Genomic DNA, 183,030 nt, shown 5'->3' with positions numbered 1-183,030 from the left:
AGGCGCCCTGCCGCCCGCGCCCGCCCTGCCGACGGCGGGCAGCGTGCCGGCTCCGGGCAGCGAGATCGTCCCGGGTGCGCAGGCCGTCCCGGGCGCGCAGGCCCTTCCGGGCGCCGATGCCGTTCCGGCCGAGGGTGGGCAGCCGACCGGGCGGCGCCGGCGCGCGCTGGCCGCGGCGGCGGAGCGCGCCGCCGCCCAGGAGGCCGGAGCGCGTACGGTGTTCGCCCTGCCCCCGGCCGAGGCCGACCGCTCCCCGGAGTCCGCGGACGCGGCGAGCGGAGTGGGTACGGTTCCGGCGGCCGGTGGCCTTCCGGGTACCGGCGTGCCGGTGGCGCCGGGAGGCACTGTGCCGGTCGGTCCCGGGGGTACGGCTGTGCCGGTCGGTCCCGGCGGTCCGGCCGTGCCGGTCGGACCGGGTACGGCCGTGCCCGTCGGTCCTGGCGCGGCTGCCGTTCCCGGTGCTGCCGAGGGGCTGCCGCCGGGCGCCGGGCAGATCGCCGGTCCGGGCGCCGCGCAGATCGTCGGTCCGGGCGCCGGGCAGGTCGCCGGTCCGGTTCCCGTTCCCGCTCAGGCCTCCGGCCCGGTGCAGGTGCCCGCTCAGCCGCCGCTGTCCGCCGCGGGGGCACCGGGTGCCGACGGCCGGCACGACGCCGTACCGCTCGACCAGTCCGGGGACCACACCCCGCCGCAGCCGCATCCGACCAGCGCACCGACCGGTCGGCGCCGCCGCGCCGTGGCCCAGCCGGCGGATCCCGCCCAGCAGGCCCAGGCCGCACCTGCACAGGTCGCTCCCGGGCAGGCCGTACCGGCCGCGCCGGGGCAGATGACTCCCCCTCAGGGCGTACCGGTCGCTCCCGGACCGGCCGGGCCCCAGCCGGCGGGGACGCCGACTCCCGGACAGGGCACGCCGGTTCACGGCATTCCCGCGCAGGGTACGGCCGGGCAGGGCATCCCCGCCCAGGCCGGTCCGGCGGCGACGCCCGCGCCGACGCCCGCTGCGGCACCCGGCGCCCCGGCCGGTGTCGCCCCCGCCGGTGCCTCCGCGCCCGGCCTGCAGGCGGCCGTACCGCAGGCAGCCGTACCGCAGGCGCCCGTGGCCCAGCCCGCCGCGCCCGCGCGGGACACCGCCGGCCGGCCGGTCCCGGCGGTCGGGGGACAGGCGGTCCCGGCCCAGCAGTCCGCCCCGGCCGCGACCGCGACCCCGCCCGGTGGCACCCCGAGCGCTCAGCCGCTGCCCGCGGAGGCCGGTTCCGGACCGGTGCCGGCGGCCGGTGTGCCGCAGCAGTGGCCCGGTGCCGCGTCCGGCGACACCCCCGGCGCGGGCACGCCCGTACCGCAGACCGGCACGCCGGCCCCCGGCACGCCGCTGCCCGCGGAACCCGCCGGAATCCAGGCGCCGCGGGCCGCGCAGCCGTTGCCCGCCGAGGACTCGACGCAGGGACGGGCGATCAGCGTCCGCACGCTCGGGCAGGGGGTGCCGTTCTCGCGGCAGGCCGCCCAGGTGCAGCAGCCGACGCCGACCCCGCCGCCGCACGCGCCGGGCGGTTCCGGCCGCCGGCGCAAGCTGGGCACGCCTCCCGACCCGGCCCAGCGCCAGGAGCCGCAGCCGGAGCAGGCGGCCGGGCAGCCGGCCCCGGCGCACGCGTCCCTGGCCGGGCAGTCCCGGCTCGCCCCGGCCACCGAGGGCGCCGGACGGTCGTACGCCATAGGCGCGCCGGACGCCGACGCCGCCGAGGGCCCCGAGCCGCTGGACGGTCCCGGTGGCGCGGTCGAGGTCGCGGACACCCCGCGTCCGCAGCCGCTCGACGACGAGCTGCCGCCGGAGCCGCTGGACAACCCGCGCCGGCTGCTGGTGTGGCCCGCGCCGGACGCGACGACCCAGCAGGCGCTGAGCGACCGTGGCTACCGGCCGGTGATCGTGCACTCCCGTGAGGAGGTCGACGCGCAGATCGCGGCGTTCCCGGCCGCGCTGTTCGTGGATCCGCTGACGGGGCCCATCACGCGTACGGCCCTGCAGTCGCTGCGCCAGGCCGCCGTCGCGGCCGAGGTGCCGGTGCTGGTCACGGCCGGGCTCGGACAGGCCACGCGCGAGGCGGCGTACGGCGCCGACCCCGCCGTACTGCTGAAGGCGCTGGCGCCGCGGGACAGCGAGCAGCATCCGCCGCGGGTGCTGCTCATCGAGGAGCACGCGGAGATCGCGCTGGCGCTGACGGCGACGCTGGAGCGGCGCGGGATGCAGGTGGCGCGGGCCGCGAGCGACGACGACGCGGTGACGCTGGCGGGGCAGTTCCGGCCGAACCTGGTGGTGATGGACCTGATGCAGGTGCGGCGCCGGCAGGCCGGGGTCACCGGGATCATCGACTGGCTCCGCGCCAACGGGCAGCTCAACCGCACCCCGCTGGTCGTGTACACCGCCGCCGTCGACCAGGCCGACCTGCCCCGGCTGGCCTCGGGCGAGACGGTGCTGTTCCTCGCGGAGCGGTCGACGAGCACGGAGGTCCAGAGCCGGATCGTGGACCTGCTGGCCCGGATCGGCACCAACTAGGGCCCAGCAGGCAACGTTTGCCCGTCAAGGAGCGGCGTCCGGTGCGGCGAGAGTGCGTGCGCCGGGCGTCGAGACGGGGCGAACGTTGCCTGTGGGGGCACTAGCCCGGGCGCCGCTCGCACGTCGTACAGCCCTCGGGCCGTTGCGGTGGCCCGCCGGTGCCGTGGCGGCCTGCCCCTGCGTCCCGGGGCGCGCCCGGTGCGGTCCAGCCCTCGGGCGGGTGCTCGGCGGCCGACGGCGGCCGACGGCGGTGCGCCGGGCGGCAGGCCGCGCTGCCCGGCGCGTCCGGCGCGTCCGGCGGTGTCACAGGCGGGTGACGTCCAGCTCCCCGTCCGCGTACCGCCTGCGCAGCACCTTCTTGTCGAACTTGCCCACGCTCGTCTTCGGCACCGACTCGACGATCGTCCAGCGCTCGGGCAGCTGCCACCTGGCGATGCGGGCCTCCTCGGCGAGGAAGGAGCGCAGGGCCTCGAAGTCGGCGGTGGCGCCCTCCTTGAGGACGACCGTGGCCAGCGGGCGCTCGCCCCACTTCTCGTCGGGTACGGCGACCACCGCGGCCTCGGTGACGTCCGGGTGGGACATCAGCGCGTTCTCCAGCTCCACCGACGAGATCCACTCGCCGCCGGACTTGATGACGTCCTTGGCGCGGTCGGTGAGGGTGAGGAAGCCGTCGGGGGAGATGGTGCCGACGTCCCCCGTCTTCAGCCAGCCGTCCTCGCTGAACTTGTCGGTGGGGCGGAGGGGTTCGGCGTCGGGGCCGTTGTAGTACGCGCCCGCGATCCAGGGGCCGCGCACCTCCAGCTCGCCCGCCGACTCGCCGTCCCAGGGGAGGCGTTCGCCGCCGGGGCCGGTGAGCCGGGCCTCGACACCGGCCGGGAAGCGGCCCTGGGTGAGGCGGTAGGCGAACTCCTCGTCCGTGCCGACCACGTGGGCCGGGGGACGGGAGACCGTGCCCAGCGGCGAGGTCTCCGTCATGCCCCAGGCGTGGCAGACCCGCATGCCGAGCTTGTCGAAGGCCGCCATGAGGGAGGGCGGACAGGCGGCGCCGCCGATGGTGACCTGGGTGAGGGACGTCACGTCGCGGGGGCGGGCGGTCAGCTCGGCGAGCAGGCCCTGCCAGATGGTCGGGACGGCCGCGGCGTGGGTCGGCTTCTCGCTCTCGATCATCTCGGCGAGCGGGGCGGGCTGCAGGAAGCGGTCCGGCATCAGCAGGTTCACGCCGGTCATGAAGGTGGCGTGCGGCAGGCCCCAGGCGTTGACGTGGAACTGGGGGACGACGACGAGGGAGGTGTCCTGGTCGGTCAGGCCCATCGACTGGGCCATGTTGACCTGCATGGAGTGCAGGTAGATCGAACGGTGGCTGTACACCACGCCCTTGGGGTCGCCGGTCGTGCCGGAGGTGTAGCACATGGCGGCGGCCCGGCGTTCGTCGAGCTCCGGCCAGTCGTACGCCGTCGCCCGGTCCGCGATCAGCTCCTCGTACTCGTGGACCTGGGCGCCGGCACCGGCGAGCGGGGAGCGGTCGCCCGGCCCGGAGACGACGACGTGCTCCACCGTCGGCAGCTTGGACAGCAGCGGTGCGAGCATCGGGATCAGCGAGCCGTTGAGGATGATCACGCGGTCGGCTGCGTGGTTGACGATCCACACCAGCTGCTCGGCGGGCAGCCGCAGGTTGAGGGTGTGCAGCACCGCGCCCATGGAGGGGATCGCGAAGTACGCCTCGACGTGCTCGGCGTTGTTCCACATCAGCGTGGCCACCCGGTCGTCGCCGGTCACGCCCAGCTCGTCCCGCAGGGCGTGCGCCAGCTGGGCGGCGCGGGCGCCGACCTCGGCGAAGGTACGCCGGTGCGGCCCGGACTCGCCGGTCCAGGTGGTCACCCGCGAGGATCCGTGGACCGTGGACCCGTGGGTCAGGATCCTCGAGATCAGCAGCGGTACGTCCTGCATGGTGCTCAGCACGGAGTCCTCCTGGGCGACATTGCCTGTGCGGTGGTAGAGGTTGCGCTGATTCTGCGCACATACCGCGCGGTATGTCACTAGGGTGAGCCCAATTCGGCCCCGAGCGTCATGCCACCTGGGGGAGCCCCGTGCGGCCCTGCGCGATCCGGCCGCTAGCGGACCAGGCCCAGTTCAGGATCCTCACGCAGCTTGGCCAGCGCACGCGACACCGCCGACTTCACCGTGCCCACCGACACCCCGAGCACCTCGGCGGTCTGCGCCTCGCTGAGGTCCTCGTAGTACCGGAGCACGACCATCGCCCGCTGCCGCGCCGGCAGCCTGGTGATCGCCCGCCACATGGCGTCGTGCAGCGCCTGCCGCTCGGCCGGGTCGTCGTCGCCCGGCACGGGCTCCGGCTCGGGCAGCTCGTCGCAGGTGAACTCGTCCACCCTGCGCTTGCGCCACTGCGAGGTCCGGGTGTTCAGCAGCGCCCGGCGCACATAGCCGTCCAGCGCCCGCTGGTCCTCGATCCGCTCCCAGGCCACATAGGTCTTGGCGAGCGCGGTCTGCAGCAGGTCCTCGGCGTCACTCAGGTTCGCGGTGAGCGAGCGCGCGGTGCGCAGCAGGACCGGCTGACGGGCCCGCACATACGACGCGAACGTCGGGTAGGGGGTCTGCCGCGCGGGTGCGGCGGGGGCCGAGGCGCTGGTGCAGACGGGTGTGGTCATGGCTCCACGCTATGGGCGGGCCCGGGCCCGGCGGATCGGCCGCAGGTCCCGAAGCGGCGTCCGCCTCAGGTTGTAGGGGTGGGGTCCGCCCCACCTCCTGAAGGTGGACGGCGGCTCCATCCCGTCTGCGGGTACGACCCTGACTCCGCCCCGGCCGGGCCCGGTTCGACCCGCTGGTCCGGCCCCGAGAGCCGCCGCCCGTCGCTCACTGGTCCGCCGTCAGGACCAGCCCGGAGGTCGGCACCCCGGTACCGGCCGTCACCAGGGTCCGCCGCGCGCCCGGTATCTGGTTCACCGCCGTGCCCCGCAGCTGGCGCACCGCCTCAGCGATGCCGTTCATCCCGTGCAGGTAGGCCTCCCCGAGCTGGCCCCCGTGGGTGTTGAGCGGCAGCCGCTCCTCGGCCACGAAGTCCGCCGCCTCCCCCTTCCCGCAGAACCCGAACTCCTCCAGCTGCATCAGCACGAACGGGGTGAAGTGGTCGTACAGGATCCCCACGTCGATGTCGGCGGGGCCGAGTCCGGACGACCGCCACAGTCGGCGGGCCACCGCACCCATCTCCGGCAGGCCGGTCAGATCGTCCCGGTAGAAGCTGGTCATCTGCTCCTGCGCCCGGCCCGCGCCCTGGGCGGCCGCCGCGATCACGGCCGGGGGGTGCGCCAGGTCCCGGGCCCGCTCCACCGAGGTGACGACGATCGCCTGCCCGCCGTCGGTCTCCTGGCAGCAGTCCAGCAGCCGCAGCGGCTCCACGATCCAGCGGGACGCCGCGTGTTCGGCGAGCGTGATCGGGCGGCCGTGGAAGTACGCCGCCGGGTTCGTCGCCGCGTACCTGCGGTCCACCACGGCCACCTGCCCGAACACCTCCGGCGTCAGGCCGTACGCGTGCAGATACCGCTGGGCCGCCATCGCCACCCAGGAGGCCGGGGTGAGCAGCCCGAACGGCAGTACCCAGCCGAGCGCCACGCCCTCCGCCGACGGCTCGCGGTGCTGCACGCCGGCGCCGAACCTGCGGCCCGAGCGTTCGTTGAAGGCGCGGTAGCAGACCACGACCTCCGCCACGCCCGTCGCCACCGCGAGCGCCGCCTGGAGCACGGTCGCGCAGGCCGCGCCGCCGCCGTAGTGCACCCGGGAGAAGAAGGACAGCTCGCCCATCCCGCAGGCCTGGGCCACCGTGATCTCCGGGTTGGTGTCCATCGTGAACGTCACCATCCCGTCCACGTCCGCCGGCGCCAGCCCCGCGTCGTCCAGCGCGGCCCGCACCGCCTCCACGGCCAGCCGCAGCTCGCTGCGCCCGGAGTCCTTGGAGAACTCGGTGGCACCGATCCCGGCGATCGCGGCGCGCCCGGCCAGGGTGTCGCGCGCCCGGGCGGTCATGAACGGCCCTCCGTGGCCGGGGCGGTGGCGGGGGCCGCCGGGACCGTGACCGTCACCGTGCCCGTCACATGCCTGCCGAGGGAGTTGGCGCCGACGACCCGTACGGTGGCGGTGTCGCCGTCGACCGCCTCGACCGTGCCCGTCAACACCATCGTGTCTCCCGGATAGTTGGGGGCCCCAAGCCGGATGGCGACCTTGCGGAGCACCGCCGTCGGGCCGAAGTGGTCCGTGATGTACCTGCCGACCAGGCCGTTCGTCGTCAGGATGTTCATGAAGACGTCCGGTGAGCCCTTCTGCCTGGCCGACTCGGCGTCGTGGTGCACGTCCTGGTAGTCCCGCGACGCGATCGCTCCCGCCACGATCAGCGTCCGCGTGACCGGGATCTCCAGCGGGGGCAGCTCGGCACCCGCCGTGAGTGCCGTCGTCGGCGCCGTCTTCATGACCCACTCCCCATGTGCGTCGACTCCCCTGGCTCCTCAGTCACTTCGGCGCCACGGCCCACCAGCCGGCGGTCGGTCCCACGGCCCAGCAGCCGGCGGTGCGGGCCGGTCCCGCGTCCCGCCGCCGGGCGGCCTCGTGGGCGGTCGCCCGTATCGCCTCGGCGTCCATGGCTCAGGCCTCGCCCTCGCCGTGGCTCTCGCCGTGGCCCTCGACGACCCGGAAGACGGGCAGGACCAGCGTGCCCTCCGCGTCCTCGTAGGTGCGGAACTCCACCCGGACGGGCAACCCGATACGCACCTTGTCGTACGGCACCCCGATCACGTTGCTCACCATCCGCACGCCCTCGGCGAGTTCGACGAGGCCGACCGCGTAGGGAGGGTCGAAGGCCGGGAAGGGCGGGTGGTGCATCACCACGTACGAGTAGACGGTCCCCTCGCCGCTCGACTCGACCGTGTCCCAGTCCAGGCAGCCGCACGCGTTGCAGCCCGGCAGCCAGGGGTGGCGCAGGGTGCCGCAGTCAGTGCAACGCTGGATGAGGAGTCTGCGCTCGGCCACGCCCTGCCAGAAGCCGGCGTTGTCCCGGCCCACCACCGGACGGGGGCGCGGGGCCGGGAGTATGCGGCGGGCCGGGGCATACTTGAGGATGCGGAAGCGGTGGGTGCCCACGAGGTCGCCGTCGACCCGGAGGTCCGTGCGGGTCGTGACGAAGTACCCGGTGCCCAGTTTCGTCGTCTTGCGGCCGGAGACCGACTCGATCACCGAGTCGAAGGTGACCCGGTCGCCCGGGCGCAGGGGCCGTAGGTACTCCTGCTCGCAGTCGGTGGCCACCACGGCCGTACAGCCCGAGGCGTCGAGGAGCGAGAGCAGGTCGTCGTAGGCGCCCGTGCGGCCCTCGTGTCCGGACAGGCCGCCCATCGTCCAGGCCTGGAGCATGGTGGGCGGGGCGATGGCGTCCGGGCCCGAGTAGGCCGGGTTGGTGTCGCCCATGGCCTCGCACCAGTGCCGGATCATCGGCGCGTTCACCGGGTCCTTGCCCGCCCCCGCGACGGCGGCCGGCCGCCCCTCGTACGCCTTGAGCCGCGCGCCGAGCGGGTCGTGCACCACCTCCTGCGCGCTCACCGCCCGCCTCCTCGCCATCCCGAGCCGCATCATCGCGACGACCTCCCACTGATTTCTGACTGTCCGTCAGATCCTGGCCGGTGTCAAGGTCGCCGGGCACGGAGCCGGTCACGGAGCCGGGCGCGGAGCCGGGCGCGGAGCCGGGCGCGGAGCCGGGCGCGGCAGAACGCCTGCGCGGCGGCACCGAAGTACCGCCGCGCAGACGTGTGAGTCGACCCCGAAGCACACCCCGCGAGGGCCCTCAGCTGGAGGGACCTCGCCGCCGGGTCACCACAGCTCGGTGAAGTGGACGGCGACGTTGTCGTTGCCCTGCTGGATCGCCGTCCACGCGGAGCCGTTGACCTGGGCGGAGTTGCTCTGGTTCGAGGCGCCGTTGCCGACCGCGTTCTGCTGCGTGGTGGACGAGTTTCCGTGGTTGTCGTGGCCGACTCCGCTGCCGATGACGCCCGCCACACCGGTGTTGGCGCTGGATCCGTTGTCCGCGAGGGAGCCGTTGTCGGCGGCCGCGACGCCGCCGAAGAGGGCGGCTGCGAGGGGGAGCGCGGCGACAGCGGCGAGAACGCGGGCGGTACGGATACTTGCCATGTTGTTCCTCCAGAACAGAGAACTCTGCGGCCCCTTGGGCCGGCAGTGCGTGAAGTACGGCTCGTGTCAGGGCAGTTGGCCGGCCGCTCTGACGGTCGTGGACGACGTCGCGAGATCAGAGTTGCCCACCGAACCCCCGGTGAACCACCACGTAAGGCCCGATTCGCACGCAAGCGTGATGACAAGTCGATAAACCCCTATCGCCGCATTTCGCGCCTTCATACAGCAGAAGAGATCAAACAGCGCTTTCCCCTCGTTTCCCCCGCCAAGTGCCACAAGAGGTGAACCGTTCCTTCGAACATCCGGCCACTTTCCGCGTCCCGGCGCGCCGCCACCGGCCACCCCTTCCCTTTTTCGAACGTGCGTACGAACATGGAGGCATGGCCTACACCGACCGGCAGGCCACGACGCTGGCCCTCGCACACGCACTGTCAGCCGCCGAACGCGGCCTGGCCGTCATCCCCCTGTCCCGCACGAAGCTCCCGGCCCTGCGCTCCCCCCACCGCGACGACCCCGGCCCGGCCGGACCGCGCTGCCACGGCGAGTGCGGCCGCTTCGGACACGGCGTGTACGACGCCTCGACCGACCCCGTCCGCATCCGCGAGCTGTTCGCCGCCGCGCCCTGGGCCACGGGGTACGGCATCGCCTGCGGGCTGCCGCCGCACCACCTGATCGGCGTCGACCTGGACACCAAGTCCGGCACGAGATCCTCGACCGCGCTGCGCGAGCTGGCCCTGCGGCATCTGTTCACCATTCCGGAGACGGTCGTGGTCCGCACCCCGAGCGGCGGGCGCCACCTGTGGCTCACCGGCCCGCCGGACGTCGTCGTACCGAACTCCGCCGGGCGCCTCGCCCCCGGCATCGACATCCGCGGCGCCGGCGGCTACCTCGTGGGCCCCGGCTCCCGCACCGATCACGGCGTGTACACGACCGCCCCCGGCACCGCGTACCTGGCGCCCGCCCCCTGCCCGCCGTCCCTGCTGCGCCTGCTCGTGCCGCCACCCCGCTCCCCGCACGCACCCCCTTCGGTCCCCGGCGACCACGGCCGCGGCCTGGTCCAGTTCGTCCTCGCCGCCCACGAGGGCCAGCGCAACACCCGCCTCTTCTGGGCGGCCTGCCGTGCCTACGAGAACGGCATCGGCCCCGCCCTGGCCGACCCCCTGACCGAGGCCGCCCTGGGCACCGGCCTGTCCGAACGCGAGGCCCGCGCGACGATCGCCTCCGCGGCGCGCATGACGGGGCACCGGCCCTGACTGCCTGCCCATGGGGTTGGTCGGCGCGCGCTCAGTCGGGCTTGACGACGGCCGTTGCCTTGAAGCCGCAGCACTGGATTTCGCGGACGGGCGCGACGGACGACGGCACCTCGTACGAGAAGCGGGGCCTTAAGAGGCGTAAGCGCGGTGCGACGCAGACCATGCCCATCCCGCCCGTTCTCGTGCATCTGCTCCGTTAACGGCACGGCTGACGACGGCTGATTGTTCCGGGCTGCGCGGGGTGGGCGCGTCCCCTCCGCCGAGTACTGCGACGTCGGGGAGAGAGCGCGGAAGGCAGTGCTGTCGCCCCGTGAGGTGAAATCGGAACTCGCCGCTGTGCCGTACCGCCACGCCGGTGTCTCCCTATGGATCAAATCCGGGGTGGACCCCGCAGAGGTCGCCGCGCGTGCCGGCCACAGCATCGCTGTGCTGTACCGCTTCTACGCAAAGATCCTCAAGGGCGGCCAGGAGCACTCCAACGACCTGATCTCCCGCGCGCTCGCCGAGGGAGACAAGCCCTGACCTGGTGAAGTCGAATGCGGGATCAACCGACGAAGCCCCAGCTCGGTCCCCCCGGCTGGGGCTTCGTCGTGTCACAACCTGGCCACGGCAGCTACACACAGTCCTCACATCGCGCCACACTGAGCCGTCTGATCACCAAGCTCCAAGGGGGGACCATGGGGTTCATCAACAACGCCAAAGCCAAGGGCGCAACCGACGAGGCGCGCAAGGCATACACCGAAGGGCGCAGCGTCCTCGTGTACAAATTCATCGAGGCCAACAAGTCCAGCATGACCACCGCGCCAATGACCGGCATCGGCGAGCAGATCGAAGCCGTCGAAGCGGAAGGCTGGGTCCTCGACCAGATGGCAGCCGCCGAGAGCAAGACCCTCAGTGGCGAACGCATCGGCCTCGTTTGCCTGTTCCGCCGCCGCGCCTGACACCATTCGCCCTTAGCCCTAACCTCGCTCACCGGCCCACAGATGGCCCATACGCACTGGTCAAAGGTGGATGGAGGCGAGAAAGGGTGAGACAGTCTGCACACCAAAGGGGTGCCCCATTGATCGGGACACCCCTCCTGGCCAGCGCCTGCACTGACCTGCTGCGGTGGGTGTGGGATTTGAACCCACGGTGACTCGCGCCACGACGGTTTTCAAGACCTTTTGGCGGAGTGGACCCTTCGCGGCTACACAGCAGGTCAGACGAGTGCAGGCACCCCGGACGGAGCCGTTGTCTTCCCCTCCGTGCCCCTTACGTGCCCCTCGTCGGTACTCGTGCCCTTCTGGGGCGAGGGGCTATCGCTTCAGCCGGTCACCACGGGAACGATCACCGCCGCGACCGCCGACAGCAAGCCGCCGACCGCGAGGAAGGCGTTGAACTTCTCCTTGGCCGTCGGGAACAAGGCGCGGCTGAGGTCACCTGCCTTGCTCCGCATGACGATCATCTTCATCTTCTGCCACCGGTGCTGGCGCCTCTTGCACCCCATCAGCACGCCGTAAGCATTGTCGCGGCAGTACGTCCGCCCGTCGCGATTCAACGCTCCGCACCAGACCGGCACTTGAAAAGCCGCATAGGCCGATACGGCGACCGAGAGAGCCGCGATGACCGGCAACGCCCACTGTTGGCTCCACCCGACGATCAAAGCCGCCGCCGCCACGTATCCCCAGTACAGACGCACCACTTTGCCCATGACCGCGCAGAGTAGCGACGGATTGTCATGCTCAGTAGACGGTAACCAGTCACGCAGAACAGGCCGAACCCCCTGACCGGTAGGCCAGGGGGTTCGCTCCCGGTGTAGCTCAGTCGACGGCGCCCGTCTCGTCGCCCCCGCTGAGCCAGGAGTCCGCCGCCTCCGCCACCTGGTCGTCGCGACCAGCGACCGGCCGGGCGTAGTGGCGGGTCGTGACGCTCGCGTTCGAGTGGCCGAGCCGGTGAGCAGCGGTCATCACGCCGTACCGGTCGGCGACCCACGTGCCGTGCGAGGCGCGGAGATCGTGCGGGGTCACGTCGGTCAGCCCGGCCGCCGACACGGCGGGGTCGAAGTACGCCTTGCGCCACTGGTTGTAGCGCAGCGGCTTGCCGCCGGGGGTGGTGAACAGGAGCGCGTCATCCCCGCCGGGCAGGGTCTCCAGGTGCCGGCCGAGCCGCTTCGCGAGGGCGGGGCCGACCTTGAGAAGCCGCTTCTGGTGCGACTTCGGGGTGTCGAAGACCAGGGTGCCGTTGGCCTCGGCAAGGTTCTCGTCGACCAGGATGAAGCCGCCGGACGCGTCGATGTCCGCGCGCCGGAGGGCGAACGCCTCACCCACCCGCAGGCCCGCGTACGCGAGAAGCGCGATGAGTAGATCATGCGGCTTGGCCGCGCTGCGGACGATCCGCGAGGCTTCGAGCGGGGTCAGGATGTGCGGCTCGGTCTGAGGCATCCGAGGCAGCTTCACGCCCCGGCACGGCGTCTGCGGGATCATGCCGTTGTCGACGGCCGACCGCATGACCTGCGACAGGACCCGGTACGCCTGCCTGATCCGCGAGGCGCTGAGACCCTTGCTCTTCATCCCGCCGACCCACTCAGCAATCGTGATCGGCCGGAGGCTGGACAGCTCACGATCGCCGAGCGCCGGGTTGATCAGCGAGTTGATCAGAGACCGGTACGACGCCTGGGTCTTGTGCTTGAGCTGCGGGGAGACGGCAGCGAACCAGCGGGCCGCCCAGTCGCGGACCGTCGTCTGCCCCTCGGCCGGATCGAGCCAACGCCCCTCTTCGATCTCGATGCGCTTCCGCATGAGCCAGCGGTCGGCGTCCGTCGACGTGGCGAACGTCCGATCGGCGGGGCGCAGCACGCCGTCAGGCCCCGGGTACCGAGCTTGGAACCGGCCGGACGGCAGCTTGCGGACACGGCCGAAGTTCCGGCGGGACTTACGCTTGCCAGCCATCAGGCAGCCCTCCCCAGCGCAGAGGGACGCAGGACGACCGGTTCCACGGTGTTGGCGCTGACGTATGCCTCTACGGCGCTCTCGGGTATGCGGACGTGCCGCCCGACTTTCACGAAGGTGATGCGGCGTTCCTCGATGAGGCGACGAGGGAAACGGACGCCCGTGCCGAGGCGTTCGGCGACCTGGTCCACGGTGAGAAGTCGGTCCAAGGTCACCACTCCCCCTCGTCAGCGGGCAGCCCGGACAGGGCCTCTCGGGCGGTTTCCCGCTTGGTCTGCAGTTCCCGGGCGATGGTGGCGGCGAGGGCGGATTCACCCGGGGTGTGGCCGTGCCCGGCGTACTGCCAGTCGGCCAGGACAAGGACCGTGTCCGGCTCGTGGTCGTCCAGGCCGAGAGCGGCGGCTTCCTGGGCGGCGCGGTAGTCGGCACGTTCCTGGCGGAGGGCGCCCAGTGTGGTGGAGTAGCGGCGGCTCTTGCTGGAGAAGTGGCCGCGGAAGCCGAGCATGTGAGCCCAGGCCCAGAGGCGCCGGTCGGGATAGAGCGGGTCGAGTTCCTTGCAGGCCTTGATGAGGCGGCGGGCGTGGTCCGGGACCTGGTGGCGGTCGAGCTCGGCGAGTTCGCCGATGCGGCGGTCAAGGGTGCCGGTGTTCTCGGCGGCCTTGGTCGCGTACTTCGCCACATAGGAGGCGACGGCCTGTTCGGTGATGTCCGAGCCGTCCCCGAAGGCCTTGACCGGCCGGACGTCGAGCTGTCGACCCCAGCGGAATGTCCGGGCCGGTTGGTCTCCGGCAGCCGGAACCGAGACGGACGTGTACGAGTGCGCAGCAGCTGCACGGATCGCGTCGGTGAGGACGTCGACCGTGGCCCAGGCGGGCGGCGGCGTCTCAGGACCCTCTGGGCCGTCGAGCCGGATCACGGCGTGGAAGTGCAGGGCACCGCGTTTCTGGAACTCGGCGACCTTGCCGTACGAGACGCGGAGGTGATCGGCGAGTTCCCGGCGAGAAAGGCCGGCACGGGCGGCGAGTTCGCGGCGGAGCCGGGTGGTGAAGCGCTGCCAGAGCTGACCGGCGTGGTTGTTGAACAGCACCGTACCCGCGTAGTCGTACCCCTCCGGGTCCAAGGCAGTGCCGAGGGCGGGGTCATCAGCAGCGTGCCGGACCCCGCAACGGCAGGCGCCGTGGTCAGGCCGGTTGTGGACCGGGCCAAACGATGGTGCGGTGAGCGTGGCGAAGACCCGAGGGTGAGCGCGGACGGTGGCCGGGATGTCGCGCCGGTCATCTCCTGCCACGCCCGCGCGGATGAGGTGGTAGGTGTCGCCCGCATAGGTCCAGGCGCAGGCGCGGCAGCGTGAGGCGCGGCGGTTGCCGCAGGCGACGCGCAAGCGCCCGCCCGGCTCGTTCTCGGTGGAGTAGTGGTGCAGCACCTCACCGGTGGTCTTGTCCTTGTGGAGAACCCATCCGCGCAGGTGAATCGGGTCGGCGCAGCCGCCAGTACGGCGGATCTGGTCCTCCCAGCGGACGTAGTCGGAGGCCGAAGCCACCCTCAGCAGGTCGCCGAGGGTGGTCGGGTCGAGCAGAATGTCAGGCACGGGCACCCTCCCGGACGCGGCGGGTGTGGACGAGGCCGGTGCCGCTGCAGGCGGCGCAGTGCGCGGTGATGATGCGCAGGTGGCCGCGGGCGTCTCGGCCGCCGAGGGTGACGGCCACGGAGGCGAAGCCGTCGCAGTCGGGGCAGATGCGGGGCGGGGGCGTGGTGCGGTGAGTCATGCTGGGGCTTCCTTCCGGTTCTGTGGATCGGACAGGGACGGCGCCCGGGCGGCGGATGCTTGGCGGTGTCAGGCCGCCCGGGGGCCGGTCAGCGTCGCTTGGCCTCGGTAGCGAGCAGGGAGCGCAGGACGACGGCGACCACGGCGACCGAGACGCCGGTGATGGCAACGGCCAGGAGCATGGAGACCAGGACGGCGCCGACGACCAGGACCACGGCCGTGCCGCCGCCGACGAGGGCGAGTGCGGTGCCGGGGGTGAGCTGGATGGTCGGCCGGGACGGTGCCGGGACGGGCGGCGGGGTCTGGGCAGCCGGGGTGACCGGGGTCGGCTCGATGACGGCGGGCGGAGTGACATGGCCGGTCGGGGTCGGCATCGTCGGGATCTTCGGGCGGAGCATGGCCTTTCTCCCTTCTGAACTGGGCTACTTGACGAGGCTGTTGATCGCGGGGGCGAGGACGCTGTCGGCGAGCAGGAAGCCGCCGAGCAAGAGGACTGCGATGAGCCAGGCGGGCGGGCGGATGAGCTTGACGCCGAGGTAGCCGACGACGAGCAGCGCGAACCAGAGCGGAACCTGCATGGCGTCTCCTAGCGGACCTTGCAGCGGTGGGTGCGGGCGGCGAGCTGAGCGGCGGACTGGCTGGAGTAGTCGGCGGACCAGCCGCAGTCGTCGGTGGTGCACACGGCGGCGTGCTTGGTCTGGCCGTGGCGGTCGCGGTGGGTGCCGATCTGCACCGGGCCGATCCGCATCACGGAGTGGAAGAAGTCACGGGCGGGCATGGCCAGGCCTCCTTGTCAGGCGAGTTGGGCGGCGATGGCGTCGGCCAGGTGGGGCGGGACGCCGAGGCGGGCGCGCAAGGTGTCGGAGTCGATCCGGTGGCCGGTGCGAGCCTGGTGGTCGGCAGCGACCTTCTTGGCGTGGTCGACCAGCGCGGCCGGGACCGGCACCACCGGGGCAGGAGCCGGGGCCGGATCGGCGGCGGGCAGGACCGGGGAGTCGTCGGCCGCCGGGACGGTCTCGGCCTCCGCCGATACGGGGGCGGGTTCGGGCTCTTGCTCGGGGGCGGGGGCCGAGTGCCCGGGTGCCGGCGGGACCGGTTCCCGGGACTCAGCCGAGTGGGCAAGGAGGGTGCCGCCGAGGAATGCGAGGGCTGGCCATCCGGCGACGCCGAGTCGGAGCAGACCGGGTGGGTTGGCCAGGTCGAGGAATCCGGCGGTGGCGATGTTGGCGCCGAGTGAGGCGACCAGGGCGACGAGGAACCAGCACCAGGCGAGCCGGGAGGGGCCATCGGAGCGGAGCCGTCGCCAGGCGGCGACCAAGAGGAGGTCGACGCTGACCGGATAGGCCCAGGCTTTCCAGCCGGTCTGACCGGCCGCGGCGGCCAGGTCGTGCAGGTGGGCAAAGGACAGCGCACCAGCGATGACGGCCTGTACGAGGACGGCGTCCAGGCGGATCGAGCGGGCCACGGTCACCACCCCTCGCCGGGGTACTCGGGTCCGTCGTTGGGGTCGTAGCCGGGCGGGAACGTGCCGGGCGGCGGCTCAGGCAGCGAGACGGCCAGCGACGGGCTGACGGCGTCCACGAAGTCGAGGTCAGCGCCATTCATGTCGGCGTAGAGGGCGAGTTGGCCCAGCAGGAGCACGGTGCGGGCGAAGTCCTCGCAGTCGGGGCACATGGCGGGCTCTCCCTTCATCAGGCATGGCTCGGGTAGGGACCTGGCGTGAAGGCGGTCACGCCGACCGGATAGCGGGGAAGATCAGGCCGTAGCCGTGGCTGTCTTGGACAGCGGCACCTGGACGGCAGGAGTGCCGGGCAGGGCGGGCCTGAACGGTGCGAGTTCAGGCAGGTCCGGGGTGCGGTCGGCGTGCCGGTTGCAGATGTTGACGGCCTGGCGCAGCGAGGTGTGCGGAGCGCGGATGCGGTGCCAACCGCCGGTCGAATCACCAGCGATGGCCACTCCTCGCATGTCGGCGGGGATCTGGATCGCGGCTAGAACGGCGTCCGGAGAGATGTCGCCGAAGGCCATGTTCGCCGAGGTTTCGTCGTTGACGCGGTGGGCGGTACGGCCGGTGAGCTGGGCGCGGAGCATCGTGATGCCCTTGCCGAGTTCGGAGCCGAAGCGCTGTCCGCAGATTTCGAGATAGATGCCGGCGGCGCGGCCGAGCTGGGCGAGACGGACCAGCGCGGTGATGACCCGGTCCCGCCGTTTCTCCTCCTCCTTGGTGGCGAAGAGGGCGAGTTCGGCGACCTCATCGACCAGGACAACGATGGGAGTCGGGCGGATGTCGTCGGGCAGGTCCCAGATGTCGGCAGCGATCTCGGCGTCAGGGATGTCGGCCGTGATCCGCTGTTCGGCTCGGATGAGTTGATAGACGCCCTCCATACGGGTCACGAGTGCGTCGAGCAGGTCGGCGGCGGCGTCGGGGTTGGCGGCGAGTGCGGAGAACCGACGGGCCAGCGGGAACAGCTCGATGCCTTGCTTGCAGTCGATGCCGACCAGGGCGACATCCAGTGGAGCGAGCCCGGCGACGAGGTTGCGTTGGTAGACGGACTTGCCGGACTCGGTGGCGCCGAGGGTGAGCGCGTGGGGTATCGCCCGGTAGTCGCGGTAGTGGACGGAGCCGTCTTCCCGCAGGGCGACCGGGACCCGCATCGCTCGGGTGGCGGTCTTGGCGGGCATCTGCACCCGCTTGAGCACGTCGTAGCCGGTCATCCGCGCCTCGACCACACCCGAGCGCAGCTCACGCGAAGTCACGCCGTACATCGAGAACGAGTGCCGCAGCCGGTCTGAGGCGGCGGCCACGTCGAAGGCGTCCTGACCAGGCCGCAGCTTGAGGCGCAGAATCAGGCCCGTCCGGGTTGGCCGAAGGCGGAGGATGCGCGGCGGACGGGACTCCGGCACGGGCCGATTGGTGGCCCGAGCTAAGGCCAGGCGCCAGCGCGACGGCGGGACAGTCAGGCCGCAGGCGTCCATCACGGAGGCGTAGCGGACCAACACCCGCAGCGCGGCAAGGGCGACCCCGAAGGTCATCCAGTACCAGGCGGGGCGCCGCCACCGCAGGAGGCCCGCAGCGGCGACGACCAGCACCAGAGCGACCGTGAAGCCGGTCATGATCAGGCCGCCTTCGTCTTCGCAGCGGTGTCCACCAGCGAGGTGACGGCGACCGCGCGGAAGGCGATGCCGTGCCGCTTCTGGCCGTTGAACTCGTTCTCCCACGGCCGGGCGATCAGACCGGTCAGAGCGACCGGAGTACCCATGGCCAGCTCACCGGAGATGCCCGGCTCGGGGACGGTGATGGTCAGGATCTCCACCTCGTCGTTCGCCGCGAACATCACGTCCACGGTCATCAGCTTCGCGCCGGTGTCGGCGTCGGTGGCGATCTCGCCGGTCCGGCGGTCACGGACCTTGGGCTGCGGGGTCTTGGCGACCATCACGGTCGCGGCGGAGGTGTCGACGGGGATCTGACGCACAGCGGATCACTCCTCTACAGAGGTCGGACTCCGTCACTCATGTATATGAGTGACATGAAGAAGAGTGCCTGACTCCTATATATGAGTCAACCCGTCGCGAAGAAGAACTCGCGACGGGTCGAAGAGAGTTGAGCGGGCGTCAGTCCGCCGCAGGGATCCTGTACTCGAAAACGAACTGGTCAGCGGCCATGAGCGTGTCGCAGACCTCGACCACCCGGCCCTCCGTCGTACGAGCTTCCCGGACCAGATGAACCACCGGAGCACCCGCGCTCAATGCCAGCTCGGAGGCTTCCGCCTTGGAGGCCGGGCGCGCTTGCAGCGTCTCAACGAACTCGGCGAACTCGTGTCCGTGGTCTTCGAGTCGGGCATAGATGCCACCGCCGCCAGGGTTCTCGGCAAACAGCTCAGGGATGTCCTTCACGACGTCCCACGGGAGGTACGACGTAGCCGTCTCGACCGGGGTGCCGTTGCGGAAGTAGAGGCGGCGCCGGGCGAGCACCTGGGTGCCGGCGGAAACGCCCAGTCGTCGGGCCGCATCCTCGGGGGCCTCCATCGGGCCGATGTAGAGGACGCTCACCTTGGCCGTGGCGCCGGACTGCGCGGACTCGGCGAGGTACGCGGCCTTGCCACCCTGACGAAGCGAGCGCCGGAAGCGGTCGGAGGACCGATGCCGTACCGGCGGGCGATCCTTCACAATCGAACCCTTGCCGTGCCGGGTCTCCACGAGCCCACTCGCGCGCACCTCGACCATGGCCTTGCGGATCGTGCCGCCCGACACGCCGTAGCGGTCGACCAGCTCCGACTCACTCGGCACCATTTCACCGGGCTTGAGGACACCCGCCCGGATCTGCTGGACGATCTCCTCGGCGATCTGGACGTACCGAGGTACGGACCTCTCACCTCCTACTGCGGTTCCCATAGTCCTTCTCTTCCTCCTATGCTCCTGTACATGAGTAACAGTGCCCAGGAAGGCCAGTCAACGCCACTGCACTCCGTGTCCGTGGCCGGGGTAGTGGTGCGTGAGGACGGCCGACTGCTGGCGATCCGCCGCGCCGACAACGGCACTTGGGAACTCCCCGGCGGTGTACTGGAACTCAACGAGACGCCAGAGGCGGGCGTCGCCCGCGAGGTCCTGGAGGAGACCGGCATCCACGTCGAGGTGGACGAACTCACCGGGGTCTACAAGAACACGACCCGCGGCATCGTCGCCTTGGTCTTCCGCTGCAAGCCTTCAGGCGGGACCGAGCGCACGTCGAGTGAGTCAACGGCCGTCGACTGGCTCACGCCCGACGAGGTCACAGCGCGCATGTCCGAGGTCTTCGCGATCCGGCTCTTGGATGCTTTGGACGGCAACGGCCCCCACGTGAGGAGCCACGACGGGCGACGGCTCATCCCAGCGGGATAAGACTTTCCCTACTTCATCAAGCCCCGGCTGCGCTTCGCTCCGCCGGGCGCGCTCCCGGCTCCACTGCGGGCGCCGCTCCTGCCTCCGGCCCGCTCCGCCCGCGCTGCGCCGACGCGCGCCCACTGGTGGAGGACCGGTGGCCACGAGTCGATCACCGCATACGCGGCTGAGTCAGAACAGTGCCTCCGGCGGGGGCTCGGCCGGCACCGGGATGGAAGGGGCGCCGTTCCCGACCGCGGGTCCGTCGGGGCGGATGCTGGGGGCTCCCATCTCGCACACCATCGACCCAGGCAGAGCCGAGCAGACGCGGCCCAGGGGCGTCAAGGTCGTTCGTACAGTGGCGCGCTCCACCTTGACGCCCCTGAACCACGCCCGCTCCACGGTGTGTGGGTCGACGGCGTACGGGATGGGAGCTGGGGGTGGGTGGTGGCTTGGGCAGGGAAGGCCAAGCGGCATCTTGAGGTAAGAGATGCAAATGCGTACTGCCTATTACTTCGTGGCTCGTAGCGTGTACTCCTGCGCACCGTTAGGGGCGATCGTGATCCGGCTGGGGAAGTTTTTCTTCTACACAGCTGGGGGCGAAGAAAATTGCTGGTCAGTGGGCCTCTCCCGGGTGATGCGGTCGGCTATCCACAGGCTCGTCCCGCAGGTCGCACACAGCGGTAGGTCACGTCTCCACAGAACTAGCGAGGCTGTGCCCAGGGCCTGTGGATAACCAGATTGGCTGGCGGCAGGGGGCGTGCCACCATCAGCAAGCCAAGCGGCGGAACTGTCCTACTAGGCAGCGCAGTTGATGTTGAGCGGGTTCCACGTGAAACGGCCGATGGGAACAACCCCCGTGTCTGTAAGCGGAGTTGGCCCTCTCATTTGTCAGTGGCGTGCCGTAGAAAGGTCAGGCCCAAACGAGACGCGGGGCGCACCCGAGCACTTTGGCGAGAGGCAGGTGCGCCCCGAGAGAGCCAGGAGGAACATGAACACGCCCCGTCTGACCCGCGACGCCCAGCTTCAGCACGGAAGCTTTGGCGCTAGTACCACTGTTTCACGAGCCACTGACAACGCCCAATGGGTATGGCTCGGAGCAGTAGCCAGCTGCGTGATCGGAGCCCAGCCCCTTGCCGCAGCCCTCGATTCGGCGACGCATCTGGTCACAGTGATCATCGTGCTGTTGCTTGTCCGAGCGCACCTGCAGAGTCAACCTCGACTGCTGTCGAGGGAGGCCGTCAAGGACAACGCTGATGTCTGACACCAGTGGCTGACACCAACAGAGGCGAATAACGACGGTTGTCGCTGGACCTACACGGACCAGCGATGCAAGGCGAAGGTCGCTTGATCCAGTACGCCCAAACCGGCCGTGATTAACCTGATAGGCAGGTGCACGGATATAGTTTTGCCCATGTGGGCGCCGGCCCGTCCTCGGTCGGCGCCCGACGGTGCGAATCACTCATTGAAGCCCGGGGCGTACGACTGCCTTTGCATCAGTCGCCCTGTTCTAGTTCAGGGGTAATTTTCGATGGCTGCACTGAGCGATAGACGGCAAGCGGGATGACGGAAATGGCTGGCCAGGTGGGTGCTTCACTGAAGCCGAATCCCTCCATCGCCCTACTTGTCTCTTGGATCATCCTTTCAAGGACTTGGCGGTTCACTTCGCCGTCTGCCACTGCCTCTTGGAGCGTGGCCATTATACGTTCGTAGCGAACGGTCGGCGCGATGGTGTCGCGCTCAGGGATTCGACTGATCGTTGCGAGGGTGGTCCACTCCTGAGGGTCTGCCCCCAAGCGCGAGAATAGGACCGTTTTCTCTCCTGCCAAATAATTCCCAGGATCAGAAATGACGCCTGAGAATTGATAGTCCCATTCGTCCTGGCCGCAAGGGTACACTCGAAGCGTGAGATGCTCCCCATACATCGCATTAACGATTTTTTTCCACATCGCCTGAAAAGGTGGAGTCATCAGTCACGGAGGAAAAAGCGTTCACGGATGCCGCGAATGAAGCGGGGTAAATAATACTTGTCGGTCCTTTGACTCGAATTAGTGATCCCGGGTTCAGCGCTCGATGAATACGGCCTCGATTCCAGTTCTTAGGCTTCTTGGATACTTCGCTGACATCTAGGAGCATCTGGGCATACTCGGCGTCGTCTTCGAGCATCGCCACGTGCAGGTCCGCGAGGGAGCGAACCTCCTGGTTCCTTGTTCCCTCGTCATGTTGGGGACCATCCAAGTCCGTGAGGGAAGCAGTCCACTGTCGAGTGTGTTCTGAGCGTCTCGTTTCTGGCAGACCCGAAGAGAGTTGAGCAAGGAGAGTCCTCACCCGCAGTGTGTCGACATAGAGGTACTCGCGCACACTCACAACAGCATTACTCGGTCTGTCAGGCATGAAGGCTCCGGGTACTCGGGCAGGCAACATTGGACCTACTGGCCTAGACGCGGTCGCTAATGCTGTCAAGCTTTGGCCAAACATTACCGACCGGTAGTGATGCTCGGAAACTTCTCCTGGAAGGTTCGGCCCCGGTGGCGGTAAGCTCGCCAGGTGTCTATCGGGGCAGATGAGTTGAGCATCCTGGAGTACATCTACGACCAGTCTGGTGGTGACCTGGGCCAAGGGGTGCATCTTTGGCCGCATTTCGATCAGCATGACTTCGGGCCTGCCGTACGTAGACTCCATAAGGCCGGACTCATTAATATGCACTCAATAGCGGGCGATTACAGCATCAGTCATTTTGGAATTAGGCAAGTATCCGAACTGCGCGCAAAAAGGCGTAACGGTCCCGCTCGTACGGCGGCGCTGCGTCAAGCATTGGTGCTATGGCTGTACGATTCCTATACCGGTGCGGAAGCGCCGCCAGCGACAACTGAGGAGTTCGGGGCCTCGGATCGATCCTTGTTCTGCGGGCAAAGTTTCAGTGATCGCGAAACGGAGCTCGCCGTTTCCTATCTGCACTCAGTCGGCCTGATTCAAGGGCTGCAAGTCGATCAATCTAGCCATCTACTCGCCCCATCGCTCACCGTAAAAGGGGTTGATTGTGCAGAAAGTGAGAAGTCAGTGTCTGAGTTCTTGAATCCCCCGGCGTCCAGCGGTCCGACGTTCAACGTGCGAGTCGACGGATCACAAAATGTTGTTGTCGGAACTCAGTCCGACTTCACGCAAAACAACAATTCAGGAATCGACCCTGCTGTCCTCGCTCAGCTCACCCACTTCGCGACTGTCGCACGCCAGGGAATTCCTTCCTATGGCCTGCCGGAAGAGCAGCAGGTCGAAGTGGAGCGTATCTCAAACGAGTTGGAGGCCGAGGCGAGTGGCAATGCACCGGAGCGTGGCCGCCTCCGTCAGCTGTCTGATCGTCTCATGGCTGCACTTGCACCGGCTGCGGGCAACGCCTTGGGTGGAATGGTCATGGCGCTTGGCGAGCAGGCTGCGCATGCGATCGCAGGGTCCTGATAGGAAGCAAGCTTGCGGCGGTACAGCAGCCAAGTACAGCAACCACAGCAACCGGCTCCGTCCCGCAGCGTCTGTAGAGGGCCGTAACGCGACCGGTATGGCCCTCCCCGGCCTATACGCATAGAGCTACGGACCAGAAGGTGCCCGTGCCCCATCCGTGCCCGATCGTGCGGGGAACCACGGGGAATCACGGTGCCGAGCGGGCACCGCACAACGCGACGGCCCCTGACCTTTTCACCTGATCAGGGGCCGTTCATCTGCGCGGTGGGTGTGGGATTTGAACCCACGGTGACTCGCGCCACGACGGTTTTCAAGACCGTTCCCTTAGGCCGCTCGGGCAACCCACCTTGCTCGCGCCCACCTGGGGCGGAGCGGGTACAGCGTACCGGGATCGGACGTCCGGCGGGTGGCGTGGTGCGCAGTGGGCCTCCGGAGCCGGTACGGGACCCGGGCGCCCCTGCGCGTGCGTGCCGGTCGTGCGGTCAGTTGTCGCCGACTCGGGAGCCCAGGGTCAGCTGGACCGTGTGTTCCTGGCCGCCGCGCTTGTAGGTGATCGTGACCTTGTCGCCGGGCTTGTGGGTCCAGATCTCGCCGATCAGGGTCGGGCCGCTGTCGATCACCATGTCGTCCAGCTTGGTGATGACGTCACCCGGCTTGAGGCCCGCCTTGTCGGCCGGGCCGCCCGCCTCGACCGGGGCGGAGCCGCCCGCGCCCTGGTCGGTGATCTTCGCGCCGTTGGTGGAGTCCTCCAGCGAGACGGAGGCGCCGATCTTGGCGTACACCGGCTTGCCGGTCTTGATCAGCTGCTGGGCGACGTACTTGGCCTGGTTGATCGGGATGGCGAAGCCGAGGCCGATCGAGCCGGACTGGCCGGAGCCGAAGCCGCCGCTGCTGGTCGACTGGATCGCCGAGTTGATGCCGATCACCGCACCGGAGGCGTCCAGCAGCGGGCCGCCGGAGTTGCCCGGGTTGATCGACGCGTCGGTCTGCAGCGCGCTCATGTACGACGCCTTGCTGCTGGAGCTGCCGTCGCTGGAGGCCACCGGGCGGTTCTTGGCGCTGATGATGCCGGTCGTCACCGTGTTGGACAGGCCGAAGGGGGCGCCGATGGCGATCGTCTCGTCGCCGACGGCCACCTTGTCGGAGTCGCCGAGGGCCAGCGGGTTGAGGTCGGACGGGGGGTTCTTGAGCTTGATGACCGCCACGTCGTAGCCCTGCGCGTGGCCGACGACCTCGGCGTCGTACTTCCTGCCATTAGGGAACGTGGCGGTCAGCTTGCCGCCGTCGAGCGCGTCCGCCACCACGTGGTTGTTGGTGACGATGTGCCCCTGCTTGTCGAAGACGAAGCCGGTGCCCGTGCCGCCCTCGCCGTTGGTGCTCTCGGCCTCGATGGTGACCGTGCTGGGCAGCGCCCGGGCGGCCACGTTGGCGATCGTGCCGGGCGCGCGCCTGACCTGGGTGGCGCCGCTGTCGGAGGCGGAGACGGTGGTGGAGCCGCTGCTGTCGTTGTCCTTGGCCAGGGTGTAGCCGAGGCCGCCGCCCAGGCCGCCCGCGACCAGCGCGGCCACCAGGACGGCGGCGACGAGACCGCCGCGGCCGCTGCGCGGCTTGGGCGCGGGCTGCTGCCACGACGCACCCCAGCCGCCGGCGCCGCCCGCACCGCCCGCACCGAATCCGCCCGGGGCGCCGTCACCGTGGGCCGCGCCCTCGCCGTAGGGCGGGTTGGCCTGCGGCGGGGGCGGCCAGGAGCCGTCGGGGGCCGGGCCTGAGGCGGACGGGCCGGATCCATGCGGTCCGGCCGCGGCCGGAGCGTCGTGGGGTACGGGCGGGAGGGGGGCCGTCGGCTCGCTCCCCCCGGGGGCGGAGCCCTGCGGGGTCGCGGCGGGAGAGGCCACCGGCACAGGAGGTGCGGACGGGGCCTGGGGTACCTCGTTGCCCTCGTTCTCGGTGCTCACAGCTCTTCTCCTCGGTCCACGGCTGTTGTGTTCGGTCGCACGGTCACGCTCGGCGGCTGCGCATGGTGCTGTGGTCAGTCTTCACTGTTCCGTTTGTATGCAGTCAGCTTTTCCCACGAGCCGTCAGAGCACCATAAGCGGTGGCTGTGGGTCCGCGACCATTCCTTACATAGGGCCTTACTTGCAAAAGTTACATAAACGGGCACAGGTGCGCCTGGGCACCCCCACGCGCCCCCGGACGGTGGCACCATGACGCGGTGACCCACGCACTACAGCGCTCCATCCAGGTCGTCGCCCACCGGGGGGCCTCCGAGGACGCTCCCGAGCACACCCTGGCCGCCTACAAGAAGGCGATCGAGGACGGCGCCGACGCCCTCGAGTGCGACGTACGACTCACCGCCGACGGCCACCTGGTCTGCGTCCACGACCGGCGGGTGAACCGTACCTCCAACGGCCGCGGCGCCGTCTCCGCGCTGGAACTGGCCGATCTCGCCGCGCTCGACTTCGGTTCCTGGAAGACGCGCGAGAGCTGGCGCGGACGGGACGAGGAGCCCGACTGGGAGCACCGGCCGGAGGACCGCGAGGAGACCTCCGTGCTCACTCTGGAGCGGCTGCTGGAGCTGGTCGCGGACGCCGGGCGGCGGGTGGAGCTCGCCATCGAGACCAAGCACCCCACGCGCTGGGCCGGCCAGGTCGAGGAACGGCTGCTGACGCTGCTGAAGCGGTTCGGCCTGGACGCGCCGGCCTCCGCCGCCGAGTCCCAGGTCCGGGTCATGAGCTTCTCCGCGCGCTCGCTGCACCGCGTGCGTGCCACCGCGCCGACGCTGCCGACGGTCTATCTCGTGCAGTTCCTCACGCCCCGGCTGCGCGACGGACGGCTGCCCGCGGGCGTGCGGATCGCGGGGCCCTCGATCCGCATCGTGCGCAACAACCCCGCCTATGTGGAGCGGCTGCGGCGCGCCGGTCACCAGGTGCACGTGTGGACCGTGAACGAGCCCGAGGACGTCGATCTCTGCGTCGAGCTGGGCATCGACGCCATCATCACCAACCGCCCGCGCGCGGTGCTGCGCCGGCTGGGGCGTCTGTGACCTCAAGGTGACCTCAAGAGGCGGGTAAGGAGCTGTGCCCGTCCCTTGACCCCGCTGTGCGGCTGCTGAATCCTCCACTCTCGGCCACACCACTGAAATCCAGCCATACGACGTCCAGAGAAAAGGCCTTCGTCACGGGGAGTGCTCCGGCGCGTTCGCTCCGTGCAGGGCCGTTGCGAATGCGTCACCGGAAGAGGATTGGCCGGTTTCCGGTACAGGCCAATGGGGCATCCACACCGTGGCGTGGGGCAAAGGAGGTCTCGGGGGTGGCGTTGGTGGTGGCACAGGAGGTGCCCACGTCGTCGAGCATGGCCGTACCCCATGGCCCTGCGGGCGTGGGGAAGGCGAGACACCGGATGCGTTCGCAGTTGCGCAGCGGTGGCGTGGCCGAATCGGTCATCGACGATGCCGTACTGATCCTTTCCGAACTGCTGAGCAATGCGTGCAAACACGGGCGGCCCCTGGGGGACGCGCTGGCCGGCGACGGTGACGTGCGCGCCGCGTGGCGGGTCGACGCACGGGGCCGGCTCATCGTCGAGGTGACGGACGGCGGCGGTCCGACCCGCCCGGCGCCGGCCACCCCGTCGGTGACCGCACACGGCGGCCGTGGGCTGAACATCATCACGGCCCTCGCCGACGACTGGGGCGTCCGGGACGACGTGCACGGCGAGGTGACGGTCTGGGTGGTGGTGCACGAGGACGTACACGATCCCGATGCCGGCTGCCGCCGGGACGGCTTCGCTACGCGCGTCACGTCCCCCGCGCTCCCGCACCTGCCCGATCTGGACTTCGCGGACGCGTTCCAGGACCTCGACTGACGGACGCGGTCGGCGAGTTGGGGCGACGGGCGCGATCGAGGCCCTGAGCCGCGCGATGACGGGCAGGGGCCGACGGGCGTTTTCGAGGCCTGGGTCACCCGGGACCACCGGACGTCGGCTCGACGAGGCGGACGGGGGCCGGGGGCCGGGGCCGCGACGCGCGGACGGAAGCCAGGACCACCGGTCTGAACCAGACCGCCGGTCCAGCGCCACCCGGCCCGGACCGGACCGCCGGTCGAGGGCCGGCCGGTGCCCGCCCCAGGACCCCTCTCGTCAGAAGCCGGAGTGGGTCGGGGAGGGGCCGAAGTTGTCCACAGGTTCACACCGTTGGCGTCGAGCGGGCGTGCGTTGTCCACAGGTTCCAGCCGGTCATGGCCTGAACGGCTAGGCTCCCGCCCGTACGAGAAGCGCCGTAACCGGGAGACACCCACGATGGCCAAGAAGCGACCCCAGACGAAGGCCAAGCCACAGCTGACCGATGAGGAGATCCCGGTCGTCGGCGCCCGCGAGCCCTGCCCCTGCGGCAGCGGCCGGCGCTACAAGGCGTGCCACGGCCGGGCCGCGGCGCACGCGGCGACGGAGCTGGTGCACCGCCCGTTCGAGGGGCTGCCCGGCGAGTGCGACTGGGTGGCGCTGCGCGAGCTGGTGCCGGCCGCGACGGTCGAGCTGACCCTGAAGGACGGCCTGCCCGAGGGCGTCCCGTCCGTCACGCTGGCCACGGTGCTGCCGATGGCCTGGCCCGCGCTGCGCCGTGACGACGGCTCGGTCGTGCTCGGCCTGCAGAACGACACGGCGTCCGGTGACCTCAGCCGCGACCTCGCCGACACCCTCCAGCGCGCCCTGACCGCCGAGGCCGGCACCCCGGTGCAGGGCCGCCGCGCCCCGGCCGGCGGCCCGCGGCTGCAGGACGTGCTCGACCTCCAGGCGCCGTTCGAGCCGGTCGTGCACAGCGGCTTCGAGTTCTGGGTGCCGGACGCGGAGAACGCCACGCCCGAGGTGACCGCCTCCCTGGAGCGGGCCAACGCGGCCGCCATCCCGACGGCGAGACTGACCGGTGTGGACGCCGCGTACTGGTGCGAGACCCCGGAGAAGAACCACCTGCGCTGGGTGATGCCGCATCCGGAGGAACAGCTTCTGGACGCTCTGGCGCGGCTGCACGCGGCGGGCCGTTCCCAGCTGGGCGAGGGCACCCGCCTCGTGGGCTCCTTCCGTGCTCACGGCCTCACCGTGCCGGTCTGGGACCTGCCGAGCGGGGTCACGGCGGACGACGTGGAGAAGCCGGCCGCCGAGTTCGCCGAGCGCCTCGCCGCCGCCCTGGCGACCACCGAGCCGCTCACCCCGGACGAGCGCCGGGCGCGTGGCGGACTGACCAACCGGCAGGTCACGCTCAGCTGACGCCGCCGCGCGCGCCTTGGGACTGAACGGTCGGTGAGGCGCGCGCACGGCCCGCGAAACAGGTGACTCCTGTCACAACTCGCCCTGGCGACAGGGAAATCGGTGGCCGAATGCCCCAGACGGAATTTGCGAACCGCCGATCTCTTGTTACCGTTCCAGTAGCCCGGTTGCTGGTGCATCCCCCGTCGCCAGCAACCGGGTCTTTCCATGTCCGCGTACGCCGCCCACGGCGAGCCGCGGTGCGCTGTGGAGCGTCAACTGCCGTTGTCGGTACCGTACTTGCCGTCGCCGCCCGCCGAGTCGCTGCTCGAGCGCAGCAGCAGCGGGCCGTCGGCCCCTCGCCTGGCGAACTCGGTGACGGCCGTGTAGGCGTCCATGCCGCCCCGGCTGCGTTCACGGGGTGTCTCGCAGGTGGCGGGCTCGTCGTCGCCGCCCGTGACACAGTGCATCTGCACACTGTGACCGCCCGGACCCATCAGGCTGAGCACGGCATCCAGCCCCTCGCCGGTGGAGTTGCGGTAGTAGGTGCGGGCCCAGGTGTCGCTGCCCTGGGCCAGGACGCAGGTCTGCGCCTCGATGCCGTCGGGGGAGGTGAGCTGGGCGCCGCACCGCGCGGCGGTGGCCAGACCCAGCCCGAGCAGCCGAGGGGACCCGTCGAGCGAGGGCAGCTTGGCGTCCTCCCGCCCGACACCCGCATCACCGTGCCCGGAGCCCGCGTCACCCTGCCCGGAGCCCCCGTCCTTCCGGCGGGAGCCCCCCTCACCCCGTCCGGAGCCCGGTTCGCTCCCTGCGCCCTGGTGGCTCGCGAGGGCGCGCCCCGCAGCGGCCTCATCAGCGGCGGCCCGTACGACGTCCCGCGCCTTCCCGGCCACCGTGTGCCGTACCGACCCGCCCACCTGCCCGGCGGACGCCACGGCGAGCGGCAGCACCACCGCGGCCGTCACGGCACCCACGAGCGCGAACAACCGCAGTTTGCGGGAGTCCGGCTCGCGCACCCCGGCCGGCTCCACTCTCGGCGGCCGGGCCGCGCCCCGTGCCGATCGGCGGCCGTGCCGCCCAGAACGCCCCCCGGAGGCCTGACGGCCATGTCCCCCAGACATATGCAGCATGTGCGGAAGATAACGACCCGGCGAGGCTCGCGGCCGCGCCCGCGCCGCACGCCGCTACAACTCGGGCGCGCTCACACCCGTACGAGTGAGGGCGTCGACCACGGCGTCCACCACGGCCTCCACGCCGGGCACCCAGGGTGACGCCGAGCCCGGCAGCGGGGCGCGCTCCCAGCGGACGGCGCCCTGGCCGGTCTCGGACGGGGGCAGGGCGAGGTAGCCGCCCTCGCCGTGGAAGCGCAGGGAGCCGGGGACGAAGTCCTTGGCGTAGAGCAGTTCGCCCAACTGCTCCATGGAGTACGGCTTCACCAGCAGCGCCCAGCGGGCCGGGGCGGCGATCACCGGGCCGAGGCGCATGCCCCGCCGGTCGAGCAGGGCGAGGGCGCGGGAGGCGGCGAGCGCCGGCAGGCTGACCGCGCAGGGCGCCTTGCCGCCGGTGGCCAGGACGATCGGCGCGCTGGGCCGGTTGGCCCACCACCAGCGCACCATGCGGGCGTCGGTCGTGGCGGCGAGCAGGCCGGGATCGAAGGGGTGCGCACCGGGCACGGTGCACTCCGGGTCGGGGCAGGCGCAGCGGGCGCGCCCCTGCGGGTCCGGGGCCACGCCCGGGAGCACCGGCCACTGCCATTCGGTCGCGAAGGTCAGGGCCGCGCTGATCAGCTCCGGCCTCTCCTCACGCCTGGGCCTCCCGTCGTTCCGCCTGGACAGGAGCCTGCGTCGCCTTCCGAGGATCTCGCGCATGAGCGCTCGTTCCTTTCCGTTGCACCGCTGGCAACACCGTGGTCCACATCACACCATGTGTCGATCACTTCACTGTGCGTACCTGTTGGCGCATCACACCCCTGCGCACGGCAGGGGGAACCCCAGGGGGTCGAGCATGGGCCGCGTCCGCGTCCATAGTGCGTCCATCACACAACACGGGGTGCGGCGCGGGGGTGGCGAAGTATGGCGTTTTGCCGTCGCGCGTGGTTCTCTCCGCCTCCGCCAGGGAGGATGGGGCTCGGCCGTCGGTGGCTATGACGCCCGGGTCCGTCGCCAGGTTCCGGGTGGTCCCCAACCACCCCTGGCCTTCACCGAGTACGTACCCATCACGACCGCTGTGACGCTCCGTGGAGCAAGGCCAGTCGACCGCAATGGACCGATACCTGCTGCAGTTTTCAGCCAACTTGGCAGTAAGGCAAGGGGTTCGAGGAAAACCTCGTGCGACTCATGGACACCAGGAATCCCCGCAGGACAATGCTGGACATCCCCTCACGAGTGCGTGTACATGTGGAGACACTGCTAGCGGCGCAGAATGACATGGGGGTTTGCGATGCTTTTCAGCAATACGCACCGGTCTGAAGGCCGGACGCCATGAACGCCCCGCACCCTCCGAAAGTGGCTGGAATCGATCCAGCGGTTCCGACGCCCGCACACACTGCGCCCGCTCCCCCCGCCGCCGGCGCCGGACCCTCCCCGGACCCCGCTCCCCTCCCCGCCCCCAACACCCCCGCGCCCGGCGCCCTCCTCCAGGACCGGCTGGCCGGCTGGGTCTCGGACCTCACGACCCTCCACGAGCTCACCGAGCGCCTGTCCCGCACGAACGCGCTGGAACCGGCCCTCCACGAGCTCCTGCGCGCCGGAGCCGCCCTCGTCGGCGCCCGCCGCGGCCTGGTCGCCCTGGAACCCGGCGACGGGCTCGGCCCCCGCACCACCCTCGGCCTCGGCCTCGGCCGGGCCGATCTCGGCCACATCGAGACCGTCCCGCGCGGCGCGCTGCCGTACGACACCGGCACGGCCGGCGAGATCCTCCACCCCGACCTGCTCGCCGAGGACGGTCTGGACCCCCGGCACCGCGAGGTGGCCGCCCGGCTCGGCTACGCCGCCAGCTACGCCCTGCCCCTCGCCACCGACTCCGCGGGCCGCCTCGGCGCCGCCGTATGGCTCTACGACGAGCCGGCCCAACCCCACGAGCGGCAGCGCCACCTCGCCGGCCTCTACGTCCGGCACGCCACCGAGCACCTCGCCCGGCTGCTGGAGGTGGAACGCGCACGCGCGCGCGTGACGACCATCACCGGGGAACTGCTGCCCACCCGGCTGCCCCGGGTACCCGGCGTCCAGCTCGCCGCCCGGCACCGCACCGGCCCGCGCGGCGGCGGCGACTGGTACGACGCGCTGCCGCTGCCGGACGCCGCCCTCGGCCTGTCCGTCGGCTCGGTCACCGGCTCCGGCCCCAGCGCGGTGGCCGCCATGGGCCGGCTGCGCGCCTCCCTGCGCGCGTACGCCGTGATGGAGGGCGAGGACCCGGTCGCCGTCCTGTCCGACCTGGAGCTGCTGCTGCGGCTGACCGAGCCCGCCCGCTCGGCCACCGCGCTGTTCGCCTACTGCGAGCCCGCGCTGCGCAAGATCACCCTGGCCGGTGCCGGGCACAGCCCGCCGCTGCTGATCGGCGAGCGGCGCACCGAGTTCGCCGAGACCTCCGTCTCCGCCCCGCTCGGCATGCTCGCCTGCTGGGAGGCGCCCAGCGTGGAGATCCAGGCCGAGGCCGGGGAGACGATGCTGCTCTACACCGACGGGCTGCTGCACCGCACCGGCGACCCGACGGACCGCGCCTTCGCCCGCCTGCACGCGGCCGCCGCGAGCATCCCGCGCGCCCTGCGCCACGACCCCGGCGCCGTCGCCGACCACGTCCTGCGCACCGTCCTGCCGGACGGCCTGGACCGGGCGGACAGCGAGGAGGACGTGGTGCTGCTGGCGGCCCGCTTCGACTGAGCGCCGCCGCACAGGCCGGCATGACCGGGCATAGCAGGTCATCCGGTCCCGGTCCGGCCACGGTACGACCGTACGATGATGGTGGTCCCCGCTCGGCCACAAGCAGGAGCGTCGCGGGCCCCGGGGGAGATCACCAGGCGTATCGAGGAGGATCACGTGTCCGACGAGCTCAACCCGGCTGTCCCCGACTCCGCTACCGCGGAGGGCCCGGAGGCCGAGTCCGAGGAGCCCATCAAGCAGCGGAAGAACGGCCTGTACCCGGGCGTCTCCGACGAGCTGGCCGAGAACATGCAGTCCGGCTGGGCCGACACGGAGCTGCGCGACCTGCAGCCGATCCCGCAGGCCGCCGAGACCGCCCGCCGCCGCGCCGCGCTCTCCGCCCGCTTCCCGGGCGAGCGCCTGGTGATCCCGGCGGGCAACCTGAAGACCCGCTCGAACGACACCGAGTACCCGTTCCGCTCCTCCGTCGAGTACGCGTACCTCACCGGCAACCAGACCGAGGACGGCGTCCTGGTCCTGGAGCCCACCGCCGACGGCCACCAGGAGACGATCTATCTCCTGCCTCGCTCCAACCGCGAGAACGGCGAGTTCTGGCTCTCCGGCCAGGGCGAGCTGTGGGTCGGCCGCCGCCACTCCCTCGCCGAGTCCGAGGCGCTGTACGGCATCCCGGCCGCCGACGTGCGCGAGCTGGCGGACAAGCTGCGCGAGGCCACCGGCCCGGTGCGCGTGGTGCGCGGCTACGACGCCGGTATCGAGGCCGCCCTGACCGACAAGGTCACCGCCGAGCGCGACGAGGAGCTGCGCGTCTTCCTGTCCGAGGCCCGTCTGATCAAGGACGAGTTCGAGATCGGCGAGCTGCAGAAGGCCGTCGACTCCACGGTCCGCGGCTTCGAGGACGTCGTGAAGGTCCTCGACAAGGCCGAGGCGACGTCCGAGCGCTACATCGAGGGCACGTTCTTCCTCCGCGCGCGTGTGGAGGGCAACGACGTCGGCTACGGCTCCATCTGCGCGTCCGGCCCGCACGCCTGCACCCTGCACTGGGTCCGCAACGACGGCCCGGTCCGCTCCGGCGACCTGCTCCTGCTGGACGCCGGCGTGGAGACCCACACCCTCTACACCGCCGACGTCACGCGCACGCTGCCCGTCAACGGCACGTACAGCGAGATCCAGAAGAAGATCTACGACGCCGTGTACGAGGCCCAGGAGGCCGGTATCGCGGCCGTGAAGCCGGGCGCCAAGTACCGCGACTTCCACGACGCCGCCCAGCGCGTGCTCGCCGAGAAGCTCGTCGAGTGGGGCCTGGTCGAGGGCCCGGTGGAGCGCGTCCTGGAACTGGGCCTGCAGCGCCGCTGGACCCTGCACGGCACCGGCCACATGCTCGGCATGGACGTCCACGACTGCGCCGCCGCGCGGACCGAGACGTACGTGGACGGCACGCTGGAGCCGGGCATGGTGCTCACCGTCGAGCCGGGCCTGTACTTCCAGGCCGACGACCTGACCGTGCCGGAGGAGTACCGGGGCATCGGCGTCCGGATCGAGGACGACATCCTGGTCACCGAGGACGGCAACCGAAACCTTTCGGCCGGTCTGCCGCGCCGCTCCGACGAGGTCGAGGCGTGGATGGCCGCGCTGAAGGGCTGATCTGAGATTCAATGGCCGGGTACCGGGCAGGTGCCCGGCCATTCGCGTGCCTGGGGGAAGGTTCTCGTGGACGACTTCTGGTCCGGTGTCGGTGTCGATCTGTATCTGGAGCCGGACTCGGCGGACGGGCGCCGGATCGGACTGGAGCGGGCCCTCAGGGACGCCGTACGGGACGGGCGGCTCGTGCCCGGGACCCGGCTGCCGGCCACCCGGCGGCTCGCCACCGAGCTCGGCATCTCACGCGGCACCGCCAAGGCCGCCTACGACCAGCTCGTCGCCGAGGGATATCTGACGGCGCGCCAGGGATCGGGCACCCGGGTCGCCGAGCTGCAGCCCGTCGCCGCCGCCGAACCCGGCACCGCGGCACGCACGCGTGCCCCGCGTTTCGATCTGCGCCCCGGCAGCCCGGACGTCGGCGCGTTCCCGGCGGCGGCCTGGCTGCGCGCGCTGCGCCGGGCCATAGCGACGGCGCCCTCACTGACGTACGACTACGGCGACCCGCGCGGCCGGATCGAGCTGCGCACGGCGCTCTCCGGCTATCTGGGCCGGGCGCGCGGGGTGCTGGCGCCACCGGAGCGGATCGTCATCACCTCCGGGTACGTCCAGGGCCTCGCGCTGCTCACGCGCGTGCTGGACGGCGCCGCCGTCGCCATGGAGGACCCCGGGCTGCCGTTCCACCGGGAGGTCGTGCGGCGCAATGGCGGAACGGTCCTGCCGGCGCCGGTCGACACGCACGGGGTGCGTCCCGGGGAGCTGGGCGAGGCCGCCGCCGTGGTGGTCACACCGGCGCACCAGTACCCGACCGGGGTGACCCTGTGCCCCGAGCGGCGGCGGGCGCTCGGCGACTGGGCACGCGCGCGTGGCGGACTGATCGTCGAGGACGACTACGACGGCGAGTTCCGCTACGACCGCCAGCCGGTGGGCGCGCTGCAGGGCATGGCACCCGGGCAGGTGGTGTACCTCGGCACCGCCTCCAAGACGCTGGGCCCCGCACTCCGCCTGGGCTGGATGGTGCTGCCGGCGGATCTGGTCGACGCGGTCGCCGACGCCAAGCTGCACAGCGACCACCACACCGAGACCATCGGCCAGCTGGCCCTCGCCGAGCTGATCGACAGCCACGCGTACGACCGGCACGTGCGCGCGTGCCGGCTGCGCTATCGGCGGCGCCGGGACCTGTTGCTGGACCGGCTGGGCGCGGGCCGGAGCGTGCACGGCATCGCGGCCGGACTGCACGCCCTGATCGACGTGCCCGACGAGGCCGAGGTGCTGGCCCGCGCCGAGGCGGAGGGCCTCGCCCTCGGCACCCTCGGCGACCACTGGCACGACTCCGCGCCCGGTCGCCCGCAGGGCCTGGTCGTCGGCTACGGCACGCCACGGGAGCGGGCGTACCCGGAGGCGCTGGAGGCGCTGGCGAAGGTGCTGGACGCCTGAGCGGGGGTCGCACCCCCTGCTATGCCGTCAGCAGCGAGGGGTCCTTCGTCCACTTGAGGATCTTGTCGAAGCTGACCACCGTGCCGCCCCGGCCCGGCTTGGCGCCGATGTGGACGTGGTCGGCGAGTTCCCGGATGAGACACAGGCCGCGGCCGTGCTCGGCGTCCGCGCGGGCGGGCCGGATGTCCTGGGCGAGCGAGAACCCCGGTCCGGAATCGGCCACTTCGATACGGCACTTCTCGCCGTCGAGATACGCGGTCACCCGGTACGCCTCCGAGCTGCCGCCGTGCGGCGTGTTCCCCCCGTGCTCGACGGCGTTCGCGCAGGCCTCGGTCAGGGCGACGGACAGGTCGTAGGAGATCTCGGGGTCGACGCCCGCCGTCTCCATGGTGCCGATCAGCAGCCGCCGGGCGAGCGGCACGCTCGCTGCCTCGCGGCGCAGATGGAGTGACCACCAGATGCTCATGCTCCAGCCTCCTGGCCGCGGCTCGACATACCGATACGTATTGCCGCCCGTAGGGGGCCGTAAGCACACAGTTGACGTGACTCCGCCCATACAGCCGATGCGCCGGGGGAGGAATCGGTGTATGAGGGACGTTCCCCCGGCCCTGCCGCAGGGCGCCCGTCACCGCAGTGCGATGATGAGGCCGCCATGACTGCCCCCCACCCGCGTACGGCGCGTCCCGGAGCGGGGCTCCGGATCCTGCGGGCCGCGGTGTTCGCCGCGGTCTGCGTCGCGCTGGCCGCGTGCGGGCACACCCTCGCCTCCTGCGCGAGCGTGCCCCTGTGGACGCTGGGCGCGGGCTTCCTCGGCTGTCTGCTGCTCGTGGTGCCGCTCGCCGGGCGCGCCCGCTCGCTGCCGGGCATCGCCGCGCTCCTCGCCCTCGGCCAGACCGCGCTGCACACGCTGTTCGGGTTGGGCCAGCACGCGACCGTCATGGCCGCCGGCAGCATGGCGAGCGGCATGACGACGGGGGCATCGGGCGCGCGCGGCTCCTCGCTCAGCGACACCGCGCTGGTCGAGCAGGCCACGCGGCTGCTGTGCGGGGCGAGCCCGGCCGCCCTGACCCCGGGGCGCGCCTTCCACCTGCTGCTCGCCGCGCACCTCGTCGACCGCTCGGGCCGGCCCGTGGCGGTCATGGGCGGCATGCGCCACGCCTACGACGCCACCGGCTCCTCCGCCGCGCTGCTGCCCTCGCTGCCGATGCTGCTCGGCCACGTCCTCGCGGCCGTCGCCGCGGGCTGGCTGCTGCGCCGCGGTGACCTGGCGCTGCTGCGGCTGATCGAACTGTCGGCGCACGGAGTCGCGGAGGGGGCGCTCGTACGCTCCCTGCGCGCCGCGCTCGCGCTGGCGCGCGCCCTGTGCGCCGGGCTGCTGCCCGCCTCCGAGCCCCTCCCACGCGGCCGTCGGACCGCCCGGGACGAGGCACCCGACCCGCACACCACCGCACTCCAGCACACGGTGATCCGGCGCGGCCCGCCCGCCGCCCGCTTCCTCCTCGCCGCCTGACGCGACGCGCGCACCGTTCCACCGATCCGGGGAGTACCACCCCACGGTCCGAGGTGAGGGCTGCCGCCGTCGCGCGACACGCGCGCGTGTGCGCGCACCCCTCTTCGTCACCAGAACTCTCAGAGTGGAGTGCTCCTGCCATGCAGGCTTCTCGTATCGCTTCCCGTGCCCTTGCCGCCGGCGCCGTCGCGGGCACGGCCGTCCTGGCGCTGTCCGTCCCCGCCTTCGCGCACGTCACCGTGCAGCCGGAGGGCGCCGCGGCCAAGGGCGGCTACGCGGTCGTCGACTTCAAGGTCCCCAACGAGCGCGACAACGCCTCGACCACCAAGGTCGAGGTCAGCTTCCCGGCCGACCACCCGCTCGCCTCGGTCATGCCCGAGTCCGTCGCCGGCTGGAACGTGCAGGTCACCAAGTCCAAGCTGGACAAGCCGCTGACCATGCACGGCGAGAAGATCGACGAGGCCGTCACCAAGGTCACCTGGACCGCCGCCGACGGCAAGGGCATCCGGCCCGGCTACTTCCAGAAGTTCCCGCTGTCCCTCGGCGCCCTGCCCGAGAACACCGACCAGCTCGTCTTCAAGGCGATCCAGACGTACTCCAACAAGGAGGTCGTGCGCTGGATCGAGGTGCCGCAGGCCGGTCAGGACGAGCCGGAGAACCCGGCGCCGGTGCTGCGGCTGTCCGCCGCGGCCGACGACCACCACGGCACGGCGGGCGCCGCCGAGGACGCCTCCGACAAGACCGCGGACGCGGCCGCCGATTCCGGATCCGGCTCCCACGACACCGACACCACCGCGCGCGTGCTCGGCGTGATCGGCATCGCCGCCGGCGTCGCGGGCGTCGCCTACGGCGTCCTCGCGGGCCGCCGCCGGACCGCCTAAGCCCTTCCGGACCGCGCACGGGGGTCGTGCGAGGCGTGCGACGCTGTCGTGGCCGCCGTACGACCCCGGTGCGCGCCGGAGCACTCACATCTGGGACATTCCTCTATGCGCAAGAAGACGTTCGCCGCGGCCGCGCTGCTCGCCGCCGCCACCCTGACCCTCTCCGCCTGCGGCAACGGCAACGACGGCAAGTCGCCGGTCACCGCGGTCTCGGAGGCGTCCGACTCGGGCAAGGCCGCCACCGTCCTCGACCAGCCCTTCCAGAAGCCGGACCTGGTCCTCACCGACACGCACGGCAAGAAGTACGACCTGCGCCAGGAGACCAAGGGCCATCCGACCCTGCTGTACTTCGGCTACACGCACTGCCCCGACATCTGCCCGACGACGATGAGCAACATCGCCGTCGCCAAGAAGGCGCTGCCCAAGGCCGAGCAGAACGACCTGCGGGTCGTGTTCGTCACCACCGACCCCGGCCGCGACACCCCGGCCGGGCTGGGCAAGTGGCTCAAGGGCATCGACCCGCAGTTCATCGGGCTGACCGGGGACTTCGCCACCATCCAGGCCGGTGCCCGCTCCGTCGGCATCTCCGTGGAGCCGACCACGAAGGACAAGAACGGCAAGCTCGTCTCCGTCCACGGCACCCAGGTCATCGTCTTCTCCCCGAAGACGAACGGCGGTTACGTCCTCTACGGCGAGGACGCCACGGTCGACGACTACACCAGGGACCTGCCGAAGCTCGTCGAGGGGGCGAACCCGTGAGGCACCGCCCCGCCGTCCTGACCGCCGCCACCGCGCTCGCCGGAGCCCTGGCCCTCGCGGGCTGCTCGGACTCCGGCTCCGGCTCATCGAAGGCCGAACTGTCGGTGAGCGGGCCGTACATACCGCAGCCGGTCTCCGCCGACATGGCGGCCGGCTTCCTGACGATCACCAACAAGGGCGGCACCCAGGACGAGCTGACCGGGGTGACCAGCGACGCCGCCGGCCAGATCACCATGCACAGCACCACGGGCGGCGCCATGCGGGAGAAGAGGTCCTTCGCCATACCCGCCCACGGTCAACTCGTGTTCAAAAGCGGCGGCAACCATCTGATGTTCGAGAGGCTGAAGCACCAGCCGAAGCAGGGCCAGACGGTCACCGTGAAGCTCACCTTCGCCAAGTCCGGGTCCCTCACCGTCGAGATGCCGGTGAAGTCCGCCACGTACAACCCGTCGACCGGCCACTGAGGGAGGGACCCACACCGTGACCCGGACCATCACCCCCACGCGACACCCGGGCAGCCTGCGCACCCTGGTGCTGCTGTTCCTCGCCGTCATCGGCGTGACTCTCGCGGGTGCCGCACCGGCCTCCGCGCACGCGGCGCTGACCGGCAGCGACCCCGCGCAGGGGGTGGTGGTCAAGCAGGCGCCGAGCCAGGTCGCGCTCACCTTCTCCGAGAAGGTGGCGATGAACGACGACTCGCTGCGCGTCCTCGACCCCCGGGGCAAGCCCGTCCAGACCGGCAAACCGGCCAACCTGAGCGGGACGACGTACGCCGTGCAGCTCAGGAAGGGCCTGGGCAAGGGCACCTACACGGTGACCTACCAGGTCGTCTCCGCCGACAGCCACCCCGTCTCCGGCGCCTACACCTTCTCCATCGGGGCGCCCTCGCAGACCGTGGTCTCCGGTACCGGGCCGGTCGCGGGCGGCGGGGTCGTGGGCGCGCTCTACGCCTTCGGGCGGTACGCGTCGTACGCCGGTTTCCTCGTGCTCGCCGGCGGCGCGGCCTTCGTGCTCGCCTGCTGGCAGCGCGGCGCGGGCGTACGGCCCCTGCAGCGGCTGGTCGTCGGCGGCTGGCTCACGCTCACCGCGGCCACCCTGTGGCTGCTGCTCCTGCGCGGCTCCTACACCACCTCCGGGAAGCTCGCCGACGTCTTCGACCTCGGTCTGCTGGGCCAGGTACTGCAGACCAAGACCGGCGCGGCGCTGGTCTCCCGGCTGCTGCTGCTCGCCGCCGCCGCGCTGTTCATCGCCGTCCTCTTCGGCGCCTACACCAAGCGCGAGGAGGGCGACGAGAAGCGCGATCTGACCTTCGGGCTCGCCGTCGGTGGTGTGGTCGTCGCGGCGGGGCTCGCGAGCAGCTGGGCCATGGCCGAGCATGCCTCGGTCGGGCTCCAGCCGGGCATCGCCATGCCCGTCGACGTCGTCCACCTCCTCGCCGTCGCCGCCTGGCTGGGCGGACTCATCGCGCTGCTGGTCGCCCTGTACCGGGCGCCCGCCGAGACGCCGGTGGAGGCCGCCGCCGTCCGCCGCTTCTCCCGTCTGGCCTTCGGCTCCGTCGTCGCGCTCGTGGCGACCGGCACCTACCAGTCCTGGCGGCAGCTGGGCTCCTGGTCGGCGTTCACCGACACCCGGTACGGGCAGCTGCTCCTGGTCAAGATCGGGCTGGTGGCGGTCATGGTCGGTATCGCCTCCCTCTCGCGGCGGTGGACGGGCCGGCTCGCCGACACGGCCGGCGTCACGGCCGAGGATCCCGCGAAGGAACGGGTCACCTCGGGTGCGGCCAAGCAGTCCAACAAGGGCAAGACCAGCGGAGACCCCCGGCGCGCCGCCGAGCTCGCCCGGCAGCGGGCCGCGATGGACGCCGCCCGGCAGAAGCGGCTGCGGGACGGCGACACCAACCGCTTCGGGCTGCGCCGTACGGTGCTCGCCGAGGCCGGTGTCGCCGTGGTGCTGCTCGCCGTCACCACCTGGCTGACCCAGACCGAGCCGGGCCGCACCGAACTGGACGCCAAGGCCGCCTCCTCGTCCTCCTCCGCCTCGGCCACGGCGCCCTCGGACGGCGCGCTGACCCTGGACATGCCCTTCGACACCGGCGGCAGCGACGGCAAGGGCGTCGTCAGCATCGACCTCGACCCCGCGCGCGTGGGCGGCAACGAGATGCATGTGTACGTCCAGCGGCCCAACGGCCGGGCCTTCGACATTCCCGAGGTGAAGGTCGAGTTCACCCTGGAGGCGAAGAAGATCGGCCCGCTTCCCGTGACCCCCGACCACATCACCACCGGCCACTGGTCGGCGAGCGGTGTACAGATCCCCATGGCCGGCGACTGGAAGATCGCCGTCACCGTGCGGACCTCCGACATCGACCAGGTGACCGTCTCCAAGAACGCGCAGATCGGCTGAACGACACCATGCCCGACCCGTCCCTCCCCCAGGCCCGTACCTCCGCCGAGGTGCCCGAGGCGACCCAGCCAGCGGGCGGCCACGGCCTCTCCCGGCGCGCGCTGCTCGGCACCGCGGGCGCCACCGGGCTCGTCCTCGGCGCCGCCGGCGGGGCCGTGGGCTACGCCGCCGCGCCCGCCCCGGCCACCCCGCTGACCTCGGTCGGCTCCGACCGGGCGATGTTTCACGGGAAACATCAGCCCGGCATCACCGAGGGCCTCCAGGCGCGCGGCCATCTGGTCGCCTTCGACCTCGTGGCGGGCGCCGGCCGCAGGGAGGCCGCGGCCCTGCTGCGCCGCTGGTCCACGACGGCCGAGCGGCTGATGGCCGGCGAGGCCGCGCCGCACGACGACACCGATGTGGCCCGCGACGCAGGGCCCTCGTCGCTGACGGTCACCTTCGGCTTCGGGCACTCCTTCTTCGGCAGGACGGGTCTGGAGAAGCAACGGCCGACCGCCCTGGACCCGCTGCCGGACTTCTCCTCCGACCACCTCGACAAGGCGCGCAGCGACGGTGACCTGTGGGTGCAGATCGGCGCGAACGACGCCCTGGTCGCCTTCCATGCGCTGCGCGCCATCCAGAAGGACGCGGGCGGCGCGGCCCGCCTGCGCTGGCAGATGAACGGCTTCAACCGCACCCCGGGCGCCACCGCGCACCCCATGACGGCCCGCAACCTCATGGGCCAGCTCGACGGCACCCGCAATCCCAAGCCCGCCGACCCGGACTTCGACCAGCGGATCTTCGTGCCCGCCTCCGGCGAGCCCGCCTGGATGGCGAACGGCTCCTACGCCGTCGTACGCCGTATCCGCATGCTCCTGGACGACTGGGAGAAGCTGTCGGTGCCGGCGCAGGAGGCGGTGATCGGGCGCCGGAAGTCCAATGGGGCGCCGCTGTCCGGGGGCGACGAGACGACCCCGATGGACCTGGAGAAGACCGACGCCAAGGGCGAGTACGTCGTCCCCCTCAACGCCCACGCCCGGATCACCCGGCCCGACAGGAACGGCGGCGCGGCCATGCTGCGGCGTCCCTTCTCCTACCACGACGGCTTCGCCGCGGACGGCACTCCCGACGCCGGGCTGCTCTTCGTCTGCTGGCAGGCGGACCCGCTGCGCGGCTTCGTCCCGGTGCAGCGCAAGCTCGACCGGGGCGACGCGCTGTCCCCGTACATCCGGCACGAGGCGAGCGGGCTGTTCGCGGTGCCGGGCGGGGCCGCGAAGGGCGAGTACGTGGGGCAGCGGCTGCTGGAGGGCTGACGTCCTTTTCAGTGGCGATCGGGGTTTCAAACCACCCGGTCGAGTGGTCTTCATGAGACACGGAAGCCGCTTTCCGCCGCGGCCATTAGGGTGAGGACATGCCAGCGAGCTATGCGTATCTCGGCCCGGAGGGCACCTTCACCGAGGTGGCCCTGCGGACGCTCCCGGAAGCGGCCACCCGGGAGCTCGTCCCGTATGTCTCGGTGCAGTCCGCGCTGGACGCCGTACGGGCCGGCGAGGCCGAGGCCGCGTTCGTGCCGATCGAGAACTCCGTCGAGGGCGGCATCACCACCACCCTGGACGAACTGGTCGCGGGCGAGCCGCTGATGATCTACCGCGAGGTGCTGCTGTCGATCACCTTCGCGCTGCTGGTCCGGCCCGGCACCAAGCTGTCGGACATCAAGACCGTCTCCGCCCATCCGGCGGCCCAGTCGCAGGTGCGCAACTGGCTGCGGAAGAACCTCCCCGACGCCGCCTGGGAGTCGGCCGCCTCCAACGCGGACGCCGCCCGCCTGGTCCAGGAGGGCCGGTACGACGCCGCCTTCGCGGGCGAGTTCGCCGCCTCGCGGTACGGCCTCGATGCCCTGGAGACCGGGATCCACGACTTCCCGGAGACCGCGCAGACCCGGTTCGTGCTGGTCGGCCGCCCGGCCCGGCCCGCCGCACCGACCGGCGCCGACAAGACCTCGGTGGTGCTGTGGCAGCGCGACGACCACCCCGGCGCGCTGCGCGACCTGCTGGGGGAGTTCGCCTCGCGGGGCATCAACCTCATGCTGCTGCAGTCCCGGCCGACCGGCGCCGGCATCGGCAACTACTGCTTCTGCATCGACGCCGAGGGCCATATCTCGGACCGGCGGATGGCGGAGGCGCTGATGGGCCTGAAGCGGATCTGTCTGCAGGTGCGTTTCCTCGGCTCCTACCCGCGTGCCGACATCGGGCCGGCCAAGGCTCCGGCGACCCGGACGGGGACCTCGGACGAGGAGTTCATGGCGGCGGCGGACTGGGTGGCGCGCTGCCAGGACGGCCGGTTCTGAGGCGGCCGTAGACTGCTTCCAGCCAGTACGACCTGCATATCTTCGTTATCCACAGAAGTTATCCACAGGTCCGCTTCTCGACCTGGGGACAAGTCGACAAGGGTGCGTGAGTCGGTCGACAAATCGCCCCCGACGCCCCCGATGCGGCCACTGTCCCGCAGCTCACCCTTCGTCCACTCGTTTCCATTGATTCATCTTTTGGAGCGACCGCTTTCCACTCAAAAGTGGGCGTGAACGGGGTTTGCCCTGGGAATTCTTCAGTCCGCCACAAGGATCCGGAGTGATCAATTCCGAAATCCACAGTCCTTCCACACAGCCTGTGGATAACTCTCCCGAGGGTGTGGATCCCTGTGGACAGCGGGCCTGCGAAGTCCCGTTCTCCACAAGGGAATCCGGTCAACCCGGCGCCGGAGCACTGATCCGTCCCAGGGAGTGAGACACTTTTCCTTGACGGGTACCGATAAGTTCCGACACGTTGCGCAATTCGCCCAGAACGGAACGTAACCGACAAACAATGGCGAATACGAACTCGGCGCAATGGAGATTCGTGAGCGGCGAGCCCGCACCGGTAGCCTTGGCCTCGTGATTGACCTTCGCCTGCTCCGTGAGGACCCCGACCGTGTGCGCGCGTCCCAGCGCGCCCGTGGAGAGGACGTCGCGCTCGTCGACTCCCTCCTGTCTGCCGACGAGCGGCGCAGGTCCTCCGGCGTCCGCTTCGACGAGCTGCGCGCCGAGCAGAAGCAGCTCGGCAAGCTCATCCCCAAGGCCACCGGCGACGAGAAGGCCGAGCTGCTGAAGCGGGCGAGCCAGCTCGCCGCCGACGTCAAGGCCGCCGACGCCGAGCGCGACGCGGCCGACGCCGAGACCCAGGAGCTGCTGCTCCAGCTCGGCAACCTCGTCCACCCCGACGTGCCCGTGGGCGGCGAGGAGGACTTCGCCACGCTGGAGACGCACGGCACGATCCGCGACTTCGGCGCCGAGGGCTTCGAGCCCAAGGACCACCTGGAGCTCGGCCAGCTGCTCGGTGCCATCGACGTCGAGCGCGGCGCCAAGGTCTCCGGCTCCCGCTTCTACTTCCTCACCGGCGTCGGCGCCCTGCTGGAGCTGGCCCTGGTGAACGCGGCGATCGCCCAGGCCACCGCGGCCGGCTTCACCCCGATGCTCACCCCGGCGCTGGTCCGCCCGCAGTCCATGGCCGGCACCGGCTTCCTCGGCCAGGCCGCCCAGGACGTCTACCACCTCGACAAGGACGACCTGTACCTGGTCGGCACCTCCGAGGTCCCGCTGGCGGCCTACCACATGGACGAGATCATCGACGCCGACAGGCTGCCGCTGCGGTACGCGGGCTTCTCGCCCTGCTTCCGCCGCGAGGCCGGCTCGCACGGCAAGGACACCCGGGGGATCTTCCGGGTGCACCAGTTCGACAAGGTCGAGATGTTCTCGTACGTCGCGCCCGAGGACTCCCAGGCCGAGCACCAGCGGCTGCTGGACTGGGAGAAGCAGTGGCTGACCTCGCTGGAGCTGCCGTTCCGCGTCATCGACGTCGCCTCCGCCGACCTCGGCGCCTCGGCCGCCCGCAAGTTCGACTGCGAGGCGTGGATCCCGACCCAGGGCAAGTACCGCGAGCTGACCTCGACCTCGGACTGCACCGAGTTCCAGTCCCGCCGGCTGTCCATCCGGGTCCGCGACGGCAAGCAGGTCAAGCCGCTCGCCACGCTCAACGGCACGCTGTGCGCCGTCCCGCGCACGATCGTGGCGATCCTGGAGAACCACCAGCAGGCCGACGGCTCCGTCCGGGTCCCCGAGGTGCTGCGCCCGTACCTGGGCGGCCGGGAGGTCCTGGAGCCGGTCGCCAAGTGACCGGCTTTCCCTACCGGCTGATCGCGACCGACCTCGACGGAACGCTCCTGCGCTCCGACGGGTCGGTCTCGCAGCGCACCCGTGACGCGCTCGCCGCGGCCACCGCGGCGGGCGCGGCCCACATCGTCGTCACCGGCCGCGCGGTCCCGTGGACCCGGCCCATCCTGGACGACCTCGGCTACGAGGGCCTCGCCGTCTGCGGCCAGGGCGCGCAGGTCTACGACGCCGGGGCGCACCGCCTGCTGACCTCGGTCACCCTGGACCGGCAGCTGGCGGGCGTGGCCCTGGCCAAGATCGAGGCCGAGGTGGGTCCGCTGTTCCTTGCGGCCAGCCGGGACGGGCTCGACGGCGAGGTGCTGGTGGGGCCCGGTTACGCGGTCACGGGCACGCTGCCGGCCACCCCGTTCACGGACGTGTCCGACCTCTGGGCGGCTCCGCTGGGCAAGATCTACATACAGCATCCGACGCTGGGCGACGACGAGCTGGCGGAGGCCGCCCGGCAGGCCGCCGGCGGTTTCGTCACCGTGGCCATGGCGGGCGAGGGCATCGTGGAACTCCTCCCGCTGGGCCTGTCCAAGGCGACGGGGCTGTCGCTCGCCGCCCGCCGTCTCGGCCTGAAGGCCGCGGACACGATCGCCTTCGGCGACATGCCCAATGACATCCCGATGTTCGCCTGGGCGGCCCGGGGCATAGCCATGGCCAACGCCCATGAGGATCTCCGCGCGGTGGCCGACGAGGTCACCTCCTCCCACGAGGAGGACGGGATCGCGGTGCTGCTGGAGCGGTTGCTGTCTTAGCAGCCGGGTCCCGCCGCAGGGCTTGCGGTCCGTCGCCGAGTGCAGGTCCGTGCCTGGCCCATCGCGCGGTTCCCCGCGCCCCCAGGGGGTTACCGTGCCGCTGTCTGCGAAGTCGCCGCAGCTGCGGGCAGTCGTGCCCCGCTCCTGACGCCGTCGGCTGACAGGTCGGCCAGGTCCCAGTGACAACGTCTCGCGGAGGATGCACGGATCGAACGTGCGCGGGGTTGTCCCCCGACCACGGCTTAGCAAGCCGGTGCCTTACCACTCGGCCAATCCTCCGGGTGGGCGGCCCACGCGAGAGCGACATCGCGTGCTCGAAGCGGCCGCCCCGGGCTGCCCCCTCGGGCTCCACGGTGGGGTAACTACACCGGAGCCGGCCTCGGGCTGCCCTGTCGGGAGCTGGGCGTACTGCCGTGCATGGACATCGCCCACCTCCACTCCCAGAACACGGCGCCGGGACGTTCCCGGCGGATGGGGCACAACCACACTGCCCCACCGCCGAGTCGGGCGCCACCGAATTACCGGCGGCGCCATCTGCGGCGCCGCGACCTGCTGAAGAACCAGCCCGCCGGCGGCTCGTCGGAGCGCCACGGCTGCGGCTCCGGTTCCTCGGCCCGCCAGCGGGCGGCGAGCATCCGGGCCCGCGCGGACGGCTCCGAGGCCTCGGCACCCTGGATGAAGTCCTCGTCGAGAACCAGCCCGTCCCAGACGTCGGTCTCGGGCGGCCGGCGCTCGTCGTTTCGCGGCATCTCCTCTGTCATCACCGGCCTCCTAGCCGTACATCCGGTTTGCCCAGTGTGCCGGGGACGAGGTGAAGCCCCCGTCAAGGCGCCGCGGGCCTACTCCTCGCCCGCCAGCTTCAGCGTCCGCAGCTTCTGCCCGGCGTACCAGGTGGCCAGCACGGTCACCGCGACCAGCAGCACCGTGGCCGTCGGCAGGCCCACGTCCGAGGTCACCAGGTCACCGCCGGCGACCTTGTGGGCGACGGCCAGCGACCACTGCTGGACGCTGAGCGTGCGCGCGCCGGGCACCAGCGAGCCGAACAGCGCCTCCCAGACCAGGGCGTAGACGAGTCCGAAGACCACCGCGTGCCGGGAGACCGTGCCGAGCAGCAGGAACAGCGCCGAGTAGGCGATGGAGGAGACCAGCGCGGCGACCGTGTAGGCGACAGCGACCTGCTGGCCGTTGCCGTTGAGGATCAGGCCCGCGATCAGGGTCGGCACCGCCGAGAAGACCATGGTGACGGCGATGGCCACGATCAGCTTGGTGAAGATGATCGTGGGCCGCTTCAGCGGCTTGGACAGCAGATAGACGACGGAGCCGTCGTCGATCTCCGGTCCGATCGCGCCCGTGCCCGCGATGACGCCGATGATCGGCACCATGGTGGCGATCGCGAAGCCGCTGAGCACATCGGCGGCCGTCTGGTCGTCGGCTCCGGTCAGGGCGCGTACGGCCACGGAGATCACGATCAGCAGCAGCGGCAGCGCGCCGAGGATGAGGGCCCGGCGGCGGCCGAGCAGGGCCCGGTAGGTGAGCCGGGCGACGGTGGGGTCGTACATCTTCGGCCTCCTACGCCGCGACCAGATACGAGAAGACGGACTCCAGGGACTCGTCGGACGGCGAGACCGTGAGCAGCCGGATGCCGTGGTCCCGGGCGACCCGCGGCAGCAGGGCGGTGAAGCGGCCGAAGTCGACGGCCTGGACGCGCAGCGCTCCCTCGGTCAGGTCGACCTCGATGCCGGCCGTCGAGGGGTCGGCGATCAGCGCGGCCGCGAGGGCGCGGTCGTCGCTGGAGCGGACCAGGTAGCGGTGCGGGCGGTCGGTCATCAGCCGGCGGATCCTGCGGAAGTCGCCGCTGGCCGCGTGCCTGCCCGCGACGACGACCTCGATGTGCCGGGCGAGTTGTTCGACCTCTTCGAGGATGTGCGAGGAGAACAGCACCGTGCGGCCCTCGTCGCCCATCTTCCGCAGCAGGTCCATCAGTTGCATGCGCTGGCGCGGGTCCATGCCGTTGAACGGCTCGTCCAGCAGGAGCAGCGACGGGTCGTGGACCAGGGCGCTCGCCATCTTCACGCGCTGCCGCATGCCCTTGGAGTACGTGGAGATCCGCCGGTCCTGCGCGTACTCCATCTCGACCGTGGCGAGGGCCCGTTGGGCAGCTTTGTCGCCCAGGCCGTGCAACTCGGCGTTGGCGACGACGAATTCGCGGCCGGTGAGGAAGTCGTACATCGCCTCGCGTTCGGGGACGATGCCGATGTGCCGGTAGATCTGCTCGTTGCGCCACACCGGCTGTCCATCGAGGGTGACCGTGCCGGTGGAGGGGGCGAGGAAGCCGCCCATCATGTTGATCAGGGTGGACTTTCCGGCGCCGTTGGGGCCGAGCAGGCCGGTGACGCCGGGGCCGATGGTCATGGTGATGTCGTTGACGGCGACCACGTTGCCGAACCAGCGGGAGACGTGGTCGATGGAGAGCGTGGTCACAGGCCCACCTTCTTGTAGCGGCGCATCAGGAGGCCGTAGCTGCCGGCGATCAGGGCGAGCACGACCAGGACGTAGACCACGCCCTGACCGGCCGAGGGGTTGACCGCACCGGGGTTGCGGGCGGTCGCGCCCAGGAAGGCCGACTGGACGCCGTCGATGAGCGTGATGGGCGAGAACAGGCCGATCCACGGGATGACATCGGAGTGGTTCTGCACATCGGCGATGGCCTGGAGCGTGCTGACCGCGCCGTAGGAGATGATCAGCACGGCGATCACGGCGGCGATGCCGAAGCCGCGGCGCGGGGTGACGGCGGCGATGACCAGGCTTATGCCGGCGAAGAGCAGGGAGAGCAGGGCCACGGAGACCAGTCCCTCGGCGAATTCCTTCGTCTGGTGGGCGAAGTCCAGCTTGGCCAGCAGGGAGCCCACGTACATCACGAGCAGGGGAGCGGCGGTCAGGATGAAGATCGCCGAGGCGAGCGCGGCGAACTTGGCGCGTACGTAGTCGGCGGTCTCGATGGGCCGCGAGAAGTACAGCGGTACGGTCTTGAAGCGAAGGTCGCGGGAGACGGCCTGGGGTGCCTGCGCGGCGACGTACAGGCTGATCACGGCCTGCAGCATGATCGCGTAGCGGGTGTAGGTCACCGGCAGGTCATGCCCCTTGGTGAAGACCACGACGGCCACCATGATGGCCGCGGGCACGCACATCACCGCGAACAGCAGCATCGGCAGCACCTTGGTCTTGACCGAGCGGCCGAGCCCGTAGGCGCCGCGCAGGGACTGCGCGTACAGCGAGCGGCGGGCGTAGGCGCGGCCGAGGCGCGGGCCGTCGTAGCCGCGGTAGCCGATGTCGTGGATCCGGGTCTGGTCGCCCGTGGGCGGGGTCAGGGGCTGCAAGGGGTGCTCAACCGCCATGGCCGACGGCCTCCTTCCGCTGCTCGTCGCCGCTGTGCTCGGCGCTGCTGGTGAACACCTCGGAGATGTGGTGCCGGCGCTGCTCCATGCGCACCAGGCCGAGGCCGAGGTCGGCGACGACGTCCCGGACCAGGTCGTAGGTCTCCTCGCCCTGGGCGGTCAGCAGCAGGATGTGTCCGGCGCCGGGCAGTCCGGCGCCCTCGCTCTCGGTCTCCACCCCGCGCGCGTGCAGTGCCTCGCGGACCGCGCGGGTGCCGTCGGGATGGGCGTCGCTGTCGGTGACCTCGATCGCGAGGGTGGTCGTGGTCTGGGTGAAGTCGGTGGTGGAGCTGGAGCGCAGGAGCTTGCCGCCGTCGATGACGACGACGTGGTCGCAGGTGCGCTCCAGTTCACCGAGGAGGTGGGAGGTGACCAGGACCGAGATGCCGAACTCGGTGTGGATGCGGCGGATCAGGCCGAGCATCTCGTCCCGGCCGACCGGGTCGAGGCCGTTGGTCGGCTCGTCCAGGAAGACCAGCTTCGGGTCGTGCACCAGCGCCTGGGCGAGCTTCACGCGCTGCTTCATGCCGGTCGAGTAGCCGCCGATGGGGCGGTAGCGCTCCTCGTACAGCCCGACGTGGCGCAGGGTGTCCGCGGTGCGCTCGCGTGCGGCGGTGGGCGGCAGTCCGGACATGCGCGCCATGTGGACGACGAACTCGGTGGCCGAGACGTCGGGCGGCAGGCAGTCGTGCTCCGGCATGTAGCCGACGCGCTCGCGGATGGCGCCGCCTCCGGTGGCGACGTCGAGGCCGAGCACCTCGGCGCGGCCCTCCGTGGCGGGGGACAGACCCAGCAGGATCTTGATCAGGGTGGACTTGCCGGCGCCGTTGGCTCCGACGAGTCCGGTCACACCGGGCCCGATGTCCACGGACAGCCGGTCGAGCGCGGTCACCCGGGGGAACCGCTTGCTCAGGCTTTCGGTCGCGATCACAGTCACGCCTTCGACGGTAGTGACGCGGACCACCCCGGTCGTCAGACCTCAGAGCCGTCTTGGCGTCAGACCCAAGTATTACGGAGCCCTAGGGGATGCCCTGCCTCAGGGTTACCCCGGGTTTTCCACAGCCTGCCATCCTCCTATTGACGCCGCCTCTAACAACTGCCACATTCACCAGTGTCAAGTTACGGACGAGTAGGTGGTCCGCGGACGAGTCGGCGCATCGACGGGACGAGTCGACACCGCGACGGGACGGGGCGGCATGACGACGGCAGTGAGCAGCGAACTCACCGCGGACTTGCGGGGGTTCAGGCGGGTGCAGCGCCTCGCCTACGAGTGCGCGGAGGCGGTCGCGGCGCGGCTGGAGCCGGGCGTGACCGAGCGCGAGGCGGCGCGGATGCAGCGGGAGTGGCTGCGCGAGCGCGGGGTGCGGGACTGGTTCCACCTGCCCTTCGCCTGGTTCGGCGACCGCACGGCGTTCGTGAACTTCCGCATCCCCCTGCAGTTCTTCCCCACCGACCGCGCCCTGGCGCCCGGGATGCCGTTCATCCTGGACATGGCGCCGGTCTACGACGGATACACGGCGGATATCGGCTACTCGGGCTCGCTCGGCGTCAACCCGGTGCAGGACCGGCTGATGGCCGACCTGGAGGCCCACCGCGAGCTGATCCTGCGCGAGGTGCGCGAGCGGCGCCCGCTGCGCGAGATCTACGAGGACGTGGACCGGCTCATGGTCCGCCAGGGCTATGCCAACCGGCACCGCGCGTATCCCTTCGGCGTGATCGCCCACAAGGTGGACCGGGTGAGGCAGCGCCGCTTCTCCCCCCATCTGTTCGGGTTCGGCACGCAGTCCCTGAAGGGTCTGGCCGCCGACGCGCTGCACGGCCACCGCGAGGGCTGGTCGCCGCTGTGGTCGCCGTACCGCTTCTCCGACCATCCGCCGCGGCCGGGCCTGTGGGCGGTCGAACCGCATCTCGGTTTCCGGGGCACGGGCGCGAAGTTCGAGGAGATCCTCGTGGTCACCGACTCGAAGGACCCCGAGGAGAGCGCGTTCTGGCTGGACGACGACCTGCCGCACGTGCGGCGCTGGGCGGAGGAGAAGTGACGGCGGAGGACGCGGGAGAAGTGACGGCGGACGGCACGGGAGAGGTGACAGCGGACGGCACGGGAGGGGTGACGGCGGACGGCATGGGAGGGGTGACGGCAGAGGTGGCGCTGAAAGGTGCGCGGGAGCGGCGGGTGGCGACCGGCGGGGTCGAGCTGTGCGTGGCCGAGCTGGGCGATCCGCAGCAGCCCACGGTGGTGCTGGTGCACGGTTACCCGGACAGCAAGGAGGTCTGGTCCGAGGTCGCCGTCCACCTGGCCGACCGCTTCCACGTGGTCCTGTACGACGTCCGGGGCCACGGCCGCTCGACGGCGCCCAAGCCCCTGCGCGGCGGCTTCACCCTCGCCAAGCTCACCGACGACTTCCTGGCCGTCATCGACGCGGTGAGCCCGGACCGCCCGGTCCACCTGGTCGGGCACGACTGGGGCTCGGTGCAGTCCTGGGAGTTCGTCACGGTCGGCCGCACCGAGGGCCGCATCGCCTCCTTCACCTCCATCTCCGGTCCGTCCCTCGACCACTTCGGGCACTGGATCAACGCGCGCGTGCAGCGTCCGACGCCCCGCCGGGTGGGCCAGCTCCTCGGCCAGGGCGCCAAGTCCTGGTACGTGTACCTGCTGCACACTCCTGCCCTGCCCGAGCTGGCCTGGCGCGGCCCGCTCGGCAAGCGCTGGCCGAAGATCCTCCAGCGGGTGGAGAAGGTCCCCGGCGGCGGCTATCCAACCTCCTCGCTGCCCTCCGACGCGGCGCACGGCGCCTGGCTGTACCGGGACAACGTCCGCGCCCGGCTGCTCAGGCCGCGCCCGGACGCGTACGCGCACGCGCCCGTGCAGCTCATCACGCCCCAGGGGGACGCGTTCCTCTCGGAGCGCCTGTACGACGACCTGGAGCGGTGGGTGCCCCGGCTGACCCGCCGGACGCTCCCGGCCAAGCACTGGGTGCCGCGCACCCGCCCAGACCAACTCTCCTCCTGGATCGAGGATTTCATCGTGTCCGTGGACGGCGGCCGCCCCGAACCCAAGGCCACCGGCCGCCATGCCGACCGGTTCGGCGGCCAGTTGGTCCTGATCACCGGGGCGGGCAGCGGTATCGGCCGGGCCACGGCGTTCGCGTTCGCCGAGGCCGGCGCGCGCGTGGTGGCCGTCGACCGCGACGCCGAGGCCGCCGCCCGCACCGCCGAACTGTCCCGGCTGATCGGCGCGTCCGAGGCCTGGGCGGAGACGGCCGACGTCTCCGACGAGCAGGCGATGGAGAAGCTCGCGGAGAAGGTGCACCGCGAGTACGGCGTGCTGGACGTGCTGGTCAACAACGCGGGCATCGGCCTGTCGGGCTCCTTCTTCGCCACCACGACCGAGGACTGGCGCAGGGTGCTGGACGTCAATCTCTGGGGTGTGATCCACGGTTGCCGGCTCTTCGGCGCGCGGATGGCCGAACGCGGCCAGGGCGGCCACATCGTCAACACCGCTTCCGCGGCCGCCTTCCAGCCCTCCCGGGCGCTGCCCGCCTACAGCACCTCCAAGGCCGCGGTGCTGATGCTCTCGGAGTGCCTGCGCGCCGAACTCGCCGGTCAGGGCATCGGGGTGAGCGCGATCTGCCCCGGCATCGTCAACACGAACATCACGTCCACGGCCCGCTTCGCCGGTGTGGACGAGGCGGAGGAGCGCCGCCGCCAGAAGAACTCGGCCCGCCTGTACGGCCTGCGCAACTACCCGCCGGAGAAGGTTGCCGAGGCCATCCTGGAGGCCGTGGCCCGCAACAGGGCGGTGGTGCCGGTGACACCGGAGGCGCGGGGCGCGCATGTGCTGTCACGGGTGTTGCCGGGGGTGCTGCGGCGACTGGCGCGGGTGGAGCCGAAGTTGTGAGGGCTATGGGCTGGACGTTGCGCTTCTGCACGGGTGTTGAGGGAACGGGTGGAGCACATCGCCGCCCCCTTCCCGGAGTTCACCGTCCAGCCGACAGCGGGCGTCTTCTGAGTTCGCGACATTGAGCGGCCGAACCCCGGCTCAGGGAACCGCTCTTGGACTGCCTCGTCTCAGACTCCTTGTGTCACAAGGAACTTCGCGAACCCCCTTGATTCACACGTGCCTTGTCCACAGAGACGCCAATTCCCCTGTGGATAACCTCAGTTGCTTGTGGATCAAACCTGAGGACAAAAAAACCTGCGTGATCCGCGTCGCTCCCGCACGCTGGAGGCATGGACGAAAGACGTACCGTGAAGGTGTCGAAGTACCTCTCGAAACACCTGCGCCACCAGCCGCAGCGCATCGGGCTCACCCTGGATCCGGGCGGCTGGGTGGAGATCGACACGCTGATCGCCGCGGCCGCCGCCCACGGCTTCCGGTTCACGCGCGAGGAACTGGACCACGTGGTGGCCGCCAACGACAAACAGCGCTTCGCGATCGACGGCAGCCGAATCCGCGCCAGCCAGGGCCACAGCATCGAGGTCGACCTCGGCCTGCCCCCGGCGACCCCGCCGCCGTACCTCTACCACGGAACCGTCGCCCGCAGCCTGGACGCGATCCGGGCGGACGGCCTCAGGCCCATGAACCGGCACGACGTCCACCTCTCCGCCGACCGCGAGACCGCCACCCGGGTCGGCGCCCGGCGCGGCCGCCCCGTGGTGCTCACCGTCGACGCCGGAGCCATGCACCGCGACGGTCACGTCTTCCACGTCAGCGCCAACGGCGTCTGGCTGACCAGCGCCGTACCCCCGCGCTACCTGCGCTTCCCGGGACCGCACTGAACGCGCGCTCCCGTCGTGATCAGCGCACGCACAAGGAATACCCCCGCCGCCCCCGCCGCCTACCGAAGGTCCTGCTCGGACCGTGGCTGAGCAGCCGCGTACGGTGACCGTTTTGGCCGGTTGTCGGTGGCGCCCCTTACTCTCGGACGCATGAGTCTGCGTCTGAGCACCGTGATCCTGCCGTACCGCCGCTGGAGCGAGGGCGGCCGTTCGGCCTGGCTGCGGGCCGAGCAGCTCGGCTTCCACACCGCGTACACCTACGACCACCTGTCCTGGCGCAGCTTCCGTGACGGCCCGTGGTTCGGCGCGGTCCCGACCCTGACGGCCGCCGCTGCCGCCACCGAGCGGCTGCGCCTCGGCACGCTGGTGACCTCGCCGAACTTCCGGCACCCGGTGACCCTCGCCAAGGAGCTGATCTCCCTCGACGACATCTCCGGCGGTCGGATCACCCTCGGCATCGGCGCCGGCGGCACCGGCTTCGACGCCACCGCGCTGGGCCAGGAGCCGTGGAGCCCGCGCGAGCGCGCCGACCGGTTCGCCGAGTTCGTGCCCCTGCTGGACCGGCTCCTCACCGAGGACGCGGTGACGCACGAGGGCCGCTTCTACTCGGCGCACGAGGCCCGGAACATCCCGGGTTGCGTGCAGCGGCCCCGGCTGCCGTTCGCGGTCGCGGCCACCGGACCGCGCGGCCTCAAGCTCGCCGCACGGCACGGCCAGGCGTGGGTGACCACCGGCGACCCGAAGCTGTACGAGAACGGCACCCCGGAGCAGTCCGTCGAGGCCCTGCGCGGACAGCTCGCCAAGCTGTCCGAGGCCTGCGCGGACGCCGGGCGGGACATGGCCGGCCTGGACAGGATCCTGCTCACGGGCTTCACCCCGGACCGTGCCCGGCCGCTGCGGTCCCTGGACGCCTTCGTGGACTTCGCCGGCCGCCACCGGGAACTGGGCTTCACCGAGATCGTGATCCACTGGCCCATCCCGGACTCCGACTTCGCCGCGGACGAGAAGGTCTTCGAGCAGATCGCCATGGAGGCCACCGCCCAGCTGGACTGACCGGCACGGCGACCGCCCAGCCAGAACGACCGGTACGGCGATCGCCCAGCCGGACTGACCGGTGCGGCGGCGAGGGCCGAGCGTCCGGGCGTCATCTGTGTCTCATCTGTGCGGAGTTCCGCACGGCCGTGCGGGCATATGCGCGAGAATGACCGGGTGACCTCAGCGACCAGACAGCCCGGGACCCCGTCCGCCGCCCTACGGCCGCGGCTGATCGCCACCGACCTCGACGGCACCCTGCTGCGCGACGACAAGTCGGTGTCCGCGCGGACCGTGGCCGCGCTGGCCGCCGCCGAAGAGGCGGGCATCGAGGTCTTCTTCGTCACCGGCCGTCCGGCCCGCTGGATGGGCGTCGTCAGCGACCACGTCCACGGCCACGGCCTGGCGATCTGCGGCAACGGCGCCGCCGTGGTCGACCTGCACGGCGGCCCCGGCGCCCACCGCTTCGTGAAGGTGCGCGAACTGGCGCGCAGGAACGCCCTGGACGCCGTACGGCAGCTGCGCGCGGCGGCACCCGGCACGGTGTTCGCGGTGGAGCAGACGTACGGCTTCCACCAGGAGCCGGACTATCCCAAGCTGCACATGGAGATACCGGACAACCTCCTGCCCGCCGAGCGCCTCCTCGCCCCCGACGGCCCCGACGCCGACCAGCCCGTGCTCAAGATCCTGGCCTACCACCCGGATCTCGACCCGGACGCCTTCCTCACCCTGGCCCGGCTCGCGATCGGCGACCGCGCCAACGTCACCCGCTCCAGCCCCAGCGCCCTGCTGGAACTGAGCGGCCCCGACGTCTCCAAGGCCAGCACGCTCGCCCTGTGCTGCGCCGAGCGCGGTATCTCGCACGAGGAGGTCGTCGCGTTCGGCGACATGCCCAACGACGTCGAGATGCTGACCTGGGCCGGCCAGTCGTACGCGATGGGCAACGCCCACCCGGACGTCATCGCCGCAGCGTCGGGCCGTACGGTCGCCAACAACGAGGACGGCGTCGCCGTGGTGATCGAGCAGCTGCTGGCCGACCGCTTCTGAAACACTCCTGGGGCTGGTAGAAGCCGGTGACCGGAGTGACGGTCACCGCGCTCCGGCCGGCGAATCCACCTCGGCCTCCCGCCGCGCGAGCGCCCGCAGCGGCCCGTCCACCGCGAGAAGCTCCGCGTAGGTTCCCCGCTGCACCACCCGGCCGGCGTCGAGCACGAGCACCTCGTCCACCGCCTCCAGCCCCGCCAGCCGGTGCGTGATCAACAGCGTCGTACGGCCCTGGGTGGCCGCCAGCAGATCGGCGGTCAGCGCGTCGGCGGTCGGCAGGTCCAGATGTTCGGCCGGCTCGTCGAGGACCAGGACGGGGAAGTCGGCCAGCAGGGCGCGGGCCAGCGCCAGGCGCTGCCGCTGACCGCCGGACAGCCGGGCCCCGTGCTCGCCGACCAGCGTGTCCAGGCCGTGGGGCAGCCCGTCCACCCAATCCAGCAGCCGGGCCCGGTCCAGCGCCCGGCGCAGCTCGGCCTCGGTGGCGCCCTTCCTGGCCAGCAGGAGATTCTCACGCACCGAGCTGTCGAAGAGATGCGCGTCCTGGGCACACAACCCGACGAGCCGCCGTACGTCGTCGCCCGCCAGGGCATGCGCGTCCACACCGGCGAGCGTGTACGAGCCCTCCCGCGGGTCGAGGAAGCGCAGCAGCACCTGGGCCAGGGTCGTCTTACCGGCACCGGACGCCCCGACCACCGCGATCCGCCGCCCCTCCTCCAGGGTGAGATCGAAACCGGCCAGCGCGTCCTGCCGCTGCCCCTCGTACCGCGCGGCCAGCCCCTTGACCACCACCGGGAACGGCGAGGCGGGCGCCTGCCGGGGCCGCTCGGGCTCCCGCACCGGCTCCGGAGCGTCCAGCACCTCGTAGACGCGCTCCGCGCTGTGCCGCACCCGCTGCCGGTGGCGTACGGCGAGCGGCAGCCCCTGTACGGCCTCGAAGGCGGCCAGGGGGGTGAGGACGACCACGGCCATCGTCACGCCGTCGAGCCGGCCCGCGGCCACCGCCTGGGCACCGAACAGCGCGGCCGCCGTGACGGTCAGGCCGGAGATCAGCGCGGTGAGCCCGTCACCGAGTGCGGTGACGGCGGCGGCACGCGAGGCGATCCGGGTCAGGGCGCCGTCAGCTCGCCGGGCCGCGTCCGTACGGGCGGGCAGCGCACCGGCGACGGTCAGCTCGGCGGTGCCGGAGAGCAGGTCGGCGACGCGGGTGGCGAGGGCGCCCCGGGCCGGGGCCAGCCGCCGCTCGGTGCGCCGGGCCACGGTCGCCGTGACGAGCGGCACGCCGAGGCCGGCCGCCACGAGACCCGTCGCCAGGGCGGCGCCGGCCTCGGGGAGCAGCCACGCCGTGAAGCCGACGGAGGCGGCGGAGACGGCGACGGCGACCGACGCGGGCAGCAGCCAGCGCAGCCAGTAGTCCTGGAGCTCGTCCACGTCCGCGACCAGCCGGGTCAGCAGATCGCCGCGCCGGGCGCTCCGCAGTCCCGCCGGCGCAAGACGCTCCAGCCGCCGGTACACGGCCACCCGGGTGTCGGCCAGCATCCGCAGCACCGCGTCGTGCGACACCAGCCGCTCGGCGTACCGGAACACCGCCCGCCCGATCCCGAAGGCCCGCGTGGCCGTCACGGCCACCATCAGATACAGCACCGGAGGCTGCTGCGATGCCCGCGAGATGAGCCACCCAGAGGTCGCCATCAGCCCGACGGCACTACCGAGCGCAAGGCTGCCCAGCACCAACGCCCACACAAGCCGCCCACGCCGCGGCCCGGCAAGCGCCCGCACCCGCGCGAGCACCCGCCGCCCCCGCGCCGCCCCCACCCCCTCCGAGCGACTTCCCACCCGCCCGAGCCCAGCCCCCGACGACCCACCTCCCAACCGACCGACCCGGAACACCGACGAACCACTCCCCAGCCCACCGGCCCCGGACGTGGCCGGGTGACCCCCCAGCCCACCGAGCCCAGACACCGTCGGGTCACCTTCCAGCCCACCGAGTCGGGTGGCGGGTGGGCGAGGACGGGGGTCCAGGGGGCGGAGCCCCCTGGCAGGCCGACTGCAGCCCCGGGCACTCAGCAACTCGGCGCAGGACAGTCCCGCGCTGACCCCCTCCGCACTCCCCAGCCGCACCACCCGATCGGCAACCCCCAGCAACGCCGGCCGATGCACCACAAGCAGCACCGTCCGCCCGGCAGCCAACCTCCGCACCGCCGCCACGACCTCCGCCTCCGTCACCCCGTCCAGCGAGGCCGTCGGCTCGTCGAGCAACAACACGGGCCGGTCGGCGAGAAACGCGCGAGCAAGGGCCAGCCGCTGCCGCTGCCCCGCCGACAGCCCGGCCCCGTCCTCCCCGAGCTCGGTCTCCGCCCCGTCGGGCAACGCGTCCACGAACTCCAGCGCACCCGCGTCCCGCAGCGCCCTCCGTACGGCACGGTCGTCCGCCTCGGGCCGCGCAAGGCGCACGTTCTCCGCGATCGTCCCGGCGTACAGATGCGGCCGCTGCGGTACCCACGCGATCCGCGACCGCCACTCCTCCAGATCGAGTTCCGCGAGATCCGCTCCCCCGACCCGGACCCGCCCCTCGCTGGGCGGGACAAACCCGAGCAGCACATTGAGCAGCGTCGACTTGCCCACCCCGCTCGGCCCCACCAACGCGACCGTCTCACCGGGCTCGACACTGAACGACACGTCCGTCACCGCGTCCGCCGAACGACCGGGATAGCGAACGGTGACCCCCTCGAAGGCCACGGCACCGGAAGGCACCTCACCGGTACCGGACGCCGGAACCGGCGTCTGCAGCACGCTGAAGATCTCCTCCGCCGCGGCCAGCCCCTCAGCCGCCGCGTGATACTGCGCACCGACCTGCCGCAACGGAAGGTACGCCTCGGGCGCCAGCACCAGGATCACCAGGCCGATGTACAGATCCATGTCACCGTGCACCAGCCGCATGCCGATCGTCACCGCGACCAGGGCGACCGACAGGGTGGCGAGCAACTCCAGCGCGAAGGAGGAGAGGAAGGCGATCCGCAGGGTCCGCAGGGTGGCCTGCCGGTACTCGCCGGTGATCCGCCGGATGGATTCCGCCTGTGCCTTGGCCCGGCCGAACACCTTCAGCGTGGGCAGTCCGGCGACCACGTCCAGGAAGTGCCCCGACAACCGGGACAGCAGCCGCCACTGACGGTCCATCCGGGACTGGGTGGCCCAGCCGATCAACATCATGAACAGCGGAATGAGAGGCAGGGTGCCGACGATGATCGCCGCAGAAACCCAGTCCTCGGTGACGATCCGCGCCAGCACCGCCACCGGAACGACGACGGCGAGCCCCAACTGTGGCAGATAGCGCGAGAAGTAGTCGTCCAGCGCGTCGACCCCGCGCGTGGCCAGAGTGACCAGCGAACCGGTGCGCTGCCCGGCCAGCCATCCGGGACCGAGCGCCGCCGCACGGTCGAGGAGACGCCCCCGCAATTCGGATTTCACCGCCGCACTCGCCCGATGGGCGGCGAGTTCGGTGAGCCACGCGACAGCCGACCGGCCCACGGCCACAGCGGCCAACAGCAGCAGGGGAGTGCGTAGTTCAGAGACGGACCGCCCGTGCTGGAACGCACCGACGACGACCTCGGCGATGAGCATCGCCTGGGCGATGACCAGCCCCGCACCGACGGCTCCCAGCCCGACGACCGCCACGAGGAAGAAGCGCGTGGCGCGGGCGTACCGCAGCAGACGTGGATCGATTGGTTTCACGTGAAACGTGCCCTTCGGCCCAGAGGGTGTGTTTCACGTGAAACACACCCTCGACGGACTCAGTGCGCGGCGCCGGCCGCAGCATCGGGAGCGATGTGCTGCGTGCCGATCCGCTTGCGGAAGACCCAGTAGGTCCAGCCCTGGTAGAGCAGGACGAGCGGCGTGGCGATGGCCGCCAGCCACGTCATGATCTTCAGGGTGTAGGGGCTCGACGAGGCGTTGCTGACCGTCAGGCTCCAGTCTCCGTTGAGCGTGGACGGCATCACGTTCGGGAAGAGCGACAGGAAGAGCATCGCCACCGCGGCCACGATGGTGACGCCGGACAGCGTGAACGCCCATCCCTCACGCCCGAACTGGTTGGCCACCAGCGCGGCCACCAGGGCGGCAACGGCCACCACGAGCGCCACCAGGCTCTTGCCGTCACCGCTGTCGGCCTGCGTCCACAGCAGGAAGCCGAGCGCCACGACGGCCGCGCCGAGGCCGACCCACAGAGCCAGCTTCCGCGCCCGTACCCGGATGTCCCCCACGGTCTTGAGCGCGGTGAAGACCGCACCGTGGAAGGTGAACAGCGTGAGGGTGACCAGGCCGCCGAGCAGGGCGTAGGGGTTGAGCAGGTCCCCGACGCTGCCGACGTACTCGAAGTGCTGGTCGATCTTCACGCCCCGCACGATGTTCCCGAAGGCCACGCCCCACAGGAACGCCGGGATCAGCGAGGTCCAGAAGATGGCCGTCTCCCAGTTGCGCTGCCAGTTCTCCTCGGTCCGCTTGGCCCGGTACTCGAAGGCGACACCCCGGACGATCAGACAGACCAGGATGACCAGCAGCGGCAGGTAGAAGCCGGAGAAGAGGGTGGCGTACCACTCGGGGAACGCGGCGAAGGTCGCGCCGCCGGCCGTGAGCAGCCACACCTCGTTGCCGTCCCAGACGGGCCCGATGGTGTTGATCAGCACCCGCCGCTCGGGCCGGTTGCGGGCCAGCAGCTTGGTGAGGATGCCGACCCCGAAGTCGAAGCCCTCCAGGAAGAAGTAGCCGGTCCACAGGACGGCGATCAGGACGAACCAGACGTCGTGAAGTTGCATGACTGTTCCCCCGGCCTAGTACGAGAAGGCCATCGGCTTGTCGGCGTCACGGGTGTCGCCGCCGATCTTCATGGGCGGGTTGAGGTCGGCCTCGGTCAGCTCGGGCGGGCCGGCCTTGACGTACTTCGCGAGCAGCTTGACCTCGACCACGGCGAGGATCGCGTACAGCACGGTGAAGACCGTCATCGAGGTGAGGACCTCGCCCTGGGAGACACCGGGGGAGACCGCGTGCCGGGTCTGCAGGACGCCGTAGACGACCCACGGCTGGCGGCCCATCTCGGTGAAGATCCAGCCCCAGGAGTTGGCGATCAGCGGGAAGGCCAGGGTCCAGGTCGCGATGCGCCAGTACCAGGGCGTCAGCTTCGGGCTGAGCGCCTTGTTCTTGAACAGCACCAGATGCGGCACCTCGTCCTCGCCGACCCGCAGATGCTGCGGCAGCATGAACTTCTTGCGGGTCAGCCACAGTCCGGCCAGGCCGATGGCGAAGGAGGCCATACCGAACCCGATCATCCAGCGGAAGCCCCAGAAGGCGACCGGGATGTTGGGCCGGTAGTCGCCCGGGCCGAACTTCTGCTGCTCGGCCTTGTTGACGTCGTTGATGCCGGGCACGTACGAGCTGAAGTCGTCGTCGGCGAGGAAGGACAGCAAGCCCGGGATCTCGATGGCCACGGTGTTGTGGCCCTTCTCCACATCGCCGTAGGCGAAGATCGAGAAAGGTGCCGGCTTCTGGCCGTCCCACAGCGCCTCGGCCGCCGCCATCTTCATCGGCTGCTGCTTGAACATGACCTTGCCGAGGGTGTCACCGCTGACCGCGGTGAGGAGACCAGCGATGACCACGGTGACCAGGCCGAGCCGCAGCGAGGTCTTCATCTCACGTATGTGCTTCTTGCGGGCCAGGTGGTAGGCGGCGATGCCCACCATGAAGGCGCCGCCGGTCAGGAAGGCCGCGGACAGGGTGTGGAAGGCCTGGCTGAGGGCGGTGTTCTGGGTCAGCACGGCCCAGAAGTCGGTCAGCTCGGCCCGCCCCTTGGCCTTGTCGATCTTGTAGCCGACCGGGTGCTGCATCCAGGAGTTGGCCGCGAGGATGAAGTACGCCGACAGGATCGTGCCGATCGAGACCATCCAGATACAGGCCAGGTGGATCCTCTTGGGCAGCTTGTCCCAGCCGAAGATCCACAGGCCGATGAACGTGGACTCGAAGAAGAACGCGATCAGCGCCTCGAAGGCGAGCGGCGCACCGAAGATGTCACCGACGAAGCGCGAGTAGTCGGACCAGTTCATGCCGAACTGGAACTCCTGGACGATGCCCGTGACCACGCCCATGGCGATGTTGATCAGGAAGAGCTTGCCCCAGAACTTGGTCGCTCTGAGGTATTTCTCCTTCTCCGTGCGCACCCAGGCCGTCTGCAGCCCGGCCGTGAGAGCGGCCAGGGAGATGGTCAGGGGGACGAACAGGAAGTGGTAGACGGTGGTGATGCCGAACTGCCAGCGCGCCAGTGTCTCCGGCGCCAGAGCCAGGTCCACGTCGTCACTCTCCTTACTACGGCGTGGTACAGCGGCGGTTTGCCCTGCTTATCGCGCACATACAGGACAATCGGGACGCGCTTGTGAACGCGTTCACATTCACAAGCCATTATGACTCACTGATTTTCGGCAACCAACGGGGGGTCCCCCCTCTGCCTTCGCGTCAAGACCTTGGCATCGACTTCAACATCTTGTTGAATTGCACGCCATGCAGATACGCCTTTCCTGGCCTGCGGGCAACATCACCGCGACCCTCGACGCAGACACGCCGACCGCACAGGCCCTCGCCAAGGCACTGCCGCTCACCTCCAGCGCCTGCACATGGGGCGAGGAGGTGTATTTCGACACAGGGGTCTCTGTTTCACGTGAAACGGACGCCCGGCAGGTGGTGGACCCAGGCACGGTGGCCTTCTGGACGGATGGCGACGCGCTCGCCCTCCCCTATGGCCCGACACCGATCTCGCGAGGCGAGGAGTGCCGCCTCGCGAGCCCGTGCAACGTCCTCGGAAGCCTGGACGGGGACGCCCGCGCGCTGGCGACCGTACGCGACGGCGACCCCATCCGGGTGGAACTGATCGACGAGTAGAGCCCGCGCCGGGCTACAGCTCCTTGCGGAACGCCTCCGCCACCTTCAGGAAGATGTCGTTCGCCTCGGTCTCTCCGACCGTCACCCGCACACCCTCGCCCGGGAACGGCCGGATCACCACACCGTGCTGCTCACAGGCCTGAGCGAACGCGACCGTACGCTCCCCCAGCCGCAGCCAGACAAAGTTCGCCTGCGTCTCCGGCACTGTCCAGCCCTGGCCGCGCAGCGCGTCGACCACGCGCTTGCGCTCGCACACCAGCGAGCCGACCCGCCCGAGCAGCTCGTCCTCGGCCCGCAGCGAGGCGATCGCCGCTTCCTGCGCGAGCTGGCTGACACCGAAGGGCACCGCCGTCTTGCGCAGCGCCGCCGCGACCGGCTCATGGGCGATCGCGAAACCGACGCGCAGCCCGGCGAGCCCGTAGGCCTTGGAGAACGTGCGCAGAACGCACACGTTGGGCCGGTTCCGGTACAGCTCGACGCCGTCGGGCACCTCGGGATCGCGGATGAACTCGCGGTAGGCCTCGTCCAGCACCACCAGGACATCGCCGGGCACCCGGTCGAGGAACCGCTCCAGCTCGGCCCGTCGCACCACCGTGCCGGTCGGGTTGTTGGGATTGCAGACGAAAATCAGACGCGTCCGGTCGGTGATCGCGTCCGCCATCGCGTCCAGGTCGTGCACATCGCCGGGCGTGAGCGGCACCTGCACCGACCGGGCGCCGCTGATCTGCGTGATGATCGGGTACGCCTCGAAGGACCGCCAGGCGTAGATCACCTCGTCGCCGGGACCGCTGGTGGCCTGGATGAGCTGCTGGGCGACGCCCACCGAGCCGGTGCCGGTGGCCAGGTGGGAGACCGGGACGCCGAAGCGCTCCGACAGCTCGGCCATCAGCCCGGTGCATCCCATGTCCGGGTAGCGGTTGAAGTCGCAGGCGGCCGCCGTCACGCTCTCCATCACGCCGGGCAGCGGCGGATACGGATTCTCGTTGGAGGAGAGCTTGTAGGCGACCGGCCCGCCGGCCGCGGCAGGCTTGCCCGGCTTGTAGGTGGGGATACCCTCCAGCTCGGCGCGCAGCTTCGGGCTCGTCTCGCTCACCGCAGTCCTCCTCGCGACCACCGGCGGACCGTCGACGCCGCCGGCTTCCAATACTCCTCACCTTATGAGGATTCGGCCCCGGTGCGTACAGGTGGCGGCCCGGCAAAACGTGAACCGCATCCGCCCCGGCGTCATCCCGGGGCATCGCCGTACGAAGGCGTACGTATCAGGGGGCGCGCCGTACATATATCTATGCGCCGGTAGCTCGCGCCGTGGCGCGCATCCCTCGTGCAGGTGAGTTGAGACCTCTTCGAAACATCGGGCACTTGGCAGGTCCATACGCGTCACCGCGACACGTCTTGCCGCAGGATCGTTCAACTACCTTTGTTTCTGAGGTAGTTGGCGCCGTATGACCATGCAGAAACGTACCTGTCAACGCGTGCATATGCGTCCGCACTACCCCACCACATGAGCCCTACTATCGGCTCGCCATGACAGCAGCAGGGAAGCACCAGGTGAGCCGCGCGGAAACCTCACGTCGAGGCAGCCGGCCGGGCCGGGCGGGCATCAGAGACGTGGCCGCCGCCGCCGGAGTCTCCATCACGACCGTCTCCGACGCCCTCAACGGCAAGGGCCGGCTCCCGGATGCCACCCGGCGCCATGTCCGAGAGGTCGCCGACCGGCTGGGATACCGCCCCTCCGCCGCCGCCCGCACCCTCCGTACCGGCAAGTCGGGCCTGATCGGCCTGACCGTGACGACGTACGGGGATGAACCTTTCACCTTCACCGAGTTCGCGTACTTCGCGGAGATGGCGCGAGCCGCCACCTCGGCCGCGCTCGCCCGCGGCTACGCCCTCGTGATCCTCCCCGCGACCTCCCGCCACGACGTGTGGTCCAACGTCGCCCTGGACGGCACGGTCGTCATCGACCCCTCCGATCAGGACCCGGTGGTCAGCGAGCTCGTCCGCCAGGGCCTGCCGGTCGTCTCCGACGGCCGCCCGGCCGGCTCGCTGCCGGTCACCGCCTGGGTCGACAACGACCACGAGGCCGCCGTCCTCGGCATCCTCGACCACCTCGCCGACGCCGGCGCCCGCCGCATCGGCCTGCTCACGGGCACCACGACGGACACGTACACCCACCTGTCCACCACCGCCTACCTGCGCTGGTGCGAGCGGGTCGGCCAGGACCCGGTCTACGAGGCCTACCCGGCGCACGACCCGTGCGCGGGCGCCGTCGCCGCCGACCGGCTGCTCGCCCGTCCCGACCGGCCCGACGCGGTCTACGGTCTGTTCGACCCCAACGGCACCGACCTGCTGGCCGCCGCCCGCCGCTACGGGCTCCGCGTCCCCGAGGACCTGCTGCTCGTGTGCTGCAGCGAGTCCATGGTGTACGCCAGCACCGAGCCGCCCATCACCACGCTCTCCCTGAAGCCCCGCCGCATCGGCACCGCGGTGGTCCAGCTCCTCATCGACGCCATCGAGGGCGTGGAGTCGGACCAGCCGGTCGAGCAGGTGATACCGACCGAGCTGATCGTGCGCACCTCCTCACAGCGGCGTCCGCCGCGCACGACGGTCAGCCCACCACGGACGCCGGACGAGAAATAGCGCCGAAAGCGGGGCGCTCACCCCGTGCGCGCCCCGGCCGGCGGAGGCGGCTCGGCGGGACCTGCGACCGGAGGGCCGGGGGTTCGGTCGCCGCGCAGCCGGCCGAACACCTGCCCAAACGGGGCGAAAGCCGCGGTGAACTGGAGTCTTGTTCCGATTCACCACCCCTGGGTCATCACACGGCGCGACGCGCATTCCTATGATGGGCCCACGACACCGCGGACCGCTGCGACCAGGCAGTCCGAAGCGGTGCAGATGCGGCGCGATGGTGGAGGGGTCTGATGACTCAGGGGGCCGGTCAGGGACCCGAAGTGGAGCGGACGGCAACGCTGCGCGACTTCCGGGTACCTGCGTACGTCCACGAGACCGGTCCGTACGTCCGCACCGCCCCCCCGGGCGAGAACGCGTCGCCCGCCGACGAGGCGTACCCCGACGGCTACACCCCCACCCAGCGCGACCTTCCCGTCGTCAACCGGGCGGAGACGCTCCAGGTCTCCGTCGCGACGGCACCCGCGGCCCCGGCTCCGCAGCCCGCGACCGGGCCCGGACCGCTTTTCGTCGTCGGAGACGTCCACGGTTACCTCGACGAACTGGTGGCCGCACTGCAGGAGCAGGGGCTGATCGACGCCTCCGGCCAGTGGTGCGCCGGCACCACCCGGCTGTGGTTCCTCGGCGACTTCACCGACCGCGGACCCGACGGCATCGGCGTCATCGACCTGGTGATGCGGCTGTCCGCCGAGGCCGCGGCGGCCGGCGGCTACTGCAAGGCCCTCATGGGCAACCACGAGCTGCTGCTGCTCGGCGCCAAGCGGTTCGGCGACACGCCCGTCAACTCCGGCGCGGGAACCGCGACCTTCCAGGCGGCCTGGCTCCTCAACGGCGGCCAGAAGACCGACATGGACCGTCTCCAGGACCACCACCTGCAGTGGATGGCCCGCCTCGACGCCGTCGAGGAGGTCGACGGCTATCTGCTCGTGCACTCGGACACCACCGCCTACCTCGACTACGGAGACTCGATCGAGGCGGTCAACGACACCGTCCGCGAGACCCTCACCCGCAACGACGCGGACGAGTGCTGGGACCTGTTCCGCAAGTTCACCAAGCGCTTCTCCTTCCGCGACGAGGGCGGCGCCGACGCGGTGCGCTCCCTCCTCGATACGTACGGCGGCACCCGTATCGTTCACGGTCACAGCCCGATCCCCTACCTCCTCGGCGAGGTCGGCTCCGAGGACGGCGAGGAGGGCACCGGCCCGGTCGTGGAGGGACCGCACGTCTACGCCGACGGGCTCGCCATCGCGATGGACGGCGGAGTGACCATGGCCGGAAAGCTACTGGTCCGGCAACTTCCCCTGGCCACCTGACCGTTCCGCGGGCGGGTTCGCCGGGCTCCGTACCTGCAGGCCGGACGGCAATTTCCGGCAACCCCCTGTCACCGTGTGCCGTCACGGCTCTACCATCGGCTTATCCGTAGCAGGCTCCCCTCCGTTTCTGCCCGACGGCTCGCCGGCGTGCGAGCCCCAAGCCCTACGGAGCATCGGGGGATGCACATGAACAGCGTTCCGCAGCACCTGCAGAGCGAGGACCGCCAGGAATTCGAGCGGCTCCTCGATGAGGCGCTGCGCTCCGCACCCCAGCGGCCGGAACTGGCCGCTGTCGGACAGCGGCTCAATCCCGAACAACTGCGCACCATGGCGCTCAACGCCACCGCACTGATAACGGCCGCCGCCGCGGCCGAATACCAGCACTATGTGAAGATCCGCCAGGAACTGCGTCAGCCGGCGATGACTCCCTCCTCCTCCGGCGACTCCGCTCACGCCGACCGGAGTTCGGCCGGCACCGGGCTCGTGACCACCTTCGGCGAGGCGGCCGAGACCACCGGCGCGGGCGCCGTCGCGGTCATCGCCGTACTGGCTCCCGTCCTCTCCGGAACCGCCGCGGCGATCTTCCTGCTCGTCGGATACATCCTGAAGTCCCTGAGCCCCGGACAGGCCTTCGCCCAGACCATGCTCACCGCCGGGTGGGTGTTCGGCGCGGTGACCGCGGCCGCGATTCTCGTCGCCGCCGTCGGGCTGCTGCTCACCGCCCTGCGCAACGGAAGTTCGGAGCAGGCCCAGGCACTGGACGCGGCGCACCGGGAACTGGACAGCGCCAGAGAGGCCTGGCGGAGCGCCCTGCTGGAGCGCGGCATCCTGCCGTTCCTCACCGAGGCGCTCGCCGAGCCCGGACCGGCCCCCGTGCACCGTACGACCCCGTCCGCCCCGCGCGGCCGTATGCCCCGCCTGGGGTACGACCGCCCCGGTTTCAGCAGCCCCGACGACGGCACCCAGGCCGGCCGGACGGGCTTCACCAGCCCGGACTACACGAGCCCGGACTTCGGCGGCCCGGAGCACCGGCCCGAGTGACCCCGCGGCAACCCGGACACGGCTCACGCCCCCGCCGACGTGGGCCCGCCCGGGAGGCCCAACGGTGTGCCGCCCCGGTCAGCCGGCCCAGCCGTCGTCATGGCTCCCGGTCGCCCAAGACCGTCATCCAGGCGCCGATCCGGCGCGGCAGAAGCGCGGCCCTGGGCGGGGCGCATGGCGCACCTCGGGCGCGCACCGCCCAGGGGATGAGCCGTCAGTCGGCGATCGGCAGGTACACCCTGTTCCCGCTCGCCGCGAACTCCTTCGACTTCTGAGCCATGCCCTCCTCGATCTCGGCCCGGCTTCCACCGTGTTCGCGGCGGATGTCCTGCGAGATCTTCATGCTGCAGAACTTCGGCCCGCACATGGAGCAGAAGTGGGCGGTCTTGGCGGGCTCGGCCGGCAGGGTCTCGTCGTGGAACTCCCGTGCCGTGTCCGGGTCCAGGGCGAGGTTGAACTGGTCCTCCCACCGGAACTCGAAGCGGGCGTCGGACAGTGCGTCGTCCCACTCCTGGGCGCCCGGGTGGCCCTTGGCGAGGTCGGCCGCGTGAGCTGCGATCTTGTAGGTGATCACGCCGGTCTTGACGTCGTCACGGTTGGGCAGGCCCAGGTGCTCCTTGGGCGTGACGTAGCAGAGCATCGCCGTGCCCCACCAGGCGATCATCGCGGCGCCGATGCCGGAGGTGATGTGGTCGTACGCCGGCGCGATGTCGGTGGTCAGCGGGCCGAGCGTATAGAACGGAGCTTCATCGCAGATCTCCTGCTGAAGGTCGATGTTCTCCTTGATCTTGTGCATCGGGACGTGTCCCGGGCCCTCGATCATCGTCTGTACGTTGAAACGCCTGGCGATCCGGTTGAGTTCCCCGAGCGTCCTCAACTCGGCGAACTGCGCCTCGTCGTTGGCGTCCGCGATCGAACCCGGCCGCAGGCCGTCGCCCAGCGAGTACGTGACGTCGTAGGCGGCGAGGATCTCGCAGAGCTCCTCGAAGTTCTCGTACAGGAACGATTCCTTGTGGTGCGCCAGGCACCACGCGGCCATGATCGAGCCGCCGCGCGAGACGATCCCCGTCTTGCGGTTGGCGGTGAGCGGCACGTACGGCAGCCGGACGCCCGCGTGGACGGTCATGTAGTCCACGCCCTGCTCGGCCTGCTCGATGACCGTGTCCTTGTAGATCTCCCAGGTCAGTTCCTCGGCCTTGCCGTCGACCTTCTCCAGGGCCTGGTAGAGCGGCACCGTGCCGATGGGGACGGGGGAGTTGCGCAGCACCCACTCGCGGGTGGTGTGGATGTTGCGGCCCGTGGACAGGTCCATGACCGTGTCGGCACCCCAACGGGTCGCCCAGGTCATCTTCTCCACCTCCTCCTCGATGGAGGAGGTGACCGCCGAGTTGCCGATGTTGGCGTTGACCTTCACGAGGAACCGCTTGCCGATGATCATCGGCTCGATCTCCGGGTGGTTGACGTTGGCCGGCAGCACCGCCCGGCCCGCCGCGATCTCCTCGCGGACCACCTCGGGAGCCACGTTCTCCCTGATGGCCACGTACTCCATCTCCGGGGTGATCTCGCCCCGGCGGGCGTACGCGAGCTGCGTCACCGCCTCGCCGTCCCGGCCCCGGCGCGGCTGGCGCGGCCGTCCGGGGAAGACCGCGTCCAGGTTGCGCAGCCCACCGCGCGGCGAGGTGTGCTTGATTCCGTCGTCCTCGGGACGGACGGGACGGCCCGCGTACTCCTCGGTGTCACCGCGGGCGATGATCCAGTTCTCCCGCAACGGCGGCAGGCCCCTACGGACATCGGTGTCGACGAGTGGATCGGTGTACGGGCCCGACGTGTCGTACAGAGTGACCGACTTCCCGTTGGTGAGGTGCACCTGGCGGACCGGCACGCGCAGGTCGGGGCGCGAACCCTCGACGTACGCCTTGTGCCAGCCGATGGACTTCCCGGCCTCCTGGGACTTCTCGTCCTGAACGGAGGCAGGCGTGCGTGCGTCCTTGTTGGTCATGAGACCTACTCCCTACGCCGGCATTACCCGGTAACAGGTTCGGCGGTCGACGCAGCGGTTTCCGTCTGACGGCATTCCGCGCGGAACATCGCTTGTTCCACGTGAAACATCGCGCGTACGGAGATCAGCGCCCTCTCAGCCCGGTGCTCCGAGCTCCCGCGTGTGCAAAGGTGCCTCCACGCTAGCGTCATTTGTGGCGCGGTGAACAGTGGGCCCCCTTCCGCTGTTGCGATGATCGGGCGGTGGCCCGGATGCAGCAGTACCCGTATCGGCCGCCCGAGCCCCCCGACCACGTTCGAGGCCGGGCGACGACCACATGCCCGAGCGGGAAGACCGCCGGGACGACGGCCCCGGTCACGGCCACCGGCAGGCACGCGCTCACAGCCACCGGCAGGCACGCGGTCACCACCACCGGCACGGCGCAGCACCGGCCGGGACACAGCCCGTACCGGCACGCGGCGGCCGGGGGCGGCGGCGGAAGCGGTAGGGCCGAGCCCTGCACAACTGAGCCGCCTGAGCCTTGACTCCGACGCTCCGCACGCAGAAGCGTTCCTGCACGATTCCGTGCGGCAGGGCGACCCGCTCGACGCCCCGTGCCACAGCCCCTCAGCCGGCGCTCTGCTCCTCGGCCAGGATGCGGTCCAGGGCCTCTTCCAGATGGGCGTCGAAGTCGGCCAGCGCGCCCTCCTGACCGAGCGGCACGAGCTTGTCCGTGCGGTCCAGGAAGGCCACCAGCGGCGGCGCGGAGGCACGGAACAGGGCCTGGTCGCTGCCGACCTGAAGCCTGATCAGCACCTCGCCCAGCACATCGGATTCGACGGGAGCGATGTGCACATCCCCTTCCCCGCACGGCCGGCCGACGCCGTCGATCAGCAGCTCACGCCCGAACGCCCAGGTCACCGGGGCGTCACCGGGCAGATGGAAGGTGAGCCGGACGGCGTAGGGATCACAGGTCTCGTAGCGCAGCTCCACCGGGATGCGGAAGGAGAGCTCCTCCGACACGAGAAAGCTCATCATGACTTCTGCCTGTACGGACTCGCGCATCGTCTACCCCGTCGTATGGACGTCGACTGGCCGGATTGATCCCTCTAAGCGTGGTCAAATCTTGCTGAACGTACATGGCAGATCACAAGGAGTAAGTTTTCAGATACTGATAGAGAGGCTGAGCGTGCCCAGATGCCGCCCGATCTCCGTCTGCAGCCGATACGCCGCGGGCAGCAGACGGTCGGCCTGGTGGACGGGCAGCGACATGGCCATCGTGGCCACGGTGGTGCCGACCGTGATCGGTACCGCCGCGCAGACCGTGCCGAGCGCGTACTCCTGGCGCTCGACCACCGGCTCCATGCGCGGCATCCGGGCCAGCCGCCGCAACAGGGCATCGTTGTCACGCACCGTGTACGGCGTGATGGACTGCACGGGGTAGCGCGCGAGATGGTCGCGACGGGCATCCTCGTCCAGCTGGGAGAGCAGGCACTGTCCGATGGCGTGCGCGTGTCCGGTCTCGCGGAAGTCGGCCCACTCCTCGACCGCCGGCGCCTCGGGCGAGTCAGAGACGCACATGACCTCGATCTCGCCGTCCCGGTACATCGCGTAGTACACCGGCACACCGATCGAATCGCGCCAGTGCGCGAGCGTGTCCGCCACCGCGCTGCGACGTTTCTGCTGTGCTCCGCTGCTGCCCAGCCGTTCGGCCGCCTCGCCGAGGAAGAAGAGCCCCTTCTCGCGCCGTAGATAGCCCTCGTGCACGAGGGTGCGCAGCAGGTGGTAGGCCGTCGGAAGGGCGAGTCCGGTCTCGCGGGCGAGTTGTTTGGCGGGAGCGCCGTACACATGCGTGGCCACGGTCTCCAGCAGGCGCATGGCGCGCTGGACGGATCCGATGAGCGTCGCGGCGGCCGGCGAGCCGGGGGCCTCGGCGGGGTGCGGTGGCCCGGAGGCGTCCGTGGGGCGGGGTGCCGGCGGGATGTCGATCGTGCGCGGTTGCCCGGGGACCGCGACGGAGGGCGGCCGCTGGGTGGGGGGTGCGCAGGAGCGTGGTGGGGTGCGGGGTGGATGCGGTTCTGCCGGTGCGGTGTCAACCGTGGCCAAGGGTCACTCCCGGGAGCGCGAGGGGCAGCCCGTGCGGAGGGGAAGAGCACGGAGGGGGTCTGCTCCGCCCGCGGGGCCGGTCCCCGCGGGATTTCCGGACTCTAATCGTCCGCCGCCGCACGCAGACGGCCTCACGGGAAACTTCCCTCGCCCGAGGGAAACCGGCGATCGCCTTGCCGGGAACCGGTGATGCCGTTGCCGAGCACCTGTTCCCGGGTCGTCACCAGTCGCTGCGTGACGAGGAGTTCGACATGAACTTGCGCACGACGTAAATGAGTCCGCCGACCAGAGCGACGAAGACCAGCGCCTTGAAGAGGAGGCCGATCACGATGCTGAGCACCGTGGCTATCAGGCCGCCGAACACGACCAGGGCGATGACCGGCACCGCGACCCACTTCACCCACCACGGCAGTCCCGCGAAGATCTCTCGCATGCCCTCGTCCTTTGCGTTCTCGTACGTCTGAGTGCTCGTACGCCTTTTCACGTACGGCGTTGATGTTCTGCACTCGATGCTAGGGCCGGAAGGGGGCCTGCGGGGGCCTCGCGTCCCTTGTCCTCCCCTGACCCGTCCCCTAGGGAACCCGGGGGGCGGGCTCAGGCCTCGGGCGGAGAGAAGACGACCAGAACCCTCAGGTCCTCGCTGATGTGGTGGAACTTGTGGGCGACGCCGGCCGGCACGTACACCACGCTGCCCCGCGCCACCTCGGTCGTCTCGAGTCCGACGGTGATGGACGCGCGGCCGCTGACGACGAAGTACACCTCGTCCTGGTTGTGCGGCTTCTGCGGGTCGTGCTCGCCCGCGTTCAGCGCGTAAAGGCCGACGGACATGTTCCGCTCCCGCAGGAACTGAAGGTACGCCCCCTCGTTGGCGGCGCGCTCCGCCTCCAGTTCGTCCAGCCGGAATGCCTTCATCTCCGTTGTCGCCCTCGTCTCACTGCTCGGTTCCGATCGGGTCTGCCACGATCAGACACATGAAGAATTTCGTAGTCAAGACGATCGCCAACGCGGGCGCCCTCGCGGTCGCCGTGTGGCTGTTGGACAAGATCACTCTGACGGGTGACAGCACGGCCAAGAAGGCCGGCACGCTGATCGTCGTCGCCCTGATCTTCGGCCTGGTGAACTGGCTGGTCAAGCCGATCGTGAAGGTGCTCACCTTCCCGCTGTTCATCCTGACCCTCGGACTGATCACCCTGGTCGTGAACGCGCTGATGCTGCTGCTGACCTCCTGGGTCTGCGGCAAGCTCGACCTGAGCTTCCACGTGCAGGGGTTCTGGACGGCCGTCGTCGGCGGTCTGATCGTCTCCGTCGTCTCCTGGGCGCTGCACGTCGTCCTGCCCGACGAGGACTGATCGCGTCATGGCCTACCGCGTCTGTTTCGTGTGCACCGGCAACATCTGCCGCTCCCCGATGGCCGAATCCGTCTTCCGCGCGCGTGTGGCGGAGGCCGGCCTGGAGGACCGGGTGGAGGTCGACAGCGCCGGCACCGGCGGCTGGCACGAGGGCGAGCCCGCCGACCCGCGGACCGTCTCGGTCCTCGAGGAGCACGCCTACGACAGCGATCATGTCGCGCGCCAGTTCCAGCCGTCGTGGTTCTCCCGCCTCGACCTGGTGATCGCCCTCGACGCCGGTCATCTCAAGGCGCTGCGCCGCCTCGCGCCCACCGAGGAGGACGCCCGCAAGGTCCGCCTGCTGCGCTCGTACGACCCCGCCGCCGGCGACGACCTCGATGTTCCGGATCCGTACTACGGACACCGGGACGGCTTCGAGGAGTGCCTGGCGATGGTGGAGGCGGCGAGCGTCGGTCTGCTCGCCGCCGTACGCGAGCAGCTCGAAGGCCAGGCCGCATGAGCGACACTGCCAAGGACCGGGGCCGTACCGGCGACGGCACGCGCGCGGTACGCGCCGGGCTGCCCGAACCGGTCAAGCACGAGCCGACCCTGCCCGGACCGGTGTTCGCGGCGCACTTCCATCTGCCCGGCGAGGTGACGGGTCCGTACTCGTACGGCCGGGACGACAACCCGACCTGGACGCTGCTGGAGCGGGCCATCGGTGAGCTGGAGGCGCCCGGCCGGGACGACGTCGAGACGCTGGTCTTCGCCTCCGGCATGGCGGCGATCTCCGCTGTGCTGTTCTCCCAGCTGCGCGCCGGCGACGTGGTCGTGCTGCCCTCCGACGGCTACCAGGTGCTGCCGCTGGTCCGCACCCAGCTGGAGGCGTACGGCGTCGAGGTGCGCACCGCCCCCACCGGCGGCGACGCCCAGCTGGAGGTTCTCGACGGCGCCCGGCTGCTGTGGATCGAGTCACCGTCGAACCCCGGACTCGACGTCTGCGACATCCGGCGGCTGGTGGCGGCAGCCCACGCGCAGGGCGCCCTGGTGGCCGTCGACAACACCCTCGCCACCCCGCTCGGGCAGCACCCGCTGGAGCTGGGCGCCGACTTCTCCGTGGCCAGTGGCACCAAGCAGCTCACCGGCCACGGTGATGTGCTGCTGGGCTATGTCGCCGGCCGTGACACCGAGACGATGGCCGCCGTACGACGCTGGCGCAAGATCGTCGGGGCGATCTCCGGTCCCATGGAGGCCTGGCTCGCGCACCGGTCCCTCGCCACACTCCAGCTGCGCGTCGAGCGGCAGAACGCCACCGCCCTCGCGCTCGCCGAGGCGCTGAAGCAGCGGCCCGAGGTGTCCGGCCTGCGCTACCCCGGCCTGCCCGACGATCCCTCGCACCGGACCGCCTCGCAGCAGATGCGCCGCTACGGCTGCGTGGTCTCCTTCACGCTGCCCACAGGCGCGCGTGCCGAGCGTTTCCTCGAAGCCCTCCGTCTCGTGGAGGACGCCACGAGCTTCGGCGGGGTGCGTTCCACGGCCGAGCGGCGCCGCCGCTGGGGCGGGGACGCGGTACCGGAAGGCTTCATCCGTATGTCCGTCGGCGCCGAGGACCCCGAGGACCTGATCGCCGACGTGCTGCGGGCCCTGGACGAGTCCGGCTCGTCCGCCGAGTGAACCGTCGGCCGCGCGGCCGACGGCGCACGACGGTCCGAGCCTCCCCCCTCGTGGCTCGGACCGTCTTCGGTTCCTGCGCGCCGAAGAACCGCGCGAACAAGGCTAGTTGACTCTCTGTCAGTGTCCAATCACGCTAGCGACAGAGACCTATCGACTTATTTATAGTTGGGGCCTGCCCGGGAGCCGGAGGAGGCAGGGATAGGGGAGGGCACGCCATGGACCTGGCCTTGCTGCGCACCTTCGTCACTGTGCACCGGGCTGGTTCCTTCACCCGCGCCGCTGCTCTGCTCGGCCTCTCGCAGCCCGCCGTCACCTCGCAGATCCGCACGCTGGAACGGCAGCTGGGCAAGCCTCTCTTCCTCCGCCAGGCGCGCGGGGTGACCCCGACGACCATCGGTGACGAACTCGCGCACAAGGCCGCTCCCCATCTAGACGCCCTGGTGGAGATAGCCGAGAGCGGCCTGGACGACGAGTCCTCGCTCAGAACCCTGCACCTCGCCGGCCCGCCCGAGTTCACCGCCGAACGCGCCCTGCCCGCCCTGACAGAGCTGACCGGCGACGACGGCCAGGGATTCGCGCTGCGCGCCTCCTTCGGGACGGCGGAGGAAACCCTGGAAGGACTGGCCTCCGGACATCATGATCTGGCCATCAGCACAGCCCGTCCACGCGGCGCTCTGCTCACCGCGACTCCGCTCTGCGACGAGGAACACGTGCTGGTCGCCGCCCCGCGCTGGGTGGAACGGATCGGTGCGGAAGCGCTGCGTCTGAAGGGGGCGCCCGCACTGGAGGATCTTCCCGTCGTCGAGGTCCACGAGTCGCTGCCCTTCGTCTCGCGCTACTGGGCCTCCGTCTTCGACTCACGCCCGGCCACCTCGGGCACGGTCATCGTTCCGGATCTACGCGCAGTGCTCGCCTGCGCGATGGGGGGTGCCGGACTCGCCGTGCTGCCCCGCTATCTGTGCGCCTCCGCCCTCGACGACGGCACGATCGCGATGCTGCACGATCCGGCCGTGCCTCCGCTGCGCACGTACTTCCTGGTGGTGCGCACCGGCACCCTCGCCATGCCCCACATCGCGCGGGCCCATGAGTGGCTTCAGCGGGCGGCCACGGCCTGGTGTTGAGGCCCTCTGGCACAGCGCCCACGGAAGGCAATCACAAGGTGACTTCTCGCGATGTTTCACGTGGAACCAGCCGGGCCACATTTCTCCCATGACCGTCCGACCCGTGGTCAAGCGCACCGCCCGTGCCATTCTTCTCGACGGTGACGACCTGATCCTGATCAAGCGCACCAAGCCTGGCGTCGATCCCTACTGGGTCACTCCCGGTGGCGGTGTCGAGCCCGGCGACCCGACCGTCGTGGACGCCCTGCATCGAGAGGTGTCCGAGGAGCTCGGCGCCAAGATCACTGATGTGGTGCCGTGCTTCGTGGACACCGTCGAGCACATCGGCGAGGACGGCGGCGCGACCGGCGTGAAGGTGCAGCACTTCTTCGTCTGCCGACTGGAGTCCATGGACCCGGCCCGGCGGCACGGCCCCGAAGTGGACGAGCCGGCCGGTGAGTACGAGATCGTCCGCGTCCCCTTCACCCGGGTCGGCATCGCCTCCGTCCACCTGGTCCCGCTGTCGCTGCGCCACTATCTGGACGGCAACATCGAGGGGGTGCGCGCCATGCACGCTCCGGACCTCGGTTAGCGCGCTCAGTTCCCGACGACCAGCAGCTCCTCCACCGAGTCGTGCCGTATGCGGCTCCTTGGGACCCCGATGTCCCGGAGCGTGTCGATGCCGCTGCGGATCATCCCGGGCGGCCCCGAGAGATAGGCGTCGTACTCGTTCCAGGGGCCGTAGTCACGCAGGGCATCGGGGAGCTGGACATGGGCCTGCTGGTCGATGAACGCCCGGACCGACAGCCAGGAGTGGCTCTGCTGGAGCCGGAGCATGGTGTCGATGTCGTAGAGGTCGTGGTCGGTGCGGGCGCCGTAAAACACCTCGACAGGCCGACGCGCTCCACGCTCGGCGACGTCCTCGATCAGGGCCTTGATGGGCGCTATGCCGGTGCCGCCGCCCAGACAGAGCAGTCCGCTGTCGGTCGTATGGTCGACGGTCATGGAGCCGGTCGGCGGCCCGAGTCGTATGACGTCTCCGGGCCGGGCGCGGTGCACCAGGGCGTTGGAGACCCAGCCGGCCGGTACGGCCTTCACATGGAATGTCAGCAGACCGTCCGACCGGGGTGCGGAAGCGAACGAGTAGTGCCGCCACGCCCGTGGCCACCAGGGCGTCTCCACGCTCGTGTACTGGCCCGCGAGGAAGGGATAGGGCTGGTCGGGGCGGAGGGTGATGATGGCGATGTCGGGCGTTCTGAGGTCGTGGGTGACGATCTCGGCGTGCCACCAGGGCGGAGACCGCAGTTCGTCCGCCGCCGCGGCGTCGATCATGACCTGGGACATCGTCGTGTACGCCCGCACCCACGCCGCCTCGGTCTCCGGGCTCCAGACGGTGGCGGCGTACCTGCTCAGCGCGCCGATCAGGCATTCCCCGACGGCTGGATAGTGCTCGGGTCGCGTTCCGTACTTGCGGTGTCCACGGCCCAGGTTCTGCAGATAGTCGACGAGGACCGAGGTGTCGTCCAGGTTCTCGGCCGCGGTGAGCAGCGCCTTCAGCAGGCGCTCTCGCTGGGTGTCCATCGCGGCCGGGAACAGCGCGCGAAGCTCCGGATGGCGGACGAAGAGCAGTGCGTAGAAGTAAGAAGTGACCTTGTCGGCGACCGGTCCTATCTCGGCCATCGTGCGGCGTATGAGGATGGCGTCCGCAGACCCCTCCTCGACGGCCGGCGCAGACCGCTGATCCGGCACGCGCTCTGGGCTGTCCGCCGGCGGAGTCGACGACTGCGTGCGCGGTGTGAACCAGTCGGCTCCGCCCGACATGCCGTTCTCCCCCGACGTGGTGGTCGGAGCGTCCATGGTGTGCCTCGCCTCGAACATCTCGCGGTCGGTCTGCGCACCTTCTCTCCGGAGAAGGTGCATGCTTTCCCCCGGCGGGCGGCCTGCCGTAGCGCCCCGCAGCCTTGCATCCCGATCGGGTGCCGCGGTCGCATACCCGGAGACGCGGGTCTCGCGCTCTCCGTCCCGTTAGGCTGCTCGCCCTGCTCTCGGCCCGCACGGGACATGTGGACTCCATCCCGGACGTGAACCGGAGTCGACCCTACCGGGCGTCGCCACGCACACAAGTCCCCCCTCCCTTCCTCACAAATCGGGCAGGGGTGCGAACCATGAAGTCCGGCAACTACCGGGCAGGACGAACCAATTCATAGGCATCCCACAGATTCCGCCCCGTGTAGGAGTGCGTCGCGAGTCCTGCCAGATGGGCGTCCGCATTGACCGCCACGGAAACCGGTACGACAGCGAACAGTTCCTTGTCCGACATCGAGTCGCCGTACGCCACACAGTCGGCCCGCGTCACGCCGAACTTCTCGCACAGCCTGTCCGCGATGGTCACCTTGGCCGCGGCACTGAGCACTCCGGTCGGATCCACGGGCTCGGTGAACGGAACGGCCGGGAAGCGAGAGCCATGCGCCGCGTGAGCGCCCCAGTCAAGAAGGCGTTCCACGAAGAAGGAAGGCGAGAGCGACACGACCGCACAGTATTCGCCCGCGTCTTTGATCTCTGCCCAGACCTCTCGGATGCGGGCCAGCCAGGGAGCCGCCTCGAATGCGGCGCTGACATGCGCCTCGGTCAGCTCGGACCACAGGTCGTACACCTGCGCCGCGTACTCCGGCGGACCGATCCGCCCGTCCGCGATCGCCCGGTCCAACGCCACGGCCTCCGCCTCCAGCCCCAACTGGCGGGAAATCTCCACCGGAGCGGTACTGCCGTGCAGCAAGGTGCCGTCAAGATCGAAGAGATGAAGTCTCGCCATGGCCCCCGAGGCTAACCGGCTGTTCGATGTTTCACGTGAAACCCTCCCTGCTGTCCGCAGGCTGTACAGAGGACCATGGCATGACCAAAAGCACGTGTGGCCGCAGGGAAACGGGTGGACGGCGAGGGGGCCGGTCGGACAGCCTGACCTGCGTGCCGACTCCTTCCCTCGCCGCTCTGCCCATCCGCCGTCTGACGCTTCGCGATCTCACCGCCTGCGCCGACTTGTCCGAGGACCGGGGGTGGCCACGCGAGGAACACAAATGGGGATTGCTCCTCACCGCCGGAAAGGGCTTGGGCATCGACGACCCTGAGGGTGGTCTCGTCGCCGCATGCGTCGTCACGGAGTACGGCCCATGGGGACGCCCGGCTCTCGGGGCCGTCGGCATGGTCCTGGTCGCCGGACGCCATGCCCGCCAGGGCGTCGGGCGCCGGTTGATGCGCCATGTGGTGTCGACCACGGGCACAACGCCGCTCACCCTGCACGCGACGCCCAACGGCCGTCCCCTGTACGAGGAACTGGGCTTCAAGCTCACGGGTCGGGCGGAGATGCTGACAGGTCGCTTCATTCCCGGTGGGCCGGAAGCCGGTGTGTTCACCCGTGCGGCCACTGCGGAGGACCTGCCCGCGATCCTGGGTCTCGACGAGGAGGTGTTCGGCGCCGACCGCACTCCCCTGATCACCCGCCTGCCCGCCTTCGCCGACCAGTTGCGGGTGGCCGAGGAGGATGGCCGGATCATCGGCTACGCCGGCGCGTGGCCCAACATGGACACCCACGTGGTCGGTCCCCTGGTGGCCCGGGACACGGAGACGGCCAAGGCCCTGATCGGCTCGCTGGCGGCCCACACCGACCGTCCACTGCGCACGGACATCGATGTGCGCCATGAGGAGCTGCTGACCTGGGCGAAGGCCCGGGGGCTGGCCTCCGTGGCCTTCAACACCGTGATGACGTACGGCATCGCGGATCTCCCGGGGGACTGGACCCGCCGGTTCGCACCGCTGACCGTGGCCGCGGGCTGAGTGGTCGTACGGCGAACGTCGGCCCCGCCGCGTCGTGCGGCGGGACCGACGTTGTCCCTGCGGGGGCCGTGGCTCAGACGAGTGCTCGCACGGCCGCGGTGGCGAAGCCGTGGTCCTGCTCCGGCGCACCGCCGCCGACGCCGATCGCGCCGATCAGGCGTCCGTCCCGGTGGACGGGCACTCCACCGGCGATGAACAGCAGAGGCCGGTCGAGGGCCGTGGGCAGTGTGTGGAAGAGGCCGCCCGGCTGTACGGCGTCGACCAGGTCGGCGGTCGGGGTGTTCAGCTGGAGTGCCGTGTAGGCCTTGCGGGTGCTGGTCTCGCCGGAGATCAGCACCGCCCGGTCGTCCCGGCGGAAGGCCAGCAGGTGGCCGCCCGCGTCCAGGACGGTGACGCTGACGGTGATCCCGGCATCCTCGGCCGCCCGGCGCGCCGTGGCGACGAGCAGTTCGGCGTCCTCGATGGACAGCGGGGCGACGACGGTGGGGCTCATAGAGGTTCTCTCCTCGGTGTTGCTGAGGGGGCACTTGCCGTACCCGGGGACGAGGGCCCCGGGTACGGGGGTCTTGGGGGCGGGGCTTGGGAATGCGAGGCGAGGCCCGGTGGCGCGAGGGACTCAGTGGTGGACCGGTGTCTGCCGGCCGACGGGCGCCCCTGAGGCGACTACGGTGCTCCGGGCACCGTCACGGCGCTCCAGCGCCGCCGACAGGACGGCGAGGACCAGGGCGGCCGCGGCGAGGGCGGCGCCGACCCAGTTGGGGGCCGTGTAACCGAAACCGGCCGCGATCACGATGCCGCCGAGCCAGGCGGACAGCGCGTTGCCAAGGTTGAAGGCGCCGATGTTGACGGCCGACGCGAGTGTCGGGGCGCCGTGCGCCTGGTCGAGCACGCGCTTCTGCAGCGGCGGTACGGTCGCGAAACCCAGCGCACCGATCAGAGCGATGGTCACGGCCGCCGCGATCTTGTTGTGCGCGGTGAGCGTGAAGAGTGCCAGAACGAGGGCCAGGGCGCCCAGGGACACGTACAGCATCGGCATCAGGGCGCGGTCGGCGAACTTGCCCCCGATGAGGTTCCCGCCGACCATGCCGAGGCCGAACAGGACCAGCAGCCAGGTCACCGAGCCGTCGGCGAAGCCCGCGATGTGGGTCATCATCGGCGCGATGTAGGTGATGGCCGCGAAGACGCCGCCGAAGCCGAGAACGGTCATCGCCATGGCGAGCAGGACCTGGGCGTTCTTGAAGGCGGCCAGCTCGTGCCGCAGGTGCACACCCTCGGGCCTCGGCATATCGGGCACCAGCTTGGCGATACCGGCGAGGCCGACGAGCCCGAGGGCGGCGACGACGGCGAAGGTGACGCGCCAGCCGACGTGCTGGCCGACGAGCGTGCCGAGCGGGACGCCGACGACATTGGCGACGGTCAGGCCGGTGAACATCATGGCGATGGCGCCGGCCTTCTCGCGGGGCGCCACCAGCTCGGCCGCCACGACGGAGCCGATGCCGAAGAAGGCACCGTGCGCGAGGGAGGCGACCACGCGTCCGATCAGCATGATCGCGAAGGCGGGGGCGACGGCCGAGAGCAGGTTTCCGGCGATGAAGAGGCCCATCAGCAGCATCAGCATGCGCTTGCGCGGGACCTTCGTGCCCAGCACGGTCATCAGCGGGGCGCCGACGACCACACCGAGTGCGTAGCCCGTCACGAGCAGGCCCGCCGTGGGAATGGAGACCCCGAAGTCGCCCGCGACCTCGGGCAGCAAGCCCATGATCACGAACTCTGTGGTTCCGATTCCGAAAGCCCCGATCGCGAGGGCCAGGAGCGCGAGAGGCATGGAGGGGTACACCTTCCAGACGATTGCAGGTGCGCTTTTCGAGCGTTCACAATAATTGCAGACGCTGGCTAAATGCAAGCGCGCACTATTGCGCACTTGCTCTACCCTTGATGCAGCCGCTCCGGGACAGAGGAGAACGCCAATGACAGCGACGGACCCCGCGCTCACTGCCCTCGCCCAGGGCTGGTGCGCCCTCTCTGCCCTGCATGGAAGGATCGAGGCGCACATCGAGCGCGCCCTGCAGGCGAAGCACGACCTGAGCGTGCGCGAGTACTCGCTGCTCGACGTGCTGAGCCGCCAGCACGACGGCGATGGGGGCCATCTGCAGATGAAGCAGGTCGCCGACGCGGTCGTCCTCAGCCAGAGCGCCACCACCCGCCTGGTGACCCGGCTGGAGGACCGCGGCCTCCTGGAGCGCTACCTGTGCCCCACCGACCGGCGCGGCATCTACACCAACGTCACCGAGGCGGGCCTGCGACTGCTGGAGGAGGCCCGTCCCACCAATGACGCCGCCCTGCGCGAGGCCCTGGACGACGCCTCCAGGAATCCCGAACTGGCCCCACTGGTAAGGGTCGTGGAGTCACTCAACGTACCGGCGTAGGGTGCCGCACATGGGAGATCTAGCAATACGGCGAGCGACCGACCAGGACCTTCCGGCGATCGTCGCGATGCTCGCCGACGATCCGCTCGGTGCCCGGCGCGAGTCCCCCGACGACATGACCCCGTACCGGGCCGCGCTGGAACGCCTGGAAGCCGACCCGAACCAGCACCTCGTCGTCGCCGTCCGCGAAGACCGTGTGATCGGCACGCTCCAGCTCACGATCATTCCGGGGCTCTCCCGCAAGGGCGCGACCCGCGCTCTCATCGAGGCCGTCCGCATCCACCCGGATGAACGGGGCAGCGGGCTGGGCAGCCTGTTGATCGAGTGGGCGATCGACACCGCCCGTCGGCTGGATTGCCAGATGGTGCAGCTGACGTCCGACAAGACACGCACCGACGCCCACCGCTTCTACGAACGCCTCGGTTTCAGCGCCACGCACGAGGGATTCAAACTGCCGCTCTGACACGGCACCGGACACCAGGAACACCACAGGGGGTGTGTTTCACGTGAAACACACCCCCTGTGCCATGAAGGCTCAGCCGATGCCCCGCCACCCCTCCGGGTCCACACCGCCGGGGACCGACACCTCGGGGTCGTACGGCTGCCGCGTGAACACGAACGAGCCGAGGTCGAGATGGGTCAGGGCCCCGTCCGGGCGCCGTACCGGCCGCAGCGGTTCTCCGGCGAAGTAACCCTCCAGTCCCGTCCAGGTGCCGTCACCGTTGGAGCGGAAGCGGGAGCGCCGGCCGCTGCCGGTCAGCGGGCCGAGCGCAAGAAGGTCGTCGGCGGTCACTCGAAGACCGAAGGCACTGGTCCCCCAGTACCACTGCCCCGCCAGCTCCAGGACCGCAGGATCGACCTCGCGCAGCGGCCGCCAGGGCTCAGGGATCCGCGGCTCGGCCTCGGCGACGATCCGTACCAGGTCGGCCCCGACCGCTCCCAGCAGCGGACCACTGGTGCAGTTGGCGAGCACCACCGCGGCCACGTCGTCCTCCACGCTGAGAGTGAGGTTCGCCAGGAAGCCCGGCAGCGAACCGGAGTGGCCGACCAGCAGCCGGCCGTCACGGCGCTGGATCTGCAGACCGAGTCCGTACGTGGCCCCGTCCAGCACATCCGCCGCCTCAGCGGGCGCCGCGGGCATGCGCATCTCCCGCACCGACTCCGCACCCAGCACCCGGTCGTCACCCGCGGCCAGGAACGCGGCGAACCGCGCCAGATCCCCGGTGGTCGACCACAGTTGGCCGGCCGGTGCCATCCTGCCCAGGTCCTCGAGCGGCTCCGGCAGCAGCGCGTCCGCCCACGGATGGACGGCCCAGCCACCGGCATGCGGGGCCTGGGGCCGCGCGCTCGTACGGTGCAGTCCGAGCGGTTCGAGGATCTCGCGGTGCAGCACCTCCTCCCAGGGAGCGCCTCGCAGTTCCTCCACCAGCGCGCCGAGCACCGTGTAGCCGGGGTTGGAGTAGTGGTGCCGCCGGCCGACCGGATGCAGCAGGGGCTGCTCGCCGAGCACATCGCTCAGCTCCGGGCGCAGGGTGCCCGGAGTCCGCTCCCACCACGGACCGGGCGACTCCGCGGCCAACCCCGCGGTGTGGGCGAGCAGTTCGGCGATCGTCGCCTCGCCCGCTCCGGTGCCGGGCAGATGCTTCTCCAGCGGGTCACCGAGGTCGAGCAGGCCCTCGTCGCGCAGCCGCATCACCAGGACGGCGGTGAAGGTCTTGGTGATGGACCCGATCCTGTACTGCACGTTCTCGTCCGGTCCGTGCCCGTCCACGGAGGTCCGCGCCCCGTGCCACACGGCCTGCCCGCCCCGCACCACGGTCGCGGCCAGGGACGGGGCCCGCCCTTCGGCCTGGGCGAGGGCGATCCGGTGCAGCAGGGCACGGCGTGTTCCGGGGAGCAGCTCTTCCTGAGGTGAAGTCATGCGCCCAGTTCAGCTGCTGGGGCGGCGGACGTCGAGTTCATTTGCCGGGCGGACGCCGTCCTCCCCTGGCCGGCTTCCGGATCAGGTCTGGGCCATGTCCACGAAGCGCGAGTAGTGGCCCTGGAAGGCGACCGTGATGGTGGCCGTGGGGCCGTTACGGTGCTTGGCCACGATCAGGTCGGCCTCGCCCGCGCGGGGGGACTCCTTCTCGTAGGCGTCCTCGCGGTGCAGCAGGATGACCATGTCGGCGTCCTGCTCGATGGAGCCCGACTCACGCAGGTCGGAGACCATCGGCTTCTTGTCGGTGCGCTGCTCGGGGCCACGGTTGAGCTGGGAGAGCGCGATGACCGGGATCTCCAGCTCCTTGGCGAGCAGCTTGAGGTTTCGGGACATGTCCGAGACCTCCTGCTGACGGCTCTCGGCACGCTTGGAGCCACCGGACTGCATCAGCTGGAGGTAGTCGATGACGACGAGCTTCAGGTCGTTGCGCTGCTTCAGGCGCCGGCACTTGGCGCGGATCTCCATCATCGACAGGTTGGGGGAGTCGTCGATGTAGAGCGGTGCGGCCGAGACGTCCGGCATACGGCGGGCGAGCCTGGTCCAGTCCTCGTCGGTCATCGTGCCGGACCGCATGTGGTGCAGCGCGACCCGGGCCTCGGCGGACAGCAGACGCATCGCGATCTCGTTGCGGCCCATCTCGAGGGAGAAGATGACGCTCGGCAGGTTGTGCTTGATCGAGGCGGCCCGCGCGAAGTCCAGGGCGAGCGTCGACTTACCCATGGCGGGTCGGGCGGCGATGACGATCATCTGGCCCGGGTGCAGACCGTTCGTCAGCGAGTCGAAGTCGGTGAAGCCGGTCGGCACACCGGTCATCTCGCCGCTGCGCGAGCCGATCGCCTCGATCTCGTCGAGGGCCCCTTCCATGATGTCGCCGAGCGGCAGATAGTCCTCGCTGGTGCGCTGCTCGGTGACGGCGTAGATCTCGGCCTGGGCGCGGTTGACGATCTCGTCCACGTCGCCGTCGGCCGCGTATCCCATCTGCGTGATGCGCGTACCGGCTTCGACCAGGCGGCGCAGCACCGCCCGCTCATGGACGATCTCCGCGTAGTACTCGGCATTGGCGGCCGTGGGCACGGTCTGGACGAGGCCGTGCAGATACGCGGCCCCGCCGACCTTGTTGATCTCACCGCGCTTGGTCAGTTCGGCGGCGATGGTGATGGGGTCGGCCGGCTCGCCCTTGGCGTAGACGTCCAGGATCGCCTGGTAGATCGTCTCGTGCGCGGGCTTGTAGAAGTCGTGGCCCTTGAGGATCTCGACGACGTCGGCGATGGCGTCCTTGGACAGCAGCATGCCGCCCAGCACCGACTGTTCGGCGTCCAGGTCCTGGGGTGGCACCCGCTCGAAGGAGGAACTCCCGCCGTCCCAGGAGGCGTTCTCCCGGCCTCGGTCGTGCTGTTCGTCACGGCCCCGGCCGCCTTCACCGCGTCGGCGGGAGGCGGGCAGACGATCACTGGGTCCGGCATCGGCCCACGGATCGTCCAAGGGCTCGGAAATGCTCACCGAGCCACCTCCTCCCGTCCGCATGGCGGACCTCGCCGTGTCCTCTTTTGTACGGCACGACACTGACAAATGAGAGGCCCAACTCCGGTTCCGACGCGTCGGATCTGTGACGCTTCCCGGGCCGCGGAAGGGACGCTTTCCGGGCCGTGGGAAGGAGCGGGCGCCGGACAACGGTAGGCCCGTCGGCACCGTCAGCCAATCTGGTTATCCACAGGCCATGTGGACGACGGCCCGGATGCTGTGGAGAACTCGCCGAAACCTGTGCACGACCCGGTGGACAGCCCTGTGAACAAGCCCTCGCCCCCACTCACAAGATCGCTCTGACCTGTACCTTTACCATCCACCGGCTGTGCAGAAGAAAAACTTCCCCAGTCGGGTCAAGATCGCTTCGAACGGTGCGCGAAAGGACACACCACACGAGACCGAGTAAGGGCCAGTCATGCATTGCATCACTTACCTGTGGACGATTAGATTAGTGCTCATGACACAGGCTCCGGCGATACCCAAGGCCACACGACGGCGGCACGACAGAGAGATCGTTACGCTGGCCGTCCCGGCCTTCGGCGCACTCGTCGCCGAGCCTCTCTTCGTCATGGCGGACAGTGCCATCGTCGGCCATCTCGGGACCGCCCAGCTCGCCGGTCTCGGCGTCGCCTCGGCCCTGCTCACCACCGCGGTGAGCGTCTTCGTCTTTCTCGCCTACGCCACCACCGCCGCGGTGGCCCGGCGCGTCGGCGCCGGCGATCTGCGGGCTGCGATCCGTCAGGGCATGGACGGCATCTGGCTGGCGCTGCTGCTCGGCATCGCCGTCATCGCTGTCGTCCTTCCCTTGGCTCCCGGCATCGTGAACCTGTTCGGCGCCTCCACGACCGCAGCCCCCTACGCCGCGACGTATCTGCGCGTCTCCTCCCTGGGGATCCCGGCCATGCTGATCGTCCTGGCCGCGACGGGAGTTCTCCGCGGACTGCAGAACAACAGAACCCCGCTCTATGTCGCCGTCGCGGGCTTCGTCGCCAACGGCGCCCTCAACGCGGGACTCGTCTACGGCGCCGGGCTCGGCATCGCCGGTTCGGCCTGGGGCACGGTCATCAGCCAGTGCGGCATGGCGGCCGTCTATCTGACCGTGGTCATACGAGGGGCCCGTCGGCACGGGGCTTCCCTGCGCCCGGACGCCACCGGAATCCGGGCCTCGGCACAGGCAGGAGTTCCACTCCTGGTCCGCACGCTGTCGCTGCGGGCGATCCTGATGATCGCAACCGCGGTCGCTGCGCGTCTGGGGGACGCCGACATCGCCGCTCACCAGATCATCCTGTCCCTGTGGAGCCTGCTCGCCTTCGCTCTCGACGCGATTGCGATCGCGGGACAGGCCATCATCGGCCGCCACCTCGGTGCGAACGACGCACAAGGAGCGCGTGAGGCCTGCCGGCGCATGGTGCAGTGGGGCATCGCCGCCGGTGTGGTCCTCGGTCTGCTCGTGGTGGCCGCCCGTCCGCTGTTCCTGCCGCTGTTCACCGGTGACTCCGTGGTCACGGACGCGGCACTGCCCGCGCTGCTGATGGTGGCGTTGTCCCAACCCATCTGCGGAATCGTCTTCGTACTGGACGGAGTCCTGATGGGCGCTGGTGACGGGCCGTACCTGGCCGGAGCCATGGTCGTCACCCTCGCGGTGTTCGCTCCGGTCGCCCTGCTCGTCCCCGCCCTCGGCGGCGGTCTCACCGCGCTGTGGGCCGCGATGACACTGATGATGACCATCCGCATGCTGACCTTGTGGCTGCGCACGCGCTCGGGCCGCTGGATCGTCACCGGCGCCACCCGCTGAACGGATCGGCGGGGTCACACCGTCCCGGTTTCACGTGAAACATGCCGTGTCTGCGCGCAGAGAATGCCGGCGCCGCATGCGAAGAGGGGCCGTCCCCGCGGGACGGCCCCTCTCTCAGCTGCTCAAGCCGAGCGCAGCGTCACGCCGCGACGACCTCGATGTTGACCTTGGCGGCAACCTCGGGGTGCAGACGCACGGACGTCTCGTGGGCGCCCAGGGTCTTGATCGGGGCGGACAGCTCGATGCGGCGCTTGTCGACCTCGGGGCCACCGGAAGCCTTGATCGCGGACGCGATGTCGGCCGGGGTGACGGAACCGAAGAGACGGCCGGAGTCGCCGGAGCGGACGGCCAGGCGGACCTTGACGCCCTCGAGCTGGGCCTTCACCTGGTTGGCCTGCTCGATGGTCTGGATCTCGTGGATCTTGCGGGCGCGGCGGATCTGCTCGACGTCCTTCTCGCCACCCTTGGTCCAGCGGATCGCGAACTTCCGCGGGATCAGGTAGTTGCGAGCGTAACCGTCCTTGACGTCGACGACGTCGCCCGCGGCACCGAGGCCGGTGACCTCGTGGGTGAGGATGATCTTCATGAGTCGGTCACCCTTCCCTTATCGCGCGGTGGACGTGTAGGGCAGCAGCGCCATCTCACGGCTGTTCTTGACGGCCGTGGCGACGTCACGCTGGTGCTGCGTGCAGTTGCCGGTCACGCGGCGGGCACGGATCTTGCCGCGGTCGGAAATGAACTTCCGCAGCATGTTCGTGTCCTTGTAGTCCACGTACGTGACCTTGTCCTTGCAGAAAGCGCAGACCTTCTTCTTCGGCTTGCGCACAGGCGGCTTCGCCATGGTGTTTCTCCTGTGTGATCAAGAAGTTTGGGGTACGGCCCCGCCCTTGGTCCGAGGACCTAGAAGGGGGGCTCGTCCGAGTAGCCGCCACCGCCGCCGGAGCCTCCGCCCCAGCCGCCGCCACCCTGCTGGCCACCGGCGGGAGCGCCGGTCGCCCACGGGTCGTCGGCCGGAGCGCCGCCGCCCTGCTGGCCGCCACCGGGGCCTGAGCCCCAGCCGCCGCCACCCTGGCCGCCACCGCCGCCGTAACCGCCCTGGCCACCGCGCGCACCACCGGCGGTCTTGGTGACCTTGGCCGTGGCGTTGCGCAGGCTGGGGCCGACTTCCTCGACGTCCAGCTCGTAGACCGTGCGCTTGACGCCCTCACGGTCCTCGTAGGACCGCTGCTTCAGCCGGCCCTGCACGATGACGCGCATGCCTCGCTGGAGCGACTCGGCGACGTTCTCCGCCGCCTGACGCCAGACCGAGCAGGTCAGGAACAGGCTCTCGCCGTCCTTCCACTCGTTCGTCTGACGATCAAAGGTGCGGGGAGTGGACGCGACGCGGAACTTCGCGACCGCCGCACCGGACGGGGTGAAGCGCAGCTCGGGGTCGTCGACAAGATTGCCGATGACCGTGATGACGGTCTCGCCTGCCATGGGGAACCTCTCGGCGGGTTTGCTCTGGCTGCTTGCTTGCTACTCGAATCCCGAGATCAGCTGAGCGGGAGGGCTCAGTGGGTCTCGGGGCGGAGGACCTTGGTCCGGAGGACCGACTCGTTCAGGTTCATCTGGCGGTCGAGCTCCTTGACGACCGCAGGCTCGGCCTGCAGGTCGATGACCGAGTAGATGCCCTCGGGCTTCTTCTTGATCTCGTAGGCGAGACGACGACGGCCCCAGGTGTCGACCTTCTCAACCTTGCCGCCACCGTCACGGACGACGGACAGGAAGTTCTCGATCAGCGGGGAGACAGCACGCTCCTCGAGATCGGGGTCGAGGATGACCATCACCTCGTAGTGACGCATGTGGAACCCACCTCCTTTGGACTCAGCGGCCACGGTCGTTCCGTGGCAGGAGGGTTGTGATGCGTACGCAACGGTATCGGCCACCACTGACAATCGGGGGCCTCTGAGGGATCCCGCAGTGTTACCTGGGCAGGCGTGGGCAGACACCAGTGCAGACGGTACAGACTACCCGCACACCCGCTTCCGGTTGAAATCCGCCCGTGAGGACCGTCACCCTGTACACGTCGGGTGTGTACGGCGCTACTGTGCGCCGCCTTCCGCAGGAGGTGCCCATGGCACAGGCATTGCATCCCAACATCGCCGGTTCCCTCTTCGCGACGGACGGCAAGCGCCGTCCGCTGCAGGACGCCCTGATGGGGGGCACGCTCGTGCTCGGCGTCCTGTCCTTCATCACGTGCTTCTTCCACGGCCTGCACCTGCTGTCCTCGTGGGCGGGGCTGGTGGGACTGCTCGTGGGCATCTACGGACAGTGGATCTCGGTGACCACGCGAGAGCGCTTCGGGCTGGTGATCGGTATGGGCGCCTCGGGAGTCGGTTTCCTCATCAGCATGGCGAACGGCGGATTGTTCGGCGGCCTCTTCTGAGCCGTACGCCCGGTTTCTGAGCCGTACGCCCAGTCGGGGCGCTCGGACGGCGCAGTAGGCTTCGGCGCGAGAGCCGGAGCCCCTGTACCCATGGGGACACACCAGCCCGAGGAGCGCCCCGACATGAGCCTGACCCTGAGGACCATCAGCCGCGAGCAACATCTGGCCTACATCCAGAGCCTGCCGGCGGCGAGCCACATGCAGGTCCCGGCCTGGGCCGATGTGAAGGCGGAGTGGCGCTCGGAGAACCTCGGCTGGTTCGACGAGCGCACCGGCGAGATGGTCGGTGCGGGCCTGGTCCTCTACCGCCAGCTGCCCAAGATCAAGCGCTATCTCGCCTATCTTCCCGAGGGCCCGGTCATCAACTGGTTCGCGCCGAATCTGGACGACTGGATCCAGCCGATGCTGGCGCACCTGAAGCAGCAGGGCGCCTTCTCCGTGAAGATGGGCCCGCCGGTGATCATCCGGCGCTGGAACGCCGAGACCATCAAGAAGGGCATCCAGGACCAGGACGTCAAGCGCCTGCGCGACATGGAGGCCGACTTCATCGAGCCGCGCGCCTTCGAGGTGGCCGACAAGCTGCGCCGCATGGGCTGGCAGCAGGGCGAGGACGGCGGCGCCGGCTTCGGCGACGTGCAGCCGCGCTACGTGTTCCAGGTGCCGCTGGCCAACCGCTCCCTGGAAGAGGTCCACAAGAACTTCAACCAGCTGTGGCGGCGCAACATCAAGAAGGCCGAGAAGGCCGGCGTCGAGGTCGTCCAGGGCGGCTACCAGGACCTGGCCGAGTGGCAGCGGCTGTACGAGATCACCGCGGTGCGCGACCACTTCCGGCCCCGCCCGCTGTCGTACTTCCAGCGCATGTGGACGGCCCTCAACACCGAGGACCCCAACCGCATGCGGCTCTACTTCGCCCGCCACAACGGCGTGAACCTTTCGGCGGCGACGATGCTGATCGTCGGCGGGCACGTCTGGTACTCCTACGGCGCCTCCGACAACATCGGCCGTGAGGTCCGGCCCTCGAACGCGATGCAGTGGCGGATGCTGCGCGACGCCTACGCGCTCGGCGCCACCGTCTACGACCTGCGCGGCATCTCCGACTCGCTGGACGAGACGGACCACCTGTTCGGCCTGATCCAGTTCAAGGTCGGCACCGGCGGGCAGGCCGCCGAGTACCTCGGCGAGTGGGACTTCCCGCTCAACAAGCTGCTCCACAAGGCGCTCGACATCTACATGTCGCGCCGCTGAGCCGCGGGCGTTTGATTCCATAGGGTTCACAGCTTCCGCATCCCTGATACACCGCAGCCACGAGAAAGGTTCCGGGTCCGGCCATGGCGCTCACGCTCTACGTCGACACCGCGCGCTGGCGGGCGCACCACAAGCACGTGCACGAGCAGTTCCCTGGTCTCGTCCCGGTCTGCAAGGGCAACGGCTACGGCTTCGGGCACGAACGGCTGGCCGAGGAGGCCACGCGGCTGGGCGCGGACCTGCTCGCCGTCGGCACGACCTACGAGGCCGCGCGCATCAAGGACTTCTTCAGCGGTGACCTGCTGGTGCTGACGCCGTACCGGCGCGGCGAGGAGCCCGTGCCGCTGCCCGACCGGGTGGTGCGCTCGGTGTCGTCGGTCGACGGTGTGTACGGCCTCGTCGGCGCACGTGTCGTCATCGAGGTGATGTCCTCGATGAAGCGCCACGGCATCAGTGAGCAGGACCTTCCCCAGCTGCACCAGGCCATAGAGAACATCCGGCTGGAGGGCTTCGCCATCCATCTGCCGCTGGACCGCACCGACGGATCGGACGCGGTCGAGGAGGTCATCGGCTGGATGGACCGCCTGCGCGCGGCCCGGCTGCCGCTGCACACGATGTTCGTCAGCCATCTCAAGGCCGATGAACTCATCCGGCTCCAGCAGCAGTTCCCGCAGACCCGGTTCCGCGCCCGCATCGGCACACGGCTGTGGCTGGGGGACCACGAGGCCACCGAGTACCGCGGCGCCGTTCTGGACGTCACGCGCGTGGCCAAGGGCGACCGGTTCGGCTACCGGCAGCAGAAGGCGGCCTCCGACGGCTTCCTGGTGGTCGTGGCGGGCGGTACGTCGCACGGGGTGGGCCTGGAGGCCCCGAAGGCCCTCCACGGCGTCATGCCACGCGCCAAGGGCGTCGCACGGGCCGGCCTCGCCACGGTCAACCGGAACCTTTCTCCGTTCGTCTGGGGCGGCAAGCAGCGCTGGTTCGCCGAGCCGCCGCACATGCAGGTGTCGATCCTGTTCATCCCCTCGGACGCCCCGGAGCCGAAGGTCGGCGACGAGCTGGTGGCCCATCTGCGGCACACCACCACGCAGTTCGACCGGCTCGTGGACCGCTGAGCCCGGCCCAGGACAGCGAGAAGGCCGTACACGCACCCCGCGTGTACGGCCTTCTTCATGCCCTTCCGTTAGCCCGTTCGCTCAGAGCGAACGGTGCTCGGGGGATGGCGGCTCCGGCATCCCCCAGTCGACCTGAGGCCCCTCGAAGTGGGCGGCGTGCCGCGGCGGATGGGCCGCCGCGCCGAGCACGAAGACATCCTGTGCGCCGTCGAGCACCCCGCCCGAGGGATCGTCGTCGCCGGACCGGCGCACCACGTCCCGCTCCGGCATGAGGATGTCCCGTACGACGACGGCGCACAGGTAGAGCGTGCCCGCCAGGTGCAGCACGATCGACCAGTGGTAGCCGTGCGTCGGCAGACCCTTGTGGGCTTCGCCGCTGGTCGTGTAGGCGAGGTACATCCAGATGCCCAGGAAGTACGCCACCTCGCAGGCCTGCCAGATGAGGAAGTCACGCCACTTGGGCCGGGCGAGGACCGCCAGCGGTACCAGCCACAGGACGTACTGCGGGGAGTAGACCTTGTTGGTGACGATGAAGGCCGCCACCATCAGAAAGGCCAGCTGGGCGAAGCGCGGCCGGCGCGGCGCGGTGAACGCCAGCGCGGCGATGCCGAGGAAGGACAGCACCACCAGCACCATCGCGGCGGCGTTCACAAAGCCCGTGCTCGGCGGACTGCTGGAGTTCTGCGCCCAGATCAGCCAGAACGAGCCGAAGTCGACGCCGCGTTCCTGGCTGAACGTGTAGAACTTCGACCAGCCCTGGAAGGCGAAGAGCATGACCGGCGCGTTCACCAGGAGCCAGGCGATCGCCGCGCCGCCCACGGCCTGGGCGTACTCCCGCCACTTGCCGGCCCGCCAGCACAGCACGAGCAGCGGCCCCAGCAGGAACACGGGGTAGAGCTTGGCGGCCGTGGCGAGGCCCAGGAGGACGCCGAAGGCGACCGGCCGGCTCCGGGACCACATCAGCATCGCGGCGGCCGTGAGCGCCACCGCCAGCAGGTCCCAGTTGATGGTCGCGGTGAGCAGAAGGGCGGGCGCCAGGGCGACCAGCAGGCCGTCCCACGGGCGCCGGCGGTGGGTGCGGGCCACACAGACGGCGAGGACGGCCGCGCACACCAACAGCATCCCGGCGTTGACGAACCAGTACCACTGCTCCTGGTACTGGAGGGTGCCGCTGTGCGGGGTCAGCCAGGACGCCACCTCCATGAACACACCGGTCAGCACCGGGTATTCGAGGTAGCTCATGCCGCCGGACATGTCGTCCGGGAGTCTGTCGAAGTACGGCACGAGATGGTCGGCGAAACCGCGGCCCTGGTAGAGATGCGGAATGTCCGAGTAGCAGGCCTTCGTGTACTGGCTGCTCGCGCCGAAGAACCAGGCGCTGTTGTAGCAGGGCGCCTTCTGGACCAGGCCGAGGGCGAACATGCCGATCGCCACGAGCGCGACCACCCGAACGGGGGTCCACCAGGAGGTGCCGAGCAGGGCACGTCGCCCCAGGGGACCGCCGATCAGCTCACTGCCGGCCCGGGCGAGCTCGTCCTCACTGGTCGGCCGCACCGGTTCGGCCATGGCGGACCGCGCGGGCTCGGGCTCGTGCATGCTCGCGGGCGTCATCTCTGCACTGGGCATGGGGCACATCCTGCCGTACGACTCTGGGAAAACGCCGAGGGCCGCCGCACCCGGGGGTGCGGCGGCCCATGTTTCACGTGAAACAGCCTTGGCGGACCATAGGGCCGCCCACCGGTCAGGCCAGGCGGCTAACCGGTGGGACCACCGAAGATGCCTCCGTTGCCATTGCCCCGGGTGTTACCTCCGGTCCCGGACGTGTCCGTGACGCTGGGTGCCGGCGACGTGCCTCCGTTGGTGCCGCCCGTGTTCGTGCCTCCAGTGGTGTCGCACTTCCAGCTCCAGCCGTTGCACGTCTGGCTCGCCGACGGCGAGGGCGTCGGGGACGGCTCGCTGGCCGACGGGCTCGGCGAGTCGCTGGGCGTCTGGCTCGGCGTGATGCTGACGGTCGGGGTCGGGGACGGGGCACCGGGCTCGTCCTGGACCTTGCCGATCTCGGTGGCGTTCGGGAAGCCGAGGTCATTGGCTCCCTTGAGCGCGGCCTGCATGTACTCGGTCCACACCAGTGTCGGGATGTCACCACCGTGGATCGACGGGACACCGGCCGTGCCGTTCATGGACAGCAGCTTGTGGTCCTTCGGGTTCTCGCGGAACATCGCCACCGAGGTGGACAGCTGCTGGGTGTAGCCGACGAACCAGGCCGACTTGTTGCTGTCGGTGGTACCGGTCTTGCCCGCCGCCGTACGCCCGAGAGCCTTGGCCTTCTGACCCGTACCGTTCTGGATCACGTTCTGCAGGACGTCCGTGACGTTGTTGGCGATGTCCGGGTCGATCGCCTCCTTGGGAGCCGGCTTGGGCTTGACGAAGCTGGGTGCGTCCGCGCCGTTGGTCTTGACGGCCGTCACCGAGTACGGGTCCGCCTGCTCACCGGACGCGGCGAACGTGGCGTAGGCGTCGGCCATGCGGATCGCGCTCGGAGTCGACGTACCGATCGCGAACGACGGGTTGAGGTCCACCGACATGCTCTGGGGGAGTATGCCGGCCGCCTTGGCCACATCCCGGACGTGCGTCATTCCCACATCGACACCGAGCTGCACGAACGGCGTGTTGATGGACTGCTCCATCGCTTTGCGAAGGGTGATGTACCCCCACGGGTAAGGAGACTCGTTGTTCTGATAGAAGGTCGAGTTGTCCTTGTTGAGGTAGTACGACCCGTCCGGTTTGCGGACCTTGAGGTGGTCATCGCCGTTGTACTTGCTCAGTGGCGAGACACCGACGCCGTTCGAGTTGTACGTTCCGTACTTCATGGCCGCGGCCAGCACGAACGGCTTCCACGTCGAACCGACGGGGACACCCGAGGTGTCGGCGTTGTTGGTGAAGTGGCCGTTCTCGTAGCCGTCACCGCCGTAGAGGGCGACGATCGCACCGTCCTTGGGCTTCACCGAGGCGGCGCCGAACTGCACGTACTTGTCCAGGCTGCGATGCTTCGGGTCGAGGCGTGTCGCCTGGACCTTCTTCACGGCCGCGGTCAGCTCGTTGACCTTGTCCTTCTGGAAGGTCGTGTAGATCTGGTAGCCGCCGCGGTCGAACTGCGCCTCGGTGATGTCGGAGTGCGCGAGCACGTACTTCTTCGCCGTGTCGACCAGGTAGCTGATCTGGCCGGTCATGCCTCTGGTCGCCTTGCGGCCGTCGGGCATGGGGTAGTGCGCCTTGGCTTCCTGGTACTGGGCGTCGGTCAGGTGGTGGTCGTTGTGCATCTGCTCGAGGATCCAGGCCCAGCGACCCATCGAACGCTTCTTGTTGGCATCCGCGGTCGCCGACTGGTCGAGGTCCGCGTTGCCCGCGGGGTCGAAGTACGTCGGGCCCTTGAGCAGCGCCGCGAGCACGGCGCACTGGCTCGGCGTGAGGTCCACGGCGTTCTTGCCGTAGTACGTCTGCGCGGCCGCCTGGATGCCGTACGCGCCCCGGCCGAAGTACGAGGTGTTCAGGTAGCCCTGCAGGATCTGCTTCTTGTCGAGCTTCGTCCCCACCTTGATGGAGATGAACATCTCCCTCAACTTACGCGTGAGGGTCTGCTGCTGGCTCAGGTACGTGTTCTTCACGTACTGCTGGGTGATCGTCGAGCCACCCTGGGTCTGGCCGCCTCGCGCCATGTTGACCACGGCGCGCAGCAGACCCTGGGGGTCCACACCCGAGTCCTGGTAGAAGCTCTTGTTCTCGGCCGAGATCACGGCCCACTGCATGGCGTCGGGAATCTGGGAGATGTCGACGTTCTGCCGGTTGACGCCGGTACCGGTGGCCACCATCTGCTTGCCGTCGGCCCAGTAGTAGACGTTGTTCTGGGACTTGGCGGCGTCGTTCTCGTTGGGGATCGAGACCATCGCGTAGCCCACACCGACCAGCGCGACCAGGCTGCCGATGAAGCCGATGAACAGCCCGGAGACGAGCTTCCAGGACGGCACCCAGCGGCGCCAGCCGTACTTTCCGGCCCGGGGGTAGTCGATCAGCCGCTTCCTGCCGGGAGCGGTCGACGCGCGGCCTCTGCCGCGCCCGGGACCGTTCGGGCCGCCGGGAGCGTCGCGCCGGCCGCCCGGACCGGCGTTGTCCGCGCCTCTGCGGCGGCTTCCTCTCTGTGCCGCTCGGCGGGCCTCGGCACGGCCGCCGTAGGCACGCTCCTCACCTCCCGGACCGCTGGCACCCGACCCATAGGAACTGGGCCCATAGGAGTCGGCTGGAGACCCGGTGGCGCCTCGCGGTGCCGCACGGCGACCGGAGGACGAACCGGACTGGCCGCGTCGGGCCGCGGCACGTCCGCCTCCCTGCGGCTGCGGCGGTTTGCGACGGTGCTCGCTCATCGAACGATTACTCCTCGGGCAGGCGCACCCGTGCGCGCCTGGAACGGCGGCTGGTTTCCGGTCCCCCCGAAGTACGGATGTGGTCGGTCCCGCATTCACCCGTACTGCACCGGGGACGACGACGCTCCCCGGGCGTCACTTGGTTCCCGGTGGATTGCATGCCGCACAGACTACGCACCACCAAAACCCGCCGAGCCCCGAAGTTCACCCCAAAACAGGCAACCCGCACCGTATGAATCGGTGATGTGATCCCGTTCACCACCGTCCCTCTTGTCGCCTGCGGACGGTCGTTCTATCGTCTTGATGTATCGAGTCGATACATCAGCGCGAGATAAAGACGCTGAGAGGCACTGCGAGACCCGCCTGAGCGATCAGCGGGACCGAGAGGAGGCGACGATGAGCCGACGTTCCGGCATCCTCGAGTTCGCCGTGCTCGGCCTGCTGCGCGAGTCCCCGATGCACGGCTATGAGCTGCGCAAACGACTCAACACGTCCCTGGGTGTGTTCCGGGCGTTCAGCTACGGAACGCTGTATCCCTGCCTCAAGACGCTGGTCGCCAACGGCTGGTTGATCGAGGAACCGGGCAGCGCCCATGAGGACCCCGCTCCTCTCGCCGGACGCCGAGCGAAGATCGTGTACCGATTGACGGCAGATGGTAAGGAGCACTTCGAGCAGCTGCTCTCGCAGACCGGCCCCGACGCGTACGAGGACGAGCACTTCGCCGCACGCTTCGCCTTCTTCGGGCAGACGTCGCGCGATGTGCGCATGCGCGTGCTGGAGGGCCGGCGCAGCCGCCTGGAGGAGCGCCTGGAGAAGATGCGTGCCTCCCTGGCGCGCACGCGGGAGCGCCTCGACGACTACACACTCGAGCTCCAGCGCCACGGGATGGAGTCCGTGGAGCGCGAAGTGCGCTGGCTGAACGAGCTCATCGAGAGCGAGCGGGCCGGGCGGGATCTCAAGGGTTCCGCGTCCGGGGGGCCCGCTCAGCAGGACACCACCACTGGATCGACGGGCGGCCTGCCCCGTCGCGGGGACACCCCCCGCACGGATACGCCCGGCGACACCGCCACGTGAGACCCACTCAGGGCCTCACTCGTACACACAGGGAGCAACCGGAATGGGTTCGGTTCGCGTAGCCATCGTCGGCGTGGGCAACTGCGCCGCGTCGCTGGTGCAGGGAGTCGAGTACTACAAGGACGCCGACCCGGCGTCGAAGGTGCCCGGCCTGATGCACGTGCAGTTCGGTGACTACCACGTGCGCGACATCGAGTTCGTCGCCGCGTTCGACGTCGACGCCAAGAAGGTCGGCCTCGACCTGGCGGACGCGATCGGCGCCTCCGAGAACAACACCATCAAGATCTGCGACGTGCCCTCCACCGGTGTCACCGTGCAGCGCGGCCACACCCTCGACGGCCTCGGCAAGTACTACCGCCAGACCATCGAGGAGTCCGACGCCGAGCCGGTCGACGTCGTCCAGGTCCTCAAGGACAAGCAGGTCGACGTCCTGGTCTGCTACCTGCCGGTCGGCTCCGAGGACGCGGCGAAGTTCTACGCCCAGTGCGCGATCGACGCCAAGGTCGCCTTCGTCAACGCCCTCCCGGTCTTCATCGCCGGCACCAAGGAGTGGGCGGACAAGTTCACCGAGGCCGGTGTGCCGATCGTCGGTGACGACATCAAGTCCCAGGTCGGCGCCACCATCACGCACCGCGTCATGGCGAAGCTGTTCGAGGACCGCGGTGTGATCCTGGACCGCACGATGCAGCTGAACGTCGGCGGCAACATGGACTTCAAGAACATGCTCGAGCGCGAGCGTCTGGAGTCCAAGAAGATCTCCAAGACGCAGGCCGTCACCTCCCAGATCCCCGACCGGGACCTCGGCGAGAAGAACGTCCACATCGGCCCGTCCGACTACGTGGCCTGGCTGGACGACCGCAAGTGGGCCTACGTCCGCCTCGAGGGCCGCGCCTTCGGTGACGTCCCGCTGAACCTGGAGTACAAGCTCGAGGTCTGGGACTCCCCGAACTCCGCGGGTGTCATCATCGACGCCCTGCGCGCGGCGAAGATCGCCAAGGACCGCGGCATCGGCGGTCCGATCCTGTCGGCGTCCTCCTACTTCATGAAGTCCCCGCCGGTCCAGTACTTCGACGACGAGGCCCGCGAGAACGTCGAGAAGTTCATCCGCGGCGAGGTCGAGCGCTAGTCCGACACGGCGCTGAGCGCTGCCGCCGAAGGGCGACCGCTCGCACCAGAACGCTCCTGCCAGGGCTGTGAAGGTCCCCGGGTTCCCTGACCCGGGGACCTTCCGCATGTGTGAGGCTGTGCTCCATGCCCGTCGTCCGTGACCTGCGCGTCCTGTTGCGCCTGCGGTACTTCCGACGCCTGCTCTCCATCCGTCTCCTGTCCCAGGGCGCCGACGGTGTCTACCAGGTCGCGCTCGCCGCGTACGTCGTCTTCTCCCCGGAGAAACAGACCTCGGCCGCCGCCATCGCCTCCGCGATGGCGGTCCTGCTGCTCCCCTACTCGCTGGTCGGCCCGTTCGCGGGCGTCCTGCTGGACCGCTGGCGCCGCCGGCAGGTCTTCCTCTACGGCAACCTGCTGCGCGCCCTGCTGGCCGCGATCACCGCCGCACTGATGGCCGGCCAGGTCCCGGACTGGCTCTTCTACGTCTCGGCGCTGTGCGTCACGGCCGTCAATCGCTTCGTCCTCGCCGGGCTGTCCGCGTCCCTCCCCCACGTGGTGGACGCCGAGCGTCTCCTGCTCGCCAACTCCCTGTCGCCGACGGCCGGAACACTCGCCGCGACCGCGGGCGGCGGTCTCGCCTTCGCCGTGCGGCTCGTGGCGTCCGGCTCCGACGCGGCGGTGGTACTCCTCGGCGCCTTCCTCTATCTGTGCGCCGGCCTGACCGCCCTGACCCTGCCTGCCGCGCTCCTCGGTCCCGACCGGCAGCCGGTACGGCCGCACATGGCCACCGCCCTCGCCGCGACGGCACGCGAACTCATGGCGGCCGTCCGCCATCTGGCCGAGCCGCGGCGCAGGGAAGCGGCATGGGCGCTGGCCGCGATGACGCTGATGCGCTTCTGCTACGGGGCGCTCCTCGTTCTTCTGCTGATGCTGTGCCGGTACGCCCTCTCCGCGAGTCCGGAGGAAGGGCTCCGGCTGCTCGGCCTCGCGCTGGCGCTGTCGGGTGCGGGATTCTTCGCCGCCGCCGCGGTGACGCCGTGGGCCGCGGGACGCCTCAGGCCCGGGCGCTGGATCGTGGTGTGCTCCGGCGCCGCGGCCGTACTGGAGCCCGCCCTCGGCCTCCCGTTCGCCACCGGCCCCCTCTTGGTCGCGGCCTTCGTCCTCGGTCTGATCACCCAGGGCGCGAAGATCGCCACGGACACGATCGTCCAGGCCGCCGTCGACGACGGCTTCCGCGGCCGGATCTTCTCCGTGTACGACGTGCTGTTCAACGTGGCCTTCGTCGGAGCGGCCGGAGTGGCGGCGCTGATGCTGCCGCCGGACGGACGCTCGGCAACGCTGGTCGTCACGGTCGCCGTCATCTACGGGGCAGTTGCTGGGGCTATGGCCCGCTTTGAACACCGGTGAGTGTCACATCAAAGCCACAGAGCCCCCCTGGGGCACAGAAGTGTCAGTGGCGCCCGGTAACTTACGTGCGTCTTACGCGCCGCTTATGTGCGCTGCTCACCAACTCTCCTAGGGGGAACCCCAAGTGACGACTCCGCCGCCCCAGGGCCAGAACCCATTCGCGCAGGGCCAGCAGCCGTACGGCCAGCCCCAGGCTCCGTACCCTCCGCAGGGCGGCTACCCGCAGCAGCCGGGCCAGCCCGGATTCCCCCCGCAGGGTGCCGCACCGTATGCACCGGCTCCGCAGCGGCCGAAGCGCAACGTCAAGCTGTACGTGCGCATAGCCATCGTCGTCGTCGGCCTGATCGCGGCGGCCGGCGGCTACCTCAACAGCCACAACGACGACACCCAGAAGCTGGCGGTCGGTGACTGCCTGACGAACAAGGGAACTGCCAAGGACCCGAACATCGAGCAGCTGGACTGCGGCGATGCCAAGGCGGACTACAAGGTACTGAAGAAGGACGGCGACACCAGCATCGCCACGCTCGCCTGCCAGTCGGTCCAGGGAACGACCGCTGCCATCGAGTGGAGGGAAGGGAGCGACTCGTTCGTTCTCTGCCTGGGAGACAACAAGAAGTAGCTCTTCAACGCGCTGAGGGGCGATGTTTCACGTGAAACATCGCCCCTCCTGCGTTCTGCTCCGGGCGGGGTGTTTCACGTGAAACATCGCTCCGCCCGGCCCGGCAGAGATCAGTTCTGCTCGGCCCACCAGTCCTTGAGGGCCGCCACCGCCGCGTCATGGTCCATCGGGCCGTTCTCCAGGCGCAGCTCCAGCATGTGCTTGTACGCCTTGCCGACGACGGGACCCGGGCCGACCCCCAGGATCTCCATGATCTGGTTGCCGTCGAGGTCCGGGCGGATCGCGTCCAGCTCCTCCTGCTCCTGCAGCTGGGCGATGCGCTCCTCCAGGCCGTCGTAGGCCCGGGACAGCGCGGCTGCCTTGCGCTTGTTGCGGGTGGTGCAGTCCGAGCGGGTCAGCTTGTGCAGACGGTCCAGCAGCGGGCCCGCGTCACGGACGTAGCGGCGCACCGCTGAGTCCGTCCACTCCCCGGTGCCGTAGCCATGGAAGCGCAGGTGCAGCTCGACCAGCCGTGAGACGTCCCTCACCAGCTCGTTGGAGTACTTCAAGGCAGTCATGCGCTTCTTGGTCATCTTGGCGCCGACCACCTCGTGGTGGTGGAACGAGACCCGGCCGTCCTTCTCGAAGCGGCGCGTGCGCGGCTTGCCGATGTCGTGCAGCAGCGCGGCCAGCCGCAGGGTGAGGTCGGGACCGTCCTGCTCCAGGGCGATGGCCTGTTCCAGGACGATCAGCGTGTGCTCGTAGACGTCCTTGTGGCGGTGGTGCTCGTCACGCTCCAGGCGCAGCGCCGGCAGCTCGGGCAGCACATGATCGGCGAGCCCGCTCTCCACGAGGAGGGCCAGCCCCTTGCGCGGGTGCGCGGAGAGGATCAGCTTGTTCAGCTCGTCCCGGACCCGCTCGGCCGAGACGATCTCGATTCGCCCGGCCATCTCCGTCATCGCGGTGACGACCTCAGGGGCGACCGCGAAGTCCAGCTGGGCGGCGAACCGGGCGGCCCGCATCATCCGCAGCGGATCGTCCGAGAAGGACTCCTCCGGCGTGCCCGGCGTCCGCAGCACGCGTACCGCGAGATCCTCCAGACCTCCGTGCGGGTCGATGAACTCCTTCTCCGGCAGTGCCACGGCCATCGCGTTGACCGTGAAGTCCCGGCGGACCAGATCCTCCTCGATGGAGTCGCCGTACGACACCTCGGGCTTGCGCGAGGTGCGGTCGTAGGCCTCCGACCGGTAGGTGGTGACCTCGATCTGGTAGCCGTCCTTCTGCGCGCCGACGGTGCCGAAGGCGATACCGACCTCCCAGACGGCGTCCGCCCAGGGGCGGACGATCTTCAGAACGTCCTCGGGGCGGGCGTCGGTCGTGAAGTCCAGGTCGTTGCCGAGCCGGCCGAGCAGCGCGTCGCGCACCGACCCGCCGACCAGGGCGAGGGAGAACCCGGCCGCCTGGAATCGGCGGGCGAGATCGTCGGCGACGGGCGCCACGCGCAGCAGCTCGGCGACCGCGCGCTGCTGCGCCTGGCTCAGGGCAGAGGAAGTGTCTTCGTTCGGGTTCGGCACAACAGAAGAGGGTACGTGGCCCGGCGGACCGGGACGCCCTCCATTTACGACCAGGGCCGCCCTCCAGATGATCGAGATGGCAGCCGGCCGGCAGGGGCGGGGACAGCTCCTCGCATACCCGTTGCAAGCACTGCCCTCGAGGCGTACGGAAGCTCTCCCCTCGATACTGGATATAGAGGACGGGACGCCGGTGTTTCTCGATCTTGTGACGGAGACCGCGGCACTTCCCCTCGGCGCGCATCGTTACCATGCGTGGACGCACATTCCGACGACCACTGACGACGACGAGGGACGGGCGAGCGCGTGGCCGAGGCGGCTGAATTCCAGGGGACCAGTGCCTCACCTGCCCGCCGGTGGCTGCGACGCGCCGGCGGGCTGCTCGCTGGTGCACCGCTGCTGGCCGGGCTGCTGCAGCTGCCCGCCGCGGCGCCCGCCCAGGCCGCTTCCTCGGACACGGTGTCCGTCGCCCTGGACTCCCTGACTCCCAGCGCCCCCACCGACGGGGACACGCTGACCGTGTCCGGCACCGTGACCAACAACGGCAGGCAGACCGTCACCGGCGCCCACGTGGACCTACGGGTGGGCCCCATGCTGGACACCCGATCCGGTATCGACTCCGTCGCGCAGCACTCCGACGACCTGACCGGCGACACCGGCTCCGAGGTCGGCGGCAAGTACGTGGAGAAGTTCGCCAAGCTGTCCCCCGGTGTCGCGGAGCACTTCAGCATCTCCGTCCCCGTGGACAAGCTCGACCTCGGCAGCGACGGCGTGTACGAGTTCGGTGTGTCGCTCTCCGGCAGGACGGCCACCCAGCCCTGGGACCAGATGCTCGGCATCCAGCGGACGTTCCTGCCGTGGCAGCCGTCCGAGGCCGACACCAAGACGAAGACGACCTACCTGTGGCCGCTGATCTCCACGGTCCACATGACGGCCAAGACGGGCGCCGGGGAGCTCCAGACGCCGGTGTTCCTCAACGACGATCTGGCCAAGGAACTGGCGCCGGGCGGCCGGCTGGCCCAGATGGTGGAGCTGGGCAAGGACCTGGACGTCACCTGGGTGATCGACCCGGACCTGCTGGCCTCGGTGGACGCCATGGCGACCGGCAACTACCGGCTGCCGGGGGACAACCACACCACCGAGCCCGGTCCGAAGGACCACCAGGCGCTCGCCAAGCAGTGGCTGGCGAACCTGCAGGACGCGGTGGCGGGCAAGGAGGTCGTCGCGCTGCCGTTCGCCGACCCGGACCTCGCCTCCCTCGCACACAACGGCACCAGCGTCACCGGCTCCCTCAGCCACCTCAAGGACGCCACCGACGTCGCCGCCATCACCGTCAAGACCGTGCTCCACGTCACACCGAGCACCGAGTTCGCCTGGCCGGTGGAGGGCGCCGTGGACCCCGCGATCATGAAGGTCGCGACCTCCGCAGGGGCCGATCGCGTCATCGCCCGCAGCGACAGCCTCCAGGAGACCGCCGGGCTGCCCTACACGCCCTCCGCCGCCCGCCCGGTCGGCGGCGGCACCACGGCGGTGGTCTCCGACGCCCGGCTGTCCACGGCCTTCGAGGGCGACCTGACCAGGGCGGACTCGGCCACGCTCGCCGAGCAGGAGTTCCTGGCGCAGAGCCTCGAGGTGAACGCGCAGACGGACAAGCAGCGCAGCATCGTCGTCGCCCCGCAGCGCATGCCCACCGTGAGCCAGGCACAGGCGATGGCGGCGGCGCTGAAGGCGCTCCAGGAAGGGAACTGGTCCGAGTCACAGGACCTCTCCGCAGCGGCCAAGGACAAGCCGGACCCGAACGCCACCACGCGCATCCCCTCGGGGTCCGCCTACCCCTCCTCCCTGCGCGCGCAGGAACTGCCGCGGACGGCCTTCGAGCAGATCGCGCGCACCCAGGACAAGCTCGGCAGCTTCCAGGTAATCCTCTCCGACCAGTCCCGCGTCGTCACGCCGTTCGGGCGGGCCATAAACCGTGAGATGTCCACGTCGTGGCGCGGCGGGAGCTGGCACGCGCAGAGCTACCGCGACGGTGTGGAGGGGTGGCTCGACGAGCTGGCCGATCAGGTCAAGCTGATCGACAAGTCGGAGACCAAGCTCTCCGGACGCAGCGCGACCATCCCGGTGACCGTACAGAACAACCTCGTCCAGCCGGTCGGCCATCTGGTCCTGCGCCTCACCTCGACCATGCCGACCCGGCTGAAGATCGGCGGCAAGGCCTACTCCGAGGAGCCGGTGGAGATCTCGGGCGGGCACAGCCAGTCCGTGAAGTTCACCACCTCGGCCAATGCCAACGGCCGGGTCACGGTGATCGCCCAGCTGTACACCGAGGACGGCCAGAAGTACGGCGACCCGGTCAGCTTCGACGTGAAGGTCACCGAGATCACCCCCACTGTGATGCTGGTCATCGGCGGCGGCGTGCTCCTCCTCGTCCTCGCCGGTTTCCGGATGTACACCCAGCGCAAACGGGCATCCGCGCGCCAGCCGGAGGAGGACGGCCCGGAGGCGGCGGAGCAGGCCGCCGACGAGTCCGGGAACCCCGACGCCCCCGCAGACCGTCTCCCGGAAGAACCGGAGGATTCCGCCTCTCCCACCGGGGCAGACGACCGGGAGCACCCGAGTGACCCTGCTCCGGACACCGCACCGGAAAGCCCCGACCCGTCCGGGACGGGTGAGAGAGTGGACCGTTGAGCGATGTCGTGGCCGGTGGGGCCAGGGACGATGAGGTGGGGTAAGCATGAACGCGCCGTACGACGGTGATCGCGGCCAGGGCGCGGCCGGCTCGGGCTACCCCGAGACACCGCCGGAGCCCGGTCAGGTACCGCCGCAGCACGCAGCGGACATGTACCTCCAGGACGCCTACGACCAGGACCCCTACCGGGGGCACGACCTCGCCGCCCAGGACCCGGTCGCCGAAGCGCTCTACGACCGCGCCGCACACCCGCCGCCCGCTCAGGACGGCTACGGGCAGCAGCCGCTCTACGGACAGCCCGCCCAGTCGCCGTACGCGCCCGACCCCCGGGTGTGGGCACAGACGCCGGCGCCGGAACCGGAGGGCGCGACGCCGTACCTGCCGTACGGCGACGACCCGCGCACGACCCAGTACGTGGGCGTGGACGACCTGGTCACGCACTCGGGCGAGGAGCGCCACGAACCGGACGCCTTCGCCCATCTCTTCAAGGACCAGCAGCAGAGCGGCGGACACGCGCCCATGGACCCGCCCGGCTACTCCCAGCAGGCCACCGCTCCGGGTACCGGGTACGGCCCCGCCGGCCCGTACCCTCCGGCACCCGGCCAGGACCCCCAGCAGGGCAACCCGTACGCCGCGGCCTCCTACCCGGCCGCCCCGGGGAACCCGGCGCAGCCGCCCGTGCCCGCCCCGGCCACGGCGCCGGATCCCGCCGGTCCGTACCAGGACTCGGAACCCGAGCCGGCAGCGGCTCCGGCAGCCTCCGCCGCACCCCCCAAGAAGGGCGGTAAGGCCACCGGGCTGCTGAAGTCCAGTGCCGTGATGGCGGCGGGCACGATGGTCTCCCGCCTCACCGGTTTCGTCCGCTCGGCGCTGATCGTCTCGGCGCTCGGCCTCGGCTTCCTCGGCGACTCCTTCCAGGTCGCCTACCAGCTGCCGACGATGATCTACATCCTCACCGTCGGCGGCGGTCTCAACTCCGTCTTCGTGCCGCAGCTGGTGCGCGCCATGAAGGAGGACGACGACGGCGGCGAGGCCTTCGCCAACCGTCTGCTGACCCTGGTGATGGTCGCCCTGGCCGCGCTGACCGGTCTCGCGATGTTCGGGGCGCCGCTGCTGGTACGGCTGCTGTCCAACCCGGTCGCCACCAACCCGGCGGCCAACGACGTGGCGGTCACCTTCACCCGCTACTTCCTGCCCTCGATCTTCTTCATGGGCATCCATGTGGTGATGGGTCAGATCCTCAACGCCCGGGGCAAGTTCGGCGCGATGATGTGGACCCCGGTCCTGAACAACATCGTCATCATCGTGACGCTCGGCATGTTCATCTGGGTCTACGGCACCGCCGCCAACTCCCACATGACCGTCACGAACATCCCGCCGGAGGGCCAGCGCCTGCTTGGCGTCGGTGTGCTGCTCGGTCTGGTCGTCCAGGCGCTGGCGATGATCCCGTACCTGCGCGAGACGGGCTTCCGGATCCGGCTGCGGTTCGACTGGCGCGGCCACGGCCTGGGCAAGGCCGCGATGCTCGCCAAGTGGACGGTCCTGTTCGTCCTCGCCAACCAGGCCGGCGCCATGATCGTCACCCAGCTGTCCACTGCGGCCGGCAAGGACGCCGGCGTCGCCGGCACCGGCTTCGCCGCCTACGCCAACGCCCAGCTGATCTGGGGCCTGCCGCAGGCCATCATCACGGTGTCCCTGATGGCCGCCCTCCTGCCGCGCATCTCGCGGTCCGCCGCCGAGGGCGACGGCGGGGCGGTCCGCGACGACATCTCGCAGGGCCTGCGGACCACCGCGGTCGCCATCGTGCCGATCGCCTTCGGCTTCCTCGCGCTCGGCATTCCGATGTGCACGCTGATCTTCGGATCCTCGGGCACCGGCGAGGCCACCAACATGGGCTACATGCTCATGGCCTTCGGTCTCGGCCTGATCCCGTACTCGGTGCAGTACGTCGTCCTGCGCGCCTTCTACGCGTACGAAGACACCCGCACCCCCTTCTACAACACCGTCATCGTCGCCGCCGTCAACGCGGGCGCCTCAGCGCTCTGCTACGTCCTGCTGCCCGCCCGCTGGGCGGTGGCCGGCATGGCGGCCGCGTACGGCCTCGCCTACGCGATCGGTGTGGGGGTCGCCTGGCGGCGGCTGCGCAAGCGGCTCGGCGGTGACCTGGACGGCACTCGGGTGATGCGGACGTACGCGCGCCTGTGCATCGCCTCGGTGCCGGCGGCCCTGCTCAGCGGTGCGGCCTGCTACGGCATCGGACACACCCTCGGCCAGGGCGTCGTCGGTTCCTTCGCCGCGCTGATCGCCGGTGGGGCCGTGCTGCTCGGCATCTTCTTCGTGGCCGCCCGCCGGATGCGCATCGAGGAACTCAATTCGCTCGTGGGCATGGTCCGCGGGCGTCTGGGCCGCTGAGGCGGGGGTAGGCGCACAACCATCGTCCGCCGCCGTGTGTCGTGCATAGCGGCGGACTGTGGGCACAATTGGTTTCGGCGTCGGACAGCGTGCAACGGATGGGGAGGCAGGGACGACGGTGGCGGAACGGAGCACAGCTGCCGTCGACGTGGCAGACAACAGCGGTGAGCAGCCGCTGACCGCCAAGGCGGACCAGTCCACGGCCGACGGGGTGGCCAAGAACCCGGAGCGGGACACGGACAGCGACGAGGCACAGGCGAACGGTACGGAGGGTCCCGGGCAGAAGGCCTCGCCTCCCGAACTGCACAGCGGTCACAAGCTGGCCAGACGCTACCGCCTGGAGGAGTGCGTCACCCGTCTGGACGGATTCAGCAGCTGGCGTGCGGTCGACGAGAAACTGCGCCGCGCCGTCGGCGTCCACATCCTTCCCGCGGAGCATGGACGGGCCCGTTCCGTCCTCGCCGCCGCCCGTTCCTCCGCGCTGCTCGGCGACCCCCGTTTCGTCCAGGTCCTCGACGCCGTCGAGGAGAACGACCTCGTCTACGTCGTGCACGAGTGGCTGCCCGACGCCACCGAGCTGACCACGCTCCTCACCAACGGCCCGCTGGAACCGCACGACGCCTACCAGATGGTCAGTCAGGTCGCCTCCGCCATGGCGGCCGCGCACCGCGAGGGCCTCGCCCATCTCCGGCTCAACCCCAACGCCGTCCTGCGTGCCTCGACCGGCCAGTGGCGCATCCGGGGCCTCGCCGTGAACGCCGCGCTGCGCGGCATCAGCTCCGACACCCCGCAGCGCACCGACACCGAGGCCATCGGCGCCCTCCTCTACGCGGCGCTGACCCAGCGCTGGCCGTACGAGAGCGACGCGTACGGCCTGTCGGGGCTTCCCAAGGGCGTCGGTCTCATCGCACCGGACCAGGTGCGGGCCGGTGTGCACCGGGGCCTGTCCGAACTGGCCATGCGCGCGCTCGCCAACGACGGTGCCACCGCCTCTCGTCACGAGGCCCCGTGCACCACGCCGGAGGAGCTGGTGAAGGCGATCGGCGAGATGCCGCGCATCCGCCCGCCGGAGCCGGCGTTCACGGCCCCGCCGGAGTACCAGCGCACCACCTATCAGCAGGGCACGTACGGCCGCCCGGCGCCGCATCCCGGCGCCACCCAGCCGATCGGCACCCCGCCGCCCCCGCTGCAGAGCCGCACCGGCAAGGCACTGAAGTGGGCGGTGTCCGCGCTCCTCATCGCCGCCCTCGGTCTGGGCAGCTGGCAGTTGGCGGACGCACTGATGGACCATGGCGGCAAGTCCGACGACACCAACAAGAGCCAGACCACGGGTGACGGAGACAAAGGCGCGGCAAAGCCGAAGCCACAGCCAATAAAGATCCAGAACGCCCGGGAGTTCACCGCCGACGGCCCCACCCAGAACTCCGGTGCCGAACCCAAGACGTACGACGGCAACCCGTCCACGTACTGGAAGACCAAGAGCTTCCTCGAGGGTCCGTCGATCGCGCCGTACAAGCCGGGTGTCGGCATCGTGTACGACCTCGGTTCGGCGAAGAACCTCAGCACCGCCACCCTCGACATGCGCTACGGCGGCGACCACACGACGGTCGAGTTGTACGCTGCGGATTCGCTGACGCCGGCGTCGTTGGGCTCCATGACGAAGATCGGCAGCGTCACGACCACAGGCACCACCGCCACGGTGAAGGTCACCAAGTCGGTCAAGACGCAGTACGTCCTCGTCTGGCTGACGGCCGTGCCGAACTCGGGGTACGACTCCACCCTGTACTCCACGGCCGGCTGGAAGCAGGCCATCGGCGAAGTCAAGTTCACAGGCTGACGTCGCACCCGGACCGGAGGGGCAGATGGCGCAGGACGCCGGATACGACGGAGTGAGCGACAAAGATCTTCTCGCCCGGCATGTGGAAGGCGACCCCGATGCCTTCGGAGAGATCGTGCGGCGGCATCGGGATCGGCTCTGGGCAGTCGCGCTGCGGACGCTGGGGGACCGCGAGGAGGCCGCCGACGCGGTCCAGGACGCCCTGGTGTCGGCCTACCGGGCTGCCCATACCTTCCGGGGCCAGTCGGCCGTCACGACCTGGCTGCACCGGATCACGGTGAACGCCTGCCTGGACCGTGCCCGTAAGGCGGACTCACGGAAGACCGCGCCGGTCGACGACACCGAGCGGCTGGAGCAACTGCTGGAACCGCACGAGTCGGCCTCCGCGCCGGCCGAGCGCAACGATGTGCAACGGCAGCTCTTCGAAGCACTGGGCACGCTGCCTCACGACCAGCGGGCCGCCTTGGTCCTCGTCGACATGCAGGGATATCCCGTGGCCGAGGCAGCGCGGATCCTCGATGTGCCGACGGGCACGGTGAAGAGCCGATGTGCCCGGGGCAGAGCCCGGCTCCTGCCTCTCCTCGCTCATCTACGGCCCGAAGGCACCGGACACGGAAAAGAACCCGGCGTGGGACGGAACCGGGTGGAGGGGACATCCGTCCCACCGGCAACGGGGGCTTCGCGTGGGAGCCCCGAGGACGCGGGACCGAGCGATTCAGCCGTAGTGAAGGGCGGAGGTGGGCGAGCGTGACTTCCACGACAGACACGGCCGGGCACCCGGACGTCGCGGAGATCTCCGACCTCACCGAAGGCCTTCTGCCTCCGGACCGCAGCTCGGACGTGCGGAGCCATCTGGCATCGTGTGAGCTGTGCGCGGACGTCCATGCCTCGCTGGAGGAGATCCGGGGGCTGCTGGGTGCCGCATCGGGAGCGGAGCGCATGCCGGCCGACGTCGCCGAGCGCATTGACGCCGCTCTCGCCGCCGAGGCGCTGCTCAGCGCCGCCGCTCCGGAACCACTGAGCGCCCAGCCCTCCGCGGGGGCTGAGCCGGGGCGAGGGGACGGCCAGGCCCATGTTTCACGTGAAACATCGCTGCCCTCGGACCGTCCCGTCGGCCGTCCTCAAGGGGCGACCGGTCCGGGTCGCAAGGGGCGCGAGCGGAGCCGGCGCCGCAGGCGTGTGGCCCTGGGGGCTGTCCTGACCGCAGCCGTTCTGGGCGTGGGGTCACTGGTGCTGCAGTCGCTCGGTGATCACTCCTCCGACTCCACGACCGCCCATGGCAAGCCGACGCCTTCCGTCGCGCCTTTCTCCGGCACGAGTGTCCAGAGCCAGGTGAAGGATCTCCTCACCCACAGGAAGAACCCGCAGCAGGGACAGCGCCCTCGATCGGGCATCCAGTCCGAGCAGAACACCCCCCACTCGACCGAGAGCGCGAACACCCTGCTCCAGACCGACGTGGCCGTTCCCGACTGCGTCCGGGCCGCACTGCACCAAGGCGACAACGTCCTGGGTGCCAAGACCGGATCGTACGAGGGGAAGTCGGCCTACCTGGTCGTGGTCCCGGATGCTGCCGACAACGCACGCGTCACGGTCTACATCGTGGATGCGGCCTGCATCCAGCAGCAGCCCGGCTCGGCCGGCACGGTTCTTCTGAAGCATTCCTTCGCTCACCCCTGAGTCCGCCCGCCCTTGAGTCTGCTGGGCCGCTCCCTCTCACCCGGCGCATGCGTGTGCCCCGACACACCGGGAATGCGCGCCCCGTAGGATCCGTTGGGTGGGGTGAGAGTCCCGAAAGGGTCTCCCACCGGTCGACTGACGCAGACCAGAGACGAGGAATCAAGCCGTGAGCGACGTCCGTAACGTGATCATCATCGGCTCCGGGCCCGCAGGCTACACGGCGGCGCTCTACACCGCGCGCGCGTCCCTGAAGCCCCTGGTGTTCGAAGGCGCCGTCACCGCCGGTGGCGCGCTGATGAACACCACCGAGGTCGAGAACTTCCCGGGCTTCCGCGACGGCATCATGGGCCCCGAACTGATGGACAACATGCGGGCGCAGGCCGAGCGCTTCGGCGCCGAGCTCATCCCGGACGACATCGTCTCCGTCGACCTCAGCGGTGAGATCAAGACCGTCACGGACACGGCAGGCACCGTCCACCAGGCGAAGGCGGTCATCGTCACCACCGGTTCCCAGCACCGCAAGCTCGGCCTGCCGAACGAGGACGCCCTCTCCGGTCGCGGCGTCTCCTGGTGCGCTACCTGCGACGGCTTCTTCTTCAGGGACCAGGACATCGCCGTGATCGGCGGCGGTGACACCGCGATGGAGGAGGCCACCTTCCTCTCGCGGTTCGCCAAGTCCGTGACGATCGTCCACCGCCGGGACACGCTGCGTGCCTCCAAGGCGATGCAGGAGCGCGCCTTCGGCGACCCGAAGATCAAGTTCGTGTGGGACAGCGAGGTCGCCGAGATCCAGGGCGAGCAGAAGCTCTCTGGTCTGAAGCTGCGCAATGTCAAGACCGGCGAACTGTCCGAGCTGCCCGTGACCGGTCTGTTCATCGCGATCGGCCACGACCCGCGCACCGAGCTGTTCAAGGGCCAGCTGGACCTGGACGAGGAGGGCTACCTGAAGGTCGCCTCCCCGTCCACCCGCACCAATGTGACCGGTGTCTTCGCCGCCGGCGACGTGGTGGACCACACCTATCGCCAGGCGATCACCGCAGCCGGCACCGGCTGCTCCGCCGCACTGGACGCCGAGCGCTTCCTCTCCGCCCTCGCGGACGAGGACAAGGCTGAGCCCGAGAAGACCGTCATCGCCTGACCTCCCCCTCCCCGCCCCCACGCGATCAAGTTAAGGAGCCCGCTGTGGCCAACCTGAAGAACGTGACCGACGACTCCTTCGAGCAGGACGTCCTCAAAAGCGACAAGCCCGTTCTGGTGGACTTCTGGGCCGCCTGGTGCGGTCCCTGCCGCCAGATCGCCCCGTCTCTCGAGGCGATCGCCGCCGAGTACGGCGACAAGATCGAGGTCGTCAAGCTGAACATCGACGAGAACCCGGGTACGGCCGCCAAGTACGGCGTCATGTCGATCCCGACCCTGAACGTCTACCAGGGTGGCGAGGTCGCCAAGACCATCGTCGGTGCCAAGCCGAAGGCCGCGATCGTTCGTGACCTCGAGGAGTTCATCGCCGAGTAAGGCGGAGAACGGGGCCGTCCGAGCGACGGTTCATGTTTCACGTGAAACACGAATGGGCCAACCCCGCCGGGTTGGCCCATTTCGTCTACGGCACTTCGCTGACGCTACAGCGGCCGCAACGCCGGTTCCTTCTGGACCGCTCCGAGAAGCCGGTCGAGCGCCATCTCCACGTCTTCCCTCCAGGAAAGCGTGGACCGCAATTCCAGCCGCAAGCGGGGATGCGTGGGGTGCTGCCGGACCGTTTTGAAACCGACGGCCAGAAGATGGTCCGCCGGCAGCAGGCAGGCGGGCTCCTTCCAGCGAGCGTCTCCGAAGGCCTCGATCGCCTTGAAGCCTCGACGCAGGAGATCCTTGGCTACCGTCTGCACGAGCACCCGCCCCAGCCCCTGCCCCTGATATCCGGGCATGATGAACGCCGTCATCAACTGCACGGCATCCGGCGAGACGGGGCTTGTGGGGAAGGCCGTCGAGCGCGGGACATAGGCCGGAGGGGCATACAGAACGAAACCCACCGGCACGTCATCGACGTATGCCACCCGGCCACATGAACCCCAGTCCAGCAGGACGGCGGAGATCCAGGCTTCCTTCTCCAGGGCCGAGGTCCCGGCCCTCAGCGCCGCTTCGCCGCTGACGGGATCCAGCTCCCAAAAGACGCACGACCGACAGCGTTGGGGAAGGTCCTGAAGGTTGTCCAGCGTGAGCGGCACGAGCCGACGCCCCATGAAGGCAGTTCCTCGCTTTCCTCGCCCGCCGCATCACGCGCGGCTGTCAAAGCGCTCCGCTCCCTGAGCAGGCTGCCGACGAATCCGCCAACCGCTCCAAGGCTCAGGCCGGCGCTCACCAGTCCGGTGCGGCTCATCGATCGCATGGCCCCGTCTCCCCACTCAGAGATGCAGATGCTGTCCGGTGGATGTGCCATACCCGTTCGCATCGTATCCAGGAAGCGATTCGTTCGATACCGCCTCAAAGCAAAGAGCGGGCGGTGTTCCGGTACACACCGGACACGGCCCGCTCTCTGTACGACCGAGTGGGTCGGACCAGGATCAGTCGTCCTGCTCGTCCGCCATGTTCTGCAGCTCCTGTGGCAGCACCGGGCCCTCGCCCGGAGCGAGCGTGCTCAGAATCCGCTGAAGATCGTCGACCGAGGCGAACTCGACGGTGATCTTGCCCTTCTTCTGACCGAGGTCGACCTTCACCCGCGTCTCGAAGCGGTCCGACAGTCGGGTCGCCAGCTCGTTCAGGGCCGGGGAGAGCCGGGAACCGGCGCGTGGTCCCTTGGGCCGCTGAGGCTTCTGGGGCCGCGAGCCCATGAGGGTCACGATCTCCTCGACGGCTCGCACCGACAGTCCCTCGGCCACGATGCGGTGAGCCAGCCGGTCCTGCTCCTCGGAGTCCTCGATGGACAGCAGGGCCCGGGCGTGCCCGGCGGAGAGGACACCGGCAGCCACCCGCTTCTGGACGGCCGGCGAGAGCTTCAGCAGACGCAGCGTGTTGGAGACCTGGGGCCGGGAGCGCCCGATCCGGTCGGCCAGCTGGTCGTGCGTGCAGTTGAAGTCCTTCAGCAGCTGGTCGTAGGCCGCCGCCTCTTCCAGCGGGTTCAGCTGAGCGCGGTGCAGGTTCTCCAGCAGCGCGTCCAGGAGGAGCTTCTCGTCCTCCGTGGCCCGGACGATCGCCGGGATGGCCTCCAGACCGGCCTCGCGGCAGGCCCGCCACCGGCGCTCGCCCATGATCAGCTCATAGCGGGCGGGCCCCAGCTGCCGCACGACGACGGGCTGCAGCAGACCGACCTCCTTGATGGAGGTGACCAGCTCCTGGAGGGCGTCCTCGTCGAAGACATCACGCGGCTGGCGCGGGTTGGGCGAGATCGCGTCGAGGGGGATCTCGGCGAAGTGCGCGCCCATCGGAGAAGCCGGCGTCTCCGTCTCGGGGACTGCCGGGGGCTCGTCGGTTTCATGGGAAACAGGCGGCAGCGTGGCCACCTTCGCCGCGGCGACCCCGCGGTCGGTCGTCAGCACCGGGACGGCCGCGGGGGAGGCCGAGGCCCCGCCTCCCAGGGCCGGTGCCGGGTTCTTCTCCGTCGGGGCAGCGGGGATCAGCGCGCCGAGACCACGGCCCAGTCCCCTCCGTCGCTCACTCACTGGATCCCCTCCACCATGCTTGGGTCGTTCTGGACGCCGATGTGGGCCTGGCTCGCGTCATAGCTGATGCCGATACCCTTCAGCGCGATTTCTCGGGCCGCCTCGAGATACGAGAGGGCACCGCTCGATCCAGGATCGTAAGTCAGCACCGTCTGCCCGTAACTCGGCGCCTCGGAGATACGGACCGAGCGGGGAATGCTTGTCCGCAGCACCTCGTCGCCGAAGTGGGTGCGCACCTCTTCCGCGACCTGGGAGGCGAGACGCGTCCGGCCGTCGTACATGGTGAGCAGGATGGTCGACACATGCAGCGTGGGGTTGAGATGGCCCCGCACCAGGTCGACGTTGCGCAGCAGCTGGCCCAGGCCCTCCAGTGCGTAGTACTCGCACTGGATCGGGATGAGGACCTCCTCGCCCGCCACCAGCGCGTTGACCGTCAACAGGCCGAGCGAGGGCGGGCAGTCGATGAGGATGTAGTCCAGTGGCTGTTCGTACGCCTGGATCGCCCTCTGCAGTCGGCTCTCACGAGCCACCAGGGACACCAGCTCGATCTCCGCACCGGCGAGATCGATGGTGGCGGGGGCGCAGAACAGTCCTTCCACATCGGGGACCGGCTGCACGACCTCGGCGAGGGGCTTGCTCTCCACCAACACGTCGTAGATGGAAGGAACTTCAGCGTGGTGGTCGATCCCCAGGGCGGTCGACGCGTTGCCTTGCGGGTCGAGGTCGATCACCAGGACCCGGCCGCCGTGCAGAGCGAGCGAGGCGGCAAGGTTGACGGTGGTCGTCGTCTTGCCCACGCCGCCCTTCTGGTTGGCGACGACGATGACTCTGGTCTGTTCCGGCCGTGGCAGGCCTTCGCCGGCGCGGCCCAGAGCCTCTACCGCCAGTTGGGCCGCACGACCGATCGGAGTGTCGTCCATCGGAGGCGGTGTTTCACGTGAAACATCCGCCCCCATCGACTCGGTACGGGGACCGGGGACCGGATCGGTCATCGGTCCCGCGATGTTGGCGTCGGACCGCAAGGATTCACTCTCCTCGACTTCAGGCTCGCAATGAACAGAGCCTCCCATGTCTTCGGGGTCGTGAACCAGTGAGGCCTGGTGTTCTGTGGAGAAATCCACCTCTGTGGACAACTCCGTTGCCCCTCCGAGTGAACCGAGAGGCTTTCGGTCGCGAGGTTCGGCGGCAGCGCGGCCTCGACTGATGATCCCGTGCAGCAGTGAGCGACGTTTCACGTGAAACACGATGCACAGCGACGCCGACCGGACCTCTGCGACACTCCGTCCTGCGTAGGTTTGGCACCTTGTGTGGAGTACGTCTCGTGGTCGGAACGGATCAGCGGCGGCGACGTGCCCGGCCCGTGCGCGCCGCCTTCGCCCGCTTCGCCGCGAACCGCACACCGCCCGGGCTCTCCCCGACCTCGACCCGCACCACCGTGGACATCGGGTCCACGATGCCCTCACCCACATGCAGGATCGACGTCCCGACCGCGCCGAGCTTGCTGAGGGCCGTGGCCGCGGCCTTCAGCTCCTCCTCGGCGGTGTCTCCCTTCAGCGCGAGCATCTCGCCGTAGGGGCGCAGCAGCGGAATGCCCCAGGTGGCCAGACGGTCCAGCGGGGCCACAGCCCGTGCGGTCACCACATGGACCGGCGGCAGCTTGCCCAGGACCTCCTCGGCACGGCCCCGCACCACCGTGACGTGATCCAGTCCCAGCAGCTCGACGACCTCGGTGAGGAAGGTGGTGCGCCGGAGCAGCGGCTCCAGCAGGGTGATGTTCAGGTCGTCCCGGACCAGGGCCAGCGGGATGCCGGGCAGGCCGGCACCGGAGCCGACATCGCAGACCGTCACTCCCTCGGGGACGGCCTCGGAGAGCACCGCGCAGTTCAGCAGATGCCGCTCCCACAGGCGGGGCACTTCCCGTGGGCCGATCAGGCCACGCTGCACGCCCGCCTCCGCGAGCAGCTCCGCGTAGCGGACCGCATCGGCGAAGCGATCACCAAACACTTCCCGCGCCTGCTCGGGCGCGGGGGGAAGCTCCGCTGCCTCCGTCACGGGGACCGTCCTTCCGTACAGCGCCGGCGCTTCGCGCACCGGCCACCAGAACTACCAGGCTGACAAAGTTCGGCCCCGTCTGCTCAACAGACGGGGCCGGTGAAACGTGGGAGCCGATCAGGCGGGCAGCACGACGACGAACCGCTGCGGCTCCTCGCCCTCGGACTCGCTGCGCAGTCCCGCGGTCTTGACCGCGTCGTGCACGACCTTGCGCTCGAACGGGGTCATCGGCTTGAGCTTGACGGGCTCGCCGGTGTTCTTCGCCTCGGCGGCGGCCTTGGCGCCGATCTCGGAGAGCTCGGCCCGCTTCTTGGCCCGGTAACCCGCGATGTCCAGCATCAGCCGGCTGCGGTCGCCGGTCTCCCGGTGCACGGCCAGGCGCGTCAGCTCCTGCAGGGCCTCCAGTACCTCGCCGTCCCGGCCGACCAGCTTCTGCAGGTCACGGGTGCCGGTGTCGCTGATGATCGACACGGAGGCGCGGTCGGCCTCGACGTCCATGTCGATGTCGCCGTCGAGGTCGGCGATGTCCAGCAGACCCTCCAGGTAGTCCGCCGCGATCTCACCCTCCTGCTCCAGGCGGGTCAGGGTGTCTGCACCCTCGGCAGCGGCGGAGGTGGTGCCTTCCGTCACGGGATGGGCTCCTTCTTACTTCTTGGACGGGGACTTGGGCCGCTGCGGGCCACCCTTGCGCTGGCCGGACTGGGCCTTGCTGCGGGTGCCGGAGCCGGGCTTCGGGGCCTGCTGGGCAGCGGCGGGCTTGGCGTCCTGCGGCTCGTCGGACTTCTCCAGCGAGGTGGACGAGGTGGACCCGCCCGCCTGCTTGGGCCCGCCGGACTGTCGCTGGGCCTTGGACTGGCGCTTCGGCTGCTGGCGCCGGGCGGCAGCGCCGGTACCGGCCGTCGAGGTGGTCTCCCCACCGTCCGCGGTCTGCGCCGCGGCCTGGGCCGAGCTCTTCACCACGGTGCCGTCGGCCTGGGCGGCGAGACCGGCCTTGTTCAGGGCGTTGATGAACCTGCGCTCGAACTCGTTGCGGTCGCGACCCTTGGCGACGATCGCCTTGACGATGGTCTTCTCGCTGCGGCGGCGGATCTTGCCGTGGTGCGTGACGTGCTTGGTCAGGCGCTCCAGGTAGGCGGCCTGGGCCTTGGAACCCGGGGTCGGGTTGTTGTGGATGACGTACATCTGCTGACCCATGGTCCACACGTTGGTGGTCAGCCAGTAGACGAGGACACCGACCGGGAAGTTGATACCGAAGACGGCGAACATCACCGGGAAGACGTACATCAGCATCTTCTGCTGCTGCATGAACGGCGTCTTCACCGTGGTGTCGACGTTCTTGGTCATCAGCTGGCGCTGCGTGTAGAACTGCGACGCCGACATCAGGACGATCATGATCGCGGTCACGACCCGGACGTCGGTCAGCGTGGCGCCGAGTGCGGCGACCTTGTCCGCACTGTCCGTGAACTTCGCCGCCAGCGGGGCGCCGAAGATATGCGCCTTACGGGCGCTGGCGAGCAGCGGCTCGTTGATGACACCGATCGTCTTGCCCGTCGCGATGCCGTTGAGCACGTGGTAGAGGGCGAAGAAGAACGGGGACTGCGCCAGGATGGGAAGGCACGAGGAGAGCGGGTTGGTGCCCGTCTCCTTGTACAGCTTCATCATCTCTTCGGACTGGCGCTGCTTGTCGTTCTTGTAGCGCTCCTGGATCTTCTTCATCTCCGGCTGGAGCGTCTGCATCGCGCGCGTCGACTTGATCTGCTTCACGAAGAGCGGGATCAGGCAGATGCGGATCAGGATCACCAGGGACACGATGGACAGGCCCCAGGCCCACCCGGTGTCGGCGCCGAAGATCGCGCCGTACATCTTGTGGAACTGGACGATGACCCATGAAACGGGTGTCGTGATGAAGCTGAAGAGGCTGGCAATCGTGTCCACTAATCATGCTCCTTGGGCATGGGACGAGGTCTCTGCGGCCGGGCTCGGAGGAAGCTCGGAAGTCTGGCTCCCGGGCTCCGCTTCGGTGGCCGGTTCGGCGGCGGAGGGCCCCGCCTTGCGTGCGCGCCAAGCGTTGCGCAGCATTTCGTGCCACCGCGGGCGCTTGCGCGGCGGAACATGGTCCACACCACCCAGCGACCACGGATTGCACCGGAGGATGCGCCAGGCGGTGAGTGCCGTTCCCTTGATCGCACCGTGCCGGTCGATGGCCGTGTAGCCGTAGTGGGAGCACGACGGGTAGTACTTGCACACCGGCCCCAGCAGTGGACTGATCGTCCACTGGTACAGCTTGATCAGAGCCAGCAGCGGGTACTTCATCGCGCGCCCCCTCCCAGCAGCCGCTGAACGGCGGCATCCAGGTCTCGGGCCAGCTGTGCGTGGTCTGCGTCGCCCGCTCCGGGCAGCGCTCGTACGACTACCAGGCTACCGGGGGGAAACAGGGCGACTCGGTCACGCATCAGATGACGCAGTCTGCGCTTCACTTTGTTGCGCACGACCGCTCCACCCACGGCCTTGCTCACGACGAAACCCGCACGCGTCGGGGGAGCGCTCTCCCCAGGCGCGTGCGGGTCCGTGGCACCGCTACGAAGGTGGACGACGAGGGTCGGGCGTCCTGCCCGGCGACCTCGTCGTACCGCGGTCGCGAAGTCCTCGCGCCGCCTCAGCCGGTTCTCGGTGGGCAGCACGACGTCATGACCTGACCGGGATCAGGCGGACAGACGGGCGCGACCCTTGCTGCGGCGGGACGCGAGAATCGCGCGGCCGGCACGGGTGCGCATACGCAGCCGGAAGCCGTGGGTCTTCGCGCGACGACGGTTGTTCGGCTGGAAGGTGCGCTTGCTCACTCGGGGGCTCCAGAAAGAAATCGGTAGTGGCGGGTGCCGTCTTGGCTGTCACCGTGCGCCCACGAGTAGCTCGCGTCACGCCCGAGTGCACCGCTTCCCGATCACCTGACGTGACCTGTGCCCATCGGAGGCAGGCGGCAGCAGCCATCGACAACTCGACCTGGTTACGGTACGCGGGGCCGCGGCATCCGGTCAAACCGGGGGGCACGGAGAGACACTGTCCACAGGCTGGGGACAACAACTTGAACCGTACCCGCCGCGCTGACTACCGTGGCTGAACTCCGATTCGTTCTTTTGTCCCCCGCCCCGGCGGGTTTGACCCACTGACCACCCGAAGTACCCCCCGACCCGTCCCGCGATCACACGTTCGTGGGACCTGTGAGAGAGCGTGCCCTGTGGCTGACGTACCCGCCGATCTTGCCGCAGTGTGGCCGCGAGTACTCGAACAGCTCCTCGGTGAGGGCCGCGGACAGGGTGTCGAGGCGAAGGACGAGCACTGGATCCGCCGCTGCCAGCCACTGGCGCTGGTCGCTGACACCGCTCTGCTCGCCGTACCGAACGAATTCGCGAAGGGCGTACTGGAGGGCCGTCTGGCACCGGTCGTCAGCGAGACGCTGAGCCGCGAGTGCGGCCGTCCCATCCGTATCGCGATCACCGTGGACGACTCCGCGGGCGAGCCCCCGGCTCCGGCGGCGCCGGTGCCGCAGCCGCCCAAGCCGCGCTACGAAGAGCCCGAGCTGCCGTCCGGCCCGTCGTACGAGGAGCGGACGTACGAGGAACGGCCGTACGAGGGCTACGGCCGCCACCGCGCCGCCGAGCAGCCGCCCGCCGAGCAGCAGCACCGCGCCGACCCGCTGCCCACCGGCCGCCCCGACCAGCTCCCCGTCGTACGCCCGGCGTATCCCTCCGAGTACCAGCGCCGCGAGCCCGGCACCTGGCCGCGGCCCGCGCAGGACGAGTACGGCTGGCAGCAGCCGCGGCTCGGCTTCCCCGAGCGCGACCCGTACGCGTCGCCGTCGTCCCAGGACGCCTACGGCTCCGGCCCCGAGGGTTACGGCTCCGGCCCCGACAGCTACGGCTCGCCGTCCCCGGACTACCGCTCGAAGAGCATGGACCGGCCGTCGTACGACCAGCAGCGCGGCGAGTACGACGGCCCGCGCGCCGATTACGACTCCGCGCGCCCGGACTACGACTCCGCGCGCCCCGAGTACGACCCGTCCCGCACCGAGTACGACCAGCGCGACCCCGTCCGCCGTGAGCTGCCCGAGCAGCCGGCGGTCGGCGGCCCGGCACACCGCGGCGGCCCCGGCCGGCCGGATCTGCCCACGACCGGCGCTCCCGGACCGCTGGCCGCGCAGCCCGCGCCGGCCAGCGGTCCCGGCGAGCCGACGGCACGGCTGAACCCGAAGTACCTCTTCGACACCTTCGTCATCGGCGCCTCCAACCGGTTCGCGCACGCGGCCGCGGTCGCCGTCGCCGAGGCACCGGCGAAGGCCTACAACCCCCTTTTCATCTACGGGGAGTCGGGGCTCGGCAAGACGCATCTGCTGCACGCCATCGGGCACTACGCGCGCAGCCTCTACCCGGGCACGCGCGTGCGGTACGTGAGCTCGGAGGAGTTCACCAACGAGTTCATCAACTCCATCCGCGACGGCAAGGGCGACAGCTTCCGCAAGCGCTACCGCGAGATGGACATCCTGCTCGTCGACGACATCCAGTTCCTCGCGGACAAGGAGTCGACGCAGGAGGAGTTCTTCCACACCTTCAACACGCTCCACAACGCGAACAAGCAGATCGTGCTGTCCAGCGACCGGCCGCCGAAGCAGCTGGTCACCCTGGAGGACCGGCTGCGGAACCGTTTCGAGTGGGGTCTGATCACCGACGTCCAGCCGCCCGAGCTGGAGACGCGCATCGCGATCCTGCGCAAGAAGGCGGTCCAGGAGCAGCTCAATGCCCCGCCGGAGGTACTGGAGTTCATCGCCTCCCGGATCTCGCGGAACATCCGTGAGCTGGAGGGCGCGCTGATCCGGGTGACCGCGTTCGCCTCGCTCAACCGGCAGCCGGTCGACCTCGGTCTGACCGAGATCGTGCTGAAGGACCTGATCCCCGGTGGCGAGGACAGCGCGCCGGAGATCACGGCCACCGCGATCATGGCGGCCACCGCCGACTACTTCGGGCTGACGGTGGACGACCTGTGCGGCACCTCTCGCGGGCGCGCGCTGGTCACGGCCCGGCAGATCGCCATGTATCTGTGCCGGGAGCTGACGGACCTGTCGCTGCCGAAGATCGGGGCGCAGTTCGGCGGGCGCGACCACACGACCGTCATGCACGCCGACCGCAAGATCCGCGCGCTGATGGCCGAGCGGCGGTCGATCTACAACCAGGTGACCGAGCTGACGAACCGGATCAAGAACGGCTGACGGCCGCTGCCGCTGGGCCTATGGCGACGCTGAGGGCGCCTTCGGGATGCGTGTCCCGGGGGCGCCCTTCGGCATGGCCGCTGTCTGCGGTGGCGGGTACCAGGGGTGGGTGACCTGTGCTGTGGCTGGGCGAGGGCGGCTTTCGCTTGCCCGCGCCGGCGGGGTGCAGCTGTGCCCACCCGTGCCGGCCCAGCGGCACGACTGCCCGCAGCTGCACGGCTACGCCGCCGCTCGGCCGGGTTGCCCGTTCCCCGCTGCTCGCTCCCGGCTGTTCGATTACCTGCCGGGTTACGGCCCCTCTCCACAGATTCGCCGAGTTTCTTGCGTCCACATCCTGGGGACTGTGGAGTTGTCCCGAACGGCGTCCACAGGGAGCCAGTTGATCCGGCGTCCGCCCAGCTCAGCCGCCTGTGGAATCGTGGACGAACGATCTCCACAGACTGTGGACGAAGGGAAGATCCACAGGCTGTGCATGAAGTTTTCCACTGACGACCCACAGGCCCGCGGCGGTTGTCCCCAGTGAACCCCCGCTTCTCCACATGGCTGTCCACTGTTCGGCAACGAGACCCGCCCGCTCACCTCGTCGAGTGAAAGGCGTCACACGAAGGTGCCGGATTGGGGTGTGGGAAACGTGGGTAAACCTGGGGACGCAGCTGGGGAGAACTGCCTTCAGGCTGTGGGCGGAGTGTGCAGAACTTTCCGTTCTCCACAGATGCCCCTGGTTGTCCACCGCCTCCACCCACAGGCCCGGTGGACAAAATCTCGGCCCTGAGCTGGGCAAACGGGGTTATCCACGGTATCCACAGGCCCTACTACTACTCCCGACTAGAGAAAGCTCGGCAATCGTTTTGAAGCGGGGCCTGTGCACAACTCGCTGTCTCGCGTCCGGCTGCCTCCCGGAGCGACTTGACCCCGACAGGCACCTACTGTCAGTGCGGTGCGTCAGACTGGTCCCCGGTGTCCTTCCCGTCGCAGTGGGCGGCGACACCGAGTCGGAGGACTCAGTAGCAACAGCAGGAGGCGGCTTACGGTGAAGATCCGGGTGGAACGCGACGTACTCGCGGAGGCAGTGGCGTGGGCGGCACGCAGCCTCCCGGCCCGTCCGCCGGCGCCTGTCCTCGCCGGCCTCCTCCTCAAGGCCGAGGACGGCCAGCTGAGCCTGTCGAGCTTCGACTACGAGGTCTCGGCGCGCGTGTCCGTGGAAGCCGAGGTCGAGGAGGAGGGCACTGTCCTCGTCTCCGGCCGACTGCTCGCCGACATCTCCCGCGCTCTCCCCAACCGGCCGGTGGAGATTTCCACAGACGGTGTACGGGCGACCGTGGTCTGTGGGTCCTCCCGGTTCACCCTGCACACCCTGCCTGTGGAGGAATACCCGGCGCTGCCGCAGATGCCGAACGCGACCGGCACCGTCCCCGGCGAGGTCTTCGCGGCCGCCGTGTCCCAGGTGGCCATCGCCGCCGGCCGTGACGACACGCTGCCCGTCCTCACCGGTGTGCGCATCGAGATCGAGGGCGACACGGTCACCCTGGCCTCCACCGACCGCTACCGCTTCGCCGTCCGCGAGTTCCTGTGGAAGCCGGAGAACCCGGACGCCTCCGCGGTCGCCCTGGTCCCGGCCAAGACGCTCCTGGACACCGCCAAGTCGCTCGGTGCCGGTGACAGCGTGACGCTGGCGCTGTCCGGCTCGGGCGCGGGCGAGGGCCTGATCGGTTTCGAGGGCGCCGGGCGCCGTACGACCACGCGTCTGCTCGAGGGCGACCTGCCGAAGTACCGCACGCTGTTCCCGACCGAGTTCAACTCCGTCGCCGTGATCGAGACCGCGCCCTTCGTGGAGGCCGTCAAGCGTGTGGCACTGGTGGCCGAGCGGAACACCCCGGTGCGGCTGAGCTTCGAGCAGGGCGTGCTGATCCTGGAGGCCGGGTCCAGCGACGACGCACAGGCTGTGGAAAGGGTCGACGCCCAGCTGGACGGCGACGACATCTCCATCGCCTTCAACCCGACGTTCCTGCTCGACGGTCTGAGCGCGATCGACTCCCCGGTCGCCCAGCTGTCGTTCACGACGTCCACGAAGCCGGCGCTGCTCAGCGGGAAGCCGGCGGTGGATGCCGAGGCCGACGACGCGTACAAGTACCTGATCATGCCGGTGCGGCTCAGCGGCTGACCGTTTTCCACAGCTGTGCATGGCGCCGGGTGCTCCTGTGGGTGCCCGGCGCTGCTGGACGGCATTGGTGGACGGCGGGGGTCGCGGCGCGAGTTTCCGCAGGTGAGCGCGTATGCCCACAGCTGTGCACGAGGGGTCGCGACTAGGCTCGGCCCGGCACCAAGGTGCCTGTCACGCCACACAGCGACCTAAGGAACACAACTGATGGAGCTCGGTCTCGTCGGCCTCGGCAAGATGGGCGGCAACATGCGCGAGCGGATCCGCCGCGCGGGCCACACCGTCATCGGATACGACCGCAACGCGGACCTCGCGGATGTCCACAGCCTGGAAGAACTTGTGGGCAAGCTCAGCGGGCCGCGCGTGGTCTGGGTGATGGTTCCGGCAGGCGAGCCCACCCAGTCGACCATCGACCAGCTGGCCGAGCTGCTGGAGCCCGGTGACGTGGTCGTGGACGGCGGCAACTCGCGGTGGACCGATGACGAGAGGCACGCCCGGGAGCTGGCCGCCAAGGGCATAGGCTTCGTCGACTGCGGTGTCTCCGGCGGCGTCTGGGGCCTGGAGAACGGGTACGCGCTGATGTACGGCGGCGACGCCGAGAACGTCGCCAAGGTGCAGCCGGTCTTCGACGCGCTGAAGCCGGAGGGCGACTTCGGTTCCGTGCACGCCGGCAAGGTCGGCGCGGGCCACTTCGCGAAGATGGTCCACAACGGCATCGAGTACGCGATGATGCAGGCCTACGCCGAGGGCTGGGAGCTGCTGGAGAAGGTCGACTCCGTGGACAACGTCCGCGAGGTCTTCCGCTCCTGGCAGGAGGGCACCGTCATCCGCTCCTGGCTGCTCGACCTCGCGGTCAACGCGCTGGACGACGACGAACACCTGGAGGGCCTGCGCGGTTATGCACAGGACTCCGGTGAGGGACGCTGGACTGTGGAGGCCGCGATCGACAACGCGGTGCCGCTGCCGGCGATCACCGCGTCGCTGTTCGCGCGGTTCTCCTCCCGCCAGGAGGACTCGCCGCAGATGAAGATGATCGCCGCACTGCGCAACCAGTTCGGCGGTCACGCCGTGGAGAAGAAGTAGTCCACAGGGATCCCTAGGGATCCACAGAGATCCACGGGGCCGCTCCCGCGAGCCCCGTGAGCCACAGTCGATCAGCACTCTGGGGAAGGCCGGCGAAACGACCATGCACGTCACGCATCTTTCGCTGGCCGACTTCCGCTCGTACGCCCGGGCCGAGGTGCCGCTCGACCCGGGCGTCACCGCCTTCGTCGGCCCCAACGGGCAGGGCAAGACCAACCTCGTGGAGGCGGTCGGATACCTCGCCACCCTCGGCAGCCACCGCGTGGCCTCCGACGCACCCCTGGTCCGCATGGGCGCCGAGCGGGCCGTCATCCGGGCCCAGGTCCGGCAGGGCGAGCGGCAGCAGCTGGTCGAGCTCGAGCTGAACCCGGGCAAGGCCAACCGGGCCCGCATCAACCGGTCCTCGCAGGTCAGGCCGAGGGACGTGCTGGGGATCGTACGGACGGTGCTGTTCGCGCCGGAGGATCTCGCGCTCGTCAAGGGCGACCCGGGCGAGCGGCGGCGGTTCCTCGACGAGCTGATCACGGCCCGGTCGCCGCGCATGGCCGGGGTGCGCTCCGACTACGAGCGGGTCCTCAAGCAGCGGAACACTCTGCTCAAGACGGCCGCCCTGGCGCGTAGGCACGGCGGGCGCGCCATGGATCTGTCCACGCTCGACGTGTGGGACCAGCATCTGGCGTGCGCGGGCGCCGAGTTGCTCGCCCAGCGCCTCGACCTGATCGCCGCGCTGCAGCCGCTGGCCGACAAGGCCTACGAGCAGCTGGCCCCCGGCGGTGGGCCGCTGGCGCTGGAGTACAAGCCGTCCGCGCCCGGTGAGGCCCACGCGCGCGAGGATCTCTACGCCCAGCTGATGGCGGCCCTGGCGGAGGCGCGCAAGCAGGAGATCGAGCGCGGCGTCACCCTCGTAGGCCCTCACCGGGATGATGTGATTCTCAAACTCGGTCAGCTGCCCGCCAAGGGGTACGCCTCCCACGGCGAGTCCTGGTCCTACGCGCTCGCCCTGCGTCTGGCCTCCTACGACCTGCTGCGGGCCGAGGGGAACGAGCCGGTGCTGGTCCTGGACGACGTCTTCGCCGAGCTGGACACGCGCCGGCGGGAGCGGCTGGCCGAACTGGTCGCGCCCGGCGAGCAGGTGCTGGTCACCGCCGCCGTGGACGACGACGTACCGCAGGTACTGGCCGGAGCGCGGTACGCCGTGTCGGGCGGGACGGTGGAACGCGTATGAGCACCGACGAACCCACCCCCCAGGATCCCCGGAAGAGCGGGGACGAACCCTCCGGTGTGGACCTCGCGCGCGTGGCGCTCCGTGCGGCGAAGGAACAGGCACGCGCGCGTGGTGACGCGGCGCGGCAGAAGAAGCAGGCCCGGCGCGGCGGCGGGCTGCGCTCCGGCGCGCGCGCCGACGGCCGCGACCCGATGGCGCTCGGCGCCGCGATCAACAGGCTGCTGACCGAGCGGGGCTGGGAGACGCCCGCGGCGGTGGGCGGGGTGATGGGCCGCTGGCCGCAGATCGTCGGTGAGGACCTGGCCAAGCACTGTGTGCCGCAGCGGTACGACGAGGACGAGCGCGTGCTGATCGTGAGTTGCGACTCGACGGCCTGGGCGACCCAGCTGCGGCACCTCGCGCCCGCTCTGGTCGCCCGGCTCAACGAGGATCTGGGGCACGGCACCGTACGGATGATCAAGGTGCTCAATCCCGGCGGCCCGGCCCGCCGCTACGGCCCGCTGCGGGCTCCGGGGAGCTCCGGACCCGGCGATACCTACGGGTGACGTACCTCACGTCGAAGACGGTGACCGCGCTGTCGTCGCGGCGCCGTACACAGGTGTGGACAGCCGCCGCGGCACCGGCGGATCGCCATCTGACCCCCCAGTAGCCAAGGGTTGACGGCTCGAAGCGCTGAGTGCCGCTGTGAGCCCCTTGGGGCCCCCTTCCGTATATCGGGACCCGATCGAGGCCGGTTCAGGGCGGCACATGGGGACTCAGGTACCGGCAAACCCCCATCGATGTCAGAGCTACCGGTAGACTGGGAGACAATCCCGCCCCACTGTGGGGACCGCCCGGGAAAAGCTGAGCAACGCTGATCAAGGCTTACCACCGCAACATGCCGCAGCCGCTCCGGCAAACCGCCGACGAGCCCGGCTCGTGCTGTGCCAGAAAGGGCGCTTCGTGGCCGATTCCGGCAACCCCAACGAGAACATCCCGTCCACCGACGCCGGCGTGAACGGCGAGCCCGCCGAGGCCACCGCCTCGGCCTCGTACGACGCCAGCGCCATCACCGTGCTCGAAGGGCTGGACGCGGTCCGCAAGCGGCCCGGCATGTACATCGGTTCCACGGGCGAGCGCGGTCTGCACCACCTGGTGTACGAGGTCGTCGACAACTCGGTCGACGAGGCGCTGGCCGGGTACGCGGACACGATCGACGTCACGATCCTCGCCGACGGCGGCGTCCGGGTCGTCGACAACGGCCGTGGCATCCCGGTGGGCATCGTGCCCTCCGAGGGCAAGCCGGCCGTCGAGGTCGTGCTGACCGTGCTGCACGCGGGCGGCAAGTTCGGCGGCGGCGGTTACGCCGTCTCCGGCGGTCTGCACGGTGTGGGTGTGTCCGTCGTGAACGCCCTGTCCACGAAGGTCGCCGTCGAGATCAAGACCGACGGTCACCGCTGGACGCAGGACTACAAGCTCGGCGTCCCGACGGCCCCGCTCGACAAGCACGAGGCCACGGACGAGACCGGTACGTCGGTCACCTTCTGGGCCGACCCGGACATCTTCGAGACCACCGAGTACTCCTTCGAGACGCTGTCGCGGCGCTTCCAGGAGATGGCCTTCCTCAACAAGGGTTTGACGATCAAACTCACCGACGAGCGCGAGTCGGCGAAGGCCACGAGCGGCGCGGACGAGGCGGGCGCGGACGAGAAGGCCGAGGTCAAGACCGTCACGTACTTCTACGAGGGCGGCATCGTCGACTTCGTGAAGTACCTCAACTCCCGCAAGGGAGAGGTCGTGCACCCCACGATCATCGACCTGGAGGCCGAGGACAAGGACAAGAGCCTGTCCCTCGAGGTCGCGATGCAGTGGAACAGCGGCTACAGCGAGGGCGTGTACTCCTTCGCGAACATCATCCACACCCATGAGGGCGGTACGCACGAAGAGGGCTTCCGCGCGGCCCTCACGAGCCTGATCAACAAGTACGCGCGCGACAAGAAGCTGCTGCGCGAGAAGGACGACAACCTCACCGGTGACGACATCCGCGAGGGTCTGACCGCGATCATCTCGGTCAAGCTGAGCGAGCCGCAGTTCGAGGGCCAGACGAAGACCAAGCTGGGCAACACGGAGGCCAAGACCTTCGTGCAGAAGGCGGTCTACGAGCACCTGAACGACTGGCTGGACCGCAACCCGGTGGAGGCCGCGGACATCGTCCGCAAGGGCATCCAGGCGGCCACCGCGCGCGTGGCGGCCCGCAAGGCGCGCGACCTGACCCGCCGCAAGGGCCTGCTGGAGTCGGCGTCCCTGCCGGGCAAGCTCTCCGACTGCCAGTCGAACGACCCCACCAAGTGCGAGATCTTCATCGTCGAGGGTGACTCCGCCGGCGGCTCGGCCAAGTCCGGCCGCAACCCGCAGTACCAGGCGATCCTCCCGATCCGCGGCAAGATCCTCAACGTGGAGAAGGCCAGGATCGACAAGATCCTGCAGAACCAGGAGATCCAGGCGCTGATCTCGGCCTTCGGTACGGGTGTGCACGAGGACTTCGACATCGAGAAGCTCCGCTATCACAAGATCATCCTGATGGCGGACGCCGACGTCGACGGCCAGCACATCAGCACGCTGCTGCTGACCTTCCTGTTCCGCTTCATGCGGCCGCTGGTCGAGGCCGGGCACGTCTACCTGTCCCGTCCCCCGCTGTACAAGATCAAGTGGGGCCGGGACGACGTGGAGTACGCCTACTCCGACCGCGAGCGCGACGCCCTGATCGAGATGGGCCGGCAGCGCGGCAAGCGCGTCCGCGAGGACTCGATCCAGCGCTTCAAGGGCCTCGGCGAGATGAACGCCGAGGAGCTGCGCGTGACCACGATGGACCAGGAGCACCGGGTCCTCGGCCAGGTCACCCTGGACGACGCCGCGCAGGCCGACGACCTGTTCTCGGTCCTCATGGGCGAGGACGTGGAGGCCCGCCGCCAGTTCATCCAGCGCAACGCCAAGGACGTCCGCTTCCTCGACATCTGAGTCGGTCTCAGCTGACCGCACCAGGAAGGAACCCCACCAGCAATGGCCGACGAGAACACTCCGGAAACCCCTGAGACCGAGGGCGGCGAACTCGCGATGCGCGTCGAGCCCGTCGGGCTCGAGACGGAGATGCAGCGCTCGTACCTGGACTACGCGATGTCCGTCATCGTGTCCCGTGCGCTGCCCGACGTCCGGGACGGCCTCAAGCCCGTCCACCGGCGCGTGCTGTACGCGATGTACGACGGCGGCTACCGCCCCGACCGCGGCTTCTACAAGTGCGCCCGTGTCGTCGGCGACGTCATGGGCAACTACCACCCGCACGGCGACAGTTCGATCTACGACGCCCTGGTGCGCCTCGCGCAGCCGTGGTCGATGCGGATGCCGCTGGTCGACTCCAACGGCAACTTCGGCTCCCCGGGCAACGACCCGGCGGCCGCCATGCGGTACACCGAGTGCAAGATGGCGCCGCTGTCGATGGAGATGGTCCGCGACATCGACGAGGAGACCGTCGACTTCACGGACAACTACGACGGCCGCTCCCAGGAGCCGACCGTCCTGCCCGCCCGCTTCCCGAACCTGCTGATCAACGGCTCGGCCGGAATCGCGGTCGGCATGGCGACCAACATCCCGCCGCACAACCTGCGCGAGGTCGCGGCCGGCGCCCAGTGGTACCTGGAGAACCCGGACGTCTCGCACGAGGAACTGCTGGACGCGCTCATGGAGCGCATCAAGGGCCCGGACTTCCCGACCGGCGCCCTGGTGGTGGGCCGCAAGGGCATCGAGGAGGCGTACCGCACGGGGCGCGGCTCCATCACGATGCGCGCGGTGGTCGAGGTCGAGGAGATCCAGGGCCGCCAGTGCCTGGTGGTGACCGAGCTGCCGTACCAGGTCAACCCGGACAACCTGGCGCAGAAGATCGCCGACCTGGTGAAGGACGGCAAGATCGGCGGCATCGCGGACGTCCGTGACGAGACCAGCTCCCGCACCGGCCAGCGGCTCGTCATCGTCCTGAAGCGGGACGCGGTCGCCAAGGTCGTGCTGAACAACCTGTACAAGCACACCGACCTGCAGACGAACTTCGGCGCCAACATGCTGGCGCTGGTCGACGGCGTGCCGCGCACCCTCTCGCTGGACGCGTTCATCCGCCACTGGGTGACGCACCAGATCGAGGTCGTCGTCCGCCGTACCCGCTTCCGGCTGCGCAAGGCCGAGGAGCGCGCGCACATCCTGCGCGGCCTGCTGAAGGCCCTGGACGCCATCGACGAGGTCATCGCGCTGATCCGGCGCAGCGAGACCGTCGAGATCGCGCGCAGCGGCCTGATGGGCCTGCTGGAGATCGACGAGATCCAGGCCAACGCGATCCTCGAGATGCAGCTGCGGCGCCTGGCGGCCCTGGAGCGGCAGAAGATCGTCCAGGAGCATGACGAACTCCAGGCGAAGATCAACGAGTACAACGAGATCCTCGCCTCCCCGGTCCGCCAGCGCGGGATCGTCAGCGAGGAATTGGCCGCGATCGTCGAGAAGTACGGCGACGACCGCGCGACCAAGCTGATCCCGTACGAGGGCGACATGTCCATCGAGGACCTGATCGCCGAGGAGGACATCGTCGTCACGGTCACCCGCGGCGGCTACGTCAAGCGGACCAAGACGGACGACTACCGGGCGCAGAAGCGCGGCGGCAAGGGCGTGCGCGGCACGAAGCTGAAGGAAGACGACATCGTCGACCACTTCTTCGTCTCCACCACGCACCACTGGCTGCTGTTCTTCACCAACAAGGGCCGGGTGTACCGGGCGAAGGCGTACGAGCTGCCCGAGGCCGGCCGGGACGCGCGCGGGCAGCACGTGGCGAACCTGCTCGCCTTCCAGCCCGACGAGGCGATCGCCGAGATCCTGGCCATCCGGGACTACGAGGCGGCGCCGTACCTGGTGCTGGCCACCAAGTCCGGTCTGGTCAAGAAGACGCCTCTGAAGGATTACGATTCGCCCCGCTCCGGCGGTGTGATCGCGATCAACCTGCGTGAGCGCGAGGACGGCAGCGACGATGAGCTGATCGGCGCGGAGCTGGTCTCGGCCGACGACGACCTGCTTCTGATCAGCAAGAAGGCACAGTCGATCCGGTTCACCGCCTCCGACGAGTCCCTGCGCCCGATGGGCCGCGCCACCTCCGGCGTCAAGGGCATGAGTTTCCGTGAAGGCGATGAACTTCTGTCGATGAATGTTGTTCGACCCGGTACGTTCGTGTTCACTGCCACCGACGGCGGGTACGCGAAGCGGACCGCCGTCGACGAGTACCGCGTCCAGGGTCGCGGCGGCCTCGGCATCAAGGCCGCCAAGATCGTGGAGGACCGTGGTTCGCTCGTCGGGGCGCTGGTCGTCGAGGAGACCGACGAGATCCTCGCGATCAGCCTCTCCGGCGGTGTGATTCGTACGCGAGTCAACGAAGTCAGGGAGACGGGCCGTGACACCATGGGCGTCCAACTGATCAACCTGGGCAAGCGCGATGCCGTGGTCGGTATCGCACGAAACGCCGAGGCGGGGCGCGAGGCGGAGGAGGTCGACGGCGAGGAGCCCGTCGACGCCGCCGAGGGTGCTCAGGCCACCGGCACGGACGAGGGTGAGGCGCCCTCGGCCGAGTAGCACGAGGAGAGAGTCATCGTGAGCGGAGCCACGGGCGCCGGATCGGCCGGTACCCCCACGGGTACGGAAACGGACGGCGGCGGCCGTGGCTCCGCCGCGCACGGGGCGGGTGCGGGGAGCACGACCGACCCGCACACGACCAACCTGAAGCCGGTGCAGGTGCCCGCGAAGGACTCCTCCGGCACGTCTGGACCCCAGGGGGGAACTGTGACGGACACCCGAGGCCCGGCCGCCGCGGCCGGCGAGGCGCAGTCGTCGTCTCCGCTCCCCGGGGAGCGGCGCCCGGAGCAGCCCTCCGGGCCGTACCACCCGCCGCAGGCCTATCCGGCGCAGCCGCCCGCCGGTGCCGTACGCCGCCCGCGCACCGGCGCGCGCACGGCGCCGCGCACCCGCAAGGCCCGGCTGCGGGTGGCCAAGGCCGACCCGTGGTCGGTGATGAAGGTCAGCTTCCTGCTCTCCATCGCGCTCGGCATCTGCACGATCGTCGCGTCGGCGGTGCTGTGGATGGTCCTGGACGCGATGGGCGTGTTCTCGACGGTGGGCGGCACGATTTCGGAGGCGACCGGCTCGAACGAGGCGAACGGCTTCGACCTCCAGGCGTTCCTGTCGCTCCCCCACGTCCTGACGTTCACGACGATCATCGCGGTCATCGACGTGGTCCTGGCCACGGCCCTCGCGACGCTCGGCGCGTTCATCTACAACCTCTCCGCGGGCTTCGTGGGCGGCATCGAGCTGACCCTCGCGGAGGACGAGTGAACCGCCTTCCCGCGCCCTGGTGACAGCCCCCCGACAACCGATTTTGGGACTGACGTGGTCGTGCGCTAATCTTCAGGAGTCAGCGCGCGGAACACACACCGCAGAGCGCGGCGGGGCTATAGCTCAGTTGGTTAGAGCGCATCCCTGATAAGGATGAGGCCACAGGTTCAAATCCTGTTAGCCCCACAGCACGAAGACCCCCGGTCCGGATGGATCGGGGGTCTTCTTCTTGTGCGTCGGGTCATGTGCGTCGGGGGCTTCTTCATGTGCGGGGCGCCGGTTCATGTGCGGGGTGCCGGCGGGTGGCGGGCATGAAAAGGCCCGACCGCTGGCGACGGGGGATGCACCAGCGATCGGGCTGTGGCCAAGGGTAACAAGCTCGGGCGCCTCGTGGGGGCAAGTCGATCGAGAATGAGTCAGGTTGGCCGATCAGTGACCGCACGGGGGGTCGTAGGAGAGGCGGGGCAGGTACTCGTGCCACTTCTGCGGGGTCAGCACGCCCCGGGTGACCGAGCAGATGTGCTCGATCGCCGCGGCGGGGTCCAGGTTCCACAGGCGGACCGTGTCCGTGCCGCTGGACAGGCCGAGGACGTTGCTCGTGCGGCTGAACGACAGGAAGGTGCCCGACCTGGCGCTGGGGCTCATCGACTGGCCGATGGGGGTCGCCGAGGCGGGGTCGGTGACGTTCCACAGCCGGACCGTGTTGTCGTTGCCGCCGCTGGCCAGAACGTGCCCGTCCGGGCTGAACGTCAGCAGTTTGACGGCCTCGGTGTGACCGGTGAGCGGTGCGCCGAGCGCGGTCGCCGAGCCCGGGTCGCTGACGTTCCACAGCCGGACCGTGTCGTCGTCGCTGCCGCTGGCCAGAACGTGCCCGTCCGGGCTGAAAGCGATCGCGTTGACCGGGCCGGAGTGGTCCGTGAGCCGGCCGAGCGCGGTCGGGCGGGCCGGGTCGGTGACGTTCCAGAGGCGCACCGTGCTGTCCGCGCTGCCGGAGGCGAGGGTCCGCCCGTCAGGGCTGAAGGTGATCGCGTTGACGTAGCCCCGGTGGCCGGTCAGCGGCTTGCCGAGCGCGGTGGGGTGCGCGGGGTCGGTGACGTCCCACAGCTGGACGGTGGTGTCGTCGTAGGCGGTGGCCAGGGTGCGGCCGTCCGGGCTGAAGGCGAGCGTGGCCGGCCCCGCGAAGCGGGTCCGCAGGGCGATGGGTGCTCCGGCGACGACCGGGTGCGACGGATCGCCGACCTTCCACAGGTACACCGTGTGGTCGTAGGTGAGGACGGCGAGGACGCGGCCGTCGGGGGAGAACCGCAGCGAGCGATGGCCTGCGTCCCCCCGCATGAACGGCTTGCTCAGCAGCACCGGCCGGTCGGGCCGCGTCACGTTCCACAGCCGGAGCCTGCCGTCCCGCGCCGCCGTGCCCAGCACCCGCCCGTCCGGCCGGAACGCGCCGGTGCGGCCGACGATGTCCGAGGTCGGCAGCGACCACAGGCGTACCTTGCCGTCGCCGCTGCCGGTGGCGAGGGTGCGCCCGTCGGGGCTGAAGCCCAGCGCGTACATCTCCCCGCTGCTGCCGGCGAACGGCTGTCCGACCTGCGACGGGGACGAGGGGTCGCTGACGTTCCACAGGCTCGCCGTGCTGTCCGCGCTGGCCGCGGCCAGGTTGCTGCCGTCCGGGCTGAAGGCCACCGACCAGATCGGCCCGGTGTGCCCGGCCAGCGGTGAGCCGAGCGCGGACGGGTGGGCGGGGTCGGTGACGTTCCACAGCCGGACCGTGTCGTCGGCGCTGCCGGAGGCGAGGGTGTGCCCGTCCGGGCTGAACGCCACCGAGTGCACCAGGTCCGTGTGGCCCTTCAGCGCGGTGGGGTACGGCTTCGGCCGGTGCGGGTCGGCCGTGTTCCACAGCATGATCGTGTCGTCGTCACCGCCCGCCGCGAGCGTGCGCCCGTCGGGGCTGAACGCGACGCTGCGCACCGCGGCGCTGTGCCCGCGCAGGGCGCCGAGCGCGCGCTCGGCCGGCGCGGGTCGGCCACGTTCCACAGCCGTATCGTGCGGTCCTCGCCGGCCGAGGCCAGCGTGCGTCCGTCCGGGCTGAAGGCGATCAGGTAGATCGTGCCCCGGTGACCGGCGAGCGGCCTGCCGAGCCGCTTCGGGTGGGCGGGGTCGGTGACGTCCCACAACCGGATCGTCCCGTCGTCCCCCGCGCTGGCGAGGGTGTGCCCGTCCGGGCTGAAGACGGCGCTGCTCACCCAGCTGGTGTGGCCGGTCAGCGGCCCGCCGAGCGGCGTGGGCCGGCGCGGGTCGGCCACGTTCCACAGCCGGACGGTGCGGTCGTAGCTGGCCGTGGCCAGCGTCCTGCCGTCGGGGCTGAAGGAGGTGAGGTAGACCGCCCCGGTGTGGCCGGACAGAGGGATGGCCAGCGGCGCGTTCACGATCGATATCAGCCTGCTGTACGTGCCCTCGTCGTCCGGGCGCAGATGGTGGGCGACCAGGTCGATCTCGGCGGCCAGGGACGGATCCGTGCTCTGGACCCGATCGGCCTCGGCGAGCACCTGCTCGAAGACCGCGTCGTCCCGCTGCTGCCAGGCGATCACGGCCGAGCCGCCCGCGACCAGGGCCAGCACCACCAGCGCCGCCACCGCGGCCCGGCTCAGCCACACCGAGCGCTTGCGCAGCCGGACCGCCGCGGCCAGGAACTCCACCGCGCTGCGGGTCAGATACGTGTCCCCGGCCGACCGCGCCCAGGCGCGCGCCTGTTCCAGCCGGGAGCCCCGGTAGAGCAGCGAGCTGTCCCGGCCCGAGTCCTCCCAGGCCCGGCCGTCCTCCTCCAGCCGCTGGCGCAGCAACTGGTCGCCCCGGTCGTCGTCGATCCAGTTCCGCAGCCGGGGCCAGGCGTGGAGCAGCGCCTCATGGGTGATCTCCACGGTGTCCGCGTCCAGCGTCACCAGCCGGGCCCGTACGAGGGCCTCCAGGGACTCCTCCGTCTTGCCGGGGTCCGCCGACTCCTCCGCCAGCTGCCGCCGGGTGCCGCGCCGTCGCGTGGCCTGGGTGTCCTCGCCCAGCCGGACCAGCCGCAGCAGGAGCAGCCGGGCGGCGCTGCGGGCCGCGGGGTCGAGCCCCGACCAGGCACGCTCGGCGGTCGCCGCGACCGCCCCCTGGATCCCGCCCGCCGCGCGGTAGCCGGCCAGCGTCAGCCGCCCGGCCTTGCGGCGCTGCCAGGTGGCGAGCAGGGCGTGCGAGAGCAGCGGGAGCACACCCGCGTCGTGTGCCCCGCGCGGCCCGTCGGCGCTGACCTCGCGGACGATCAGCTCGGCGAGCCCCGCCTCCAGCTCCAGACCCACCGCCTTGGCCGGGCCGGTCACGGCCTCGCGCAGCTCGGTGCTGGTCAGCGGGCCGAGCACCATGTGCCGGTGCTGGAGGGCGTCGGCCAGTTCCGGGTAGCCGAGGCACTGCTCGTAGAAGTCCGCGCGGATACCGAGGACGACGAGCACCGGGGCGGGCTCGTCCGAGTCTGCGGGCGGGGTGCAGGCGGCGTGCAGCAGCTGGATGAACGTACGCCGGTCCGCCTCGTCGGAGCAGAGGGTGAAGGCTTCCTCGAACTGGTCCACGACGATGACCGTCCGGCACTCCTGGGACGCCTCGCGGCGGGCCCACTCGGACACGGCCTCGCGCGCCGCCCGGGCCACCTGCGGGGAGTCGGAGCCGGGAACCACCGGATTCTCCGTGGCCTCCTGCTCGGCCCGGCGCGCGTCGGCGGCGACCGTCCGCAGATCGGGGATACGGCGGACCAGTTCACCGAGGGGGTCGGCGCCGGGGACGAGGTGCAGGACGCAGTCGGCGGTGGTTTCCCGCGGAGGCTGGGCGCTCGTGTACGGCATACCGGTGCCGCCTCCGTCGCGCAGCGCGCCGCCACGTACGGCGGGGACCAGGCCGGCGTTCAGCAGGGAGGACTTCCCCGCTCCCGAGGCGCCGACCAGCATCACCAGACCGCCGGTCCGCTCGGCGGCGCGGAGCTGGGCGATGAGCGCGCTCGTGCTCCGTTCCCGGCCGAAGAACCACCGGGCGTCCTCCTGCCGGTAGGGCGCGAGGCCCCGGTACGGGCAGACTCCTCCGGTGACGGGCGGGGCCTCGGCGGGGGGCTGCTGGTTCTCCTCGGCGGGCGGCGTCGGCCGGTCGCCCACCGGGTCGGCCAGCGCCCGCTCCCACAGCCGCTGCCAGTGTGCGAGGTCGTACAGGCCCGTGGACACCGGCGCGGGCCGCAGCCGACGTGCCTCCGGGATCAGGATGTGCAGCACCGCCGCGAGCGCCGTGAACTGGGCCGGCACATTCCTGGCGCGGCGCCAGTCACTGATCCGCTGCGCGGACACCCGCACGGGCCGGCCGCGCTCGTCGACCCGCTGCAGCCGTACGACCGCCTCGGCGACGCTCTTGAGGGGAGGGTTTCCGGCCTCCTTGTACAGCAGCGCAAGGCGCTCGGCGAAAGCTGTGCGTGCCCCTGAGTCGGAACTCAAGGTCCCACCCCTTTACTTCCCCCCGCGTCTGGACGTCCGGACCGGAAAACCCACCCTATATGCCTGACCTGCGGATAAGCACGGGACCGGAGGCCGCGGTCTCCTCGTCGTGGGCGACAGATGGCAGGATCCGGACCCGGTAGCGGACCCGTCACACACCGTCCGGACAGGCCACGGCCCCGTGCTCGGACAGACAGCCCCTGGCAGCGAAGGATCTCGGCCAATCTCGATCAGCGCGTGAACGTCCGGATCGGCTCCCTTCTTCGACCCGTGTCGAGCCGACATGGCACGGGCCGACACCTCGCGCCGTCCGGCACCGGTCCCCACGAGGGGAGGGACCGGTGCCGGACGGCGTCGGGATGGTGTGTTCCGGGCGGGACGGATGATCCGGTGGGCCGAGTGATGTTTCACGTGAAACACCGCTCAGGTGAAACACCGTGCGATGCCGGGCACGTGACCTTATAGCCGGAACGCCCGGTATGCGGGGAGTGCCTCAGTGGACCGTCGTGGTCACCCCGAGCCACCCGGCCGCGCGGGCCATGGATACGGCGTGGCGTTCGGCCTCCTCGGCGGAGGCGTTCAGGCCCGCGTCCTGCCCTCGTGCGCTGCCACCGGCCGCGAGAGCGGCGGCCTGGGACGCCGCCAGCGCCGCACGCAGGGCGGCGGAGGCGGCTGTGGAGCTGGTGCGGGACGCGACGGAATCCGTGGCCGCGGCTGTGCCGCAGCCGTCCCGTGCCGCGGCCACCTGGGCGGCCAGTGCCGCGGTGGCGGCGGCATTGCGGGCGCAGCGGGCGTCCGCGGCGGGGTCAGGGGTGGACGCGGTGAGCGCGGCGAGCGACTCGGCCGACAGCCGCAGTGCGTTGGCGGCGCGGCCGACGGGGTCCGTCGGGACGACCTCGGCCGCGTCCTGGCCGACCTCGGCGTACCGGCACGCGGCGACCGCCCGGCCGTAGGCGCTGTGTGCGCGGGCCCCGTGGAGCCTGCGCAGCGCCTCGGCCTCCTCCGTGACCGCTCCGGCCCCCGCTTCTTCCCGTCCGCTCATCCTCGGCCTCCCTCGTCCGGGACGACACCGCACCCTGGTCCTGGGTGCGGGCAGGGTGCCACGTCGGCCGTGAAGAGGCCAGAAGCGCGGCGGGGATCCCGGGCGGCCCTGGATATCTGACGAACCGTCAGATACGGTGACCGCCGACGGCTGTTCCCGAAGGGGAGGGTCCCGTTCCCGAAAGGGTGAGTGTCATGCACAAGCGTCCCCCGTGCCCGCGACCGCCCGGTGTTCCGCGCTGGGTCGCGATGTTCCACCAGCCCTCACGGGACTCCTGGACGGTGGGCGCCGAGTCCCCCGACCGGGCCTGCGTGCTGTACGCCGTCGGCGACATGGCCCAGACCCTGCGGGCGCGCGGCGAGGAGGCGACGGTCGCGCTGTGGGGGCCCAAGGACGGCGCCTGGCACCTCTTCGACGCTCCGGCCGGCAGGGCGCCCGCTCCAGCCCCGGAGGCCCCGGCGGCCCCGGCCGATCGGTCCGCGCCCGGCGCCGGTGAACCGGCCAGGCTCGCGGAACGCATGACGGACCGCCGGCACCAGGTGCTCATGGCCGGACTGAGCAAGGCGGGCCTGTACGAGCTGAGCGACGAGGACGGCGAGGCGGTCCGGACGATGGCCGACCTGCTCGACGAGCCCACGGTCCGCCGCGTGGCCCACTGGCTGTCGGTCGCGGGCGGGGAGCGGTAGGGCGAACGGGACCCGTTCGCGACCGAGGGGGCATGCCGGTTCGGCGACTGAGGGGGCACGCCGGTTCGGCGAGCGACCGAGGGCACGCCGGAGCGGACGGAACCGCGAACGATGGCGCGAACCGGGCCGGTTCGGTGAGCGGTTCGACGGGCAGTGACGTCCAGGAAGCCACTGTCCGCGACTGGAGGACGCATGAAGGTCTCCGTAGGACGCATGAAGGTCTCCGTCGACCGCTCCCTGTGCTACGGCTCCGCCGAGTGCGCGCACCGGGTGCCGGCGGTGTTCGCGTTCGAGGACGGCTACGGCGTCGTACGGCCCGGCCGGGAGAGGGCCGGCGACGACCCGCAGGTCCAGGAGGCGGCCGAGAAGTGCCCCGCGCAGGCGATCAGACTCACGGAGTAGGGGCCCGGTGCGCACCCAAGGCGCGGCTCACCCGGTGGACGACGTGCCGGCGGGCCCGGCGGGGTAGGACCAGTTGAAGTCGGCCAAGGCGCGGGCCCGGGCCTCGGCCACCGCCATCCGGGCCGTGCGCTCGACCGGGTCGACGTGGGACGCCTGGCCCGTGACCTGGCCCTCCCACTTGCGGTACAGCAGGCCGACCTGCGCCGAGAACCAGCCGCGGCTCACCGCGTCCAGCGCCAGCAGCAGGCCCGTGTCCTCGGACGCCGGCAGGGCCATCCAGCCGCCGAGCGCGACGAGCAGCTCGCGCCGGACGCACAGGGTCGCCGGATGGACCGGGGCGCGGAAGTCGTTCCGCTTCCAGTGATCGAGCACGACGCCGCGCTCCAGCGGGCCGTCGTCCGGATCGCCGGGGAAGCCCACCGTCGAGCCGTCCGGCAGCAGGTCGAGGGCCCGGGAGGTCGTCCAGCCGACGGTGCGGTGCGCCTCCAGGACGGCCACGTCGCGGGCCAGCGCGCCCGGCGTGAGCCGGTCGTCGGCGTCCAGGACCTTCACATACGCGCCCCCGGCGCGCGCGAGCGCGATCGTGCGGGCGACTCCGGGGCCGCCGGGCCGGCCCTGGCCGAAGCTCACCCGCGGGTCGTCGGGGACGTACGGGCGGACCTCGTCCGTCGTGCCGTCCTGCTGGATCACCCACTCCCATCCCCAGCCACCGGGAAGCCGCTGCTCGCACAGGGACGCGTAGGCGTCCGGCAGGAAACGCGCGGACGGGCCGTGGACAGCGGTGACAACGGTGACGCGCCGGGGCACGGCGGCACTCACCACCTTTCCGGGGTCGTGGGAGGCATCGTCGGTCTGCCGGCCATGGTTCCAGGTGCGTCGGCCATGGTTCCGGGCGGGAAAAGCGCGAGACCCCCGGCCGAACCCGGCCGGGGGTCTTCCGTGTCGACTGGTGCGTACGCAAGTCGCCGTGTGGTCGAGACGTTGCGGTACTGCGTGAGGCCGACCGTCAGCAGTCGAGCGTGGCCGCCGAGGGCCCTTCAGGAGTGGTCGCGGTGTCCGACTGGGTGTCGGTGAGGGGACGGTGCCGGCAACTGGGGGACTTTCCGTGGGCCTCGGCCCGGATGCGCTGCTTCATCGTGGGGGGCAGGGCACTGGCGTGGGAACGTGACCAGTGACGTGGCGCTGGGATCGTCGGGACCGTCGGGATGGTCCGGTGCGCGGTGCCGGTGCTGGGGCCCTCGTTCTTGGGAGCGGCCGCCGCGGTCGTGGCGGTCGTGGTGGTGACGAGTCCCAGCGCCGTGCACAGCGCGAGGAAGGCGGTGACGATTGCGGTCCACAGCTTCATGACCTTGTTCTGGGCCATGGCCCCTCACTTTCGGGTCGGGCGATTTGCGTACTTTCCTCATGATGTGTATGTGCGTCGCGAAGTGGTGGACCGACGCCCGTGGCGCGTCGATGTTCCGATGAACACCACTCGGATGGCCCCAAGGGGGCCGGAACACCCCCAAAACCTGGTGAGGGTGAGCGAAGGGGGAGCAAAGTAACCGTCCGTGGGGGTGTGATCACCCTCCGATCGGAATGGCGCCGGACCTGGCCTATTACGCTGCCGGAGGCGGGAGTTGGGGCCCGACCAAGGTCACCGATCGATATCGGTCGGTGTGTATAGTCGGGCGCCAGAGGTCCCCTACGTCAAGGAAAGACGAGGTCGCGCGGTGAAGAAGCTGCTCCTGGTCGCACTGGCCGCCATCGGCGGGCTCCTCGTGTACCGCCAGATCCAGGCGGATCGCGCCGAGCAGGATCTGTGGACGGAGGCGACTGACTCCGTGCCCACGGGTTCGTGAGTGCCGATACCGGAATCTGAACCTGGCCCCGACCGCCCCGCGCGGTCGGGGCTTTGTGTTGTCCGCGGCCCCGGCTTGTCCACAGCCCCGGCTTGTCCGCGGTCCCGGCCGTGTGTTGCGGGGACGCGCCGGGTGCTGTAGTCGCCGGGCGGCCTCGCCCGACCGGGCGGTGCTGGACGGTGCCGGGTGTTTCGGACGGCCGTACGCGTTGCCCGGATGACGCAAGGGCGCACGGGGCAGGATGGAGCGCGGTCCGGTACGACTGGGGAGGGCGGCAGGTGCGGGAGCGAGCGCGGCGTGCGGCGTGGTGGTGGCGGTACGGCCGCCGGGCGGGCTCCGGCGCTTCGCGGACGGCGGTGCTGACCGCGCTGTGCGCGCTGCTGGCCCTGCCGGGCGGCACGGCGTCCGCGTACGCGCAGGCGACCGCCGCCGGGACCGGGCAGCCGGAGGCGTACGCCTTCGCGCCCGGCATCCGGCCCGTCGTGGGCACGACGGGCCCCGCGACGGCACCGCGGCTGGAGGCGGGCCGTACCTACCGCAGCTCCCTCCCGAGGAACGGCAAGCTGTACTACCGGCTCGAACTCGGGGCCACCGACACGGCCTACGTCCCCGTCACCGCCGTACCCCCGGCGAGCGCCACCGTCTCCGCCACCGACGGCATCGGCGTGTCGGTCCAGGACGCCGGCGGCACACCCTGCTCCTTCGCCGGAGCCCGCTTCGGCGCCGGGCTCAGCCCGCGCCCGGTCACCGCGCTGGGCCTGCGGGAGGCCGGCAAGGCCCTGTGCCAGGGAACGGGGACGTACTACCTGGTCGTCCGGCGCCTCGACACCCAGGGCTCCGGTACGGCCGCCACGGGCCGGCGCTGGGACCTGGAGATCGCGCCCGTCACGGAACCGCGTACCGCGCGGGCCGGGGCCACCACCACGCCGCAGACCTGGGACTCCGCCACACCCGAGCCGCTCACCGGCGAGCCCCGCGACCGTCCGGGCGGCGCCGGTTTCGCCGCCGCGAGCCCGCTGGGCCAAGGGGTCTGGCGGACCTCCCTCGTGCCCGGCGAGACCCGGTTCTACAAGGTCCCGGTCGACTGGGGCCGGCAACTCCACGCCTCCGCCGAACTGGGCAGCGCCACCGGCCACGGCTATGTCGGCGGAGCCCTGAACCTCTCCCTCTACAACCCCGTCCGCGGGTACGTCGAGGACGCCGCCCTCGGCTACACCGGCACGCAGAAGCCGGCCGTACTCGGCCCGCTCCCGCCGGTGGAGTACGCCAACCGCTACGCCGCTCCCGCCGGGGTGACCTCCGTCCGCTTCGCCGGCGACTACTACCTGGTGCTGCATCTCAGCGAGCGGATGGCCGGCCTGTTCGGGCGCGGGCCCTTCGGGGTGACCCTGCGGGTCCAGGTGACCGGGCGGGCGCACGCCGGCCCCGAGTACGCCGGGCGGCCCGTGCCGGGGGAGGTGTTCACGGTCTCGGAGCAGGACCGTGAGGCGGCGCTCACCGGGGGCACCGGGGGCGGGGACGATCCCGTGATGACACTGGTCGCGACCGGCGGGATCGGCCTCGGGACGGTACTACTGCTGGTGCTCGCCGGCTGGACGGTGACGGCGCGGCGGACCGAGCGGATCCAGCGGGCCCAGCGGATTCAGGGGATTCAGACGCGGGTCAACGCCCAGAAACCCACGGCGTAGCAGGCCAGCGCCAGCAACAGCATCGGGACCGCGACCCTGGCCGGCGGCCCGGGCCGCCGTGCCCGCCTGGCCCGCCGTGCCGCGCGCCCTGGCGCGGGCCCGCCCGGAACCGGCTGAGCCGGAGCGGGAGCCTGCGCATCCTGGGCGGGAACGTGCGCGTCCTGGGCGGGAACCTGGGTGTTCTGGGCGGGAACCTGGGCGTCCTGAGCGGTGTACGAAGCGGTGGAGGCATCGCCCTCCTGCCACGCCATCGCGCCGGGGGGCGGCACGGACGCCCAGGGGGCGTGGGGGGCTTGGGCGGCTTGGGGGTCGTGCTGAGCGCGGGTGCCGCTGTCCGGCGGGCCCATGTACGGCTCGTGGAAGGGGGGTTGAGAGGGGGGAGAAGAGTGTGAGCAGGGTCGGAGCTGCTGGGTCTGCGGGGGGTACGGCCCGAAGGCTCGCGGATCCTGGGCGGGGGCCTGCGGGTCCTGGACGGCGCCGAGGGGATCCTGGGGCGGCGGCAGACGGAAACTGCCGGTGTCCGAGAGGGAGCCGGTGCCCGCGTCGGCACCCGGATCCGCACCGCCGACGCCACCGTCTGCGACACCGGCGCTCCCTGTGGCACCGGCGCTCCCTGCGGCGCCCGCTCCCGAGACCGGGCTCGTGTCCGTGTCCTCGACCAGCTCCACCGCGACTCCGGAGGCCCTCCGAAGGGGACCCTCGGGGCCGAACCCCGGCGGCAGTGGGCCGAGTTGGTCGAAGATCTCGATCAGCTCGTCGTCGGGTTCGGGCGCCGGCAGGAGCTCCGCGGCGGAGGCGAGCGCCTTGCGCGCACCCGTGGCGGTGCGGAAACGCGCGGCCGGGTCGGGCTGGAGCAGTGTGGCCACGACCTGCCAGAGCGGTTCCGGGATGCCCTTGGGCGGGTCGGGCGTCCCGTTGTCCAGGAAGTACTGCACGAGCGCCTTGGCGTCCGGCTTGGCGCCCTCGAGCAGGTACAGCGCGACCAGCCCCACGGCGAACAGGTCGGCGGGAAAGTCCGGTTCCGCGCCGAGCATCTGCTCGGGGGCGAGATAACCGGGCGTCCCCACCACGAGGTTGGTCTCCGTCAGACGGGGCTCGCCGAGCCGCATGGCGATGCCGAAGTCGGACAGCCGCAGCCGCGGCCTGCCGGTCCCGGTGGCCTCCAGGAGGACGTTGGCGGGCTTGATGTCCCGGTGGATGACGCCCTCGGCGTGCACGGCGGCCAGACCCGACAGGAGCTGGTCGAGCAGGGTGCACACGAACGCCGGTGGCAGGGGGCCGTAGTCGCCCACGAGGTGGACCAGGGAGCCGCCGGCCACCAGATCCATGGTGAAGAGCACCTTGTCGTCGTCGGCGGCCCAGCTGGCCGGCGCGAGGACATGGGGGTGGTCGATCCGCAGGGCCTGCTCGCGTACGAAGCGCAGCAGGGAGTGGGCGTCGCGCTGCTGGAGCACCTTGGCGGCCACATAGCGCCGTCGACGGTGGTCCCAGGCGCGCCATACGGCGCCCACGCCCCCGCGTCCGATCGGGTCGGCCAGCTCGTACCGGCCGGCGAACACCTCACCCATGGCAGCCCATCGCTCCTCCCCCGGGAACCCATGCCGGTCCCCTGCCCCCTTGTTTCCCCGCTTCCCCCTCGGCTCCCCCTGGTACCGCTGTGACGAGTGATACGACCCCGCTCCACCCCCGAGGACCGGTCCACCCCCATGGACCGACACCCCCTCGCCCGGTCGTCCCCCACCTGACTCGGCCCGGCCCGGTCCCCGGACCCCCTCCGGGGACCGGACCCTGGTCCTAGTTCTGGTGGGACTGGTAGTGCGCGACGGCGTCGGAGGTGCGGCCGGCGCCGTAGACGCGGAGGAACTCCGCCAGCTCGGGATGGGTCTGCGCGAGGCTGTCCGCGGCGTCGATGATGTCGCCCGCGGCGGCCACCGAGCGCAGCAGCGACTGGATCTCACGGACCACCCGCTTGACCGTCGGCGCCCCCGAACCGCTGGTGGTCTGGGTGGTGTTGTTGAGCACAGAGCCCCCCTGGGACTTCTTGATCTCTTCCATGCGCTCGGTCGCCTCGGCCGCGCTCACACTGCCGTCCGCGACCTGCGCCGCCAGCTCCTGCAGCAGCTGCACCCGCTGGACCACGGCGGGATTGCCGATCTTCGCGCGCTGGCCGCTCATCAGCTGCGAGAGCATCGGAGCGGACAGCCCGAGGACCGCCGCGAGACGGGCCTGGTTGAGCCCGAGATCGTCGATGAGCTTACGGAAGAGCGCCCCCAACGGCTCCCCGTACCAGTTCCGCTGCAGCTCCCGCGCTCTCGCGGTGGCTTCCTGCTGTGCGGCGTCCATTGCGTCTCCCCATCGCTTCCCCTAAAAACCGCGCGGTTCGCTGTAGCGAACCACGTCGAGCATCTTACGGAGCGTGGTCATTCGCGGGGACCCCCAATCTTTTTGCGGGATACCCGGGGTGACCCGGTACTCTGGTCTGCGGCGCCCACCGGAACGCGGTTCCTCCGGTCGGCCGCTGCTTCCCGGGGCCTTAGCTCAGTTGGTAGAGCGCCGTCTTTGCATGGCGGATGTCAGGGGTTCGACTCCCCTAGGCTCCACGCACATATGCCTCCCGACCTGCGGAAACACAGGTCGGGAGGCATTTTCTGTATCCAGGCCGCCGTCTGTGCGCACACGGTGGCGCCGCGGTGACAGCGGGAAGCGGGCCGATGCTCGACGCGTGAGGTTGAGGCCGAGCCGCTGTGGGTGTCCGCGGACGGGCGAGTGCGGTGTCACCGCTTCCAGCGGCCCTGTTCGCCAAGGACGAAGTCCATGCGTCTCATGGGTCGTTGGCCTCGGGTGTTTCACGTGAAACGGGCCGTGGGGAGGCGAGCATCAACTCGGCTGACCCACGGCCCGCTTGGCGGCCGACGTGTTGTGATCGTGTCCGGTGCTACTGCTGGTCGTCCTCGTTCGCGGCGTCCTCCTCGGCCTGCTTCGCCTGGACCTCGGGATCCAGAGGCGAGGTGCCGTCCACCGAGCTGATCCGGGCGCCCGACTCCGGTACCTCCGTCGCGGCCGGCGGCTCGACCAGCCAGTCGGGGTTGGCCTGCTTGTCCCACCACTTCCAGGCGGCGAAGGCCCCACCGGCCACCACGGCCAGCAGCGCCAGCGCCTTCACGGTCCGGCCGGCCCTGGACCGGCGCTCATGCCGCCGGGCCAGCTTCTGGATCTCCTCAGCCGAGACCTGGCCACGCAATGCGGCCAGGGCCGCTGCGCCACGCGCGGCGGCCTCCTCGCGGACCGGAGCGGTCGCGGCCACGGCCTGCTCGATCCTCGGGCGCGAGTACTCGGCGGCATGCCGGGCAGCCCTGCGCGCCCGGATCGCGGCCTCCTGTGCCGCCAGGTCCACCTTCGGTGGCACATGCGCACGAGCCTGCTCCAGGCGCGGGGCGAGCCGGGCGTCGTACTGCACGCGGGCCTGCTCTGCGGCCTGCGACACCACGGGCGCCAGCCGTACGCGTGCCTCCTGCGCGTAGAGCGCGGCACGCTCCTTGGCCGTGTCGGCGTAAGGCGCCACCACTTCCGCGGCGTGCAGCACGCTGTCCTTCGCCGAGCCGGTCGCGGCGCGCACGCTGTCGATGCGGGTCACGGGTTCCTCCTCCTCGGTGGCGTACGGTAATTCGACTTTCCACCCTTTTACGGATCATGCCTGCCAACCGTCCGCGCGGCATGCGAGCGCGGGCATATGGGTGCCGATTGCTCTCTTCAGCGGGAATCCGGGTGAATCCCGGGCAACCCGATCCTGTCGTCGACACTGCCACGAATCGCCGCCGCGCGCTGCCTTCCGGGCGGAACTCGCGGCTGCCGGGCGACGTACGGGCCCGACCGTGCGAGGATCGGGGAGTCACAGGAAGACAACGGAAGGCAGATCGTGGCTGAGCAGCTATACGCCACCCTGAAGACCAACCACGGCGACATCGTGGTCCAGCTTTTCCCGAACCACGCGCCGGAGACGGTCAAGAACTTCGTCGAGCTGGCCCAGGGCGAGCGCGAGTGGACTCACCCCGGCACGGGTGAGAAGAGCAAGAAGCCGCTCTACAACGGCACGATCTTCCACCGTGTCATCAGCGGCTTCATGATCCAGGGCGGAGACCCGCTGGGCAGCGGCATCGGCGGTCCGGGCTACAAGTTCGGGGACGAGTTCCACCCGGACCTGTCCTTCAACAAGCCCTACCTGCTGGCCATGGCCAACGCCGGCCCGGGCACCAACGGCTCGCAGTTCTTCATCACCGTCGCCCCGACGACGTGGCTGAACCGCAAGCACACCATCTTCGGCGAGGTCACCGACCCGGCCAGCCAGAAGGTCGTCGACGCCATCGTCGGCGTGCCCACCGGCCGCAACGACCGCCCGGTGAACGACGTCGTGATCAACGAGGTCGTCGTCGAGAAGCGCGAGGGCTGAGCCCACCGCTCCCCGGACCACCCGCCGGGAAGACGCCGGAACGTCCCGCACGGACCCACCGGAACATCCCGCAGGGAACCAAACGCCCCGCTCGTCCGTACCAAGGATGAGCGGGGCGGGGCATTGCCGGGGGCAGTCCCACGACGAACAAGGGGAACCGATGGACCACGCCGAAGGCAGCACGCAGAACGCCGCCCACCGCGTGCCCGTGTGCTACCGGCACCCGGACCGCGAGACCGGCGTGCGCTGCACCCGTTGCGAGCGCCCCATCTGCCCCGAGTGCATGGTCAGCGCCTCGGTCGGCTTCCAGTGCCCCGAATGCGTGCGCGGCGGCAGCGGCACCGGACACGCAGCGACGGCATCCCGGCCCCGCACGATCGCCGGCGGCTCGGTCACGGCCGACCCACGGCTGCTCACCAAGGTGCTGATCGGCGTCAACCTCGCCGTGTTCCTGGCGCAGATCGCCGTCGGTGACCGCCTCACCAACCGGTTCGAGCTGATCGGACAGGCCTACACCCCCCTGCTCCACGGGGTACAGGGCATCGCCGAGGGCCAGTACTACCGCCTGCTGACGGCGATGTTCCTGCACGGCGGCTACGCCCACATCCTCTTCAACATGCTCAGCCTCTGGTGGATCGGCGGTCCCCTGGAGGCCGCCCTCGGCCGTGCCCGCTATCTCGCCCTCTACGTCGTCTCGGGCCTCGCCGGCAGCGCCCTCACCTATCTGCTCGCCGCCCCGAACCAGCCCTCTCTCGGCGCCTCCGGAGCGATCTTCGGCCTCTTCGGCGCGACCGCAGTACTGATGCGCCGGCTCAACTACGACATGCGCCCGCTCATCGCCCTGCTGGTGATCAACCTCATCATCACCTTCACCTGGGCGAACATCGCCTGGCAGGCCCACATCGGCGGCCTGGTCGCCGGTGTCGTCACCGGGTACGCCATGGTCCACGCCCCGCGCCGGAGGCGGACGCTGATCCAGTACGGCGCCTGTGCGGTCGTACTCGCCGTCGTGGTGGTGCTCACGCTGGTCAGGACCGCTCAGCTCACCTGATACCGAACCGTTGTCCACAGGCTGTGGCGGATCTTGTGCACCGCGTGCGGGCACAGCTGTGCCCCCTGTCGCTCGGATGTGTTTCCGCAGGTAGGACAGGGGGCGAACAGGTGTGTGGCGGTCGGTTGGCCAGTCACACCGGCGTCAACGCCCGATGAGTTATCCACAGATCGTAGTTTCTTTTCCCCAGGGGGATTGTGGACAGCACCCCTGGCCTGTGGATAACTCGGCGGATAGCCCTGGGCAGAGCTACTTCCACTGCGTGGAGACACCGAAGCCGGCGGCGATGAAGCCGAAGCCGACCACGATGTTCCAGTTGTTCAGCGCGTTGATGGGCAGCGAGCCGTCGGTCACGTAGAAGACGACGATCCAGGCCAGGCCGATGATGAACATGGCCAGCATGACAGGCGCGACCCAGCCGCGGCTGGTCAGCTTGATCGCCTGTGCCTGCTTCGCCGGCGGCGGCGTGTAGTCGGCCTTCTTGCGGATACGTGACTTCGGCACGAGGGTCTCTCCTGTCGATGCGCTGCGTGGCCGCGCAGGTAACCGGTTCGGGGCTCGGGGCAGCGTACAAGGGGCCATGACGGCGACTCTGTGTGCTCCCCCGGGCGTCCGTTAGCGTAGTGCTTCCGTGGCGCCGAAGGAGATAAGGGTACGTTGAGCAATTCTGCCGACTCCCCCGGGACGCAATCAACGGGCTCCGGCCCTGGCCGCCGCCTGCGTTTCCGCCCCGTGCGGGTACTCACTGCGGCGGTCTTCGCCCTCGCGGGACTGATCTTCTTCACCAGCTTCGACACGGCCAAGGGCACCGACATCCGCCAGGACGGCTCCCTGCTGAAGCTGTCGGACCTGATCCAGCAGCGCAGCCGCAAGAACAAGGGGCTGGACGAGTCCAACGCGGCGCTGCGCGGAAGCGTGGAGTCCCTCGCCGAGAGCGACGACGGCAGCAGCAAGGCGCAGGACCGCAGGCTCAGCGGGCTGGAGCAGAGCGCCGGCACCCAGAAGCTCACCGGCCATGCCCTCACCGTCACCCTCAATGACGCCCCGCCCAACGCCACCGCCAAGCTCCCCGGCTATCCCGAGCCGCAGCCCGACTACCTGGTCATCCACCAGCAGGACCTGCAGGCCGTGGTGAACGCGCTGTGGCAGGGCGGCGCCAAGGGGATCAAGGTCATGGACCAGCGCCTGATCTCCACCAGCGCGGTGCGCTGCGTCGGCAACACGCTGATCCTGCAGGGCCGGGTCTACTCACCGCCGTACAAGATCACGGCGGTCGGTGATCCGGACAGGCTGCAGCAGGCGCTCGCGGCGAGCAAGGCGATCCAGACGTACATGGTGTACGTCAATGTGTACGGCCTCGGCTGGAAAGTCACGGACGACGGGACGGTGACTCTTCCGGGCTACTCGGGCACAGTGGATCTGCACTACGCGAAGCCCGTGCAGTAGTCATCCGTCAGCCGTCCGCCAGCCATCCGTCCCGGAGGCGCCGGTGCGCGTGATCGTCCGGACCGTCAGCGAGCTGTGCATCACCGTCGGCACCCTGATCGTGCTCTTCGTCGTCTACGTGCTGTTCTGGACGGGCGTGCGGGCCGACGGCGCCATGAACGACCAGATCGACCAGCTGCACCGGCAGTGGTCGAAGGGGCGTGTGCAGCCGACGGCCACCGCCCCGGGCGAGCAGACGATCTCGGTCACGAAACCGGACCCCTACCACTACGGCAAGGCCTTCGCGATCATGTACATCCCGCGGCTCGGTTTCACGTGGAACAAGCCGGTCCTGGAGGGCACCGGCCGCGACGTCCTGGCGCAAGGGCTCGCCCACTACGCGGGCACCGCACAGCTCGGCCAGAAGGGGAACTTCGCGGTGGCCGGTCACCGGCGCACGTACGGCGATCCGTTCAAGGACTTCCCCGAGCTGCGGCCGGGGGACGCCGTGGTCCTCACGGACGGGACGACCTGGTTCACGTATCGGATCGACAAAGGGCCCTACAAAACGGTGCCGACGGACGTTGAGGTGATCGACCCTGTGCCACGTAAGTCCGGGTATACGCGACCGGGCCGGTATCTGACCCTGACGACGTGCGATCCGGAATGGGGGCACAGCCATCGGCTGATCGTCTGGGCGCACCTGGACTCCACACAGTCCGTGGAGGCAGGCGAACCGGAGGCGCTGCGCCGTTAGTCTGGTGGCGTACGGCGTGAGTCAGGTGCCGTGGGGATACGGAAGGAACGGCATGTACGGCTGGATCTGGCGGCATCTGCCGGGCAACGCGTGGATGAAGGCGCTGATCTCCCTCGTCCTGGTCCTGGCCGTGATCTACATCCTCTTCCAGTACGTGTTCCCCTGGGCCGAACCGCTGCTGCCCTTCAACGATGTGACGGTGGACAACCAGTGAGTGCGCGGATTCTCGTCGTCGACAACTACGACAGCTTCGTCTTCAACCTCGTCCAGTACCTGTATCAGCTGGGTGCCGAGTGCGAGGTGCTGCGCAACGACGAGGTGTCGACGGCGCATGCCCAGGACGGCTTCGACGGGGTGCTGCTCTCGCCCGGACCGGGGACGCCGGAGGAGGCGGGCGTGTGCGTGGACATGGTCCGGCACTGCGCGTCCACCGGCGTGCCGGTCTTCGGGGTGTGTCTCGGCATGCAGTCGATGCAGGTGGCGTACGGCGGTGTGGTGGACCGGGCGCCGGAGCTGCTGCACGGCAAGACCTCGCTGGTGGAGCACGAGGGCAAGGGCGTCTTCGCGGGTCTGCCCTCGCCCTTCACGGCGACCCGCTACCACTCTCTTGCCGCCGAGCCGGCGACGGTCCCGGCCGAGCTGGAGGTGACCGCCCGCACCCACGACGGCATCATCATGGGCCTGCGGCACCGTGAACTGCGGGTCGAGGGCGTCCAGTTCCACCCCGAGTCGGTGCTGACCGAGCACGGTCACCGGATGCTGGCCAACTGGCTGGTGGAGTGCGGCGACGAGGGCGCCGTGGCGAGGTCGACGGGGCTGGCCCCGGTGGTGGGCAGGGCCACGGCGTGACCGCGCTGCGCCCGGAGCGCGAGACCGATGCCTCGTACGGGGATCAGTCGTACGAGGCTTCCGGTGCGCTTGGGGACTGGGACGCCGCAGGCGTGGCGCACCAGGAGCGGTACAGCGAGCCGTACGGCGGACCGCACGGCGCGTCGCGGGGCGGGTCGCACGACGCGTCCTCGTCCCGTGATCCGTACGGCGGCTCGTACGACGATCCGTATCCGTACCGGGATGACGCCCGTCCCGCCCTGGACGACGAGACGATGGCGCTGCGGATCGCCGGTGATCCCCCGTCGAGCAGCGGAGGCGAGGCCACGGGCGCCTCAATGGCCTCCAGAGCCTCTTCAGCCTCCTCTGCCGCCGGACCCGCGGCCGGTGGCCGTGCGGCCCGCAGAAGGGCCGCCAAGCGGCGTGGCGGGCGCCATGGCGGCCGGCGGGAGGCGGCGCCCGCGGAGCCGGCGGGGACGGCGGACTCGGCGGGGCCCGGCCGGCCGCTGTCCCGGGTGGAGGCACGACGGCAGGCGCGGCTGCGCAAGCCGAGCCCGGGCGTCATCGTGAGCCGGGCGATCGGTGAGGTGTTCATCACCACCGGCGTGCTGATGCTGCTGTTCGTCACCTATCAGCTGTGGTGGACCAACATACGCGCGCACGCGCAGGCGGGCAGTGAGACGCACCAGCTCCAGGACGACTGGGCGAGCGGCAAGCGCAACCCGGGGGTCTTCGAGCCGGGGCAGGGCTTCGCGATCCTGCACATTCCCAAGCTGGACGTGGTCGCGCCCATAGCGGAGGGCGTCAGCAAGGCGAAGGTCCTCGACAAGGGCATGGTGGGGCACTACGGCGAGCCCCCGCTGAAGACGGCGATGCCCGATGCCAGGACCGGTAACTTCGGTCTCGCCGCGCACCGCAACACGCACGGCGAACCGTTCCGGTACATCAACAAGCTCAAGCCCGGTGACGCGGTCGTGGTCGAGACACAGGACGAGTACTACGTGTACAAGGTGACCAGTACGCTGCCGGTGACCTCGCCGTCCAACACGAGCGTGCTGGACCCCGTCCCGAAGGGCTCGGGTTTCACCCAGCCCGGCCGCTACATCACCCTCACCACGTGCACGCCGGAGTTCACCAGCAAGTACCGGCTGGTCGTCTGGGGCAAGATGGTCGAGGAACGCCCGCGCAGCAAGGGCAAGCCGGACGCGCTCATCGAATAGGGCAGCAGGGCATCCGCGGGGCTGAAGCGGGCAGGGCTGAAGCGAGTAAGGGCAGAGGAAACTGTGGCAGCGACCGCCGACGACACCGAAGAACACACGGACGCGTCCGACCCGGAGCCCGCCGCGCGCCGCCGGCGTCCCGGGCGGATCGCCATGGCGGTCAGCGTCGTGGGCGAAATCCTCATCACCGCCGGTCTGTTGCTCGCCCTCTTCGTCGTCTACTCGCTCTGGTGGACGAACGTGATAGCGGACCGCAAGGCGGACAAACAGTCCGAGAAGGTCCGCCAGCACTGGGCGCACTCCACGGACTCCGCTCCGGGTGCGCTGGACACCAAGGACGGCATCGGCTTCCTGCACGTGCCGTCGATGAAGAACGGCGTGGTCCTGGTCGAGAAGGGCACGAGCACGGACGTCCTGAACGACGGTGTGGCCGGCTACTACACGGACCCCGTCAAGGCGACCCTCCCCATGACCGGCAAGACCGGCAACTTCACCCTCGCCGCCCACCGCGACGGCCACGGCGCCAAGTTCCACAACATCGACAAGGTGAAGAAGGGCGACCCGATCGTCTTCGAGACGCGGGACAACTGGTACGTCTACAAGGTCTTCTCCATCCTTCCCGAGACCTCGAAGTACAACGTCAGGGTCATCGACCAGCTCCCGAAGGAGTCCGGCAAGAAGAAGCCGGGCCACTACATCACCCTGACGACCTGCACGCCGGTGTACACCTCGGAGTACCGGTACGTGGTGTGGGGAGAGCTGGTCCGGGTGCAGAAGGTGGACGGCAAGCGGACTCCGCCGGCAGAGCTGCGGTGAGGTGACCGAGCCCCCTTCGGGGGCCGGAAGAGGGCCAGAAGAATGGGCCCCACCACGATGGTGGGGCCCATTCTCGGTTGACGGGGGAGCGTCAGCCGGCGTTGCCGCCGATGAAGCCGCCGTTGCCGTTGCCGTTTCCGCCGTTGTTGCCGCCGAAGCCGATGGTCGTCAGGGTGACCTGGGTGCCGCCGGGGTTGTCCACGGGGCTGTTCGCGGCCGGGGTCTGCTGGACGACGATCGCGTTGTCGTCGCTGGGGCTGCCGTTGGCGAACTGGATGTTGGTGAAGCCGGCCTGTTGGAGGATCTGCTTGGCCTGCTGCACCGTCCTCTTCGTCACGTCCGGCACCTGCGTCTGCTGGCCCTGGAACGCACCGACGTTGACCACGATGGGGGTGTTCTTGTCGACCTGCTGGCCCGCCTGCGGGTTGGTCGAGAGCACCTTGCCGTTGTCGTCCTGGTTGGTGGTGGGGGTGTTGTTGCAGGTCGGGGACAGGCCCAGCTGCGTCAGTTCGGCCTTCGCGTCGTCGCAGGACTTGCCGATGACGTCGTTGGGGATGGTGACCTTGTCCGGAGCCTTGGCGATGACCAGTGTGATCGTGGAGCCCTTCTGGCGCTGCTTGCCGCCGATGGGGTCCTGGTCGAGCACGGTGTTCGGGGCCTCGGTGGAGACGCGGGTCTGCGTCTTCACGGTGAACTTGTAGTCGTCGCCCTCCAGCTTCGCCTGGGCGGCGGCCAGGCTGAGGCCGATGACGCTGGGCACGGTGACCTTCGGCGCGCCGGTCGACACGGTCAGGTCGATCGTCGCGCCCTTGTCGACCTTGGTGCCGTTGGCGGGGTTCTGCGCGCAGACGTTGCCCTTGGCCTGGTCGTCGCAGGGCTTCTTCGTGACCGACACCTTCAGGTCGACGTTCTCGGCCATCTTCCTGGCCGTGCCCTCGGTCTGGCCGATGAACGCCGGCACCGGCACCTTGCCGTTGCCGTTGTTGCCGCCGCTGGCGACCCACTTGCCGATCAGGATCGCGCCGATCAGGACCAGGATCCCGGCGACCACCAGGAGGATCGTGGAGGTGTTGGACTTCTTCTGCTGGCGGCCCCGGCGGCCGGGGCCCTCGTCGTAGCCGTAGCCGCCGTCGTCCGGGTTCATCGGCGGGAGCATGCTGGTGGCGCCCGCGCCGGTGTCGGGGCGCAGGGCGGTCGTCGGCTGGTCGTCGGGGTAGCCGCCGTAGCCCACGGCACCCAGCGCGGCCGTCGCCGCGACCGGCTGGCCGTCCAGGCAGGCCTCGATGTCGGCGCGCATCTCGTCGGCCGACTGGTAGCGGTAGTTCGGGTCCTTGACCAGCGCCTTCAGGACGATCGCGTCCATCTCGGGGGTGATCTCGGGGTCGAAGACCGACGGGGGCTGCGGCTCCTCACGGACGTGCTGGTAGGCCACGGCCACCGGGGAGTCGCCCACGAAGGGGGGCCGTACCGTCAGCAGCTCGTACAGGAGGCAACCCGTCGAGTACAGGTCCGAGCGGGCGTCGACCTGCTCGCCCTTCGCCTGCTCCGGCGACAGGTACTGCGCCGTGCCGATCACCGCGGCCGTCTGGGTCATGGTCATACCGGCGTCGCCCATGGCGCGGGCGATGCCGAAGTCCATCACCTTGACCTGGCCGTTGCGGGTCAGCATGACGTTGGCCGGCTTGATGTCGCGGTGGACGATGCCGTTGCGGTGGGCGTACTCCAGGCCCTGCAGGATGCCGATGGTCATCTCCATCGCGCGCTCGGGCAGGAGCTTGCGGCCGGAGTGAAGAAGCTCACGGAGCGTGGAGCCGTCGACGTACTCCATCACGATGTACGGGATGGAGACACCGTCGATGTAGTCCTCGCCCGTGTCGTAGACCGCGACGATCGCGGGATGGTTGAGCGAGGCGGCCGACTGGGCCTCCCGGCGGAACCTGGCCTGGAAGGAAGGGTCGCGTGCCAGGTCGGCGCGCAGGGTCTTCACTGCCACGGTGCGGCCGAGGCGGGTGTCATGCGCGAGGTAGACCTCGGCCATGCCACCACGGCCGAGCACCTGGCCCAGCTCGTACCGGCCGCCGAGGCGACGCGGCTCTTCCATAGCTACCTACCAGCCCTCTCCGTCGGTCCCGGCCGCACAGGCGTGTGCGGCCGGAGGCTGCCGTCCGGGCCTACCGTACCCGGCTCGCTTTGTGTGACCTGGCCAAGCCCGTAACCCGATACAGGACCGGTATCGCAACGTGCGGCGATGTGGAGGAGACGTGAGCGGCGTCACCTTCCGGGGCAGATCACTTCTTGGATTGGATGACCGCCTCCATGACACTCTTCGCGATCGGCGCGGCCAGGCCGCCACCGGAGATGTCGTCGCGGTTGGCGCTCCCGTCCTCGATCACCACGGCCACGGCGACCGGCGAGCTGCCGTCGGGCAGCTTGGCGAAGGAGATGAACCATGCGTACGGGTTGGCGCTGTTCGCCACACCGTGCTGCGCGGTACCGGTCTTGCCGCCCACGGTGACGCCGGGAATCTGCGCCCGGGTACCGGTGCCCTTCTCGACCACCGTCTTCATCATGTCCTGCAGGATCTGCGCGTTGGCCGGCGACAGCGGCCGGCTCATCTCCTCCGGCTGCGTCTTCTCGACCGGGTCGACGTTGGAGGACTCCAGCTGGTCGACCATGTACGGCTTCATCAGCTTGCCGTCATTGGCGACCGCCGAGGCGACCATGGCCATCTGCAGCGGGGTCGCGGCGGTGTTGTACTGGCCGATGGAGGACAGCGCGGTCTGCGACTGGTTCATGTGGTCGGAGAACACCGACGCGTTGGAGCGGACCGGGACGAACTGCTCGGAGTCGAAGCCGAACTTCTTCGCCTCGGCCAGCATCTTGTCGTTGCCGAGGTCGGAGCCGATCTTGCCGAAGACCGAGTTGCACGAGTACTGCAGGGCCTGCCGCAGCGGGGCGTTCTTGCAGGGGATGTTGCCCTCGTTCTTCAGCGGGGTCGTGGTACCCGGCATGATCCACGGCAGCGGCGAGTTCGTCTGCTCGTCGGCCGACTTGTACAGCCCGTTCTCCAGCGCCGCCGCCGCGGTGACCACCTTGAACGTGGAGCCCGGCGGGTAGGTCTCGCGCAGGGCCCGGTTCAGCATCGGGTCGGCGGGGTTGTACTTCTTCTGGAGCTTGTTCCAGGCCTTGGCGTCGTTGTCGGAGTAGCCCGCGAAGGACGAGGGGTCGTACGACGGGTAGGAGGCCAGCGCGAGGATCTTGCCGGTGGAGGGCTCCAGGGCGACGACCGCTCCCTTGCCGCCCTGCTGGGCCAGACCGTTGTACGCCGCCTTCTGCGCGGCCGCGTTGAGCGTGGTGACGACGTTCCCGCCCTGCCTCTGCTTGCCCGTGAGCATGTCCAGGGTGTTGCGGAAGAAGAGCCGGTCGTCGTTGCCGGTGAGGATGCCGTCCTCGAGCTTCTCCAGCTGGCTGCCGTCGAAGGCCTGCGAGGAGTAGCCGGTGACCGGGGCCCACATGGGCCCGTTCTTGTAGGTCCGCTTGTACTTGAAGTCGCCGCTCTTGGACTCGACGGAGCCGGTTATGGGATTGCCGTCGACGATGATGTCGCCGCGCGGGTGGGCGTAGCGCTCGATGGCGACCCGGCGGTTGTCCTTGTCGGCGGCGAGCGAGCCGGCCTTCACGTACTGGAGGTAGTTGTCCCGGATCAGCAGGGCCAGCACGAGCAGGCCGCAGAAGATCGCGATCCGGCGCAGGGGCTTGTTCATGACGGGCGGACCACCTGGGTCATCTCGGCGTCGGGGTTCGTGGCGGGAGTGGGAGCCGGGCGGCGGGCGGTGTCGCTGATGCGGATGAGGATGCCGATCAGTGCCCAGTTGGCCAGCACGGAGGAACCGCCGTACGCGACGAACGGCATCGTCATACCGGTCAGCGGGATGAGGCCCATCACACCGCCGGCCACGACGAACACCTGCAGCGCGAAGGCGCCGGACAGGCCGACGGCGAGCAGCTTGCCGAAGGGGTCGCGGGCGGCGAGGGCGGTGCGCAGGCCGCGCTCCACGATCAGGCCGTAGATCAGCAGCATCGCCATGATGCCCGCCAGGCCCAGCTCCTCGCCGAAGGTGGCGAAGACGAAGTCGGAGTTGGCGGCGAACTTGATCAGGTCCGAGTGGCCCTGGCCCCAGCCGGTGCCGAGCGTGCCGCCGGAGCCGAACGCCCACAGGGACTGCTGCAGCTGGTCGGAGTGGAGGATGCCGTCGTGGGTGACCTGGCGGCTGAGCTGGTACTCGCGCATCGGGTTCAGCCAGGCGTGGACACGCGTCTGGATGTGCGACTCGAAGCTCGCCACGCCGACGGCGCCGACCGCGGACATCAGCAGACCGAAGACGATCCAGCTGGTCCGCTCGGTGGCGACGTACAGCATGATCACGAACATGCCGAAGAACAGCAGCGACGTACCGAGGTCGGTCTCGAAGACCAGGATGAGGATCGACATCGCCCAGACGACCAGGATCGGTCCGAGGTCGCGGCCGCGCGGCAGGTAGAGGCCCATGAAGCGGCGGCTGGCGAGGGCCAGGGCGTCGCGCTTGACCATCAGGTAGCCGGCGAAGAAGACGGCGGGGACGATCTTGGCGAACTCGCCGGGCTGGAGGGAGCCGAGGCCGGGGACCCTGATCCAGATCTTGGCGCCGTAGATGTCGGCCCCGAGGCCCGGCACCAGCGGGAGGAGCAGCAGGACCAGGGCGCAGACCATGGAGATGTACGTGTAGCGCTGCAGGACACGGTGGTCCTTCAGGAAGATCAGCACCGCGGCGAACATGGCGATGCCCAGCGCGCTGTACAGCAGCTGGCGGGGCGCGGCCGCCGCGAAGTGGGGCAGCGACTGCAGCAGCTTCGACTGGTCCAGCCGCCAGATCACCACGAGCCCGAGCCCGTTGAGCAGCGTGGCCAGCGGCAGCAGCAGCGGGTCCGCGTACGGCGCGAACTTCCGTACGGCGAGATGGGCGACGCCGGCCAGCAGACCGAGACCGAGGCCGTAGGACAGCAGCCCGGCGGGGACCGAGTTGTTGATGGCCAGGCCCACGTTGGCGTAGGCGAACACCGGGATGGCCACGGCGAAGACCAGCAGGGCCAGCTCGGTGTTGCGGCGGCTCGGCGCGCCGATCGCGCCGATCGTGGACGTGTGGTGCGTCGGCGAGTTAGTCGTACTGCTCATCGTGTGACAGGGCCTCTCGCGGCTCGGCTACTGCTTGCCGCACTGATCGACGACCTTCTGCTCATCCTCGGAGAGGCTCGGGCCGGGGTTCGGAGTGGCGGACGCGGACGGCGGCTTCGAAGGGTTCTTCGTAGCGGGCGCCGAACCGGATGGGTGCGGTGTCGGAGTCGTCGTCGCCTTGGACGTGAAGGCGGTACGGGTGGTTCCCGTGGTGCCTCCCGCCTGGCCCTGGCCCGGCTTCGCGTTCTGCTGGGACTTGGCGGCCTGGCGCTCCGCCTGCTTCTTGCACGCGGAGGCCTGCACCGACAGCGCCTCGATCTTCGCCTGGGCCTGCTGCAGACCGCCCGCCGTGATCGTGTTCTTGACCTGCTTCTGCTGGTAGGGCGGCAGGTACTTGAGTTCGATCTCGGGGTGGTCCTTCTCCACCTTCGACAGCGACACCCAGGCGAGATCCTGGCTGATGCCGCGGTACAGCGCCACGTGCTCGCCCTTGGCGCCGACGTAGTACTGCGTCTGCGTCCACTGGTAGCCGCCGTAGAGGCCGCCGCCCACGACGGCGAGGGCGAGCGCGCTGTAGAGGGATCTCTTCAGCCACCTGCGCCGCCCGCGCGGCTTGGTGAAGTCGCCGTCGGCCCATTCGTCGAAGCCGCCCGCCGGGACGTAGCCGGTGGTGTCGCCGGAGCCGGGCGGGCCGAACTCGCCGCCGCCGTGCCCGGGCTGCTGCCTGCGGCCCAGGTGGGAGGCGCGGCCGGCCGGGGTCTGCATGATGCCGTTGTCGTGCAGGTGGTGCTGGTTTTCGGCGACCGCGCCGACCACGACCGGCTGGTCCGACAGCTGCCCGGCGAGGGTGTCACCGGTGTCCAGGTCCAGGACGTCCGCGACGATGACGGTGATGTTGTCCGGGCCGCCGCCGCGCAGCGCGAGCTGGATCAGCTCCTGCACGGTCTCCTGCGGGCCCTGGTAGCTGGCGAGGGTCTCCTCCAGCGTCTGGTGCGAGACGACGCCCGACAGCCCGTCGGAGCAGATCAGATAGCGGTCGCCGGCCCGGACCTCGCGGATCGACAGGTCGGGCTCGACGTGCTCGGCGCTGCCGAGGGCGCGCATCAGCAGGGAGCGCTGCGGGTGGGTGGTGGCCTCTTCCTCGGTGATCCGGCCCTCGTCGACGAGCCGCTGCACCCAGGTGTGGTCCTGGGTGATCTGGGTGAGGACACCGTCGCGCAGCAGATAGGCGCGGGAGTCGCCGACGTGGACCAGGCCGAGACGCTGACCGGTCCACAGCAGCGCGGTGAGGGTCGTCCCCATGCCTTCGAGCTGCGGGTCCTCCTCGACCATGGCGCGCAACTGGTCGTTGGCGCGCTGCACGGCCGTGCCGAGCGAGGTGAGGAGGTCGGAGCCGGGCACGTCGTCGTCGAGCGTGACCAGGGTGGAGATGACCTCGGAGGAGGCGACCTCGCCGGCCGCCTGGCCGCCCATGCCGTCGGCGATCGCGAGCAGGCGGGGACCGGCGTAACCGGAGTCCTCGTTGCCCTCACGGATCATGCCTTTGTGCGATCCGGCGGCAAAGCGCAGTGACAGACTCATGCGCACCTCGCCCGTCGGCTCCGGGTACAGCCGGTCGTGTCGAGCCACACTGCCCACCCTCCGGTCGGGAGCGCGCCGGAGACCGGGTGGCGGCCTGCCGCTGCGTGCTCGCTCCGCTCGCTCATTGTCGTACTACTTCCGCAGCTCGATGACGGTCTTGCCGATGCGGATCGGCGCGCCCAGCGGGATCGGCGTGGGGGTCGTCAGCCGGGACCGGTCCAGGTAGGTGCCGTTGGTGGAGCCCAGGTCCTCGACGATCCACTGGCCGTCGCGGTCCGGGTAGATCCTGGCATGGCGGCTGGAGGCGTAGTCGTCGTCCAGCACGATCGTGGAGTCGTGCGCCCGGCCCAGCGTGATCGTCTGGCCCTGCAGCGCGACCGTGGTGCCGGTCAGTGTGCCCTCGGTCACGACCAGCTTGGTGGGGGCGTTGCGGCCACGCCGGCCGCCGCCGCCCTGCTGGCCCCGCTGCTGCGGGGGCGCGGACTGCTGCCGGGCCGCCTGCCGGCCGCCCGGCTGCTGGGCACGCCCGGCCTCCCTACGCGATCCGCGCTGGGTGACGCGCGTACCGAACAGGTCGCTCCGGATGACCTGCACGGCCACGATCACGAACAGCCACAGTACGGCCAGGAAACCCAGCCGCATGACCGTGAGGGTCAGCTCTGACATTGCCCCCGCTTCACCCTTCGGCTTGCCGGTAAATGATGGTGGTGCTGCCCACGACGATCCGCGAGCCGTCGCGGAGCGTAGCGCGGGTGGTGTGCTGCCCGTCCACCACGATGCCGTTGGTGGAGCCGAGATCCTGGATCGTCGAGGGCGTTCCGGTCCGGATCTCGCAGTGCCGGCGGGAGACGCCGGGGTCGTCGATCCGCACGTCGGCGTCGGTGCTGCGGCCCAGCACCAGCGTCGGGCGGGAGATCTGGTGGCGGGTGCCGTTGATCTCGATCCAGTAGCGGGTGCGCCCGCCGCTCATCGGGGCGGCCGCGGGCCGCTGGGTGGCGGGCTGGGGGTAGCCGTAGCCGCCGGGGCGGGCACCGGGCGGCGGCGCGGACGGCATCGGGGGCGCGCCGGCGGGCGTGGCCGGCGGGTAGCCGTAACCGCCCTGCGCGCCCTGCCCGGCACGGCCGGGCGCCGGGGCGCCGGGGGCCTGCGGTGCCTGCTGGGCCTGACTGCTGGAGGAGGCCAGGGTGCGCGAGCGCACCCGGTACAGGCCGGTGTCCAGGTCGTCGGCCTTCTCCAGGTTGACCTTGATCGGGCCCATGAAGGTGTAGCGCTGCTGCTTGGCGTAGTCGCGCACCATGCCGGCCAGCTCGTCGCCGAGCTGCCCGGAGTAGGGGCTGAGGCGCTCGTAGTCCGGCGCGCTCAGCTCCACGATGAAGTCGTTCGGTACGACCGTCCGGTCGCGGTTCCAGATCGTGGCGTTGTTGTCGCACTCACGCTGGAGCGCGCCGGCGATCTCCACGGGCTGGACCTCGGACTTGAAGACCTTGGCGAAGGTGCCGTTCACCAGACCTTCGAGACGCTGCTCGAACTTCTTCAGGACTCCCATGGGGCACCTCCTCCATCCTTGCCGTTGCCTTGCCCTGCTTGTGTGGCCGCTGCCTTGCCTGTACTGCCTGTACTGCTGGTTCCGCCGGTACTGCCTACTGATCGTATCTACGCGCCCGGCAAACAGCCGGTTCCCCCAGCGGCTCCCCTTCGAACTCCTGGTACGCACTCTTGCTGCCATGGATCGTAGAGGCGGGCGAAGACCAGTGTCCCGCACCCGGCTGTGGACCCGGTCCGCCTCCTGGGGAGATGCGGGGGACCGGTACGAGGTTGATACGTGAAGCAGGTCTCCTTGATACGTGGGGGACGGGTGGGGTGGGTAGGAGGGGGCGGCCTCGGGTTCGGGTCTTGGGCTCCGGTCTCGGCCTCCGTCTCGGGATCGGTCTCGGGGCGGCGGGCGGGGGCGATGGCGGGTGTGGGTGCGATGGCGGGTGTGGGAGCGGGAGCGGCTGCGGAGGTGGTTGCCGGGCGGGGTGTGGCGGTCGGGCGCGGCGGGCGTGCGGGCGTGCGTGGGGCGCGGACGTGCGGGGCGTGGACGTGTGGTGCGCGGGGCGTGGGGCACCGGCGTGCGGGGCGTGGTGGGGCTTGGCGGGCCTGCTGAGCGTCGGCTCCTCGGCGGGCTCGGGCCGGTGGGAAGGGATGTGAACCCACCCCGTACGACGTGCTAATGTTCTGGGTGTCGGAAGGGGCCAGCCCGAAAGGGCCGGGACCGGAAGACACACCCAATGCGCGGGTGGCGGAATAGGCAGACGCGCTGGATTCAGGTTCCAGTGCCCGCAAGGGCGTGGGGGTTCAACTCCCCCCTCGCGCACAGAGACGAGACGGGTCTCTGCCGATGACGGAAGTCACGGCAGGGGCCCGTCTCGCGTTGTGCGCAGGGGGTTGGGCGCCTGCGGGTCGTGCGCGTGAGGGCTGTGCTCATGGGTCTTGGGCGTGAGGGATCGCACAGCCTGTGGACGGACGGGGAGGCCCGGGGAAGGGCCGGGAGAGGGCGGGGGAGGGCGGGGGAGAGAGCCGGGGCGTCCGTCTGCCGGTGAGCTATCTCACGGAAGGCCGGAAGGCCGGACGGCCGTGGCCGGTCGGGGTGTCCGGCTTTCCAGGGGCAGCCGGGACTTCACTCTTCCCGGGCTCATGCCTCGTACGGCTGACACCTCGGGCACCACACCGTGCCCCGGCCCGCCAGCCGGGAGCGCCTCAGGTGGGTGTGGCAGCGGGGGCAGACCGGGTCGGGGTCGTCGCGGTGGCCGGTGAGCCACCCGGCGCGCGGTGGGACACAGCCGGCGGTGACCGCGGAACGCAGCGTGCGCCGCATGTGGGTGTACAGGCGCCGGCGTTCGCTCTGCGTCAACTCGCCCGCCCGGGTACGAGGGTTCAGCCCGGCACGCCACAGGACCTCGTCGGCGAGCAGATTGCCGAGGCCGGCCAGGACGGACTGGTCGGTCAGCGCGGTCTTGAGGTGACCGCGGCGGGCGCGGAGCGCGGCCTCGAAGTCGGCACCGTCCACTGCCAGCGCGTCGGGACCCTGACGCTCCAGCAGCCGCGCGACACCGGAGTCGTCGTCGGCCAGCCAGATGCCCTGGAGCTTGCGCTGGTCGCGGTAGCGGAGCTGACGGTCGCCACTCAGGTCGAACAGGACGCGGTCATGGGCCTCGACGGTGTCGCCGGGACGGGCACAGAGCAGCCGTCCGGTCATGCCGAAGTGCAGCAGGAGCGTGGGACCGCCGGTGTGGGCGAGCAGCCACTTGCCGTGCCGCTCCGGCTCGGTGAACCGCCGTCCCTCCAGGGCGTCGCGCAGCCGTCGTACGCTCACCCCGTGCAGGACGCCCGTGTCGCGCACGTCGACGCGGCGGATGGCCCTGCCCTTCGCACAGGACACGAGCACCCGGCGGAAACCCTCGACATCCGGCAGCTCAGGCACGGCGGAGGCCTCCGGGGCGGCGGACGCGGGTCGGCGCGTGGGGGTGACGGGGGGAAGCAGCTGGTGCCGGTGCCGGTGCTGGAGTTCGTGCTGGTGCTGGTGCTGGATCGGGTGCGGGTGCCGCGGCGGGCGTCGGTGCGGGTGCCGGAGTGCGTGCCGGTGCCGTAGCGGGCGTCGGTGCGGGTGCCCGTGCCGGTGCGGGTGTGGTCCTCGGCGCTCGCTTCTGCCTCAGGTCCACGGCGGCCTCCTTGCTGCGCTGGGCCGAAGCCGGTGGTGATGCCGGTGCGGATGCCGACGGTCGTTCTGCCGAGTGCCCTGTGCGTTGCCGTTCTTACCGCTCGCCTGCGATGTGCCGGGCGCCAGTCCGCACCGGTCGATGGGCGAGAGCTTCCTCACATGCCGGCAGCGCGGGTTGTCCACAGGGAGTCGTCCACAGGGTCTGACGCGTTCGGCGCGTCGGCTGTACGGTCTGCACGAGTTGATGTTCGTGTCGATGTTCGCGCCGAAGGGTGCTCGGGGGAGGCGGTCGCGGTGACCGGAACCGGTCGGGAAATAGCGGCGGATGCGGCGGACCTGGCGGAGCCGGCGGATACGGCGGAGCCGGCCGATGCGGCGGAGCCGGCCGATGCGGCGGACCCGAAGGCGCGCCGGGTGCCGTGGGTGCGCGGGTTCGCCCAGTGGCCCCGACAGGGCTCTCCCAAGGAGGAGGGCAAGGCGCTGCGGACGAGCGTGCCGCGCGGCGCGCACCGCACGCTCGACCTGGACGCCTCCCGCCCCGACGCGGTGAGCGCGGTCATCGAGTCCAACGCCGGCCGGTTGGAGGAGCTGACCCCCATCCGCGTCGGACGGATGGCCGCGACCCCCTTCGCCTTCCTGCGCGGCTCGGCCGGACTCATGGCGTACGACCTGGCCCGCACTCCCATGACGAGGATCGCCACCCAGATATGCGGAGACGCGCACGCGGCCAACTTCGGCCTGTACGGCGACCACCGCGGCGACCTCGTCATCGACCTCAACGACTTCGACGAGACCGTGCACGGCCCCTGGGAGTGGGACCTGAAGCGGCTCGCCGCCTCGCTGGTGCTCGCCGGGCGGGAGGCCGGCGCCGACGAGGACACCTGCCGCGCGGCCGCGCAGGACGCGGTCGGCGCCTACCGCCGCACCATGCGCCTGCTCGCCAAGCTGCCGGTGCTGGACGCGTGGAACGCCATCGCGGACGAGGAACTGGTCTCCCACACCGACGCCCACGATCTGCTCGGCACCCTGCAGCGGGTCTCGGAGAAGGCCCGCGCCAACACCAGCGGCCGGTTCGCGGCGAAGTCGACCGAGGCGGCGGCGGACGGCGGACGCCGCTTCGTGGACGCCTCACCGGTCCTGCGCCGCATCCCGGACGCCGAGGCCGCGGCGGTCGCCGCCTCCCTGGAGGCGTACGTCGGCACGCTCAGCGAGGACCGGCACCCCCTGCTCGCCCGGCACGCCGTGCACGACGTGGCCTTCCGGGTGGTCGGCACCGGCAGCGTCGGCACCCGGTCCTACGTCGTGCTGCTCCTGGACCACCGTGAGCAGCCGCTGGTCCTGCAGGTGAAGGAGGCCCGCCCCTCCGCACTCGTCCCGCACCTGGTCACGGCCGGGTTCGAGGCGCCGCCGGTGGAGCACGAGGGCCGCCGGGTCGTCCTCGGCCAGAAGCGCATGCAGGTGGTCAGCGACATCCTCCTCGGCTGGACCACGGTGGACGGCCGACCTTTCCAGGTCCGCCAGTTCCGCAACCGCAAGGGCAGCGTCGACCCGGCCGCGCTCGCCGCCGACCAGATCGACGACTACGGCCGCATGACCGGCGCCCTGCTGGCCCGCGCCCACTCCCACAGCGCCGACCCGCGCCTGATCGCCGGCTACTGCGGCAAGAACGAGGAACTGGACGAGGCGATAGCCGCCTTCGCCGTCACCTACGCCGACCGCACCGAGGCCGACCACGCCGAACTGGTCACAGGGATCCGGGCGGGCCGGATCGCGGCCGAGTGGGGAGTGTGAGGCCGAACCCTCGGTGGGGACTGTCGTGTCATGGCCGGGGCGGGGCCGGGGCGGGGCGTCCGCGGTGGTTTGCGGGTCCATGGCCGGCGCCATGGCAGGGAGCCGGTCTGCCATCCCGCCGGCACCAGGCAGAGCCCGGTAGTCCTACGGCGGGACCGGTGGGCGGGACCAGCTGTGCGGCCGGACCAGCTGTGGGGCCGGACTGGCTATGCGGCCGGACTGGCTGTGCGGCCGGACCAGCGGTGCGGCGGGACCGGCCTGCGGCGGGACACCGCGTCCCGGTCCGGGCCGAGCACAGCGGCTACGCTGGGCGGGTGACGACCCCGGAAGCCGAACAGTCCCAGGCGCCGCGGCCCGAGGAACGGCTCGAGCAGGCCGTACGGGCCGCCGAGCAGGCCTTGATCGAGTACGAGATCGCCGTGGAGACGTTCCGCGTCGAGGTCGAGAACTTCTCCCGGCTGCACGAACAGCGGCTCGGCCCGCTCTACACCCGCATCGAGGTGCTGGACGCCGAGATCGCCGAGGCCAGGGCCGCCCGCACCGGTGACCCGGAGGACATCCGCCGCGCCGAGGAGGCCCGCGCCCGGGTCCTGCCGATCCCCGGTGTGGAAGAGCTGCTGCACGGCTGGATGGACGGCCACGGCCTGTTCCCGGAAGCCGCCGCCATGCTGACCGACCAGGCCGTACGGCCCCCCGAGCGGGTGCGGCCCAGCGAGGAGGCCCGCAAGCTCTACCGCGAGCTGGCCCGCAAGGCGCACCCCGACCTCGTGCAGGAGGAAGAGGAGCGGCAGCGGCGTGAGGAATTCCTCACCCGCGTCAACGCCGCCTACGCCCGCGGCGACGAGACGCTGCTGAAGGAGCTGGCCGAGGAGTGGGCGGCCGGACCGGTGCCGCCCGAGCGGCGCCCGAGCCCCGCCGAGGAGCTGTACGCCCGCCTCGAATGGCTCGCCCAGCGCAAGGAACTGCTCACCCTCGTCGCCCGCGAACTGGAGGAGGGCGCGATCGCCGGCATGCTCCGGCTCGCCCCGGACGACCCCGACGGGCTGCTCGAGGAGATCGCCGGCCGGCTGCGCTCGGACATCGCCCAGCGGGAGGCGGAACTGGCGGCCCTGCTGGGGCAGGGCTGAGCCGCGGCCCGTTCCGGCAGACCGCGGGGACCTTCGGGTAGCGTCGGGGGCATGAGTTTCGGAGCTGGTGTGCCCACGGTCGAGGTCACGGACCTCAAGGACGGCGACTTCCTGCTGGACGTCCGCGAGGACGACGAGTGGCAGGCGGGCCACGCCGAGGGAGCGCTGCACATTCCCATCAGCGAGTTCGTGGCCCGCTACGGCGAGCTGACCGAGGCCGCACCGCAGGACGGCCGTGTCCACGTCATCTGCCGCTCCGGCGGCCGCTCGGCGCAGGTCACCATGTACCTGGTCCAGCAGGGCATCGACGCGGTGAACGTCGACGGCGGCATGCAGGTCTGGCAGGCCGCGGGCCGCCCGGTGATCACCGACGACGGCCGGACCGGCTTCGTCCTGTAACGCGCTCCCCTGCTGCTCCGGTGCGCGCGGTCAGCCCAGCGGATGGGCGGCCAGCAGATCCCCGAGCCTCTCCTCGTATGCCGCCGCCGGGCCGAGCGCCAGCTCCAGGTGCTTGGCCCAGGCGTGATAGCGGTGCAGCGGGTAATCGGTGTCGGCGCCGAACCCGCCGTGCAGATGCTGCGCCGTCTGCACCACCCGGCGCACCCCCTCCGCCGCCCAGATCTTCGCCACCGCGACATCCCCGGCTGCGGGCAGCGCCCCCGGCGCCCCTGAGGCGATCCGCCAGGCCGCCTGCCAGAGGGTGGCCTCCATGGCGCGCAGATCGATGTACCGGTCCGCCGCCTGCACGGCGACCGCCTGGAAGGTCGCGATCGGATACCCGAACTGCTCCCGTTTCCCGGCGTAGTCGGCGGTCATCGTCAGCACCCGCTCGCCCAGCCCGAGCGCCAGCGCGCAGATGCCGGTGGCGAGCAGCGCGTGCAGCCACTCCCAGGCGCCGTCGGTCTCGATGACGTCGCCCGCGGCGATCCGCACGGACGTGAGCCGCAGCTCGGCCAGCCGCTCCCCGCTGGTGGACACCTGCTCGGCGAGCGCCACCCCGTCCTGCTCGCGCGGCACCAGCGCGAGCACGGTCCGCTCGGCGCCCGTGCCCTCGAGGTGCGCCGGCACGACGACGAGGTCCGCGTCGTACGCCCACGGCACCGCCGTCTGCACCCCGTCCAGAACCCAGACCGGACCGTCCCGCCGTGCGGCGACGGCCAGTTCGGCCGGGTCGTGCCCGGTACGGCCGTTCGCCGCGACGGTCAGCACCAGCTCGCCCCGACCGGCCCGAGCGAGCACCCGCTCCGTCAACTCCGCGCCGCCATAGGCCTGTACGGCCGCCACCGCCGCGCTGTGCTCCAGCAGCGGCACCCGGGCGAGCACCTTGGCCGACTCCCGCAGCACCAGGCACAGCGCGATCGCGTCCAGACCGGAACCGCCGTGCGCCTCGTCGAGCAGCAGGCTCAGCAGATCCGCGTCGGCCAGCCGGGACCACAGCTCCCGGTCGAAGCCCTCGGCCACGGCACCGGTGGTGAGTGCCGGGCTGGGCACCGCGTCCGGTACCACGCCGGTGAACACCCCGCGCGCCGCCTCGGCCGCCGCCCGCTGCTCCTCGGTGAAGGTGAAGTCCACGGCCTGTCCCTCCGACGGGGTCGGTGATCTGACGGTGCGTCAAGATAGAACAAGTTCTAGGAGAAGGGAATGGCGTGGGGTCCTGGTGTTCCGGGGGCCCTCCCCCTCCCCCCTCCCTCCCCTCCCCCCCTCGCCAGTCGGCTCCCGCCGAGTCGGCACACGTCGACCTCAGCGGTCGAAGTCCAGTTCCACCTGCTCCGTCAGCGGATGCGACTGGCAGGCCAGCACATAGCCGGCGTCCGTCTCCTCCGCCTCCAGGGCGAAGTTGCGGTCCATGCGGACCTCGCCGGAGACCAGGAAGGCACGGCACGTCCCGCACACGCCGCCCTTGCAGGCGTAGGGCGCGTCGGGGCGGTTGCGCAGGACCGTCTCCAGCAGCGTCTCGCCGTCCCGCACCGGCCAGGTGCCGCCGCGTCCGTCGAGGCGGGCGGTGACCGTGCTGTGCGCGGGCGCCTGGACGGTGGCGGCGTCGGACGAGCCCGCGTCCACATGGAAGATCTCCTGGTGGATGCGGGAGCGGTCCACGCCCAGCTCGCGCAGTGCCTGCTCCGCGCCCCGCACCAGCCCGTACGGTCCGCACAGGAACCAGCCCGCGACCTCGCCCACCGGCAGCAGCGCGGGCAGCAGCCCGGTGAGCCGCTCGCGGTCGAGCCGGCCGGACGGCAGACCTGCCTGCTGTTCCTCGCGAGAGAGCACGGTCACCAGCTGAAGCCGCTCGGGACAGCGGTCCTTCAGGTCGGCGACCTCCTCCAGGAACATCGTCGAGGCCGCTGTGCGGTCGCTGCGTATCAGGCAGAACCGGGCCTCCGGCTCGCGGGCCAGCAGGGTGGAGACGATGGACAGCACCGGGGTGATGCCGCTGCCGCCGACGACCGCCGCGTACAGCCCCGGTGCCGGGTCCAGGGTGAAGCGGCCGGCCGGGGTCATCACCTCCAGCACGTCGCCGACGTTGATCTCCTTCAGCGCGTAGGCGGAGAAGGCTCCGCCCTCCACCAGCCGCACGCCCACCCGCAGGGTGTCGGGGCCCGCGCCGGCCGGGTCGGGCGCGGGGGAGCAGATCGAGTAGGTGCGCCGTATCTCGGTGCCGTCGACCTGCCGGCGCAGCGCCAGGTGCTGGCCGGGTGCGTGCCGGTATTCCTCGCGCAGCTCGGGCGGGACGGCGAAGGTGAGGGCGACGGAGTCGTCGGTGATCCGGTCGACCTCGGCCACCGGGAGCGGGTGGAAGCGCGCCATCACAACTCCTTGAAGTGGTCGAACGGTTCACGGCAGGCGAGGCAGCGGCGCAGTGCCTTGCACGCGGTGGAGGAGAACCTGCTGAGCAGCTCGGTGTCGGCGGAGCCGCAGTGCGGGCAGCGGACGGGCTCGGTGAGCGCGTCCTCGGTGCGGCTCGCGGCCTCGGGGGTGGTGCGGGTCGGGCCGAGGGTCAGCGGCACGGGGCCGGAGGCGGTGCGCACGCGTGGGGGAGCGATGCCGAACTCCCGTAGTTTGCGTCGGCCTTCGGGGCTGATGTCGTCGGTCGTCCAGGCGGGGTCGAGCACGGTGCGGACCGTGACCTCGCGCATGCCGTGGGCGCGCAGCACCCGTTCGATGTCCACGCTCATCGCCTCGATGGCGGGGCAGCCGGTGTAGGTGGGGGTCAGGTCGACCTCCACCGTGCCGGGGCCGTGGAGGTGGACAGCGCGCACCACGCCCAGCTCCTGGAGGGTGAGCACCGGCAGTTCGGGGTCGGGCACCGAGCCGGCCAGCTCCAGCAGCTCCGTCTCCAGGGCGGTGGCGGTCACCATGTCGCCCCCGGGTGGCTGCGGTGCAGATGCTGCATCTCGGCGAGCATCCGCCCGAAGGGTTCGGTGTGCAGGCCCTGCCGGCCGGCGCCGGCCGACCAGGCGCCGGTGCGGGGTCCTTCGGGCAGGGGGAGCGTGGCCCGGCCGAGGATGTCCTGGATGGACTCCAGCCAGCGGGTCTCCAGGCCCGGCCAGTCGGCGTCCAGTCCCTCCACCGGCTGGAACAGTTCGCCGGTGTACCGCCACAGCGCGTCGCAGGCGCGCCGCATCCGCTGGTGGCTGGTCTGTGTGCCGTCGCCGAGCCGCAGGGTCCACTGCTCGGCGTGGTCGCGGTGGTAGGCGACCTCCTTCACTGCTTTCGCGGCGAGCGGGGCGAACGGGCTGTCACCGGCGGCCAGTTCGCCGTAGAGCAGGTGCTGGTAGGTGGAGAAGTACAGCTGGCGGGCGATGGTGTGGGCGAAGTCGCCGTTCGGCTGCTCGACCAGCTGGAGGTTGCGGAAGGAGCGCTCCTCGCGGAGGTAGGCCAGTTCGTCCTCGTCGCCGGCCATGGACAGCAGTACGCGGGCCTGGCCGAGCAGGTCGAGGGCGATGTTGGCGAGGGCGACCTCCTCCTCGAGGACGGGGGCGTGTCCGGCCCACTCCCCCAGCCGGTGGGAGAGCACCAGGGCGTCGTCGCCGAGGGCGAGGGCGGCGGTCACCGGGACGGTGGCGGGGCCGGTGGCGGTCACAGGTGCTTCACCCCTTCCGGGATCTCGTAGAAGGTCGGGTGCCGGTAGGGCTTGTCGGCGGCCGGTTCGAAGAACGGGTCCTTCTCGTCCGGTGAGGACGCGGTGATCGCGGAGGCGGGGACGACCCAGATCGACACGCCCTCGCCGCGGCGGGTGTACAGGTCGCGGGCGTTGCGCAGGGCCAGCTCGGCGTCGGGGGCGTGCAGGCTGCCGGCGTGGGTGTGGGAGAGGCCGCGCCGGGAGCGCACGAAGACCTCCCACAGGGGCCAGTCGGTGGTGCTCATGCTCGCTCCGCTTCTGTCTCGTGGCCTGTCTCGTGTGCCGTCTCACCGGGGCCGGTGGTGCCGCCGGTGCCGCGGGTGTGCTTGGCCGCGTAGGCGGCGGCCGCTTCCCGTACCCACGCTCCCTCGTCGTGGGCGCGCCTGCGCTGGGTGATCCGCTGTTCGTTGCACGGGCCGTTGCCCTTGAGGACCTCCCAGAACTCCGTCCAGTCGATCGGGCCGAAGTCGTAGTGTCCGCGTTCCTCGTTCCACCGCAGGTCGGCGTCGGGGAGGGTGAGGCCCAGGGATTCGGCCTGGGGGACGCAGATGTCGACGAAGCGCTGGCGCAGCTCGTCGTTGGAGTGGCGCTTGATCTTCCACTCCATGGACTGTGCGGAGTGCTGGGACTCGTCGTCGGGCGGGCCGAACATCATCAGTGAGGGCCACCACCAGCGGTCGACGGCGTCCTGTGCCATCGCGTGCTGTTCCGGTGTTCCCTTGCTGAGGGCGAGCAGCAGCTCGTAGCCCTGGCGCTGGTGGAAGGACTCCTCTTTGCAGATCCGCACCATCGCGCGGGCGTAGGGGCCGTAGGAGCAGCGGCACAGCGGGACCTGGTTGGTGATCGCGGCGCCGTCCACGAGCCAGCCGATCGCGCCGACGTCGGCCCAGGTCAGGGTCGGGTAGTTGAAGATCGAGGAGTACTTCTGGCGGCCGCTGTGGAGTTTGTCGAGCAGTTCGTCACGGCTGGTGCCGAGGGTCTCGGCCGCGCTGTACAGGTACAGGCCGTGGCCGGCTTCGTCCTGGACCTTGGCCGTGAGGATCGCCTTGCGGCGCAGGGAGGGCGCGCGGGTGATCCAGTTGGCCTCCGGCTGCATGCCGATGATCTCGGAGTGCGCGTGCTGGGCGATCTGCCGGACCAGGGTGGCGCGGTAGGCGTCGGGCATCCAGTCGCGGGGTTCGATGCGTTCGTCGGCGGCCACGGCCGCGTCGAAGGCGTGCTGGAAGGCCGCCGTGTCGGCGGTGTCCGGTGCGCCGTCCGCCTCGGTGCGGGCCGTGCGCTGCGCGGCTGCTGTGGCCATGCGGTCCCCCTGACCTCGGGCTCTGCGGTGGGGCTGTCCCGACCGATCGTTCGGTCCGTGCGCATCAATGGTGTGCTGGGCCGCCGTGGGGTGTCAACCGCTGTGGAAAACTCCTGCGCGCGGCCTGTGGACAACGTGCGGAGGGCGGCCGGGGCGGGGTGGCCGGCCGTACCGTGGCGAGGACCACGGCCGTGGCGCGTACCCGGGGCTGCGCCCGGCGGCCGGGGCTGAGTACCGTTCCGTGCTGACGCCGTGGAGTGGCGTAGTGAACGGTGGGGCGCTCGTGGCGGGCACCGCATCACTGGGCTGGACCACTGAACGAACGACTGAGCCGAGACGGGGGACGGGACGGAATGGACGCGTACGACGAGGACCCGGGGGCCCGACCCGACCCCGGCGGGTCGGCCCGAGCGCGTCCGGAGGACTCCCCGACCGACGGGGACTCCTCGGCCAACATAGCTTCCCGGGCTGACATGGGGCCTTCGGCCGGTGGTGGCCTCCGGGCCAAGGGCGCGGAGTCTTCGGCCGGCACTTCCCGGGCGGAGGCTTCGGCCGGCGCGGATTCCCGGGCGGGGGCGGCTGCCGCCCCCGGTGCGGATCCCATGGCCTCCACAGCCGGCGCCCCCGTTCCGCCCCCCGTACCCCGTACCGGTGTGGCCGCCCTCTCCCCCCGCTACCAGGTCGCCGCGGCGCTGGCGCTCGCAGTCGTCGGTGTCGCCGCCTGTGTGCATCTGCTGATGGTGTTCCTCAGCCTCGCCCCCGCGAACACGGTGACCAAGCAGCACGGCAAGGCCGTCGAGGACTGGGTCTTCCCGGAGTTCGAGCAGAACTGGAAGCTGTTCGCGCCCAACCCGCTGCAGCAGAACATCGCCGTCCAGGTCCGCGCCGTGGTGCGGGTGAAGGACGGCGGACTGCGCACCACCGGGTGGACCGACCTCTCCGCCCAGGACGGCGACGCGATCGACGGCAACCTGGTGCCGAGCCACACGCAGCAGAACGAGCTGCGCCGCTCCTGGGACTTCTTCACCGCCACGCACAGCGCCGACAACCGCCCGGTGGGCATGCGCGGCTCCCTCTCCGAGCAGTACCTGCGCCGGATCGTGGTCATGCGCCTGTACCGGACCTATCCCGCCGACCGCGAGGGCGTCATACAGCGCGTGCAGATCCGGTCCTGCACCACCAATGTGCAGCCGCCCGAGTGGAGCCGTGAGCGCGTGTCCGACCAGCCCGTCTACCGCGTGCTGCCCTGGTGGACCGTGACGGCGGACGAGGCAGCGGGAGGTGTGCGGTGAACAGGCTCTCCCTGACTCTCTCGCGCGGTATCGCCAAGGTCACCGAGTCGGCTCTCGGGCCGTACCAGAGCGCCGTGATCCGCATCGGGTTCGCCGGGACCTGGTTGCTGTTCCTGCTGCGCGAGTTCCCGCACCGCCAGGAGCTGTACGGCCCGGCCGGCCCCTGGGGCTGGAACCTCGCCAAGGAGCTGACCGCCGACAACCACGCCTTCACGGCCCTGCTGTGGTCCGGCGGGCAGCTGTGGTTCGAGTGCTTCTACCTGCTGGCGATCCTGTCCAGCGCGGCGCTGCTGCTCGGCTGGCGCACCCGGACGGCGTCCGTCCTGTTCATGGTGGGCGTGCTGTCGCTGCAGAACCGCAGCGTCTTCGTGGGCGACGGCGGCGACAACGTGCTGCACCTGATGTCCTTCTACCTCGTCTTCACGCGCTGCGGACAGGTGTGGTCACTGGACGCGCGCCGGGCTGCGCGCGCGCAGGCGGCACGCGCGCGTGGCGAGCGGGGCCCGGCCGACCGGGTGGGCCCGGCCCTGTGGGCGGTGTCCGGTCTGGCGCTGCTCATGGCGACGTTCACCGGCCGGTTCGACAACGGCTGGCTGATCCCCGCGCTGCTGTGGACGGCCTGGGTGACGCTCGGCCTGTGGTGGGCCGTCGGCCGCTGGGCGACGTCGCAGCAGCCGCGGATCCTGCTGGACGTCGTCGCCAACGTCCTGCACAACGGCGCCCTGTTCGTGATCATGGCGGAGGCCTGCCTGATCTACGCGACGGCCGGCTGGTACAAGATCCAGGGCTCGCGCTGGCAGGACGGCACCGCCGTCTACTACCCGCTCCACCTGGACTACTTCTCTCCCTGGCCCGGGCTCGCCGACCTGATGTCCTCCAGTGGGACGATCATGATGGCCGTCGCCTACGGCACGGTCATGGTGCAGGTCGCCTTCCCGTTCACCCTGTTCAACCGGCGGGTCAAGAACGTCCTGCTGGTGCTGATGATGACCGAGCACGCGGTCATCGCGGTCGTGCTCGGTCTGCCGTTCTTCTCGCTGGCGATGATCACCGCGGACGCGGTCTTCCTGCCGACGTCGTTCCTGCGCCGGCTAGGTGCGCTGGCCGCACGCGCGCGTGGGCCGCTCGTCCGGCATGAGGCCGCCCGTACGGTGCCCGCGCCCCGTTCGCCCGAGGAGCGCTCCGAGGAAAGTGCGCGGGGCCGATGGGGGTCCCCCCGTGCGAGCGCAGCCGGGGTGGGGGAGGCTTCACCGCATGACTGATGCGCTGACCCGCTGGCGCGAGCACGCCGACGGTGCCGTGCTGCTCGACGGCTTCCACGCCCTCAAGCACGCGCTGCGCTTCGGCGCCGAGGTCCCCGTGGCGGTCACCACCGACCGGGGTGCCGTGCTCGCCCTCGCGGGGGAACTGGCCGGGGACGTACGGGACGCGCTGGAGGCGCTGCTCACCCAGGTGTCCGCGCAGACGTACGCCTCGCTGGTCCCGCGGCCCCACCCGACCGGCGTGGCCGCGCTCGCCGTACGGCCGTCCCGCGAGGCCAACCTGCGCAGGCTCGCGCACACGCCGCGCACCGCGCCCGTCGTGGTCCTGGACAACCCGCGCAACCTGGGCAACGCCGGTGCCGTGATCCGGCTGGCCGCCGGTTTCGGGGCGACCGGCGTGGTCACCACGGGCACCCTCGACCCCTGGCATCCCACGGTGGTGCGCGGCGGCGCCGGGCTGCACTTCGCGACGGCCGTGGAGCGGCTTGGAGTCGAGGAGCTTCCCGCGGGGCCGCTGTTCGCGCTGGACCCCGAGGGCGACGACATCCGGGGCGTGAAGCTCCCGGACGACGCCGTCCTCGCCTTCGGCTCCGAGCGCAGCGGTCTGTCGGCGCGGCTGCGCGCGCGTGCCGACCATCTGCTGTCCCTGCCGATGCGCCCCCAGGTCTCCAGCTACAACCTCGCCACCAGCGTGGCGATGACGCTGTACCACTGGAGCGCCACCGGGGGCGGACCCGGCGCTTCCTAGGCCTCCCGGCGCACCTCGACCACCCGGAACCGGTTGGCGACGAACGCCCCGTCGCACAGCGCGGCGTTCGCCGCCGGGTTGCCGCCCGAGCCGTGGAAGTCGGAGAACGCGGCGGTCTGGTTCACATACACCCCGCCGGTCAGGTTGAGCGACAGCTGGGCGGCCTCCTCCAGGCACACCTCCTCGATCGACCGCTCCACCTCGCTGTCGGTGGTGTAGGCACCGACCGTCATCGCGCCCTTCTCGCGGACCGTGCGGCGCAGCAACTCCACCGCGTCGTGCACCGAGTCGACCGCCACCGCGAAGGAGACCGGACCGAAGCACTCGCTCATGTAGGCGGCCTCGTCGTCCGGCTTGGCGCCGTCCAGCTTGACGATGACCGGGGTGCGCACGACCGCGCCCGGGAACTCCGGGTTGCTGATCTCACGGGAGGCGAGGGCCACTTCGCCGAGGCCTGCAGCGGCCTCCAGGCGGGCCTTGACGTCCGGGTTGACGATCGCGCCCAGCAGGGCGTTCGCGCGGGCGTCGTCGCCGAGCAGGCCGTCGACCGCGCGGGCGAGGTCGGCGGTGACCTCGTCGAAGGTCTTGGGGCCCTCCTCGGTGCGGATGCCGTCCCGGGGGATGAGCAGGTTCTGCGGGGTGGTGCACATCTGGCCGCTGTACAGCGACAGCGAGAACGCCAGGTTGGACAGCATGCCCTTGTAATTGCCGGTGGAGTGCACGATCACCGTGTTGACGCCGGCCTTCTCGGTGTAGACCTGCGCCTGGCGGGCGTTGGCCTCCAGCCAGTCACCGAAGGACGTCGACCCGGTGTAGTCGATGATCCGGACCTCGGGGCGGGTGGCGAGGGTCTTGGCGATGCCCTCGCCGGGGCGCTCGGCGGCCAGCGCCACCAGGTTCGGGTCGAAGCCCGTCTCGGTGAGCACCTGGCGCGCGACCTGCACGGTGAGCGCGAGCGGCAGTACCGCGCGCGGGTGGGGCTTGACCAGGACCGCGTTGCCCGTGGCAAGGGAGGCGAACAGGCCCGGATAGCCGTTCCACGTCGGGAAGGTGTTGCAGCCGATGAGCAGGGCGAGGCCGCGCGGGACCGGCGTGAACTGCTTGCTGAGAGCCAGCGGGTCACGCTTGCCCTGCGGCTTGGTCCACTCGGCCGTCCCGGGCGTGCGGACCTGCTCCGCGTACGCGTACGCCACCGCCTCCAGGCCGCGGTCCTGGGCGTGCGGGCCGCCGGCCTGGAACGCCATCATGAAGGCCTGGCCGCTGGTGTGCATGACGGCGTGAGCGAACTCGTGCGTCCGGTCGCTGATCCGCTTGAGGATCTCCACACAGACCAGTGCCCGGGTCTCCGCGCCCGCGTCCCGCCAGGCCCGCTGCCCGGCCCTCATCGCCGGGAGCAGCACGTCGACGTCCGCGTGCGGGTAACTGATGCCCAGCTCGATGCCGTACGGAGAGACCTCGCCGCCCACCCAGTCGTCGGTGCCGGGCTGGCCGAGGTCGAGGCGGGTGTTCAGCAGGGCGTCGAAGGCGGCCTTGCCCGCCGCCGCGTCCAGGCTGCCGTTCTCGCCGTAGGCCTTCGGGTGCTCGGGGTGCGGTGACCAGTACGCGCGCGTGCGGATCGCTTCCAGCGCCTGGTCGAGCGTCGGCCGGTGCTTGGCGATCAGCTCATGAGCGGTCAGTTCGGCGGCCATGCGGGACCAACTCCTCGTTTCAGGACTCTTCGTCGAGTCCATGACCTGGGCAGAAACATGGGCAGGAACGGGCAGTCAGAGCTAGAGTAACCGAACGATCGGTCGGGACAAGGGGGCCTGCCGCATCTGTGGAAAACGCCGTGCGGGAGGATCGCGCACATGACAGCACTCGACCTCAGCAGCCCTGTGGCCGTCGTCGGCACCGGCACCATGGGCCAGGGCATCGCCCAGGTCGCACTGGTCGCCGGCCACCCCGTGCGGCTGTACGACGCCGCCGCCGGGCGGGCCCGGGACGCGGCAGCGGCGATCGGCGCCCGCCTCGACCGGCTCGTGGAGAAGGGCAGGCTCGCCGCCACCGACCGGGACGCGGCCCGCGCCCGCCTCGAGCCCGCGGAGCAGCTCCCGGAGCTGGCCGACTGCACACTGGTCGTCGAGGCCGTCCTGGAACGGCTGGACGTCAAACAGCAGCTCTTCCGCGAGCTGGAGGACATCGTCGCCGAGGACTGCCTGCTCGCCACCAACACCTCCTCGCTGTCGGTGACGGCCATCGGCGGTGCCCTGCGCCGGCCCGGCCGCTTCGTGGGCCTGCACTTCTTCAACCCGGCACCGCTCATGCCGCTGGTCGAGGTCGTCTCCGGGTTCGCCACCGACGTCACGTCGGCCACGCGCGCGTACGAGACCGCCCGCGCCTGGGGCAAGACCCCGGTGGCCTGCGCCGACACCCCGGGTTTCATCGTCAACCGGATCGCCCGGCCGTTCTACGCCGAGGCCTTCGCCGTCTACGAGGCCCAGGCCGCCGACCCGGCCACCATCGACGCGGTCCTGCGGGAGTCCGGCGGCTTCAGGATGGGCGCCTTCGAGCTGACCGACCTGATCGGGCAGGACGTCAACGAGTCCGTCACCCACTCCGTGTGGCAGTCCTTCTTCCAGGACGTGCGCTTCACCCCGTCCCTCGCCCAGCGCCGGCTGGTGGAGTCCGGTCGGCTCGGCCGCAAGACCGGCCACGGCTGGTACGACCACACCGAGGGCGCCGAGGGCCCCGAGCCGCACACCGCCGACAAGGAACAGCCGCCCGCCCACGTCGTCGCCGAGGGCCGCCTCGGCCCCGCCGCCGAGCTGCTCACCCTGATCCGCGAGGCGGGCATCCAGGTCCGCGAGGAGGACGAGGACAACGGCACCCGCCTGGTGCTGCCCAGCGGCGGCCAGCTGGTGCTCGCCGACGGGCAGACGTCCGTCGAGTTCCGCGACGTCGTCTACTTCGACCTCGCCCTCGACTACCGCGCCGCCACCCGCATCGCCCTGTCCACCTCCCAGGACACCTCGCCGCGGACCCTCGCCGAGGCCACCGGCCTCTTCCAGGCCCTCGGCAAGGACGTCAGCGTCATCGGCGACGTCCCCGGCATGATCGTCGCGCGCACGGTCGCGCGGATCATCGACCTGGCCCACGACGCCGTCGCCAAGGGCGTCGCCACCCAGGAGGACATCGACACGGCCATGCGCCTCGGGGTGAACTACCCCCTCGGCCCCTTCGAGTGGGACCGCAGGCTCGGCCGCGAGTTCGCCTTCGACGTCCTGGACGAGATGCACGAGCGCGACCCCTCCGGACGCTACGCGCCCTCCCTCGCGCTCTACCGCCACGCGTACGCCATCGACGACAAGCGGGAGGGGACGTCATGACGACGGCCAAGCGCGACACCTACACGCCCGAGACGCTGCTCTCCGTGGCCGTCCAGGTGTTCAACGAGCGCGGCTACGACGGCACCTCCATGGAGCACCTGTCCAAGGCGGCCGGCATCTCCAAGTCGTCGATCTACCACCACGTCAGCGGCAAGGAGGAGCTGCTGCGCCGGGCCGTCAGCCGCGCCCTGGACGGCCTGTTCGCCATCCTGGACGAGGAGCACGCGCGCGTGGGGCGGCCCGTCGACCGGCTGGAACACGTCGTACGGCGCATGGTCGAGGTGCTCATGGGCGAGCTGCCGTACGTGACGCTGCTGCTGCGGGTGCGCGGCAACACCGCCACCGAGCGGTGGGCGCTGGAACGGCGGCGCGACTTCGACCACCGGGTCGCGGAACTGCTGAAGGCCGCGGCGGCCGACGGGGACGTACGCGGTGACGTCGAGGTCCGGCTGGCCACCCGGCTGGTCTTCGGAATGATCAACTCGATCGTGGAGTGGTACCGGCCGGACCCGCGGGGCGCCGGCGAACGCGAGGTCGCCGACGCGGTGGTCCAGCTGGTCTTCGCGGGCCTGCGCAAGGCCGCCTAGCCCACGCCTCCGGCGCATCCCGTTCCTCGCGCCCCGGCACGCCCCGTTCTTCACACCTCCGGCACACCCCGTCCCTCACGCCTCCGGCTCCAGGTCCTCCTCCTCGAACACCAGCAGCGTGCGGGTGCTGAGCACCTCGGGGATCGCCTGGAGCCGGGTGAGCACCAGCTCGCGCAGCGCCCGGTTGTCGGGGGTGTGCACCAGCAGCAGCACATCGAAGTCGCCGCCCACCAGCGCGATGTGGGAAGCGCCGGGCAGCTGCCTGAGCTGCTCGCGTACCGTCCGCCAGCTGTTCTGGACGATCTTCAGCGTGACGTACGCCGAGGTGCCGTGCCCCGCCCGCTCGTGGTCCACGCGCGCGCCGAAGCCCCGGATCACCCCGTCCTCGACCAGGCGGTTGATGCGCGCGTAGGCGTTGGCGCGCGAGACGTGGACGCGCTCGGCGACGGACCGTATCGAGGCGCGGCCGTCCGCCTGGAGAATCTTCAGGATGTCCTGATCGATGGCGTCGAGCGGACGCGGCGGCGGCAGCGCGGCGCCGTCCAGCGGGCGCGCGGCCGGGAGCGCGGGGCTGTCCTGCGGTCCGTCGGCCATTTGTTCAGCTGCCATTGCCCCCCGCTCCCTCGCCGTGGACGTCCTGCGTTCATTCCAGGCTGTGGAGAACCGTTTGTCCACAGCCTGAAGGGGCCTGTAGCCAAAATGTGCCGACGACCGAACAATCGGTTGGTGAGGCGCCTCACAGCCGACGCGCCTCCCGTAGCCGCTCCCACGAGGAGGTGCCGTCATGACGGTCATGGAGCAGCGGGGCGCGTACAGGCCTTCGCCGCCGCCCGCCTGGCAGCCCCGTATGGACCCCGCGCCGCTGCTGCCCGACGCCGAGCCCTACCGCGTCCTCGGCACCGAGGCGGCCGCCAAGACCGACCCGGACCTGCTGCGCCGGCTCTACGCCCAGCTGGTGCGCGGCCGCCGCTACAACACGCAGGCCACCGCGCTCACCAAGCAGGGGCGGCTCGCCGTCTACCCCTCCAGCACCGGCCAGGAGGCCTGCGAGGTCGCCGCCGCCCTCGCCCTCGAAGAGCGCGACTGGCTCTTCCCGAGCTACCGCGACACCCTCGCCGTCGTCGCCCGGGGCGTGGACCCCGTGGAGGCCCTCACCCTGCTGCGCGGCGACTGGCACAGCGGCTACGACCCCTACGCCCATCGCGTGGCCCCCCTCAGCACCCCGCTGGCCACCCAGCTGCCGCACGCCGTCGGCCTCGCCCACGCCGCCCGTCTCAAGGGCGACGACGTCGTCGCGCTCGCCATGGTCGGCGACGGCGGCACCAGCGAGGGCGACTTCCACGAGGCGCTGAACTTCGCCGCCGTCTGGCAGGCGCCGGTCGTCTTTCTCGTGCAGAACAACGGCTTCGCCATCTCCGTTCCGCTCGCCAAGCAGACCGCCGCGCCCTCCCTGGCCCACAAGGCCGTCGGGTACGGCATGCCGGGCCGCCTGGTCGACGGAAACGACGCGGCGGCCGTCCACGAGGTCCTCAGCGACGCCGTACGGCACGCGCGGGCCGGCGGCGGCCCGACCTTGGTCGAGGCGGTGACGTACCGCATCGACGCCCACACCAACGCCGACGACGCCACCCGCTACCGAGGTGACGCCGAGGTGGAGGCCTGGCGGGCGCACGACCCGATCCAGCTGCTGGAGCACGAGCTGACCGAGCGCGGTCTGCTCGACGAGGCCGGCATCGAGGCCGCACGGAAGGATGCCGAGGCGATGGCCGCCTCCTTGCGCGAGCGCATGAACCGCGACCCCGAGCTGGACCCCATGGCCCTCTTCGACCACGTCTACGCCGAGACCACCGCCCAGCTGCGCGAACAGCGCGCCCTGCTGCGCGCCGAGCTGGAAGCCGAGCAGGAGCACCACGGCGAGCAGGAAGGCGGCGCCCGATGACCACCGTGGCCGTCAAGCCCGCCACCATGGCGCAGGCCCTCACCCGCGCGATGCGCGACGCCATGGCCGCCGACCCGACCGTGCACGTCATGGGCGAGGACGTCGGCACCCTCGGCGGTGTCTTCCGGGTCACCGACGGCCTCGCCAAGGAGTTCGGCGAGGACCGGTGCACCGACACCCCGCTCGCCGAGGCCGGCATCCTCGGCACCGCCGTCGGCATGGCCATGTACGGCCTGCGCCCGGTGGTGGAGATGCAGTTCGACGCGTTCGCCTACCCGGCGTTCGAGCAGCTCATCAGCCATGTCTCCCGGATGCGCAACCGCACGCGCGGGAGGATGCCCCTGCCGATCACCGTCCGCGTCCCCTACGGCGGCGGCATCGGCGGCGTCGAGCACCACAGCGACTCCTCCGAGGCCTACTACATGGCCACCCCGGGCTTGCACGTGGTCACGCCCGCGACCGTCGCCGACGCCTACGGCCTGCTGCGCCGGGCCATCGCCTCCGACGACCCGGTCGTCTTCCTGGAGCCCAAGCGGCTGTACTGGTCGAAGGACTCCTGGAACCCCGAGCACCCCACGGACGTGGAGCCCATCGGCCGCGCGGTCGTGCGCCGGCCGGGCCGCAGCGCCACGCTGATCACCTACGGCCCCTCCCTGCCGGTCTGCCTGGAGGCCGCCGAGGCCGCACAGGCCGAGGGCTGGGACCTGGAAGTGATCGACCTGCGCTCGCTCGTGCCGTTCGACGACGAGACGGTCTGCGCGGCCGTACGGCGCACCGGACGCGCGGTCGTCGTCCACGAGTCCACCGGGTTCGGCGGGCCGGGCGGCGAGATCGCGGCCCGGATCACCGAACGCTGCTTCCACCACCTGGAGGCGCCGGTGCTGCGCGTGGCCGGCTTCGACATCCCCTACCCGCCGCCCATGCTGGAGCGGCACCACCTGCCCGGCGTCGACCGCATCCTGGACGCCGTGGCCCGGCTGCAGTGGGAGGCCGAGGGCTGATGGCACAGGTGCTGGAGTTCAAGCTCCCCGACCTCGGCGAGGGACTCACCGAGGCGGAGATCGTGCGCTGGCTGGTCCAGGTCGGTGACGTCGTCGCCGTCGACCAGCCGGTCGTCGAGGTCGAGACGGCCAAGGCGATGGTCGAGGTGCCCTGCCCGTACGGCGGTGTAGTCACCGCCCGCTTCGGCGAGGAGGGCACCGAACTGCCGGT

169 protein-coding genes, 5 tRNA genes and 2 pseudogenes (1 of these 176 running past the window's edge) are annotated in these 183,030 nt (G+C 70.4%); 88 read left to right on the top strand and 88 right to left on the bottom strand.

Annotated elements, in window-relative coordinates:
• Positions 1-2,545: pseudogene (locus ABB07_RS40900) on the top strand (histidine kinase); the annotation flags it as partial.
• Between the two features lie 303 nt (positions 2,546-2,848).
• On the opposite strand, the gene ABB07_RS19905 reads toward ABB07_RS40900, so the two are convergent.
• The 7 genes from ABB07_RS19905 to ABB07_RS19880 form a co-directional block, all read right to left on the bottom strand.
• Entirely contained in the window at positions 2,849-4,504 is a 1,656-nt protein-coding gene (locus tag ABB07_RS19905) for a long-chain fatty acid--CoA ligase (RefSeq protein ID WP_208899978.1), read from the bottom strand.
• A gap of 152 nt (positions 4,505-4,656) precedes the next feature.
• Positions 4,657-5,211, bottom strand: coding sequence for a SigE family RNA polymerase sigma factor (locus tag ABB07_RS19900; protein ID WP_208899977.1), 555 nt, complete (start codon positions 5,209-5,211; stop codon positions 4,657-4,659).
• 205 nt (positions 5,212-5,416) lie between these two features.
• Positions 5,417-6,583: a lipid-transfer protein gene (locus ABB07_RS19895; protein WP_208899976.1), complete on the bottom strand. Its 1,167-nt coding sequence runs from the start codon at positions 6,581-6,583 to the stop codon at positions 5,417-5,419.
• Positions 6,580-7,023: a MaoC family dehydratase gene (locus tag ABB07_RS19890; protein WP_208899975.1), complete on the bottom strand. Its 444-nt coding sequence runs from the start codon at positions 7,021-7,023 to the stop codon at positions 6,580-6,582. The genes ABB07_RS19895 and ABB07_RS19890 overlap by 4 nt, the downstream gene beginning before the upstream one ends.
• A gap of 40 nt (positions 7,024-7,063) precedes the next feature.
• Complete coding sequence (locus ABB07_RS41550) at positions 7,064-7,192, bottom strand: hypothetical protein (RefSeq protein WP_279617394.1); 129 nt, start codon at positions 7,190-7,192, stop codon at positions 7,064-7,066.
• A 3-nt stretch (positions 7,193-7,195) separates the two neighbouring features.
• Complete coding sequence (locus ABB07_RS19885) at positions 7,196-8,161, bottom strand: bifunctional MaoC family dehydratase N-terminal/OB-fold nucleic acid binding domain-containing protein (RefSeq protein ID WP_208903530.1); 966 nt, start codon at positions 8,159-8,161, stop codon at positions 7,196-7,198.
• Positions 8,162-8,410: 249 nt separating this feature from the next.
• On the bottom strand, positions 8,411-8,728 hold the full coding sequence (locus ABB07_RS19880; protein WP_208899974.1) for a hypothetical protein: 318 nt from the start codon (positions 8,726-8,728) through the stop codon (positions 8,411-8,413).
• 380 nt (positions 8,729-9,108) lie between these two features.
• Here ABB07_RS19880 and ABB07_RS19875 point away from each other — a divergent pair, with 380 nt between their 5' ends.
• The 3 genes from ABB07_RS19875 (at position 9,109) to ABB07_RS19865 (ending at position 10,922) form a co-directional block, all read left to right on the top strand.
• Complete coding sequence (locus tag ABB07_RS19875; RefSeq protein WP_208899973.1) at positions 9,109-9,981, top strand: bifunctional DNA primase/polymerase; 873 nt, start codon at positions 9,109-9,111, stop codon at positions 9,979-9,981.
• A 381-nt stretch (positions 9,982-10,362) separates the two neighbouring features.
• The gene (locus tag ABB07_RS41545; protein ID WP_279617393.1) at positions 10,363-10,503 is read left to right on the top strand and encodes a hypothetical protein; all 141 of its coding nucleotides are present in this window, start codon (positions 10,363-10,365) and stop codon (positions 10,501-10,503) included.
• Between the two features lie 155 nt (positions 10,504-10,658).
• Positions 10,659-10,922, top strand: a complete 264-nt coding sequence (locus ABB07_RS19865; protein ID WP_208899972.1) for a hypothetical protein — start codon at positions 10,659-10,661, stop codon at positions 10,920-10,922.
• A gap of 362 nt (positions 10,923-11,284) precedes the next feature.
• Here the strand turns inward: ABB07_RS19865 and ABB07_RS19860 are convergent, their stop codons facing one another.
• The 13 genes from ABB07_RS19860 to ABB07_RS19800 all read right to left on the bottom strand — a co-directional run bounded on the left by ABB07_RS19860 (position 11,285) and on the right by ABB07_RS19800 (position 19,062).
• Positions 11,285-11,671, bottom strand: a complete 387-nt coding sequence (locus ABB07_RS19860; RefSeq protein ID WP_208899971.1) for a hypothetical protein — start codon at positions 11,669-11,671, stop codon at positions 11,285-11,287.
• Between the two features lie 109 nt (positions 11,672-11,780).
• Entirely contained in the window at positions 11,781-12,908 is a 1,128-nt protein-coding gene (locus ABB07_RS19855; protein ID WP_208899970.1) for a tyrosine-type recombinase/integrase, read from the bottom strand.
• A complete protein-coding gene (locus tag ABB07_RS19850) occupies positions 12,908-13,126 on the bottom strand; it encodes a helix-turn-helix domain-containing protein (RefSeq protein ID WP_208899969.1) in 219 nt (72 codons plus the stop codon). The genes ABB07_RS19855 and ABB07_RS19850 overlap by 1 nt, the downstream gene beginning before the upstream one ends.
• Complete coding sequence (repSA, locus tag ABB07_RS19845; RefSeq protein ID WP_208899968.1) at positions 13,120-14,496, bottom strand: replication initiator protein RepSA; 1,377 nt, start codon at positions 14,494-14,496, stop codon at positions 13,120-13,122. The genes ABB07_RS19850 and repSA overlap by 7 nt, the downstream gene beginning before the upstream one ends.
• Positions 14,489-14,674 (bottom strand): hypothetical protein, encoded by a 186-nt coding sequence (locus ABB07_RS19840; RefSeq protein ID WP_208899967.1) that lies wholly within the window; start codon positions 14,672-14,674, stop codon positions 14,489-14,491. The genes repSA and ABB07_RS19840 overlap by 8 nt, the downstream gene beginning before the upstream one ends.
• 88 nt (positions 14,675-14,762) lie before the next feature.
• Positions 14,763-15,071, bottom strand: coding sequence for a SpdD-like protein (locus tag ABB07_RS19835; RefSeq protein ID WP_208899966.1), 309 nt, complete (start codon positions 15,069-15,071; stop codon positions 14,763-14,765).
• A gap of 24 nt (positions 15,072-15,095) precedes the next feature.
• Complete coding sequence (locus ABB07_RS19830; protein WP_208899965.1) at positions 15,096-15,251, bottom strand: hypothetical protein; 156 nt, start codon at positions 15,249-15,251, stop codon at positions 15,096-15,098.
• A gap of 8 nt (positions 15,252-15,259) precedes the next feature.
• Complete coding sequence (locus tag ABB07_RS19825) at positions 15,260-15,451, bottom strand: mobile element transfer protein (RefSeq protein ID WP_208899964.1); 192 nt, start codon at positions 15,449-15,451, stop codon at positions 15,260-15,262.
• 15 nt (positions 15,452-15,466) lie between these two features.
• Positions 15,467-16,138, bottom strand: a complete 672-nt coding sequence (locus ABB07_RS19820) for a DUF2637 domain-containing protein (RefSeq protein ID WP_208899963.1) — start codon at positions 16,136-16,138, stop codon at positions 15,467-15,469.
• A 2-nt stretch (positions 16,139-16,140) separates the two neighbouring features.
• Positions 16,141-16,347: a hypothetical protein gene (locus tag ABB07_RS19815; RefSeq protein ID WP_208903529.1), complete on the bottom strand. Its 207-nt coding sequence runs from the start codon at positions 16,345-16,347 to the stop codon at positions 16,141-16,143.
• Between the two features lie 81 nt (positions 16,348-16,428).
• A complete protein-coding gene (locus tag ABB07_RS19810; protein ID WP_208899962.1) occupies positions 16,429-17,784 on the bottom strand; it encodes an FtsK/SpoIIIE domain-containing protein in 1,356 nt (451 codons plus the stop codon).
• Between the two features lie 2 nt (positions 17,785-17,786).
• A complete protein-coding gene (locus ABB07_RS19805; protein ID WP_208899961.1) occupies positions 17,787-18,143 on the bottom strand; it encodes an SCO3933 family regulatory protein in 357 nt (118 codons plus the stop codon).
• Between the two features lie 139 nt (positions 18,144-18,282).
• Complete coding sequence (locus tag ABB07_RS19800) at positions 18,283-19,062, bottom strand: GntR family transcriptional regulator (protein WP_208899960.1); 780 nt, start codon at positions 19,060-19,062, stop codon at positions 18,283-18,285.
• Positions 19,063-19,080: 18 nt separating this feature from the next.
• Here ABB07_RS19800 and ABB07_RS19795 point away from each other — a divergent pair, with 18 nt between their 5' ends.
• Both ABB07_RS19795 and ABB07_RS19790 read left to right on the top strand, forming a co-directional pair.
• Positions 19,081-19,548, top strand: a complete 468-nt coding sequence (locus tag ABB07_RS19795; RefSeq protein WP_208899959.1) for an NUDIX hydrolase — start codon at positions 19,081-19,083, stop codon at positions 19,546-19,548.
• Positions 19,549-20,518: 970 nt separating this feature from the next.
• Positions 20,519-20,791 (top strand): hypothetical protein, encoded by a 273-nt coding sequence (locus ABB07_RS19790; protein ID WP_208899958.1) that lies wholly within the window; start codon positions 20,519-20,521, stop codon positions 20,789-20,791.
• Positions 20,792-21,023: 232 nt separating this feature from the next.
• Here ABB07_RS19790 and ABB07_RS19785 read toward each other — a convergent pair whose 3' ends face one another.
• Positions 21,024-21,497: a hypothetical protein gene (locus tag ABB07_RS19785; protein ID WP_208899957.1), complete on the bottom strand. Its 474-nt coding sequence runs from the start codon at positions 21,495-21,497 to the stop codon at positions 21,024-21,026.
• A 577-nt stretch (positions 21,498-22,074) separates the two neighbouring features.
• On the opposite strand from ABB07_RS19785, the gene ABB07_RS19780 reads away from it, so the two are divergent.
• Complete coding sequence (locus ABB07_RS19780; RefSeq protein ID WP_208899956.1) at positions 22,075-22,983, top strand: hypothetical protein; 909 nt, start codon at positions 22,075-22,077, stop codon at positions 22,981-22,983.
• Between the two features lie 262 nt (positions 22,984-23,245).
• Here the strand turns inward: ABB07_RS19780 and ABB07_RS19775 are convergent.
• Together ABB07_RS19775 and ABB07_RS19770 are read right to left on the bottom strand one after the other, a co-directional pair.
• Positions 23,246-23,330, bottom strand: a tRNA-Ser gene (locus tag ABB07_RS19775).
• Positions 23,331-23,465: 135 nt separating this feature from the next.
• Positions 23,466-24,938, bottom strand: coding sequence for a S1C family serine protease (locus tag ABB07_RS19770; protein WP_208899955.1), 1,473 nt, complete (start codon positions 24,936-24,938; stop codon positions 23,466-23,468).
• Between the two features lie 257 nt (positions 24,939-25,195).
• On the opposite strand from ABB07_RS19770, the gene ABB07_RS19765 reads away from it, so the two are divergent.
• The 3 genes from ABB07_RS19765 to ABB07_RS19755 all read left to right on the top strand — a co-directional run bounded on the left by ABB07_RS19765 (position 25,196) and on the right by ABB07_RS19755 (position 28,239).
• Complete coding sequence (locus ABB07_RS19765; RefSeq protein ID WP_208899954.1) at positions 25,196-26,026, top strand: glycerophosphodiester phosphodiesterase; 831 nt, start codon at positions 25,196-25,198, stop codon at positions 26,024-26,026.
• A 179-nt stretch (positions 26,027-26,205) separates the two neighbouring features.
• Positions 26,206-26,844 carry an ATP-binding protein gene (locus ABB07_RS19760; RefSeq protein ID WP_208903528.1) on the top strand — a complete coding sequence of 213 codons (639 nt, stop codon included), beginning with the start codon at positions 26,206-26,208 and terminating at the stop codon, positions 26,842-26,844.
• A gap of 432 nt (positions 26,845-27,276) precedes the next feature.
• Positions 27,277-28,239 carry a DUF5926 family protein gene (locus tag ABB07_RS19755; RefSeq protein WP_208899953.1) on the top strand — a complete coding sequence of 321 codons (963 nt, stop codon included), beginning with the start codon at positions 27,277-27,279 and terminating at the stop codon, positions 28,237-28,239.
• A 254-nt stretch (positions 28,240-28,493) separates the two neighbouring features.
• Here the strand turns inward: ABB07_RS19755 and ABB07_RS19750 are convergent, their stop codons facing one another.
• Both ABB07_RS19750 and ABB07_RS19745 read right to left on the bottom strand, forming a co-directional pair.
• Positions 28,494-29,234 (bottom strand): hypothetical protein, encoded by a 741-nt coding sequence (locus ABB07_RS19750; RefSeq protein ID WP_208899952.1) that lies wholly within the window; start codon positions 29,232-29,234, stop codon positions 28,494-28,496.
• Positions 29,235-29,402: 168 nt separating this feature from the next.
• Positions 29,403-30,086 carry a bifunctional DNA primase/polymerase gene (locus tag ABB07_RS19745; protein ID WP_208899951.1) on the bottom strand — a complete coding sequence of 228 codons (684 nt, stop codon included), beginning with the start codon at positions 30,084-30,086 and terminating at the stop codon, positions 29,403-29,405.
• 612 nt (positions 30,087-30,698) lie between these two features.
• Here ABB07_RS19745 and ABB07_RS19740 point away from each other — a divergent pair.
• The 3 genes from ABB07_RS19740 (at position 30,699) to pdxR (ending at position 35,168) form a co-directional block, all read left to right on the top strand.
• On the top strand, positions 30,699-32,096 hold the full coding sequence (locus ABB07_RS19740; protein ID WP_208899950.1) for a PP2C family protein-serine/threonine phosphatase: 1,398 nt from the start codon (positions 30,699-30,701) through the stop codon (positions 32,094-32,096).
• A gap of 156 nt (positions 32,097-32,252) precedes the next feature.
• Positions 32,253-33,737, top strand: coding sequence for an aminopeptidase P family protein (locus ABB07_RS19735; protein WP_208899949.1), 1,485 nt, complete (start codon positions 32,253-32,255; stop codon positions 33,735-33,737).
• A 66-nt stretch (positions 33,738-33,803) separates the two neighbouring features.
• A complete protein-coding gene (gene pdxR, locus ABB07_RS19730; RefSeq protein WP_208899948.1) occupies positions 33,804-35,168 on the top strand; it encodes a MocR-like pyridoxine biosynthesis transcription factor PdxR in 1,365 nt (454 codons plus the stop codon).
• Positions 35,169-35,187: 19 nt separating this feature from the next.
• On the opposite strand, the gene ABB07_RS19725 is transcribed toward pdxR, so the two are convergent.
• Entirely contained in the window at positions 35,188-35,634 is a 447-nt protein-coding gene (locus tag ABB07_RS19725) for an ATP-binding protein (RefSeq protein WP_208899947.1), read from the bottom strand.
• A gap of 186 nt (positions 35,635-35,820) precedes the next feature.
• Between ABB07_RS19725 and ABB07_RS19720 the strand changes: the two genes are divergently transcribed.
• The 9 genes from ABB07_RS19720 to ABB07_RS19680 all read left to right on the top strand — a co-directional run bounded on the left by ABB07_RS19720 (position 35,821) and on the right by ABB07_RS19680 (position 45,701).
• Complete coding sequence (locus ABB07_RS19720) at positions 35,821-36,678, top strand: hypothetical protein (protein WP_208899946.1); 858 nt, start codon at positions 35,821-35,823, stop codon at positions 36,676-36,678.
• A gap of 140 nt (positions 36,679-36,818) precedes the next feature.
• The gene (locus tag ABB07_RS19715) at positions 36,819-37,559 is read left to right on the top strand and encodes a YcnI family copper-binding membrane protein (protein WP_208899945.1); all 741 of its coding nucleotides are present in this window, start codon (positions 36,819-36,821) and stop codon (positions 37,557-37,559) included.
• Between the two features lie 105 nt (positions 37,560-37,664).
• Positions 37,665-38,318, top strand: coding sequence for an SCO family protein (locus ABB07_RS19710; protein ID WP_208899944.1), 654 nt, complete (start codon positions 37,665-37,667; stop codon positions 38,316-38,318).
• On the top strand, positions 38,315-38,782 hold the full coding sequence (locus ABB07_RS19705) for a copper chaperone PCu(A)C (protein ID WP_208899943.1): 468 nt from the start codon (positions 38,315-38,317) through the stop codon (positions 38,780-38,782). The genes ABB07_RS19710 and ABB07_RS19705 overlap by 4 nt, the downstream gene beginning before the upstream one ends.
• A 16-nt stretch (positions 38,783-38,798) precedes the next feature.
• Positions 38,799-40,718, top strand: coding sequence for a copper resistance CopC/CopD family protein (locus ABB07_RS19700; RefSeq protein WP_208899942.1), 1,920 nt, complete (start codon positions 38,799-38,801; stop codon positions 40,716-40,718).
• A gap of 8 nt (positions 40,719-40,726) precedes the next feature.
• Positions 40,727-42,010 (top strand): iron uptake transporter deferrochelatase/peroxidase subunit, encoded by a 1,284-nt coding sequence (efeB, locus tag ABB07_RS19695; protein WP_208899941.1) that lies wholly within the window; start codon positions 40,727-40,729, stop codon positions 42,008-42,010.
• A 98-nt stretch (positions 42,011-42,108) separates the two neighbouring features.
• Positions 42,109-43,044 carry a prephenate dehydratase gene (gene pheA, locus ABB07_RS19690; RefSeq protein WP_208899940.1) on the top strand — a complete coding sequence of 312 codons (936 nt, stop codon included), beginning with the start codon at positions 42,109-42,111 and terminating at the stop codon, positions 43,042-43,044.
• A gap of 582 nt (positions 43,045-43,626) precedes the next feature.
• The gene (gene serS / locus ABB07_RS19685) at positions 43,627-44,904 is read left to right on the top strand and encodes a serine--tRNA ligase (RefSeq protein WP_208899939.1); all 1,278 of its coding nucleotides are present in this window, start codon (positions 43,627-43,629) and stop codon (positions 44,902-44,904) included.
• Positions 44,901-45,701: an HAD family hydrolase gene (locus ABB07_RS19680; protein ID WP_208899938.1), complete on the top strand. Its 801-nt coding sequence runs from the start codon at positions 44,901-44,903 to the stop codon at positions 45,699-45,701. Before serS ends, ABB07_RS19680 begins: the two co-directional genes overlap by 4 nt.
• Positions 45,702-45,894: 193 nt before the next feature.
• On the opposite strand, the gene ABB07_RS19675 is transcribed toward ABB07_RS19680, so the two are convergent.
• The 6 genes from ABB07_RS19675 to ABB07_RS19650 all read right to left on the bottom strand — a co-directional run bounded on the left by ABB07_RS19675 (position 45,895) and on the right by ABB07_RS19650 (position 50,066).
• Positions 45,895-45,980, bottom strand: a tRNA-Ser gene (locus tag ABB07_RS19675).
• A gap of 239 nt (positions 45,981-46,219) precedes the next feature.
• Positions 46,220-46,462: an SGM_3592 family protein gene (locus tag ABB07_RS19670; protein ID WP_208899937.1), complete on the bottom strand. Its 243-nt coding sequence runs from the start codon at positions 46,460-46,462 to the stop codon at positions 46,220-46,222.
• 78 nt (positions 46,463-46,540) lie between these two features.
• Positions 46,541-47,260, bottom strand: coding sequence for an ABC transporter permease (locus ABB07_RS19665; RefSeq protein WP_208899936.1), 720 nt, complete (start codon positions 47,258-47,260; stop codon positions 46,541-46,543).
• Between the two features lie 10 nt (positions 47,261-47,270).
• Positions 47,271-48,182, bottom strand: a complete 912-nt coding sequence (locus ABB07_RS19660) for an ABC transporter ATP-binding protein (protein WP_208899935.1) — start codon at positions 48,180-48,182, stop codon at positions 47,271-47,273.
• Entirely contained in the window at positions 48,179-49,096 is a 918-nt protein-coding gene (locus ABB07_RS19655; protein WP_208899934.1) for an ABC transporter permease, read from the bottom strand. Before ABB07_RS19655 ends, ABB07_RS19660 begins: the two co-directional genes overlap by 4 nt.
• Positions 49,086-50,066: an ABC transporter ATP-binding protein gene (locus ABB07_RS19650; RefSeq protein WP_208903527.1), complete on the bottom strand. Its 981-nt coding sequence runs from the start codon at positions 50,064-50,066 to the stop codon at positions 49,086-49,088. Before ABB07_RS19650 ends, ABB07_RS19655 begins: the two co-directional genes overlap by 11 nt.
• Before the next feature lie 265 nt (positions 50,067-50,331).
• Here ABB07_RS19650 and ABB07_RS19645 point away from each other — a divergent pair, with 265 nt between their 5' ends.
• The 5 genes from ABB07_RS19645 (at position 50,332) to ABB07_RS19625 (ending at position 55,993) form a co-directional block, all read left to right on the top strand.
• Positions 50,332-51,174, top strand: coding sequence for a M24 family metallopeptidase (locus ABB07_RS19645; RefSeq protein ID WP_208899933.1), 843 nt, complete (start codon positions 50,332-50,334; stop codon positions 51,172-51,174).
• Between the two features lie 83 nt (positions 51,175-51,257).
• Positions 51,258-53,033 carry an SDR family oxidoreductase gene (locus ABB07_RS19640; RefSeq protein ID WP_208903526.1) on the top strand — a complete coding sequence of 592 codons (1,776 nt, stop codon included), beginning with the start codon at positions 51,258-51,260 and terminating at the stop codon, positions 53,031-53,033.
• A 332-nt stretch (positions 53,034-53,365) separates the two neighbouring features.
• Positions 53,366-53,914, top strand: coding sequence for an RNA 2'-phosphotransferase (locus tag ABB07_RS19635; RefSeq protein ID WP_208899932.1), 549 nt, complete (start codon positions 53,366-53,368; stop codon positions 53,912-53,914).
• 150 nt (positions 53,915-54,064) lie between these two features.
• Positions 54,065-54,967: an LLM class flavin-dependent oxidoreductase gene (locus ABB07_RS19630; protein WP_208899931.1), complete on the top strand. Its 903-nt coding sequence runs from the start codon at positions 54,065-54,067 to the stop codon at positions 54,965-54,967.
• 138 nt (positions 54,968-55,105) lie between these two features.
• Positions 55,106-55,993: an HAD hydrolase family protein gene (locus tag ABB07_RS19625; RefSeq protein WP_208899930.1), complete on the top strand. Its 888-nt coding sequence runs from the start codon at positions 55,106-55,108 to the stop codon at positions 55,991-55,993.
• Positions 55,994-56,035: 42 nt separating this feature from the next.
• Here ABB07_RS19625 and cydD read toward each other — a convergent pair whose 3' ends face one another.
• From cydD to ABB07_RS19610, 3 genes are read right to left on the bottom strand one after another with little or no spacing between them, the layout of a single operon-like run.
• Positions 56,036-59,719: a thiol reductant ABC exporter subunit CydD gene (cydD, locus tag ABB07_RS19620; RefSeq protein WP_208899929.1), complete on the bottom strand. Its 3,684-nt coding sequence runs from the start codon at positions 59,717-59,719 to the stop codon at positions 56,036-56,038.
• A 59-nt stretch (positions 59,720-59,778) separates the two neighbouring features.
• Positions 59,779-60,798 (bottom strand): cytochrome d ubiquinol oxidase subunit II, encoded by a 1,020-nt coding sequence (gene cydB, locus ABB07_RS19615; RefSeq protein WP_208899928.1) that lies wholly within the window; start codon positions 60,796-60,798, stop codon positions 59,779-59,781.
• A gap of 15 nt (positions 60,799-60,813) precedes the next feature.
• Positions 60,814-62,322: a cytochrome ubiquinol oxidase subunit I gene (locus tag ABB07_RS19610; protein WP_208899927.1), complete on the bottom strand. Its 1,509-nt coding sequence runs from the start codon at positions 62,320-62,322 to the stop codon at positions 60,814-60,816.
• A gap of 208 nt (positions 62,323-62,530) precedes the next feature.
• Here ABB07_RS19610 and ABB07_RS19605 point away from each other — a divergent pair, with 208 nt between their 5' ends.
• Positions 62,531-62,908 (top strand): cyclophilin-like fold protein, encoded by a 378-nt coding sequence (locus tag ABB07_RS19605; protein ID WP_208899926.1) that lies wholly within the window; start codon positions 62,531-62,533, stop codon positions 62,906-62,908.
• A gap of 13 nt (positions 62,909-62,921) precedes the next feature.
• Here ABB07_RS19605 and hisC read toward each other — a convergent pair whose 3' ends face one another.
• Positions 62,922-64,001, bottom strand: coding sequence for a histidinol-phosphate transaminase (gene hisC, locus ABB07_RS19600; protein WP_208899925.1), 1,080 nt, complete (start codon positions 63,999-64,001; stop codon positions 62,922-62,924).
• 431 nt (positions 64,002-64,432) lie between these two features.
• Between hisC and ABB07_RS19595 the strand changes: the two genes are divergently transcribed.
• The 3 genes from ABB07_RS19595 to ABB07_RS19585 all read left to right on the top strand — a co-directional run bounded on the left by ABB07_RS19595 (position 64,433) and on the right by ABB07_RS19585 (position 67,947).
• Positions 64,433-65,545, top strand: a complete 1,113-nt coding sequence (locus ABB07_RS19595; RefSeq protein WP_142218695.1) for a LacI family DNA-binding transcriptional regulator — start codon at positions 64,433-64,435, stop codon at positions 65,543-65,545.
• Between the two features lie 281 nt (positions 65,546-65,826).
• Positions 65,827-66,906 carry a metallophosphoesterase gene (locus tag ABB07_RS19590; RefSeq protein ID WP_208899924.1) on the top strand — a complete coding sequence of 360 codons (1,080 nt, stop codon included), beginning with the start codon at positions 65,827-65,829 and terminating at the stop codon, positions 66,904-66,906.
• Between the two features lie 180 nt (positions 66,907-67,086).
• Positions 67,087-67,947: a hypothetical protein gene (locus tag ABB07_RS19585; protein WP_208899923.1), complete on the top strand. Its 861-nt coding sequence runs from the start codon at positions 67,087-67,089 to the stop codon at positions 67,945-67,947.
• A gap of 214 nt (positions 67,948-68,161) precedes the next feature.
• On the opposite strand, the gene thiC is transcribed toward ABB07_RS19585, so the two are convergent.
• The 5 genes from thiC to ABB07_RS19560 form a co-directional block, all read right to left on the bottom strand.
• Entirely contained in the window at positions 68,162-69,946 is a 1,785-nt protein-coding gene (thiC, locus tag ABB07_RS19580; protein ID WP_244189429.1) for a phosphomethylpyrimidine synthase ThiC, read from the bottom strand.
• Between the two features lie 606 nt (positions 69,947-70,552).
• Complete coding sequence (locus ABB07_RS19575) at positions 70,553-70,990, bottom strand: SsgA family sporulation/cell division regulator (protein WP_208899922.1); 438 nt, start codon at positions 70,988-70,990, stop codon at positions 70,553-70,555.
• 99 nt (positions 70,991-71,089) lie between these two features.
• The gene (locus ABB07_RS19570; protein WP_425264737.1) at positions 71,090-72,031 is read right to left on the bottom strand and encodes an IclR family transcriptional regulator; all 942 of its coding nucleotides are present in this window, start codon (positions 72,029-72,031) and stop codon (positions 71,090-71,092) included.
• A gap of 220 nt (positions 72,032-72,251) precedes the next feature.
• Complete coding sequence (locus ABB07_RS19565) at positions 72,252-72,464, bottom strand: DUF5326 family protein (RefSeq protein ID WP_208899921.1); 213 nt, start codon at positions 72,462-72,464, stop codon at positions 72,252-72,254.
• Positions 72,465-72,625: 161 nt separating this feature from the next.
• Positions 72,626-72,943, bottom strand: coding sequence for a cupin domain-containing protein (locus ABB07_RS19560; protein WP_023548672.1), 318 nt, complete (start codon positions 72,941-72,943; stop codon positions 72,626-72,628).
• A gap of 59 nt (positions 72,944-73,002) precedes the next feature.
• Between ABB07_RS19560 and ABB07_RS19555 the strand changes: the two genes are divergently transcribed.
• The 5 genes from ABB07_RS19555 (at position 73,003) to ABB07_RS19535 (ending at position 76,725) form a co-directional block, all read left to right on the top strand.
• Positions 73,003-73,380, top strand: coding sequence for a phage holin family protein (locus ABB07_RS19555; protein ID WP_208899920.1), 378 nt, complete (start codon positions 73,003-73,005; stop codon positions 73,378-73,380).
• A gap of 7 nt (positions 73,381-73,387) precedes the next feature.
• Positions 73,388-73,879 (top strand): low molecular weight protein-tyrosine-phosphatase, encoded by a 492-nt coding sequence (locus ABB07_RS19550; RefSeq protein WP_208899919.1) that lies wholly within the window; start codon positions 73,388-73,390, stop codon positions 73,877-73,879.
• Positions 73,876-75,033 (top strand): cystathionine gamma-lyase, encoded by a 1,158-nt coding sequence (locus ABB07_RS19545; RefSeq protein WP_208899918.1) that lies wholly within the window; start codon positions 73,876-73,878, stop codon positions 75,031-75,033. The genes ABB07_RS19550 and ABB07_RS19545 overlap by 4 nt, the downstream gene beginning before the upstream one ends.
• Before the next feature lie 215 nt (positions 75,034-75,248).
• Positions 75,249-76,154, top strand: coding sequence for a LysR family transcriptional regulator (locus tag ABB07_RS19540; protein ID WP_208899917.1), 906 nt, complete (start codon positions 75,249-75,251; stop codon positions 76,152-76,154).
• Between the two features lie 88 nt (positions 76,155-76,242).
• Positions 76,243-76,725 (top strand): NUDIX domain-containing protein, encoded by a 483-nt coding sequence (locus ABB07_RS19535; protein ID WP_208899916.1) that lies wholly within the window; start codon positions 76,243-76,245, stop codon positions 76,723-76,725.
• A gap of 5 nt (positions 76,726-76,730) precedes the next feature.
• On the opposite strand, the gene ABB07_RS19530 is transcribed toward ABB07_RS19535, so the two are convergent.
• Positions 76,731-78,011 (bottom strand): globin domain-containing protein, encoded by a 1,281-nt coding sequence (locus tag ABB07_RS19530; RefSeq protein WP_208903523.1) that lies wholly within the window; start codon positions 78,009-78,011, stop codon positions 76,731-76,733.
• A gap of 301 nt (positions 78,012-78,312) precedes the next feature.
• Positions 78,313-78,945, bottom strand: coding sequence for an HAD family hydrolase (locus ABB07_RS19525; protein WP_208899915.1), 633 nt, complete (start codon positions 78,943-78,945; stop codon positions 78,313-78,315).
• 152 nt (positions 78,946-79,097) lie between these two features.
• On the opposite strand from ABB07_RS19525, the gene ABB07_RS19520 reads away from it, so the two are divergent.
• Entirely contained in the window at positions 79,098-79,964 is an 867-nt protein-coding gene (locus tag ABB07_RS19520) for a GNAT family N-acetyltransferase (RefSeq protein WP_208899914.1), read from the top strand.
• Positions 79,965-80,037: 73 nt separating this feature from the next.
• On the opposite strand, the gene ABB07_RS19515 is transcribed toward ABB07_RS19520, so the two are convergent.
• Together ABB07_RS19515 and ABB07_RS19510 are read right to left on the bottom strand one after the other, a co-directional pair.
• Positions 80,038-80,457 carry a GlcG/HbpS family heme-binding protein gene (locus ABB07_RS19515; RefSeq protein ID WP_208899913.1) on the bottom strand — a complete coding sequence of 140 codons (420 nt, stop codon included), beginning with the start codon at positions 80,455-80,457 and terminating at the stop codon, positions 80,038-80,040.
• A 123-nt stretch (positions 80,458-80,580) separates the two neighbouring features.
• Positions 80,581-81,789 carry an MFS transporter gene (locus tag ABB07_RS19510; protein WP_208899912.1) on the bottom strand — a complete coding sequence of 403 codons (1,209 nt, stop codon included), beginning with the start codon at positions 81,787-81,789 and terminating at the stop codon, positions 80,581-80,583.
• Positions 81,790-81,931: 142 nt separating this feature from the next.
• On the opposite strand from ABB07_RS19510, the gene ABB07_RS19505 reads away from it, so the two are divergent.
• Positions 81,932-82,390 (top strand): MarR family winged helix-turn-helix transcriptional regulator, encoded by a 459-nt coding sequence (locus ABB07_RS19505; protein ID WP_073887250.1) that lies wholly within the window; start codon positions 81,932-81,934, stop codon positions 82,388-82,390.
• Positions 82,391-82,400: 10 nt separating this feature from the next.
• Complete coding sequence (locus ABB07_RS19500; protein WP_208899911.1) at positions 82,401-82,853, top strand: GNAT family N-acetyltransferase; 453 nt, start codon at positions 82,401-82,403, stop codon at positions 82,851-82,853.
• A 72-nt stretch (positions 82,854-82,925) separates the two neighbouring features.
• Here ABB07_RS19500 and ABB07_RS19495 read toward each other — a convergent pair whose 3' ends face one another.
• Positions 82,926-84,311: a serine hydrolase domain-containing protein gene (locus ABB07_RS19495; protein ID WP_208899910.1), complete on the bottom strand. Its 1,386-nt coding sequence runs from the start codon at positions 84,309-84,311 to the stop codon at positions 82,926-82,928.
• 81 nt (positions 84,312-84,392) lie between these two features.
• Positions 84,393-85,871 (bottom strand): replicative DNA helicase, encoded by a 1,479-nt coding sequence (gene dnaB / locus ABB07_RS19490; RefSeq protein ID WP_208899909.1) that lies wholly within the window; start codon positions 85,869-85,871, stop codon positions 84,393-84,395.
• Positions 85,872-86,352: 481 nt separating this feature from the next.
• Between dnaB and ABB07_RS19485 the strand changes: the two genes are divergently transcribed.
• A complete protein-coding gene (locus ABB07_RS19485; protein ID WP_208899908.1) occupies positions 86,353-87,690 on the top strand; it encodes an MATE family efflux transporter in 1,338 nt (445 codons plus the stop codon).
• Positions 87,691-87,829: 139 nt separating this feature from the next.
• On the opposite strand, the gene rplI is transcribed toward ABB07_RS19485, so the two are convergent.
• The 4 genes from rplI to rpsF form a co-directional block, all read right to left on the bottom strand.
• Positions 87,830-88,276, bottom strand: a complete 447-nt coding sequence (gene rplI, locus ABB07_RS19480; RefSeq protein ID WP_208899907.1) for a 50S ribosomal protein L9 — start codon at positions 88,274-88,276, stop codon at positions 87,830-87,832.
• Between the two features lie 18 nt (positions 88,277-88,294).
• On the bottom strand, positions 88,295-88,531 hold the full coding sequence (gene rpsR, locus ABB07_RS19475; RefSeq protein WP_003949403.1) for a 30S ribosomal protein S18: 237 nt from the start codon (positions 88,529-88,531) through the stop codon (positions 88,295-88,297).
• A 59-nt stretch (positions 88,532-88,590) separates the two neighbouring features.
• A complete protein-coding gene (locus tag ABB07_RS19470; protein WP_208899906.1) occupies positions 88,591-89,169 on the bottom strand; it encodes a single-stranded DNA-binding protein in 579 nt (192 codons plus the stop codon).
• A gap of 74 nt (positions 89,170-89,243) precedes the next feature.
• Positions 89,244-89,534, bottom strand: a complete 291-nt coding sequence (gene rpsF / locus ABB07_RS19465) for a 30S ribosomal protein S6 (protein ID WP_014673750.1) — start codon at positions 89,532-89,534, stop codon at positions 89,244-89,246.
• A gap of 272 nt (positions 89,535-89,806) precedes the next feature.
• Between rpsF and ABB07_RS19460 the strand changes: the two genes are divergently transcribed.
• From ABB07_RS19460 to ABB07_RS19450, 3 genes are all read left to right on the top strand, one after another.
• Complete coding sequence (locus ABB07_RS19460; protein WP_208899905.1) at positions 89,807-90,118, top strand: hypothetical protein; 312 nt, start codon at positions 89,807-89,809, stop codon at positions 90,116-90,118.
• Positions 90,119-90,241: 123 nt separating this feature from the next.
• Positions 90,242-91,363: a peptidoglycan bridge formation glycyltransferase FemX gene (gene femX / locus ABB07_RS19455; RefSeq protein WP_055707478.1), complete on the top strand. Its 1,122-nt coding sequence runs from the start codon at positions 90,242-90,244 to the stop codon at positions 91,361-91,363.
• 83 nt (positions 91,364-91,446) lie between these two features.
• Entirely contained in the window at positions 91,447-92,478 is a 1,032-nt protein-coding gene (locus tag ABB07_RS19450; RefSeq protein ID WP_208899904.1) for an alanine racemase, read from the top strand.
• 81 nt (positions 92,479-92,559) lie between these two features.
• Here the strand turns inward: ABB07_RS19450 and ABB07_RS19445 are convergent, their stop codons facing one another.
• The gene (locus ABB07_RS19445; RefSeq protein WP_208899903.1) at positions 92,560-94,104 is read right to left on the bottom strand and encodes a glycosyltransferase family 87 protein; all 1,545 of its coding nucleotides are present in this window, start codon (positions 94,102-94,104) and stop codon (positions 92,560-92,562) included.
• A gap of 128 nt (positions 94,105-94,232) precedes the next feature.
• Complete coding sequence (locus ABB07_RS19440) at positions 94,233-96,503, bottom strand: transglycosylase domain-containing protein (protein WP_208899902.1); 2,271 nt, start codon at positions 96,501-96,503, stop codon at positions 94,233-94,235.
• A 789-nt stretch (positions 96,504-97,292) separates the two neighbouring features.
• Between ABB07_RS19440 and ABB07_RS19435 the strand changes: the two genes are divergently transcribed.
• From ABB07_RS19435 to ABB07_RS19420, 4 genes are all read left to right on the top strand, one after another.
• A complete protein-coding gene (locus ABB07_RS19435; protein WP_208899901.1) occupies positions 97,293-97,970 on the top strand; it encodes a PadR family transcriptional regulator in 678 nt (225 codons plus the stop codon).
• A gap of 43 nt (positions 97,971-98,013) precedes the next feature.
• Positions 98,014-99,096 (top strand): inositol-3-phosphate synthase, encoded by a 1,083-nt coding sequence (locus ABB07_RS19430; protein WP_055707474.1) that lies wholly within the window; start codon positions 98,014-98,016, stop codon positions 99,094-99,096.
• 125 nt (positions 99,097-99,221) lie between these two features.
• Complete coding sequence (locus ABB07_RS19425; RefSeq protein ID WP_208899900.1) at positions 99,222-100,484, top strand: MFS transporter; 1,263 nt, start codon at positions 99,222-99,224, stop codon at positions 100,482-100,484.
• A 124-nt stretch (positions 100,485-100,608) separates the two neighbouring features.
• A complete protein-coding gene (locus ABB07_RS19420) occupies positions 100,609-101,103 on the top strand; it encodes an LppU/SCO3897 family protein (RefSeq protein ID WP_208899899.1) in 495 nt (164 codons plus the stop codon).
• 110 nt (positions 101,104-101,213) lie between these two features.
• On the opposite strand, the gene ABB07_RS19415 is transcribed toward ABB07_RS19420, so the two are convergent.
• A complete protein-coding gene (locus tag ABB07_RS19415; protein WP_208899898.1) occupies positions 101,214-102,656 on the bottom strand; it encodes a CCA tRNA nucleotidyltransferase in 1,443 nt (480 codons plus the stop codon).
• A 303-nt stretch (positions 102,657-102,959) separates the two neighbouring features.
• Here ABB07_RS19415 and ABB07_RS19410 point away from each other — a divergent pair, with 303 nt between their 5' ends.
• The 7 genes from ABB07_RS19410 to trxA all read left to right on the top strand — a co-directional run bounded on the left by ABB07_RS19410 (position 102,960) and on the right by trxA (position 112,780).
• Complete coding sequence (locus tag ABB07_RS19410) at positions 102,960-105,341, top strand: DUF6049 family protein (protein ID WP_208899897.1); 2,382 nt, start codon at positions 102,960-102,962, stop codon at positions 105,339-105,341.
• A 46-nt stretch (positions 105,342-105,387) separates the two neighbouring features.
• The gene (gene murJ, locus ABB07_RS19405) at positions 105,388-107,754 is read left to right on the top strand and encodes a murein biosynthesis integral membrane protein MurJ (protein ID WP_208899896.1); all 2,367 of its coding nucleotides are present in this window, start codon (positions 105,388-105,390) and stop codon (positions 107,752-107,754) included.
• A gap of 118 nt (positions 107,755-107,872) precedes the next feature.
• Positions 107,873-109,591 (top strand): protein kinase family protein, encoded by a 1,719-nt coding sequence (locus ABB07_RS19400; RefSeq protein ID WP_208899895.1) that lies wholly within the window; start codon positions 107,873-107,875, stop codon positions 109,589-109,591.
• Between the two features lie 25 nt (positions 109,592-109,616).
• Positions 109,617-110,342 carry an RNA polymerase sigma factor SigM gene (gene sigM / locus ABB07_RS19395; protein ID WP_208899894.1) on the top strand — a complete coding sequence of 242 codons (726 nt, stop codon included), beginning with the start codon at positions 109,617-109,619 and terminating at the stop codon, positions 110,340-110,342.
• Positions 110,339-111,268, top strand: coding sequence for an anti-sigma factor family protein (locus ABB07_RS19390; protein ID WP_208899893.1), 930 nt, complete (start codon positions 110,339-110,341; stop codon positions 111,266-111,268). Before sigM ends, ABB07_RS19390 begins: the two co-directional genes overlap by 4 nt.
• Positions 111,269-111,434: 166 nt before the next feature.
• Positions 111,435-112,406 (top strand): thioredoxin-disulfide reductase, encoded by a 972-nt coding sequence (trxB, locus tag ABB07_RS19385; protein WP_208899892.1) that lies wholly within the window; start codon positions 111,435-111,437, stop codon positions 112,404-112,406.
• 44 nt (positions 112,407-112,450) lie between these two features.
• Positions 112,451-112,780 (top strand): thioredoxin, encoded by a 330-nt coding sequence (trxA, locus tag ABB07_RS19380; RefSeq protein WP_208899891.1) that lies wholly within the window; start codon positions 112,451-112,453, stop codon positions 112,778-112,780.
• A gap of 104 nt (positions 112,781-112,884) precedes the next feature.
• Here the strand turns inward: trxA and ABB07_RS19375 are convergent, their stop codons facing one another.
• From ABB07_RS19375 to rpmH, 9 genes are all read right to left on the bottom strand, one after another.
• The gene (locus ABB07_RS19375; RefSeq protein WP_208899890.1) at positions 112,885-113,502 is read right to left on the bottom strand and encodes a GNAT family N-acetyltransferase; all 618 of its coding nucleotides are present in this window, start codon (positions 113,500-113,502) and stop codon (positions 112,885-112,887) included.
• 321 nt (positions 113,503-113,823) lie between these two features.
• The gene (locus tag ABB07_RS19370) at positions 113,824-114,918 is read right to left on the bottom strand and encodes a ParB/RepB/Spo0J family partition protein (RefSeq protein ID WP_208899889.1); all 1,095 of its coding nucleotides are present in this window, start codon (positions 114,916-114,918) and stop codon (positions 113,824-113,826) included.
• The gene (locus ABB07_RS19365; protein ID WP_208903522.1) at positions 114,915-115,988 is read right to left on the bottom strand and encodes a ParA family protein; all 1,074 of its coding nucleotides are present in this window, start codon (positions 115,986-115,988) and stop codon (positions 114,915-114,917) included. The genes ABB07_RS19370 and ABB07_RS19365 overlap by 4 nt, the downstream gene beginning before the upstream one ends.
• Before the next feature lie 265 nt (positions 115,989-116,253).
• A complete protein-coding gene (gene rsmG / locus ABB07_RS19360) occupies positions 116,254-116,970 on the bottom strand; it encodes a 16S rRNA (guanine(527)-N(7))-methyltransferase RsmG (protein WP_208899888.1) in 717 nt (238 codons plus the stop codon).
• 117 nt (positions 116,971-117,087) lie between these two features.
• Complete coding sequence (locus ABB07_RS19355) at positions 117,088-117,600, bottom strand: Jag family protein (RefSeq protein WP_208899887.1); 513 nt, start codon at positions 117,598-117,600, stop codon at positions 117,088-117,090.
• Positions 117,601-117,615: 15 nt separating this feature from the next.
• On the bottom strand, positions 117,616-118,905 hold the full coding sequence (gene yidC / locus ABB07_RS19350) for a membrane protein insertase YidC (protein WP_208899886.1): 1,290 nt from the start codon (positions 118,903-118,905) through the stop codon (positions 117,616-117,618).
• Positions 118,906-118,908: 3 nt separating this feature from the next.
• Positions 118,909-119,283 (bottom strand): membrane protein insertion efficiency factor YidD, encoded by a 375-nt coding sequence (gene yidD, locus ABB07_RS19345; protein ID WP_208899885.1) that lies wholly within the window; start codon positions 119,281-119,283, stop codon positions 118,909-118,911.
• Entirely contained in the window at positions 119,280-119,651 is a 372-nt protein-coding gene (gene rnpA, locus ABB07_RS19340) for a ribonuclease P protein component (RefSeq protein ID WP_079048889.1), read from the bottom strand. Before rnpA ends, yidD begins: the two co-directional genes overlap by 4 nt.
• 21 nt (positions 119,652-119,672) lie before the next feature.
• The gene (rpmH, locus tag ABB07_RS19335; protein ID WP_003956500.1) at positions 119,673-119,810 is read right to left on the bottom strand and encodes a 50S ribosomal protein L34; all 138 of its coding nucleotides are present in this window, start codon (positions 119,808-119,810) and stop codon (positions 119,673-119,675) included.
• A 395-nt stretch (positions 119,811-120,205) separates the two neighbouring features.
• Between rpmH and dnaA the strand changes: the two genes are divergently transcribed.
• The 9 genes from dnaA to ABB07_RS19290 all read left to right on the top strand — a co-directional run bounded on the left by dnaA (position 120,206) and on the right by ABB07_RS19290 (position 133,272).
• Positions 120,206-122,230: a chromosomal replication initiator protein DnaA gene (gene dnaA, locus ABB07_RS19330; RefSeq protein ID WP_208899884.1), complete on the top strand. Its 2,025-nt coding sequence runs from the start codon at positions 120,206-120,208 to the stop codon at positions 122,228-122,230.
• Positions 122,231-123,260: 1,030 nt separating this feature from the next.
• Entirely contained in the window at positions 123,261-124,391 is a 1,131-nt protein-coding gene (gene dnaN / locus ABB07_RS19325) for a DNA polymerase III subunit beta (RefSeq protein ID WP_069779831.1), read from the top strand.
• A gap of 204 nt (positions 124,392-124,595) precedes the next feature.
• On the top strand, positions 124,596-125,471 hold the full coding sequence (gene gnd / locus ABB07_RS19320; RefSeq protein ID WP_208899883.1) for a phosphogluconate dehydrogenase (NAD(+)-dependent, decarboxylating): 876 nt from the start codon (positions 124,596-124,598) through the stop codon (positions 125,469-125,471).
• Positions 125,472-125,574: 103 nt separating this feature from the next.
• Positions 125,575-126,696, top strand: a complete 1,122-nt coding sequence (gene recF / locus ABB07_RS19315) for a DNA replication/repair protein RecF (RefSeq protein ID WP_208899882.1) — start codon at positions 125,575-125,577, stop codon at positions 126,694-126,696.
• Positions 126,693-127,241 (top strand): DciA family protein, encoded by a 549-nt coding sequence (locus ABB07_RS19310; RefSeq protein WP_208899881.1) that lies wholly within the window; start codon positions 126,693-126,695, stop codon positions 127,239-127,241. The genes recF and ABB07_RS19310 overlap by 4 nt, the downstream gene beginning before the upstream one ends.
• A gap of 373 nt (positions 127,242-127,614) precedes the next feature.
• Positions 127,615-129,693, top strand: coding sequence for a DNA topoisomerase (ATP-hydrolyzing) subunit B (gene gyrB, locus ABB07_RS19305; RefSeq protein ID WP_208899880.1), 2,079 nt, complete (start codon positions 127,615-127,617; stop codon positions 129,691-129,693).
• Between the two features lie 42 nt (positions 129,694-129,735).
• On the top strand, positions 129,736-132,330 hold the full coding sequence (gyrA, locus tag ABB07_RS19300; RefSeq protein WP_208899879.1) for a DNA gyrase subunit A: 2,595 nt from the start codon (positions 129,736-129,738) through the stop codon (positions 132,328-132,330).
• Between the two features lie 18 nt (positions 132,331-132,348).
• On the top strand, positions 132,349-133,086 hold the full coding sequence (locus ABB07_RS19295; RefSeq protein WP_208899878.1) for a DUF3566 domain-containing protein: 738 nt from the start codon (positions 132,349-132,351) through the stop codon (positions 133,084-133,086).
• 112 nt (positions 133,087-133,198) lie between these two features.
• Positions 133,199-133,272: transfer RNA gene (locus tag ABB07_RS19290), tRNA-Ile, on the top strand.
• 243 nt (positions 133,273-133,515) lie between these two features.
• Here ABB07_RS19290 and ABB07_RS42010 read toward each other — a convergent pair.
• The 4 genes and pseudogenes from ABB07_RS42010 to ABB07_RS19280 all read right to left on the bottom strand — a co-directional run bounded on the left by ABB07_RS42010 (position 133,516) and on the right by ABB07_RS19280 (position 138,633).
• Positions 133,516-134,640 (bottom strand): WD40 repeat domain-containing protein, encoded by a 1,125-nt coding sequence (locus ABB07_RS42010; protein WP_425264814.1) that lies wholly within the window; start codon positions 134,638-134,640, stop codon positions 133,516-133,518.
• 105 nt (positions 134,641-134,745) lie between these two features.
• A pseudogene (locus ABB07_RS42005) lies at positions 134,746-135,033 on the bottom strand (WD40 repeat domain-containing protein); the annotation flags it as partial.
• The gene (locus tag ABB07_RS19285; RefSeq protein WP_425264736.1) at positions 134,934-137,591 is read right to left on the bottom strand and encodes an NACHT and WD repeat domain-containing protein; all 2,658 of its coding nucleotides are present in this window, start codon (positions 137,589-137,591) and stop codon (positions 134,934-134,936) included. The gene ABB07_RS19285 and the pseudogene ABB07_RS42005, both read right to left, overlap by 100 nt.
• Positions 137,592-138,084: 493 nt before the next feature.
• Positions 138,085-138,633 (bottom strand): hypothetical protein, encoded by a 549-nt coding sequence (locus ABB07_RS19280; protein ID WP_208899877.1) that lies wholly within the window; start codon positions 138,631-138,633, stop codon positions 138,085-138,087.
• Between the two features lie 194 nt (positions 138,634-138,827).
• On the opposite strand from ABB07_RS19280, the gene ABB07_RS19275 reads away from it, so the two are divergent.
• Positions 138,828-139,319 carry a hypothetical protein gene (locus ABB07_RS19275; RefSeq protein WP_208903843.1) on the top strand — a complete coding sequence of 164 codons (492 nt, stop codon included), beginning with the start codon at positions 138,828-138,830 and terminating at the stop codon, positions 139,317-139,319.
• A gap of 213 nt (positions 139,320-139,532) precedes the next feature.
• Positions 139,533-139,721, top strand: coding sequence for a ferredoxin (locus tag ABB07_RS19270; RefSeq protein ID WP_208903521.1), 189 nt, complete (start codon positions 139,533-139,535; stop codon positions 139,719-139,721).
• A gap of 27 nt (positions 139,722-139,748) precedes the next feature.
• On the opposite strand, the gene ABB07_RS19265 is transcribed toward ABB07_RS19270, so the two are convergent.
• Both ABB07_RS19265 and ABB07_RS19260 read right to left on the bottom strand, forming a co-directional pair.
• Entirely contained in the window at positions 139,749-140,528 is a 780-nt protein-coding gene (locus tag ABB07_RS19265) for a glycosyltransferase family 2 protein (RefSeq protein WP_208899876.1), read from the bottom strand.
• Positions 140,529-140,727: 199 nt separating this feature from the next.
• The gene (locus ABB07_RS19260) at positions 140,728-141,084 is read right to left on the bottom strand and encodes a DUF6344 domain-containing protein (protein WP_208899875.1); all 357 of its coding nucleotides are present in this window, start codon (positions 141,082-141,084) and stop codon (positions 140,728-140,730) included.
• A 349-nt stretch (positions 141,085-141,433) separates the two neighbouring features.
• On the opposite strand from ABB07_RS19260, the gene ABB07_RS40895 reads away from it, so the two are divergent.
• The gene (locus tag ABB07_RS40895; RefSeq protein ID WP_003999697.1) at positions 141,434-141,562 is read left to right on the top strand and encodes a DLW-39 family protein; all 129 of its coding nucleotides are present in this window, start codon (positions 141,434-141,436) and stop codon (positions 141,560-141,562) included.
• Positions 141,563-141,840: 278 nt separating this feature from the next.
• A complete protein-coding gene (locus ABB07_RS19250) occupies positions 141,841-143,250 on the top strand; it encodes a hypothetical protein (RefSeq protein ID WP_244189427.1) in 1,410 nt (469 codons plus the stop codon).
• Here ABB07_RS19250 and ABB07_RS19245 read toward each other — a convergent pair.
• Entirely contained in the window at positions 143,214-144,818 is a 1,605-nt protein-coding gene (locus ABB07_RS19245) for a serine/threonine-protein kinase (protein ID WP_208899873.1), read from the bottom strand. The genes ABB07_RS19250 and ABB07_RS19245 overlap by 37 nt on opposite strands.
• 226 nt (positions 144,819-145,044) lie before the next feature.
• Entirely contained in the window at positions 145,045-145,593 is a 549-nt protein-coding gene (locus tag ABB07_RS19240) for a helix-turn-helix domain-containing protein (protein WP_208899872.1), read from the bottom strand.
• Positions 145,594-145,777: 184 nt separating this feature from the next.
• On the opposite strand from ABB07_RS19240, the gene ABB07_RS19235 reads away from it, so the two are divergent.
• Positions 145,778-145,850, top strand: a tRNA-Ala gene (locus ABB07_RS19235).
• 335 nt (positions 145,851-146,185) lie between these two features.
• Here the strand turns inward: ABB07_RS19235 and ABB07_RS19230 are convergent.
• Positions 146,186-146,884: a DUF5324 family protein gene (locus tag ABB07_RS19230; protein WP_208899871.1), complete on the bottom strand. Its 699-nt coding sequence runs from the start codon at positions 146,882-146,884 to the stop codon at positions 146,186-146,188.
• Positions 146,885-147,166: 282 nt separating this feature from the next.
• Here ABB07_RS19230 and ABB07_RS19225 point away from each other — a divergent pair, with 282 nt between their 5' ends.
• Both ABB07_RS19225 and ABB07_RS19220 read left to right on the top strand, forming a co-directional pair.
• Positions 147,167-147,697: a peptidylprolyl isomerase gene (locus ABB07_RS19225; protein WP_208899870.1), complete on the top strand. Its 531-nt coding sequence runs from the start codon at positions 147,167-147,169 to the stop codon at positions 147,695-147,697.
• A gap of 160 nt (positions 147,698-147,857) precedes the next feature.
• Positions 147,858-148,748, top strand: coding sequence for a rhomboid family intramembrane serine protease (locus tag ABB07_RS19220; protein WP_208899869.1), 891 nt, complete (start codon positions 147,858-147,860; stop codon positions 148,746-148,748).
• A gap of 249 nt (positions 148,749-148,997) precedes the next feature.
• Here ABB07_RS19220 and crgA read toward each other — a convergent pair whose 3' ends face one another.
• Positions 148,998-149,252, bottom strand: a complete 255-nt coding sequence (gene crgA / locus ABB07_RS19215) for a cell division protein CrgA (RefSeq protein WP_208899868.1) — start codon at positions 149,250-149,252, stop codon at positions 148,998-149,000.
• A 153-nt stretch (positions 149,253-149,405) separates the two neighbouring features.
• On the opposite strand from crgA, the gene ABB07_RS19210 reads away from it, so the two are divergent.
• From ABB07_RS19210 to ABB07_RS19185, 6 genes are all read left to right on the top strand, one after another.
• Entirely contained in the window at positions 149,406-150,194 is a 789-nt protein-coding gene (locus ABB07_RS19210; protein ID WP_208899867.1) for a DUF881 domain-containing protein, read from the top strand.
• 43 nt (positions 150,195-150,237) lie between these two features.
• Positions 150,238-150,930, top strand: coding sequence for a class E sortase (locus ABB07_RS19205; RefSeq protein ID WP_208899866.1), 693 nt, complete (start codon positions 150,238-150,240; stop codon positions 150,928-150,930).
• A gap of 52 nt (positions 150,931-150,982) precedes the next feature.
• On the top strand, positions 150,983-151,144 hold the full coding sequence (locus ABB07_RS19200; RefSeq protein WP_208899865.1) for a hypothetical protein: 162 nt from the start codon (positions 150,983-150,985) through the stop codon (positions 151,142-151,144).
• A complete protein-coding gene (locus ABB07_RS19195; protein WP_208899864.1) occupies positions 151,141-151,779 on the top strand; it encodes an aminodeoxychorismate/anthranilate synthase component II in 639 nt (212 codons plus the stop codon). Before ABB07_RS19200 ends, ABB07_RS19195 begins: the two co-directional genes overlap by 4 nt.
• On the top strand, positions 151,776-152,978 hold the full coding sequence (locus tag ABB07_RS19190; RefSeq protein WP_208899863.1) for a class E sortase: 1,203 nt from the start codon (positions 151,776-151,778) through the stop codon (positions 152,976-152,978). The genes ABB07_RS19195 and ABB07_RS19190 overlap by 4 nt, the downstream gene beginning before the upstream one ends.
• 63 nt (positions 152,979-153,041) lie before the next feature.
• Entirely contained in the window at positions 153,042-153,794 is a 753-nt protein-coding gene (locus ABB07_RS19185; RefSeq protein WP_208899862.1) for a class E sortase, read from the top strand.
• 91 nt (positions 153,795-153,885) lie between these two features.
• On the opposite strand, the gene pknB is transcribed toward ABB07_RS19185, so the two are convergent.
• The 6 genes from pknB to ABB07_RS19155 form a co-directional block, all read right to left on the bottom strand.
• Positions 153,886-155,895 carry a Stk1 family PASTA domain-containing Ser/Thr kinase gene (gene pknB / locus ABB07_RS19180; RefSeq protein ID WP_208899861.1) on the bottom strand — a complete coding sequence of 670 codons (2,010 nt, stop codon included), beginning with the start codon at positions 155,893-155,895 and terminating at the stop codon, positions 153,886-153,888.
• Between the two features lie 187 nt (positions 155,896-156,082).
• Positions 156,083-157,558 carry a peptidoglycan D,D-transpeptidase FtsI family protein gene (locus tag ABB07_RS19175; protein WP_208899860.1) on the bottom strand — a complete coding sequence of 492 codons (1,476 nt, stop codon included), beginning with the start codon at positions 157,556-157,558 and terminating at the stop codon, positions 156,083-156,085.
• Positions 157,555-159,006 (bottom strand): FtsW/RodA/SpoVE family cell cycle protein, encoded by a 1,452-nt coding sequence (locus ABB07_RS19170; protein WP_208899859.1) that lies wholly within the window; start codon positions 159,004-159,006, stop codon positions 157,555-157,557. Before ABB07_RS19170 ends, ABB07_RS19175 begins: the two co-directional genes overlap by 4 nt.
• Positions 159,007-159,033: 27 nt before the next feature.
• Complete coding sequence (locus ABB07_RS19165) at positions 159,034-160,587, bottom strand: Stp1/IreP family PP2C-type Ser/Thr phosphatase (RefSeq protein ID WP_208903520.1); 1,554 nt, start codon at positions 160,585-160,587, stop codon at positions 159,034-159,036.
• 132 nt (positions 160,588-160,719) lie between these two features.
• Entirely contained in the window at positions 160,720-161,253 is a 534-nt protein-coding gene (locus ABB07_RS19160) for an FHA domain-containing protein FhaB/FipA (protein WP_208899858.1), read from the bottom strand.
• A 10-nt stretch (positions 161,254-161,263) separates the two neighbouring features.
• Positions 161,264-162,133, bottom strand: coding sequence for an FhaA domain-containing protein (locus ABB07_RS19155; protein ID WP_208899857.1), 870 nt, complete (start codon positions 162,131-162,133; stop codon positions 161,264-161,266).
• 726 nt (positions 162,134-162,859) lie between these two features.
• Between ABB07_RS19155 and ABB07_RS19150 the strand changes: the two genes are divergently transcribed.
• A tRNA-Leu gene (locus ABB07_RS19150) sits at positions 162,860-162,943 on the top strand.
• Between the two features lie 318 nt (positions 162,944-163,261).
• On the opposite strand, the gene ABB07_RS19145 is transcribed toward ABB07_RS19150, so the two are convergent.
• On the bottom strand, positions 163,262-164,050 hold the full coding sequence (locus ABB07_RS19145) for an Fpg/Nei family DNA glycosylase (protein ID WP_208899856.1): 789 nt from the start codon (positions 164,048-164,050) through the stop codon (positions 163,262-163,264).
• 651 nt (positions 164,051-164,701) lie between these two features.
• Between ABB07_RS19145 and ABB07_RS19140 the strand changes: the two genes are divergently transcribed.
• The 3 genes from ABB07_RS19140 to ABB07_RS19130 all read left to right on the top strand — a co-directional run bounded on the left by ABB07_RS19140 (position 164,702) and on the right by ABB07_RS19130 (position 167,604).
• Positions 164,702-166,078: a DUF2252 domain-containing protein gene (locus tag ABB07_RS19140; RefSeq protein ID WP_208903519.1), complete on the top strand. Its 1,377-nt coding sequence runs from the start codon at positions 164,702-164,704 to the stop codon at positions 166,076-166,078.
• Between the two features lie 314 nt (positions 166,079-166,392).
• Entirely contained in the window at positions 166,393-167,205 is an 813-nt protein-coding gene (locus ABB07_RS19135; RefSeq protein WP_208899855.1) for a hypothetical protein, read from the top strand.
• Positions 167,206-167,274: 69 nt separating this feature from the next.
• Positions 167,275-167,604: a rhodanese-like domain-containing protein gene (locus ABB07_RS19130; RefSeq protein WP_208903518.1), complete on the top strand. Its 330-nt coding sequence runs from the start codon at positions 167,275-167,277 to the stop codon at positions 167,602-167,604.
• A gap of 30 nt (positions 167,605-167,634) precedes the next feature.
• Here the strand turns inward: ABB07_RS19130 and ABB07_RS19125 are convergent, their stop codons facing one another.
• From ABB07_RS19125 to paaA, 6 genes are all read right to left on the bottom strand, one after another.
• Complete coding sequence (locus ABB07_RS19125; protein ID WP_208899854.1) at positions 167,635-168,777, bottom strand: acyl-CoA dehydrogenase family protein; 1,143 nt, start codon at positions 168,775-168,777, stop codon at positions 167,635-167,637.
• Positions 168,778-168,945: 168 nt separating this feature from the next.
• The gene (locus tag ABB07_RS19120) at positions 168,946-170,010 is read right to left on the bottom strand and encodes a 2Fe-2S iron-sulfur cluster-binding protein (RefSeq protein ID WP_208899853.1); all 1,065 of its coding nucleotides are present in this window, start codon (positions 170,008-170,010) and stop codon (positions 168,946-168,948) included.
• Positions 170,010-170,561, bottom strand: coding sequence for a 1,2-phenylacetyl-CoA epoxidase subunit PaaD (gene paaD, locus ABB07_RS19115; protein WP_208899852.1), 552 nt, complete (start codon positions 170,559-170,561; stop codon positions 170,010-170,012). The genes ABB07_RS19120 and paaD overlap by 1 nt, the downstream gene beginning before the upstream one ends.
• Positions 170,555-171,286, bottom strand: coding sequence for a 1,2-phenylacetyl-CoA epoxidase subunit PaaC (gene paaC / locus ABB07_RS19110; RefSeq protein ID WP_208899851.1), 732 nt, complete (start codon positions 171,284-171,286; stop codon positions 170,555-170,557). The genes paaD and paaC overlap by 7 nt, the downstream gene beginning before the upstream one ends.
• On the bottom strand, positions 171,283-171,570 hold the full coding sequence (gene paaB / locus ABB07_RS19105) for a 1,2-phenylacetyl-CoA epoxidase subunit PaaB (protein ID WP_055708050.1): 288 nt from the start codon (positions 171,568-171,570) through the stop codon (positions 171,283-171,285). Before paaB ends, paaC begins: the two co-directional genes overlap by 4 nt.
• Entirely contained in the window at positions 171,567-172,625 is a 1,059-nt protein-coding gene (paaA, locus tag ABB07_RS19100; protein ID WP_208899850.1) for a 1,2-phenylacetyl-CoA epoxidase subunit PaaA, read from the bottom strand. The genes paaB and paaA overlap by 4 nt, the downstream gene beginning before the upstream one ends.
• A gap of 353 nt (positions 172,626-172,978) precedes the next feature.
• On the opposite strand from paaA, the gene ABB07_RS19095 reads away from it, so the two are divergent.
• The 3 genes from ABB07_RS19095 to ABB07_RS19085 are packed head-to-tail and all read left to right on the top strand — an operon-like array spanning position 172,979 to position 175,927.
• Positions 172,979-173,917, top strand: a complete 939-nt coding sequence (locus ABB07_RS19095; protein ID WP_208899849.1) for a DUF5819 family protein — start codon at positions 172,979-172,981, stop codon at positions 173,915-173,917.
• The gene (locus tag ABB07_RS19090) at positions 173,914-175,179 is read left to right on the top strand and encodes an HTTM domain-containing protein (protein ID WP_208899848.1); all 1,266 of its coding nucleotides are present in this window, start codon (positions 173,914-173,916) and stop codon (positions 175,177-175,179) included. The genes ABB07_RS19095 and ABB07_RS19090 overlap by 4 nt, the downstream gene beginning before the upstream one ends.
• Positions 175,172-175,927, top strand: a complete 756-nt coding sequence (locus ABB07_RS19085) for a TrmH family RNA methyltransferase (protein WP_208899847.1) — start codon at positions 175,172-175,174, stop codon at positions 175,925-175,927. The genes ABB07_RS19090 and ABB07_RS19085 overlap by 8 nt, the downstream gene beginning before the upstream one ends.
• Here ABB07_RS19085 and paaN read toward each other — a convergent pair.
• A complete protein-coding gene (gene paaN, locus ABB07_RS19080) occupies positions 175,924-177,615 on the bottom strand; it encodes a phenylacetic acid degradation protein PaaN (protein WP_208899846.1) in 1,692 nt (563 codons plus the stop codon). The two genes, ABB07_RS19085 and paaN, sit on opposite strands and share 4 nt — an antisense overlap.
• Before the next feature lie 159 nt (positions 177,616-177,774).
• Here paaN and ABB07_RS19075 point away from each other — a divergent pair, with 159 nt between their 5' ends.
• Both ABB07_RS19075 and ABB07_RS19070 read left to right on the top strand, forming a co-directional pair.
• Positions 177,775-179,292 carry a 3-hydroxyacyl-CoA dehydrogenase gene (locus ABB07_RS19075; RefSeq protein WP_208899845.1) on the top strand — a complete coding sequence of 506 codons (1,518 nt, stop codon included), beginning with the start codon at positions 177,775-177,777 and terminating at the stop codon, positions 179,290-179,292.
• Positions 179,289-179,879: a TetR/AcrR family transcriptional regulator gene (locus tag ABB07_RS19070; protein WP_208899844.1), complete on the top strand. Its 591-nt coding sequence runs from the start codon at positions 179,289-179,291 to the stop codon at positions 179,877-179,879. Before ABB07_RS19075 ends, ABB07_RS19070 begins: the two co-directional genes overlap by 4 nt.
• A gap of 75 nt (positions 179,880-179,954) precedes the next feature.
• On the opposite strand, the gene ABB07_RS19065 is transcribed toward ABB07_RS19070, so the two are convergent.
• On the bottom strand, positions 179,955-180,473 hold the full coding sequence (locus tag ABB07_RS19065) for an Lrp/AsnC family transcriptional regulator (protein ID WP_208903517.1): 519 nt from the start codon (positions 180,471-180,473) through the stop codon (positions 179,955-179,957).
• Between the two features lie 190 nt (positions 180,474-180,663).
• Between ABB07_RS19065 and pdhA the strand changes: the two genes are divergently transcribed.
• The 3 genes in view from pdhA to ABB07_RS19050 are tightly spaced (each overlapping or abutting the next) and all read left to right on the top strand, a layout consistent with a single transcriptional unit that may run on beyond the window.
• Positions 180,664-181,818, top strand: a complete 1,155-nt coding sequence (gene pdhA, locus ABB07_RS19060; RefSeq protein WP_208899843.1) for a pyruvate dehydrogenase (acetyl-transferring) E1 component subunit alpha — start codon at positions 180,664-180,666, stop codon at positions 181,816-181,818.
• Positions 181,815-182,819 (top strand): alpha-ketoacid dehydrogenase subunit beta, encoded by a 1,005-nt coding sequence (locus ABB07_RS19055; protein WP_208899842.1) that lies wholly within the window; start codon positions 181,815-181,817, stop codon positions 182,817-182,819. Before pdhA ends, ABB07_RS19055 begins: the two co-directional genes overlap by 4 nt.
• A protein-coding gene (locus ABB07_RS19050) for a dihydrolipoamide acetyltransferase family protein (protein ID WP_208899841.1) crosses the window boundary here: on the top strand, positions 182,819-183,030 show its 5' end (the start). It continues 1,252 nt past the right edge of the window; only the first 212 of its 1,464 coding nucleotides appear in the window; it begins with the start codon at positions 182,819-182,821; its stop codon lies off the right edge, out of view. The genes ABB07_RS19055 and ABB07_RS19050 overlap by 1 nt, the downstream gene beginning before the upstream one ends.

It is taken from the genome of Streptomyces incarnatus, assembly GCF_001027185.1.
Taxonomy (GTDB): Bacteria; Actinomycetota; Actinomycetes; order Streptomycetales; family Streptomycetaceae; genus Streptomyces; species Streptomyces puniciscabiei.
Note: the sequence above shows the minus strand (reverse complement) of the source record. Positions and strands in the feature narration are given on the sequence as shown.

Bases quoted from the DNA above. Each gene is read 5' to 3' on its own strand.
- ABB07_RS19900 (WP_208899977.1), bottom strand. From the start codon at position 5,211: ATGACCACACCCGTCTGCACCAGCGCCTCGGCCCCCGCCGCACCCGCG.
- ABB07_RS19895 (WP_208899976.1), bottom strand. From the start codon at position 6,583: ATGACCGCCCGGGCGCGCGACACCCTGGCCGGGCGCGCCGCGATCGCC.
- ABB07_RS19890 (WP_208899975.1), bottom strand. From the start codon at position 7,023: ATGAAGACGGCGCCGACGACGGCACTCACGGCGGGTGCCGAGCTGCCC.
- ABB07_RS41550 (WP_279617394.1), bottom strand. From the start codon at position 7,192: ATGGACGCCGAGGCGATACGGGCGACCGCCCACGAGGCCGCCCGGCGG.
- ABB07_RS19885 (WP_208903530.1), bottom strand. From the start codon at position 8,161: ATGGCGAGGAGGCGGGCGGTGAGCGCGCAGGAGGTGGTGCACGACCCG.
- ABB07_RS19880 (WP_208899974.1), bottom strand. From the start codon at position 8,728: ATGGCAAGTATCCGTACCGCCCGCGTTCTCGCCGCTGTCGCCGCGCTC.
- ABB07_RS19875 (WP_208899973.1), top strand. From the start codon at position 9,109: ATGGCCTACACCGACCGGCAGGCCACGACGCTGGCCCTCGCACACGCA.
- ABB07_RS19865 (WP_208899972.1), top strand. From the start codon at position 10,659: ATGGGGTTCATCAACAACGCCAAAGCCAAGGGCGCAACCGACGAGGCG.
- ABB07_RS19860 (WP_208899971.1), bottom strand. From the start codon at position 11,671: ATGGGCAAAGTGGTGCGTCTGTACTGGGGATACGTGGCGGCGGCGGCT.
- ABB07_RS19855 (WP_208899970.1), bottom strand. From the start codon at position 12,908: ATGGCTGGCAAGCGTAAGTCCCGCCGGAACTTCGGCCGTGTCCGCAAG.
- ABB07_RS19840 (WP_208899967.1), bottom strand. From the start codon at position 14,674: ATGACTCACCGCACCACGCCCCCGCCCCGCATCTGCCCCGACTGCGAC.
- ABB07_RS19835 (WP_208899966.1), bottom strand. From the start codon at position 15,071: ATGCTCCGCCCGAAGATCCCGACGATGCCGACCCCGACCGGCCATGTC.
- ABB07_RS19830 (WP_208899965.1), bottom strand. From the start codon at position 15,251: ATGCAGGTTCCGCTCTGGTTCGCGCTGCTCGTCGTCGGCTACCTCGGC.
- ABB07_RS19825 (WP_208899964.1), bottom strand. From the start codon at position 15,451: ATGCCCGCCCGTGACTTCTTCCACTCCGTGATGCGGATCGGCCCGGTG.
- ABB07_RS19815 (WP_208903529.1), bottom strand. From the start codon at position 16,347: ATGTGCCCCGACTGCGAGGACTTCGCCCGCACCGTGCTCCTGCTGGGC.
- ABB07_RS19810 (WP_208899962.1), bottom strand. From the start codon at position 17,784: ATGACCGGCTTCACGGTCGCTCTGGTGCTGGTCGTCGCCGCTGCGGGC.
- ABB07_RS19800 (WP_208899960.1), bottom strand. From the start codon at position 19,062: ATGGGAACCGCAGTAGGAGGTGAGAGGTCCGTACCTCGGTACGTCCAG.
- ABB07_RS19795 (WP_208899959.1), top strand. From the start codon at position 19,081: ATGCTCCTGTACATGAGTAACAGTGCCCAGGAAGGCCAGTCAACGCCA.
- ABB07_RS19790 (WP_208899958.1), top strand. From the start codon at position 20,519: ATGAACACGCCCCGTCTGACCCGCGACGCCCAGCTTCAGCACGGAAGC.
- ABB07_RS19785 (WP_208899957.1), bottom strand. From the start codon at position 21,497: ATGACTCCACCTTTTCAGGCGATGTGGAAAAAAATCGTTAATGCGATG.
- ABB07_RS19760 (WP_208903528.1), top strand. From the start codon at position 26,206: ATGCGTCACCGGAAGAGGATTGGCCGGTTTCCGGTACAGGCCAATGGG.
- ABB07_RS19755 (WP_208899953.1), top strand. From the start codon at position 27,277: ATGGCCAAGAAGCGACCCCAGACGAAGGCCAAGCCACAGCTGACCGAT.
- ABB07_RS19745 (WP_208899951.1), bottom strand. From the start codon at position 30,086: ATGCGCGAGATCCTCGGAAGGCGACGCAGGCTCCTGTCCAGGCGGAAC.
- ABB07_RS19740 (WP_208899950.1), top strand. From the start codon at position 30,699: ATGAACGCCCCGCACCCTCCGAAAGTGGCTGGAATCGATCCAGCGGTT.
- ABB07_RS19725 (WP_208899947.1), bottom strand. From the start codon at position 35,634: ATGAGCATCTGGTGGTCACTCCATCTGCGCCGCGAGGCAGCGAGCGTG.
- ABB07_RS19720 (WP_208899946.1), top strand. From the start codon at position 35,821: ATGACTGCCCCCCACCCGCGTACGGCGCGTCCCGGAGCGGGGCTCCGG.
- ABB07_RS19715 (WP_208899945.1), top strand. From the start codon at position 36,819: ATGCAGGCTTCTCGTATCGCTTCCCGTGCCCTTGCCGCCGGCGCCGTC.
- ABB07_RS19710 (WP_208899944.1), top strand. From the start codon at position 37,665: ATGCGCAAGAAGACGTTCGCCGCGGCCGCGCTGCTCGCCGCCGCCACC.
- efeB (WP_208899941.1), top strand. From the start codon at position 40,727: ATGCCCGACCCGTCCCTCCCCCAGGCCCGTACCTCCGCCGAGGTGCCC.
- pheA (WP_208899940.1), top strand. From the start codon at position 42,109: ATGCCAGCGAGCTATGCGTATCTCGGCCCGGAGGGCACCTTCACCGAG.
- ABB07_RS19670 (WP_208899937.1), bottom strand. From the start codon at position 46,462: ATGACAGAGGAGATGCCGCGAAACGACGAGCGCCGGCCGCCCGAGACC.
- ABB07_RS19665 (WP_208899936.1), bottom strand. From the start codon at position 47,260: ATGTACGACCCCACCGTCGCCCGGCTCACCTACCGGGCCCTGCTCGGC.
- ABB07_RS19655 (WP_208899934.1), bottom strand. From the start codon at position 49,096: ATGGCGGTTGAGCACCCCTTGCAGCCCCTGACCCCGCCCACGGGCGAC.
- ABB07_RS19645 (WP_208899933.1), top strand. From the start codon at position 50,332: ATGACGACGGCAGTGAGCAGCGAACTCACCGCGGACTTGCGGGGGTTC.
- ABB07_RS19640 (WP_208903526.1), top strand. From the start codon at position 51,258: ATGGGAGGGGTGACGGCAGAGGTGGCGCTGAAAGGTGCGCGGGAGCGG.
- ABB07_RS19635 (WP_208899932.1), top strand. From the start codon at position 53,366: ATGGACGAAAGACGTACCGTGAAGGTGTCGAAGTACCTCTCGAAACAC.
- ABB07_RS19630 (WP_208899931.1), top strand. From the start codon at position 54,065: ATGAGTCTGCGTCTGAGCACCGTGATCCTGCCGTACCGCCGCTGGAGC.
- ABB07_RS19625 (WP_208899930.1), top strand. From the start codon at position 55,106: ATGCGCGAGAATGACCGGGTGACCTCAGCGACCAGACAGCCCGGGACC.
- cydB (WP_208899928.1), bottom strand. From the start codon at position 60,798: ATGCAACTTCACGACGTCTGGTTCGTCCTGATCGCCGTCCTGTGGACC.
- ABB07_RS19605 (WP_208899926.1), top strand. From the start codon at position 62,531: ATGCAGATACGCCTTTCCTGGCCTGCGGGCAACATCACCGCGACCCTC.
- ABB07_RS19595 (WP_142218695.1), top strand. From the start codon at position 64,433: ATGACAGCAGCAGGGAAGCACCAGGTGAGCCGCGCGGAAACCTCACGT.
- ABB07_RS19590 (WP_208899924.1), top strand. From the start codon at position 65,827: ATGACTCAGGGGGCCGGTCAGGGACCCGAAGTGGAGCGGACGGCAACG.
- ABB07_RS19585 (WP_208899923.1), top strand. From the start codon at position 67,087: ATGCACATGAACAGCGTTCCGCAGCACCTGCAGAGCGAGGACCGCCAG.
- thiC (WP_244189429.1), bottom strand. From the start codon at position 69,946: ATGACCAACAAGGACGCACGCACGCCTGCCTCCGTTCAGGACGAGAAG.
- ABB07_RS19575 (WP_208899922.1), bottom strand. From the start codon at position 70,990: ATGCGCGAGTCCGTACAGGCAGAAGTCATGATGAGCTTTCTCGTGTCG.
- ABB07_RS19565 (WP_208899921.1), bottom strand. From the start codon at position 72,464: ATGCGAGAGATCTTCGCGGGACTGCCGTGGTGGGTGAAGTGGGTCGCG.
- ABB07_RS19560 (WP_023548672.1), bottom strand. From the start codon at position 72,943: ATGAAGGCATTCCGGCTGGACGAACTGGAGGCGGAGCGCGCCGCCAAC.
- ABB07_RS19555 (WP_208899920.1), top strand. From the start codon at position 73,003: ATGAAGAATTTCGTAGTCAAGACGATCGCCAACGCGGGCGCCCTCGCG.
- ABB07_RS19550 (WP_208899919.1), top strand. From the start codon at position 73,388: ATGGCCTACCGCGTCTGTTTCGTGTGCACCGGCAACATCTGCCGCTCC.
- ABB07_RS19545 (WP_208899918.1), top strand. From the start codon at position 73,876: ATGAGCGACACTGCCAAGGACCGGGGCCGTACCGGCGACGGCACGCGC.
- ABB07_RS19540 (WP_208899917.1), top strand. From the start codon at position 75,249: ATGGACCTGGCCTTGCTGCGCACCTTCGTCACTGTGCACCGGGCTGGT.
- ABB07_RS19535 (WP_208899916.1), top strand. From the start codon at position 76,243: ATGACCGTCCGACCCGTGGTCAAGCGCACCGCCCGTGCCATTCTTCTC.
- ABB07_RS19530 (WP_208903523.1), bottom strand. From the start codon at position 78,011: ATGTTCGAGGCGAGGCACACCATGGACGCTCCGACCACCACGTCGGGG.
- ABB07_RS19525 (WP_208899915.1), bottom strand. From the start codon at position 78,945: ATGGCGAGACTTCATCTCTTCGATCTTGACGGCACCTTGCTGCACGGC.
- ABB07_RS19515 (WP_208899913.1), bottom strand. From the start codon at position 80,457: ATGAGCCCCACCGTCGTCGCCCCGCTGTCCATCGAGGACGCCGAACTG.
- ABB07_RS19510 (WP_208899912.1), bottom strand. From the start codon at position 81,789: ATGCCTCTCGCGCTCCTGGCCCTCGCGATCGGGGCTTTCGGAATCGGA.
- ABB07_RS19505 (WP_073887250.1), top strand. From the start codon at position 81,932: ATGACAGCGACGGACCCCGCGCTCACTGCCCTCGCCCAGGGCTGGTGC.
- ABB07_RS19500 (WP_208899911.1), top strand. From the start codon at position 82,401: ATGGGAGATCTAGCAATACGGCGAGCGACCGACCAGGACCTTCCGGCG.
- ABB07_RS19495 (WP_208899910.1), bottom strand. From the start codon at position 84,311: ATGACTTCACCTCAGGAAGAGCTGCTCCCCGGAACACGCCGTGCCCTG.
- ABB07_RS19485 (WP_208899908.1), top strand. From the start codon at position 86,353: ATGACACAGGCTCCGGCGATACCCAAGGCCACACGACGGCGGCACGAC.
- rplI (WP_208899907.1), bottom strand. From the start codon at position 88,276: ATGAAGATCATCCTCACCCACGAGGTCACCGGCCTCGGTGCCGCGGGC.
- rpsR (WP_003949403.1), bottom strand. From the start codon at position 88,531: ATGGCGAAGCCGCCTGTGCGCAAGCCGAAGAAGAAGGTCTGCGCTTTC.
- ABB07_RS19470 (WP_208899906.1), bottom strand. From the start codon at position 89,169: ATGGCAGGCGAGACCGTCATCACGGTCATCGGCAATCTTGTCGACGAC.
- rpsF (WP_014673750.1), bottom strand. From the start codon at position 89,534: ATGCGTCACTACGAGGTGATGGTCATCCTCGACCCCGATCTCGAGGAG.
- ABB07_RS19460 (WP_208899905.1), top strand. From the start codon at position 89,807: ATGGCACAGGCATTGCATCCCAACATCGCCGGTTCCCTCTTCGCGACG.
- femX (WP_055707478.1), top strand. From the start codon at position 90,242: ATGAGCCTGACCCTGAGGACCATCAGCCGCGAGCAACATCTGGCCTAC.
- ABB07_RS19450 (WP_208899904.1), top strand. From the start codon at position 91,447: ATGGCGCTCACGCTCTACGTCGACACCGCGCGCTGGCGGGCGCACCAC.
- ABB07_RS19445 (WP_208899903.1), bottom strand. From the start codon at position 94,104: ATGCCCAGTGCAGAGATGACGCCCGCGAGCATGCACGAGCCCGAGCCC.
- ABB07_RS19435 (WP_208899901.1), top strand. From the start codon at position 97,293: ATGAGCCGACGTTCCGGCATCCTCGAGTTCGCCGTGCTCGGCCTGCTG.
- ABB07_RS19430 (WP_055707474.1), top strand. From the start codon at position 98,014: ATGGGTTCGGTTCGCGTAGCCATCGTCGGCGTGGGCAACTGCGCCGCG.
- ABB07_RS19425 (WP_208899900.1), top strand. From the start codon at position 99,222: ATGCCCGTCGTCCGTGACCTGCGCGTCCTGTTGCGCCTGCGGTACTTC.
- murJ (WP_208899896.1), top strand. From the start codon at position 105,388: ATGAACGCGCCGTACGACGGTGATCGCGGCCAGGGCGCGGCCGGCTCG.
- sigM (WP_208899894.1), top strand. From the start codon at position 109,617: ATGGCGCAGGACGCCGGATACGACGGAGTGAGCGACAAAGATCTTCTC.
- ABB07_RS19375 (WP_208899890.1), bottom strand. From the start codon at position 113,502: ATGGGGCGTCGGCTCGTGCCGCTCACGCTGGACAACCTTCAGGACCTT.
- ABB07_RS19365 (WP_208903522.1), bottom strand. From the start codon at position 115,988: ATGGGAGGCTCTGTTCATTGCGAGCCTGAAGTCGAGGAGAGTGAATCC.
- yidD (WP_208899885.1), bottom strand. From the start codon at position 119,283: ATGAAGTACCCGCTGCTGGCTCTGATCAAGCTGTACCAGTGGACGATC.
- gnd (WP_208899883.1), top strand. From the start codon at position 124,596: ATGGAGCTCGGTCTCGTCGGCCTCGGCAAGATGGGCGGCAACATGCGC.
- recF (WP_208899882.1), top strand. From the start codon at position 125,575: ATGCACGTCACGCATCTTTCGCTGGCCGACTTCCGCTCGTACGCCCGG.
- ABB07_RS19310 (WP_208899881.1), top strand. From the start codon at position 126,693: ATGAGCACCGACGAACCCACCCCCCAGGATCCCCGGAAGAGCGGGGAC.
- gyrA (WP_208899879.1), top strand. From the start codon at position 129,736: ATGGCCGACGAGAACACTCCGGAAACCCCTGAGACCGAGGGCGGCGAA.
- ABB07_RS42010 (WP_425264814.1), bottom strand. From the start codon at position 134,640: ATGTACGCGCTGGGCTTCAGCCCCGACGGGCGCACCCTCGCCACCGGC.
- ABB07_RS19280 (WP_208899877.1), bottom strand. From the start codon at position 138,633: ATGAGCGGACGGGAAGAAGCGGGGGCCGGAGCGGTCACGGAGGAGGCC.
- ABB07_RS19275 (WP_208903843.1), top strand. From the start codon at position 138,828: ATGCACAAGCGTCCCCCGTGCCCGCGACCGCCCGGTGTTCCGCGCTGG.
- ABB07_RS19270 (WP_208903521.1), top strand. From the start codon at position 139,533: ATGAAGGTCTCCGTCGACCGCTCCCTGTGCTACGGCTCCGCCGAGTGC.
- ABB07_RS19260 (WP_208899875.1), bottom strand. From the start codon at position 141,084: ATGGCCCAGAACAAGGTCATGAAGCTGTGGACCGCAATCGTCACCGCC.
- ABB07_RS19245 (WP_208899873.1), bottom strand. From the start codon at position 144,818: ATGGGTGAGGTGTTCGCCGGCCGGTACGAGCTGGCCGACCCGATCGGA.
- ABB07_RS19240 (WP_208899872.1), bottom strand. From the start codon at position 145,593: ATGGACGCCGCACAGCAGGAAGCCACCGCGAGAGCGCGGGAGCTGCAG.
- ABB07_RS19220 (WP_208899869.1), top strand. From the start codon at position 147,858: ATGGACCACGCCGAAGGCAGCACGCAGAACGCCGCCCACCGCGTGCCC.
- ABB07_RS19200 (WP_208899865.1), top strand. From the start codon at position 150,983: ATGTACGGCTGGATCTGGCGGCATCTGCCGGGCAACGCGTGGATGAAG.
- pknB (WP_208899861.1), bottom strand. From the start codon at position 155,895: ATGGAAGAGCCGCGTCGCCTCGGCGGCCGGTACGAGCTGGGCCAGGTG.
- ABB07_RS19175 (WP_208899860.1), bottom strand. From the start codon at position 157,558: ATGAACAAGCCCCTGCGCCGGATCGCGATCTTCTGCGGCCTGCTCGTG.
- ABB07_RS19170 (WP_208899859.1), bottom strand. From the start codon at position 159,006: ATGAGCAGTACGACTAACTCGCCGACGCACCACACGTCCACGATCGGC.
- ABB07_RS19165 (WP_208903520.1), bottom strand. From the start codon at position 160,587: ATGAGTCTGTCACTGCGCTTTGCCGCCGGATCGCACAAAGGCATGATC.
- ABB07_RS19160 (WP_208899858.1), bottom strand. From the start codon at position 161,253: ATGTCAGAGCTGACCCTCACGGTCATGCGGCTGGGTTTCCTGGCCGTA.
- ABB07_RS19155 (WP_208899857.1), bottom strand. From the start codon at position 162,133: ATGGGAGTCCTGAAGAAGTTCGAGCAGCGTCTCGAAGGTCTGGTGAAC.
- ABB07_RS19120 (WP_208899853.1), bottom strand. From the start codon at position 170,010: ATGGCGCGCTTCCACCCGCTCCCGGTGGCCGAGGTCGACCGGATCACC.
- paaD (WP_208899852.1), bottom strand. From the start codon at position 170,561: ATGGTGACCGCCACCGCCCTGGAGACGGAGCTGCTGGAGCTGGCCGGC.
- paaB (WP_055708050.1), bottom strand. From the start codon at position 171,570: ATGAGCACCACCGACTGGCCCCTGTGGGAGGTCTTCGTGCGCTCCCGG.
- paaA (WP_208899850.1), bottom strand. From the start codon at position 172,625: ATGGCCACAGCAGCCGCGCAGCGCACGGCCCGCACCGAGGCGGACGGC.
- ABB07_RS19095 (WP_208899849.1), top strand. From the start codon at position 172,979: ATGGACGCGTACGACGAGGACCCGGGGGCCCGACCCGACCCCGGCGGG.
- ABB07_RS19085 (WP_208899847.1), top strand. From the start codon at position 175,172: ATGACTGATGCGCTGACCCGCTGGCGCGAGCACGCCGACGGTGCCGTG.
- paaN (WP_208899846.1), bottom strand. From the start codon at position 177,615: ATGGCCGCCGAACTGACCGCTCATGAGCTGATCGCCAAGCACCGGCCG.
- ABB07_RS19075 (WP_208899845.1), top strand. From the start codon at position 177,775: ATGACAGCACTCGACCTCAGCAGCCCTGTGGCCGTCGTCGGCACCGGC.
- ABB07_RS19070 (WP_208899844.1), top strand. From the start codon at position 179,289: ATGACGACGGCCAAGCGCGACACCTACACGCCCGAGACGCTGCTCTCC.
- ABB07_RS19065 (WP_208903517.1), bottom strand. From the start codon at position 180,473: ATGGCCGACGGACCGCAGGACAGCCCCGCGCTCCCGGCCGCGCGCCCG.
- pdhA (WP_208899843.1), top strand. From the start codon at position 180,664: ATGACGGTCATGGAGCAGCGGGGCGCGTACAGGCCTTCGCCGCCGCCC.
- ABB07_RS19055 (WP_208899842.1), top strand. From the start codon at position 181,815: ATGACCACCGTGGCCGTCAAGCCCGCCACCATGGCGCAGGCCCTCACC.